Source organism: Legionella bononiensis, assembly GCF_016786215.1.
Lineage (GTDB): Bacteria > Pseudomonadota > Gammaproteobacteria > Legionellales > Legionellaceae > Legionella > Legionella bononiensis.
In genome coordinates this window covers 173,015-403,700 of sequence record NZ_JADOBG010000010.1, presented here as the reverse complement: position 1 = coordinate 403,700, position 230,686 = coordinate 173,015, and the positions used below count along the sequence as shown (strand labels likewise).

Below are 230,686 nucleotides of genomic sequence, written 5' to 3'. Positions count from 1 at the left end.
TTTGCTGCCGAATTGCTGAAGTTTTATAAACAATGCACAACCTGGAATAAAGACAAGGAATATAAATTGGCAGGAAAGGAAGACGGCATGGTGTATTTAAATGAAATGTTAAATAGCGCCAGACCGGCTTCCAGCTATAAAATAGGAGAGAGATTTACACGAGCTATGCACCATCATTATCTTGGCTGGATAGAAAAGCTATCTCCTCACAGTCAGCAATTATTTGCAGAAGCAGTTGCGCACGCACTGCTCGGTGGCTTAATCGTTCGACATAAGTTGAAAAAAACATCCTTCGTTGAAGAGGGAAGTAATGAGCTTTTTGAAGAATTACACCAATGCATTTCAGTCCATGGAAAAAGTATCCTTGCGTTATCCCCGCCGCTTTTGACGAAGGATGGAAGTACTATTACAGCAACTGAAATAGTGATGTCATTAAGTTCAACTGTAATGCTAAAGCCAAGATATCCTGCTCTTGACCATGGGATATTTAAATCTGCTCCGGTTGCTATACAGCAAGAATCCACCTCTCAGCAGCTTACAAATTGTCGTTAAACTTTAGATAGTTCCTCACCTTAAAGGGTGGGGGATTATATGCCTTGAATTTGAAAGCAATTCACAGATATAGCGTTCACTTTTGAGTGAATTCGTCATTGATCTGAGTACTATGTCCAGTGATTGGGGTATACATTCTATATTGTACTCATGGAGTTCCCCTTGAAATTACATAGGTTACGATGATATTTTCATTAGTAACGTGGCTTGTCGAGTGGTCAGAACTTTCTATTCAGATATGATCTTTATAATATGGTGAGCCCAAGTATCCAAAGCTTCTTTGCGCTGTAATAACATCTCATTTTTATTATAAGTAGCCATGATTCGTGGCATTTTATGCCCCAGGCACTTTTCTATAACTACGGGATCTGTATTAAGACACTCTCCTAATTGAGTAGCGAACGTTCTACGGAGATCATGAGCTGTCCATTCTGGAATACCTACCCGATTTTGAATTCGCTTGATTGCTCGGAGCAGGGCATCTTTAGAAAGCGGTACATCGTCAGTAATGCCTTGTATCACATAGGGTGAATCGCTGGTTTCTTTATGTTGAAATAATATTTTCTTGGTTAATTCACTCAAGTGTATTTTTACCGTAATTGCTCCTTTAGAGTGCTCCGGTGGTATGGTCCATAATGATTCTGCGAAATTAAACTGATGCCACTGTGCCATTCTAATTTCGCCAGTTCTTACTCCAGTTAGTAAAATAATCTTAATCGCTACTCTAGCTGAATCAGACATTTGGCATAGTTCGCTTTCTAAAAATTTCCATATAATTTTGATCTCTTCTGGGCTTAAAACACGTTCTCTGGGCTTTTCAATTCCGCCAATATCACGTGTCCTAATATTGCTGGCTGGATTCTGTTGCAGGTAGCCGCGACTCACCGCGTAATTAAGTACTTGCTTTATAGTACTGAGAATACGGTTAGCCTGGATAGGTGCTCCTCTTTTCACAACGATATCAAGAGCATTTGTAATATCTCTGGTTTGAATTTTTTCTAATTCCATATGGCCAAGCAAAGGGACGATATCTGAATCTATTTGATATTTTAATGGGCGTGGTTGTTTGCGATTTTTTACAGCGTAGTTTTCATACCATGAATAGATTAATTTTTTTTGAGTATCGTCTTTTTTTTCATTATTCAGTTGAATCTGAACTTTGGGATTTTGGCCAGATCTTTTTAATTCACTTAACTCAATAAAGCGTTTTTTGCATTTGCAAGGCTCATATTAGGGTAGTGCCCAAGGAAGATTAAAGGGTCAGGGCTTGAATTGTGAATTTATCAATATTCACAATTCAAGCCCTGACCCCGTAGGCACAAGCCCCTGACCCCGTAGGCATCTTCTACCTCCAGCTCATTAACATCCATCAATTCAGACTTCAATGCCTTTAATATAGGTTGAGTTGCAGTTCTAGTTTTCCGCTTTAGAGCCTTCTACTCTTTCCTTGCCTTTTTAGGCAAAGGGGATTTAAATCATTAATAGACAAACCAGGTGCAAATATGATAAAAAATGTCTCTCTTCTTCCATATAAAGACTATTATGCTTAAATTTTACGTATTTCTATCTTTGGGTCTGTGTGCCACCATGAGCGTTGCAGACCCTTGTTATCGTATTCACAGAAGTTGTTTGATTCTTAAAAACCAATACGAACAACCTGCCAATATAAGTTGCAATTGGTTAGAGGGCGTCAGTGCGCCAGGCGGTTCGGAAGGCAGTACTCAATTGGATTTAAGTTATGGTGACGGTATGGGTTCACCAGAACCTCGGCGGCTTTATTGTTCTATAAGAGCAGGAAATCTAATTCGTGACTTTAATTTCGATAATTATTATTGGGGTCCTTTAATAGAGTTCAAATTATTATCAGAAAAGCAACTGGATGTTACTATTAAAGACGTGTGGGGATCTCAACAAACGAATTATTCATTTAAATGGTAATAGGTAAGTAGCATCTAGAGGGGCAGGCCTTGAATTTTGAATTTACAAATCTATAGTCATAATTTTCTGACTATTTTACTTATACTAGAATAATGCAAACCAAAATAATCTCCGATTTCTTTTAAACTAAATTGACCGCTTTTGTACGCGATTTGAATCCCTTCATTTCTTGTACTGGCTTTTTGTCCATTTCCTTTAAAGAGTGCCTCTCCATTTCATATTGAGTTTTCGGGATATCTATTAGATTCATTTGAGGGTCAATTTTATTCAACATTTCATTAATAAATGCATCATTTCCCAAATAAATTTGTTTTTTTAAGTCACTCCATGGAGACATACTCATCATTCCATCAGTTACAAACTCTCGGTATTTCCGAATGGCCTGAGGAAACATCTTCACTAAATAAGCAAAGAATTTTATCTACATACAACCAATTTGGTTTCGGCTCTTTTAATACCGTTGCTAGATAACTACTCCATTTCCATTCATGTGGTGAAGTAACCATTTTTGCGCGTACAGGATTTAATACAATGTATCTTGATAGCTCAAGCAAATAACTATCTTTATCAACTAATATTGCTTTGAATCGTCCTTGAAAAACGTGCCCCACACGATGGTGTATTCGATTAAATTTTTGAGTATAGATACCGTTAAGTAATTGCATACCTTTACTTAATTTGTCAGCCGGAGTCTCTATTAACAGATGATAGTGATTATCCATGAGACAGTACGTATAACATACCCATGTACATCTTAAACATATTTCAGAAAGAGTATTTTAAAAATAAATTTCGATCCTCTTCTGAGTTGTAGATGCGCTCCTGACCATCACCCCTTGAGGTGATATGATACAAGGCTCCTGGAAATTCTATACGTAGTGATCTTGCCATGTTGGACTATTAACTATCTTTTCCTTAGCATGTTTTTAATCCATTTGATTCGGGTCGTCAATAGATTCATCAACCTTTAATTGATAATTCACAATTCAAGGCCTGACCCTCTAGGTGTGTAAAAGAAATTGGGCAATACTTTTGCTCATCATAAGCCATGAGATTGATAAGCCTCAACTTTTTCTTCGCGGCTTTTCATTTTATCGTCTTTCATATGTTGTATTTGTTGCTTATAATCACTGACTATATTTTGTTTAGCAGATAACCTTTTTTCTAGACCATCAACTAATGTGTAAGAATCAGATGGTTGGCCCCAAAAACTATTTTTTCCAAACTTGGAGACAAGATCCTCTTTTAATCGAGTTATTCGCTCTTGTGCTTTCCCAATATCTCCATTTTCAATATATTTAATCGCTTCGTTTAAGCCTTCCTGCATGAAAATGTTTTTTTGGGCTCTCACTCTAAAAGAACTAAACCATTGATTTTTAGCTTTATTCTCATAATCATCTTTTTTAGAAGATATTACTTCGGTTGTAGAAAGAAGTTCCTTCTTTATTTTTAAATTTAATAGTGCGGGATTCTTGGGTTCTATCGGCACACTTCCTCTGAAAATTGACTGCTTGTCTGTATAGATCACACCAATATGTCAACCAATAAGAACCTAAGTGTTATCTATCTCAAACCGAGCATTATCCCATTAACCTAGAATTTCAGTTACACTATATTCTTAAAATACTATGGGATTAGTAATGAACAAAAACACAGCGATGGAAACGCGAATGATGCAGATTGTTTTCCCTAATCAAGTAAATCATGTCGGGACGCTTTTTGGCGGACACGCTTTGGAGTGGATGGATATGGCAGCAAGTATCGCGGCAACCCGCTACACTCGATGTACTGTTGTCACCGTTGCAAGTGATAAGATCGAGTTTAAAGTTCCTGTCAAAGTCGGTGAACTCATCGATCTCGTTGCTGTCGTTGAGAGACATGGCAAAACAAGTCTAACTGTTGATGTAAAAATGTTTTCTGAAATCTTGATAACTGGCGAGCGTAAACTTTGCACAGAAGGAAAGTTCACAATGGTGGCTGTAGATGCGAACATGAACCCTATTCCCATTATTGGAGTTGAAAGGCCATAGAAGCTTATAATTATTTCTGAGATTTCGCCAAGCCTGCGTGGCTGTATAGTTGGTGAGAAATTACCCTATACCTTTTAAATTTCGATTTTTTTTAAGCAATAGGTGATGCTCTTGTAAGGGGCATGTTCACTGGCAATATTTCCATATTATCACCTGCATGCTGGGTGCTATTATAAAAGAGTGTGATATCTTTGTCGTATGACTTAACCAATAATCATGATGTCATTATTCCGTCGAATTGCTTGATGGCTTAATTCTCAACCCATGAATTATGTTTTTACATGATTGCTTTATAATGCGCTCTGGTCATATTAAAAATCATAAGCCAATTAACTACATAATCAAAATGACTCTGTTTGATTAATATACATTTGTAAGCTATATAATACAAATTGATAGCATATGTTGACTCATTATGAAGAATCGATTGAAATTTTTTCCGATCGCTGGCCAAAGTAGTGAGCCACAATTTGATCTGCAGTCATTTTTTGCTCATTTTCCTCATCAAGAGTTTTGGAGATTTTTTGTTGAAAGGACGCGTTATGATATACGTCCTTTTGTGTATAGAGAGTTGTATAATAAATTGGTTGGAACAACAGAAACCATTCCACTTTCAACAATAAAAGAATTTATTAAGAATCTGGGGTTACGTATTCATCAGTTAGATTCATTCAGAGATCATTATGTTGATGAAGTAATTAAATTATTTAAAGCTACTGACAAAAGGGATGAGCTGGTCTTTGATATCATTGAGGGTGATAACTATGATCCAGCATGGATTAGCTTTGAGCAATCCGAACCAGGTTATTTAAAACATGTAACAGAAGGTTTTTGTTTTGTTCTAGATAATCTCGATACAGAAGCTCCTCTTACTAATGAATTTATTAAAAAGCTACACGAAATTTGCACAAAAGGTGTTGAAAATATGATAGAGCAAATACCTGGCGAGTTTCGAAAGAGTGATGCGGTTTGGAGTTTGACAGCTAATTTTGATTCATTATCTGGATTAACTGAATCCATTTCTTACCTTAAGTCACTTGAGAAAGAATATCAAATAGCAGGGATAAGATTGGTCATAAGACCTCAAAATAAACCTGTAAAAATATACAGTTCTTTTGTTGATCAGGATCCAGAGGAAGTAGCTAAAGAATGTATGGACTATATTAGAAATGGTGCTTTAATAAACTATGAAACGAATGATGTAAAATTGAATGATGAATTTCTGCATCATGTTACTGAACGACTTATCACGGAACTCAATAATTCTCTGCATGAATCAGCAAGTGAAATGGACAAACTTAAATCCATATTTACTTTTATAAAGTATACAGTTTTACATCATCCCTTCACGGATGGAGTCGGTCGCACGTATTCTATGATTCTTCTTCAGTATCTTTTGATGAAAGAAAATCTGTCTCCGTTTCTAATTAAAAATTCCAATATAATCCCTGGTTTTTCAGTTGATGAAATGATATCGATTTATTTGAGTGGCAAAGAGGAAATGAAATTGATATTAAACGATCCTTCATACATTAACAGCTTAAGTTTCTCGGACCCTAATATATCAACAGAATACTCTCTTGAAAAAGCACCGGAAGAATTAAGACACGTTTTTCAAGAGTGTCAGGCAATGTGGAGTTCGAAAGTTAACGAATGTTTCGTACAAATGAACGTTGAATCTACTTTAGGTGCCGGGTAGGTCTTCATAAATACCGCCGACTTGCAGGTGCATTAACATTAATCGAGAATCCAATTGGTCTGTTAACAACTCATCTTGAATAGTTTACTTACTGCCCTTTATGCGCTGAAGGTAGGTGTTTATAAGATGCTTAAATCTTGTGGGGATCGGTCAAGACTTGTTTGCGAGATCTCGTAATCAAGTATCATCAATGTAAATAACAATAGAGGTCAGATCTTGCCTTTTGTCCAATGTCTACATCTCTTAAATATAGTGCTTCTTATCTAATTCTCTGACTGGTAATGTGATTGAGCCCACCAGACCGATCTTAGGGGTCTGACCCATAAATTGCATATTAAAACAATAAGATAAATGCTATAAAGGGGTTTTGTTATATCTTAGAATCGATTTTTAAGGTTTAAGATGGATTTTAAAAATTATGAAATAGAAATTGTAGCTCGATCGCTTTGCAGGACAGTGTAGGGCGCCGTTCAAAAATGAGTTGGGTGATGCGGTTAAAGCAAGCGTAGCCTGGGAGTAGGCTCGAAGGGCCGTATCCCAGGTTTACATTTCACATTCACTCACCCTCCAAATTCCCTTGAACACCATCATATCTCCAATTTTCCTGCAATACTCCATTCCGCAATAGGGGTCAGCTGACCCCTTGGTGTCCTGCTGGCTCCTATGGTTTTAGCGGATCCATTGTTTAAATCGGAGAAACCACTGCTTGTAGAATTTCTACTTATCAGAGAGTTACCAGTGTTTCGATTTTGATTGCAATAACCTTATTTTATTTGATAACAGAGTGTAGATCTGGGAGCAATACCGTTTCATGGAATATTTTGTCCAATCTAATCTCGTGTCTCAGGACAAGGAACTTTTTGAGGCTTTGGTGATGATGGCTAAAGAAGATGAATTTTCCTGCGTCACTGCTGGAACATTGCCGTGACGCAGAAACGTATTCTATTGCGCCTTCCATTGCGTGGCCAGAAAGCTTGCATTCTTCTCCTCTAGATTTTAACCGCGCTCGTTCTGAATACTTAAGCTTCTTTTTTCCTGATAGTGATAGAAATTTTAAAAGTTTTGTATAGGTTTCGTTTAATTGTTTATCAATAACCTTATTCTCTTCTGCTATGCAGTTGCGTTTGTCTGCTGTTGTAACTACTTTTGAGATGCACTCATTATAGTTTCCTGTTATTCCTTCAATAGTATAAAATGGTAAAAGGGTGGTGATAAGAATTAAAAAATGACTTTTACTAGCTCGTTAATTTTATCAATAGGTTGCCGGAATGTGTGGGACATTTTCATTTTGGTTTGACAACCATAAATGATACGAGTTGATAAAAAAAGAACATAAATTTATACTCGATGAATTATCGAGGGGTGTTTATTGAAAGAAGACATATCATCACGTATCACTAAAATCATCGGGCGCGTAGAAGCTGATATGTTAATTCAAATACTAAAATCCAGTAACATTCAGCAAGATATGCAAATTACAGGCAAATCCATCAAGTTTCCGATTACATCTTTACAGCAATTATCCTGTTTAAATACTCAAATGGAAGCGTTAAGAGCCTTTGCCAGAAAAACAAATAAGTCCAGAAGCAGATCTTATTCTGTAAAATTGGACAAGCAGGGAAACGCATCCATAAGTTTGAAAAAAACTGCTGACAATTTCTCTTTCTTTGATTGGGTAATGGATCTTTTTATTAACTTGATAATCCATTGATAAATTTAACGTAACCGGTTTGCCTTGCCGGAAATTAACAATTAACTCAATATCTTGAAGATGGAAATCGTTCACTTAAGGATAGTGATTGAAATTGAAGCAGCAAAAATCAAACTAATTAAGAAAACCAAAGTAGCTTAGGTGCAAGCCTTGCTACTTAATTCCTTAATAGCAAAAAGCAAGGCTTGACCCTCTTGGTTTGCTTTAGCTTTTGCCGTAAATTGTTGTGTCTAAGAGTTGTGAAAGTAAAATGAAAACCTGGGGTACGGCCCTTTGGGCTTGATCCTAGTCTACCCCCGACTTTTTAAACAAATAAGCTCGCTTATTGGATGATCTTCTGGTATTTCATGGCAATAATCCAATTAAGCGAATAGGTGCTTCAGTCGCTTGTTTGATTTTCAATGGTAGGGCCATGACGAAACTACCAGTGGATGGTAATTGTTCACTATTTGCAATGTTCTCCACGATGTATCGTCCTGAACCTAACACGATGCGATGCACCGGATAACCAACATCTGGCCTGTCAGGTGATAATGTATCTATGCCTAATCCCACAATGCTTCGAGATAACAGCAAGGAGGCTGCTTCTGCCGAGACAGAGGGAAAATCAAGGTTGTTACGATATTGAATCGGATTGTTCCAGAAGCGTGACCAGCCTGTTTTAATGATGACAAATGAATTAGCTTGAATGAGGCCGTGCGTTTTTTCAAAATCAGCGATGTCTTGGGGTGTCACACTATAGAGTCCATGTGCCTTTGGAGTTACATCAATTACCACACAAGGAGCAACCAATTGATCCAGTGGAATTTGGTCTATAGATAGTCCGTCGGGACAGCAATGTGAAGGGGCATCCATATGCGTTCCCATTCCCGCTGGCATGGTGAGATGCTGAACGCGAAATAAGGGTTCACTAGTACAATCAGCATAATCCAATACTATTGATGACGAAAAGCCACAGTTTACCTCCCAGGAGGGGCTGGTTTCATCTAAAGTATGGGTTAATTCAATGAGGCGATAGGGAAAATTCATTTTATTATTTCACTTTTTTGGTAAACCATAATATCAAATCATCATCTAAAGAAACCATTGTTCCGGGAGCTACTGGTTTATAGTCATAAGTGACTCCAAACCCATCTGGAATATAGCCGCGATTGATGTAGAGTCGTTGCGCTGATCCATATCCCCCATCTTGTCCACCATATAGGCCAACGCCAAGACCTACATGTGAGTGTTGGCTTGCTGCTTTTTTTTCAGCGACTTTTAGTAAAGTACTTCCTATTCCAAATTGGCGAAAAGAGGGTAATACATTTAAGTCCATAATTTCCGGGATTTGTTTCTGAGCAAAGGGCTCATAGAGTGATGTCCATTTTAGCGTAACATAGCCGGCAATTTGGTCTTGCACATAAGCCAACCATACGACTCGTTCAGCCTTTTGTTGTTCTTGGTAATATTGTTCAAATAATGATGCAGGTTTTTGCCAATTTACTTTTTGAAAAGCATCGACCAGAGAGGGAATATCTGCCAATGTTAGTGCTTTGATAACCATTGCGTGTTGGTTTATTGCTAAAGGTTCAAGCTGTTTCATCATATATGCCATAGTCCACTCATATCCAGCGGGTTTTAAATCAAAAAGAGCTTTAAAACCAACCGACATATAGAACCGATACGTTTTAAGATAATTATCTTCTGATTCAGATGGACTCAGTGTTTCAACGGTTATAGTTGTAGCTCCTTGAGTTACAGCAAAATGACAAGCCGCGTCTATTAATTGTTTCCCAACACCTTGACGGTGAAAATCAGGTCTTACAGCCATCCAATAAATATTGGCATTATAATGATAGGGAAAATCTATTGAAATCAGAGCAATATAAATATCATCCTTTTTTGCAGCGAAATTTATACGGTTTGTAACCCCTATTGAATAATGCTCGTTGGCTTCTGGTACTCCGAAGTACTCAGGTAATTCCGTTGTAATGGCTAGACACAAGGTTTTAGCACGTTCCCCAGTGATTTTTTCAATGTGAATCATCATATTTTCTCTGTCGCTGTATTTCGAGCATCTCACTCTCAATTCGTTTTGATTCAGTATTCATTCTTGCGCATTTCTGTTTATCCCCTTAGAACTAAATTTTCAGTAGGTGATTGGAATATAATGTTTTGAATAAATTGTATCATATAGTGCGATTGAAGCAGGTGCTTAATATTGGCAGTGATGATTTAGTTGGTTTTTAACATCTTATTAGGATCGTAGCCCTTATTAGGCGCCTAATACGGACTACTTTTGATCTGACGGCTATGGGGCATGGTGATTTCTGGCTTTGAGGCTAGGGAATTTCTGTATTAAATGATACTGTTTTTAAAAGCAAGCTAAGTGTTCGTTAAAAGCTTGCTTATTTATTAAGACCCCGAAAATGATTAGAGCCAATTTATGCATGACAGCGCAAATAATTGTTTTCGGTGTTTTTCCTTTAGTTTGAAGTTTACTCTCTATTTGTTTATGAAGATGGATTTCCTGTGAATGGAAATTGATAGGAGGTATTGAGCTATGGAAGTAAAATGAAAACCTGGGATACGGCCCTTTGGGCCTACTCCCAGGCTACGCTGATTTTGATTTTAATTGGCATATTTTGAGAATCAATCCTTTTTCTGTAGCCGACTTTAAATGAACACGTATGAACTTAAATGATATTTTTTTAGAGATAATGGGGTTTGCGGAGAGAGAGGAATATAAATATCGAATCGTTACTTTAAGTACTATTTTCCTGCATGTATACTGTATAACATGTAATATTTTATGGGTTCATGGAGATGTCTAAACAATTAAAACCGGTATGCAATTCTTGTCTGGTAATCCTGACTATGAACATCTAATCCAGGAAAGGCTTGCTGTTGCGTTGAAATCTGATGAATTTATAAGGAGAATGAGTACGTTTAAAAGCATTAATTTTAAGTTAAATCTCTGTATTGGCTTAATGGCTTTGAAACTTTTATTGGATTTCGGTGGCGTATTTTAGTTTTTTCATGTCATTTGCTGCGCCTAATTTTGTGCGGTAGTTCAGCAAGCGAAGTCTGGGAGTAGGCCCGAAGGGTCGTATCCCAGGTTTACATTTCACATTTAATTACTCTCTAAACTCCCTTGAACATCATCATATCTCCAATTTTCCTGCAATACTCCATTCCGAAATAGGGGGCAGCTGACCCCTTGGTGTCTTGCGGGCTCCCATGGTTTTAGCGGATCCATTGTTTAAATCGGAGAAACCACCGCTTGTCGAATCTCTACCTATCAGAGAGTTACCAGTGTTTGGATTTTGATTGCAATAACCTTATTCTCTTCTGCTATGCAGTTGCGTTTGTCTGCTGTTGTAAGTGCTTTTGAGATGCACTCATTATAGTTTCCTGTTATTCCTTCAACAGTATAAAATGGTAAAAGGGTGGTGATAAGAATTAAAAAATGACTTTTACTAGCTCGTTAAGTTTATTTATTTTTGCTTTAAGCATAACAGTGTCCCATTTTAACTTGACTGGATTGGGGTTGAAGTCGGACTTTCTAATGGGTGATCCCCTACGTTTAATAGCAGATCAATAGAGCCAGACTCTGACCCTATTAATCTTTATTCTTCGAAATGCGTTCGACAATACTCGTTTATTGTCTGTTTGCAAAAACAATACCATGAGGTCCTGCCGTTTGACCTCCAGAATCTCCAAACATTGTTGCACTTGTTACATCTAAAATTGAAGGTAGAAACAATAAAGCGGCAGAAATAAACAATAGAGCAATTGGGGTTCCAATTGGAATTTGAGTCGGGTTATCTTTGTGTTGTTTAAACTTCATAATAGCCCCAATAGAAAATCCCAAACCAGCCAAATAAGCACCAGAAGTAATCAATTTAGCCAGGTTCGTAAATGATTCAGTAATTGATCCTGCCACTTCACCTAAAGACATTGCAGTATATGCTGCCGCAGAATGGTTTACTAGCGTTAGAAATATAAGACAAGCAATACTGCTAAACCAACCTCTAAAATCAGATGTATTAATAATGTTACTTTTCACGCCTTATGCCCCCTAAAATTAACAAAAATTGGGGGGCATGATATTTAAGCTTTACGAATTAATCAATGGAGTCAGGCTCGATTGATTTTATAAAAAATCTTGTTTGGCCGCATTAATTTTTTATAGCTCAGAATGAATCAATTGAGCAACAATAGGGGGCAGATCTTGCCTTTTGCCCTTTTTCTTCATCTGTTAAATATATTGCTTCTTTTTTTGTTTCTCGACTGGTAATGTGATAGAGCACACCAGTAAACTCAAGGCAAAAAAGCAAGATCTGACCCCTAGGTGGACCCCCTGGAAAAAAGAAACTGATTTTCCCAATAAAAATTATTCTTCATTATCTGAAGAAAAAAAATTAATCATTTTAGTCACCCTTCAATCGTTAATCGAGCAAGGCTTTGATCTTTATTTTGAAAATAAGTCCAATAATACTTCAGATCCCTTGAAATGGTTCGATCCCACTTTGAAGTCACTGGACTATTCTTTAGAGGAAAATACCGGTTCTATTGTAAATGAAGATCCTTGGTTACTCCTAGATCAGGCTTCCCAATTTTTAAAATGTCCCAAGGATCAGTTGTTTCTTTTTTCAGTTGAGGATGATAAAGATTTTAATATTCGGGACGTCATGGATCATGTAAATATAGCCATGCTATTGTTGCACCAGTTGAACTGTCGGAATAAATGAATCAGCTGGTTATTCTGCTATTAATTTTATTAGATTGCTTAGAGTGTAAATGATAAGAGAGCGTTGTAAATTAGGGATTACAGAACTGGATCACCCAGCGGCAATAACATTAAATCCGGCAGAAACGATGGCATTTATTACCAATTATGGTAACAACACCGTCACTTAATGCAGGGGCATTATCGGCACTATAAATTCATGCGCCAATTCTGGAGCGACAGACTTGGAAGCACCTTACGCAAAAAGATTGAATGCAGCAGGAACAAAGGCATTTATTACCAATAGTAACGATACCATCTCTCAATGTACAGTAAATGGGAGGACTTTCAGTCCATGCAATATCCAGGTGATGCGAAAAAGTGGTCACCTTGCTAAGCTACCTTTTTAACCATAATATGGTACAATATATATACAAACCGTTTTTATGATGTTCTATTATGCCATTTAATATTGAATTGCTCAAACCAGAGTATATTGTTAAATTACAAGTATATAAAAAAACCATTAGCGTCTATTTTCGTGGAGAAGATAGTTATAAAGTTGAAAGAGCCAAAGCACATTGGGAAAAGGTAGAAAAAGGAGTTGTAGGCCTGATGCCTGAATATAACCCACACTGGCTTAGAGGCCGAGACTCCGTGCATATCAAAAGAAATCATACGAATGAACATGAAGTGCCCATACGACATTCTCATAGAGAATTTAATTGCGATGTCAGTCCAACCATATTCTCAGAGTATCTTTTAGGAATGTGGAATTATCAAAATACCTATCCTGATGTGGCTTATGAAGGATTTTTGGATTTTTTTGAAAATAAAACGGAAGTAGATAACATTTTAAACACTTTTGATAAATATTATCAGGAATATCACGGAAGTCCTGAAGAGAGTGCCTATAATGAAGAAACAAAACTCTCTGAGGCAGAGGAAAAAGAATATGCTATGTTATTTAAGCCCCGTTCATAAAACAGGGTGGTCATCGGTCGGTACTTGCTGTTTGGGACAAACACTCCATGAAATTGCGTTAAATGCACGCGAGGCTTTGGGGCCAAGACTACAAGGTGCGCAATCATTGTAGGTTGGGTCGCTACCCAACTCATCATTCTGCCAACAATAGGGGGCAGATCGTGCATTTTGCCCTTTTTCTTCATCTGTTTCATATATTGCTTCTTTTCTGTTTCTCGACTGGTAATGTGATACAGCCCACCAGAAAACTCAGGGCAAAAAAGCAAGATCTGCCCCCTAAGTGCTATGGTATCGTTTGAATTCCATTAATTTTTTTAAATGGTTATTTTATATCAAAAAATAACTCTCTATCTTTGTAGATAATGATACTAGCAAATGCAATCAACACTAATGTCTGAATACATTTTGTCACAGGCTCAACCATAAGTGCTTCTTGTGAAAGGTTAGCGATAAAGTGAAATAGTATGGCTACGGGAATGCTGTAGTTATTCTTCTTCCATAACCAGTTAATGATAAATGCAAATGGAATAACACCGATTATAAAATTGATAGCGAACAATGGATTTAAGTGCAAAATATTATAGTGATAACTGTGGTTAATAAAAAATAAGGGCAGATGCCATAATGCCCATAGTACCGAAAAAATAGCCGTACTATTAAAATAATTGAATTTGGCTGACAAACTATCCATCCCATATCCTCTCCATCCTAATTCTTCAAAACAAGCTGCCAAAAATAGAATGAGAAGAGTAGGAGTCCCTGCCATATGAAATGAAAAGGATTGTGCAAGGTTAAATTGGTCGATTGAATAAGAAAATAAAAGGGATATTAAGATGGAAATAATCAATGAAAGAGGTGGAATCATGAAGAGATAAATTAGAGTTCCTAGCTTAATCAACCGTAAATTCAATAATTTGTTGAGAAATTGTCTTTTAAGCGCTTTGCTTTGAGATAAAAAGATGAATAGTAGCGCCGTGATGCAGGGAGAAAGTAACCCTAGGAAAAAAAACAACTCTTTTCCATTTTGAGCTTGAATGTAATTAGAAGAAAACCAGAATATCCAGGTTAAAATAAAAACGAGGATAAAAAATTGCAAAGGTTTATATATATCACGAATATCTGGTTCCATTATCAATGCATTTCCCTATTAAATGACAATCTAAGTATCATTTTAAACATAAAAGCATGATATGGAATCATTGAAATAAAAAAATGGAACAAGTTCTATTTCCTCGACTGGTCATTCGATAGAGCTCACTAGCAAACTTAATGAGTAAAGGTCTTATCATGCTAATCCTGGGCTTACTTATTTTCATTTGAAATAAAATAAATATGTATGGAACTATTTATCATGAATTAATTTCAAAGTGCGGATTTTCAGGATAGAGGCAAAAAAGCAAGATCTGACCCTAGATGCTGCTGGAGCACCCAGAGCGTGACTCCTCATGAGCAAGAAAGCAAAAAGCAAGGCCTGTCCCCATAGGTGCTCGGACGCTAACGAAGGCTTCCCACAATAGAATACAGGCGGTTTCGACCTGAATTTTTCGCTTGATACAATGCCTTATCAGCTTCATTTAAGCATTCTTCAACTGTAGCATCCATAATATTCGAAATATAGACTCCTATTGAGATGGTGTAGTTTATTTTTTGTCCTGATGGCATTTCAAAAGGGCTCTTTTCAATGAGAGACCGAAGCTTTTCCGCAACCTCAAGAGCATTTTTCTCCAAAACATTAGGTAGGACAATGGCAAATTCCTCGCCACCAATGCGACCAACCAAATCAGTACTCCGTAAATCCTGCTGCAACAGCGTGCTAAAATGCTGTAAAACCAAGTCACCTACTTTATGTCCGTTAATGTCATTTACTTTCTTAAAATAATCAATATCTACCATTAAAATAGCTATGTTATATTTCATACGTCTAGCGCGTTCAAATTCTAACTCAGCTTGTTCAATGAAATATCTTCTATTATTTAAGCCTGTCAGAGAATCTTGATTAGCGTACTGTTCTAATTTGGCTATCAGGGATTTTTGCTGGGTTATATCCATAATTTGCGCGATGAAATATTTGACGTTTTGATTTGTATCATGCACTACGGAGCCGGTTAATAAAATCCAAATAATGTGGCCGTCTTTATGAAAGTATCTTTTTTCTAATTGATAATTACTGAGTGTTCCATCTAATAATTGTTTCACATACCCAAGATCGGTCTGTAGATCATCAGGATGTGTAATGTCTATGAATGTTTTTTTCAACAGCTCATCCGATGTATATCCTACAAGCTGACACAATGCCTTATTAACCTGTACAAAACGGCCATCAATGTCAACAATTGCCATCCCTATAGCAGCAGCTTCAAACACAGAATGAAAACGTTCTTCAGATTCCCGAAGTACATCTTCATGAATTTTCCGTTCAGTGATATCGGTAGATACACCGCACAAACCATATATCTTATGGTTATCGTCTACTTCATATAGCGGTGTTTTTACCTCCCAATACACACGAGAATGGCCATCACGCTCTATGGAGTGAATTTCTTCTTGCGTGGTTATCTGCTGGTAAAATACCCTGTTATCAATCTCATGCAACCGTTTCACGGTGGCCTCAGGAAAGAAATGATTATCATCCAAATTTGCTAGTTCTGATTCAGAGCATTTAAACAACCTAAGCGTTGGTTTATTAGCATAGATATAGTGGTGATTAAGGTCTTTCATATACACATATACAGGGATACAATCTAGAGCATCGGACAAACGTTTTGCTTTATATAAGGCCGCTCTCATCTTTTTTCGTGTAAATCTGAAATATTCCCCCACTAACGAAAAAATTGCCCCATTAACACAAAAGTAAATAAGCGTTACTATGGAAGTATGTTCGTCAATGTAAACAGGCTGAACAAAGGTAGAATAATAAACAAACAAAAAACTAAAAAATGTTGCAAATATTCCCACATAAAACCCACCCCATAAAGCAGGGAGCATCACTGCGAGATAAAAAGGTCCAAACCCTAAAAAAATAGAATAATGATTCCATGCCAGGATGCGGATTAATCCTAAAATAATAACTATAATGCTCGTTGAAACAAGCTTGATAATTATATTTACATCGGAAAATGGCTTCAAATTGCTCCCTAACGCAAAGGTGATGCCCATATTATAAATCTAACACAAAATTACAGGTATACTTTGCATTTATTGCAAGTATTACCGCAAGCGTAGCCTGGGAGTAGGCCCGAAGGGCTGTATCCCAGGTTTACATTTCACATTCACTCACCCTCTAATCTCCGTTGAACACCATCATATCCCCAATTTTCCTGCAATACTCCATTCTGAACATAACGATGGAAACTGGAATACGACTTGAAGGTACATATCCATGTTTAACAGGGTTAAAGTGGATGTAATCGATATGTGCTTGTAAGTCTGATTCATCTCGAATTCGATGCTCCCAAAACCGACGTTGCCAAAGAGGATACTCTCCTCGTTGATCTTTTGTTATTTCTACGCCTTGCTTAATTAAATTTTTTGTGAAATACGATTTGATCTGATGCCAGCGTAAAGAGTAATTAAAATCATTGTCTGGCAGTTTCCACACTGTATGCACATGATCAGGCAATACGACCATGGCCTCTGTACTAAAAGGAAATTTTTGTTTTGTTGTTTGAAATTTCTATACCCATGAAGGGGTATCGTATCTGACGAATTAACAATGAATAGGATAGGGGATGAGTTAAAGTACCTAGGTATGCGGCTGAGTCCACTAGGCTTCAACTACACCCGTTAGCAATTTTGCGGGCACCGGATCTAGTCAAGTGCCTGCTGCAACCATCTGTTGAATTGCGCCTTCTAATGCATTGCTGAATGCATCCGCAATGGAGCTTAATCTAATACGCCCAATACCGCATTGCGTCTCTTCCGCTACTATCCATACTAGAGATACTTCCTTTTTTTAACGCGTAGGTTCAACCTCTATAACCAATGATTGAGTCAGTTTATCAAATGATGATTCTGATGGGGACTTTAATACGGCGATTAATGCTTTATTAATTTCTTTGCTATTATGTTGATTAAATTTCCTAACTGAAGTGTTCGAGTCCGATGGGGTGGTTTTTGATAGAATCAAGCCGAACCCATTATAAAACATGTTTGGAGTAACAACCCAAAGGAGAGTTCCCCAAAATAGTGTAAAAGCCACCCCAAGAGTAGCTCGTTGAGTAAATTTGATACTCTTATAGCCTACAATCAGTACCCAAAATGAAATCAGAAGCAGACTAATTTGAGATGCCAAATTTAGGGACACTCGACAATATGCAGTAAAAATCAATAAAAGAACCGTTAAAGCAGGTATAGCTAAAAAAAGTAAATAATTTGAGATCGTTCCCAACCATGATACTTGAAATAGACGATCTCCGGGTATGCCGTTCCACAAAAGCAAACCGACAGGAACAGCAATAAACCAATGAAAATGTTGTGATGTACAAAAACCAAATATGAGTATAGTTGAAAGGGCAAGCATTAAGCCTGAGCGAGCGTGGGCATAGTTCATTTTAGTATTATAGTTTTGTAAACTTTGCCCCCAAATTTCACGCCAGAAGGGAAGGCTTCCCATTAATAAAAATTTGATTAAAGAGCCCATTCCAACCCCATTAATTCGGGTCAGATTTTCTCCAAAAATGAACTTTTGTACATACCAATCTCCATATAAATAAAGATTCCAGAGAATCCATCCATTACCTATTATTAACGAGAGAATTATCCACGGAGAAAAACGAATAAATAATCTGGTGAGTTGCTGATCATATGGACGGGGGATTACGACTAATGTAGGTAAAAAGATTAAACAATAAAAGACTGGTCCTTTCCACCATCCACCTATAATAAGTGCCAAGGTAAGTGCAATTGTTTGAGGTAATTTCTGTCCCGATTCCCACCAGCACAATGTTAACAAAGGAATAGAAAGCAATGAGGCAAGCATCGGAATATCCATCATCCCAAAATGACAAAACGATAGAACGCTTAAACATGATGTTGATAAAATGGCGGTTTTAACAGCTTGCGATCCAGCTGAACTTTGTGATAATGAGTTAAGTGATTTTGTTACAAAAACAAAAATTAACCAAGAGCAAAGTATCCAGGATAGTACCGAAACAACACGCATCCCTCCCAAAGCGCCTAACCCAGTTAATTTTCCAATACCATATCCCAGCCAAAGCAATAAGGGAGGTTTTGTATACCAAGGTTCTCTATTGTGTAACGGCATCAATAATGAGTGAGTGTTCAGAGACTCTTCAATTATTCTTAAATGATATTGTTCATCAGGGTGGACTCGTCCTTGTATGTGACCTATTGAGTCAGTATTGATCAGTATACCTAAAAATAACTGCAACATCATCCAAAGGACTATTTTCGTTGTTGGCGTTATTTTTTCTTTTAGCAATACAATGTTGTTATTTATATTCTCATATAGTATTGCATAGGAATCATTTTTAAAAATATTCATGGCTTTGTTTCCTAGCTCATACATTAATTACCCATCCGCTGTATTTTCAATATTATTATTAAGGTATGTGGCGTAGTCTACTAGGTTTCAAATGCACCCGTTAGCAATTTCGCGGGCACCGGATCGACCTCAAGCTCCTGTTGGATTAACCTGTAAAACAATTTACCTCTCGAGTTAGATGTACGTCGATTAAATCTAAAGGTAAACTCATCCATCTAATACGGTAAATTTTTGTGGTTAATTCCACCATGAAGCGTACCCATTAACCAGCGATTAAGCAATGCTGCAACAAGATGGACCTGTTCAATAGCATCCTCTTCCTCCATATTATGATTACTGATCTGTTCGTGTGTATACCCAAGCTTGGTTAAACCATTATAGCCAGACCAGCCATCGGTTCTGCTGCAACCATCTGTTGCATTGCGCCCTTTAATGCATTGCTGGATGCGTCCTCAATGGTGGTTAATCTAAGACGCCCAATACCCCATTGCGTCTCTTCCGCCGCTATCAATACTAGAGTTTTTCCTCCCGTGCCACGTCCTCTCTTCCCTGATTTTTCGCCACCAATCATAGTTTCATTGATTTCAACTGCTCACCCCGTGCTAACAAAACTCTCACCAATAGACGAATCAACCACAGAACAATATAAAATTTAAGCTTTCTAGGATAAACTATTGCTACCTAAAAAAACTGGAAATGCAGTTTTCATGCTTTTGGAGTGATGAAGGTGAGTGATAAAAAACGAGTTGCGGTGATCATGGGATCGCAAAGTGATTGGCAGATAATGTCACATACCGTGGAGACATTAGATGCTTTGGGCATTCATTATCATGCTGAAATTGTTTCTGCACACCGAACTCCCGATAAACTATTTCAATTTGCTGAACAAGCTGAGAAAAATGAATTTGAAGTCATTATCGCAGGAGCGGGTGGGGCTGCACACCTACCTGGTATGGTTTCTTCTAAAACCAGCTTACCCGTTTTAGGAGTTCCAGTGCCTTCAAATATGCTCAATGGGGTTGATTCTTTGTTGTCAATTGTCCAAATGCCAGCAGGAATTCCAGTGGGAACCCTCGCGATTGGTAAAGCAGGGGCAATCAATGCTGCTTTGTTTGCAGCAGCCATTCTTGCAAATAAATACCCTGACATCCGTCAGCGTTTGCAGGAATATCGTAACGATCAGACACAAAAGGTACTCAATAATTCAAATCCTCAAAAGGATGCTTAATGAAGCTTGCAATTCTAGGTGGTGGACAATTAGCAAGGATGATGTCTTTAAGTGCGCATACATTAGGTATTAAAACTATATGCCTAGATCCCAGTCCTGAAGCGTGTGCTAAAGAAGTGACAGAGGTCATTACTGCACCATTAATGGATGAATCTGCATTAGATAAGCTCCTGGAAAATGCGGATTTTGTAACCATTGAAACGGAGAATATTCCTCTATCCCTTGTAGAATACGTGTGTAAGCATAAAGCCTTTTATCCCTCAGTCAATGCATTGGCCGTTTCACAGGATAGATTATTAGAAAAGAGTTTTCTTAACTCCCTCAATATCCCAACAGCGAGATTTCGGGAGGTGAGTTCAAATGATGTTTTACATCAAGCATATTCGGAATTAGGCAAATCCATCTTGAAGACAAGAAGACTTGGCTACGATGGCAAGGGGCAATTTGTAATTAAGTCTGAAAAGGATATAGAAACGGGGTGGAAGGATTTGCAGGATAAAGCATTAATCCTCGAACAGTTTATTCCCTTTAAATTCGAAGTGTCCTTGATTGGAGTTAGAAGCAAAGACAGGCACCTTCGTTTTTATCCATTGGTTCGCAATTATCATCAAGAAGGGATTTTGCGTTGGTCTGAAGTAATTCTAGATAATCCCAGTTTGCAAAAGGAAGCTGAAGGCATTGTTACTACTATTTTAACTACCCTGGATTATGTGGGAACTCTTTGCGTCGAATTTTTTTACGATGGAACGCACTTATTAGTCAATGAAATGGCGCCACGAGTACATAATTCGGGTCATTGGACTATTGAAGGCGCTTATACTAGCCAATTTGAGAATCATTTGCGGGCCATTTTTGATTTGCCATTAGGTAGCACTGAGGCAATAGGGCATTCATTTATGTTGAATTGCATCAGTGAAATGCCATCAATAACACAGTGCCTCAGTATTCCTGGGGCTCATTTCCATCAATATGGCAAAACAGCGAAACCTAATCGCAAGTTGGGTCATGTGACTTTAGTGGATACTAACTTTCCGCGTTTCCAGGCAAGTAAACGTTTGTTAACTGATGTTTCCTAAGTCCACTAAAAACATATAAAATGTTATAGTGTTCGAGAGTTAATTCATTGTACGATTACAGGAGCGCGATTTAACCGACCTGGTGGTATAATTGTTAATTCGGCAGGAACTTTCTTTTATTGATCATCAGTTCAAACATATTGCGTGTTTATTTATACCTGTATGTATATTTAATCGTCTATAATAGGGATAAATTTATAGTTTGAATAGAAATGCTATGTTTAGTCATAAAAATACTTCAAGAAATGTAAATAAAATCGGTGATGATTTGCTTAAAATTGCCCAATTTATCCTGGATAAAGTTAAAAATTATGCTCCCTTTAGCTCGAATACCAATATAATTGAAGAGATTTCTGAAGAGCAACCAATTCATCGCCTCCTTTGGATCAACGCAATGCGTGCCAGAAATGATCAGGATGGTATACGCCAACTGATATTTAGCTGGGATATCGACATTTCTTCCAATGCGCCTGAGGAACAATATGAGTCAGGCAGGATCAAAATACACTGCGACCAAGTCAATATTGTAAATTTGTCTAATTATTTACAGAGTCAATGTGAGGCGGAAGATTATCACATAGAACTTAATGACCAGTCTCAGGTTGTGGAAATTGAATGTACCCTGACGGATTTAAATAATTACATTTATGATGAAATTGAATCTCTTGAATTTAAAGAAAAACGAAAAAATAAATCTGATTACACCAATAAAGAGCGAGTGGAGAGTATTACAAAAAGATTGGCACAATGGGGTATTGGAAATTGTTCCGACCTTTCTCAGGCAGCAATTGCCCTATTAATGCACTATCCTGCTCAAGGCTTTGCAGAGTTGAATCTTCCTGGTATTGAAACATCAGTACCCATTGAAACCTTTTCAATTGATCATGATGATCATGAATTTGTAGTGATTAACCGCAAAGCAGATTCGGATAAAAATAATCCAAAAATGTGGGGTGATGATGTTATCCTCCTTGATCCATGGCTTGGAGAGTGCTACATGCTCAAGGACGCCTTGTCGGGATCGAGAAACACACCGTCTGTAGAATATATTTTCGATGGTTCAACTTTTAAAATTGAAGATAGTGGATTTATCGCTGAAGGTGCATCAGAGCATTGGAAAGCAACACGCTCTGAATTCGAACTATTTGATCTAACACCTAGAGTTCTCCATCCTGAAGAAAAAATTCCATGGGCAGGATCAAACACTCTCCAACTGAATTTTGGATGTTAATCGATTAGTATCCACGGTGTATTAAGAGTAATTTCTTGTCAGGATTTTTAGACTGATACTTTTGAAAACGGGAACCAGGTATTTTAAAATGCCGATACCCTATTAAAGACTTTCAGGCGCATCCGGGCATTCTGTGGTGAACAGTGCTCAAAATAAAACGGATAAAGGTACTATTGGGATACAAAACTACTTCTAACCTAATCCATTATTGGCGTAAAGCTCAATCAGGAAGAAACGCAGGAAACACTATAAGAATTATTTGAACATTAATTACATCAGGTTGAGTTTATGAATTATGAAATTGTACCCATTCGTGAGCAGCATATAAAAGAATTTTGGTCCGCTGTAGATAGTGTTGCCCGTGAGCATAAGTATCTAGCGTTCCTGGAAGGACCTCCTATTGAAACTACACGGGAATTTGTCCTGGATCATATTAATAATGATTGGCCTCAACTCGTTGCTCTTCATGAGGATAAAGTTATAGGGTGGTGCGATATAAGCCCACTGGATCGCCCTGTATTTGCCCATATTGGTTCATTAGGAATTGGCGTGATTGATGGGTATAGAAGTATGGGAGTAGGGCGAGCATTGATAAGAGCTGCCTTAAAAGAAGCGCAGCAAAAAGGATTAACTCGTATAGAACTTACAGTAAGAGAACAAAATAAAAGAGCCATCAATCTTTATAAAGAAGTTGGTTTCGTTATTGAAGGCATTCATAAAAATGCTGTATGTATCAATGGGCACTATGAAAACCATATCTTTATGGCTTTGTTATGGTGTTAGGCATAGTCCAATTGAACTCCATGCAAATAAAAACAGTTTAATTCAGTTCCTTTGTAAACCCATAGGGTCGTTGCTAAATTTAGACAGTAGTCTGATAATTTAATTGCCAATCTAATAGCTGTTTGTAATATTTGAATTTTTTAGACTGATTATAGGGAGTAGGCAACAAATTAGTATTTACTAGTAAACTACGATTATTGTTCCATTTAAAAAAAATAGGATTCTCTAAATCAAGAGGGAATACTCCTTTCGATGTTATCCACAGTTTTTCATTATATCCAAAAGCACAAGCATCCAGGTCAATTCTAGAAAGCATGTTTCGACCACAAAGGCTATTATATTTTTGGTTAGATAAACTAAATGCATATAATGTAGGAAAAATATCTTTATGAGATCCTACTCGAGAAGGATCATAATGCCAATTTACATGATTTAATAGTTGATGAGGAACATACAAATAAAAAGGAACCGCATACATTAATACAAGCTGCTTTGGATAAGACATACTGACATTTCTGGCTTTATGATCACCTGTTATTGCTACTATAGTATTGTTTGTTTGAGGCGAGGTTTTGATGAAATCAAGAAATTCGCCAAGAAGATCGGTTGTATATCTATAGGTTTGCAATTGCATAAAATCATTTTTTGTTTTAAAGCCATATTTTTTAAAATGTTCTTTATGATTAATAGGCATTTGAGAATAGTGATGAGGTAATTTGAAAGGGGGATGATTTGTTAAAGTTAGTACACTTATAAATACCGGCTTTTTTGCGTTTAATAATATTGACTTGGCCAACTTAAATGCATACTCGTCAAGGACTCCATAAGAATTTTCATCTTGTGATGATTCAGGATATTTTTTCTTTAAATAAGCCAAATCATATATTTTGTCTACTCCCTGAACCTTTAAATACTGATCTAAATTTTCCCAGTTCATACTTTTCGAGCAGATAAAAATGGTCTTATATCCTGCTTCTTTATAGGTCCAAAAAGGCGTCCCTTTAAGGGGTATATTCTTTTTAATTGAGGTGCTCAAGTGGGGGTAGGGAGAATGAAAAAAAATGGCTTCTAAACTATCTGTTGTCCCATTTTTCTCTGATAAAAATCGATTAAAAATAAAATCTTTTTGCCAGTGATTATCTAACTTACCTAAGAAATTATTTTGTGTCTGTGCACCTATCTCTAAAATATTTGAACCCAGGCTTTCTGTAAGAATAAAAACAACATTTGGGGGATGACGTGATATCCATGAGTTTACTGGAGTACTATGTTGTACGATATGTCCAAAGTAATTTAATAATGTTCTACTTTCCTCTTGTGTAACAGGAACAAAAGAATATTTATTTTGATAATCTCGATAGGACCACCATAGCGCACTTATTGGATTAGGAACCAAATCATTCACAATAGGATTTGTCGAAATGTTTATATGTTGTTTTCTTAAAGGAAAAGAATCAAAACTTCCTCGACTAAATAAGAGTAAAATTATAAAGTAACAGACTATTAATACAATAAATTTGGTTCTGTACCTAATGGGACTTAAAGGTATTAATAGTAATTTTTTGATAATGCTCATTGTCAGAAGTGATAACACAAGAGCACATGTTATACCCTTCAAAATAGGATAATTTTGCCAAGCAGCTTCAAGTATGGCTGTTTTATTTTCTGAAAGGAAATTATAAACAAATACATCAAAGTTATGATTAAATGTTTTGAGATAATTATAACTGGCAAAGGAAAGTAGGGTCATTATAAAAACAACTAATACTGAGCTCGCCAAGAAAATTTTTTTTAATAGATGCCAACTCCATTCAAACCAACAAAAAATAGATGCAATCATTAGAAATAAAAGAATAAAAATCCCGGCAATTTTTAAATCAAATCTTAGGCCCGTAATAAATAAATTAACTATGTCATTTTCTTCCAGGGGAATATTTGGGGTTATAATAAATTCATGAAACATCCCTATTCTTGTTAGCATTTGCAATGCAACAATAAACGCAAGCAAGACCAATGAAACAAAACTGAACTGTTTAAGCCTACTCGAGTACATTGGTTCCCTTTAAAAAACAGATGGAATAAAACTCATCATTCAGATATATCTGATGGTTTAATTGGCTTTATCTATTTGAATTGTGGTGGATTATACAGTAAATTTTCAATGGGATCATACTTAGTGAGACCCCATTGGCTAGTTTGCATGTTATTTTATCTTGAAGCTATTTTAGAAGAGCTCCAGGGACTGGTTGAAGATATACTCCGCTGGTATATTCTTGCCAGTTATCGGCATTTTTGATGTTACAATGTTTAGAAACCATATGCCATCCTGGTTCTGGATTAATACATTCTGCTTGTAATGGACCTGCTGCAAAAACCATGGCAGCAGTAAAGAGTAATCCAGCTGCTGTTGATTTGATCTTCATAAGGATCTCCTTGGTGATTTCTTAAATTGCATGTGCAAAAAATAACCAATCTAAGTATAGTCGGTTCCAAGTGATATGCAAACATCAAAAGAAATAAAAGGCTGTGTCTTCAAAAATAGTATCCAAACTAGCAGCTCAGTAGTAAATAAGCGTAACAATAAAACTTACCAAGGGAATAGCCGAACCAAGCATGAGAATGATGATTAATGAGGTCAATAGGGGGGGGGCAATCAGTTCATTCTGTCCCGGCAATGCTTTTTCTTTGATAATCAGATACGCAAGCGATAATAATCCATAAAAATGAAAAGAATAAATGGTGGTTCGAGTTAAAAAATTAGGCATGTAGCCAAATTTTACATAATCAAAGGGAAAGTTGAGCAAAAATAAACAGAGCAACCAAAATCCTAAAGTACGTGTTGGGGCGTTCAGTTTTTGCACTTCTTTGGACCAACACAGTAGCAAAGGCAGGATTAATAAAGAGAAATAATATATCCAGCCGAAGGGACTGAGTAATAGCATGAACACTAGAGTGAGACAGAATCGATAATGGTCCACCGGGTGATTAGTACTATCATTGGTAATTTTGCGTAAGAAGTGATAATAAAAACCGAAGGCGATAGTAAATACTATCAAATAAATTAAGCTGATCTTAAGTCGCAGCTCATGAGGGACATTAAAATTAAAAGTAAAAAGTCGGAATAAAAACCCATAAATACTTGCATTCCAGCTGTCTGCATACCAGGTAACATTACTCATTAAATTATAATAATGTTGGTAAATTTGCGGACCACAAAGATACAGTGGAATAGCCCAGCAACATAAACAAATAAAGAGCATCGTGAAAAATAATTTAAAACGACGCTCAGCAAGCACATAAAAAAACAATAATCCTGGAAAAAACTTAATTGAAATTATAAGTGCCCATAATATTCCTGCCAAATAATCACGTTCTCGCAGGTAATAATAGTAGCCCAACATGATAAACAAAAATAAAATCGATCCGATTTGCCCAATCACGAGATTCATGATGGTTGAGAACAGCATCATATAAAGAAGCACCAGGATCAAGCCATACTGATGCAAGCTGTCTTTTGAAAATGCGAGAGAGAACGTAATGCCGGCTCCAATTAATCCGGAAATGAAGGAAATAAGAAACCAACATAGCAGGGCAGTGTGATAGTTTAGAAGACCTAAGGGGTACGTTAATACCAGAAAGACAGGCGGACATAAATTACCAGATAACTTCCTGGGTATGGGTAAATAATCAGCTACTAGTGTCGCATAAGGATTATCATCATGCATCAATGCCTGTATGGATGAATAAAATGTGGTGAAATCCAGCTTGAATTTATCATTAAATACCAGATAAAAAAGCAATGTATAAGTAATCAATACCCAAATGGCACTAATTGGTTGCCAAATCCGTTTGTTCATCTATTTGTTTTTTTCTACTCACTCAATTAATAGTGTAGATTAGAGTATATACGCTGTTCTAACAACTCAATTGTTACCTGAAACACTAAGCGTCTCCGCCATTAAGTTAATGTGTATCTACGTAGCCCGTATTAGCGAAGCGTAATACGGGAAATAATGGTGTTTTTTGGCCGCTTCGATCCCGTATTACGCTTCGCTGATACGGGCTACCAGGGGGTTATTGAGGGACACTTATTAGGTTCCTCTTGGTTTTTGATTTTCCGGTTTTATTTAATCAAAATATGAAATTTATTGATACTCTGTACCATCAGCACTAGAATGCGTCCTTATAATGGTTTAGGTATTTAAGTTTTGAAACGTGTTTTGATAGATATTTCTAGTTTGGTAAATGAACTAAGACATAAAAGGCCTCCTCATGGTGTTCCAAGGGTTACTCTAGCCTATTTAAACCATTATAAAGACTCCATGCAGGTTTTGATTCGTGGTGGAAAATGGGTTTTTATTCTCTCGCAAGATAAATCTAAAGAAATAGTGAACTTGCTTCTTGCCTGGGATCCTCGCTTATTTAAACTGATTATGAAGCTGATTCTTAAAGGGATTTTATTTTCTCGCCATACTTCACCTGATGCAGAATATTATTTATTGAAAGTAGATCAAGGGGGATTTAAAAATCCTCGTTATATTCAAGCTTTGAATAATAAAAAAATAAACATTATTGCTGTAGTTCACGATCTCATCCCTATTGTAAATCCTGAATATTGTACAGCGCACCACACCTTGAAATTTTCCACTGGATTATCAACTATTCTGGAGCACGCCAAAGGCATAATCACGGTTTCAGAGACTACCCGAGAAAGCTTAATGCGTTATGTCGCAAAGATTGGAGTATTGTGTCCTCCAACCCTGACATCCACTTTAGCTCCCGGTATACCTGCTGCAAATCACAAAGCCCTACCTCGGATTAAAGGTACTTACTTTATTACGGTGAGTACCATAGGAGCGAGAAAAAATCATTTGTTGCTCTTGCAGATTTGGCGCAAGATGGTTAATCGGTACGGAGATAAGGTACCTACATTGGTTATAATCGGGAAACGCAGCGCTACAGATGAATATGCACTGGCTATGCTGGATCGCTGCGAGGAGTTACGAGATAAAGTAATCGAGTTTTCTTGTACTGATGACGAGATGATCAACTATTTACAACATGCCCGAGCATTACTTTTTCCTTCTTTTATAGAGGGTTATGGGCTACCTCTCATTGAAGCTTTGAGTCTTAAGGTACCTGTTATCGCCAGCGATTTAGCAGTTTTTCGGGAAATAGCTGGTGACATCCCTGAATATCTGGATCCTCTGGATGGTTTGGGATGGATGAAATGTATAGAACAGTATACTCAAGAAAACAGCGCTCCTAGAAATGCACAATTACAACGAATGGAAGGCTTCCGTATCCCGACTTGGCAAGACCATTTTTCCCGCGTAGAGGCTTTTGTAAATACATTATAAACAAAGCTTTGTGCCTCAACAGGACTTCCGAAAAAAGCCCAATCAATTCGTTATAAATTCCTGTTGTCTTGAACTTGGGGTTTTTCGAAAGTCCTGATAAGAACTGTGTTTTTAGTTAAAATCCAATTTTTTAATCTCTGTAAAGACTTTTATGGTTTTGTGCATTATATTGATAATACAAACATTTATTTTAACAATGTAAGAAGGATACTCATTTTGAAGGATGATGATATTAAAAAGGATTATGAAATTGGTGTTGACTCAATTAAGTCACGTTATCTGCCTAAAGCACTGGATTTGCTGAAACAAATTGAAGATTTTTCTCCAGACTTAGCCGATGTTATTGTTCGTCAGGGAATGCATGAGATTTGGCAAAATAAAACATCATCGCTTAGTATGCGCGAGAAAGAATTGATGGTTTTAGCCTCTATCATTACTGACAATACAGTTCAATTTGAGGTCGCTTTGCATACAGAAAATTGTTTACTGCAAGGGGTCAGTAAAGCAGAAATTATAGAGATGTTGGTGCTTTTGACGCTTTACGTGGGTCAGCCGAAAATACTCAATTGTCTCGACGCGGTGAAACAAGCTTTTACTAATTATGATAAGCATCTAAAAAATTAATACTGTATTTAGTGTTTACATCATATAGGGCCAAAAATTGGAAACTGCTTTTAACCTAATGATGCGTACTTAATCTTTTGTAGCCCGTATTAGGTGCAGCCGTAATACGGGAAATAATGGCGTATGTTGCCACATCAAGCCCGTATTACGCTTCGCTAATACGGGCTACAATTTCTATCTTCTCGATAAACAAATCAACTTGAGCAAAATGCTTGAGCCAGGTTGACGCGGTGTCATTTGCTCAACGTTTTAATTGATTTTACTTCAAGGAAGCCATCCAATATTCAGACTTTCATTGAAATACTAAGTAATTTGAGAATGTTTTTTCTGGTGTGGAGTTGGTATCGGATTGTTTTTTATAAAATGTCTTAATATCTGCTGATCCAAAGGTAAACGATTTTGACCATTCCAGTTGAATTGTATTGTCTACATGAACTCTATTCTGTGCGGAACACTCCAAAATACGTTTATAAACTCGTTGCCAGGAATTCTTTTGTTCATCGTCTGATTTTGAGAAACCACACAAGTCACAATATAATTTGGCAATCTGTTCCAAGTCATTCCTGGTGACTGTTACTTGTTCTGGTTTAACATTAACAATCACAATGTCTAGTGGAGCATCAACAGATTCACCATTTTTTCGAATTACCACAACCAGCTCAGGCTTGTCAGATAATCTGATACATTCACTGGTAAAACCAACCTGTGTAACAGGTAGTTTGGTCAGTATTGAATTAATCTGTTTTATAAACGCAAAATTGTTGTGTAATCCCAACCATCCATTTTGGGGTGTTCTCAATTTTGGAATAAAATCATCAGATTCGCTGTTAGTTTTAATCCCGTATTCAGAAAGCAATTTTTGAAATCGTTCCAATATATGAGGTATGCCAGCATTAATTTGATTTTTCACATTATCTAAATGAGAACAGATAAAACGCTTTTGTAACTCTGGAAATTTGTTTAAATCATGGTAGAGCTTTAATAACGTTTTATCTTCACAGTGTTCTTCAATAAAACTCTCATTGGCCATAATTTCCAGAACTTTATTGGCACTATCAGGATCTGTTGTAAAAACACGATGTTCACGTTGAGGATAATAAGATTTATCTACAGCGCCTTTTCTTTGAAACACTGTTTTAGCATATATATCACTGGTTTCATCACCAGATAATATAAACCATCCGCCACTTCCCGTGAGTGCGCATAGAGCCATCTTTTCATTCAATAGACGTTCAAATTCCTCTTGAGTACTTTTGTTGGTATCTAATTCCTGTATTAGGTCATTGGCATAAGAATAAAGTATTGTTGTTTTTAGGGAACCTTTCAGGGGAAAGTTATGCTCTAACTGGCCGTCTGTTACTTCAATGTTCTGAAGAAAGGCATCAATAAATTCATGATGCAAAGGATCCTGGAGGAATCGTTGTTTGGCCATTTGCAATAAAACGGTCATTGCTAATGAACGGTAATCATGATTACCAGAAAAATTAATACAACCACCTTTTACATGTTCTCGTAATGAACCGTCCTTTCTGTTAAAAACGACCTGTGCTTTTAACTGTTCTTCTTTTAATAGCTCTTTTGGTAAGCTACCGTCTGGATTACACTGTGCACTATACATTTCTGTAGTAATATGGGTGGGACCTACGGTGGGAAGTTTTAAGTATTCGGCTTCCGCCTCTAATGGTCTTTTAGCAAATAAAGCTTCATCAATAATGACAGGGGTTGGTTTTCCATGTTCAAGGGCGAGGGCGTTAATGTATTCGTACAGTGCACCTCGTACTTCTGAATGTACGTAGCCAACGGCGTCCACTCGTACTCCATCAAAACCATAATCCAGCATGTATTTACGGATATAAGGGTGCCAAAATTCGCGGATAATTTCTTTTCTTATCGTTTCATCATCATAATTAAAACCTCTTACATCTTTAAAGTCTTCATGAATCCCTTTGAACCAATGAGGTTTATCCTGACATAGGCGAGCATCGATAGCCATATGATTCAATACCAAATCGAACATTGGAACGATATCAAGAGTTCTTGCTGTTTGAGTAAATAATTGCAATGCTTTTTTATTTAATTGTTGAACTTTCTCTGCAGAATCTGCTGAAGTCCTCACGTTAAACAAAGGGTTAATTGTGTCAGGATCACTCATAGCATAAATACTTCGAGTGACCTCATTGTATCTTGTTACGCCATTATTTTTATCTGATTTAAAAAAATCGTTTATATCGCCGCAAGCTTGCAATGGATTCAACCAAACTGCATTAAAACCTAATTCTTTTAGAGTATAAAGATATTTGGTCATTTCATTGATAGTACCAAACTGAGTGGGATACATGTCATAACAACAAATTATTCCGTTCCCATCGACCAAAAAATGATAACTCATAAAAATAAAGCCTTTAATAGGTTTCGATTGTGCAACACGCAATGAAATTGATTTTTATCAAATTTTATTGCCACTCATACTGTGAAGTATTTTATCACTTTTTCTTTCAAATAACCCTTTAAAATGCTCGTATGTCTAGCATTGGAGTTCGGGAAGTGTCTATCACATCGCTTATTATTTGTTCTTCTTGTACCAATATCTCTTTAGCTTTATCCATTGCGCTGTGGTGTATAGTATTGATAATAAAAACGTTTATTTTACTGTTGGACAGAACCTTCTCTACTGCCCTATCCCAGGACGTGAATTGAGATTTATTTCCTTCGACTATCCCTTTTCCAAAGTAGGCATTATTTATAGCGGATATGGAGTTGGAGTGGTCCGATAGTTTTTTAGCAATGAGCAATGCTTCTAATGCTGGATTATAAAGATACGAACAGTTTTCATTTGAAGCAGCTAAATTATAATAGGTTTTATAAAGCAATAGATATCCTGGAGTCCAATGGTATTGACTTGCCTCTTTTGCATAGGATAAAGCGACTAATGCAGAGACTTCTGGATGTGTTTTGTATTGCTCAAAAGCCCAGGTAGAGAGGGAGTTATAAGCATAAAAACAATGAAACTCGGCACTTTTTTTAAGAAACTCCAATTCATCATCTTGAAAGCGAGCATTAGCTGCAGCGCGACATTCCATTGCTTGCCAGAAAAAATAAATGCCTTTAATCAACTGACACGGGGTGATTGGCTGATAAAGCTGTAAAGAAAAATCCCCTTTTTTAAACTCATCCATCCGCGAAATCCATATAGAGCTTTGACTTAAATTACTACAAAAATTTTGAATGGTCTGGCTTAACTCGGTGTATTTAATCAGCGTGGTCAAATCAAGTTTTTCCAATAAGGATCGCGCCTCAACGTGTTCTTCTGCTTGTATTTTGTTCTCAATGTCTCTTAAAACATCCAACTCTGCCTCTGTTGATCTCAACCAGTTGGTAAAAGACCCCATATATCCTCCAGAAAATCTAAATTTTGATACAACTCAGCACTGAAACCACTTACTCAATACATACAATTTGAGCAATCTAAAATAGGTCAATATTGATTCATGAAGGGCTATTTTAACACAAAAAAATGAGTTATTGTCATCTAGACATGAAAAATAATGATCTCATCAACTCCAAACATCCACATGTAATTTATTTTATTTAAACAGAATGATTAAAAAGGAGTTATTTTCACCTAAATTTTAACAAAATCGAGGTGGTGGTCTATATTTATACATGTAATGAACATTTATGGCTGATTATACTATGGCAAATGACAAACTGGATTTATCTCAAAGGGAAGTTAAAGCAGAAAATCCTGTTCTCAATGGGAATGGTATTCTGCGTTGTTACAATATGTTTCCCACTCAATTTGGTACTATCAGTTCAATGACCGAATATATGTCCAAATTACATAAAATGGGCTTTAATGCAGTTTGGCTAAACCCAATCCAGGCGACAGGAGATGTAAAAGATTTAAGAAAGCGTGATAAAACAAATGGAGTAAGAGCGTTCAATCTGGTATCACGAAGTCTGTATGCGATGACCGATACTGACCTGATCAGTCCGTTTGTTAGTGATGCGAGTTCTGAGCTCCCTCTTAAAGACAAACAGGAAATAGATAAAAAATCATTGCAACAACTTACCGATGCTGCCCGCAAAAATGGTTTAGTGCCCATGTTTGATTTAGTATTGAATCATGTTGCAAGTGATTCAAGACATAGATTGGAACATCCCGAATGGTTTCAAAAAGAAGTACATAAAGACTTTAAAGATGCCATAGCATTTGATTATAGTGATCCTAAAATAAGAGACGAAATTATAGAGAAATTTTGGCGCCCCTATATTGAAAAGTACATGGTTGAATATGGTTTTGAAGGGGTACGGGTTGATGCCGTTGCTTATGTTCATCCTATGGTTCGCCAGAAAATATATGAAATAATTTATGAAACTGCCAAAAATAATAATAAACCACGACCAATAATTCTTGATGAATTGCTTTTTGACGACCCTGACAAGACTCTGGAACAAGTCGTTAAAGAAGTACAACTTGATAGTGATCTAGGGCCAACACATATTACCAGGGGTACTTATTATGCCCAAAGGGATAGATATGGTGGACTACCCGCATGGTGTAAAGATGAAGAGGGACTCAAAGCGCAAGTAATCTTCCAAAAAAAGAACGGCGAATTGCGTGTTGGAGCAAAGGGAGGTTGCATTTCTTTTTCTGGAAACCATGATCATGACTCCTTAGCCATGAAGATTTTGGAAGAAATGGCACACAAACGTTTATCAGAATCTCCAGAGCTCCATCATGCCTATGAATTGGATTTTGTGCATAAAAGTAAAAAAGAACGAGATGAAGCGATTCAATCAATCTATTTATACTCATTCATTAAAGACATTCAAAATGAAGTCCTTAGTGGAAACACGAATACAATTAAGGAAGTAGAGTATAAAATGCGTGAAAAAATGGCGATGAGTGCGTTAACCTCCAGTGGTGGATGGTATGCCTTATCAGGTGATGAAAGTGGAGATTTACTTGCAAAGCCTGTATTCAGACGTGCTCATGCGCAAGACCAGACTTATTATGCTCAACGAATTCATAATATTTTTGATAGCGAGCACAAGGACCATAAAGTGGCTATGGAAGTTCTAACCAAAATGGCCATAGAAAATCTTCAACAAGAACCACTGGGAACACGATATAATGAACTTCATTTGCATCCCCATGCTCAACAACGATTGTTAGTCTCTTATATTGAAAATTTAAAAAATCAAATTAATTGTGGCGATAGTGTAGTGTGTTCTCTATTTCAAGAGAAGCTTCAACAAAAGGATATTAGTATTGATTTTGAAGAGGCAAGCTATACCCCCACACCAAGAACACCTGACAATGGATGGAATGGCAAACATGATATGAGTCAGTTCATGGGAAGAATGAATCACGTATTAGATACTCTACCTTCTTCTCATTCAGGTTTTTGGAGTGAAATCATTAAAATTCCTGATAAACCTGATTTATTCATCGTAGTGCGCAAAAACGGAATGGGATTGAGTTCTAAAACAGATCTGGCCATTGTTAATTTAAATCCTGATGTTCCTGTGGATTTAACTCATGATGACATTCATCAAATAGCCTGTAATTTTCAAAAACGAGTTATTCCAGAAAACAATGAATACGGTCATCCCAATTGGCATCAAGGCAATCCTGATTTTAATATGGCGTATCATACTGTTATGGCGTGTATTGATGCTCACAGAATACATGTAGATGACACCATTATTCCTAAAATACCTGTCTCGAAACTTACTTTTGATTATCAAGTATCAAACAGAAATCGTATGTTTGCCACCACGCAACCACCATCTAAAGTAGATATGGAAAAAGTGATGGAAGGTACTGAAGAAGATATTCTTGACTTTACTACACCCTCAAATGAAGGAGAGGATAAGAAAATGCAAGAGGGTTTAACACCAGAGGTAAAAGTACAAATATAGTACTGTACCAAGTATTCTATATTAAAGGATGTTATTTATCGAGTGATGGTGACTTGGTTAACATTCTGTTTTTTCTAGTAATGCACCAGCTTATAAAGCAGCCAAATGCCTGTAATGCCTAAGGTCAGACCATGTTTTTTTGCCGTATGATTGTACGATCTGATAATTTAAGACGTTTGTCATTCTACACCGCATCTCATTGGAATTGATTATAATTTTAGCTCGGTTTTTTTTATGTAGGCTCTAGAGGAATAAGAAGCCACATAATAACATAAACCAAAAACGCTGCTCCACCTGCAAGTAGAAATAAAACAAAAGCAAATCTAATCCAAAATGGATCAACTTTTAAGTAATCAGCCAGCCCGCCACAGACCCCTGCGATTTTACGATCTTTGCGGGAACGCCATAAACGTCGATAGGGTTGGTTTTTCTTTTTCATCGGTACTCCTTGTAACTAAAACATCTCCTGTCAATTCAGGAATGTTCAGGAAATGCACATTTTATAATTGGTCGGTTTGATTCACCCGGCACTCTCTGTTACACCGAATACCATAACAGGCAACAATACGGCTAGAGATTGCCCCAACAAAAAATAACACCAATAGAAGCCAACCAGTCGATGCTAATTGGTTAGAGTTCTCTTCCCCAATTGGCTGATTGACAATGATATTACCTTTTTTCAGGTGGCCAGGATTCTTAACCATTTAGCGCAACCCCTTGCCCATTTATCATTTTAGGATGATATACAGCGTATTTAGTGGTATTGATACTCCAAGTAACCAGGCTATAACGTACTTCATAGTAAACTCCCTGTTAGTAACTTAAGGATTAAATACAGATTTAGTACCTTTGCAAGAACATTGAATCCCTGGGTGTGGTCAAAATATATTCAACCCGATCTATATAACTATAGACCTTTAATGTATTGTTAACCATTTAGTCTTTAAATGCCTGAAGTACAATCAAGTATGCAAAGGGGGTAATGCCGGATAATTCTCTTTAAATACAGCCAGTCTGTTGTTCTATGAACTGCCGTGGGTTGGGGGTGGAAGGGAGAGTGTTTTATATTAAAGCCTCAAAATGTACTACAATTGAATAAAGTAAGTGCCCAGTTAATTACAAGGATAAATATTTTCTTATTTTTAAATAAGGCGTTCGCTTAAATGGATAAAATAACGGGTACACTACTTGCTGACTTATTACTAGAAAAAGAACAATTTATTGAAAAGATAACAGCGTATCAAACCCTTTTAAAATCTTTAAACCCCTCTCTTAGTAATTATGCTGATCAATCTCACAGTGTTTTTTATGAACTGTCTATCGATTTAAAAACAATGCTCAATGTGAATCAAGCTATAGAAAATTTATGGAGACTCCCTGGAAGCGAGGTTAAAAATAACATAGCCACCTGGTTTAACACCATTCACCCGGAAGATAGAGCGCTTGTTAAAAAAGCGCTTCGTAATTTTGTTAAATCTGGTGAAGAGGAAATCGCCCTTGAGTATCGTTTGCTTTATGATGATTTATCGTTATGCCACATCACTGATAAGGTCATTTTAATAAAGGATAATTTAGGACATGCTAAATCAATTATGGGCATTGCTACTGATACAACAGATTACATCCTCTCCAAAAAAAATCTTTTTATTTACGAGCAGATCCTGGAAGCTCATACTCAAGAAAAAAATAATAATCTGTTTTTTGATTCCATGTTAAAAATCATCTCGACTTCTTTTGATTGGGATTACAGTGAATTATGGTGTGTTGATGAAAAGAAATCTTATATCTATTGTACCAATACATGGGCTAAAAATAACAATCAAAATAGTAAAATCTATAAAGAAAGCCATAATATGAAGGTCAAGACTAAATCTGATTTTAATGGTTATTTATCGACGCAAGATAACATTGTATTTATTACTGATATTTCGCCAGAATCAAAATATGATCTTTTAAGAAAAGCATCGAATTGCAATTATAAATCAGTTCTTGCAATTAATATAAGAAATATGGAGGGCTTACTCGGTCAAATTTTATTTTTTTCAGAGAAGAATAAGGCGTCTAGTTCATTAACAAATGAGAGCTATAATAAAATATCTTATTTACTTTCAACAGTCATGGCAGAAATAAATTCAGACAAGATGCTATCTTATTATTCACGCCACGATAATTCCACAGGGCTTTTGAATCAATATGGATTTGAGCTTGCTGTGAAAGATTCTATAGATAAAGAAAAAAATTACTTTTATGCAATTGTTGTAATTTATATGCATGGAATAGAAGAGTTTTCAGCCTCTTATAGCGGCACAATGGGGAAAAAACTATTTAAAAAAATAATTTTCTATTTACAGGATCGACTTTTATTAACGATAAATTGCATGGCAAAACTTTCTGAATCTAAAATTGTCCTGCTGACAAAGAAACTCATTAATAAGTTACAAATAGACTCGATTATTAAAGTAATTCAAGACAGTTTTATCAACGCATTTGAAGTTCAGGGTATTAGAGCACTGCTAACGCCCAGGTTGGGGATCAGCATATTTCCAGATGATTCTATAGATGCTTTGGCCTTAATCCATAATGCAAACATCGCAAGCAATTATGCAAATTATAAAGAAAGTAGTTCATGCGCATTTTATTCAACGTCATTAGCGAACTCAATCAAGCGAAGTATTGAAATTGAAAATGCCTTGCGATTTGCAATTGCTGAAAATCTGTTACACGTATTATATCAACCTAAAATCAGTCTTATCTCTGGCCAAATTACTGGCGTAGAAGCCCTTGTTCGTTGGCATGATCCTGTACTTGGTGATATCGCTCCTTCAGAGTTTGTTAACATCGCTGAGCGATCAAATCTGATTATTTCTCTTAATGAATGGGTTTTTTTTGAAGTAATTAATCATTTCCCTATGGTTGAATTAAACCTTCCGGTATCAATCAACATATCCGCTAATAACCTTAGTCCTTCATATGATTTTGTTGCGTTTGTTAAAAAAATATTGAAGCAGCTTAATATTCCGGGATACTTTATTGATCTCGAGTTGACTGAATATCAATTGGCACAAGACAATGCCTACAGCATGAAAGTTTTAAATAAACTAAGAAAGGAAAAGATTACACTATCTATTGATGATTTTGGCACAGGATTTAATTCTTTTGAATATTTAAAAGTATTTAAACCTGAAGCAGTTAAAATTGATAAAAGCTTTGTTGATGGCATACCTCATAGCCTTGAAAATATGGGTATCATTCGCGCAGTTATTGCATTATCAAAAAGCCTTGATATTAAAACAATTGCTGAGGGCGTCGAAACAAAGGAACAACTGGATTGTCTGATTGAAGAGGGATGTGATGAAATGCAAGGTTTTTATTATTCCAGGCCTGTGTCAATTATGGATTTGAAGAAATTAATAAAATATGGTGCGGGCTTGAATAAGTAACTAGAGAGTACATGGGGAATAACCGCATGAGATTAATTCAATTGATATAGTGCAGCAAGGTTTCGAATAAATTAATTATAAATGATGTAGCATCTATAGGGCTTAACTTCACCATAAAACATAAAGTAGTTACACCTCATAATTTTTTTTCATTATAAAGTGGTAATGCTTTTTTAAAAGGCAACTTCTTGATTATTAGTTGATTAAACAGTACTTTGAATTAATCGTTAATAAATCGGTTTGGATCAGTACCTTAGCTGAATGGAGAACTTATGTTTCGCGAGCTAATTAATCATATTCCCTTTGGAATATTAATTATCCTGGTAATGGCTCTGTTCGTAGTTATTTCTTATGTATCCGCTTATTTTTCCGATTATTTTTTTTTCCACGAGAACGATAATACTCATCGACAATTATCAAATTCCTTAATGAGTATCTTAACGGGGGGATTTTTTGTTTTACTTGCTTTTATCATTATAAATACGTGGAACTATCTGCAAGATGCGAGCAATGCGGTATCTAAGGAAGCTGATTATCTCGCCATTATAATGCGGGATATTGGCGTTTTTCCTCCTGAAACACAGGCAAAAATCAAGGCTGCTGTAGGTCAGTATACTGTGGCGGTAAGGATTGATGAATGGGCAGCCATGAGACATGGAGAAGAAAATCCTGAAGCCTGGGCTAGTTTGAATAATTTATATTTAGCAGTACAAAATTATAATCCTGTTACCAGCAAAGAATTCTTATTTTACAGGCTGGTTATGAATAATATTAATAACGTTTTATTGTCTCGGCGAGAACGTCTAAATAAAATTGACAGCATAATTCCTAAATCTTTAAGTTACTCCATATTCTGGGGTTCAATTTTCTTAGCGTTCATGCTGGGGGTAATAAGAGGTAAAGACAGTATAATTAAATTAAGTCCTATGTTGCTTTTTTCCGCTCTTTTGGGTTTTAACCTTGCTTTGGCGCTTAGTTTTGATTACCCCTATTCAGGGGATATCGCAGTGAGCAATAAAATTTTTTATAATGGGGTGCTTAATGAATTTTCAGATAATTAGCATTTTTATTTCCGTAAGTTTCTGACGATATACTCTTCTATTGAACTCTTCTGGAAACACTCTGTTAATAATGTTGCCCAGTCAACTTTTTCAGTATATGCTGATGGCTCAATCAGCGCTAATTTGTGACACAGTGACTTTTATAAGCGCGGTAAGTGCTTGTTTTTCATAGAGTTCTGGGTTAACTGATTGTATGCATCAGAACCTAAGTAATACTAAGGATTAATCTATTAAGGAGTTCAAAGATTATGGGTACTTTATTTAATTGGCTTCCTAACACATTAGGGTTAATGAGTGAACCGAATGAATTTAGGAAAAATTGCTATAAGACTTATGGAGGTGATGCTCCGCGTTGGGGTGGTTACATGGATGGATGTGAAGTTGGATCAGGCTTTTATGAGTTAGCATTTTGTTTTTTAGGAGCTGTTGGTTCCATGGCAGGGTTAGTAGGAGGATATATGGCTCTATACTATGCAAAAAATGGAGACTACAATATGTCTTCAGAGGACAATCCAGGATATGATACTGAAACGTCAGCTTATACTCTTAAATAAATTAACCACTAATTGATACGTGACATCAAAAGTGAACCTTAAGTGGTGAGCGTCAAATTTGGTTGTGGGGTTACTTTATTAAAAATGCTCAGGTTAGCTAAATGTTATAAAATGCATTAACTGGCCTGAAAAGTACTAATTGCTTCTCCTTGATATGAAATTCACGAACAAATTTCTCGCTTACTCAAACTTTATATAAAATACTTTTGTAGATAAAACAATGCATATTCCGGTAATTCCATTATCAAGTACCAAGCGCTTGCCTTTGCGTGACTGGAACGAACAAAATTTCTTGACCACGTCATTTTAAAATGCTGGGAAACACACTATTTCAGTGCCTAGTCAGTGAGCATTTATCGATGTTCAAAATTTTTGTGGCTACTCATATAATTCTCCTGAGCCGAATTGCTCTTTGGGGGCATCTTTATATTTGGGCAGATTATCGTTGAAATTGATAATACGATTAGCATACCAAATGTGCCTGACCGGTTTAAATGAGTCAGGGATGTTTGTATGAAAATCAAAATTATTTACATTAATTCCAATGCCTCCTTGTTTTGCTGGATCAAGAGAGATTCCGTAAATAAGACTTTTGCAATTGGAGCATAACAATAATTTTGCAGTTTCTCTTATGAGTTCATCAAGACTATCCTGACCAGAAAGAATGCTGAATTTGTCTGTTAAATAAGCTGCTGTAAAGGAGTAACCTGGTTTATCGCTGGCATTTTGAGACATTGCTGCAATTTCACGACACTTATTACAATGGCAGTGTTGAGTAAAGATAGGGTCACCGGTACATAAAAATTTAACTGTTCCGCAACTGCATTGACCATGATAATTTGTCATTATTGTATATCACCTTCAAAATGTTTCTCTAATTGTTCTCTATGAGTTTTTGCAATTTCGATTCTGACTTCCCGCGACTTGATCCTGAGAGCTCCTTACTTTTATCAAGTTGTCATCCTCGCGAAAGCGGGGATCCATCCTAAAAGTTAGCACAATCCTAGATTGTTGCATGGATCCCCGCTTTCGCGAGGATGACGTATAAAAAGTGAGAGGCGCCGTGGATTAGTTTGCGAGACGTAGATAATTAATTGAGTAGCTGTCAACACACACTGTCGAAAGTATAGTCGATTTAATGGTTGAGTAATAATAAATCCACTCTCAATTGTGTAATAATTTAAGAGAACGATGGTTATGGTAAGACATAGCAACCATTCCTAGATTATTTAGGAATGAAAACAGTGATCTTATATCCTCGTTAAACGCGATAAAATAACTCGTCCATCCATCAAGTGCCGCTGCAAACCTCTCTGGTTTTAAGTAAAGACGCACGCTGATTGAATGTATTTAAAGAATCATACTGAACTGCTATGATTAATTTATCTTGCCACACAGAACCATGAGCAGCATATAAAATGAATACACTCCATCAACAAGGTGCTAAATAAATGAAAACTTACGAAATGTACATTGATGGGAAATTTACTCCGGCCAAAAGTGGAGCAACGCGAAACATCTTTGATCCCGGCAATGGAGATTTGATTGCAACAGTGCCAGAAGCAAGCAAAGAAGATGCTGTTTTTGCTATAAAAGCAGCCCGTAAGGCTTTTGATGAGGGTAATTGGAGAAAAACACCCGCACTTGAGCGAAGCAAGCTGTTATTTAAAGTTGCTGAATTGATTCGTGTTAATGCTAAAAAATTAGCGGAACTGGAAACACGAAACTGTGGGAAGCCCTTGCCGGAGGCCGAGTATGATGTGGCCGATGCGGCGAACTGTTTTGAGTTTTATGCAGGATTAGCGACTAAAATTCATGGTGATACAATGTCCGTTCCAGCGAATTCCTTCAGTTATGTAGTACGCGAACCTATTGGAGTATGCGGTCAAATTATTCCATGGAATTTCCCTTTGCTTATGGCTTCCTGGAAACTTGCCCCAGCTCTTGCTGCAGGAAATACTCTAATATTAAAGCCTTCGGAACTAACACCGCTAACCGCACTGGAATTAATAAAACTGATTGATCAATGTGGATTTCCCGCCGGTGTGGTGAACCTTATTACCGGTGTGGGTTCTGAGGTAGGTGAAGAATTGGCACTTAATTCAATGGTGGATAAGATTGCTTTTACTGGCGGTACTGTTACTGGCAGAAAGATCATGCAAGCTGCTACAGGAAACTTAAAGAGAATATCGTTAGAGCTTGGTGGAAAAAATCCCAATATTGTTTTTGCAGACTCTGATCTTGAAATGGCGATTGATGGCGCTCTTTTTGGCGCTTTTGCAAATCAAGGTGAAGTCTGTTCCGCAGGATCTCGCTTGATAGTTGAACGTTCAATTCACAAAAAAATGGTTGAAGGAATGTTGCAAAAAATTTCCAATATTAAGCTTGGTCATGGTTTAGACGCAGGGGTAAAAATGGGTCCTCTGATTTCCGCCATCCATCGTGATAAAGTTGAAAACTTCATCAGGATTGGGATAGATGAGGGGGCCAAATTGATCTGTGGTGGTAAACGTCCAGCAGGTAGTGAGTTTTCAAAAGGGAATTTTCTTGAACCGACAATTTTTGATGACGTAAAGCCAACGATGCGTATCGCTCGCGAGGAGATATTTGGTCCCGTGCTTTCGGTTATTCCTTTTGATACAGAGGATGAAGCCATCCAAATTGCAAATGATACTGAGTATGGATTAGCTGCGGCTGTATGGACTAAGAATATAACTCGTGCGCATCGTGTCACGTCTCAACTCCGAGTAGGGATTCTGTGGGTAAATACCTATCATCCAACGTTTAATGAAATGCCATGGGGTGGCTACAAACAAAGTGGCTCTGGTCGTGAATTAGGATTATATGGGATAGAGGGCTATCTCGAGATCAAGCAAGTCAATATTAACCTCGATGAGTCACCAATTGGATGGTACTAATGATAAAAATTAACATTAAAACCCCTATACCAGGACCAAAATCACAGAAGTTAATGGAACAACGTCATAAACATGTGGCAAAGGGGCCATTTCATGTGACTCCTGTCTTTGTTGAAAGAGCAAAGGGATCTTTTGTAGAGGATGTCGATGGCAATGTCTTTCTGGATTTTTCGTCGGGATTTGGCGTTGTAAATACAGGGCATTGTCCTGATAATGTGGTTAATGCAATCAAGAAGCAGGCGGATCAATTTATTCATACTAGTTTCAATATACTTCCTTATGAGGGGTATATTAAAGTCTGTGAACAATTAAATCATCATACTCCTGGGAATTTTGAAAAAAAATCACTTCTTTTGAATTCAGGTGCTGAAGCAGTAGAAAATGCGATTAAAATTGCTCGCGCCTACAGTGGTAAACAATCGGTAATTTGCTTTGATCATGCCTATCATGGTCGTACTTATATGGCCATGACACTCACCTCGAAAAATAAACCTTATAAGCATGGATTCGGGCCATTTCTTTCTGAAGTCCATCGTGCTCCATTGCCCTATGAGTATCGTTGGAATGGACCACATTGCATTGAAGAGAGTTTTAATGACTTTACCGATCTGGTTACTTATCGTGTGGGGATTGAGAATATTGCAGCAGTGATATTAGAACCCATCCTGGGTGAGGGTGGATTTATACCGTTCCCAGTCCCATTTTTGCAAAAACTTCGAGAGTTTTGTACAACACATAAAATTATTTTAATTGCTGATGAAATTCAGACGGGCTTTGGGCGTACTGGAACGCTCTTTGCGATGAAAACCCTGGGAATAGATCCTGATCTCACAATAACAGCTAAAGGGCTTGGGGGAGGAACAGTGATTGCTGCAGTAACGGGTCGATCTGAAATGATGGATGCCGCGATGATTGGCGGGCTAGGTGGAACCTTTGCAGGAAATCCTCTTAGTTGTGCCGCAGCTCTTGAAGTATTTAAAATTTTTGAAGAAGGAAGTATTCTGAACAATGTTGCCGATCTTGCAAAGATACTTCAGTCCCGACTTGCTGGATTTAAAAACAAATATAAAGTGGTCGGTGATGTTCGTGGTTTAGGTGTGATGCAGGCCATTGAATTAGTGAAGGATAAAAACACCAAGGAACCTAATAAAGAAGCTGCTGAACAATTATCTAAATACTGTTTGGAACACGGATTAGTGATTTTAACCTGTGGAACCTATGGAAACGTCATACGACTTCACATGCCGTTAACAACGGATGTAACCCATTTGGAACTAGGACTTTCGATCATTGATGAAGGGCTTAAACAATTCGTCATGTAGATATTGGGTTAGGGATGGCGCTGAGGAATCATGACAAATAATTACTCACCTGATTAACTACAGACCTGTGTGAGTAATAAATACGTCATTCCCGCGAAGGCGGGAATCCATGTATCAAATTAGCACCTGATTTTGTTTGTTAAATGGATCCTCGCCTTCGCGAGGATGACGTCATTTAGCTCAGTGTGAATTAATAACGATCTATAGGGTGATTAAATAAATGCCAGGATTCCTCAGGGGATGGCGTCATCAGGACTAAGGAGCACGAGTTATTCACAGGATTTTTCATTAATACATGATGATAACTGTTATGAGGGTACGTCTCTGCTCCTGACCCTATTAATATGAATTAACTACTATTAGGCTTAGTTCAAGGTGGCATAAACAGTAACCAGTCCAGTAATATAATTTCCGGAGTTTTTCCCTTGTACGGGCATCCAGAGCGACGTCAGTATGCCTATTTTCGAGCTCAAGTTGTACTCAATTCCTGGCAAATAAGAAAAGCTGTATTGATTATCAGAACCATTTAGAGCCGGTATGCCAGCATGAGTAATTCCCGGGAGTCCGGAGAAAGTTGATTTGTTACTGTATAGATAATTTAACTCCAGAACTGCTACCCAGTTCTGAGTTAATTGATACTCTATAGCTGTGTCAGCTTGAAAAACATATCCTGTTTTGACTTGACCGTTTGTTCCAAAACCACCGCCATATGCATTAAAACCATTTACATGAACATTAGAAGGGAAGCGATAAGAAAATACTGAGCGATTGGCAAGATAATGCTGATTTTTAAACAGATAATATTTTTGGATAACAAGACCTGCCTGCTGGCCGTAAGCACCAGTGCCGTGTGCATCCAGTCCGTGAAGCTCTGGAGATAGATTAGTATATTTTCCTGTGGGAATGTATTGAGCCAGTGTCACTTTTACAAAGGGTTTCCAGGTATGAAGTTCACCTTTTAATAATTGTATTCCCATTAAGATACGTGAATCTTCAATTCCATCTGAGGATCTATTGAGCTGACTTTTTTGATCCAGTGAAATCAGTCCTTGCAGATCCAGAAAATCATTTAGTCCGTAAAATAGAAAATAGTCAGTATTGGTCTGATGAATATCCGGGGTGTTTATTTTTTTTTATTATTGGTAAAGGCTCCATAAATATCCGTATAAAAAACATAGGGTTGAATTGCGATGACCCCTTTTGGAACAGTTTTTCCGGAAATGGCAATAGCAGGTCCAGTAAACCAGGGTTCCAAGGCATATACTTTGAAGCAATAAAATAATAGCATCGCCAAGAAACAACCAGGTTTTAATTTCCGCATGTATTTTCTTATTTTGATACTCAATTTACCAATATAAAAAATAACATGTTTTAAATCAAGAATTATAGGATTCTTATAAACGCAGTATATATGAACTACGAAATTTTGTGGGGAATTAAGTAAATGTAAATCATTTTGTCTATGATCATATAAGGATACTAAATTAAGAGACAATCATGAGTGATGATAGATACGTTATGAAATCGGGTTTAGTTGAACAATCAAGTAATGATTGGGTAAATAAATTGTATGAGCGTTCACGGAACGATACCAAAATGGTTCCCAATCTGTTTAAGGTTATGGCAAATGCTCCTGAAGTATTGCAAACTTATCTCGATGCGTACACGATGTTTTCTCAATCCTCCGGGTTTTCCGCCAAAGAACAGCAAATTATATTTCTGATTATCAGTTATGAAAATGGCTGTGATTATTGTCTTGCTGCGCACTCTACGGTAGCAGATTTTACCGCTAAACTTGATCCTGCAATTACTGATGCAATACGCAATGATCGTGAAATTCCAGATGAACAATATAGGATTCTTGCCGATTTTACCCGGGAAATGTTATGGACCAGAGGACGGCCATCTGTAGAAAGAGTCAGAGAGTTTCTCTCGGCTGGTTACACAGAAAAGCAAATTCTGGACATTGTTTTGGCGATTTCGGCAAAAACTTTATCCAATTATACAAACCATTTGTTTAACACTCCTGTGGATCCTGTATTCAAGGCGCGCGAATTTAAGCTGGTTCAATTTGCGACACGTGTATTTCAATTGTTTAGTCCCAAAAAATAATACCCTCGAGGTGTTATGATAATAAATGAGTGTAAAAGTTTGGTAAAATTAACAAGATATCCAATTATCATTTTTATTCATCTATATACTTGAATTTCCAAAATACGTAAGCAAACTAGTGATCAATCAAAGTACAGTAAGAGTTTTATGAAAGAAACCATGTTGTTTAGAGCGCGTATTGCACCTGTCAACATGACAAGCTATAGAGCATAAGAGGTTAAGATGAATAATATAAAACTAAAAAATAAAGGTGCATATATACTAGGATTGATAGGATTACTTCCAATAAGTAACATGGCTTTAGCGCAATCACCCTGTCAAAGTGGTATGTCAATTAGCTTTGACTTAACTCAGACGCACAATGCAAGCATAAAAAAGGAAAATACTTACATAGTAGTTTTAGGTTTAAACCCTGCTACAAATAAGCATACGTATGTTAAGTTTGATGGCGGAAATAAACTAGGAACCTTATTTGATATCGACAATAAAACAATAAACGGGAAGGATTTTGGGATCCCTTTATCACAATTAACCCAAGATGATTCTGGTTTAGCAAACGCATGCATTCCACATATTACCTCTGCTCGAATATATCTTTCTTTTGGTAATCCATTGGATATGCCTACTGATGATAAAACTTTGACGCCGAAACAACCTGATGTGAATAATCCACTGACTACAACGAATGGCACTCTATTTGATAAAGTTGAATTTAACTACAGTACAAGTGGTGAAACAGTGATCAATCCAACCGGGGTGGATTTTTTCGCAATTCCTTATACCATTAAACAAGGCGGCCATGAGTATGGACATATAGGTGGTATAGAGGGTGTGATATCCAATATGAAAACCATAGTATGCGGTGCTTTGGATTTATCGCCTGATTCATCTGCATGTGCAACCCAGTGGCAGCAGTCTGAGTGGTCTGGTTTAGTTAAGTACGATGAGGAACATAACTTGATGAGAGTGGATGCTCCGGGTAGAGCTGGAAACAGTTTTACAGGTTATTTCAATAATTATTTGAATGACTTAAGTCAATACTACTCCTCAAATATGAACCGCTCTATAAAAATTGACTTAAGCGAATTGAAGCAAGGAATTTGGTCTGGTTCTTTCATTCCTGGTACTAAAACCATAGTTTTTAAACAAGATGCTGGAACTAACTTAAAAACTTATTCTTATGACTTAAGTTTATCCCAAACGAGTAATTCAATATTAATGGGCGCTCAAGCACCTTTTAATAATACAGACGCTATTGACTCAACTATTGCCAGAGATCTAACTTCTGCAGTGGTTTCAGGAATGTTAATGCGTAAAGAAAGCGCCTTTATGGGCAAAGATTTTTTTGATGAGCGTGGCAACCCTGTTTTTAAAAATAAACAACAAATGCAAAACCTAATAGAATTCTATTTTAATAATGTGGATAATTCAGTTGATTACTCACAAAATCAATGTGGTGCAGCTGGAAATGCCCCCTGTGTGAATGTTTATTCTGAGGCGATGCATGCCCTAAGTAGTGATCGCTATATTCAGCATCCGCAGCAGAGTTTTCTTAACTCCTATGCTTTTGCTTATGATGACTTTCTCGGCATGGATGGTACCAATACCCAAACTGATGCGCTGCCAGCTACCGTTGTTATTGGTGATATGAACAATCGTAAGATTCCTCATATTGAATAACTTCCTTTAAATGCTATGAGATAATACTTGAGCATTATGGTCACTGCCATTAAGTTAAGGGGGGGGCTATTTTTGTAGCCTGTATTAGCGAAGCGTAATACAGGGAAATAATGGAGTTTGTAGCCACTTAGATCCTGTATTATGCTTCGCTAATACAGGCTACTCAGACTTAACTTAATGGCAGTGAACATTATGGTCTGCCAGATGTGTACTAATTATTGTTCTAAATGAGAACTTGAATTAGGTAGGGATAGTATTTCTGGCAACCTGTATCGAGCATATCAGGCTTACTGTTAGAAGTAAGGTTTCACACAATAAGCCCAAAATCCCTACAATGAGCTTAAAGTGGGTGAATTCACTGTACTGAAATACAAAAAATGGATCAATAATAACCAGGCGGTTTATAACTCTCAGCAACTTTGGGATCTACATCTTTTAGCAAATCAGGAAACTGTGCTTTTAATTTTCTAATTACATCACCAAAAGAGTTAGGGCCTTTTTCCTGTTCGACGCCAAACCGTGTTAATTCTTGAAGTAGTTCATAAGTAGGATGAATAATCATTTCATCTCTATACCGAGGTTTCTTAAGATAAGCTTTTCTTGCTATCTCTCCTATTTCTATAAGGGTAGAGGCATTCATTAGACTATCAAAATGCTTGGGATTTTTTTTGACACCTAATAAACCCACTACACGATTGGCAAGTAATATCGAAATTATTTCTCGAATTTTAAGTACCTCAGGGGTAATAATTACATTGTGTTTTATATCAATTTTAGTAGTTGCTTTTGCCTGAAAATCATCATAAAAAGACAGTTCCCCATTATTTTTATACGTAATATATAATCGTTCACCTGGGTGTTTGATATAAAACGTTTTATCAAACTTCACATTATAATTACATTCAACTTTATCGATAAAGTGATCAATATCTCCCACACCATATTCTATTAACGCGCTATTCGGAGCAACCAAATACAAAGTGAACTCCGAAGGAATAATTGAATAAGACAAATTACGAGCTGCCGGGTTATTAGATGTCGCATTCATATGAAGCATATATTGGTTCTGAGGATCGTACTTACTGACAGCAATTACGACATGACATCCAGTCATTGCGCCAGATAGAGCCATGTCGCGAACTTCCTGACGCCCCATACGTTCATCAATAACTTCCGTCTTAAAACGATTACTTTCTTTTCCTCCAGTCAGTTGAATCTCAACAAGCTCTTCTTTTTTGCGCATATTCGCAGCCATAGATGTGTGCCCTGTACGTTAATTGCTTGATGCATCATAGCAAAAAATTGGCGATTATAGTGAATTCTAAACTGTACGTTTCGTGTAGTGCGGAATTGTTCAAACAGGATTAAAAAACATTATTGGTGATAATGAATTAAGGAGTGCAGCTCATTGTTTAAAGAAGGGTATCATCCCATGTTAACCTCGAGAGCCATATAGGTGTAGAGGGTTCTCGGGAATACAGTTCAGAAGAAGCCGGGAATGCTATTTTCTTCTTCCTATTAAATCGCACAATCAATCAGAATATATAGAGTTGAAGTTCAGTTTGTGCCAAGTTTATTGAAATTAACAACAACAGTTCATTTAGCCATTGCACTTTCTATTCGTTTCGCTTTAGGATAGTGATGTCACAATCCCGAAGGAATTAGGGAGGCAGTGTATACTGAAGGAAATCGATGTTTGAACTCATTTCTCTTTGGTATCATTGGAATTTAAGGGTTAAAAGATTGATTAACTGATAAACAAGGAGCGTTTGTGAGTTTAACCAAAGCCAAGGTTATCGACTATTTGTTAAAAGTGAATTCTTTAAATGTAATCGATAATCATCAAGTCAAGGATGATAAAGGTAATAAGACGGGTCAAACAACGTTAGCTATTGAAATTGGACAAGAATGGATTAACCAGATCCTCGAACAGGATTGTATGTCGGGACACATAAGAATCACAGAGAATGAACGGAACGCATTAATTGCTTTGCGAGAAGCGATAGACGGCTTACCAACTTCATGGAGTATTCAAGCGCTGATGTCAATAATGGATTTGAACAGAATACAAAATAATTTGTTTGAATCAATTACCTCATACATAGCAAGTATTTCTCAAGTTGAAGAACATACAACCTTGTTAAAAGCAGTTGTCCTGGTACTTAAAATTATAGAATATGATTTAAGTAAAAAAGAAGGTCCAATAACTATAGGCTACGGATTTTTCAAGATGGTTGTTTTATCTGACGAACAGCGAAAGGCAAATCACATCAGGATTAATGAACTTAGGACGAATATTATTCAAAAATTTGACTCATATTATGAGCCAGAGCAGACCTGTTCAACGAGCCTGGAACATTTTGATGAGTTAAATCATCAGTTTCAAAAGCTGAGCTTTGGTTTATAGGACAAAAGGTACCTTATATCCTTTCATTTGGGCTAATTACCAGTCCCTAGCCGTCAAATCAAAAGTAGCCTGGATGAAGCACAGCGAAATCCAGGAGGCCTATGCGCAGCATAGTACCTTTTTAATCGGTGCCCGCTTCGCGGGACTTCCCGGATTACGCGCTACGCACTTCATCCAGGCTACATTAAATACAGAAATTCCCTAGCGAGACGGCTAGAAGTCACCATGCTCCATAGCCGTCAAATCAAAAGTAGAATGTGTTCCCTGAGCGAAAACCCTCATCCCCAGCCCTTCTCCCTTTAAAAAAGGGAGAAGGGAGCAAAGCTAAGCCTGTATTCATTATCTGTGTTCAAATTAAACGCTATTTATATCGGACGGTTTTGTGCTTTACCTGGAGTGTATTGCCAATTGGTCTCAATGAGAACGTGCTGCGGTTGTAAGACCGCAGCATCCATCAATCGCAACTCACAACTGTCAAACTGAGGGATAGACCCTACTTTGGAGAATTTAAGATGACCTCCATCCCACCCAAATAGGGTTTTAGGACATTGGGTATATGAATAGCTCCTTCTTTATCCTGATAATTCTCCATAATAGCAACCAGAGTTCTACCTACAGCTAACCCTGAACCATTTAAAGTATGAACCAATTCGATTTCGTTGGATTCTGGATTACGGTAACGCGCTTTCATCCGACGCGCTTGAAAGGCTTCCATATTTGAACATGAAGAAATTTCTCTATAAGTATTCTGACTGGGTAACCATACTTCAAGATCATAGGTTTTTGCAGAACCAGCTCCCATATCACCGGTGCACAGCGCAAGAACTCGATAAGGTAGCTCCAATCGCTGCAATATCACTTCGGCATGATGGGTTAACTGCTCCAGGGCATCATAAGAATCTTCTGGCTTCGTTATCCAAACTAATTCTACTTTTTCGAATTGATGTTGACGAATCATCCCTTTGGTATCTTTTCCATAAGATCCTGCCTCACTTCTAAAACAAGGTGAATGGCATGCATAACGCACAGGTAACGATTCGACAGATAAAATAGAATCCCTTACAGTATTAGTTACCGGTATTTCAGCTGTAGAAGTCAAATAATAACCATTATCACCAGTAAGTTTAAACAAATCCTCTTCAAATTTTGGTAATTGCCCAGTACCGAGTAGACTGTCAGAATTCACAATATAAGGTACATAGATCTCTTGATAGCCATGCTGTTGGGTATGCGTATCAAGCATAAACTGAATTAATGCACGGTGCAGTCTTGCTATTTGATTTTTCATCACCACAAAACGGCTTCCAGTAATTTTAGCTGCCAGAGCAAAATCCATTTGTCCCAGTGCATCACCTAATTCATCATGAGATTTCACTGGAAAATCATATTCAGGGACCGTGCCCCAACGTCGTACTTCCTTGTTATCCTGCTCATCCTTGCCTACCGGCACTGATTCATGCGGAATATTAGGCAGAGATAAAGCAATTGCCTCGATTTGCTGTAATACTGATTCCAGTTCTGTTTTTTGTTGCTCTAATCGAACTCCCAGTTGATTGACCTCTTCTCGCATGGGTTCTATATCTTCACCGCGAGATTTTGCTGCGCCAATAGCTTTGGAACGCATATTTCGCTCATTTTGCAGCGACTGTGTACTAACTTGTAATGCTTTACGTTTTTCTTCCAATTCAGAAAATGCATTCACATCAAATTTAAAGCCACGCTTTAAAAGTTGAGCGGCAACATGCTGGGGGTTTTCACGAAGTAATTGATTATCTAACATAAGTAAACACTCTAAGTATTAAGTTGGATCAAGGTATCCTGCAAGCAAACATCGAGCAACAAAAGTACCCACAAGTACCATTGTCAGGGCTCCGATATTATTAACTACAATATTAATCAGCAATTTTAACCATTGCCCCTGTTCAAACATAAACAATGACTCAGCAGCAAAACTTGAGAACGTAGTAAATGCACCTAAAAAACCAGTAAAGAAAAACAAACGCCAATACTCTTCAGCACTGAAACGCCCCACTAATAAAGTAAGAAAGAAACCTGCTAAAAAGGAACCTAAAGTATTGACAATCAAAGTGCCATAAGGAAATCGTAATCCCCATAGATTCTGCGCAAAAATTACTGTGGCATAACGTGAAATTGCTCCCAAAGACCCTCCAAAAGCTACAGCGAGGTAGGGAGCAATCATCATCTATCTCACAATACCGCGGGTAGATTGATTCAGAGCATCAATCATTGGAATTACCTCAGGACATTCACTCTGCATTAACTCCAGTTCTGCTACAGCTTGTTGAACCGTCAAACCTTTTCGGAAAATAATTTTATAAGCCCGTCTTAAACTGTCAATTGCTGAGGAAGAAAAACCCCGTCTGCGCAATCCAACAGTATTTATTCCACATGCAGAAGTAGTATGTCCCGCAATCATGACATAAGGTAATACATCTTTAGTTACGTACGTTGCACGCGCAATAAATGCATAAGCACCTACATGACAAAACTGATGCACCGCAGCATAAGGACCAATTATTGCGAAATCATTGACAATGACATGTCCTGATAAGGCCGCATAGTTCACCATAATAATCTGGTCACCAACCATACAATCATGACCTATATGGGAATAAGCCATTAAAAAATTGTTATTTCCAACACGGGTAACACCACCGCCTTTGACGGTGCCACGGCTAATCATGCAGTACTCACGTATTACATTATTATCACCAATTTCCAAACGTGTCGGTTCACCTTTATAAGTGATATCCTGAGGTTCATCACCTACTGAAGCAAATTGAAATATTTTATTATTTTTACCAATCGTTGTTGGTCCCTCTATCACTACATGAGGACCAATCCAGGTATTTTCACCAATCTCAACATCTGCACCTATAACTGTACCAGGGCCAATAGATACCCCTTTTCCCAGCTTTGCAGATGGATGAATCATCGCTCTTTCATCTATCACTTTAGAATTTCCTTTGCTGCGCTTAATAAGTCTGCGGAACAAGCCAATTTATCACCTACATAAGCTTCACCATGCATACGCCAAAAATCTCTCTTTTGTCCTATTAACTTTACTTCCAACCTTAATTGATCACCTGGCGTAACAATCTGTTTAAAGCGCGCATTATCAATTCCTGCAAAATAATGCAAAAATTCATGCCCTTCTTTAGGTTGCCGGGAAAGATTGGATAAAATTGCACAGGCTTGAGCTAATGCTTCAAGCATTAATACACCTGGCATAATTGGATTGCCTGGAAAATGACCAGTAAAAAAGTTCTCATTAATGGTAACATTTTTGATGGCTGTCAAATAATCCATTTTTTTATAATCCAGGACTCTGTCAACCAAAATAAATGGATAACGGTGCGGTAACAAATTTATTATCTGGTTTATATCAATATACTCACTCATACACTGTTTCTCATTTAATCATTTCATCATTGAATTCTATAAAAGAATATTCATTATCTTGTTTTACACTGCTCTAATCAATCTTAAAATTCAAAAATATCCAACTAATCACTTTAATCAATCGGAATTTTGAATGAATCAGTACCCCTGCTTTATCTATATCAATGAATCATCATTCTTTAATTGTTTCTCTAACAGACCCAATTTAATCATATAATCATCCAGACGTTTGAATCGCGCTGCATTTCGACGCCAGCGATCATGTTCATGTACTAAAGTTCCTGATGAATAAATACCCGACTTGGCTATTGATTTACTCACTGTCGACATACCCGTGATAACAGTGTCATCGGTTAATCGAACGTAAGCGGCAATACAACTTGCCCCACCGATAATACAATCAGAACCAATATGTGCATAAGCACCTATAGCAGCACATCCGGCTATTGCTGTATTACTCCCAATAAACACATCATGAGCTATCTGCACCAGATTATCTACGCAAACACCTTCGCCCAGATAGGTATCGCTCAGAGAACCCCTATCAATTACCGTATTGGCACCGAGTTGTACTTCATCGGAAAGAATGACCGCACCAACATCTGGACCTTGCTGCCATACCCCATGCTGTTTCATATAATTAAAGGGAGATGAACCAATAATGCAACCTGAATTAACACGGACATTATTTCCCAGACGACACCCTGAATGAATCATTACGCCACAACCAATCCGGCTGTCTTTTCCGATTGATACAGCAGATTCAATAACTGTATTAGCTCCAAGAATGACACCATCGGCTATTTGAACATGTTCACCAATTACACTATAAGCGCCAATCGAAACTTGGTTGCCCAATTGTGCGGAGTGATGAATCCGAGCTGTCTCATGTATTCCCAAATTAGGAGATTCGCCAGGGGAAAACAGTTTAACTGCTTCATTCATTGAGGCAAGAGGATTAGAAACCACTATAGAATTCACCGGACACAAATGCACATGCTCTGATTTCAGAATAACAGCACCTGCGGCAGTTTGAGTTAGTGTATTGTGCAACAAAGGGTTATCAAAATAAGCGACATCTTTAGACGTAGCACGTACCAGAGAGGATAAACCAAAGATGGCGTGATTGGCATTTCCATGCCAGACGCCATCTAAAAAATCAGCTAATTGCGCAAGGGTCAGCAACTCGTCCGCCGAACTAGTTAATTGCTTTAATAACTTTGTCGGTTACATCTAATGAATCAGAGCTGAATGGAGTTGCATCTTTTTGAACAATGATGTCGTACTTTTCGTCTTTAGCAATTTTAGAGATTGCAGCACGAACTTTAGTGTACAGTCCTTCCATAGCTTCATTATGAGCAGTACTTAATTCTTGTTGATATTGTTGTCCATCTCGCTCAAATTGTTGTTGTGCAGCAACAATTTTCTTTTCCAAATCTTTCTTTTGTGTAGCACTCATAATAGCGCCATCACGCTTGAATTTTTCCATGTCGCTTTTCAGGCTTGCTTCTACAGACATTAACTTGTCACGACGTGGTTTAAATTCTTTTTCCAGTTTTGCCTGGATGTCTTTCATTTGACTGGATGTCTGCATGATTTTTTGTAAATCAACAACACCTATCTTTGCCCAATCAGCAAATACACTTGTGCCAAATAAACTAAAAACCAATGCGACTAATACCGCACCAAAACGTTTCATAATTATCTCCTAATTTAAAGATAGTGATGCTAGCACAATTCGAAAAAGGTTGCGATATGTACAGCAATAGTTTTCATTAATCCTTCTCATTATTACTTCCCTAATAACTTTCCCTAAAATCCTGAAGAAAGAGCAAATTGGAAATACTGTGTTTGATCCAGTGGTTGTGGATTCAACGCTTTCGCGACACTGAATGCCAACGGACCAAATGGAGAACGCCATTCTAATGATATACCGGCTGAATAACGCATTGGGCCAGCAGGAGTTCCACGTAAAGCATCAGGAGTTCCATAAGAAAACACATTACCCGCGTCAGTAAAAATTGTTGTTCTGATGTTATCACGGCTTAGTGGGTAAGGTAGTATGAGGCCAGCACTGGCATTAAGCAGGAGGTTCGCTCCCATAGCATTACCCATATTATCCTGTGGGCCTAAAGAGTAACTGTCATAACCACGAACCTGACCAGGTTGTGCAGTACCCCCTGCATAGTAGTTTTCAAAAAATGGCAACCCATTGTAACTGAAGGTATTTCCATAACCTACATTACCTAAAGCTGAAAAAATCCAGCCACGGAATAATGGATAATACACGTGCGCCTGATAAGAACTCTTATAATAGGTTAACGATTGTGAAGTTGCTGGCAGTGCAACGAAGGCAATTGCCTGCTGATTCAAACCTCTATTGGGATAAGGCATTTGATCATAGCTGTTTCTGCTCCATCCAGAAGTTAAGCGAATTTCCTGGAAATGAGTTCCATATAAATTAACGAAATTCTGAATTGGAATTACCGCGCCAACAGATTTGATATCGACATCCTGATAACCATACCCTAGCTGGAAGCTGCTTGCTTCACCCAAAGGAAAATTATAATTAATATCTCCGCCAAATCGATTTGAGCTGTAAGTACTGACGTTTAGATTTTTAGGGTCGATCCTTGAATAATACAAACTGCCGCCTCGTCCAACACCCGTATCGGTATAGAATGGATTGTAATAATTAAAAGAATAATCCTGTCCCCATTGACTGGCATTAAAAGACGCCCCCATGGAGCGCCCTGTTCCCATAAAGTTATGCTGATTTACTGAAGTATTAAATTGATATCCATTAGTACCGTAACCTATCGATGCACTTGCCTCGGCAGATGGCGCTTCTTCAACCTGCACGTCCAAATCAACCTGATTATTGGTTCCCTGAACAGGATTGGTTTTAACATCAATATTTTTTAAATAACCAAGTAAACGTAATTGTCTCTCTGATTCTTTAATATTATGTAAGGATAAGAGCCCACCTTCATTCTGACGGATTATATTTCTTAAGACATAATCTGCCGTTTTAGTATTTCCGTGAAAATTAATTCTACGGACATAAACATGACGACCGGGTTCCACCACAAAGGTAATAAAGACAGATTTGTCATTCTCATCAATCCTTGGCTCAGCACTTATTGCAGGGAAACCATAGCCCACATCACCTAAAGCCAAACCGATTGCAGAGATAGATTCAGTCACTTTTTTCCGGGAAAATACATCACCCTTTTTCACTTGCACCAGAGGATCAATTTTTTCTTTTGGCAGTATGGTTTTCCCAACTACTGAATATCCTGAAAAATGGTATTGTGGTCCTTCTTCAATATGAACATTAATATAAACATCTTTCCTGTCTGGAGATAATAAGACCTGAGATGAAACAATATTAAATTTCAAATAGCCTCGGTCCAAATAAAAAGAACGCAACGCTTCCAGAGATGCGTCCATTGATGCTTTGGAATACTGATCTTTTTTAGTAAAATAAGTAAATATATTACTGGTTGTCAATGCAAATTCAGGTAACAATTCATTAGTAGTAAAATCGTGATTACCTATTATTTTTATTTCTTTAATTCGAGAAACACGACCTTCTGAAACTGAAATGGTAATAGCTACCCTGTTTTCAGTTAATGAAGAAACTTTGGCTTCAATACGTGAATTGTATTTACCTCGGGCGGTATAGGCTTGTTTCAGCTCTTTCTCCAGTCGCTCTAAAGATGACTTTTGAAATACGCGACCCTTGACCAACCCCATTTCTTTGAGAAAGGCTTTCATTTTATCACTGGGAATGTCTTTATTTCCAACAACAGTGATGCTGCCAATAGTTGCTCTTTCCACCACATTGACGATCAGAATGTTTCCTTGACGTTCAAGTGAAACAGACTGAAAAAATCCAGTATCATATAAAGTACGAATAATCTGACCTGTTGAACTGGAATTTATTTCTTCACCAACTTGTACGGGAATGTAATTTAATACGGTTCCAGTAGATACCCTTTGTAATCCGGTAACTTTGATACCCCGAACTATAAAGCCATCAGAAGCCATAGTTTGTGCGGACCACGCCAAAAGAGTAGAACAACAAACACCCAAAATTATTTTATTACTGACTTTTCTCATTATTTTTTTACGTCCAGTACTACGCGATCTTCTGAAATTAAAATACAGTTCAGTCACGCCAAAAATTGAAACCCTTTTATAGGAAGTAGAAACCACTGTCAAGTTTCTTAACTCTAATATCCTATTTTAATCACTCTTCTCCAGGAATTTATCATCACCCGAACCGCAGAAGGGTGGATATCCAGAATGCATTAAATGAATAGAGACTCCTACCCCGTTAATCTTGATATATCATTAGTAAGCGCTACAAACATTAAGGCAACCAATAAGACCAGACCTAAATAGACTCCTATGGTTTTGACTCCATCAGACAGAGGCTTACGTCTAATGACTTCCAAGGCATAATACAACAAATGTCCACCATCCAGCATAGGTATTGGTAATAAATTTAAAGCACCTAAACTGATACTCACCAAGGCAAGAAAAAATAAATAGGATGCCAAACCACTTCTACCTGAACTTCCTGCGCCTTGAGCAATTCCAACTGGTCCACTAATACTGTTTAATCCCAAACGACCAGTAACAAGTCTACCCATCAAAGTAAAGGTAGTACCAGTGAGCTGGATGGTCTGATTAAAGGCAGTACCCAAAGCAGATATGGGTCCCTCCCTCTCCAGGCGTAACCAATGTGCTGGCCAGTCAACTTTTTGTGAACGAACACCAATGACTCCTTCAATCTTGTCCTTGTTTTTTTGACTTCCAGTAATTATGGTTATGTTCTGCTTTATTCCTTTTCTTTTTATTTGGAGAATTAATTGGGTATCAGGCCGCTCTCGTACATAGTCCACCAAATACATCCAATCATCAAATGCGTTACCATCGACACTTAAAATATCATCACCAACTTCCAGTCCTGCTTTTGCTGCAGGAGAATCAGGCACCACCTCACCAATCACAGGTGGGATAGTTGGAATAAATGGCTCTATTCCAAGACTGTCCAACGGATCAGGGACTTTATCATCCAGTTTCCAGTCAGTTAAAGGCAAACTGAGTTGACTTTGATGTCCATCTACTAAAGACTTGACCGTTATTTTAACTGTTTCATGAGAACCAATCAGCGGCATCATAGCGTATTGAAAATCTCGCCAGCTGTTTATCTTGGTGTCATTAAGTGCGATTATTTCCTGTTTAGGGCCAAGACCCGCTTTAGCGGCCAGACTACCTGGCTTGACGGAGTCAATCATAGGCGCCAGCGAATGCATTCCTATAACCAAAACCAACCATAAAGCAACAAACGCAAAAATAAAATTAAACATGGGGCCAGCCAGAACGATGGCAGTTCGCGCCCAGATTGGTTTGTTATTGAAAGCAAAAGGCTTATCCTGATCCGCTACTTCCCCCTCAGTTTCATCAAGCATTTTGACGTAGCCCCCAAGAGGAAACAGGGACCAGGCATATTCTGTACCTTTTTTATCATGCCATCTCGCAAGTACTGTTCCAAAACCGAATGAAAAACGTAATACTTTGACCCCGCACCACCGTGCTACCTGAAAATGACCATATTCATGTACTGTAACCAGTAATAATAAAGCCAGTATAAAATACACCAGAGTTAAAAGCATGTTGCCATCCAATGTTTAATCCAACCGGTAAACTAAATTCCAAGAGGGATAAATGTTAATCCAAAATAAAATAGAGGTAAGGCTGCTATTAAACTGTCCAGGCGATCCAGAATACCACCATGGCCAGGAATAATAGTCCCTGTATCTTTTAAATGACAACGCCGCTTTAAAATACTGATGAATAAATCACCAAAAATGGAAATGGTTACCGTTAATAAGGCCAAACCAAACCAGATTGTAATGGAATAAGGGATAAAATAATAAAATCCAACTCCTGCAACACCCATCGAAAGAAGGTATCCTCCAAACACACCTTCCCAGGACTTACCAGGACTAACCTGGGGAATTAACTTGTGTTTTCCCCATTGCTTTCCAGCAAGATAGGCACCAACATCAGAAGCCCAAATTAAAAACAGTAAATAAACAACCAGAGTTTTACCCTGGGGTAACTCATACACATGAATCAGGCTTTGAATAAATAAAGGCAACAGTATCAAGAGAACGCAACCAACAACAACAGGATATCCCCAATAACGCTGGGAATCAGGAAATCCAAGAATGGCAATACAATTGAGTACCCAAAGTAGCAAACCAATTGTTAACCAATAAGAAAACAAATAACCACATAACCATAAAGACAATAACATTAACAATAAAAAGCCAATCTGGAGCGCCAACATATTAATTGGAATAAGTTGCAGACTTTCTTTCCATGCGACAACAAAAACCAGCAGAATCACTCCGGCTAAAAACCAGGATGGCGCATAAAATAGCGTCATCAAGACCAAGGGAACTAAAATTAAAGAGGTGATTAAACGTTGCATGAACATATAGTTGCCCTTATTAAAAAGTCTAAATCTGACCAAAGCGTCTTTTGCGCTTACTAAAGGAATCCAAAGCTAATTCAAGCTCTTCAATATTAAAATCTGGCCAATGCACTTCAGTAAAATAAAGTTCGGTGTATGCTAACTGCCACAGAAAGAAATTACTAATCCTCAATTCCCCACTGGTACGAATAAAAAGGTCGGGTTCCGGTAAACCATCTGTATCCAGAAATTGTGCAAAATTAGACTCATTTATTTCATCCAGGGCAACTTGACCACTCATAACGGCCCGAGACATTTTTTTAGCCGCGGTTACTATATCCCATTTTCCACCGTAATTAACAACTACATTCAAAATTAATTGTTGATTATCTCGTGTTAATAACTCAGCTTCCCGCATTTCCTTTTGCAAAACAGGAGATAAAGGTTCTCTGTCTCCGGTAAACCGGATTCGTATTCCATGTTGATTTAATTCAGCCAGTTCCTTTCTTAAAGCCTCTACGAATAACTCCATAAGAAAATTCACTTCAGCAATGGGTCGCGACCAATTTTCAGAACTGAAAGCAAACAAACTAAGACAGCCAATTTTTTTTTCGAGACAGGATCTGATCATTTTCTTAACTGTCTCAACGCCAGCCTTATGCCCTTCTATTCGAGCTAAACCTCGGTTTTCAGCCCAGCGACCGTTGCCATCCATCACTATGGCAATGTGCTGAGGTAATTTATAATCCAAAACTACTCTTCCTACCATTCAAAATGGCACATAGTCTAACCTCTTTGAAGTAAAAGTTTAAGTGTTACCAAGAAATCAATTGACCTTATTGGTTAAAATCTTCATTATTATGTTCTGCAAATCCACGAAACGAGCAATCACTTCTCGTCATTAATGATAATCTTGGAGAACGGACTAATGACTTTTAGTGTTCTACGAAGAATTTGGCCTGTATTGCTCATTCTATTGTTATTATTTCTTCTCTACACGTTTAGAGTAAATCAATACCTAACTTTTTCATCATTACAATTACATCATCAAGAATTAATTTCATGGACCAATGAGAACTACCTGTCAGCAGTCGCAGTATTCATGATTATTTATATTCTCTGCGTCGCGGCTTCTTTTCCAGGAGCATTAATTCTCACATTGACCGGTGGTCTTTTATTTGGGTTATTTTGGGGCGCTTTGTTTGTAGTAATCAGTGCAACAATAGGTTCCATACTTATATTTTTAATTGTAAAATACGCATTTAGTGACTGGGTTGCACAAAAAACCTCTGGATGGGTAAATAAAATGCGACATGGATTTCAGCACAATGCATTTTCATATTTACTTGTTTTACGCCTGATGCCCATTTTTCCATTCTGGGTGGTCAACATCGTCCCCGCGTTACTTGGGGTTAAAGCCAGAACGTTTCTTCTTGCTACATTTCTCGGAATAATTCCCGGTACCGTGATTTATGCCTCTGTCGGTAACAGTCTGAATCATCTTTTTGAACAGGGACAAACACCCAATTTAAAAATTATTTTTTCCCCGGAAATTTTCGTCCCTCTTTTGGCTTTAGCTCTGCTCTCCTTAATGCCAATTTTCTACAAAAAAATTAAAGGTTCCTATGAACAAAGTAATTAACTGTGACCTGGCTATTATAGGTGCTGGAGCCGGAGGCCTGAGTTTGGCCGCTGGAACAGCACAATTAGGACTAAAGGTCGTTTTAGTAGAACAAGGAGCAATGGGAGGGGACTGTCTAAATTATGGTTGTATACCCTCAAAATCCCTTCTTGCAGCCGCTGAAGCACATTGGAATACCAACCATAATGAAGTGCTTGGAATCACTGGTTCTCAGGAGCCTGTCGATTTTACCCGGGTTATGGAACATGTCAGAGAGGTGATTGAAACGATTGCTGTACATGATTCAATAGAACGCTTTGAAGGGCTGGGGGTTCAGGTCATACAAGCCAGCGGCACGTTTATCGATGCCAAGACTCTAAAAGCAGGCTCACAGGAAATTAAAGCCAAACGTTATGTTATTGCTACTGGCTCATCAGCGACTATTCCACCCATACCCGGATTGGATAAGTGCCATTTCTATACTAATGAAACCATTTTTAATCTGACTCAATTGCCTCCACATTTATTAATCATAGGTGGCGGGCCAATTGGTTGTGAATTAGCACAAGCTTTTGCAATGCTCGGCTCAAAAGTAACAGTACTGGAACATTTTAACATATTAACTCATGACGATTCTGAGGCCGTTGAAGTAATTCGACAATCCCTGATCCAATTCGGCATTACTCTGTATGAACAGGTCGATATTGCAGAAATTGAATCCAATGAAGAGGGACAGACGATCATCCGTTGCAAAAAGAATAATGATGAGATGGTCATCTCTGGGACTCATTTACTTGTTGCCGCCGGCAGAAAACCCAATATCGAGCAATTGAATTGCGCATTAGCAAATATTCAAGTCAATTCTAAAGGTATTGTGGTCGATAATCGGCTTCGAACCAGTAACAAAAAAATATTTGCCATTGGAGATGTTACCGGATCGTTGCTGTTTACCCATATTGCTAACTATCATGCAGGAGTAGTACTTCAAAATATCGCATTTAAACTCCCGGTCAAAGTAACGGATAACGCGGTTCCATGGGTCACCTATACTTCTCCTGAATTAGCCCATGCTGGTAAAAGTGAATCAATATGCTCCTCCTTGGGCATAAAATATGAGCTGCTGAAAGTAGACTATTCAAGCAATGATAGAGCACAGACAAATAAGCAGACTAAGGGATTTATTAAAGTACTAGTAACCCCCAAAGGGATAATTCTAGGTGTAACTATAGTAGGTCATCAGGCTGGCGAATTATTACTGCCATGGGTCATCGCTATTAGAGAAGGCAAAACGTTAAGAACATTTACTGATACCATTATTGCCTATCCAACTTTAAGTGAACTAAGCAAACGTGTAGCAAGTCAATTTTATACGCCAAAATTGTTTTCTAAAAATGTTAAAAAACTGGTTAAATTTTTATCCTACTTTTAATGAGGGAGCAATGAAAAAATTTCCATATGCATCACGTACCTTGAAGTCTCTTTTAATAATCTGGAGCTTCATCTCAATCAGTTCATCCATTTACGCTGATTCTTCTGGAAGTTTTGCGCTATCAGAGCATTGGGCTATGGGACAACAGGTTAAACTGCGCTTTAATTTAACCCAGAATCCTGAAGCAGCAACTCCGCTGCATTTAAAAAACGGCTTAATCCTTTCTTTCGGCGATATCCTTAGTCTTGGTGATCTTTATGGAAGTATTGGCAAACCCATAAGTCATGGAATCACCAGAAAACAAAAACAGGCGTTATTTAGGGACGTGTATCAATCTTTTGCCAATAATTTTGCAGCAGTTAATGAAGTAAAAGAATTGAATTCAGTTATAAAAATGGAGATTCGTGAAATTGAATCAGGTATTAAACAAGGTGAAACAGCTGAAGCAATATACAAACGTATTGGCAATGAAATAGGCCGCCAAATCAATTGTATTACCGGAGGAGGCTGTACGAGCACCGGGTGGTGGTTGTATCCCGGTCGTTATTTACTGCTGGCAATGGAAAATTATGATCATTTTTCTCCCAATAACCTGATCGTCTATAAAATCGGACACCAGGTTGCATTACAACAGGCGCTAAAAGCAGGAAGAACGGGCAAGAGAACTGATTTGGAGCGTGCCTATGCCATGGACGCCTATGCCTGTCATTACCTGTCTGATCACTATGCTGCCGGACACATCCGTACACCAAGAGAAGAATTAAAAGATAAAGTCACACCAGCTGTCCTTGGATCCTTATTGGCCAATTACATGCATAATGAAGAAAATAAATTCGGTATCCATGTAACGAATAAATTGGGGGATCAATGGGTGGTCTATGGTGATTACTCCTATTTTAACCCCTTTAATCAAACCAATCAGCAAATGCTGCTAAGAGCTTTACAACAATCAGCCGATGAATTATTTGATGCCTATCAAACAGGAGTTCTTCCTGATAAATTTAGAGTTCTGGAACTAGTTCCTCATGCTCAACAAATAAATGATGAAAATAATGTGGATATAGTACCGATGTTTTATTGGGATGAACGAAGCAAACAACTATTCAGAAGAACTGATTTATCAAATCCTTATGACAAGCATTGGACTAGCAGTTGGTGGGGTTGGAGCACTTTATTGATATTAAAAAGTAACTATGGTGTTACCTCAACAATACAACTTAGTTTAATAAAATATTTATCTCAATATGCTCCTGAGGATCTCGAGCAAAATTCAGTTGTATGACCTGGAACCAGGATATCTATCTCCCAGCAAGAGCTATTTATGCTGGGAGCAAGGGATAAAAGCATCATTTATTGATTTTTTGAATAAACAATAATCACATAGCCCAACAAAAGAACTATACTCTATTAAAGTCGACTGTAAATTATGGAATAAGTCATATTTAAGGAGAGGGTTATGAGTTCATCCAGGTTGAATTACCCCATTTCTCGTGCGGTTATCTTCGCGATTGGGTTATTTGCTTCAATGATTTGTTTTGGAGATCATTTCGGTGGTGGATTTCATACGAATATAGGCAATGGGGGATGGAATCATCCAGATTATAACTATCATAATGATGATATAAACGTGGGTAATTATCATCCAGGAAATGGCTGGGTTGCTCCTGTATATGTTGCCCCAACTTATGTCGCCCCAACGTATATAATTAACAATTCGAATGATGACGATGACTCTGATTGTCAAACCGTACAACAATGCGATTCAGATGGTAATTGCGTTCAATCACAGAGCTGTGATTAGTCAAAGCGCTCATGAGCCTTTAAATTAACCTGTAATAACACTGTTATTACGGGAACCACGATCTGCTCATGTCTTTAAATTCACGACAGTATCATTTTATATACAATTGAGTAATTCATGGGTTTGCCAGTATCTTCTCATCAACTGGTCAATAAACTATGATCAATTCTTTCAACTATATACCTCTTTAATTACCAAAGGTATAATCTTTTTATTGTCATTTAACTGCTTGCTTCAGGATTTAACTCATGTCCAAAAATGCTCCCCTGGTACTCATGATTCTCGATGGATGGGGCTACAACTCAAGTGATAAGCATAATGCCATTGCTTCAGCTCATACACCTCAATGGGATAAATGGTGGCAAAATTGCCCACATATACTTCTGCAGGCCTCTGGTGAACCAGTGGGGCTTCCTGATAAGCAAATGGGTAACTCTGAAGTTGGGCATATGCATATAGGTGCCGGCAGAGTTATCCAACAAGATTTCACCAGAATTAATAAAGCCATACAAAATGGTGAATTTGCTGATAATCCGGTTTTTAATCAGGCGATTAATATGTTAAACCAAACGGGTAAGTCGCTACATATCATGGGATTATTTTCTCCGGGTGGAGTCCATAGCCATGAGCGCCATTTATTTGCATTACTGAAACTATGCCACGCTAAAAAATTCAGTTCAGTGTATTTGCATCTATTCCTTGATGGCAGAGACACACCACCGCAAAGCGCTCTGGACAGTTTGCATCGATTAAATAAGGAACTTGAAACACATCCCGGAATCACTATCAGTTCAATCACTGGTCGTTATTATGCAATGGATAGAGACAAGCGTTGGGAACGTGTAGAACCGGTATATAATTTACTCACTCTGGGGCAAAGCACTCATCATTTTGATGATGCAGAATCGGCTATTCAGCATTTTTATCACAATGAACTTTCAGATGAATTTATTCCTCCAACGCTAATTGGAACACCGAAAGCAATAGAAGACGGTGATGCTGTTCTATTCTTTAATTTTCGCGCGGACAGAGCACGACAATTAACTTCTGCTTTTATTGATCAGTCATTTTCCGGGTTTAATAGAACAACTTGCCCCAAACTATCCTACTTTATCAGTATGACTCAATACGATAAAAATCTGTCGACAATTCCTGCTTTTCCACCTATTCCCTTAAATAATACTTTGGGAGAAATTATCGCCCTCCAAGGGTTAAAACAATTACGAATTGCGGAAACTGAAAAATACGCTCATGTCACATTTTTCTTCAATGGTGGCAGTGAACATGTATTTGCCAATGAAGAGCGAATTTTAATTCCCTCTCCCAAAGTTGCGACTTATGATTTACAGCCAGAAATGAGTGCCCCCGAACTCACCAATATCCTGGTAGATGCCATAAATCAACAAAAATATGATGTGATTATCTGTAATTATGCCAATGCGGATATGGTGGGGCATAGTGGAGATTTTAATGCTACAGTTCGTGCCATAGAATGCCTTGATCAGTGCATGAAACGTGTTTGGGACGCACTGAATATACAGGGTGGAACGTTATTAATTACTTCTGATCATGGTAATGCTGAAGAAATGTTCGATGACACAACCCACCAAGCCCATACAGCTCATACCAGTGAACCCGTACCCTTTCTTTGCGTTGGAGGAGATTGGCATTTTACTCAAACCGAAGGCAGCTTAATTGATATCGCACCAACACTTCTTTCAATAATAGGTATTACACCACCGAAAGAGATGACCGGCCATATCTTACTGGAAAAAAGCCATGCCCACGCGTAGTAACCAGTATTCTCTAAAATTTACATTCCTGAGCGGCATTGCTTTGGGAATGTTAATTAATTTTGGTCTTGCGGCAAAACCAGGCCCCTCCCCTGTCGCTCAGACGCAAACCAAATTAAAACAACTGGACGCACAGATTAATAACCTGAGACAAACACTGGCCACAGCTCATGACAAACGCGGGATTTTAGATAAGGAACTTTCCGGTACTGAAAAGCAAATTGGAGAAGGAATACATAAACTTCGCTCAATTCAATACGATATTAAATCCAAAGAACAAAAAATTGCCGAATTACATGCCAAAGCCGAACAATTGAATCAACAATTAGCCACACAACAGCAATTACTGGCAAGCCATGTACGAGCCCGATATCAGATGGGAGAATATCAACCTCTGAAATGGATACTCAACCAGGATGACCCTTACAAAATAAGTCGAATTCTGACTTATTATCAATATATTATAAAATCCCGGCAAGAATTGATCGATAAAATAGACGAAACTCGTATCAATCTAAGCGAGAATAAAGATAAATTACATAACGAATTAGCCGAAAATCAAAAATTGCAAAATGAATTGTCGCAACATCAACAGCAGCTGGAACAAAACAAACGGTACCATACCACCTTAATACAATCTCTCAATAATGAGATTCAGAACAAACAACATGACTTACAGGAATTTCAGAAAGATAAGGCCAATTTATCACGTCTACTTAAGTCATTATCTCAACAAAGTGTTGTTCAAAGCAGCAAACCCTTCGTTCAAATGCGCAGAAAATTGCCGCTACCGGTACAAAATGTACAAAGATCCTTACGCAGAATGAATCAAGGGGTGACATTTTTTGCCGATGAAGGAGCGGTAGTTACTGCCGTTTATCCCGGAAAAGTAGTGTTCAGTGACTGGTTAAAGGGTTATGGTTTACTACTGATTATTGATCATGGCCAAGGCTTTATGACGCTTTATGCCCATAATCAATCGCTGTTCAAACACAAAGGACAAACAGTCCGTCAAAACGAGCAAATTGCCAGTGTAGGACATAGCGGTGGAATTAAGCAAAACGGTCTATACTTTGAGATAAGACTAAGAGGAAAAGCGGTGCCCCCGCTCGACTGGCTGTCTTAGGTTTCGCGCCTGGCATTTAAATTGCATTTCAATATTTAATAAAAACAAAAGAAGGCGGCTGATTTTATGGCCTTGCATCCTAGGAGATCGCTATGGTTATCAAGAAAATTCTTCCCAGTACAGTAGCATTATTATTTGCACTTGCACTGATGCTCCCATTAACTGCATTTACAGCCGATGAGACAGATACAAATAATACTAATACGAAACGAATCCCATTGGAAGACGTTCAACGATTTTCTAATGCGATTGGAGAAATTAAAAAATACTACGTCAAACCAATTGACGATAAAGAACTCTTTGATAATGCCATTCGAGGCATGCTCTCCGGATTGGATCCCCACTCAAGTTATCTTAATGAAGAAGAGTTTAAAGAGCTTCAAACCTCAACCAGTGGTGAATTTGGTGGATTAGGTATCGAAGTGACAATGGAAGATGGAGTAGTAAAAGTGATCACGCCTCTGGTAGATACTCCCGCCTTTAAAGCAGGAATAAAATCCGGAGACTACATTATTAAATTAGGCAAAGAATCTGTTCAGGGCCTGACTTTAAAAGATGCTGTTAATCTGATGAGAGGCAAAGCAGGCACTACAATTGAATTAACCGTATTACGTAAAGGAGTCAGTAAACCACTCACTTTTGACCTGATTCGAGAAGTGATTCAGATTAAAAGCGTAAAAAGTAAAATGTTAAGTGATGGATATGGTTACATTCGATTAACTCAATTCCAGGCTTTAACCGGTAAAGACATGCTGCAGGCAATTGAGCAGTTAAAACAACAATCAAATGGGAAATTAAAAGGCTTGGTACTGGATCTTAGAAATAACCCGGGGGGATTACTGGATTCAGCCATCCAGGTCTCTGATGCGTTCCTGGGTAATGACAAATCCGGCAAGCAAGAACTGATAGTTTATACTGAAGGACGCTTACCAGGATCTAAATTTACCGCCTTGGCTAATCCTGGTGATGTATTGGATAATGCTCCGATTGTAGTTCTAATAAATAATGGTTCCGCTTCAGCTTCAGAAATTGTCGCTGGTGCTCTGAAAGACAATAAGAGAGCCATAATTCTTGGAACAAAGAGTTTTGGTAAAGGGTCTGTACAAACTGTATTACCTCTGGATGGTAAGACTGGGATTAAGTTAACTACAGCTTTGTACTACACTCCATCAGGTACCTCCATTCAAGCTAAAGGTATTATTCCAGATATCGTCGTAGAAGAAATGGATGTTCCTAAAAACTCCGTAAAAAAATCTGATGCTACTGGATTTAGTGAAGCGGATCTGAGTGGACACTTGATAAATAAAAATAATCCTGAAGATACCAATGCTAAAAATGAAGCTAAAGCTGAAGATTTGATTCACGAAGATTACCAGCTTTATGCAGCATTAACGGTACTGGAAGGTATGGCATTAGCTAACCGATAATACAAACCTGAACAATCTCTCTGGTGGGCATCGTTGCGAAAGCGACATGCCCATCAGTCTTTTTATAGAAAACAATCAATTAAACAGTTAATACGTGGCCATCTTTTATGGTTTTAATCTCAGACTTGGTAAACAGAACACCATTTTTATCTAAATTAAATGGCCCCATTACTCCGGTTCCTTTAGCCAGTATATGAATTTGGTTGGCAACTTCCTTACTGGAAAAGGCGTGTTTGGTTTTCAGCACCATGGTTACGCTCTGATTCAGAATATGAAATACATCAAAAGCATATCCGGCTTCGGTTACAGGATAATTTAAGTATTGCGCCTTAAATTGTTGAATAAATTCAGGTTTCATTTCATGAGTATCAATATACCATTGTCCATCAAATACTTTCATCACCTGAGGAGTGACCCTTCCAATAATACTGGTTATGGGCTTATTAACATGAGCATTGCTCATTTCTGACTGAATAAGTTCGATGTCCTCTGGGGAAGCCATAATAAAATACATATCAGGCTTTTTATCTTCCATTTTATGGATTAACCGGGAAACATCCTTTACTCCAGGTTCTATCTGTTCATAAGCAGCAATTTTGATTGCAGAATGAATCTGTAACTGTTTCATCACACTTTGAGTCAAAACCATTGAAGATGGTTGTTTCGAAGTAATAATCCCGATTTGGCCTACTTTTTTACGTTGGAGTTCTTCAACTAAGACTGCCGCTTGTTCGTATGCGGGACTCCAAGCGAGAAAATTATTCTTGCCATCGGCAATTGCAGGATCATTAGCCAGGCTGAAATGAAGAATATTATTTTTCCTTGCAAGAGGAGCAACTAATAAACCATTCTCAGAACCTTCTGTCATTAAGACATTAATGTGATGTGCCGTAATAAATTTTTGGAGCGTTTGAGCTACATCACTCTGATTCGGAAGTTCATCCAGGGTATAAAACGTATAATTAATTCGAGAGGATTTTAATTGATCACGTCCCATTTCCATAGCAGCCAGGATATTTCTGCCTATAAAAGCAGATTGATTAGCAAAAGGGGCATAGATGCCTACATTAATGTCAACTCTGGTTGTATCTTTCAGATGAGGAGTTCGGACAGCGGCTTGTATGAATCCACCTCCAATGATAGATAATATTAAAGTGCAGTAGATAAACCCGGTTTTCAACATTATATTAGGCATATTCATCGTCAATGGTTATGAATCGTAAAAATTATTCTGCTATGAATACGTAATAAATACAATGATTATTCATAATTAGCCTAAGAACTCTATAACCATGATTCCAATAGAAATACTAATGAAGCCCTATGGAATTCAGCCGATTTATGCGATAATTCAGGATTAGATGATAACCAATAGTCCATTATGAACCTTAATAAAGCACTTTCACTATTCTTCAGTTTTTTATTCCTATCTCCTCTTCATGCACAAGTTAATGATTATTTTACTAAGATAAAAACAGATCCAAATGCACTCTATGCATTTTTTAAAAATATGCCCAAAGGAGGCGAGTTACACTATCATCTTGCTGGAGGCCCTTATCCAGAAACCATGTTATCAATCGCGTCAAATGGCAAATACTGTATTGATTTATCCAGTTTTTCAGTAAATAAAACACCTCTTCATTGTGATGGCATCCACATAAAAGACCTGGTTAATAAACCAGAACTCTATGCCTCTATTATCCGGGATTGGTCATTAAAAGACTTCATTCCTGGAAAAGAAACAGCACATGATCATTTTTTCAATGGGTTCATGAAGTATATGCCCATCATCTTTGATTACAGGCCGCAATTAATTGCTGATGTCATTCGAAGGGCCGCGCAACAACAAGAACAGTATCTGGAAGTAATGGATATTACTGACAATGCCAATTCTTTGCGTTTTGGAGAATTGATCAAAAACACGGAACATTACGACCAAAAGAAAAAAATCCTGTTAGAAAATAAGGAATTTAAAAATAATATAGATCACACTATTTTTGAAAGTGATCGAATGCTCAATGATGCTTATAGTGAGCTGGGTTGTCGAACCAAACCGGATACAGAGGTATGTAACGTAAAAATCAAAATCCTGTACTACGTACTTCGTGAACAACCAATAGATAATGTTTTTGCCCAGGCATTAAATGCCTTTGAAGCAGTCAGCCATTCAAAAGGTAATTTGGCAGGCGTTAATTTGGTCCAACCAGAAGATGGCATTATTTCTTTGCGTGACTATCACAAACAAATGCAAATCTTTAACTATCTGCATACCCAATACCCCAACGTCAACATTACCTTGCACGCCGGAGAACTGGCTCCAGAGGCAGTTCCTCCTGAAGATTTAAGGTTCCATATTCATGATGCTCTGATTACCGGACATGCGCAAAGAATTGGTCACGGTGTTGATATCGGGTATGAAAGTAATGCAGAAGAAACAGTACAATACATGGCAGAACATCATTTACCTGTTGAAATCAATCTTATCAGCAATCAGAAATTACTTAATGTTTCAGGCCGTAATCATCCTCTTAATTATTATCTGAACCACCACGTTCCAGTAGTATTATCAACTGACGATGAAGGAGTTTTGAGAACGGACTTAACTCGACAATATGTAGAGGCGGTTCTTGGCCATGGTCTAGACTATCAAACTCTTAAACAAATTAATCGCAATACACTGACCTACGCGTTTCTTCCAGGAAAGAGCATTTGGATTAATGCGGATACATCTGAACCTGTAGCCGAATGTCAGGATCTCAACAGTCAAAGCTGCCACAATTTTATTGATCACAGTGAAAAAGCAAAATTACAATGGAAGCTGGAACAAAAATTAATGGCATTTGAGAAGAATTATTAATATTCCTGCACGGTATACTCAGCAAACCCGTATTGAAGACTGAATTGATACGGGTTTAAAGTTCTGCAATTATCTAACCAGTTCCAATAACGATTCAAGTAGTAAGTTTCTGAATTAACAGGATATGTTAGCAATTCATCAAAACATTCACATCATATCGAATCATTGATACTCTTAGTGTAAGTATAAAGCTACTTCAGGATCCCAATAAACATGCTAATTAGTTCTATAGATCAGTTTTTACAATCCAGTGCTTTTGCCGTCATTGGGGCATCCTCAGATCGCGCCAAGTATGGTAATAAAGTATTACGCTGTTATCTTCAACATGGGAAAAAGGTATATCCGGTAAATCCGCATGAACAACAAATTGAAGGATTGACGGTAGTACCTAATTTGAGTGATCTGCCTGATGATGTGATGAGTATTTCCATAATAACACCACCAAAAATTACAGAAGTGAGTGTTAATGAAGCCATTAAAAAAGGAATAAAAAATATTTGGATGCAACCCGGAGCTGAGAGTGAACTGGCTATTCGTACCTGTGAAATGAATGACATTAATGTTATTGCTAAAGGCCCCTGTATTTTGGTGGTATTGGGATATAAAGAATAACTTGGACAACTCGTTGAATAGTAATTAAAAATTTAGCCTGAAATCAATAAAATCATCCAGGCTAGAAATAACTACTAAACAGAAAAAGGGTCGCGTAAAATGATGGTTGAATCTCTTTCGGGTCCTGTAGATAACATATCGATTGGAACCCCTAATAGCTCTTCTATTCTCTTTAAATAGGCTATGGCATTAGGAGGAAGATCACTCATCACAGTAACATCAGCTGTCGTTTCCTGCCATCCGGGCATTTCCTCATACACCGGAACTAGCCCTTCAAAATCATCAGCAGCTTGTGGTGGGCGGGATAACACATTGCCGTTACTGTCTTTATAATTTACAGCAATTCGAAGCACTTCCAAACCATCGAGAACATCCAATTTCGTAATACACAATCCGGTAATACTGTTTAATTCTATTGAACGTCTTAATAACACCGCATCAAACCAGCCGCATCGTCTTGGTCTTCCGGTCACTGCTCCAAATTCCTGACCACGCTCAGCAATCCTCTTCCCTACTTCATCAACAAGCTCTGTTGGAAAAGGCCCTCCACCCACACGAGTTGTGTAAGCCTTGGTAATACCTAATACGTAATCGAGATATCTGGGGCCAAATCCGGCGCCATTAATGACCGACCCAACACAGGTATTTGAAGAAGTAACAAAAGGATAAGTCCCATGATCGATATCGAGATATACTCCCTGGGCTCCTTCAAATAAAATATTATCACCCTGTTCTCTATGTTCATGCAGACAGGCTGACACATCACAGACCATAGAACGCAGTTCCTCAGCCCAGTGCATGGCGTCATCCAGTATCGGCTGTAGCTCAACTGGGGGTTGTTTATAATATTCCGTCAAAACAAAATTATGATAGTCCAGCAAGCTCGTTAACTTTTGAGTAAATCGCTCAGGATGAAATAAATCACTTACTTTAATGGCGCGCCGGGCTATTTTATCTTCATAAGCAGGACCTATACCCCGCCCTGTAGTACCGATTGCTGAATTTCCCATGTGTATTTCACGGGCTTTATCCAAAGCAACATGGCAAGGAAGAATCAATGGACAGGCCATACTGATTCGCAAGCGTTCGCGTACATTAATGCCTTTCTGTTCAAGTTCATTAATTTCCGATAGTAAAGCCTGCGGAGAGAGCACTACTCCATTGGCAATATAACAGGTTACATGAGGTCTGAGCATGCCTGAAGGTATTAAACGGAGTACGGTTTTCACTCCATTAATTTTCAAAGTATGGCCAGCATTGTGACCGCCTTGATAACGGACAACCACTTGTGCATCCTGTGTCAACAAATCGACAATTTTACCTTTGCCTTCATCGCCCCACTGTGTACCTAAAACAACAACATTCTTACCCATGATCCACTCTTTGTCTGCAAAAGCTGATTGATCTTGAACCCGATTTCAGCAAAATCGGACATTATAATTAATTTTTGGTAGCTACACCATCATTTTTTGGCATAGCGTGCTTAAAGTAATCAAAAAACGAACTACTTTGATCCAAAACTAAAATATCTTTTTTATTATTAAAACTGCCTTCATAGGCAAGTAAACTTCGATATAGAGCAAAAAACTCTTTATTTTGACCGTAAGCCTTGGCATATATAGTTGCAGCTTCTGCTTGTCCAATTGCTCGGGTCCGTTGGGCATTACTTTTGGTTTTTGCAAGTAAGACCATTACATTGGCATCAGCTTTAGCTTGAATTTCCTCGGCGGCAGCCTGTCCATCGGCTCTATGTCTATTGGCAATTTTCTGCATGTCAGCACGCATACGTTGATAAATTGCGTTACTGGTGTTGGCAGGAAGCTCTATGCCTTTAATACGGACATCTACTACATTGATACCCAATTCACCCGCTTGTTTCTCAGCCGCCTTACGCAGTAATTCCATTACGTCGTCACGACCACCAGAAACTGCATCAGAAATAGTACGTTTACCAAATTGTGCGCGTAATAAGGTATTCAATTGTTGTTCTAACAACGTTTCAGCCTTAAATTCATTACCCCCTGTGGATTTAAAATATTGTGCTAAATCAGCGATCTGCCATTTAACATAATAATCAACCATCACATCCTTTTTTTCTTTAGTCACTATTCGAGTAGATTTGATATCCATAGTCTGTATACGTGTATCAAAAATCCGAACGCTTTCTATAAACGGAGTTTTAAAATGAAGACCCGGATTCAGGACTTTAACTTTATCTGTCTGATTATCCTTGACCAGCCGACCTAATCGCAGAATAATCCCCTGCTGACCCTGAGTCACAGTAAACACGCTAGTTAACAATAAAACTAAAATTAAAAAGATTAAGATACCAACGGTTGTCTTGGCAGCATTCATGATTAATCCCTCCCTTGACTGTAAGTAGGTCTGGTGAGATCTCGTCCAGCAAGTATTAGACTGTCTTCATCACTACCACTGTTCGCAGAACTGACTTTGTTCTTCATAGTATTGGTTTGGGCATTATTTTGATTACCGATGATTTTATCTAAAGGCAAATAGAGTAAATTACCCGCTTTATTATCGACAATGATTTTCGTGCTTTTGTTCAATACCTTTTGCATGGTCTCAAGATACATGCGCTCTGACATGATTTGAGGTGATGCAACATATTGAGGAAGTAAAGCTAAAAATTCCGCCACCTCACCCTGCGCACGTAGAACAACTTGTTTTGAATAGGCCTGGGCTTCCTGTTCAATACGACTGGCATTACCCTCTGCTATAGGAATCACCTTTGCAGCATAAGCATAGGCCTGTTCTTTAAATCGTTTTTCATCTTCCTGAGCTTTAATAGCATCATCAAAAGCATCCTGAACACTTTCTGGCGCGCGAGCCGGTTGAGGGGATACGTTAACAATTGAAATACCTGGCTTATAAATATCCAGGGTTTTCACCAGAGTATCCTGCACGCTATTACCCCAAATTTCACGACCTTCTGTGATAATCTGATCAAGAGTAGTCGTACCAACCACCTGTCTTAAAGCACTGGATGTGGCTTGTTGCAAACTTTCTTCAGGATTTGCAACATTAAACAAATACTGCTGTAAATCGCTAATGCGGTATTGTACAGCCAAAGATACTGCTACCAGATTTTCATCGCGGGTCAACATCTGAGCTGAGTATGAATAATCGAGAACTCGGTCAACATTCATTACAATTTTGGATGAAATAATTCTTGGAATCCAATGAGGTCCAGGACCTACGGTCTCAACATATTTACCAAATCGCAAAATGACCGCTTGTTCTGCTGGATCAACAATAAATATTCCAGAAAGAACCCATAGAATAAAAGCAATCAAAACGACTATCATCGCCAATAAACCACCGCTTGACCCACCTGATGATTGATTTTCTGATTGACCATTACCCCCAAAAAAGGTTTTCTTCAATTTTTCGTGAATACGTTTTAAAGCCTCATCAAGATCAGGAGGCTGATTTTTACCCTTCCATGGATCCTTGCCCTTTTCTGGCTCATTCCACCCCATGTACTACTCCTAGCATTTTCAAAGAAAGCTAGAATTCTATGGGGTATATCAAGTTTAAGCAAGTAGATACTGTTTCAAGACTCATTATTTAAGTTCCGCGGTAGGTTGCGCCATGCGAGGAGCCTGGCATGGCGACACCAATCAACTTATTTTAAGCGAAGTCTGTTCCTGCGATAAACTATCTATATCCTCAAGCGCTTCAAATTTTGGAAACATTTCATTATAGATGATTCCAGTCCTGCTTTTAGGATAGGTTTTGGAATAACGTTCAACGGTTCCCCAATCACTGCGCCCTTCAGCTATCATCCATCGCATAGTACTCCAGCAATTGGGTACAAGTTGATTGTCATAAGCTAGTTTATATCGTCTTACGAATTCGGCATATAATTTAAGTGGATCCTGTTCTGACGACAAATTAGCATTTGCAGCAGTTTGCAAGGGCTCATGGGATCCCTGTGAGACCAAAGTGTTACTGTATTTTCTAATGACCAGGTCTTCAACCAAAAAGGCTGCTGAACAAGGGCTACCCAAAAGATGACGAATCGAACTCCCCCAGGAATGATCAGCGTACACAATATAATGCAAGGCACTTTCTGTAAGGTGACATCGATTTACGAAAGGATCGACAAGGTCAGGTTTGTTCTCCAGATAACTGTGAACAGCTTTCAATAAGGTAACACGATTATTACGGAGTAGAGTACGCATGGATTCATTACGTGGAGGTTCAGCACCATGACATAATAAAACGGCCACGCCCCTTATAGCATCTGCCTTCCCTTCATTGTTAGCGATACGTACGCATAACTCTTCAATAGCAGTATGGCCTGTTTTTTTGTCTCCAAAATAATGATTATTTTCGGCATTAAGATTAAGTTTCTCGACTGGAAATTCCATCAGTGCTTCCAATGCATTGATTTTACCCAAACGTGAAGCCAAGAGGACTGGAGTATCTTTCATCACCCCCATGGGGTTTGCAAGATGTGCACCTTCCTGAGCTAATAATCGAACGCCATCAGCATAATCCAGAACTACGGCCTGGTGAAGTGGTTGAAATTTCACATGAGCATTTGACCTGTTTGTTACTGAATGAATATTAGGCTCCTTGATCAGAATATTCATAAGCAACTCAGGATTTTTAGTATCTATTGCCAATGAAAGCAAAGTACGTCCTTCAGAATCCCGTTTATTGATATCAAACACATATGATTTTAACTGAGAAGCAAATTCTTTGGCTTTTTCTCTCAGAATATTGAGTGCACTGATTACATTTAAAGCAATATAGTCAACTAGTGAACAATTGATTTTATCGGCTTGTAATAAATGAAGCGCTAATTGAATTTTTCCTGATGCAATTGCCTGATGTAAAGGCTCACCAACATTCACATTGCTGGACAACTCCAAAACCACATCCATTTTATCCATCAGATTTGTTGAAGGCTCAGCCAGTTTAGTGTCTTTTACGGTTTCCTGATGCTGTTCAATCAAATAATTTAAAACAGTCATTTGTGAACCATTGGGTAACCAAAAGAGTCGGTCTAAATATTCCTTATCATGTTGTAATTTACGATTGATAAAGGCTCTGAACTCATCCAGTTTCAAGCCGGCTGCTTTATTCATTTCGTCTATAAAATCCATATTGTACATCCCTCTCTAGATTGCTTCTTATGATTCACACTGCGGATACCAATATTACACAATGGACAATTGAAGTTCAAACAGGACTTACGATAAAATATCAATCATTTTGTTAAAAGTAATGTTCACCTCAAACCTGACGTAGTTATTAAGTCCTATCACCAATATCAACTCGTTTTAATTTTGTCTACAACATCCTGAGTCAAGTTCTCTGCGATTAGTGTCATCAACTTCACCGCATTATCATAATCTCTTTTATCAAACACACCAGCGTGTTGATGAGCGTAACGTATAGGAATACCTATATTTACAGCAGGGACACCAGTACCCGAAGCCTGTATTTTTGCACCATCTTCACCGTATCCAGGCTCTACTTCAAGCTGTAAGGGAATATTATTCTTATTGGCAAGTTCAATAACCCATTCAAGCAATTCCTGATTAGGTATCATTGAATGATCGTAGACAAATACACTGGGGCCTTTTCCTAAAAATATACGGCTTTTACGTTCTGCAAGAAGAGCAGGATAATCATCAGCTATACCTACCTCAATGTTAATGGCTACATCAGGATGCGTTGCTTTATATACAGTACTGGCACCACGTAGCCCGATTTCTTCCTGCACCGTTGCCGCAACATACAATTGATTGGGCTGTTGTTTCTGTTTCATTAATTCCAGCGCATCGCTGATTGAAGCAAGACCGATACGATCATCCAGCGCTTTAGCTAAAAATCGATTGTTGCTTAATTGACTGAACTCACTAACTGGAGTTACTTCAAGCCCAGGACGCATTCCAAATTCTTTTTGCGCCTGCTCCTGGTTCTCTGCTCCTATATCCAAAAACAAAAAATTCATATCAGGTGAACCAAGCATTTTTTTATCACCTAACAGATGAGGTGAGTCCATACCTGAATAAGCTAAAACAGGACCTTTCGCAGTGGTTACTGTCCAGCGTTGAGCGTAAATAACGGAGTTGGCGATACCACCTAATGGCACTACTTTTAAAAATCCCTCTGGAGTAATGGATTCAATCATAAAGCCGGTTTCATCCAGATGAGCCATAAATAATAATTTAGGCCCTTGCTGGTTGTTTTTACGTCCTATTAAATTACCCATGCCATCAACCTTTAAATCAGTTAATAAAGGTTGCCAGTTCTTTTGCATCACCTGTCGTATCGGTTTTTCAAAACCTGAAGCCCCAGCCATTTCAGTAAGGCTGGCCAAGAGTGGCATTTCAGACGCGGCATTTAATGTCAACGATGCCGACAATGTGCTGATTAATACAATTTTTCCAAGCATTTTTACATCCCTATAGTTTATTAAAGATCAAATCCCATACTCCATGGCCTAAACGCTCACCTCGTAATTCAAATTTCGTAAGTGGTCGAGACTCAGGTTTTGGTGAATATCCCCCTTTGACTTGCTGATTTATTAATGTGGGCTCCGCGGATAAGACTTCTAACATGTGTTCGGCATACTCCATCCAGTCTGTGGCACAGTGTATGAACCCGCCTTTCTTGATTTTTTTGGCCAGTAGCTGAATAAACTCCGGCTGAATCAACCGTCGTTTATGATGGCGCTTTTTATGCCAGGGATCTGGAAAGAAAATTTGTACTCCTGCTAAAGAATCATCTTTTAACTGAGTCTGAAATACTTCTACAGCATCATGAGCCATAATCCGGACATTTGACAATTGATGATCATGCAAATCAGCGACCAGACTGCCTACACCTGCTTTATGAACTTCGATACCCAGATAATTTATCTGAGGATTATTTTTTGCCATGGTTAATAAAGAAGTACCCATGCCAAAACCAATCTCGACAACTGTATCCGCATTTCGATGGAATTCTTGTGTTAAATCCAAAAAATCGTTGCCAATAGGTAATTCATAATCTTTAAGCCATAAATCCAATCCTTGTTGCTGGCGATTACTCACGCGTCCTGCACGCAGGACATAACTTTTAATCTTACGATGCATCTCTAAAACTCAATTTAAAAGCCCCGAATTATACTGATTTTGTTTAAAACTTCTACCAAGCTTCCTCATTCAACGTTTTTTTGATAAATTAGACCAAGCGATTGCTCCGTTCACTATAAAAGTTCGCTATAATCTTTTGAGTTAAAATAAAAAGAATCGTTTTTAAGAACCAAGCAAACCCTACTTATTACCTTGAAGATCGGGTTTAATTAGCATAGTGAAGTAAAAATTATTGCAATATTGGAGTTTTTTTGTTATAAAACCGCTCTTGTATTTCACATCCGGCTATTTTGTTTAACGAAAGCCCCGAATTTTACAAAGACGATCACAATATAGAACCTATTTGGAGTAACAGAATGTCTAGAGTATGTCAGGTAACTGGCAAGCGACCCATGACTGGTAACAAAGTGTCGCACGCTAACAATAAAACTAAAAGACGCTTTCTGCCCAACATTCAGAACCACAAGTTCTGGGTTGAAGAAGAAAATCGATTTGTCTCATTAAGACTGAGTACTAAAGGTATGCGTATTATTGACAAATTAGGTATTAAAGCAGTTCTGGATGAAATCAGAGCTAAAGGCGAGAAAGTATAATTCAAGGGGATAAGCCATGGCAGCTGTTACTGTAAAAGTTAAAATGGAATCCACAGCAGGAACTGGATACTATAAAACAACAACGAAGAACCCACGTAACCATCCTGAAAAGATGGAGCTTATGATGTACGATCCCAAAGTACGTAAGCACGTGCTCTTTAAAGAGAAAAAAGTAAAATAATTGCTTTAGCCCCATATTTTTTGGGGCATGCTTCCTTCGTCATTTATTAAAATAAATCCAACCTGTATCATTTAGTAATTAACCTGTTCATTTAGTTAATAAAATTAAACCATTAATCTTCTTATCTTCAAATTAAGCCCGGCAAATACTGGATAATCCTTACGGATCGTTTAAACTGATAGTTAATAGCAGTGAAAACAAAGAGGATTTGCATGAAACCGTCATTGCAACTTAGTATTGGTCAACATCTCACACTAACACCACAGCTACAGCAAGCAATAAGACTGTTACAACTATCAACAATAGACTTACAACAGGAGATTCAACTGGTTGTTGAATCAAATCCTATGTTGGAAGCAACCCCTGTTGAAGAAAAGGAAGAACCCCGCCAGAATGCTTCGGAACAACAAAATAGCGATGAATTTGCTGATTTTCAATGGTCCCAACTTTATAACAATTTAAATAAACGTAATAATTTTGATGACAACGATTATAATTTTGATAACTTGCATTGCACTACAACCAATTTACAGGATCATTTGCGTTGGCAACTCGATCTCTCTCCTATGAGTGATATCGACAGAGTCATAGCAACAACGATTATTGATGCGATTAATGACGATGGATTCCTCACTATGTCCATTAATGACATATATGCCAGCTTGAATAGTGAAGATTGTCCTCTTGATTTAGATGAAATTGAAGCCGTGAGACACAGAATTCAACTGTTTGATCCCGTTGGTTGTGCTACAACCGGTTTGTCAGAAACACTATTAGTTCAACTGGAACAATTGCCTTTAGATACAGGCTACTTAACTATAGCGAAAAAAATTCTGGTAGATGACATCGATTTGCTTGGACAGCATAATTACCGGCAATTGATGAAGAAATATCATATAAATGAAAAAATTGTCGATGAGATTCTGCAAATTATTCACCGATTAAATCCCAAACCCGGCAATTTAATTCATCAGGACATCACTGAATATATTATCCCTGACCTAATTGTTAAAAAAGTAGATAATGAGTGGAAAGTCATTCTCAACCAAACGGTTTTGCCGCATTTAAGTATTAACAATCAATATGCCGCATTAATTCAAAGAGCGGATAACAGTGTTGATAACCAATATTTAAAAAATAATTTACAAGAAGCCCGCTGGTTTTTAAAAAGCATACAAAGCCGTCAGGAAACATTACTGAAAGTCGCTACGTGTATCGTGGAGTACCAAAAGGGTTTTCTTGAATTTGGTGACGAAGCCATGAAACCATTAATTTTAAATGATGTGGCCGCTGCTCTGGATATGCATGAATCAACAATATCTCGAGTGACGACTCAAAAATTTATGCACACCCCTCGAGGTGTGTTCGAGCTCAAATATTTTTTCTCCAGTCATGTAAACACTGATGCTGGAGGAGAATGTTCCTCAACTGCGATACGCGCCATTATTAAAAAATTAATTTTAGCGGAGAATAGGAAAAAACCCTTAAGTGATAGTAAAATTGCTGAGTTAATTGCTGAGCAAGGTATTCAGGTCGCAAGACGGACTGTTGCAAAATATCGCGAAGCCATGGGGATAGCCCCATCCAATGAACGAAAAGTTATTCGTAGTTAATTAATTATTCAACTGAAGGAGAGCCTTATGCAAATCAACATCACTGGACATCGATTGGATGTTACTCCTGCACTCAGAGCATTCACCGAAGAAAAATTCGAACGGCTTGAGCGTCATTTTGATCACATCACTGCTATCAATGTGGTATTTGATGTCGAGAAGCTAAGACAAATTGCTGAAGCGACTATTTTAGTAACCAAAGGCGAAGTACATGCAAGTTCCGAATCTGAAGACATGTATGCTGCTATTGATACTCTTGTTGATAAACTGAATCGACAACTTGTAAAACACAAAGAAAAAATACTGGGTCTTAGAGATCACAGAGAGTAAATGTTCAATTCCAACCAGGATATCATCGCTGTTTCGTGCGGTGATGATGTCCTAATGGTACTTCAATTACACCAATATCATTCTTTTAGTCCGCAGAAGGGTGATTTTAGCCAGTCTAATCTATACCTGACGCCTGAGTCATGATACATTGTAGGCGCTATGATAAAGACTAAAATTACTATAATTAACAGATTAGGTTTACATGCCAGAGCTTCGGCGAAATTTGTCTCAACTGCGGCAAGATTCCAAAGCCATATCGATGTAACCAAAGATTCGCAGACCGTTAATGGAAAAAGCATTATGGGTGTGATGATGCTCGCCGCCAATAAAGGGAGTGAGTTGACGCTTGAAATAGATGGACCTGATGAGTCCGCCATGAATGATGCTCTAGTCCAGTTAATCAATAACTATTTTGGTGAGGGCGAATAACTGGACTACTGAAGACCAGTTATTTACTACCAGAGCGTCTTTGCTTCCTCATTTTTTGTACGTATATCAAAGTCAAAACAGGCCCTGATAAAGCATAAATACTAAATCCGGCAAACAATACAATAGACGGATTCAATGCTATAGCTACAAAGAGTATGATCAAAACCAACACATATAAAAAGGGAACTTTCCCCTTAAAATCCACCTCTTTAAAACTATAATAACGTAAGTTACTCACCATGAGCACTGAAGCAAATAGAGAGAAAACTGCAGTTAAAACCGATATAAATAAATTCTGCCATTCATTTTGATAACAAATCCAGGCAAAAGAAGCCATCACTGCAGCAGCAGGAGGACAGGGAAGCCCCTGAAAATAACGCTTATCAGCTGTTTCTAGCTGGGTATTAAAACGAGCCAGACGTAATGCAACGGCAGCAGTGTAAACAAAGGCAACAAGCCATCCAAACTTGCCAAGTTGACTTAAAGTTAAATTATAAAGCATCAATGAAGGCGCTACGCCAAAAGTCACCATATCGGATAAACTGTCATACTGAGCACCGAACTCTGTTTGCGTGTTTGTTAAGCGAGCAATGCGTCCATCTAGTCCATCGGCTATCATACCAATAAACATTGCAATAACCGCAGCTTCATATTGTCCCTTCATTGAGGAGACTAAGGAGTAAAATGCTGCAAATAAGCTGGCAGTGGTTAATATATTTGGCAACAAATAAATCCCAGAATGACTTTCTTTTTTCATTCGCACTCAAACCTCATTAATATCAAAATCATGGACATGCTATCATAAAAGGAACAAAAACTACTATTGAAAACCTTTTTTAAACCTTTAATGAAAATAAAATGCGACAAAATCGATAAATATCCACACAGCTACACCACGATGATGTTATACTTAACATACTGTATTTATAATGCATAGATTTATGACCGATCGAAAAAAGAAAACAATCATTATTGAAGGAGTAACTCCCCAAGGCAAAACTTTTCGTCCTCGTGACTGGGCTGAACGTATGAGCGGATCTCTGGCGAGCTTTAAAAACAGTCGTATCTATTATTCACCACTTTTACAACCCAGTGTAAACAGCGAAGGGTACCACTGTGTATTGCTTGATCCCAAGTTAAAGGAATCAAGTCCTCAGGTATATCAATCCATCATGGATTTTGCCAAAGCAAATAATCTCAAGATCTGTGGAGAAGAAGAGTAATCATCAAAATGCTGTATTAAGCCTTTAGTGAAGATGGGATGTATCGTGTTGTATTATTCACAGGTGATTTACAAAGGTGACTTTGCTAAAATCCCTGACTGGCTTTCACTGCTAAAGTCCAGGTAAGGAATTTCCCCAAAATATAATTTATCATGGCAATCGTATTATCAAAATTCATCGCAAAAATTCCTGCAATAATAAAAACCAGTCCTTTAGGTCCCTCCTGAGTTCCTGGCTCGCTTGCATGAGCTACCAGTACACATCCTCTAACAAACCATAACACCCCTGCGGTACGAATGATCAAACCCATTGAACTATAGATGTTGGGAGTGGGAGGTGGGCTATAAGTTAATACATTACCCACTCCAAAAGCAGTATTAGCCATAGTTTGCATGACCGTAGGTATGTAGATTAAAGCAGCTCCAAAAGCCAGGTACATCATGGGGGTATACATTTTTTCCTGCGATGAAGATTGAGCTCTGTGGTCGCCAATTTTTTTTAATTTTCCAATCGCCTTCATGATGAATAAAATGCCCAATAGATAAGACCCCCCTGTGATTAATCGCTGCACGGGATAGAGAGATTGGCTTAAATTGCCTAATATGGTAACTAAATCTAATGTGCTCATATGTTAATTATATGTTCTTAGCTCTTGCAATGCATAATTTTTCCCCTATATTAAGCACTTTATATTAAAAGTTGATGCACGTCATGCAAGTAAATACATTTCCTATTACCCTGGAAGAATCATTTATGATTTCTCCTAAAGTAAAACATTTTATTTTTAAATGTGAATTAACCCCTCCCTTCACCTATTTACCGGGACAATTTATTACGATTCATTTTGAACGCGATGGTAAAACGTTAAAGCGTAGTTACAGTATTGCAAACGCCCCAGGCCTAGATAATCGTATCGAATTTGCGGCCGGATATTTTGAAGGTGGCCCTGGTACAGAGTTATTATTCAATTTGAACAAGGGAGAAACCATCAATATTAATGGTCCTTTTGGACGACTTATATTTAAAGACGAAATTCCTGGGCGGTATATTTTAGTAGCAACCAGTACCGGGACTACTCCATACAGAGCCATGCTTAAAGAGTTAAGTCAACGATTGGAGATGAACCCAAATCTGCAAGTCGTTATCCTTCAAGGGGTCCAACGACGAGATGAAATCCTCTATGCCGATGAATTTCGGGATTTTGCCAAAGCCTACCCTCAAGCTACTTTTAGACCTTATTTAAGTCGCGTAGAGCAACATGATTTACAAGAAAATGAATTTAAAGGTTATGTACAACATGCATTTCCCGAACTTAATTTAAATCCAGCCCATGATGTTGTTTATTTATGTGGAAATCCAGGTATGATCGATGATTCTTTTAATTATTTAAAAGATCATGGTTTTGCAATGCAGCAAATTATCCGTGAGAAATACATCTCACGTTAAACTGCTATGTCTTACTACCGTTGCCAATCAGACAAAATGGCAACATTCCGTAATTGAGGAGAATAATACATTATGAATTATGAAGAACTATCCAATACGATGGAGCAAATGCTACAGGATGGTAAAGGTATATTAGCCGCTGATGAGAGTAACAGCACCATCGGGAAACGATTTGCATCTATTAATACAGAGAATACAGAGCAAAACCGTAGAGATTATCGCTTATTATTGGCTAATACTCCTGATTTGGAGCAATACATCAATGGAGTGATCTTGTTCGAAGAAACCTTTCATCAAAAAGACGATGAAGGTACCCCGATAGCAGAGATATTTGCTCAAAAAGGAATTATTCCTGGTATTAAAGTGGATAAAGGACTGGTCGATTTACCGAACACTGAACATGAGAAAGTGACACAAGGACTGGATGGTTTAACTGAGCGATTACTCGAATTCAAAGCCTTGGGAGCCAAATTTGCCAAGTGGCGAAATGTTTATACCATTTCCGAATTTACACCCAGTTTAACCGCTATAAAATCGGGTGCTGAAAATCTGGCTCGTTATGCAGCTGCTTGTCAATCTGTAGGTATTGTTCCAATAGTTGAACCCGAAGTATTAATGGATGGAAATCACAGCATCGAACAATGTGCAGAAGTATGCGAGATGGTGTTACATGAACTATTCCATGCATTATTCATCCATCAGGTTGAACTGGAACTTATTATTTTAAAACCGAGTATGGTTACTTGTGGGAAAGAAATAAAGCCATTCAGTGAACCCGATGAAGTAGCTGATTTTACGATTAATGTATTCCGCAATAATGTGCCTGCCTCTGTACCAACCATTAATTTCTTATCCGGTGGTCAAACGCCACAGCAGGCAACAGCTAACTTAAATGCAATGAATACTATTGGTCATCAACCCTGGTTGTTAAGCTTCTCTTTCGGTAGAGCATTACAGGAAGATTGCCTGAAAGTTTGGGCAGGGAAAAACGAAAATACTGCCAGTGCACAGGAAGCATTACTTAAAAGAGCTCGCTTGAACAGTATGGCTTGCCTTGGTGAGTATCAGAGCAATATGGAGTAAATTCAAGTAAATCCTAATTCAGTGTTTTTTGGGCGAAGCGCCCATAGCCATCAGGCTAAGGAAACAGGATCCCCTCTCCACCGCGCGTAGCGTGGGGGAGAGGGTTAGGGTGAGGGGGCTAGAAATAAAGCAGCGCAGCGATCCGTTTATAATTTTTTATAAAAGTAATTTTGTTTTCACAATAACATGGAATCACTGACGTGATAAATTTTTTTCCCCCTCACCCTACCCTCTCCCCCACGCTACGCGCGGAGGAGAGGGGATAAAATTGTTCCTTAGCCCGACGGCTATGGGTGAAGCGCCCGACCTACTTTTTGAATCAAACAAAAGCGTTATTCCGATTTCTAAAGCAATTCAAAACGCGCATAAAGAGGCAGATGGTCGGACAACATCCGCCATGGTTTACCTTGCAGACAGGCAACCTCTTTTACTCTCATGCCTCTAAAATAGACACGATCAACACATAAAGCAGGTTTAATTGCCGGAAATGAACGCGCATGTTGTCCTTCAACTGTAACAAATGCCTCTTCTATGCCTAAATCTTCAGCCAGTGTTTTCGAAATAATCGTGCGCCAATCATTAAAGTCGCCAGCCATCAAAAGTGGTTCATCGTGCGGAACCATATCTTTAATACGTTGCATCAAGGCTTTACATTGCTCAGCACGCTCCGCTTTAAATAGCCCTAAATGGATACACAACAAATGTATTGTCGCATTTCCGATGTTCAATTGAGTATGCAGTATCCCTCGAGAGGCTCTATTGATGGTTGAAAGATTAATACTCTCAAAACGCTCAAATGGATATTTACTTAAAATAGCGTTTCCATGATGACCTGATTGATATACTGCATTTTTGGCATAAATATAGTGTGGCCATATATTTTCAGCGATGTATTCAAATTGTGGAGTATCAGGCCAGGAATTAATTCGTTTCTCGCGTTTTCTGTGTTTTCCCTGAACCTCTTGCAAAAAAACAAAGTCTGGATTTAAACCGGTAATCGCTTCCCGCATTTCTGGAAGCAAAAAACGGACAGCACCTACTCCAAAACCCTTATGAATATTGTAAGTTATCAGCGAAATGTTGGTTTCACCTTGTTGCATTTTAGTTATACCCTTTCCAGGTTTATAATCCAAGCATACCATCAACCTGACAATAAAAATAACAAGTTCATATAATTATAGCTCCCATAATGAAGTATTAGTAAAAAATACTATAAAGAAATCACTGGATTTACATCACTACCCATGAGGTAATATGCTATGAATAGGATAAAAAATTAAGATGACACATGAAAACACTTGAACTGAGTATCCCAGGATTAACTATAGCCTGTAAAGCATGGGGAAAACCTGAAAATCCACCTGTAATCGCTCTTCATGGTTGGTTGGATAACGCCAATAGCTTTGATAATCTGGCACATTACCTTTGTAATGATTATTATTTTATTGCAGTAGATCTCCCGGGTCATGGACATTCTTCACACCTTCCTTTAAGTAGCAATTATCATTTTATTGATGGAATTTTCACTATAGTCCAGATCATAGACGCCTTAAAACTCCAAAAAGTTCATTTGTTAGGTCACTCAATGGGGGCATGCCTCGGAAGTCTCGTAGCAGGCGTAGCTCCTGATCGTTTTTTATCTTTAAGCTTGATCGAAGGATTAGGTCCTTTCTCTTCCCCAGAAGACTCAGCATGCAAACAATTATCTAAATATCTGGAGTCTCTTACTCAAAAACCTACAAAAAAAGTAAAAGGATATCCTAAATTTGATAGTGCAGCGCTAGCTCGCGCCCTAAAAGGCTACGTGTCTTTAGATATAGCCAAGTCTCTATGTGAGCGTGGCGTAAAAGAAGATGATGGTGTTTATTATTGGCGGCATGACAGAAGATTATTGGATCCGTCTCCTTTGCGAATGACTGAAGAGCAAATTCTTTCCTGCCTCAAAAACATTAAGGTAAACACCTGCTTAATCTGGGCTAGTAAAGGATTTTCATTTGATTCGGAACAGATGCAGGAACGAATTAAGGTAATTAAACATTTAAAAATTGAGCATCTGGATGGCGGACATCATATTCATATGGAGAAGCCAGAAGCAGTTGGAACGCTTCTGGCTAATTTTTATAGAATGCAGTAATTAATTAACTTCAGTAAAACAAGATTGATAGTTAATTGTAACTTCACTCAATGACTTTTTAACATCATCTAAATTGTAGCCAAGATCTTTGGCTGCACTTAACATACCGCAACCACCTTCATCAAATGTTGAATAAGGGGTCCAATAATCCTGATTCGCTTTCACCATTACATCAAAGGCTTTACGAATATTCCACTCAGGTTGATTAGCGAGTATATAGAACAGATGATTAAACACACCACTGGAGTAATGTACATCTAAACCACCATAATAATCATCAGCAACATCAATAGACATACCATCACGACTTGGTTTGTCCATATAACGTAATGCATCATAACCACTGTCTTCTTTCATAATTTCAGGGCCAATCTGCCAGCTGCTCTTACCTACAGAATAATATTCTGCTGCTTGAGCCGCCATATCAGAAAATGCTTCATTCATACCACCTGATTGACCGAAATATTCCAGTCCAGAATGTTGTTCAGTGAAACCATGGCTGATTTCATGCGCGCCTACGCCTAGTGAAACTAATGGATACATCATGGTATCACCATCACCAAACGTCATTTGTTTTCCATCCCAGTATGCGTTTTCATAACCAAAACCATAATGAACCCGCATAACCAATTGCATTGGAGTTCCATCAGACTTGGTTAATGCTTCAAGGCCATACCAATCATGATACATATGCTTGATTACATATCCGGCATATAAAGCATCATTTGTTGGTGATGCAGCGCCATTATCTCTATCGTACCCATCTGCTGAATATCCAGTAAAATAGGTATTGGATTGGTTCGTTGGATCCGTTTTACAAGAAAACTGCATCGGTTTGTTATTGGAATAGTATTTATGACCCATATCAACTACTTTGACATTGGTATTTTCCATAAAACACAGTTCCATGGTGTTATCACGGCTCAACTCTAATAAAGGCAAATCTTTACCAAACTGATATTCGCCCATTTTACGATTGCCGCCAAAACCAATTCCGTTTGCAGAAGAGAGCCCAGTTTTCACATCATCCCATTGAACAAAAGGCTTATTCGTTTCTGCATCAAGAATTGCTGTTGGGCGCTCAGGAATTCTATCGTCATGGCTTACAAACACACTCACTTTATAAGCCCAGTGTGCGTTATGCTTGTCATCAATATAAACCATTGGTGTAACTTGCTCTTCACTGACTCGCTTATTAGCATATTTATTTTTAAATTGTTGTAATGCTACTGTAGCATTTTTAACAAAAGAAACCTTTGGTTGACCTAGTTCAGCTTGCAGGCCTTGATAAACTACTCCATTCATCTGAACATCAGCATTAGCATTAGCTAACAACTTGGCTGTATGCATACTGTGCATAATGGCATAACCACCAAAAACAGGGAAACCAGCATATTGTTGTTGCATGCGAACGTGAGTAACTTTATTGTTATCTGTGTGTTGTCTTATAAATTGTAAACTATCAGTAGCAACTGCAGCGCCTTTTAAAGCACCGGGTGTGGATAATTGAAATTTTTGCTTTAGTTCAGCAATAGAAGACTTCTGCAGAGGCATAGGCTCCGCTGCTTTTACTGGTGAAGCAATACCTAAAGCTAAAGCAACAGCCAGAGGTGACAGATAATAATTTGGGTGCATTGATTCTAACTCCTTAAACTTAATTCGCATGTGACAACTCTTCCTGGAGCGTCCATGTTGTTATATAACCCTATGATTTTTCAGTTAGATCGCCAAAGTATCAATTAACTACGATACCTTGGTAGCATGTACTACTTTCAAACTTCCAAATCAAGGATGATCCAAACTTGACTTATACTGAATGAATTATAGGGCTCATTCAACACCTACCTGTTTCAATTAACTTATTGAAATAATGACCAATATTTTAATTACAACAGATAGATAACCAAGTTAGTTTTTTTCAAAATGTAAAAACATTTTTCCAAGCTTTTCAAAGCTAGCATAGTTTTATCATTTTTGAAATTAATATTTATAGCGTGACAAAAATCTCCAAAATAAATACATGTATAACTATTTGTATACACTTCAGAGAAGATCGGTATAAATTTTACATGAAATATGCTGAATTAACAAAGATAGGCCACTTTCTTGATATCAAGTTACCCTATTTTATTTCATTCTTATAAGAACCTGATTCGGTGTCACTTTATCTCCTTTTTGACACAACACCTCCAAAATCACCCCATCCCGTGTGGCTTGAATTTCGGTTTCCATCTTCATTGCTTCAAGAACCAGTACTGGTTGTCCACGTTTCACCTGATCGCCTGCACGAACATGCACCGCTATAATAGTCCCGGGAATGGCTACTGTGATGTCGCCAGGGCCTAATCGAGTTTTAACAGATGGATTTGCTTTATCCTCAAACTCGGCACGTTGCACCACGACTTCTTCTGGAACTCCATCAACCCATAAGAAGCAAGATTGTTGCCCCTGTTCTGCCGTTCCAAAACCTGCTACTTTTACGTGGTAACTCTCACCATGGAAGGCGATATCAAACTCTGATAATGCTTTTTTGTCCGTAGATCCTGACTCTGGCAACAAGAGTTCCGGAACCAATTTATCATTTTTGCGTTGCTCCAAAAATTGACGTCCTATCTCCGGGAACATGGCATAGATCAGCACGTCTTCATCGGACAGCGCCAATTCATTAATTTCTTTTCGTAATTGAGCTAATTCATGAGGTAACAAATCAGCAGGCCTTACATCAATTACATCCGTATTCCCAATCGCTTTTTTGCATAAGGTGGAGCTGATTTTACCTGGAGCCATTCCGTATTTACCCTGACAATACAATTTCACTTCATTTGTTATCGTTTTATAGCGTTCCCCAGTAAGTACATTAATGACAGCCTGTGTTCCAACAACCTGTGAAGTGGGTGTAACCAAAGGCGGATAACCTAAATCCTTGCGTACTTTGGGAATTTCTAAATGAACAGCATCCATTTTATCCAACGCGTTTTGTTCTTTAAGCTGACTGTATAAATTGGATATCATGCCACCTGGAACTTGATAAAGTTGGACGCGCGGATCAATATCTCTCGCCTCACTTTCAAACTGGGCGTATTTTTTACGAACCTTTTTAAAATAATCATCAATTTCCAATAAAAGACTCAGATCAAGCCCAGTGTCGTAATCAGTGCCTGCAAATGCAGCGACCAATGCTTCTGTGGGTGGGTGAGATGCTCCACCGGAAAACGACGAAATTGCTGTATCAATATGTTGGCAACCTGCCAATACCGCTTCATAATGACATGTGGTCGCCAAACCAGAAGTTGTATGACTGTGCAGATGTATCGGCAAATGAGTTTCTTCGGATAATCCGCGAAAGAGTTCTACAGTAGCGAATGGAGTTAACAAACCTGCCATATCCTTTATGGCAATACTGTCGCATCCCATTTCTGCAAGTGACTTACCGAGATCTAAAAAATTATCGAGAGTATGAACGGGACTGGTTGTGTAACAAATGGTGCCCTGAGCATGTTTGTTATGTAACTTAACCTCATCGATGGCAACCCTTAGATTACGTGGATCATTTAAAGCATCAAAAATACGAAATACATCAACGCCGTTATTTGCCGCAGATTTAATAAATGCCTTAACCACATCATCCGCATAATGCCGATAACCCAGTAAATTCTGTCCTCTCAATAACATGGATAATTGTGTATTTGGCAATGCTTGACGTAACAATCGCAAACGAGCCCAAGGATCTTCCTTTAAAAAACGCAAACACGAATCAAAGGTTGCGCCGCCCCATACTTCCATGGCCCAATAGCCAACCTGATCCATTTTACTGCAAACAGGTAACATATCCTCGGTCCGCATACGAGTAGCGATCAAACATTGATGTGCATCACGCAAAGTAACGTCAGTTATATAAGTCTTAACCATGAAACAGTCTCTATATAAGTCTATGAAAAAACAATAACATAAACCAAACTACAGAGCACCTCGTAAATGGCTAATCAATACAAATCTTATCAATGGGATGATTCATTTTCATTCCTGGCTCTACTTTAAATATTGAAGCTAACATGCGGAGATCTTGCCGATATCCTCGAAGATATATAGACAAATTCTCAAAGATAGGGCAAAATCTGCCAAAATCAGACTACACTTAAGTCTAATGAAAAAAATTCTTGTTCTACATGGCCCCAATCTGAACCTTTTAGGTACTCGAGAACCATCAATTTATGGCCCTACTTCATTGAGTCAAATAAATGCTGACTTACTCAATGAAGCGAAGAGAGCAGGCATGCAGTTAACCTGCTACCAAAGCAATACTGAAGGTGCATTAATTGATGCGGTTCACCAGGCAAAAAGTGACACGATTGATTACATTATTATAAATCCTGCGGCATTTACACACACCAGCGTAGCCTTACGAGATGCGCTGAGTGCCGTTGCAATACCGTTTATAGAAGTTCACATCAGCAATATTTATACCCGTGAAACCTTTCGTCATCATTCCTATTTTTCTGATATAGCTGTAGGTATTATCAGTGGGCTTGGTGCGCAAGGTTATTTATTAGCATTAAAAGCAATTATTGAAGAATTAAAGTAGAGAGATAAAATAATGGATATTCGCAAAATCAGAAAACTTATCGAATTGCTGGAAGAAACTGGCATTTCTGAAATTGAAATTAAAGAAGGTGAAGAGTCGCTAAGACTCAGTCGTCATAGCAGTGTTACCATGGAGTCCCCTCAGGTTCGCTATGTTGCTCCACCTGCGCAGCAACAACACATACCTGGATCGGCTCCAACAGCTCCATCAACACATCATACTGAAAGCAAACCAGCCGCAGCTGTTTCATCAGGACATAAAATTCGTTCACCTATGGTGGGAACCATGTATACCTCTCCTTCACCAGAAACTCCTCCTTTTGTAACTCTGGGCCAATCCGTCAAAGTCGGTGATACCTTATGCATTGTTGAAGCCATGAAAATGTTCAATGAAATTGAAGCGGATCGCGCCGGTAAAATCGTAGAAATATTAGTGAACAACGGGGAACCAGTTGAATACGATCAGGCCTTGTTTATTATAGAATAGTGAGAAGTGTCTATGCTCAGTAAAATAGTTATTGCGAATAGAGGTGAAATTGCACTTCGTATATTACGTGCTTGTAAAGAGCTTGGCATTCAAACTGTTGCGGTACATTCAGATGTTGATAAAGATTTGTTGCATGTCCGCCTTGCTGATGAAACCGTTTGTATCGGGCCTGCTCCTGCACAAAAAAGTTATCTGAATATTCCTGCCATAATATCCGCAGCAGAAATTACCGATGCGGTAGCGATTCATCCAGGATATGGATTTTTATCAGAAAATGCTGATTTTGCCGATATAGTCGAACAAAGTGGTTTTCGATTTATTGGACCCAGAGGCGATACCATTCGCTTAATGGGCGATAAAGTATCCGCAATTGCTGCCATGAAAAAAGCTGGCGTACCCTGTGTTCCTGGTTCTGATGGTCCATTGAGCGATGACGATAATCGCAATCTGGAAATTGGTCGCAACATTGGCTATCCAGTAATTATTAAAGCTGCTGGCGGTGGTGGTGGTCGCGGAATGCGTGTTGTTCACAGCGAATCTAACTTATTAAGTGCTATAGCCCTTACCCGTAGTGAAGCTAAAGCCGCTTTTAACAATCCCATCGTCTACATGGAAAAATTCCTTGAAAATCCAAGACACGTAGAGTTTCAGGTGCTTGGAGACGGTAAAGGTCATGCCATTCATCTGGGTGAGCGTGATTGCTCCATGCAAAGACGGCATCAAAAGGTTATTGAAGAGGCTCCAGCTCCAGGCATTACAGCAGAATTACGAAAAAAAGTAGGTGATTCGGTTATCAAGGCCTGTAAAGATCTTCAATACCGTGGCGCAGGCACTTTTGAGTTTTTATATCAGGACGGTTGTTTCTATTTTATAGAAATGAATACACGTATTCAGGTGGAGCATCCAGTCACCGAAATGATTACCGGAATCGATTTAATCAAGGAACAAATCAAGATTGCTAGTGATATTCCTCTTACCCTGTCACAGGAAGACATCAAATTCCGCGGTCATGCTATTGAATGCAGAATTAACGCGGAAGACCCTAAAACCTTTATGCCATCACCTGGCACCATAAAATTACTTCATCAGCCTGGCGGTCCAGGAATACGTTTTGACTCACACATCTACAGCAGTTATACCGTACCTCCTAATTATGACTCCATGATAGGTAAACTCATCAGTTATGGTGAATCCCGATCAGAGGCTATAGGCAGAATGCGGAATGCTCTGGATGAAATAATCATTGATGGGATTAAAACCAATATTGAATTACATCAGCGTATTTTGCATGACAAATCTTTTATAGATGGTGGAACAAACATCCACTATTTGGAAAAAATGCTGAAGGATTAATATGGTCTGGTATCAATTAAAAATAGAACATTGCCCAAGTGAAGAAATCGAACAAATTAGTGAGGAACTGGAAGAATCAGGAGCGTTATCCATTATGCTCACTGATAAAAACGACAATCCGGTGCTAGAACCTGAACCAGGCACTACTCCATTATGGCCGGAAGTTATAATTCAAGCACTCTATGCCCAGGCAGAACATGCTCAGGAAGCTAAAAATACGCTAACCCTGAGTCGACCTCCTCTGGAGTGCAGTATTGAAGTGCTGGCTGATAAAGACTGGGAAAGAGCCTGGATGGATGATTTTAAGCCGCAACAATTTGGTACCCGCTTATGGATTTGCCCCACCTGGATGACTCCCCCCGAACCTGAAGCAGTCAATTTAATGCTGGATCCCGGGTTAGCCTTCGGAACAGGAACTCATCCAACCACCGCTTTATGTTTAACCTGGTTGGAGCAGGCTGATCTTAACAATAAAACACTAATCGATTATGGATGTGGCTCTGGAATCCTTTCATTAGCGGCGGTCAAGCTTGGAGCTCAACATGTGGTTGCTGTAGATATAGACAATCAAGCGTTGCAAGCCACCCAAAATAATGCATTGACGAATCAAATTACTGATCAGCAACTTTCTATAAGTTTTCCTGAAGCGTTGCAGGCTCCAGTAGATTTGATTATCGCGAATATACTATTAGCTCCACTAATTTCCCTGAACGATCGTTTTTATCAACTACTGAATCAAGGAGCCGAATTGGTAGTATCAGGAATTTTGACAGAACAAGCTGACTCACTTATAGAAGCATATAAAGATCTATTCACCCATGTCAGAACGAATCATCTGGATGGATGGTCTTTATTGGTTTTTACACGCAAGTAATTCAGGTTCAATAAGGGTAATTTATAATGACCAAGCAACAGGTTCTTACACCATTTCAGCCCAAAAGAGCATTGATCAGTGTTTCTGATAAAAAAGGAATCTTAGAACTTGCCAAAGTTTTACATCAGCACAACATCGAAATAATCGCTACAGGAAATACAGCAGCGGTGCTTCGAGAACAAGGACTACCGATTACGGAAGTCAGTGAATGTACCGGTTTTCCTGAAATAATGGATGGTCGGGTAAAAACCCTGCACCCCGCTATTCATGCTGGCTTGCTTGCCAGAGGTGAACAGGATAAAAAAGTTCTGGCACAACTCAATATTCAACCTATAGATTTGCTAATAGTCAACTTATACCCTTTTGAACAAATCATCAGTCGGCCGGACTGTGATTTTAATAAAGCGATTGAGCATATAGATATCGGTGGACCAACTATGGTTCGGGCTGCGGCTAAAAATCACGCTCATACCTATGTTATTGTTGCTCCTGATGATTACTCTGAACTGATACACTACCTGGAAGCAAAAAAGGCCCCCTCACATTGGGGATTCACTTTAGCTAAAAAAGCATTTGCTCATACAGCTGCATACGATGCTGCAATTACGAACTATTTAACTACTTTAGATGAACAATGTACCCCAAGCGGGTTTCCAGACGTCCTTACCTGTCAATTTAATAAAGTAAGTGATCTTCGTTATGGGGAAAATCCACACCAGCAAGCAATATTTTATGCAGATAGAAACGTTACATCAGGATCTTTAGGCGCGGCAACACTGGTTCAAGGTAAGCAATTGTCCTATAACAACATTCTGGATGCTGATGCAGCCCTTGATTGTGTTAAATCTTTTCCAATGGACAAGCCGATTTGCGTTATAGTCAAACATGCTAATCCTTGTGGAATTGCACTAAGTGATGCCCCTCTAAATGCCTACTTGAGAGCATTTCAAAGTGATCCTTTATCAGCCTATGGCGGTATTATCGCGTTCAATCGAATTCTGGATGCGGATACAGCCAAAGCCATTATTGAAAAACAGTTTGTAGAAGTGATCATCGCCCCTGAAGTAAGTAATGACGCAAAGAAAATACTTTCGACTAAGGAAAATATTCGCATTCTTACGACTGGTGTCTGGCGAGTTGACAATGAATTCAGACTGAATATGAAAAAAGTGGATGGTGGTCTGCTTGTTCAGGAACACGATTCTATTTCAATGGTTAATTGTGAGCTTAAAACAGTAACTGCCCATAAAACAACAGAACAACAAATGAACGATTTATTATTTGCGTGGCTGGCAGCAAAACACGTCAAATCAAATGCCATAGTTTATGCTAAAGACGAAGCGACTATTGGCATAGGTGGCGGACAAACAAGCCGGGTAATGAGTGCGCGAATAGGGATATGGCAGGCAGAGCAAATGGGTTTTACCATAAAGGGCAGTGTTATGGCTTCAGATGCATTTATACCCTTTGCAGATACTGTTGAGATTGCTGCCCAAGCAGGAGTTTCCGCGATCATCCAACCCGGAGGGTCCATCAGAGATGAGCAGATCATAGCGTGCGCCGAAGAACACGGTATCGCGATGGTATTTACCGGTACGCGCCACTTTAAACATTAGATCTCCCGCGTCACCCTGGTAAACAGTGTTCGATTGATTTATTAAGCCCTACTGCAGCAATATCTGAAAAGTGGGCTTGACTAACTTGAACAAATAGCAGTATATAACGTATCATCTAATTTTTAACTGAAGCTTTTGCGATTGCAGCAATGAATTTCTTGTAAACGGTCTTCGAGGGTGGTTTGGAGATCTTAATGTCTGCAAAAAGAGCGGTACGTACTGTACCCAAAGCTTTTTCTGACATTGTTATGTGACTTCGTCCTTTAACAGGCAGTTTCACAGGAAGTCAAATGCATGGTCAAAACTCTTTTGGAGCAAACTCATGACAGCTGAGCATTATCCGGCCTCACTTGTCAGTCGTCTTGCAATTTCGGGACCCGCACATGTTCCGCAGGGATACTATCGCTCCAAACTTTTTATCGCCCCTTTTTCCAGCAATTCGTTGGTTGCAGCAGCAGGACCTCTATTGTCCTTACTCGAACGACTTTGTTTAAGTCCCAGTTTACCGCCAATTGAAAATATAAGAGACAACATAGAGCATGAATTACGTGCTTTTCACAGCAAACTGGACGCCTCCAAATACCCACTGGATCTCATTAGCATCGCGCAATATCTATTATCAGCTACAATTGATGAAATTCTGGGGAAGAGTTATTTGAGAATTTATAACCAGGCAGCTGAATTTAAATCATTTACTCCCTTAACAAGCGATGGGGCTCAACCGCAACAACGTTTTTTTGAAATACTGAATTACATCAAAGAAAGACCAAACCAATTTCTTGATTTAATAGAGCTGGTGTATTTTTGTCTGATTGCCGGATTTGAAGGTGAATATCATTTAAGAGCTGATGGCCGTCAAGTGTTGGATAATACGATTGAAGATTTGTATCAAATCATTCAACAATACCGATTCAATAAACCTCATCGTTTGTTTAATGAGAATCCCCTACCAAAAACCATTAAGAAAAACTATAAAGCTTCAGTGATAACCGCTATTGTCGCGGTAAGTTTTATAGCGCTTGCCTTCTTAACCAGCCACATAGTGTTAGAAAACAAAGCGAAAACCCTATTATTTGGACACACCCAACTTGCAATGCTGGATGACTAATGGATAATTCTTTACGCGCATTATGTGATGCTATAAAAAAATTACTTGCTCAATTAAAACCTCAAAGCAATCAACTTTCCTTCATTGTTATTACAGGGAACAACGAGCAGGGAAAATCGGCGCTCTTAAAACAAAGTGCTATGGAAGTAATGCCTGTATTCAGCGAACAGAATGCAAAAATATACTTTAATCAACAAGGAATTATAGTTGAACTGGGTGAAAGTTGGCTTACAAACAGCAAAACACTTTTACAAAATACCCTAAAACAATTAAATCGATGCAATCGTCACCTCAAAATTACAGGATTAATTTTATGCGTTGACGTCAATGATTTATTAATTGCTGAACCAACCGCTTGTACCGAAAAAAGAAAAGCACATTTACATTTATTAGAACGACTGGGCACTAATCTGGGCTATCAAGTTGAGCTGGCGTTAATATTCACTAAAATGGATACCCTGGCGGGATTCACTGAATTTTATCAAATGGATCATGCTACTGAACTGTCAAAACCATTAGGCTTCTCTCTGGATTGTATTAACCAGACACGTAAAAAAATTGAAATGTACTCACAACAATTCAATCAATTAATCGAACAACTCAGTCATCAGGTCATCGCCAAGATGCACCCTGTACGATCAACGATAAAACGAAGTTTAATTCGTGAGTTTCCACTTCAATTATCCAGCTTGGGTGCGCCAATTCAAGCCTTGATTCAAGGAGTATCGCCTAAACTGTTCCATCTGCACTCTCTTTATTTCACGAGCGCGGAGCAAGGCGGAGTCAGTATCGATCGATTAAATAAAAAAATTCAGCATGAATATGCCTTGATTGTTCAGGATACCTTTCCACAAGCGACCAATTTCAGAGCCTATTTTGTTGAGGGAGCATTGAAATCCATCCAGGAGCAATGCAGTCAGGTTCCACAAATTAGAACAGTTTCTCAAAAGCCAATCATTGCTATCGCTTCAAGTATCGCTGTTTTCAGTTTACTATTACTCAGTTACAACCATTACAAAACAGCTCATTTGCTGGATGAAACCAGTAAAGAATTATTGGCTTATGATACATTAAAAAGTCAAGGGCATAATGGAGCTCAGGCTTTATACCACCTGTCAAAAGCTGCAGACAGTATGGAGCATATCTCAGCGAACTCCGTATCGCTCCCTACTGTTCATCAGTTAAAATTGAATTTGCATAATAACGCAAAGCACAAGCTTGAAGGTGAATTCCTCCCTTCATTAACTAATGAACTGGAACAAGTCATCACCAATCCGAGCAATACTCCAATAACACGCTATAAAGCATTAAAAATCTACTTGATGCTTGGTCAATCAGAGCATTTTTCAGAGATTGAAGTATATGACTGGTTTAAACAGCAATGGCAAAAATCTCCGGATTCAAATAAAAATCAATTAATATTGTTGAAGAATACGTTAAGTAAACCACTGCGCAATGTACCAATTAAACCCCAGGTTATCAGTGACGCGCGAAATTACCTGAATGCGCTTCCTACTAGCTATTTATATTACTCCATTGCGAAAGAGTCATTTCCTGTAGCAAAACAAAAAATCGCCGTTGAAGGGTTTAATTTATCGACAAATGAGTTACCGGTATATTTTACCAAAACCGGTTTTACGACAGTGATTAAGGATATTCCCAATATTAGTAGTAAGCTTCAAGCGGAAAATTGGGTTCTAGCACGACAGGATTTGGCTCAACTCAATAATTTATTAATTCAGGCCTATTGTTTTGATTATGTAACCTGGTGGCAAATGTTTATAAAAAAATCGCAACCTTTGCATTATCAGGATTATCAGCAAGGACGCCAAATTGTAAAATCGCTGCAACAATCAGATGCTATTGCCAAGCTTATTGCCCTGGTTCAACAAGAAACAAAACCTGATTTGTCAGATGACGGCACGTCTAACTTCAATCAATTTGTAGCCCACAAATTTACTGACTTGAATTTAACAAGCAGTACCAGCATTAAAGAGCTGGGTTTACGAATCAATGAACTGGAACATTTTATTTCAACATTATCAGTTGTAAACGATGGCGGTAAAACAGCATTTTCATTAACGAAATCCAGATTTATTAATGAAAACTCCACGGATCCTGTAAGCGCTCTCTTTATGCAATCCCGTCAATTACCTGAGCCACTCAGTTCCTGGGCAAAACAATTGGCTGGAGACACTTGGGTTATTCTCATCAAAGACACCAGACAATACATCAATCAGCAATGGCAACAGACCGTTTATAGAGAATTTCAAAACACTATAGCCCAACGTTATCCCTTTGATTCCCGGCAAAGACAGGAAATTCAAATAAATGATTTTAATCATTTCTTTTCAACACATGGGGTATTAAATACATTCTCTGAGCAATATATTAAGCCCTTTCTTGATGTATCCAGTGCTGAATGGAAAACGAAATCAGTGAATGATTTTGTAATGCCTATTTCTAATGATGCTATAGATGAAATCATCCGTGCCAATATTATTACTAATATGTTTTTCCCTGCTCATAGTGATGAAAGTAAAATTGAATTCAGTTTACAGAAAATCAGTCTTGATCCTGTAGTTGCCAGTTTGAACCTTGAAATTGGCACCACTAAATTAACCGATACTCAAAACAGCGAATCGTTTATTCAATTTACCTGGCCGCAAAATAATGCCAAATTAGCATTAGATTCTATTGAAGGGAATCACTATGAGCTTGCAGAGCAAGGTACTTGGGCGATATTTAAATTATTAGAAAAAGTTAATGTCCTGGTCGATGAGCAGGACAGTTCAAGTTTACAAATTCTTTTTGAAGTGAACAGTAATTCAGGTCGCTATTTGCTAAAAACAAATAATCAGGTGAATCCCTTCACTCCAGGAATTTTAAACGGTTTTTCATTGAATGAAGCCATTGTATAAATCATTCATTGGACTTATCTGTTAATAGCAATAAATATTAAGAAATTCATTTTTAGTTACTTAATTGAATATTCAAGGGAGCACAAGGATGCGTTTTCCGATAGTAGCGTCGTTATGTATTATGGTCATTAACCTGGTTGGATGTGAACAGGTTGCATTGATGTCAACGCCTCCCAAACAAGCCAAAGCGTCTAAGGATAAACTGGCCATACAGGCAAAACACCATTTCTGGAATTCATTACACCATGGGCGTTATCAGGATATTCCCAGAGTTAGCTATTTATTAACTGCAGCTTATCTTGAAAATCCTGATGATTCTCAACTAGCAGCTTATTTAGGCTTCACTCATATATGGAAAATTACCGAACGTTCTCGAGTCCACGATCAATCGCCTTTAATTACCAATGAAATTATTTTATCTAAAAAATATTTCCTTGATGCCTTGGAACTTGATCCCCACAACCCTATTTATCAAGGATTTTATGGGGATACCCAACTTATTGAAGGTCAAATTTATCAAGATAAACAAGAAGAAGTAAGAGGATATTTTACCCTGAAAAAAGCAATTCACGAGTGGCCTCAATTTAATTATTTTACTGCAGGCTATCCTATGAGCAGTCTTCCGGCAGATTCTGATCATTTTAAAGAAGGATTAACTTGGCAATGGAAGACACTCGATTTATGTACTGGAACCAAAATCAACAGAAAAAACCCCGATTATCAACCTTTTATGAATAAAGAAATTCGTACCGGTCAACAAAGAGCCTGTTGGAATTCAACTATTGCCCCGCATAATTTTGAAGGCTTTTTCATGAATATGGGGGATATGCTCATTAAATCGGGGGATGTAGAAACCGGTACAATAATATACAAAAACGCGAAACTCTCTAAAACCTACAGTCTGTGGCCATATAAGGAGATGTTAGAGCAACGCATTTTAAATGCCCGGGAAAATGCCGTTAATTTTAATAAAATATCATCCCCTCCAGGCAAAGATATTCTATTTAATTCGGGTTATGGCTGCGTTATATGCCATCAAAAATAAGGGACATAAGGTTTCTACAGCATAAAAACAGGCGGTACTGAATACAACGGATAATCAGAATAAGAACACATACTATGAATCAGAAAGAACGATACAGCATTATTGCAGGTTTGTATGGGAATACCCTGGAGTGGTATGATTTCATCCTCTACGCCAGTTTCGCCCCGCTTTTTGCAGAACTTTTCTTTCCTTCTGAAATTCATTTTATTTCTCTGCTCGCTACATTCAGTCTTTTTGCTATTGGATTTATCATGCGCCCTTTTGGCGGTGTACTCATAGGGCATTATGCCGATTATTTTGGAAGACGAAAAGCTCTCATTCTCTCTATGTCGATCATGACGCTGTCAACCACCCTGATTGCTTTTGTGCCCGATTATAACTCCCTGGGACTGGCAGCTCCCATAATATTTTCTATTTTAAGGCTTATTCAAGGTCTGGCTGTAGGAGGCGAACTTCCTGGGTCTACTACCTATCTGATCGAACATATGTTCGAACACAAACGTGGTTTTGCAGGAAGTCTGGTTTTAAGCAGCGCTTTTTTAGGTATATTTTTAGGCGCATTGATAGCATCGATAGCCAGTTCCTTTTATTCAGGTAACTCTCTATTGCAATCAGGTTGGAGATATACGTATTTACTGGGTGGAATTCTAGGAATAATTGGTATTTTTTTACGGTTGAAAAGCAGCGAATCGCCTACTTTTCAACAAAAAGCCCATGCACAGGATATCCCAATAAAAATTATTTTCACTCAACATAAAAAGCAGCTGTTCAAAGCGGTTATGATTACCAGTATCCTGGCCATGTCGAATTATCTGCTGATAGCCTATGTCACCACCTACTTAGTCAAATATCAGGGGTTTCTATTACATGATGCCTTATTAATAAATCTATTGGCACTTTTGTCATTAACGATATTTATTCCAATTAGCGGCTATATATCTGATGTTATCGGAAGAAAACCGGTTTATTTATGCGGTTTAATCACACTATTACTGTATATCTTTCCATTTTTCTTATTATTACTCAGTAAAAACTGGTGGCATGTACTGTATTGTGAACTCTTATTAGCGTTGATTCTGGCACCTATAAACGCAACCGTTCCAACCATGTTGGCTGAGATGTTTCCAACCAGTATTCGAGCCAGTGGAATCTCAACTGGTTATAATATAGGTCAAGCCCTCTTTGGAGGTACAATGCCTCTGATTGCTTTCTCATTGATTGAACTATCGGATAACCAATTAGCGCCTGCCTGGTATCTGTTTTCTTGGGCAATACTCGTCCTGGGCACAACTTTTTATGTTCGTGAAACCTATAAAATGAATCTGAATTAGAAGGGTGTGTTGTCAAGATACCCTGCTAGTTCAACGAATAAAAAAAGAGTACTAGAACAACGTTTCACTGATTCTGTCCTGCGACGCACAGATAGCGTTCAGATTTAAGTGATTTTAAGATGAGATGACACAGAACAGAATCAATGAAACGTTGTACTAGGTTCTAAAAAACCATTCCGGTTAAGTCGCTGGGTAAATTCATTGATTAATCCCATAATTATCGATTTCTTAACTTGCCAACCTTGCAGAATTGTTGCATTCATTTGAACACAATGTTCACTGAACCATGGACTTAGCTGAAATAGAATTATGGGCATTTTAGCCATTGTACACTGAGCAAATTCTTCTTGGACTTTTTTCGAGCACAAGTCCCCTTGGGTGTAGCATTGCATTAAATCATCCAGCAACATCCGCCAGTTAGAGGGTGGCTCAACACCCAAAAATGATTTATTCATAATTTGCGGGATAGCAGAATTCTTAATCCAATCCAAATGCTGACCATTAATTTCATGAGTACAGAACTCTTGATTTATGGAATGACGTAACTCTGCCGTTAACGACATAAGTTTCTTAAAATCAGGGCACTCGACAGCATAAATAACTCCTGAGTATAACGAAGCTACAGCCGATAAAATGATAGAGTACAGTACGTTCATTTCACTATAACCGGCAATTCATGAGAGTCATTGCTTAACTGATTTTAACGGGTAGCGATTTAATATTAGGATCTTTTGCATAAGCTTCCAATATATCAGTTACCAATTGATTAATAGCTCCTTCCCGCTCATCATCTTCAATTAAACCGACTTGTTCTTTCATTGTCGCCAAGCGGGCTTCCAATTCCTTGGCGATAGAACCATTGGGAAACAGGGCAGCAAGCAATCTTCTCGCCTCAGCAGGTCCTAAATGACGGTATAAATGATTTCTAACTGTCGCATCTTCTGCAGTCGTACTAAATGCCCATAACTCTACAGGCCCAAGCGTTAAAGTCAGTAATTGGACATTTACCCCTGATTTGGTAGCAAATTGTGCCAGGAATGTAGCGCCGCCTTGGCGAGGTCCATGTACTCTATTGCGTAAGGCTACTTTTGCAGTTTCAGATAGTCCAAAGATTTCAGTGGTTTTCTCAATTGCCTGTGAAGGACCCGCATCCATAATATAAATAGCCGTTGCGAAATCAATCATTACTGGATCAAAGTCATCCACAGATTGCGATAGTAAAGCAATCTGGACTTTCCATTTACGCCCTTCCCGCATGTCGATAATGACCTGCTCACGGACTGCAGCAGATTTTGAGGTGCGATGGAACTCATCATAAACAATACGTTTATGATCCTCTCTTATCTCAAGAACTCGTTCTTTATGATACTCTTTATATTGTTCCGGTACATTATTCAAACTTTCTTCAGTTAGATAATAATGCCGCGCCAATACGTACCGCGCCAGCATATACATCACCGCAGTCTGTCTGTCTGCTGCGTCACCACCACTCTTTGCGACTTCATCAAGATCCAGGGATACGACACGGGCATCTCCGATATCAAAGCTGCTTACACGTGATAAAATTGGGTATTCACGTACTGCAGATGAGATCATTCTTGAAAAGGCGTTAATTAAAGATTCACCTGTAGGCGCAGTTACTTTTTCATACAAATCCTCAATCGAAGAAGATCGACAGATCGATGCAGCATCTGCTAACAAAGGCATTGCATATCGTTGTGCTAACATGGCTTCATGCACAAATCCTGCTGAATACAGCGAATCGGTTACTTCCCACCAGGTTGATTTGGAATCACGTATGAATCCGATTTCTTCTAATATACTGTCAATAAATTCTTCAACACCCGGAGCATAAGGTGTTGGATTAAATTCATCAGCCATACTTTTATAGAGTTCATCTACTACCATACCAGCCAAATCAGGCATACCATCATAAGGTTTTATCGCGCCTAATGGCGTCGTGAGCAAGGTAATAAAATTCACCAAAAAGGACCGTTCCAATGCCGTTGGATAACGACATCCCAATTGAGTATCAAAAGGGTTTATAGAATATTCAGGGGTCATTCGCAAACGATGATAAGCGACCAGATGACGTTTGGAAGCAGGTAGCGCCTCCTTTAATAATGAAATCAATCCACTACTTGATGGTCCTATATCAATAATGGCAATTCGCGGTAAGCGAGTTAATCCGCCAGATAAACAAAGAGCCAAATTGAGGGCATTGGATAATACTGATTTTCCTGAACCAGGACGAGCATAGACCAAGTCAATCCATGTTGTCTGTTCTGTTGAACCTGGTTGGAAAGGCCAAGGTTTCCCATCAGGTGATCTAAAAAGCAAAGCCCCAGTCTTCCATGGTGATGCTGGGCGAGTAATAGGCAACATAGAGATAACGCTTGATAATGGAGCAACAGTTGGCACTGCTGCGCTATTCATTGATGTTGCTAGCATAGTTGAAACAAAGCCAGCAAAGGGATCGCCGCAAATTTCAGAAACGTCCGTTGAACCCCAGCCTTGTATTGCTTTGACTAACTCCGAACTTCTTCGTCTAAGCAAAGGCTCGTTGCCTTCATATGCCCAGGTAGTTGCAACAACTCTCAAACGAACAATAGCTTCATCGGTATTGAGCTGTAGATATTTTAACAAGTTTACCGAGTCACTGATTAGTCGATTTTGTGCTGAGCTAAAACTCAATATGGCTGATAAAAGACCTTTAAGTTTAATCGTGCTTAAACCTTCACTTTCAATTAAGAAAGTAATTTTCCAGGGAACATGAGACGGAAGTATCCGTGAAAATAATGTAATAAAGGGTCTTACTTCTTTTGGAAATAAATCAATATAGGTAGAGGCATAGATTTTGTCACCTACACGAACTGTCCTTAAATCAATGGTTTCTGCATCTCTGGGAATAACCTGTTTGGCTAATGAGGGCCATAACAAATCAGAAGGATCACCCTCAAAACTGTTCACTTCACGCACAGGTAACCGATCCCCCGGTAAAGTAGCACGCCAGTTATCTGCAGTATAATCAGGATCGGCAGTCATACGAATGGCATGTACTGCTTCATGCACATCCAAAAGTTTGGCAAAAACACGTAATGCATCAAGATCATTCATGATGGATCGTACATAAGCATCATGTGTATCGCGTAATTCCGGTACTGCTGCGAATATAGTTTGAGAATTTTTAAAAGGAGGTATTTTGTTGTCTTTAATAAATTTCCCTTTGGCTTTAGCGGAGATTTTCAATTGATCATTGGAAAGATTAAATGGCCGAGTTATTAACACAAAATACACTCGTTCTTCAGCGCAATATTGAGCTAGATAATCGACACGTTCATCAAACAAATCACCTAAATTAAGATCAAGTCGTTTTGCAGTAGCTTTTGCCGGATCATAGATGTCTTCGATAACCTTTTTAATATTTTGTTTGTCATGACTGAAATATACTTGCAGAGCATGGCCAGGTCTGCCCATAGCAGCCTGGAACGCATTATTTAACCCACCAACCAAACGTTCGAATTCTTCTGCGCCTGCCAGTGCGGTAACGCCTTCAATTTTAATTATTGAAAGTAATGAACCGTCATGGTTTACCAGGACAGTAGGACTGTCTGCAGTTTCCAAATCAACATACGACTCTGTCGTCTGTTTAAGAGAAGTGCTTAACCAGGCAAAGAAGGTATCTATACCCTCAAAAAACGATTCTGACCATTTTGCCATCCCTTATCCCCAATTTTTATTTATTTCACGACTTACGTTGTACTTTTGCAACCAACGTCAGTTGTCTGATTCATTATTATTTATTCAGCAATTTCTTCTAATGCGCTGGCAGCCCATTTTTCAATTTGTTTTCTAAATTTAGCTCGTGAAGGTAATAAGCACACGTTTTTCAAAAGCTGACTGCTAATCTCTTTATTAGTAACACCAGAATCTATCATTAACTGACCAAATATTGCGGGATCACTTGTTCCCTCTCCAAATTTTTCTTCTACAATCTGAGATCGAAATTTAAAACTTCTATAGATATTTTGAGCGCTTGACTTGTATCCAGTATCATTAGTAATAGCGCAAAATAAAACATGACATAAACTATTTAATTCAGATTGACTCAATTCAGGAAGATAGATCAGTGTTCCGCCTCCATAGCCACCCACCCCTACTGATTCAATAAAAAAACATTGTGCACAAAAACAGCATGCAGTTACTAGATTCGATAATCTGTTGTTGGTGTAATCATTATCAAGATTTACAATTTCTTGAAACAAACGCGCTTGAAATCCGCAAAACTGGCAGGTATAGCGATCTCTGGTAAATATTTTTTGCTCATACGATTTAAATCGCTCATCAATTTTTCTGGCTGAATACAAACGCCAGGAACCTGGTGTAGCAATTAATTTTAATTCGCAGCGTTCTTGATTACCCGCCATATTCTCGGCTCACATTAAGCTGAATTTAAGAACTTTAGTGTCTTTACCATACATAATATATGAACAATATAAAAATACTAAATTTTAGACACCTATACGTAAATATAAGTCAAAAATCACTTAAAACCCATTTCAACTAATAAATAAATTGGGTAAAGAATAATACTCTACCCAATTTATTTCTAAATATACTACAGGCTTGTTCCTTACTTAAATACTGTACCAGTAGGACCTGCAGTAGTTCCAGCACTACCAAACATAGTTTGTCCTGTCACTCCTAAAATAGAAGGAAGGAATAATAATGCTGCTGCGATAAATACCAGAGCAATAGGAGTTCCAATTGGGATTTGAGTAGGATTATCTTTATGCTGCTTAAACTTCATAATAGCACCAATAGAAAAACCCAAACCTGCCAAATAGGATCCAGCTGTTATAAGTTTTGCTAAACTGGTAAACGAACCAGCAATTGTTGAAGCCATATTACCTATAGTGATTGAGCCTGCTGCTGCCTCCTGACTGACCAACGCGATTAGTCCCATGCACGCTGCACTCATCAACCAGTATTTATATCCTGTTCTATTCACCATTTTACTTTTCACTATTCTCTCCTAATTTTAAATTAGTCTAACCTGAACCGTATAAAGTATTATTAATCATATTAATAGTACCTACAATATTGATTGCTAAAATCCCACCAAATACATGCATTAAGCCTTTTCCAGTACCTCCTGGGGGTTGCCCTTGAGATGCAGAACGAGCAACTAATACCCATCCTCTGACAAATGCAATCAAACCAATAACTTGTATTAGCATAGCTAATGGCCTTCCTACAACGCTACCATTACCAAAAAGTGTATCAAGCGCCTGATTACTACTATTTACAGGAGCATATTGAAGTACATTTTGATAACCGAAGGTTGATTGCATAAAAACTTTAAATGCTGTTGGAAAATAAATTAATATTGCTCCAACCATCAAATACATTATGGGTTCTTTTACGCTAGCGCTATTCGACATCATAGTTCTAGCCTCACCATAAACCTTCAAACTATAGATTGCCTTAAATATAAAAGCACTACCAATAAGATAAGCACCGCCTGTAATTAATCGCTCTACAGGCGCTAATGAATTTGCAAGATTCGTTAAAATATCAGCCTGACTTGCAATCCAGCATGAAACTGTGCCGCCAGTACAAGTTGCCATAAATGCCTCAACTATCGTCTTGACTAAACTTAATTACTTGCCCGGAACTGGTTAATACTCGACCTTGTATTGAGTCAATTAATTTAACCATTCCATACCCTGCAATTTTCGTCCCTTCTCTTACTGTAATTGTAGAACCATTTGAGCCAATTAGCCATGCACGACCTGGAATTACTGCTTGAATATTATAAATAATACGCTGCGGCACATATCGCGCAACGGGTTTAACTTTTTTAGGCTGTGAACGTGCAATTAACACACCAATAACCTCAGATTGTTTGGCTAGCTGATTGGATAAAGTACCCATCACTTGGTTCAGATTTGCAATTTGTGTATTTAAATTGTTTATATTATTGTTAATTGAACCTATCTGATCGCTAAGTGCGCTCACTTCTGCTCTAAGGCTTTGTTGAGAAGCTTCAATGGCTGAAACTTTATTTGCTAACTCCTTCTCGGCTTGTGAATCAATTTGTTGAACTTGTTGAATTTGTTGAACAGGCACCGGTGTAATTGTTGTTGGTACCGGTTGAGTTGCTGTGACCTGAGTTACAGGAGGAACAACAGCTTTATTTGCAACGGGTTCTGACGCATCGGAGAAGAACAAGTACCCGATGAATTTGTACAGCACCATAACAAGAATAACTAAACCCACCGCAATCAAAGCATTGCGTTTAATATTCTTTTTATCAGAAAACTGTCCCTGTCCTGAAGACAAGTTATTACTTTTCCTCACATCTGAGTCACCCATTGGTTCATCGTCAAGTGAATCCAGCTCCGCAAATCTATATTCATCATTATCTTGATCATGTTCTGCCATTATTCTCTGCCATCAAGTTAAATAGTTGTTACATCCTGAGTAAATAAAATTCCCAAACCAGTTCCTGAAAATACTTCAACTGTGGTTGGGGTATTAAATAATTGCTGCGCCTGTTGTCCCCAACTTTTACCTACTGTTGCCAAACCGATAACGGCATTCTCAAGAGAGGAGCGGCCAATACCATTGGATACAGTAATATTATTTCCACCACCAGTTCCACCAATGCTTACAGTAGTATTCGCTGACTGAAATGCATTACCAAAACCTTCAATGAAAGAAGATGCGAATAAAGAACCATAGCGCATTAAATAATGATGGTCTGTTCTACTGGACAATGCAGTCCTGGCCGTATTGGGATCAATTGCGAAAGCAGATATAGACGTAGCTTTTGCTGCTCCGGGCACTGACATGGTATTAAATGTAATCACCATTTTATCTGCATTGGATGGTAGATTAAAACTACCTATCAATTTAGCCCCTTTCAATTTACCGGTCACTATAGTTGCTAAAATTGGGCCAGGTTCATCACTGTTTACTGATGTATCCATCACAGCAAATACAATATCACCCGTTTTAATAATAGCCTTTTGAGCAGGTGCATTGTTCTGTGCCTGTCCCTGGGATCCAGCATTTGCTGGTAAGCCGGCCTGTGCGATTTCACTCGCTGCTGCTACTTTTTCCTCGGTACCTGCCGTGTATACCTGTGTACTGACGGTTTTCCAAACTTGGATTGATTGATTTGCTGCAGAGAGCATATCCGAAGTTCTTTGTTGAATTTTTTGTTGGTATTTTTGTTCCGCCATCTGTTGATTTTGTTTATTTAAAATTGCCTGCAGCTGCTCACTACTGGATCCAGCCTGCGAAGTAGATGTTTGCTGTCCTGGGAACCCGGGAACACCTACCATTGAAGAAGGATTTTGTTGTAAATTGGGATCTTGCAAACCCGCCATGCTTGACTCTGCTGCAGAGAATCCGGCAGCTTGTAATTGACCCGCAGTAAACCCTGCCTCTTTTAATTCAGCTGCGGTATAACCTGCATTTCGAAGTTCTGCCGCACTATATCCAGCACTTTTCAAATCTGAAGCAGAGAACCCTGCATCTTTTAAATCTTTGGCACTGAATCCTGCATTTTTTAAATCAGAAGCTGAAAAACCTGCGTCCTTAAGTTCTTTGGCGCTAAATCCTGCACTCTTCAATTCTGCAGCGGAAAACCCTGCATCCTTTAAGTCTTTTGCACTGAAGCCCGCTGCCTTAAGCTGAGCAGCAGAAAAACCTGCAGCTTTTAATTCTGCCGCACTAAACCCGGCATCCTTAAGTTCTTTTGCGCTAAAACCTGCTGCTTTCAATTCTTGTGCTGAAAAACCTGCATCACGTAATTCCTTGGCGCTAAAACCAGCATCTTTCAGATCCTTCGCGCTAAAACCTGCTGCTTTTAATTCAGCAGCTGTAAACCCTGCATCTTTCAACTCTTTTGCCGTATATCCAGCAGCTTTCAATGCTGCAGCAGAACAGCCCATTGTTTGCTTAATAGTCAGAGCACTTACCCCTGCAGCTCTGGCTTTTTTTAATGATTCAACACTGCAATCCGCTGCTCTGCCACTGGCGATTATATCTGCAGGACTTAATCCAGCATCTTGTAATTGTTTCTGTGTAAAGCCTGCTGCGAGTAATTCAGCGGGCGTAAATCCGGCATCCATTAATGATTTAACATCAAATCCGGCATTTTTTAATGCTTGAGCGCTACAGCCATTTAATTCTTTGATACGTTTAGCAGAAACTCCAGCATTAAATAGTTTCTTCAACTTATCAGGGTCACAACCTGCAGCCTTAACATCTGCATCGGACAAGGCACCAGCGGCGCTAATCTCTTGCGGAGTATAACCTGCATCTGCCAACTCTGCATCGCTAAAACCAGCAGCCTTTAATGCCTGCGCACTGCACCCAGCATATTGCTTGATTAAAGCAGCACTGACTCCGGCTGCTCTTTGTTTCTTTAATACATCAACATCGCATCCTGCGTTCTTCACATCGTTGGGTGTTATTCCAGGAGGTAGTTCCGCTCCGGCTGCTCTAATTTGCGCAGCAGTGAAACCAGCCTTGGCCAGATCTTCTGGTGTAAATCCCGCATTTAATAAATCGCGAGCGGTAAACCCTGCTGCTCTTAATTCCTCAGCAGAAAAACCTGCTTTCTTTAAATCTGCCGCACTGAAACCTGCATCTTTCAACTCTTGAGCAGTATATCCAGCCGCTTTTAACTGTTCTGCGGAACATCCAGTGATTTTTCTGATTGCAGAAGCAGATACACCCGCTTTACGTAATTTTGTTAAGGCAGCAACCCCACATCCAGCTTTTCTTACGTCATCTGCAGTTATCCCATCAGGTAAGCCACTGGCCTTAGCGATTTCGGCATCAGAAAATCCAGCACCCTTTAATTCACCATCAGAAAATCCACCATCTTTCATTTCCTGCGCGGAAAATCCCGCATTTCTTAACTCACACGCATCAAAACCGCAATTTCTTAATCGTCCTGCAGTGTAACCGGCTTCTTTGAGTTGTCTGGCGTTATATCCTGCGGCCTTTAACTCTTTACACTCACAAACCTGTTCCAAATCTTTTAGAACAAAACCACTGTCTTTTAGCTGCACGCAACTGCATGCTTGTTTCAAATCATTGAGTAGAGCACCCTGATTTACAACTTTTGTAATGACTGATTTACTGCAACTGCCATTTTGCAAATCCTGTATCCACAAACTTCTTTGTGCGCCCTCATCATCTTCTCGAGCTAAAGCAGAAAATCCTACTCCACTCTGTCCACCTTGTGAACCAATTACCCCTACCCCTTCACCCAGAGCTTGGGTGCGAATAATTGTTGGTATAGCGCTACCGCCAGTTGTTTCAGCCTGCTTTGCCTGAGTAATATTCTGTTCTTCCTGCAATTTGGCATATTGCGCTGTTGGATCAAGTACACCAGGAATGGATTGAATTCCAGGTGTGACACTGACTGAGGCTTTTGATAAAGGGCCTTGAATAGAACTTCGAAGCTTCATGTATCCAATAACGACTGCGACAACCAACAGGATTAACGTAAAAATGATAATCACTCGAGTTCGAGTATTGGAAAACAGTGACTTGATATTTTCTTTTCTGCTTGCCATTTGTTTATAACCCTTCCACCTTAAGTTGCATGACTTTACCATGCCAGGACACTAATAACACCGGAGATTTTTGCATTTCATAAGCATGCGTTCCATCTGCACTGGTCATACTTGCTAACCAGCCCGGAGACAATATAGTGAGATTGGTTCTAACATACATTTTATTATTGGATAACCATGCACGTGCATCACCACCACTAACTACTAAACGAGAACTTCCAGCAGGAGGTACACCATCCAGGACATGAAGTAATATATCGCTGGCTGAAGGAGGTATCCCCTCTTCCATAGGCATGGTTTTTGCGTTAGGACCATATCCTTGGACCCGCAAATCAACTCGATAATCAACTGCTTTCTGTCCAGGAATTAAAGTTAACATTACGGGTGTATTCAAACCTCTTAATCGCACAGCCAGATTACCGTAGTTATATAACTTCATTGCCTGAATCATTAGCGTATTACTGGTCTTATCCCATTGGATATTAAATGCAGAAGGATCACCCAAATCATAAGCGGAAATCGGCCATGGAGCACCTGTAGAATCCAGAAAAACCAGGGAAGAAACAAACCCTTGAGATAATCTGATCACCGGCGGAGTAGACCCTGGTGACAAATTAACAAATTGTGATGTTGCCGTAGGCTTTGGTGGAGTCCCCGGAGTAGATGCCTGGGCATATTCTGTTGTTTGATACATCTGCTTTAATCGTACAATTTGTTCTGGATTTAAAGGATACAAGTTACGAGTCATATCTTTAAATGCTTTATTATCAATAATTTCAGTTTCTGATTGAGTAATTGCCTGATTATCACCACTTGCAGAATTCTGAGACTGCTTTGTTTGTGGCGCTGGAGTTTGAGCAGTACTTGGCGGTGATTGATTTGTAACATTGGCTGCAGGCGGAGCAGTATTTCCACTGGAATCATTAGAAGCTTGACTATCCTGACCAGGATTCTGTGATAATTTTTGCTGCAGCAAACGTAGTTGTTGCAAGGCCTGCTGTGCGTCATCGCCCTGGTTCGCTGCGAAACTTCCCAGGGACATAGAGCAAAGAACTCCAACAATGATTTGTACTTTAAATTTTGTCTTTACTTTGTTCATCATTAACTCACCCCACCACTGGCAGGTCCGACTACAAATTGTGATATACCAATACCACGAGGGGAATTTAAAGTAGATACTCGAGTAATCAACATGGTTACAACGTTATTTTGTTGAGTAAATTCGCTGGCACTCTGATAAGTAACGAGTATAGGCATCTGTACCCGCCACGAAAAGCTGCCATTTAATACCCCTTTTTGCAAAATAATGGGTGCGCGAGTTGCTACAGCCGAAACAATCAATTTCTTAGCCTTTACTGCATCCAGATTATTTGAAGACTGAAGGGCATTAAGAAACTGATCCCAGCCATCAGCAGTAAAGAAACCTGACGATGCTTGCAACTCATCTCTATAGTTAACGAAGTTATAAGTAAAAGCAGCGATTGCGGCCTGGTTCGCCCATTGCAGTACGGCTGAATCTGATTGGTTCGGTTCATTTAAAGGAAAAAGGGGCGTAATACGTCCATTAATTGTTGTTGCAAAATATCGTGGAGCCGGAGGATGCGTTATTATATAAACTAGCAACGAGCCCAAAACGAAATTAACCACAATAGCAATCAGAAGCGCTAATATTACTTTACGCTGGCTATCTTTATAAAACTGATTTCTTAATGCTACAACTGTTAAGGCATCTTCAGCCATAATATCCTCTATTTATTGCGGTATAATCCTTGGTACATCATCTGTTGGCGGATCAGGCTCTAATAAAGGTACAGATGATTCATTTGGTGTCGGCATCGACTTAAGCTTAATCGGAGGAGTTACTCCGCTGGTTGCATAATAATCTCGCTCTGGTTGATGCAGGTACACATAAAATATTATTACACCAATAATGGTACTCATTAAAAGAGATAAAATTAAAACGACTAACCCGCTTCGGTAAATATTAACATTAAAGTTTTTATTTCTTTTTATTAATAACCAATTTTCCCGGCTCATAACTTCCTCAATTTACCACAGCACGTCTAAAAGTAATTTCAACTCGGGCATTTGGAGATGTATCGCCACCTTGATTAAAACTTACTATAGGTTTATCACTACCTAATCCTTGTGTAAAGATAAAACGGCTGTCAATTCCTTGAGACCATAAATATTCACCCACTACTCGGGATCTGGCTAAAGTTAATGCCCGTTCTCTTTGAACGGATACATATTTACTACTGTAACTGGTTACAGTAATTGCTACTTTTCGAAACTGTTTAAGAAACGTGGATATTTCATTCAGTAAACCATAGGAAGACCATTTTATATGTGGAGTTTGATCGTCAAACAATGCGCTTGCCGGGATACTGATTAAATAATCCTGACCTATAGTCACTACTTTTATACCGCTTTTGTTAAATTTGGTAAAATATTTTATGATCGTTGAGTCACAGGCGCCTTCAACTTTGCAAGGCAGCTTTGGATCATCTTCATCTGGAATATAATTGGAACGATGACAAGCACTTACCAAAAGCAAGACAATCAACCCAATGACGCGGATCATTACAATGATGTAGTTAGTAAGCACTGATCTCACCCGTTATCCCCATTTTTGAAAATAGACTTCATGTGTTATCTATGTCTAACTATCTTAACCAACCAACCGATAATAAAAACATACAAATCATTACGTTACAATGAATTTAATAAAATTGCTATTTTTTTAAAGAAATTATTTATGCTGTTCAATGGAGTAGTGTTGTTTTAATTAATTATGGAGAAAATAAAGGCATAATGGATTGCGATAATACTTTTTTAGATTGACTGCTAAGAAAGTCTATAAGCATCAAAGAGTACATAGGTATAAACATCTCAATAACTGCAGAAATTTCGTCATCTCATTCGAATTGACGAAATTTCTGAGGTAATTAAGAAGCACCCCGAATGCAAACTAATTAATTAGTTCGTCAGGATAACTCTTCCTCACTTTTTTTAATGGCTTTCTCACGTTCGAGAGCAATTCGGGAAGATAAACTTTTTACGACATCAGTAAGTTCCTGAGGATCAATTACATCGCGTTCTTCAGGAGGATAACTTGTTGCCAATTGGAAGTCCTTAATCAATTCATTCGCAACTGTACCGGCATATTTATCTTTAGCTCCAGCAAGGCGCTCGATCATCATCATCTGATTTCTTGTTTCATTAATAGGCAGTAAAGACTCGGAAAATGCCGCTTTATCGCTGGCTAAAATTGGAGGAGCATTACTGTTGATCCGAAGAGTACTAAATATAGTCAAGGCACCTTCAACTTCTTCTTCTATAATATCCTCAACCGGTTCGGGCTCATTATGACCGTGGAAAGCGATTAATGCCGCAACTCCTCGTTCAATAGGCTCCTCAATATTCGATTCTCTTAAGGCTTTGGTAATTAAAGTGATCTCTTCATTTTCAACGTCTTTATTGATGCTTAAATCACCACTGTCCAATATCTGTTGGAATGACGACAACTGTTTTTGTAACTTCATCAGATAATCATCAGGTGGTGGTTCAACTTTCAAGAATTGATTAATTTTCAGCTGCTTAACTGGCTTTGGATTCGCATAGAACATCCGTGCCCGAACAATTTTGGATTTAAAGAATATATGTGCTTCACCCTCGGTCTGTTCTTTTAAGTCCAATAAATCCACGCGAGATCGTTTTTCAAAAGATGAACTTTTAGTATCCATATAACTATTAGCGATACTGGTATCTTTAGTCTGAAATGAATCCACTTTTGTCACATAGGCTTCACCTGCTGTTTTAGTGAAGAAATCCCAGGTTTCGGTCGGATCTTCCAGTTTCATACAAATTTTAATGTTGGTGTTAGCGCCAATTGATGCTGCTTCTTCTTTAGAAGCCTTTTGGAATGCCGGTAAATCCTGTCCCGCAAATATAGCTGAGAATCCTAAAGAACGCGCCTGAGCTGGTACCACGGCGAAGCCTTGAACCGCATAATATCCATACTCATCAAGTATACACATATAAGGTGTAGGCGCATTGGTTGGTTTTCTTAAAATAACGTCGCGATAATCCCCTTCTACTTCTTCACCAAGTCCTGCGGCCATCATAGCTTTTAGTGAAGACACAATAATCTTGCCGAGGTTTGATAACTCATCTGGAGATTTTTCCAAGGCAGGTAATAGCACCACTAAAATTCGTCGATTCAAAACAACGTCTTTAAAATCCACTTCAGCCAAATTGGTTCGAATAATATGGCCATAAGTATCCGCTAGTGATGAGAAGCTTCGTACTAACTGCATTGTAATAAAACCATGTTGCTCCAGTACCTGTGATACCTGTTTTCCTTTTTTTTCTTTATTGTAACCCGGTAGAGTATTCAAATAATTTCGTAAGGGATCGGTTACCAGCTTAGGAACCTGCTCGATATTAACGCTCTCCTGATCATCACGAGGAAAAACCTTATCAATAACTATGGATTCCAGCCGTTGAAGGTCAAAATAATTTCGTATGGAGTTTGCATCCAGGAGAATAGCGCCATCATCACGCATATAAACCAGTAAACGCATTAAAGCTTCTACGAACGCGATAGCACGGCCTTTCCACATATCACCATCAGAGGATTGTCCTGATCCTCCCATTAAACTCACTACCAACTGGGTTAACATACTTGAAGAACCCTGACAAAAAGGGTTTAACGTATTGGATAGCCTTTTTTCCTGTGGACCAACAATATCTCGTGCGCCAGTCATAAAGTTAATTAACAGCAGGTCATCTTCTCGCCCCATACTTCGAACCATAGAGAAGACCTTTGCATAAAGAGAGTTGTCCCCTTTACCATCCACATAGATGAATCCACTACCCTGTACCAGTGCATTATAAGCAAGAGAGACCAGACATTCTGTTTTACCACTACCTGTAGAGCCAAAGATTAGAGCATGTGTTCTCATATCATCGTTTGCAAACCACAGCTCTTCACCAGTTTTTCTATCGTTACCGAAAAATGCAATTCCTCTTGCTATATTGGGTTTATTAATTCCCGGCTTCAAATCATTATAATCTTTCACGCGAGCAATTTGTGGCAGACGGAATGGTAGTTTTTGTTTTCGGGTATAACTGTAGAGGAAACATAGAGTCCCTATTATCATCAATAAGGTTGCTACTTCAGAAAAATAATAGGCCGCCGCGGACAGGGCAAACAGTAAAATCGCAATATTCGTGGGATCCGCAAAAAAATCCGCTAATCTTTGGGTTAAAGTTCTAGTATCCCTTAAGAGAAGGGTTGGATCTAACTCATGTCTACTATCAATACCGCGCATCATGGCTCTAACTCTCCCATTTGACGAGGTGTTAATTTAATCTCTTTAATTGCTACTTCCAAAGCTCTAATCGCTTCATCAATCATAGGGACTAATGAACGACGACCCATCTCTTTTTCAGCACGCCAATGAGCAAATGGACCACCGACCTCAGCGTAAGGTGTTTGCCTGCCTACACAATTAAGCATATACCATAATCGTCTATCCACGGGTTTTAACCAAAGAAACTCAGAACTTGGAACCACTCCATCATCTCGTGCTCCTTCAAGCAAGGAAGCCATTACGGTCAGCATGTAGGCATGCTTTGATATAATTTCCTGAACATTTTCAGCATTTTGATACTTTTTAATCACTGGTTTTGCGACTGAAAAATCAGGTTTTCCGGAGACAAAAGTCGCATCCAATACTTTTAGTATGTTATTTGCCGCATCCCTATCCCTGTTCATCCGTGCGATAAAAACCGCAGCCAAAGCATAAGCCTGAGGGGTTAAACGCTCAAAACCATCCCAATAAGGTCCCAGTTGCAAGGTAAAAACTCGTTTTGCATCACCACGCCTGACGCCTGCGGTCATTTCCTGACCAGGTATAGGGTTATCCAATATGGCATCATCCTTTCTCAATAACTTATATTTTCGGGCAAACTCCATAGGAGTCATAGCCATAGCCCAAGGCCCTGTATTGACATCCTGACTGACTAAATCTTCTTTAATGATTGGCATAATTGCTGGCCAATTGAATTGCTCCTGAGCTCTCAAACTTTTCATGTCATGAGCTCTACGGAACTTTAAGGTTATATTCGATTTATAAAGAACTATGGCTAAAACGATCAAAACAAGAACAACTGGATAACGCATAAAATCACCCACGTTACCCGTCATCTGTACCAATTGCGCCCAATCTACAGTCGATGGGTCAAGAGTTTGCATCAGGTATATCTGATTGGTTAAGGCTTGATTATTGATGAACAAATTAACCAATTTAGCCTGCCAGACATTTATTTGAAACACAACACTGACTATGTATTCATGTCCGAATTTCCAAATAAGAAATCCAGTAATAAACAACAGTATGATAATCCATACTGGTGCCATACCATTGTCTGAGCCTGATTGCTGTTGCTGCTGAGCCATTGTTACAAACTTTTAATTAGGTTGTTTAATTCAAGTATATACTGCTCTGAGATAAATTTGCGATATTTTCGCTAGAGATAACGCAAATTATGAAAATTATCAATAATCTATTCGTTTTAAAATCGTCTCTGTTTGCTGTTTCGTCTGCTTGAAAATAACTGCTTTCTTATATTTTCAATTTTTAAACATCAAGAGGATGAATCAGGTTAAGAAATTTTAATCAATCGGTTTCGTTCATATTTATATACACCACTGATATGTACAAAACGACTGATGTTATCCAAATTTAAAGTTTTATCTTTCAGGGTCAATAACATTTTACCCAGTCTATCAACAGGGGCCTTATCAGAAGAGAGCGGTAAAATATCAGACTGATTAATATAAATCGCGACATAAGCTTCATTTTGTTTATTTTCTTTCGTTTTTAACAAGGCTTTAACATCTGCTTCATCGGCATATATAGGTCGAGAGATCATTTGCTTGGGGAGATTTGCAATAATTTTCTCCCATGATTGAATTGTAGTACCATCAGCAGAATACAAAGAAATGAATATTTCCTGTTGACCGCTTCTTAATGCTATACGGTTTGCCAGATGGGATTCTGCTTTAAGTTGAGCGCGGCTGCTGGCTCCCAATTGATTTATAAATCCATCACGAATTTCAATTAAATTTTTACCGACAACTTTTAAAAAATTGGATTTATCCCATGGCCCTTTTTCTATGGCATCATTTAAAGCTTTTAAAACTGCTTCATTTTGTTCATCTGAGAGTCGATCTTTCATAACATCAATACTTTGGTTTGAGGGTAAAGCACCCTAAATTAATCCGCATATAAATGAAGTATAACAGCATTTACAAAAATCGATGAGAGGAATTCAACGAATATAAGTTTATAACCCAGGAGATGTGTAAGATGTACTTACATTTTCATCTTGCTCATATTGTGCAGCTTCGGATTGATTGACTATCTTGTTGTCCAATCCATTTTGCACGCCTATTGCACAGTCAGCCAATAACTTTACAGCAAATTGATAATCAGGATCATCAGGTCTTAAACTAAGCGCCCTTTCCGTTTTATCATGTAATCCTTTAACAGGGGCTAACACTTTTTGATGGACAAATTCTGAGGGTACTCCTGCCTTTTCAGCCGATGTACTGATATGAAAACCGTATCTGTTGTCTCCGTACTTTAGATTTCCATCGCTTGCATTTGACATTCGGTAACTCCTACATATATAGCTTTATAAGGTTAGTCTAGCAAACTAAATTATCGAAAATATTTGCTTCCTGAATAACTTTCGAATTCTTTACAAAAATTTAGAGTATGCGTTTAATCATACATTAATTCATCTAAAGGAGTGTAATCTCGACTTGGTCCTCCTTGTATTAACTCATTCACTACATCAGTCATACATAACAACCGTAACACATTTGGAGTGACTTCATCAAATACTACACGTATCCCTAATAACGCGCCTTCAGTCTCATCAAAAGTTGCCCCTAATCCATACCCAAGACAAAGAGAACACAATTGATCAGCTCGCTTGGCTATAGCAGGCAATAAACCAGTATCTGAAAATACCTCATCGTAACTTACAAATCGATCATTCAAATAAAACTTGGCATTCAACGCTGCGGCAATTATCCCCATACATTTACTGATATCTCGTTCCATTTATCTCCACCATGGTTGCGAAGATTTAATGGGTCCCGCCAGGATACTTCTAATCCATCGCAAGAAAACAGGTATGGTAAAGCCATAATGTTCAACGATACCAAAGAATACGGCTGAGACTAATACCAAAATCCCGGTCCAAACCCTGATATGCATTAAAAACAAAAAAATTGGAAACGCTGCTCGAGCATCCACAATAAAAAAGCGAGCACTTCGTGCTGAATCACGCCAGTGACTTGTTGCAGAAAAACCCCCAGCCATACTCTAACCTCAAGAACAATTCTCTTAAGAAAAGTATATACCTAAAAAAAAGCTTTCGCACCAGACTAAATTGAATATTTAAGTCTTTAACGTATTAATTAAAACTGGAATTTATTCCATTGGAGAAAATTCTTTTGAGAGATTCGCTCTTAGACTGTTAGTAAGAACATCTTCCATTTTATTTGATGGTTTTAATTGAGGAGTAGAAGTGAATTGATTTGTATTCGCATCAATAGGCTCTGAACTGTCCTCAGCAAATACCGTAGAAGTACCTGAGGATTTTTTTTGCCCATGCATTTTTGCCAACATTTTAGAAGTACTATTAATATCCATAAGAACTCCTCACGAAACATCTATTGGATTAAGATAGCACAAACAAATTAAGGAATTATTAAGAATTAACTATTTTTTTAAAAATTCAGGAGCTGCTGATCAAAAAATCACATCAACCCCCACCTACAGCGGCATATCTATTGATAATAAATAATCAGTCCATTCCTATTTAAGCTACTTTCTTACCTGCTTCATCGATAAGATCTTTTAATACCAACACCATAGAATCTGCTGTCTCTTTATCGTATGGGACAGAATTGATCGATGTTTGCCAAATGCCTTGAGGCCATAGACTATCCGTTACCTTTCGTGCAATGACATGCACGTGCAACTGAGATACTACATTGCCAAGAGCACCGATATTCAATTTATCTGGATTAAAATAGGTAGTCATTAGAAGAGACAATTGATTCATTTCTTCCATGAGTATCTGACGTTCCTGTTTCTTTAACTGATAAATTTCTTGAATGTTTTCAACTCTGGGAACCAATATAAACCAGGGAAATTGAGCTTCATTCTTTAAAAAAACTCGGGATAATGGCCAATCGCCAAGAAGAAAACCTGTGGATTGAATTCGCTCATCGATACAAAACAAAAGACTCTCACACTGAATATTAATTACCTATTCTAACAAAACAGATTTCATAATTTAAATAAGTCATCGATAAATTTTAATAAACCTATTGAGTAATGATCCCATTTTAAGTTATGTTGAAATATCCTATTGAAAAATAGGCCGTTAACAATTGTCATTTAAGGACGAATGCAATTGATCAGCTGACACCCAAACGTCAGTCGACGATTGATAAGCTTTAGCAAAAGGAGGATTCATGGCTAGAGGCGAAGTCAAATGGTTTAATAATGCCAAAGGTTGGGGTTTTATTATTCCGGAAGGTGGTGGTGAGGATATTTTTGTTCATTTCTCATCGATTCATGGCACTGGTTACAAAACACTGGTTCCAGGTCAGGCAGTCACCTACGATGTGGAAAATGGCGAAAGAGGCCTCCATGCTTCAAACGTTATTGCACTAAGTGAGACGACTGAAGAAGAAATGGCTTGATTTGAGTAATCTTTTAAACTTTAGCGCAGCAGCATCTTTAATAATTGTGCTGCTGCGTCCATCATATTGATGTATTATGACCCTTATTTAATACATGGGTCCGAATATGCCGATGAAACAGGGTTTATTACTTATTAATCTGGGCACACCAACCAGTTCTGACGTTTCAGCAGTCAGAGCCTATTTAAGTGAATTTCTAACAGATAAGCGAGTTATTGATATACCTGTATTTTTGCGTTATTTACTTGTATATCTTTTTATTCTACCGTTCAGAGCAAAAAAGTCAGCCCATGCCTACCAATTAATCTGGTCGGAACAGGGATCGCCTTTATTGGTTCACAGTCAAAAACTAATCAATCAATTACAATTAAAATTGGGTTCTGATTTCAAAGTCGTCCTGGGAATGCGTTATGCCGCTCCCTCCATTTTAAATGCTCTAGAGCAGTTAAACGAATGTGATTCCATTACCATTCTGCCTTTATATCCACAATACTCCTCTGCAGCTACAGGCTCATCAATTGAAGAAGTGATGCGTATTCTGGCAAACAAGGAAGTCATCCCATCATTAACTGTCATTAGAGAATTTTACCAACATCCCTCGTACATTAATGCTCAAGCCCAAGTCATACGTAATCATATGAGTGATAACGACTTTCTTCTCTTCAGCTATCATGGAATACCTGAACGACAAATTCAAAAGAGTGGGTGTAAGACTGTATGTCAGGAGAGTTGCCCCATTGTGTCAATGAATAATCAAGGATGCTATAAAGCACAGTGCTATCAGACCAGTCGACTATTAGCAAACGCATTAAACTTAAATGAAGACCAATACAAAACGTCCTTCCAATCCAGACTGGGTAAAACCCCCTGGATAAAACCCTACACCGATGAACTATTATCTGAATTAGCGGCACAAGGAGTTAAGAATCTTGCAATAGTTTGTCCATCCTTTGTTACTGATTGCCTTGAAACATTGGAGGAAATTGGAATCAGAACCAGAGAACAATGGCTCCAATTGGGTGGCAATAAATTTACCTTGATACCGTGCATGAATGATGATCCGGATTGGATTAATGCGATTCTTGATCTCTTAAAAAATACATGATCAACTATTGGATTCATAAATCAATTGATAAACAACAAAATAACCATGCTAAATGATAAATAATTATTGATAAACGATAATTTATTATTATAATATTGATGAATTCAACTCGATTGAGGGTATTTATCATGCAGAAAATAATACGAACCAGTCACATTTTATCTTTTCTTTTTCGCACACTCTGTTGGGCTCTACCATTTGGTACAGCCTATCTGATCCTGTTTCATTTGGAAGCAATGTTAGATTGGGGGGCATGGCACTCTATCTTTTCAGGAACCCTTATTGAAAACCCCTCTCAGTTCTCATTAACTCATCGTTTCATTATTCTCACTATAGAATTAGTTCCAATATCCATTACCGTTCTTATCTGCCATCTACTCGCCAAACTCTTTCGTTTGTATGAACAAGGGGCTTTATTTGAAGAAGAAAATATTAAATTAATTAAATATATTAGTATCTACATGATCCTTGGAGAATTAATTCAATTAATTTATCAACCACTGATTACCGCAGCATTGACCTTTAATAATCCTGCTGGTAAACGCATGATGAGCATTACTCTGGGATCAACCAATGCGAGTACGCTGATTACTGCGTTCATTCTTCTGCTTGCTTCCTGGATTGTTAAAGAAGCCCATCAATTAAAAACAGACGCCCAATTAACAATTTAAGGATAACAACATGACTATAATTGTTAATTTGGATGTCATAATGGCTAAAAGAAAATGCCGACTCAAAGATCTGGCAGAAGCAATTGGAATTACCGAAGCCAATTTATCCATATTAAAAAATGGTAAAGCCAAGGCAATTCGTTTTGCTACTCTTGAAGCAATCTGTAACTATTTACAATGCCAGCCCGGCGATCTCATCGAATATCAAAGAGACCCAAAACACGAATTAATAGACTGTGTTTGATAAAAGGTCTCACAGCAACAAGGCAACACAGACAACACAATAAAATGAATGGACTATTATATGATCAATTGAGCCTAATAATGTCATAATAGCCATTAGAGAGAACATACGCCTCTAAAGGCTCACACCCAACAATCTAAACCTCAAATTAGTCTTATGAATTCATATCCATAGGGTATACATGGTTCAGGAAGCTCCTATATGGCTCCAGTGCACTATAGAATTATAAAGGCGATGCACTTAAAAGAATCATACTGGAAGAGTTCAATAAAAAGATAGAACACTGCGGTACAATCAGTGATAGGTGGGGATTTACACGATGTGGAGAAGATTCCTATTTATCCCAGAATTATTAATAAGTTACTTTCAATCCTATGGTCGGACGATTTCATTTCCTGTACTATGTCGACCTTGTTTTTATAACGTGTTCTTCAGGAGATTATATTGAAACGGATCTTTTTTTTAATGACTTTTGTTGCTTCTCAAGCCATAGGCTCTGTATTCAGTCATGAAGATGTGCAGCATTTAAAAAAGCATTTTTTTGCTAATTTTCACCCCAATGGAGCTATTGTAGCCTCCCCTTCACAACATGAACCTAATTATTATTATGACTGGGTACGAGATTCCGCCATAGCGATGGGGCTTATTGAAACCTGGTATGAATCCACTGATGCAGCAAAATATAAAAATCGAATGTTAGATTATGTTTCTTGGACACAAACCATTCAACACCAACACAATCCTCTTCCTGGACACGATATTTTGGGTGAACCCAAATTTTATATTGATGGTTATCCCTTTGATGGTCCTTGGGGTAGACCACAAAATGATGGTCCAGCGCTACGTGCATCTGTTCTCATCCGTTTTGCTCAAAAGTTGCTGGATAAAAACGAAGTGAATTACGTACAAACCCATTTATATAACAAAAGCCTGGATCCCCAAACTATGGGCGTGATCAAAATGGATTTGGAATACACGGCTCACCATTGGCAGGATGCTAATTTTGACCTTTGGGAAGAAGTTCTCGGAGATCACTTTTTTACAGCTATGGCACAAAAGAAAGCCATGATGGACGGAGCGGAACTGGCTCATAGACTGAATGATGAAGAGGCTGCGGTTTATTATGAAATTCAAGCCAACTTGATTGATAATCGCTTGAAACAACATCTTGATCATAAAAATAAATTGATTCAGGCAACCCTCTTACCTCATTCGGGCCCACAGAAAACTTTGGAACTCGATACCTCAATTATTTTGGGAATCCTCATTAATCCGCAAAGTACTGGTGTGTTTTCACCCCATCATCATTTTGTTAAAAATACCGTGAAGGCATTACATCAACAATTTAATTTAATGTTTCCAATTAATAAAAACAGTTCTGGAGCAATATTGTTTGGACGATACCCAGGAGATACCTACGATGGGTACCATACAGACAGCATGGGAAATCCCTGGTTTATACTCACTGCGACAATGGCGGAGTATTATTATACATTGGCAGACAGCTTAGCCTTCACGCCCACTAATAAGCCATTAATAATCAAATATGTAAAAACAGGGGATGAATATTTAAAGCTCATTAAAAAATATGCCCCTGAAATGAAATTAAGTGAACAGATAAATTTGGATACAGGTGAACAACAAGGTGCCAATTCACTTACCTGGAGTTATGTTTCAGTGCTTCGTGCTCTCAATTTAAGAGAACGAATGGACCAGAAAATTAAAGCATAGATTAACTCGTTTACCTTAACATCATGATCTTATAGATTTTAAAATTAACGCATCATCCCCAACAGGATGATGCTTCTATTTATCATAAATATTGCCAATCAAAAACAAATTGAAATCTAAAAATCCTCAACAGCACGTTCTCTCTTCAATATATATCAAATACGCAAAGAGCACCCAAGTTGTTTACAGAATGAACTATAATTTTAAAATCGGTTTATAATTTTGAAATGAATTGATTTTAAAACAACTCATAAAAATATGGAGAATGATAGATGAGCGTTTTACGACCCATTCAAACCGGTCAATCCTTCGCGAAAGATCCATTAATAGCAGCGAAGGAATTCCATGCTGCTGTCTATCAACCAAACATGGAACTGATTGTATTTTTTTGTTCGAGTCATTATGACCTTGATGCACTAGCAAATGCATTAAATTCCCTTTTTCCAAATGAGCAGATTATAGGCTGTACGACTGCCGGTGAAATTGGCCCCGGTGGTTATTCAGAATATACCCTTTCAGGAGTGAGCTTCTCGAGCAATGGCTTTAAAGTAGCGACAGGATATATAAATGATTTACAGAATCTGAATAATGAAAAAAGCCAGGAGTTTGTTAATACACTCCTTCAACAACTTGAAGTTAAGGCACCTGATACAACGCCTAGGAATAGTTTTGCATTTTTGATGATTGATGGTATGTCACTTCAAGAAGAGCCAACAGCACGAATGTTCCAAAATGCACTAGGAGAAGTAACTCTATTTGGGGGATCTGCAGGTGATGATCTTAATTTTAAACAAACCTGGGTATTTTCCGATCATGCCTTTCATGCGGACAGCGCAGTTCTTACACTAATTAACACAACGTATCCTTTTAAAATATTCAAAGCACAACATTTTGTGGGATGTAAAGAAAAATTGGTAGTCACTCAAGCAGATCCTTTACAGCGCATTGTTTATGAAATTAATGGCTACCCAGCTGCTGAAGAATATGCGCGTCATGTTGGTACTCAAGTTACTGAACTTGACCCCATGCAGTTTTCTGCTACACCTGTCGTGATACGCATTAACGGGGTAGACTATGTTCGTTCTATTCAAAAAGTTAATCCCGATGGAAGCTTGACTTTTTATTGCGCAATCGATAACGGACTCGTGTTTATGGCTGCTCATGGAGTTGATCTTGTCAACAACGTGAAGCAAACCTTCAAAGAAATTCAATCAGATATTGGCAAGCCACAACTAATTTTGGCTTGTGACTGTGTATTGCGCAATTTAGAAATGCAAAGCAAAGGCTTGAAGAAAGAAATTGAGCAATTGTTTAAAAACAACAATGTCGTTGGTTTTAGCACTTATGGCGAACAATTCAGAGGAGTTCACATCAATCAGACACTCACAGGGCTAGCTATTGGTGAATCCCGGAACAATAAAAATGACTAACAAACCAATGAAAAACCAAAATGAACAAGAACTCCGCAATGAAATTGAACGGCTCAATAAAATTATTAATGCATTGATTAATAAAGCAGAACAAGATATGAATGCGCCCAGAACAGAGTTTGGGGTATTCAAGGATACGATTATATTGGAGGACAAGATACGAACACGCACCAAAGAACTAGAGATGGCACTTCAAACAAATGCCAAGATAACCCGTGCTCTGCAAGAAGCAAAAAAACAGGTTGAATTAAGTGAGCACTATTTACATGATATTACATCAGCACTTGGAGAAGGAATAATAGTCATCAATAAAGACGCATTGATTGAATTTGTTAATGAGGCTGCCTGTAGACTATTGGGTTATACTGAGACTGAACTGTTAGGTAAAAATTCCCATTATTTATTTCATCATTCCTATCATAATAAAACTCCTTTTCCCATAGAACTCTGTAATAACATAAGGGTAATACAAACAGAACAACCTTATTCAAGTGATGATGAATATTATTGGCGTAAAGATGGAACCTGTTTTCCCGCTTCAATTATAACAACTCCTATCCTGTTAAAAGGAAACACCAAAGGAGCTGTTGTCGCATTTCATGATATCACTCAATCTATAAAAGAACGCAATCGATTACGTGAAATGCAGTCAGCAATTGAACAAAGCCCGGCATCAGTACTAATTTTTGATAAAAACAGAACGATTATTTACGTTAATCCTCAGGTCACAAAATCAACGGGGTATACCAAAGAGGAACTGTATGGTAAAAAAACAAATATTTTTCATGGTGATCTAACTCCTGGAAACGCCTATACAAAATTGTGGCAAACCATCCAATCAGGAACATCTTGGAATGGGGAACTTCTTTATTGTCGAAAAGATGGCAGCCATTTCTGGCAATCCTGGAATATTGCCCCCGTATTTGATGAACACGGAGTGATTCAACATTTTGTTAGTGTAGGAGAAGATATTACCGAGAAAAAGAAATTGCAAACTATGCTTCAAGATATGTCTTATATGGATGGATTAACCGGTATTGCAAATCGTCGTAGATTCGATGACTTTCTAAAGGATGAATGGAATCGTGCATGTCGGAATAAAAAACCTTTAGCAATTATAATGACCGATATCGATTTCTTTAAGCGGTATAATGATAGCCTTGGTCACCTTGCAGGCGACGATGCTCTAAAGCGTGTTGCTCAGGCATTTAAAAGCACAATACGTCGTACCACCGACTTGATTGCTCGATATGGTGGCGAAGAATTTGCCTGTATTTTACCAGATACTGACCTGGAAGGTGCAAAGTTAATGGCCGTGGCGCTTCAAAATGCAGTTTGTGCACTAAAACTATCGCATCCCGATTCAAACGTTTCTGAATTTGTAACAATCAGTATAGGCGTTGTATCCTGCATCCCGTTACACGGTGAGCCCATCAATTTATTAGATCTTGCTGATAAAGCGCTGTATCGCGCTAAAACTTTAGGACGTAATCGTGTTGAACTTATTGATTCAATGGAACTTAAGTAAAACCTATTGAAAATAACCTCATGATCACAAACAGATCAAATCAATAAAACGCTCAAATCACTAATAAATGCTGAGCTGTAAACAATGCCCCTGGTCTATACATTTATTTACAACTCAACTTTATATTATGAACTGATGATTACTCTTCATAGTAACTACTCACCCAGTAATCAACGAGGAGAGTATCCTCTTTGGCAACGTCGGTTTTGGGAGCATCGAATTCGAGATGAATCAGACTTACAAGCACATATCGATTACATCCACTTTAACCCTGTTAAACATGGATATGTACCCTCAGCTAAAGAATGGCCGTATTCCAGTTTCCATCGTTATGTTCGGAATGGAGTATTGCAAGAAAATTGGGGATATGATGGGGTCCAAGGAGAGTTTGGAGAGTGAATGAAGGTGAACTGTAAACCTAGAATACGGCCCTCTGGACCTACTCCCAGGCTACGCCTGCTGCCGCATACTACCCTGGAAAAAATTACGCTTATCCCTATTCCAGGTAATCATTTTCTGCGGTTTAGTGTACCTGAGTATAGATCCTTGTTGCTACCTGGTTATGCGGAACAAACAACTTGGTGACGTAGGGGCTCTTCTCGCAGGGGCAATTGAGATGATTTGCAGCCGAGAATGGTAATTGTCGACAGGCCCTGGTGTATACAAAAAAATAACACAGTGTTTATGGTATGCTGAAACTGTTCCTATCATGCAGACTTCATGTTATAAAGCGGCAAACTGTAACATTGGTGCGTAATTTATCGGTTCGCATACCATAATCCAGTTTTTTTTGATTTCATGGAGTTAATTAAAAAAGATTCCAATCTTGCCTGCGAAATTCCCGTTACAAAATCAAAAAAATCAGATAAGGAGATTCTTCATGCCCTACAACTACAATAGAAATGTCGGAAAACCGGTACTTGTCACCCATAGAAAAAACGCGACTATAGATAGAGATAGCTACCGCCGAGGTATTGGGGAGGAAGCCCAACGCAGAAGAGGAAGGCATTTTTGCGATTCATTTCAAAAAGTATTTTTGCCTAAGTCGTGTTATAGAGGAAACGTGTTGTTTTACGTTACTTGCGGCTTATTGCTCACGGGACTTATCGTTTGCACTGTAAACGAGATCCAGTATAACGCGCCATCTTCATCAAACTCTCCAGATGCGGCTGATAGCGATCTGCTGCCTTATGAGCACGGTGAGAGCAGCAAGATTACGCCAATTCGTTCTGGTTCAATAACAAATAATTCTACGGCTCCCCCTCGTTTTTTTCACTCTCATCGGCCTCGCACACCATCAGATGATTCAACCCTCTTATTCACAAGAAAAGCATTGTTAGTTAAAGCTAGCGATGGCTCTGAGCATTTACTCTATGCTGATGACTCATCCGGACATTCAAGTGATATAGATGATTCATCGATTCCAAGTATTCGATCGGTTCCAGATGATCCAAAGTCCTATAGACATTTTTATATCCGTTATCTTGGTATTAACCTTGGCATCAAAGCATCATCGTACGATATGTGGGAAATATGGTGGCATACGCATCTCACTACCAAAGAAAGACATTTCAGTCCCCATTTACAAAGGAGCGCCTTGATACGTAGACACGGATATGAGGGTTATGTCAGCCATGTTGTGGCATCCGCTTTAGAATTTAGTAGGGCATGGGATCCGGCGTGGTTATCTCTTGACAAGCAGCGCCAAAATTCAAAAATGGTGCTTCAATGTGCTGAAATTTCCTTGTACTGGATGACGCAAGTTCAGGAATTCAGTATCTTCATATTGACTGCCAAAGACATCTTGAAGATGAAAGAAATCTATGAATCTCTTGTTAACGCCAGGCTTCCAAAGACTAGTGAACATTTTCATGTCAATAGCGAGATGCACTCCTCTTTGATGCGTGTGTTCATTGACGCATGTGATGGTACATTAAGCACCATTAACAAAGAACCAACCCGGTTTGATCACCAAAAAGAAAATAAGGCAATTCTTGATGAGTTTGTAACACAACTGGCCTCAACAATCCTAGAGTTCAAGAAGATGACGCTTGACTATGAGAGCCGTGCCAAGGAAGAAGAACACCATTCAGCTCGCGTCACGCCATAGCCTGTTTACAACACCCAATGTAGTGGGCAGATGACTACCTCGAGCCGGCGTAGCCTGGGAGTAGGCCCAAAGGGCTGTATCCCAGGTTTTCATTTTACTACCATAACTCAACAATCACCTATAAAATGCTATTCATAGGAAATCCAACTATATAAACAATTAAACAAATTAGAGGGGCAGAGCGAGCTTTCATTATCTTAAAACAAAAGACAAGATCTGAACCTCATTTTCATTATGTTCAGACGGGAATAATCCAGGAACATTGGGGATAGGATGGAGTCCATGGAAGGTTTGGAGCGTGAATGTGGAATGAAAACCTGGGATACGGCCCTTTGGGCCTACTCCCAGGCTACGCCTGCTTTAAATAAGTCATAGCGCAATTAAATTTAACAATAAATTCCCGAATCCAGACAAAATCTAATATCGCTATCTTTTATTTTTTTGATCAGGTTTCTAAGATTATAAGCCTCATTTCTTTCGACTGCATTGGCTAGTAAAGAATCTATGGTTCTTGTTTTCAAACACAAGGTTTCAGCAATTTTCTTTCTTGAATACCCATGATTTAATAAATAGATAGCTTCATATTCTCTATTGGTTAAATATTCATTCTTTTTTGCTAAATTAAAATAGTATCTGTTGGCTTTTGTAAGTGCTTGAGGTGGTGAGGTTGGTTCGGTTACGTCGATTGTGACCCCCGGAATTTTAATTGCTTCTTTTTCTGCTTTTTGTATTAATTGTTCAGCCTTGTCATAATAGAAAAAAATAAAATGCTCTAATGCTGGAATTAATTTAATATAATCACTTTTTTGCAAATTTGATTTTTCATTTGTACCAAAAACAAAAGCTTCATACATTCCTTTCTTAATATTCACTAACTGAAAAAGATTCCTAATATCATAATTATTTCTGGAAACAGTCAATTTATCATTTGCAACCTGACGCATTACTGGATCTTTAATGGTTTCAACTATGTCCTCAGCAAACAGATGCCTTTTTTGCTTTAGTTTGCCAAAATCAAAATCCAAAGCGCCTGCAATTTCATTTTCGAGAATAGAGCGAGCTCGCTCATCGTTTGTAGAGAGCCATGCAATTGTACCATTTTCATAAATTCGAACATGTTCAAAATAAGAAAGCCCGGAATCTAAAAGTGGCTTCGCAATTTCACAAATGTGTTCTCCACAAGAAACTGAAATATGATTTTTAGGAATTGCTATAGTCATTTCAAACATAGTGCGATAATATTATTCATAGTAGCAATATATTATATTTATTATCATTTCACTAGTATAAAAAATGACATTCACCATCGCTATAATTGGGTTAGGGCAAATGGGCGCTTCTTATGCGAAATATGCCTCCTGCTTAGCAGATAAAGTTATATGCTATGACAACGATATTCATCAAAGCGCTACCTTTAAAAATCGAGTATTGAATGACAATAATCCTTTTGATATCAGTAACAATGTAGCAATAGACATCGATAAAATTGAACTTGTTGATACTCTGAATGCAGTCTGGGAACACAATCCTATCCTGACAATTGTAACCACTCATAAAGACTCGCATTGTTACTATTCCAGTTTGGCAATGCGTAATAACAGTCATGTTTTAACGGAAAAACCATTGTGCATCAACTTCGAAGAAGCAGAGCATCTAAAGCAAATTTCTTTTATAACCAGAAAAAAATTGTTTATCGGTTTTTCGTTGCATGGGACACCGGCCTTTTTAAAGCTTAAAGAACTGGTGAATAGTACTAATCGTAACACAATTAAAAAATACCGGGTTTATAGAATTGGAGCGGTTCCAGAGGATTACATGGACCGAGTGTCTGCACGATTCGATTTATTGTCACATGATACGGACTTTTGTTTACAGCTATTTAGCATGCCCAAGCATACTTTGGTAGATGAAATTAGTGCACGAAAATGCACCAAATTATGGAGCTATCCTGAATTTGAACTAGAGATGGAAGGCTTTATGCCTGTAACCCACCCGAATGGGTTTGAATATGGGTTTGAATTAATTTATGCCAATCAAACAAAAGTAATTTTTTCAAGCAATGATAAAGATCATTTAATCATAAAAGATTCTAATGACGAAGTTGTCGAGCTTATTTCTGTCACATCATCCTCTCCATGCCAAAAGATTTTGGAGAAAGCTCTATATTCTATAAATAATGATGATTATGACCAATATCTTCTCAATGAGTTATCCATCATTAATGGCATTAATTGTATGAAGATGTTAATAAATGATCACAGGTCTGGACTTGATGATTAACATTATTTCAACACTATTATTTTTACTCTCTACGGTATTTATTTTGCGAGCGAAAAAAGCCAGGAATCAATCAGAGTATGTAACTGCAGGCAAAAACACCAATTTATTTTATTTAATTTCTACTCTTGTTATGACAGAAATTAACCCTATGGCGCTCATAGTAATGGCTTCGTTGGGATATCAAGCTGGATATAGAGCGTTTTGGATGGCAGCTATAGCATTTCTCAGTCCATTTTTTGCAACAGTTACAACATGTAAAAAATGGAAGGATGTTGATGTTTCCTGTGTGTCCACATTATTTGATAGGCATTTAGGGTACGCTGTCGGGAACGTTGTTCGGATTATTTTGATACTGTCCTTACTCATTTTAACTGCAACTTATCTAAAAGGAACGATGATTTATTTTGGTAGTATTTATCCGGAATTATCATCCATTGTGTTTGTTATTCTGATTTTGACATTTTGTGTTGTTTCAGTGATTAAAAAAGGATTGATAGGAATTATTCGCATGGATGTCGTAGGATTTATACTCATGACTCTATTGATCGTGGCTTGTTTAATCTCCTGCGCATTTAGTTTATTTTCTACTCAAGAATTCGGTTCAATCGAGAGCACTCTAAAGCAACAATCAACCACATTACCTACCAATTATTTGATTGCTTTATTCTTTTTACAATCCATTATGTACAGTATTGCACCTTGGTGGGGACAAAAAATTTTCTCAGCAAAGGATACCAATACAGCATATAAAGCTTCTGTTTACTCTTCTATATTAATATTCACTTTTTATTCTGCCATAGTTGCTTTTGGTATTTTTTTAAAACAACATGGAGTAGCTTTAACTGACCCAGAAACAGCTTTTCCCCAAACCATACTTACTTTTATACCATCTAACTATACTGTGTTTTATGATATTTTATTTTTTTACATTGCAACCACTACCATCTGCGGAGTTTGGAGTTCAATTTTAGGTATGGTTAGTCTTGGTTTTTTCCAAAAAACAGATCAATCCTCTCCAACCATCAACTATTTCATTTGGGTAATGATAGGATTAATCAGTTGTACTATAGCTTTAAATAATATTGAGAGTGTCTTACACGCCGCAGTATTGGCAGTGATGCAGATAGCAAGTATTTATTTTTCTGTTATTGCGATATTTTACTTTAAAAGGATTTCAAGATTAGGTTCCTTAGTAAGTATTTTTTTCAGTATATTTTTGGGATATTTCTTTTTATATTATCTAGGTGAAGAGGGAAATTATATTTGGTATTGGACTATCATTGCTCTTCCTGCGATGTTTATTTCAGGGTATTTTTTCTCCAATGTCCACAATGTATTTAAAACAAATTGACATTATTCTGCATGTCAATAGTAATTTTCTACCACTGAAATTCTTGTAAATTGCAATTACTATTACCACACATTAATTTTATTTGTAATTGAATTGCTTCCTACCTTGATTTTGCAATTTATTGTGAAAAAAGCAATCAGGACTAAATCAAGTTTCTTATTGGAATTTATATACAGATAAAATCAAGTTCAACCTAATGGATTTTTAAAATAAGGGCCGCCCCATGTTATTAGGGGGCATCAGGTTTATTGATTGGCAAAGGGCGCGAGTCTTGCTTTTTGCTTCTCCTCATAAAGTACATGCAAGCTAAAATTGATCTCAAAAAAAACATAATTAATGTTCCACGTTTCAAAATCAAGAATAACTTCAAATTTTGGTATCTATGAACGACAAGATTCTGTCATGTGATGTATTTAAACACCTCTGTTCTTGTCTCACATTCCATGTCATTGTGTTCAGATATTCAATCATAACAGGGAGTAATGATGTCTTTTATTAAATCAGTATTTTGCTTTTTTCTTTGTCTTTTATTCTGTATACCAGTTCATGCAGAGAATACAGCAACAAAACCAACAGCACGTATTACACTAGCTTCACCAGATTTGTTATATATTATCGAAAAAGCGAATAAAGCAGTGATACATATAGATCAACAAATGAAAAGCCTGCTCAATTTAGCCGCTGTTGTTTTAGCCATGGGTACTTACGACCCTCACATTAACGCTCGCTTTCAAGCAAAAAAATTTAGTCTGGTCAACTATTTAAAGCCATTAAAGCTGCATGTATTGGGATATAAAGATGTCACGATTGATCTCTATGATAATAGTGATCAAGCTCATTTACATTTTTATTTACCCAATCTTACAGATACTGCAGAGATGCTGCTCTCAAGCGATATTTCAAATCCGGAAAGGGCATTTGAGACACTGGGCTATTTAACTGATCTCTTAAAAGAAATCAAAGAAAGATTGCCTTCAAATATCACTAGTGAATCGTTACACAGGTTTTTGGTAGATGGGGCGAGAAATGCGGATACAAACGATGCTCAAATTCAACTGTTGCGCCTGGAAGACAGAGATGCCTTGCTTCAATCATTAGTGGAGCTAGAAAAGGAACTGTCTCGTCAATTGACAAAATTAATCGAGATTACAAAACTTGCAACGCAACCCGATCGCTCAAAAGAAGAAAGGGAACAATTAGATCAGGCTTATTCAGACAATGCTGAAATTTTTTGGCAAATGCGGACCACTGGTTTTGCGTTAAAAACAGAAATTCCAATATTTCACGATACCCAACTGACAATGAAGGATAAAACCTACTTTTTTCCTCAAATTGATTTATCTACACTAAAGTTGGAATCAGACGATTTATTAAGTATTGAGACTACGATTATGGCCTTCGAACACTCGGTAACAGCTTATTACTGGGCGCTTTCCTGGATGATTAACAATAAGGCACGCTTAGATGAAATTCAAACATCCCGAGACGATTTGCTCGCGGCATTGAGTTCATTCAAAGGCACGGCTGAGCAGAAAAAGAACTTATTAAAAAAAATAAGCATGATAAATTAATAAGAAAAACTGGACAACACCCAATAGATCCAGATTTAAACTCAATTCGCTGCTGGGATAAAATTGTTACTATTCACGTTGCAGTCTCTTTAACCTTTTTCCGTCTCCGCTTCATATCGCATGAAGCGGGCGATAACACAAATGGGGGGCAGGTCTTAAAATGTGGCTTTTACTATAGTTTCATAAATTCAAAATTCAAGGCCTGACCCTCAATGTGCAAGGCGTGCAAGAAAAGCAATAGCTTGAATAAATGAGGCAAACAGCCATGTAACAAACGTTCCTAATTTCTCCTATATTTGAAGAATAAGATTAAAATGTTTGGTCTATCCCAGATCTGAGTCTATATGTCCCAACTATCTGAATTTTCTTGTAATTTATACTAGACATAGTACATAATTTGATTCGCTTTATCGTATATTTTCTTCATTAGTCATTCTTAAGGACTAGAAATGCTAAACAAAATCCAAATCTTCGTTTTGTTAATCGCAATGGTATTTTTTTCTGTCGTATCGGCAGAAAATTTCAGGGTTTCCGCAACAAAAGATACCGTGACTCTAGGTCTTTATACACTGGACAAGCAACCTGTAGTTAAAGTCCATTCTGGAGATTCTGTTTCTATTGAAACTTGGAACAGTTGTTTGCATGAAATGGTTTATAATAAAACAACTCCAGCTGAAGTCGCGCAGTTCTATACCAAATACGACATTCAAAAAAGACGTGGGATGCATAGCTTAACAGGGCCTGTTTACATTGAAGAAGCCGAGCCAGGAGATGTGCTTGAGATTCGGATTTTAGATATCAAATTAAATGATTTTGGTTATAATTTTTTAAGTCCTACAGCAGGGATTTTATCTGAATTTACCCAGCCAAGGATCATGTATTTTAAATATAATAAAGAAAAGAATGCTACTGAATTTACCAAAGGAATATGCTTACGCCTCAAGCCATTCCCTGGAGTAGTTGCGGTAGCACCACCTCAAGATTGGCCTGATGGCTGGCCGGTAAATTTAGAAACACATATGGGGCAACCCGTTGCAGGGCAATTTAATTCAGTTCCCCCGGGTCCTTTTGGAGGTAATTTAGATGAGCCTAGCTTACAGGTAGGATCCATTCTTTATTTACCCGTTTTTCAAAAAGGGGCTTTAGTGTGGACCGGTGACTCGCATGCAATGCAAAGTAATGGCGAAATTGACGTTACAGCGTTGGAGACCTCCTATGAGGGCATCACCATGCAATTTATTGTCAGAAAAGATCTAAAAGCCGAGGGAGTATTTGATAAAACAAAGCGCAATGGCAACAGTTTATTCACTTGGCCAATTGTCGAAAACTCTGAAGAATGGATTGTGATGGGATTGAATCAGGATCTTTTTGAAGCCATGCAACTTGCATCAAGAAATGCAATTGAACTATTAGTGCGTACTCAAGGTTTCTCAGCTCAAGAAAGTTATCAATTTTTGAGTATGGTAGGTAATTTCGACATCCCTGAAGCAGTCAATGTTATTAAAAACGTAGCTGTACATATTCCAAAAGCATCCTTCAAGAATCTGGGCAAGATGAACACTCTTTCTTCCGCAGGCACGTTCCCTCTCACAAAGCCAAAGAGAGATGAAAATGCAAACTGCCCACCACAAGAAGGCAAAATTATTCAATAACCATTAGGTGAAAAAATGAAAAAACTCTTCATTCTGTTGTGCTTCAGCTTTATGACATCGTTTGTTTTCGCCAACAGTATTGTGATTGACAATAAAACGGATTACCCGACGAACGATAAATTTGGCAAAATTGCGGTAGAGTGGGCCGCTTCAGCGAAGGCGATACAAAAAGCGAATAAGAACATCCTTAATGGTAAATCAATTAACCCAAACTCTCTGACGATGCTCACTCAAAATGGAAGAGTTGAGCTCAGTTCCCCGAATAATGCCAAATACTTTAGACTAGTCGTGTGGTCAAATGATAAACAAGAACCAGCCTTATTGACGAATTGGGTATACATTAGTCCTAATAAAACTTATGTTGTGAATCAAAAACAGCTTGTACCCAAAGTACTCTTATCTGGAACAGGCTGCTAATCAGATTGATTAGGAAAAAGTATGCTGTAGCCAATTGTAACCTGGGTTGCAGCTAGAGTCATGGAGCGAAAAGAATAATGATAATTCGCATCGTATTTTTTATTCTGTTGTTTCCAATTCATGGCATTTATGCAGAAACAATCAAGCCCAGCCCTAAAAAATCAGCACCCACAGAATCCTCAAAAATCACAAGTATCAGCTCCAATCCAGCAGCAGTTAATGTTTCAACCGGAACCGGTATAATTCAGCGCTTTATAGAAAAGAAACTTGGAATTGAACATGATCATGGAATTATGCTCCAGGGTGCATGGATCGGAGATACTAACAATTTATTTTCTGGTGGCATAACGGATGCCAAACGAGTCACATCAAACAGTGCGTTATTAGTCGATTTAAACATTGATATGAAACAGTTTAATGGCTGGCCAGGCGGTTTATTTAGCGCCCAATTTTTACAACAAAATGCGCAGAATACCAATGCACAAGCGGGTCTCATTCAAGGATATAACTCTTTACCTGATGTTGCTCCTTTTAATCGTTCCGAGCTTTATGCGTTGTGGTACCGACAAGCACTTTTTGATGATAAGCTCTTTGTTCGCATAGGAAAAACAATTACTACTCTTGATTTTAATAACGTAATCAAACCGGTTTCTCTAAGCGCCGGTGAACCAAATATCCCTGCGGTAACCAGTTTGATTTATACCCCTGTTTTTATCAATCCTGCTGTTGATGGAGTTATGCCCGGTTATACAAATTCAGCTTATGGGCTCACTTTGAATTTTACCCCAACCAATAAATGGTATCTTACTTATGGCATTTATGATGGGAATTTAGCCAGTGGCAAACAAACTGGCTTGTCCGGCCCAACATTTAACGGTCGTTACTTCCAGGTGGCGGAAACAGGAGGGGCGTGGCTTGTAGGAAAAAAACAGGTTCCTGGCACTGCTGGAATCGGACTATGGCATCAAAAAGGTCTTATTCGTCAGCAACATCTCAGCGAAATGGAGGCCACAGGAGCTTATTTGTTCGGTTCACAACGTTTATGGTATCGTCATCCAGGCTTTGATATTAGTGGCATTTCAGCTTTTTACCAATTAAGTATCAATAATTCCAGTGTCTTACCTATGAACAAATCTATTGGCGCAGGCTTAACGGCATTTGGTTTAATCGCCAATCGAGAAGCCGATTCTCTAGGTATTGGTTCCTCGCTAGCATGGCTGAATCGTCACAGTACCGATCGACCCACTGAATTGATGTTTCAAATGTACTACCAGGCCCAAATAATCCCAAATATTTTTTTAGAGCCAGCTCTTTCTTATATTCCTACCCCAGGACAAAGCTCAAGCTTACCCCCTGCATTTGCAGGCACAATAAGAGCAATTATATTAGCTTGAAGGCTGTTTGATTCGCTTCAATTTAATATCTTTCATTTAGTCGTTGTTATCGTTCGATTTAACCTTGCTGTACTGATAGCTGCATTCTGGTTAGAGTTAACTAATTTTTAAACTCATGATAACAAGCTATAAAAAATTTTAATGCAAACGATTCGTGTAACAGCTGGTTTAGCCTGAGATTTAGCCCTTTGGGCCTACTCCCAGGCTACGCCTGCTGTAGATGACAAAAGATTTGCTCCACGAGAGTATCTTATTTTCGATGACAAAATCCGTGATATACTATTAGACAGTGATCCTGATTAGAGTGCATCAAGCACGCGTAAATTGATTATAGAATATGGGCAACTCATGGTAACAGATGCCACAGAACAACTTGAACAAGGCATCATTTCCGAGCGTGTATACACATCGGTGCTTGTGAGTCAGAAAACTCAAAGATAGTCATCACCAACAAAGGGACTTGTTATGAATCAATTGGAACAATTAAAACAATATTCAAAAATTGTTGCTGATACCGGCGATGTACGCTTAATCAAACAGTATAAGACAATCGATGCAACAACCAATCCCAAATTAATTCTAGATGCTACTGAAAATCCACATTATCAAGATATCATAGCCCGTATTCGTGACGAAGCCAAAAAAAATGATGGCTCACCATTTCCAGAACCTATTCGATTTATTGCACGTTTTATTACAGAAATTGGATATGAAATTCTACAAGTTATACCTGGTCGCGTTTCTTCAGAATTAGATCCAAGATTATCGTTCAATACTGAAGGAACAATAGAACGAGCCCGTTACTTAATTCAATTATATGAAAAAAAAGGAATACCAAAAGAACGTATTTTAATTAAGGTGGCCGCTACTTATGAAGGGATTGAAGCGTGCCGAATACTCGAAACAGAAGGGATTCATTGTAATATGACTTTAGTATTTTCTTCCCTTCAAGCGTTAGCATGCGCGAAAGCCAATGCAACCCTCATTTCTCCATTTGTAGGCAGAACCAACGAATATTATGAAAATCATAACATCCAACCCCCTTCTCACAACTTATCCCCTGGTGTCCAATTGATACATGATATTGTGCATCAATTTAACCAGCAAGGCATTAAAACTGAAGTGATGGCCGCAAGTTTTAGAGATAAACATCAAGTTTTAGCCATTGCGGGATCACCCCTTATTACTGTTCCGCCAGCTATTCTTGATGAATTAATTCAATCAGAAGACCCTGTTGAAATGATGATTAAACCAGAATCGAATCGTTCTGAACCTTTGTCTGTTCCAAAATCTCGAAATGAGTTTATGAATGCCTTAAAAAACGATAAAGCCGCCTATCACCTGTTACAAGATGGTGTATTTAAATTCACCAAGGCGTTCTTGAAACTTCGTCAAACGATTTTTAATCAAAGTATGCCTCGTCTGATGCTGAATGTCTTAGTGGAAAAAATTCGGCAAAGTCGATATTTTTAAGATTTAATGGGTACAATTCATGCTAATTTTTTTAGCACTTATTTTTTATAAAAATGTAACTCCCCATTTGTTTAACTGACTTATTATGGATTATTTGAGGAATTAAACTAGGTATTTAGCAGGCCTATTCCCAGGCTACGCCTACTAATGAATCAAAGGCACTTGGAGTAGCGATGGGTGAGCCTTTTTGCAAAATGAAAGGACTTTGTAACCAACTTAAATTTGATGCATTCTCTTTAAACTACACCTTGTATGGCGAGATCAGTCCTCCGGTCATGATAACCATTGATTTGCACCTCATTACAAAAAAGCATTGGTATGTCAGGAGGATTTTATTCTCAAAGAACTCGGTCAATTGTATATAGTTTATCAAGTATTTGATGAAGTTTTAGCAAAGACCGAACAAATTATGAGTGTATTTGATACAATCAATCAAAAATACGGCCGACATACAATTTGCCTTGCGGTAGAGGGTTATTCGAAACCCTGGTCGATGCGAGCGGAGCTGAAATCTCCGGCTTATACAACACGATGGTCTGATATTGCTCGGGTTAGCCTTTAATAATTTTTAAAAGAGAGTTTATGCAGTATTCATTTCAATGGGCACTGGTTGATATAGAAACCACAGGACTTCATGTAACCACGGATGGAATTACAGAAATAGCCGTGATGGTTATTACAGAGCATGGTATTAGGCGCACTTGGCATCGATTGATCAAGCCTAAACGCTCCATCCCCGATGCCATTAAAGCATTAACCGGTATTTCCAATGAGATGGTTCAAGATGCCCCATATTTTGAAGACATTGCTCTTGAATTATTAGACGTCTTACACGAGTGTGTTTTTGTAGCGCATAATGCACGCTTTGATTTTGGGTTTATCAAAAACGCCTTCAAGCGCTGTGGGATAACTTATCAAGCTCCAGTATTATGTACTATTAAATTATTAAAACAGCTTTATCCTAACCAACGCCATTATAATTTAGAGTTTATTACACAATCGCTAAACGTTTCATTAGAACACCATCATCGTGCTCAAGGGGATGTTGCGGCCTTGCATGAAGTGATTCAAAAAATGGTGGAGCTGCACACCTGGTCAAAGATCCTGTTCGCCGCTAAAGCACTCTATCACAAATCGAGCATCCCCTCGAAATTAACGACAGACGTGTCGCAGCTACCAGATACTCCTGGTGTTTATATATTCTATGGCGATAAAAATCCATTGCCTTTATACATTGGTAAAAGTATTACCTTGCGCCAACGAGTACTGTCTCATTTTTCAGGAGACTATACGCACGCTAAAGAGTTTACTTTAAGTCAACAAGTAGTGCGCATTGAAGTCATCCCAACAGCAGGGGAGTTGAGTGCCTTATTGCTTGAGTCCAAAATGATTAAAGAGCATATGCCCGTTTATAATCGTAGGTTGCGACGTAAAACGACCATTGCAGGATTTAAGTTAAGTGAGCACCAAGGATATTTAACTCTTTCTATCGTGCGCGAACAAGTTGAAGAGGAACATGAATTAAAGCAGCATGGAATTTATGGTGCTTTTCGAAGTGTGGCTGCTGCAAAACGCACCTTGCTTCAATTGATCAAAAATCATGATTTGTGTCAAAAATTATGCGGGGTAGAGCAGGGTAATGGCTCGTGTTTTTCTTATCAGTTGAAACGATGCCATGGAGCATGTATTAAAGAAGAACCCCATGAGGTGTACAACAAGCGATTATTAGAAGCGCTAGAGGAATATCAGGAAGTGGTATGGCCTTTTAAGGGGGCGATTGCAGTAAAAGAGCACTGCCCTGTGAATAAAATAACTCAATTTACGGTAGTGCATCAGTGGCGGCATGTCTGCTCGATGAACAGTGAGCATTTGTTAACGCAATGGCGTTCACTTCTTGATGCAGCATCTGAATCCAGTCATACCTATGATGATTATAAAATAGTACTTTCTTATTTAAAGCATCAGCGTGACAACGTCCAAATCATTGAGCTGGAGTAATGCAAGTAAAGGACAAAAAGTTAATGAGAGGAGAACTTTTGACTACAAAGCCAACTGATTTTATTTCTTATCACCACAAAACAAATATGGAGTATGGAATCACTATTTAGACTACGCTTCAACTCAGAACATCCTTTGAAAGGAGCTAAAATGAATTTGCACACGTATCCTGACTATTCTCTGATAGAAGTACTCCGCCAGTTAGGGACTGTTGATATTTCAATTTCTCCTCCATCAAGACATGACTGCATTAATCAATTGTCCTTATTAAGTAGTCTCAAACTGAGATTCATTTTTATTTTAAAATAATGAGAGTCAAGACTGTTTTTTCAAATTTTTTATTGTTACCATGTGGTTGCTATCTCTATACATTTTTCCTGTATGTCTTGTGGATAATTTTTATAACTTCACATTGCCTATCTTTCGAACTCATTATTTCTAATGTGATATAACCCTTATAGAGCAAGGCATAACGCCATTTTGTTCATTATTAAATATAAAAATAGTTATCCACATTTTCTGTGGGTATCTCTGTGAATACATCGGGGATACGCAAGAAATTCCAGTAGTTACAGTTATGCAATAACTTTTCGGAATGCACTCAGAAAAGATGGGTAATTCTGGGATTTTAAAGTGCACTAACAAGAAGAGGTGACTCATCGTTGCCTAGTGGATTGATGAGTCATAAAAGTTTTGAGTAGTCCTCCACATCCTTGTGGAAGGCATCATCCGTGATACCAAGACAAAAGTCCATTTAAGACATCCATTGTCATTACTCATTTTGACTATAGCAAAGAAATAGAACTAATACATAAAGAGAATCCTTCGATGTCATGCAAGAGATTTCTTATAGTGGGTAGAGATATTTTGGGGTATGGGTTTGGGTTCACATCAGTGATGAAGCCGGCGTAGCCTGGGAGTAGGCCCAAAGGGCCGTATCCCAGGTTTTCATTTAACTTCCATAGCTCGATCAACCCCTATAAAATTCCATTCACAGGAAAGCCAACTTCATAAACAAATATGGTTCACTTTCACAGAGATTTTACTCCTGGCGGTACCTATTTTTTTTTGTTTTAAGAAATCGGAACTCACAATTATTAATCAGTTATATTGACCTGTTGGGTGAGTCATATGGATATGTATCCTCAGTTAAAGAATGGCCGTATTCCAGTTTTCAACGATATGTTCAGAAGGGAGTATTGTAAGAAAATTGGGGATATGATGGAGTCCAAGGAGCGTTTGGAGAGTGAATGAAGGTGAAATGAAAACCTGGGATACGGCCCTTTGGGCCTACTCCCAGGCTACGCCTGCTGAATCCATGAACCCTGAGGACATGCAGCAGAACGTAACCATTAGGCGAATTGTCAAAGGACTTTAAGGTTTTAATTGCGTTTCAGAACTCCAAAAAGCATCTTCTTCGGATTGGTTTGCTGAAAAAAGATAGACCTCGACAATTTGGCCATTATTAATTTTCATTAAGTCAACTCCGTCCATAGACAGTTTGCTGCCATTGGATTTATGGGCGGAGAAATGAAGGGTAGCGGCTACTAAGAAGTTATTAGCCATGATGTTTTTTACTTCATCGATTTTGAACGTATTTTCACTGATTTTCATAAATTGACCAAATAGTGAAAATACTTCCTGCTTACCGTAATAAGTTTTTGACAAAGAACCATTTCCAGGTTGATGCCAAATGATATTTTCAGAAAGCAGGCTATCGAGCAAGGCCATGTCACCTGTGGCTAGAGCTTCAAAATATTTTTGTACTATTTGAATTTCGCTTTCGGACTGCGTTGCCTTCGGAATATAGTAAGCATGGGCAGTCACAATCTGAAAGATCATTGCAAAACAAAGAGTTATATTTCTTGACCAGTTACTTGTTTTTTTTCGTATCATTCTATTTTCTCCTCACGGTTTGTTGTTTAACCTATGCAGTTTATGAGCAAGGAGAATGAAATGATTCTAAAATCTCGCCATTAATTTTCAGTTTTTAGCCATATTGAGATATTCAGAAGGCAATTGCCCAGTATGAGTACGAAAGGTTGCAATGAATTGACCTAAGGAATTATAGCCTACCATAAAGGCTACCTGAGTAACGGAGTTTCCAGATAGGCGTAGGAGTTCCTTTGCCTTTGATATTCGATAATGAATCAGCCACTGCTTTGGTTGTAGTCCCGTTTCAATCGCTGCCAATCGATTAAGACTACGACTACTCAATCCGGAATGACGTGCCACATCGTTTATATTAATATTATCTGCTAAGTGCTCCCGCATGTAATTTAAGGCTATTTTTAAACGTGGATCGCTCGCTTTTGCTTCTAAATGCTCCACTGATTGCATGTAATTGGAGGACGTCCGCATCAATATCTCATGCAAAGTTTCACAAAATACCTGAATTAACGATTGCGCATTGTTTGTTTTTGGGTGGAGTAATAAATAAAAGAGTAGCTCCTTTATCAAATGATCTACGGGAAGAATTAAGGGTACTGAAGAAGAAAAGCTCACTTGGTATTTGTTAGGGTCAATCAAAGCAATTAGCCGCTCGCCACTTTTAGTAGTGGAAGAAAAAGAATGTGTCAGATTTGGTGGCAGGTATAACATTTTACTCACACCCAATTGCAGAGTTTTTCCCTCCAAAATAATGCTGATTTCTCCTTGCAAAGGGATAAATAAAAGTGCTTCTTGTAAAGTGATTTGCTGAACCTGCTTCCCAGGAAGATTTTGATGAATCAGATATAGACCATCAAAACTTACCGAGATGTCTTTACCCTTTTTCATGAAAGTCCTCGGTAGACCGATATTGTATTGCTTACAGTCTGGAATTATAGTGGTATGCACCAATTATTTTCAAATTTAATATTCCTATGGAATGGGTTAACATCGAGACAATTGATGCGCTTAAAGTCTGCCTGTGAGCAACGCATTAAAACTTGCACTCGTAAAAATCAAAATCCTTTAATGGAAACAGCTCTATTTTATGTACTTTTAGACACAGGACTTCGTGAATCTGAAGTGGTTAACTTAAATGTGGATCAGTATCGACAAAAAGGCTGTGCGAAGTGCTACGTCATAAATCAAAGCGTATTAGTCAAAAAATTCCTTTACCACAAGAAAGTAGGGGATATTTAGTTTAGTATTTAGAACAAAGGGCTGCTCTAAATGATGAACCATTATTTATTTCACGCTATGGGACACGTTTACAAACCTTGGATGTTTATCGCATTTGCCAAAGAGTTTTAAAACAAGCTTTAGCATTTTTGCCGGAACATGAACAATTTGAATTTACTCCTCATCAACTATGCCACACTTTTTTAAAGAAAGTAACTGATAAGCATGGCGTGCATTTTGCTCAAGAGCTAAGTGGTAACGTATCTATTAAAGAAATATTTCGTTATGCAAAGCCTAGCCAGGATGAAATGCAAATAACAATAGAGGAATTATTTAAATAATATTTTCAAGAATTGAGATGCTTATCTAAATGATTACAATAGGGATAGGAGGGGGCTTCATATGGAAAATTTTCCAGTTCGATATGAGAAAGACAAGTTAATTTGAGATATTCCTGATGCTGTAAAAATAATTAAACTCAAAGGAGGTAAATTTAAAAAACTTGCTGATTTAGCATTACATAAAGCGGATCTTAAATTTGCAGATGAATATAAACGGAGTCACCAATAGCGTTATCAGGGAAGCGATTCTCTATGATTGATTGTTAAAAATCAATAAGATAAAGCAAGATATGTATAAAAAATGAGGGGTGGCTCAAGAGATTGATTTGTGCGAAAGGCGTCTGATGCTTTTGCCTGATTAGTAGTTGCCGCTGAAAGTAAATGGATAATAGCGCAGGCTGGCAAAAACCATATTATCATGGGTTTGATAACCCATGTATTGGGGGTTAAGTAAATTCTCCTGTCCTCCATTACCTGAAAAGATTTTTCGCACAGTATAGGAATATTGAAGGCCAGCACGTACATCACCGTAATCCCCTTGATACACCTTATTCCATAAACCGGTTGTCACTTGCCATAAGGTCTGATTGTTTCCCCCACAAATACCGTATTCAATGTTGCATCCAGTATTGTTTGCGTTAGGAACACCATACCCAAAGTAATTGTCATTAACTCTGAAATAAGTGCGATCTTCTTGTTCTTTACCACCATAGACATAGACGTCAAATTTTGAAGTGGCATGCCATGTTGCACCTGCCATGAATATAACTTCAGGTATCGCGATTAATGAACCATTGGAATTTAAAGTCGCATCAGGAAGAAAACCGGAGGAATAACTTCCTACGCCGCGGCCTGCCAGGAAATTTCCATGAAGATCAAGGTATTTCGGAATTAATTCGATCAATCCGCCACCACCAAAACCGTACGCACTTGTATTATGATTTTCATTAAAGTCAGGCACGCTTCGAACGCGATTATACAAATTACGGTGCAAACCGAAACCTTCAATGTGAACTCTATGGTTATTAATAGTGTCTTCATAAGCCAGCTTTCCAATTACATCAGGAATGTTGTTCAAAGAAAAAAACACAATATTGGGAAGAGTTTGAATTCCGGGGCTAGAACAAATCTGGCTTATAACCCCATTGCCCAAATTGGTTCCGCAGGGTGTGCCGCCGAAGGTCGTTTGAGCGTTTTCTATTGAGATCGCTGCGGTGAACAGATCGCCCAGATTCTTTACCAGACGCAATTGGGGTTGGCGTTTCCAAACATAACCAATGACAAATTGGGCATCAATGGTTAGTGGAAGAAACTCATTGCGAGGCGTTATTCCTTTTAGATTAGTTGTTGCAAGTGAAAAGGTTTGACCAGCCAGGACATGAACTCCCCAATTATTCCAGTCGGTATTAAAATAAGCATGCCTTAATCTCAGATCGAAGGAATTACTTTCAGTGGAATTTGCTGAACCGTTGCCAAAAAAATCGACCTCTATATATCCGGCTACTAAAGTTTCGGGATTGATTACTCCCTCAAACAGACTGGACAAACGTGATGAACGTGCAGAGAATCTGGTTTCACTCATATAATGCAAGGGGTTATTGCCAAGTGGAATTCCGCCGAAGAAGGATCCCACATCAGATTGTTGATAAAGTGAGCGAGTAAAACCTTCGCCAGCCAAAAATCCGCCAGGTGAGATCGTCAGTCCTTTTAGATAAATTTTTTTATCTTTTGTAGTGAATGGTTTCTTAAGAGAAACTGAGGATACTGGATGTGCTTCGGGTTTCTGTACTACGGGCTGTTTGACATGCAGTTTGCCCGATGTGATAGAAGGAGTGGGCTTAATGGTGTGAGTAGCGCTATTTCTTTTTGATCTATGGGATGAATTGGTCGATATTTTTTGTTGTGCAATAAGCAATTTTTCCAGTAAACGAATCCTATCTTCCAGTGCTTGAATCCGTTTTTCTTGCTCATTAGAAGAAGATGTTGACGTTGCATGTGCTGGAGCAGAGACGTTTATGGTCAGTAGAGTTGCAAGAATGGAAGATGATGCAAGGGTGCAAACAGGGCGGAGTTTTTCTTCAGAGAGCAGTAACTTCATAAAACATGTCCTTAAATTACATTCAACACTATTCTGGTGTTGACAGTGCATGGGTTCAATTCGCCACTCTTAATGCTCAAATTGTACGTATTGACCGCCAAATCAGCGTAATGCATTGGAACCCGAGGTCAAGTCATGCATCCAATTGGTTAGCATGCAATGGTTCATAGTTCCTGGCTGATTGTGGAATATAAAATCGAAAATGGCAAAAAAATTTGTTATTACAACCGACTCGAAAAATACTTTAAAAGCATCACCTGATCGGATAAAGCGTCACTTTAACCTTGTAGAAAGAAATAAAGCTTGGGTGTCTGATACACTATTTATTCCCACACAGAGAGGCTGGCTTTATTTAGCGGTAGTTTTAGATTTATTATATTGACGCTTGCTTCTAGCCGCCCAAGACTTCAAAAACAAGGAAAAACAAGTTGGGACGAAGCACTTAACTGCGAGATAATATATCGTGAAAACAACCTGAAGCAAAAAATTCTTTATATAACAGTGATCGTTTTATACATATTATTAGTATTATGACTTTAGATTCCTCAAGCCTTAATTCAGAAGATTCGAATAATCGTAGCTCAAAGTCCATTTCAGATTCCGATTTGAAGCACAAAAATTAAATAGAATACATGGACAAGTGAGATTAATCGTAGGTAGTTTGTCTGATGTTGAGATGTAATTTGAAGCCCTTTTTTTGTTCTAAAACCCCAAGGTAAAAAAGTTCACATATATAATAGAATTCTCTATAGTAAATAATTTGACCTTTAAAACTGTTCTGGAGCTTTTATGACTAATTATAGATTGCAATGGGTTTCCCAGCTCCAAGCCATATCGAAGGTAAACATAGGGTTTGCAGCCTTCGCGACACTATTGAAACACCTAGAACAGTCAAATAGAACCCTTTGATTTATTGAAGGAATAGCTATCAAATAGCATGACCTCCATCTATTTCAAATACTTTCCCCGTAATCCAGTCTGCTTTTTTTGATGTAAGAAATGAAACAAAATTTGCGATGTCATCTGGTTTCCCTGGTCTGTTTAAGGGAATGTTGTTGATATAGTACTCCCATAATTCAGGATTACTAACAGAGGTGTTTTCATTCATTCCGGATTCAATAACTCCCGGTGCGACAACGTTTACGCGGATACCATATTGTGCCAAATTAAGGGCCGCATGTTTTGTCCATTTATTCAAGGCGGCCTTCGATGCCCCATAACCGATACCTTTGGGCATGGTAATAGTACCGCTGATCGAGGAAATGTTTATAATCGAACCCGCTATCTTGTTTTGAATCATATTTTGTGAACAAAGCTGCGTTAAATAAAGAGGCGACAAAGTATTAACTTGAAATACTTGCTGCATTTTTTCAGGACTTAGTTCAAACAAATTTTCGCGACAGAGCATCCCTGCATTGTTAATTAAAATATCTACATGTCCTAGATAATCAATTGCTTGCTTTGCAAAATATGCGACCTGTTCCATTTGGGTAAAATCAGCATAAAAAGCTTCAGCAACACGGCCAGCATCTTTTATAGCTTTAATCGTTTCTTCAGCCCCCTTTGCGTCGCTGCGATAGCTAATGACTAGGTCAGCTCCTTGTTTAGCAAAGTTTTCAGCGATTTTTCGACCAATACTGCGGTTAGCTCCTGTAACAATTACTTTTTTATCTTTAAAATCCATTATTACCTCTTACTAAACTGTTATTAGATTTTACTTCTAATTCCCAAGGTTCGCCAATATTAATTACTACCGGGGTAAACAGCAGCATCCATATAGATTTTATTAATTATATTTTTTAGAAAGAGAGATTTAGAAATAGATGGGGTTTACTTAAAATACCCTTGGTAAATTGCTAGCTCCGTTAATTTCAAGCATTCAGTAATCGATGGGTTTGTGAACGCATAAAATTGATGCTCAAAAATTTGTATTTCGCCGTGAAAACCAGTTCGAAAACTCTATACATTAATCAAAGTTCATTTTAATCTATTCTTTTAGTCTTTCAGAACTACAAGGAATAATAATGAGAGTAGGGTATGCACGTGTTTCTACGCATGAACAAAATTTAGACCTGCAACTAGATGAATTGAAAAGGGCAGGTTGCGAGGAAATCTTCACGGATAAAATTAGTGGTTCAGTTTCAGAACGACCTGGATTAGATAAAGTTGAAAAATACTTAAGAAAAGGGGATGTCTTAGTTGTTTGGCGCTTGGATAGGTTAGGGCGATCACTCACGCATCTTATTTCGTATGTGAGTGGGCTTGAAGAAAAAGGAATTGGCTTTCACAGTATTACCGAGTCTATTAATACTGAAACTTCATCAGGAAAATTTATGTTTCATGTCTTTGGAGCGCTCTCTGAGTTCGAACGTAATTTAATTAAGGAACGTACTCGTGCAGGTCTTGAAGCAGCAAGGGCTAGAGGCCGTCAAGGTGGCAGGCCGAAAAAACTTACCGATGAACAAAAGGAGTTGGTGAAAACACTTTATTCCAATAAAAAACATTCAATTCAATTAATTTGTAAGATGGTTGGGGTAGGAAAGACTACACTTTATAAATACATAAACGAATAATTCTCAATATAAAAAGGAGTTTTTAATGAAAGAGTTATATAAAGATATGGAAATATATTGCTTTGCAGTTAAATTTCCAGATGGATTTCAGCCTAGCTATAAAATTACTTTAAATGTTGGGATTAATATGGAGATAAATAGAGAATGTCCTGAACGTTTTACAAAAGAAAATGAAGCTTTAGAATTTGCAATGAAAAGAGCTAAATGCAAGATTGACGCAGGATTATCAGAAGATGTTTGGTAGTAGAGAATTAATTCTGTTTGCACCTTAATAGTCATGTAATGGTTCTATTTAAATCTATTCTATATCTAGTAAGTGAAAGTTCTAAATAACGGTAATTTTATTCATGGGGTTCAATATGCTTAAAATAAATAAGGAGTTGTTAGAAATAGAGGATAAAGTACTTATAGCGATAGAAGCAGGAAATACAGAACAAGCATTTCTCCTTCAAAAAGAATTAATAAATAAAAATCGTGTATGGCGAGAAGAGTTATTAAAGAACACTGGCCGTGAATTTATTGAAAAGACTGTAGAGGATATGCTTGCGAGGGCAGCTCGAGGGTGCTAGCACTGCCTTATATAATGTTTACCACTCGTACTTTTTATGATTGGTAAACAAAAAACCGGTTTATTACCTTATCCACACAACAAAGGCCATAAATGCCCTTTCTTTAAGTAGATTCAAAGGAAATTTATGAGACTTTATATCATGGCGTTTAAAAAACATATGAGTCTAAAATTTAGAAAAACAGAGCTGATTTTAGAAATTGAGAATAAATATGACAGATGCTAAACAACTGATAGAAGAGATAGGAAAAGCATTTAAAGATAATTCGCTCACTTTGTTGACAACAGCGGCAAATTTTAAAGAGTGGCTAAATGGTGTTTTTTTTGAAAGTAATACGGAATTAAAGTCTTATTTAAATGATAAAATAAAGTGTAAATGCACGGAAATCTTTTGGAGTATTGCAAATATACAAATTTCGATCGGAGATTTCATTTTAATAGACGAGGGAAGCGAGTTGAGTGACATGCTAATTCTTCATAGACTTTACATAGTGTATGAACAGTTTTATAGGGCATGGGAAAGATACACCAGTTTACTTGCATATTTATTTCTAAAAATGGAAGAAAAAAGAAATTTTTATTTTAACAATTTAGTTGATGAACTCAAGCTTCTAAAGGAAATTGAGCACAACAAAGAATTAGCTAAGTATAGTCATAAATGGAACTCCTTGGCAAAAGAAAGAAACACTTTTTCACACAAAGCTTCTTCGTTATCTGAGAAGTGGAGTCATATTGATTTCGAATTAAGTCCTATTGTTGATCAGAAAGGCAATAAAATTGTATACACTAAAGTTAATAGAATTAATAAAGATAGTTACCTGAAAAAAATAAAAAACCACCTTGAAGACATTGAAGATATTAATAAACAAGTTAGAGATTTTATTAATTCTAACAAAAAAAATATATTTAAATTTCAAACATCATTTCCTTGGAAATGCCTTTCTTTAAAACAACCAAAAGGTGGCGAAAAATATCTTGTTTATAAATTGGAACAATATCATTTATTAGATAAAAATGAATTTCAATCAGATTCTGTTATAAAAATACCAACTGAATATATTTTTTGGAAAGATATTGAACCACCACCAAATGGAGCCGACTGATCTTCGGCAAACATAATTTCATTATTATTGAGTTTAACATTCAGATATTTATATATCTGTAATGTCCTAAAACCCCATAGATACAGAGCAATGGCGGATATATGCGGCATTTCCACTCTGCCTTTATACAAGCTTTCTATTTCATCAAGAATTTTTATAAGCAGCCGACAACAAGGTTACTATAAATGAAAATATCATACTTATGAACTTATCGATTATTAATAAAAAAAGTTTAGTGTATCTTTCGGTTAGGATAATTCTACTACTATCTCTTATATTATTGACTTCTCCCCGTTCTTATTCACAAGAGGTTAAGCATGGAAATGATGTCGATAAATGGCGAGCACTTCAAATTTTTGCAGAACAAGGAAAGCCTGATGCACAGTATTTACTAGGTTATGGGTATGAAATTGGGGTGGGTTTTACTCAAAATTATCGAGAAGCATTCAAGTGGTATTCTAAAGCTGCTGAGCAAGGCAACGCTGAAGCACAGAATGGACTAGGTAGACTGTTTTACAAAGGAAATGGTGTTAATCAAGATTACCAGCAAGCATTCAAGTGGTATTCTAAGGCCTCTGAGCAGGGGCTTAATCAAGCGCAAGGGGCTTTAGGTATTATATATTACGAAGGACATGGTGTTCCTCAAGATTATGTTCTTTCTCATATGTGGTTTAACATCGCAGGTGTAAATGGTAATGAGAATGCAATGAAGGGTCGTGATATGGTTGCTAAGAAAATGACTAAATCACAATTAGAAAAAGCTCAGTTAATGGCGCAGGAATGGATTAAAAAACATAGCCAATGAAACCAGATCAGTTTGGGAGTACCCATTTATGGAAGATATCGAACTAAACACAGGGATTAAATTTTTAAAAGATCATATTAAAATCAATTATTCTGACCTTAAAATCAGTGAGGGTCTAATAAAAAATGGAAACGTTGTTATTCTTTTTACAAACCGTCACGAACCCCTTATGCTGAATATAGATAAATTTGGTGACGCAATCAGACAGTTGTCTTGGACTAACCATGACCTTAAAAAACATTTAAAAAAAGATAGAAAAGAGATTAGCGAAGATAGGGGCTCACTTATTCAGGAAATAGAAAATCAGCTGGGAGCCGATTAAATTTTGAATATTATCCGTTATTCAATAAGCCGAAGAATAAACGAAATGGCAATCATCAGGAGAATCCTAAATTTAAATAGAATTATAGCCTCCAGACCCGATGTAAAGATTAACGATAGGTATTCCAAGTATAATAATCAGTCAAAGTTAAGAAACTCAGCCCCAAAATAATTTATAAACATTGATTTCTTTACCTGTTTATTAACGTTTTCCCCGCCAAGTTGAACTTCTATTTGCACATCTCTAGCGCTGTTCGTAAAACCCCCGTTTATTTATATTAAATGATAAGATAATGATAAATTTGCTAGATTTTTTAATGTATGTTCAAAAATAGTCTAGCTATCGGTTATTCTATGTAGATTTTTCTCGATTAAATTGATTTTTATACTTATAAATCCCATACTATGTTATGTATTAGGTGAAAATTTCACATTAGGTTATATATTATGTTAATTAGATTTTCATTAGAGAATTGGATGTCTTTCGGTAATAACGTTACCTTTACTATGGTTGCCGGTAAAGAACGCCAACATAATGAGCGAGTTCCAAAGATTGAAAAATATAATATAAAAGTACTTCCTATTGCCGCTATTTATGGCGGAAATGCATCTGGTAAAACGAATTTTTTTAGGGCGATTAGTTTTGTTAAGTCATTAGTTGTTAATGGGACACAACCTGATGGTTTAATACCCGTTGAAACTTTTCTTTTAAATGTTAAAGGTAAAGAGCTACCCGCGCGTTTTAATTTTGAATTGCTTATAGGTGATTTAATTTATGAATACAGTTTTGCTGTTACAAGTAAATTAGTCTTAGAGGAAAAATTAGTTCTGATTAAAGGCAACTCTGAAACCATTCTATATAATAGACTAGATGACAAGCCAAATTTTGATGAATCGTTAGAAGATGATCAGTTTTTAAAATTTGCATTCCAAGGTACTAGAGAAAATCAGCTTTTCTTAACTAACTCTGTATCACAAAAGGTTGATAACTTTAAACCAATTTATAATTGGTTCAAAGATACCCTTGAACTAGTTGCCCCAGATACACGATTCGGCCTGTTTGAGCAATTTTTAGATGAAAGTCATCCCCTCTATATGACAATGAATGAACTTTTACCAAAACTAGATACTGGAATTTCGCATCTTGGAGGAGAGGATATTCATTTTGATAACATTTCTTTGCCGGAAGTATTAAAATTAAAGCTCCAAGAAAAAATCAAAGAGGGTATGACTGTTCGTGTAAATGCCCCCAATAAAGAGCAATTAGTTGTCACTAGAAAAAATGGAGAACTTCTGGTTAAAAAGTTAGTGACCTATCATTCTAAAGCTGATGGTACAGAAGTTAAATTTGATATTCGCCAAGAATCAGATGGATCTCAACGAGTAATTGATTTATTACCTGCTTTTCTTGAGTTATCTTCTCCTTTATCTAAAAAGGTTTTTATTATTGATGAGGTAGATAGAAGTTTACATACCTTACTTACCAAAAAATTACTAGAGCTTTACTTGGGAAATTGTTCTGCTACCACTAGACATCAATTATTATTTACGACACATGATGTATTATTGATGGATCAAAAATTATTAAGACGTGATGAAATGTGGATAGCTGAAAGAGATTCTTCCGGTTCATCTGATTTAATCTCATTTAGTGAATATAAAGATATTCGTTTTGACAAAGATATTCGAAAAAGCTATCTCCAGGGTCGATTTGGTGGGGTGCCACGTATCCGTGAGGAAATATTAATTTGTAAAAATGAATATCAAGGAGGACATGATTAATGTCCCAAAAACGAAGAATTTTTACGAGATATGGAGGAATTCGCCCATATAGAAAATTATATATTATAGTGGCAGAGGGTTCTAAAACAGAATTACAATATTTTTCTTCATTTCAAGATAAGAATTCAATAATTAAATTAATTTTTCAAAAGCCTAAACATAGTTCCCCACAATATGTATTGAAACAAATGGAAAAATGTCTTAAAGAAGAAGATTGTAAAATAACAGATGAAGCTTGGTTAGTAGTAGATAAAGATAGTTGGACAGATCAGCAATTATCAGAGTTATTTAATTGGTCAAAAAAATCAGTGAATTTTGGTTTTGCACTAAGTAACCCAAATTTTGAATATTGGTTGATTTTACATTTTGAAGATGGAAATAATATAAAATCTGCAAGTGATTGCATGGTTCGATTAAATAATTATTTACCAGATTATGATAAAGGTGTTGATATTAATCGAATAAAAAATATTGGAAGTATAGATGATGCCATTCGTCGTGGAAAAAATCGTGATAATCCACCATGTACAGATTGGCCCAAAACCCTCGGTAGCACAACAGTATATAAACTAGTTGAAAGTATTCAAAGAGCTAAATCTACTTAAATTCCTTAATTAAATTCTTTTACTGGAGGAAGTAGGACTGATGATAATATACTTGTTGGATTCTACTAGGTCTGATCCCTGTGATTCTCAGTTCTAGTGGGTAAGTCCGCGGCGAATTCAACTCGTTAACGCAACTTTTGTATATAAAACAATCAGTTAAGATAAGATAAAATCCTTTGCTGATTTTGTACAGGAGTTGAAGCTATGGGATATAAACGCTTAGATTATCTAAAACGGTGTAAGATTCAAGCCTTGTGGAAAGCTGGTTTCTCGCAACAAAAGATAGCTGATGAAGTAGGAGTGCATAAGTCTACTATTTCTCGAGAATTAAATCGAAATATTACATTTGTTCGAACCCGGTTAGGTTATTGGGATTATAAAGCTGATTATGCACAGTCTTTCGCTGAGCAACGCAAAAAGGCAAAGCCTAAGTTCATTAAATTTACCGAGCCAATAAAAGTGTTTGTTATCGAAAAAATACAAGATGAATGGAGTCCCGAGCAAATAAGTGGGTATGCTAAACGTTGTTCTATATTCAGCTTAAGCCACGAATGGATTTACCAGTTTATTTTGAAGAATAAAAAGCAGGGTGGTGCTTTATATAAACACTTAAGGCATCAGCATAAAAAATATAGAAAACGATATGGAGGTCCCAAACGTCAAGGTGCGATTAGAAATCGACGATTTATTAATGAACGACCTTCTATTGTAGATAAAAAGCAACGTATAGGAGATTGGGAAATAGATACTATTATCGGTAAAAATCATAAGCAAGCTATCGTTTCTATTGTAGAGCGAAAAAGTAAATTTACACTCTTAAAAAAAGTTAACAAAAAAACTGCAGCAAATGTTACACAAGCAACTATAGATGTTCTAAAAGGCCATCGCAAACCAGTCCTAACAATTACCGCCGATAATGGCAGTGAATTCGCCTATCACCAACAAATATCTAAACAATTAGAAGCAGAGTTTTATTTTGCTCACCCATATTCGTCGTGGGAGCGTGGTTTGAATGAAAATACCAATGGTCTAGTTCGTCAGTATGTGGCAAAGAGTTCAAGCTTGGTTTCAGTGACTGATAATACGCTACTTGTTATAATGAATAAATTAAACTCAAGGCCTAGAAAATCTCTAAATTACTTTACACCTAATGAGATTATCAAAGGAAATTTGGAAATGAATTGATGAATCAACATAAGCTGAATAGCTACCTTAATTTATGCACACAGTTTTATGATTTAATAAGACCTGAACCACCAGAAGATGCTTATGCATTTTATCGTGAATATGTGGATAATGCTGGTGGTGTTGTTATGGAGCCTATGTGTGGTTCAGGTCGGTTTTTACTTCCGCTTCTTAAAGAAAATTTCGAAGTTATAGGATTTGATGCCAGTGCTCATATGCTTGACGCCCTACATGCCAAGGCAAAATTACAACATCTTAAGCCAGAAGTATGGCAGGGATTTGTTGAGGATTTAAATAGAACACAAAAATATAACCTAATTTTTATTCCCAGCGGCTCATTTGGACACATTATTAATTTTGACTCAGTAAAAAAATCATTGAAGGTTTTTTATGATCATTTAAATAATGATGGGACTTTATTATTTGAAGTAGAAACATCCAAAATAGTGCCTGATCAACTTGGAGTTTGGAGGGGTATCGTATGTCACAAGCCGGATGGTAATTTTATTCTGGTTAATCGCCTTACAAAATACGAAGACAATGTTTGTTACTCTATAGATAGATATGAGCTGGTAGATAAAGGACAGATCATACAAACTGAAATTGAGATATTTAATGTTCGAGTTTATGATGATCCTTTAGTTTTGACTGATATGCTTAAAGAAGTAGGTTTCAGAGAAGTTAAAATGATTAAAGCTTTTGATAGACTTAGCAAACCTGATGAAAGTGATTCTAGTCTTGTGTATGAATGTAGGAAATAATGGTAAGAAATGTGTTGCATTAGCGAGTTGAATTCACCCGCCTTATTTTTCCACTAAGTCTAGTAATCGTGATATCCAGATCTTAACGATTTTCCGTTCGGGTGCTTTGGAAGAACCCTCAAAAATGGTCGTTGTGGGTTAGGCGTCCAGAAACAATATTGACGTTGTATGACATGGTATTATTGGAAATTTCGTAACTTCCTGCAAAGAACCCCTGGAGCGAATCACTTTCTAGGGTTTTTCTGCATATTCAGCCCAAACTGGCAATGATGTATTAAATATATTAATTATCAGTGCATTACAATATATTTTCGCCAATCTAAGTCGCAATTCATTTTATTCTCTATACAAAACCAAGGGCAAAGAAGACGATATTTGAGGCATATCGGTTTAATATTAAACTCAAATTGGATGCCATTACCCGTTTGGGCTGAAAATACGGAAAACCCAAAGGTGTGTTCTGTTAAAGCCTGATTGACTATAAGCGATTTCAAGGCCGTTGGTGTTAATAGGCAATGTTCTGTTTCACTTAACAAGCGGTATAGCGCATCATCAAGAGGCCTCTCCAAGGGTATTTCCTGATTATAGATAACACAGTTCGAATGAACTGATGTGGATAAAAACCATAACCCTGCAAAAAACTTACGTACAGTTCCTCCTGTAAGCTGGCTAAATTTTCAGGTAATGTAAATTACATGGTTCTGACAATGGAGTCCAGGTCACAGGCTACAAATCTCACAATTGTTAGCCAATTCTATCAAATAAATTCATATCGGGCTCATTCCTATTCCCAGGCTCCACCGTCGATGATCCAGAAACAGAAGGCTGCGAACGGAAAAAGCTGCTTTGCCCCGCAAGAAGAGAACTGGATACAGAGCTTCCAGAGCTTTGCCGTGGCATCGCAGAGCCTGTGTCAGATACCTGGGAAGAAGATAGAATAACAATCTCATTCGGCGAATGGGCATGTTCTGTTTCAAGAGCTTGAAAAAGCTTCTCTGTTGGATTATTAGCGACCAATTCTGCAATTCGCCTGTTTGGTATTTTAATATCGGGCGCTTTTTTGAAAAACTCTGCAATAATTTCCAGTCTACGGGCACCACAATGATGAGAAGCCATGGAGATAATGTCTGCTGTTTTAAACCCGAGGCTTACCAGCTCATCATGTTTTGCACGTACGCGTTCCAAATTGACTGCACCGTTACGATGAGAGAGCACGCCGATAATGTCCCTGTTTGAGTAGCCCTGACTTCTAAGCGTTGTGTAATGTTTCATCAATGCCATAAGATTTTGCGCGCCATCTGGACAAGCAGAGACCAGGGCCAGATCCTTATGGTCTAAACCATTCTTCTTGACAAGATTTATCAGGGTATCATGCATTGCAATCAACGCGTCAACAGCTCCATGCTTACCAGCGCCCAGAAATATTGAGTTAATACTCCCTTCTTCATAGCCCAGCGATATCAAAACAGCGCGATATAATTTATAGGCATCTTGATGAAAACCACACTTCCTGTATGTTTGATCTGTCCAGGTTGCCTCTCTTTCGACGGGCTTATCAACAGGCCTGCGGGGTGGTCTGGATGAGCTAGAACCAGCAGACTCAACAACAAAATCAGACATACTGACAGACACGCTAACAGGGCTCGAAACAGCACATGCTGCCCGGGTGTCATCTTTGGCATTAACCAGCCTCTCTAAAGGTTGAACGGAGCGCAGAATGGTTTGAGCCTCCTTACTTTCCATCTGTTCCTGTTTCCTTATGAGATTCTGCAAAATATTTTTAATGGGTGTTGTGGTAACAATTTCTTTTATTATCCCGGTTGCTATCATGACACTGGGCACTCTACTGAAAAACTCTTTAACAATTCTCAATTTGCGCGCGCCGTCCTGAACACATGCTATTTGGATAATATCTCGATTATTCAACCCACCTTCCTCAAGAATCTGATAGCTGTCTATTAGGGCTGGTATGATTTCTAGTCCATCATCACGAGATGCCATTCCCACAATTTCTGCAATTTTAAAGCGGTAATCAATAAGCGTATTATGGTTTTTGCGTACCATGTCCAAATGTTCCGCGCCATTAGTACGCGATACCATCTCCATGATACTCTGAGGCGGATAGCCAAGTACTTTGAGTTCCGCATAATAATGTACCAATCCATCAAGATTTTGGTTGCCGTCTTCGCAGGTGCAGACTTTGATTAGATCTTTATGACTTAATCCGTCCCTCTTGATAAGTCCCATAATAAGTTCATGCTTGTTAACCAAATTATTAACGGTTGTTAGCCAGCCGAGGCCAGGAACCAATTTCCTGATTTCTGCCGTGCTGTAACCCAGCGCACTCAAATTGGCACATGCCTTAAGGTAGGTTTTTTCGCTTATGTTATACTTTGCCAGGTTCTGAATCAGAGCCATTCTTTTTTTCTCTGACATGCTAAACATATTGAAAGTACGGGACGCAACCCATACCTCTTCTGAAGCAACACTTTCTTCACATCGTTGGCTCAACGTGTCGGGTTGTGCCGTGCACCTATCCACATCATCCAGCGATCGCACATATCTGCTCAAAATTGGCCCATTTAATGTGGGGGGACTTGCACCCAGGAGCGTCGTGACCGGGGGTAAAATGAAAACTTCGGGAGACCTGTCAGAGATAACAACCCTATCAATCGGGGCATGAGTCAGTTTCTGCTGACCGTCCAAAATAACCGGCGCGTCTGGTTGTAAGACAACATTTGAAAAGACATTATTAACTCCCAATGATGGGAGGCTTGGGGGAAAAGAAGAGTATTGATGAGCAGTGTCCGCAGAATATGTGGAGGTACATGCATCGTTTCGAACATATGAAATAGTGTTTTTTCCTGAAGCTGTGCGCTGATTTTTAGGTGCGCTGGAACTGCTTGCAAAAGAACTGGAATCCGACGCTTCCTCGCTTCCACGAGCCCGCTTCCCACGCTGAGTAAATACACATTCAGTCCAAATAAACTGCTTTTCTGGTTTGGTTGAAATTGGTCTGGACACATTTTGTCCTGGTTCCCGCTTTTGTCTGGGCCTTGGAGCAACAAATACGTCTGGCAATTGGGTGCTATTATTGACCTCATACTCTGGAGACGTTGGAGTTCTGTCAGGCAAAGGCAATAACAGGCTTTGTTCCAAATCCAGAAAAAAAAGAGGATCAGGCGCCTCGGTATCATCTTCCAGATTGTCTGGCAGCGAATCCATGGCTGTTGTATTTGATAAACAGACAGGCGCGGTTTGCTCTGGATCATCCGATAATGCGGTATTGTCTGCCCCAACCAGTGGTTCACCTGCATCAGGCCAATCCAGGGGGGGTATTAGCGTGTCAAATAAATCCTGGGTATTTTCGGGTGGAAAATCAGAAAAAAAATCATCATATGGCATAATTCGTCCAAATATTTTTTGTACAAATCTGTAATGTCGGAGTATTTTACATGTTAAATATTAAGAAAATATGAACCATTTTTATTCATGCAAAGGGAACCATATGCCACACTTTATGTAATGGAGGAACGGGAGGGAACGTAAGACGGTCTTTTGGACACTTCTTACGCGGTGGGATTAGTTTACACGGGGTTGATTATCATCAACATCATCATCACCGCGATGTTGATTTCTAGCCTGCAAATGAAGTTCACTAATAGGGGTTCTTCCACAGGACCCTTACAGTGACGTAAAAAACAACCAGGTCATTCTATAAGTTATATGGTAGGTCTAATTATAGTATTCATAGTATTCAATAATAGAAACTAAAATATTTAGGATTTTCATAAAAAATATACCCAAACTGTGCCCAATAACGTATTAATTTAAATAAAATCCAATATTTTCAATAAATTAAATAATTATTTCGCGGGTTCGATTCCCGCTGCCTACATCATATAACCTATTGATTTTAAATATTTTTAGTGGGTTGTGTCGCGACCCAACATTCTTGCTCATTGCTCCTGACTTAATTTGATCATAAATCCATTTCTGCTTCTTCTATTATCTTGTGTACATTTCGGAGAAATTGCTGCTGGATGGTTTCCTGCGTATGTATTGCAATCCATACATTTGAGCCATAAGAATCATTAGAGCAAACGGGGAGCGCTGTCTAAGGGCAATTGGATTTATACATGAAATCAGAAGAGCTTTTTGGGGCACTGGATTCTGCTAACATACTGCTTGACGCAGGTGTTTCGAACATTGTCATAGAGCTGAGCAATTTGTTCTCACTTCTTTTCAAATCCTGTTCTTGCGGATGCTGCCATGCTCTTATATGGTGTAACTCATTCAATAGTTGATCCATCAAATCTTTCTCCTCACGCACTCGGTGCATCAGTTCGAGCATTTCAAATTTACAAGGTATAATTTCCTTAAAAATGGACCATAATTTTTGATATTTATTTCTTCGAGAAGCACGATACGATTCACTTTCAGCAAATCTGTTCTCAATCATACTGTATAACTCTTCTGCGTCATTTAAAGCATTTTTGATACCACAACCTAATAAAAAATTAGCGGGCATTAGCGCATCACCAACCAGGCAGTAAGTTCCACCTGATGGTAGTCGTATTGAATAGTTACTTTCAATTTCAATATTCATACTGAATGCTGACGGTGATTCAATGATATGGGTTTTAAAATTTCTATCGTCAAATAGCAATTGCATGACCAGGTCGAACCAGCCTTTTAGCTCTTCTTCATTATAACGTTCAAGAATGCGTTCAGGAATTTCACCTGTGACGTAAACCGTATTATATTCTCTTGAATATTTCAAAAATATTAGTGGCGCACGATCATATTTCCAGCCCAAACTTGTTAACATATCAAGATGTTCCAATGAGATGAAGCGAGATTTTTCGAGCGGACTCAATACAGTTGAATCGTGCATTGTCTTCGGTGCATTTTCGATTGATAGATACATGACACCAAATGCATTGTGTTCAGGATTCTCTAGTTGATAATACTGGATTGCAAACTTAGGATTTTGTCTGTTCCATAATTGAGTAAATGATTTTGATGTTTTACCTGATGCATCAATCAGAAGTTTAAAGCCATGTGTTTCTAATGCTCCCTTAATATTGAGAGTTAACTCTTGTTTTTCTGCATCGACCTTGAGAATGTCAACGTCCCCCATATGAAAACTAAGTTGTTGTTTTTCAAGATCAAATGTTACGGTATAAGCTTCTTCTTGTTCATGAAAAGTATAATTACCCCGAGTGTAAATACATTTTAACTTGTTGTATTGATAGAGTTGTAGTTCTCCAATAGGAATTACAGTATGCTCTTTTTCAATTAATTCAAAAAATGATAAATCCAGTAGATCTTCCGCATTCATCTCAAGACTAGCTGCATCATTAGGCCGAATTAATTGGCAGCTAAAGTTATCCTCGAAGGCCAGAGAGTAGCCTTTGGTACCCAATCGAGTTAGAGCAAAAAATTCACTAATGGTCTCTTCAGTCAAAAAGACCCCTTGTCTGCGACAAAAAATCTCTTCTTCTGTTCTTTTGTCAATTAAGGCAACAGAGTATCCTCTGCTCAGCAACGACAGTGCACTAGCCAAACCGGCTGGTCCCATACCAATAATGTATGCTTTTTTACTCATGTATTTCACAATTAGATGAAATGTGCTGCTATTTTATCATTCAGTTATTAAGAAATTATTATCGATCTGAAATTCGTCGGGATTTGACCTAAAAGCCATCTAATTAAACAATATTAAATTTCTGTCAAGCCTGAGCAACATCAAGAAGGTCAGGCACTGTCTTTTGCTTCCTAGAAATACATTTTGCCTCCCCCTAAGTGTAGGATTGGGTATGTTAATAATGTACGTTATTTTGAGTATTGTTCAAGAATCACGCATCGAATGGTTAAGAACTATTGATTTAAATTTAATAGGAAATACTGGCCCAGTGGTCATTCATGCAGATTGCTTCTTTTTTCAACCATTGATTTATCCAGTAACTGTGGAATTAAATACCTTCACAAGCCATATTGCCAATTCAATCTTAAATATTGGACATGATTTATTGCTTAATGATACTTTAATTGCCCAGGGATCTAGTAAAATTGTTTGGATTGATTTCACAAAACAAAAATCAATCTCGTTGCCAGCATCAATTAGAAAATTGAAAGTAGATTTATTTAAGGACGTATCATGCCGCATTATTTTCTTATCGCTAGTGGGATTAATATTTTCATTTTATTTTTTCTTGATATAGTACTTAACAAGCGGTTACACCGAATTTATTTGCGTCATTTTGTATTTTCAATTCTTGCTATTGTTCTGTTAACTACTTTTTTTATGATGGTTCCTCAATACAACCAAATGCTTGCTTGGGAACGAAATGGTGGATTACTTAACAGCATATTAAGCATTATTGGTGGGCTTTTATTGTTTGATGCATTTGTTTATGTGATGCATCGCTATGTAGAACATGGTATTTTGTGGCGTTGGCATAAATATCATCACACCTTAAAAAATAACAATGACTTGACTTATTATTCTGCCTCTATGGTAGGTCTGGAGGAAAGTGCTTACTACCTCTTTATACAACTTGGCGCGAGTGTTCTTTTTGGCATGGGGCTTATTGAAACCTTAGTTTTTGTAACTTGGGTCATGCAACAGGGTGCATATGTTCATCAGAAAGGCCTACCAAAATTACCTTGGCCCTTATTATCAGCCTGCCACCATAGAACTCACCATTTCAAACCCTCAAGATATTATGGAGGACTTTTTTTATTCTGGGATAGACTAAATAGTAATCATGATATAGACGATCGCGCCTTAAATGGAACGGGTCTGTGAGCCTCAAACATCAAGAGGGCCAGGCCTTGCTGTATGCTAAATGTATTTCTGGGTAGTCGCGATAGGGGTCTGACTGGAAATTATGGTAATTTTTATTAATAAACAATGGATTATCTAAAAATGAACCATGATTTTTGTTCTTACACGTTATTTTGGGGTCCAAAAAGAGCTTCTTAGAGTAATAATTAGGCCTTTTGTCTAGTACCTTATTGTTTATAAATACACTATTTGGGTCAGACCCTTTATGGTTGGGTTATGAAAAGATTGAGTATAAAGTAAATTGAGGAGAGTGATAGCAAGGAGCTTTAGTCGGGCAATTTATTGCCCGACCTAAGCTTGCTTGAAATTGAGCATGGTTGTCCGTATTTGCAAAATAAGAACTCTATCAGGGGTGGTACATTTTGCGATAGAACCATTATTTTGTGCTAATACATTAATAACTCGCGAACCTTATTAATATAACGAGCAAGTTTAGCGTTTTTCACAATAAATTCTTTTAGCGGCGTATTAATGTCAAAATAATAAATATTTGCTAAGAAGCCATAACAGCAAGCATCCAGACTATGGACTGTTTTGCCAAAGATAAAATCATTGTCCGCTAATAAGGCATGAATCACGCTTAAGTCATCAATCCCGGATTGATAAATTTCTTCCTTTGAGTAGCGACCGATACCCTGGTAATTATATTTCTCAATGTTATAGCTTCTTGCATTATCAAGTATGCTTTCTGGCATATCCTGCAATTGTTTTACAAACTCGTTCTTAAATAAGGGCCAAAATTGTTCATCTTGCCAACGCGAATAAGAAATTACCCAATATAAATGACTATCCAGCATTCTAGTAATTAAAAAATGGGTGTGTTTTTGTTCCTTAGTTAATGCTTTATCTATTGAAATTTTATATTTTTCAATCAAATAACTAATTATCATATTACTGTCAGTAACGGTTTCTTGACCATCAATTAAATACGGTAATTGGCCACGTGGGGCATTTTTGGTGTCTAAAATATGCTCATGTTGATAGGGGATTTTTGCTAATCGTAAAAAAGTATCCACTTTTAAACCGAAGGGATTATTATCTGGTAAACCGAATAGTTGCGGGTACGAGTATAAAGTGATCATGTAAATTCCTTATGTTTAACTCCATAAACTCTCAAGAAACCAATGGGTGTTTTATATCTATAAATAGATACTCGGGTTCAATTTTTTCTTCCATTTTAACTCGATTTATTAAGTTTGATTGTAATCGGAAGCGTAGTTTTTATTTCTTAAGTGCAGCCAATTATAAAATGTGTATTCAGAGTATACCCTAGCCTGATGTCATAGGTCCTTCAATTTATTGTCTGAATAGGATTGAACATTGTTATTATTGACGCGTCAATCGACAGGTCTTAGAGTTTAATTTGATCGGATCGATTGGTCCGCAAACCGATGAAATTATTAACCTATTTCTTTACTCGTACTAAGTGTGATTTATGTTGAATTTCAGCATAAGAGAATACGGTAAACAGTCTCCCCGTTTGTTATACCTTTAAATTCGACTGTATTGATAGAAGAGTATCAAATTCAACTTCTTGTTAAAAAATTGTTGCAATCAAAATTGCACGAGTTGTTATCAGATGATGCATAAGAAATAAGATTGTCTCGCCAGTGGTGAGACAATCTCATCTGGATTAAAAAAAATTCTCTTTTCAACTTTTTTAGAAATTAAAATAGGGCGGGGTTAGTTTTACCTAGACAGATCCATTAGGTCTGATTAATTCTCAACTCTGTCTTTAATTAGAAACTCTCTTGAGTATTGCAATTCAAGAGAGTTACTACATTATACGGATTACGAGAGTAGCTTGACTAATGCTTGTGCGGCAGCAGTTGAAGATGCGGGATTTTGCCCCGTAATTAGATGGCCATCAACGATAACAAAACTTTGCCAATTAGGTTTTTTTTCGAATAGCCCCCCTAATCGTTTCAACTCATCTTCTACGAGAAATGGAACTACTTCTGTGAGCTGTACTTCTTCCTCTTCACTGTTGGTGAAGCCGGTCACACGTTTTCCTTTGACTAGAGGAGCCCCTTTATAATTGACATGACGCAGCACTCCTGGGGCATGACATACTAAAGCAACAGGTTTTTCAGAATTATAAAACGATTCAATTAAGCTGATTGACTCAGCACTTTCAGCAAGATCCCACAAAGGACCATGGCCCCCCGGATAGAATAGCGCATCAAAATCTTCTGCTTTCACATTCGCAAGTTTGAATGTTTGGGATAGCTCTTTTTGGGCCCGTTTGTCTTGCTTGAATCGCTGTATAGCCGGAGTCTGATTTTCAGGTAAATCACTCTTTGGATCAATAGGAGGCTGCCCACCTTTAGGTGAGGCTAACGTGAGTTCAACACCGGCATCTTTGAATATAAAATAAGGAGCAGCAAATTCCTCTAACCAGAATCCTGTTTTACGGCCCGTTTTGCCGAGCATATCATGTGAGGTCAGTACCATTAATATGTTCATTCTCGTCTCCTTGATAGAATGCTGAAGATGCCAAGTTCTTTCAGTATAATACACAGTTAAATTACATTTATTAAATTAATGGAAGGAAATTAATAAATGGATCATGATATATAAGAGAGAATTTTAAAAAATAGTTAAAAGATACTGCTCCTCCAACATTAGGGTTAATGGCAGTTTTGACGAGGGGAGTATGATTCCACTATAGAAGCTGTAGTGATTTAACCTTCGAAAAAATAATACTCTATTGAAAAATTAAAATTTTTTAATGACTAAAGAGAAATTGAGAAGGTGATTGATGATATATTTTCTTAAAAAAGTCGGATTACTTTAACTCCCAGACTTAAGCATGCTGCCCCCTTACTCAAATGCATTTATTTTTTGCAAAATGCAACTTAAAATCAATAAGTTAGTATGTATGGCACTGGTCTTGGTTAAATGGATCCGTAAATCGATAAGGAACACAGCTGAAGGGAACATTATTGCGATAAGAGTCAAGATTCATTTCAATTAAAAATTGGCGGCACTGCTTGCGGATATTGATTTTTGCAATAATTGACAAGTGGTCATAATTCATCATTTCGCTGGTTTTTAAGTTGATCATTTCAAGAACAATAATTTCAGGATAGGGTTGCTCATGCCATTCAATGTGTTCATGATTGAGTTGAAATATTATTTTAAAAAAGAGTTCAGATTTAATATGTATTATGTTGTTTGAAGTCGAAATTTTTTTTAATATCGAAGTTGATTTGCAACAACTAAGGCATCCTGACTCGTACGTTCGCTTTCAGAATGAAGGAGACTGGTTCCAAGATCTCGCTTGATCCGGTTTGGCCCCGACATTATTACTTTGTATTATTCTTTAGATCGATAGGTACTTGGGTATCATCATTAGTCTGTTTGTGAATATAGAATGATGATTTGTTATTAGAAACTGATATATTCTTTGTTGTATTCATCACATATGATTTTAGTAAGGTCACGATTTCTTGGTTCTGCTTGCTTCTCTTAGCAAGATTTTCCGCAATACTAAGGGGTGTAGTATCCTCATCTAATATTTGTTTAGGATTGGCGCCACTTTTTAATAATAACTCAATAACGATTGTATTTGATTCTTCAATTGCTCTTGAAAGGGGGGTGTAATTGTTCCCGTCATCCCTGATTTCATTAATCATATGACGGGAAAACCTTGCCTTGTCGACCATGTCACCCATCTCATCTTTTGTAAGAACAGTAGTTAATAAATCATAAAACTTTATAAATTTAAAAGGATCAATATCAGAAAAGTTCATAGCTTTAACATCATTATAAAATAGTTGGGCTTTTATTTCTTCAATATCAGGATATGAAGAAATGTGCGCATCAGATTTACCATACACGGATAATGTTAAATGCAATTCCAGATTATCAAGCGCTTCACCTTTGAAATTTAAAGAGGAAAAAACTTCACGCGCAGCATCCAAACAATTATTATCAGTCGATAGATCAAACGTTTTCGAAGGAACAGTTTTGTTGTCAATAATATTTATCTCTGCATTGGAATCAAAATAGATAAATTTCTGATTGTTTATACAAGCAGCTACAGCATGTGCGGCTCCGATGATGCTAATGCCTTTTCTATTGAGCTGTGGTTGATCTGAAATTTGTTTTAAAAATAAAGCTAATGATGGCACATCAAAATAACTAGCATAGCTTTGCTCACTTTTATACTTCTTGTTATTCCATATCTTATCCCATTGCTTCTGTTTCGTGAAAAAATTATCAGCTGAAAGAAAAAGCTTCTGTGCCTTGTGGCTAGGAGACTGCATGTTCCAATTTTGGTATTCTCGCTCAAATTGAGTATGCTCCCATGCTATTTCATCTCCCATCTGATAACTTCTTGCTAAGCCAATCGCAAACTCAAACTTCCTCTTTAGTGGTGGCGATAAGCTTTCTTTTGATTTGTCCCATTCAATAATTTCTGAGAATATTTCAACGTATTTATCTTCATTGCCATCCAGATAGCATTGGAGCCAAATAGCGGCAAAGCCATTACAATTCCCTTGGGCTAGTGCTGCTTGAATTGCCAAGACATCATCTTTCTGGAAATGTTCAGGATCATCGTCGTGCTGTATTTTCAGGTAATCACGAAACTGATCAAGTATATGGCTTTGTCTCCAAGAAGGACCTAGGTTCATGATGGCTATGCTTTTAAATTCAGCTTTTTCATCGGGTAGGTCAGCAATACAAGCGTAGGGCGTTTTGCCCATTTTATTCTTAATATCATACGAATCATTAAATCCGGTTTCATATGAAAGCGATGCTTCCATCAAATCCAAATTCCCACTCATGATCAGATGGTGAAAAATAGTGTTACCATCATCATCCTGCATGATTGAAAAATCACTATATCGTTCTGTGCGCGCTTGATTAAGTAAAGTCGCTAGTTGCGCTATATGTTCTTCTTTGATTGCCGCTATCACTTGATCAAATAAATCACGCGAGGTTTCATTGGATTCAGTTACCATGATGATCGTTTAAAATTTGTCGTGTTTATTTAATTATAGTTCTTAGTAGGGGGATACGATGGGATGTGGGACAGTTTTGCGTGGTGAAGCTATATGTCGTTGAAATTAATCGACAGTGCTCATCAGTATCGTTTAAATTCCATTATTTTTTGATGGTTATTGTATATCAAAAAACAACTCTCTATCTGTGTAGAGAGAACCTTTGCAGAAAATCCTCTTAGTTGTGCCGCAGCTCTTGAAGTATTTAAAATTTTTGAAGAAGGAAGTATTCTGAACAATGTTGCCGATCTTGCAAAGATACTTCATTCCCGACTTGCTGGATTTAAAAACAAATATAAAGTGGTCGGTGATGTTCGTGGTTTAGGTGTGATGCAGGCCATTGAATTAGTGAAGGATAAAAACACCAAGGAACCTAATAAAGAAGCTGCTGAACAATTATCTAAATACTGTTTGGAACACGGATTAGTGATTTTAACCTGTGGAACCTATGGAAACGTAATTCGACTTCACATGCCGTTAACAACGAATATATCCAATTTGAATCTAGGACTTTCTATTATTGAGGAAGGGCTTAAACAATTAGCCATTTAGATATTGAGTTATGGATTGCATCATCAGGAATTAGGAGCAAGGGTCATTCACAGGATTTTTTCATAAGTAAATGAACAGGCTATAGTGCAGGCTGGTTATCTGTTATTGATTCTATTTTCATAAATTTAGATTATGAACCTATTTTGTGAATGATTATTAAGACTCTGAGGGGACGTCTCAGCGTCTGACCCATTGAGTACTTTATTAATAAATCGAATAGTGGTTATTAATTTTCAGTCGTTGTCATTTTTAATCATTAAGAATAATATTTAAAAAAAATGATTAATATCGGTATTTATTTATGAGTAGTTCATCTCAGCACATTTTAGGTTTATTTGCTCAAGATCCATCAGCGGATCAAATTATTAAGTCCTATTGTAAAGAACATTATCCTGCACTGATGCTTGATGCAGATATGATGGAACAATTACTTTGGTTGCAGACTAACTCTGTAATAACCAGCCAGTCTGATAGCCTGGCTAAGCCCGATCGCGTTAATATAGAAGTGAAACGTATTTTATCTCGTTTAAATTGTCTGCATTTGCTGAGAAGGGAACTGGATATTGCTAAGGATCAAGGGCAATGTTGGCAACAATTTGTGAGTCTCCAATTAGATGATATCAAATTAACTCAAGAGAGTTTTAATCGATTATCCGATTTTATAAGCTCATTGTCTTTGTCTGACTATCAATGTCTGGTTGCAAGTTGTTTTATTACTAAATCTGATAAAGCGGAAGCAAGTGTGCCCACTTCCTTGAAAGCGGATTTACCTGTTGATAGTGAGCAATTTATTAGTTATCTGGTTGCTGAATGTCCCGAAGTGCTCCCAATCTGTAGACAAATGGATCAACCTACACGTGAATTACTCTCTTTTGTCTTCTATAAAAATTGCCATGCTCGACATATGCTCGATATGGAGGGTGGGCACAATATGCTCTTCGCACTTAAGGAAGGAATTGAAAGCAAGTCAATCAACCAGGCTAAATTGAATCTTTGGTTTGCACGCTGGATTATTAATATCGCGGGTATTGACGGACATATTAAATCCGCTGGTTCAAGTTTTTTGACAGAGCCAATTGCTGGTTGTATTTTTGCATTGAAAAACGAATTGGATCAATTATTAACGAATATTGATCATCCTGTGCTTGAAAATTATCTGGCTAATCGCGCCAGCAAATTAGGAGTGTCTAATAATTATCTAGCGGCACTTGGGGCATTAATGCGTAAAAATACGCCTGAAGTAGGGGGGCAAATTCAGGGTTGGTTTAATTCACTAACCAATGAGGAACAACAAGAAAAATTAAACTTTTTCGAACAGCAATTAAAATCAATCAAAATTACGCCAACCTATAAACCCACAGTTCTATTAAATTTGCTTGATATGGGCTATTCAGTAACCAGAACTGTTGAGATCTTTTCCCGAATTGAAATGGCGGCTCTGCAAGCATGGACTAAAGCGATTGATTCAGATGTTCTTTTGGGTACCACCCCGTTATCGTTCCGGTTAATTGCATATCGAGAGAACTTGCCAAGAATTATTGATCTGATTGAAGAAGATGCACTTCATTTTGATATCAAAGATGATGGTTGTTTGGTTGTAGCTCCCGTACCAACTCTAACCCTTCAACCAGGGTGAGTACATAATAATCTGTAGTTGGGTATCAACGTGTCGAAAAATGTTATTTCCTACTTACCAGTCCTCAGCCAACCCTCAATATATTTGATGGTTTCATCAATAGTATTGACTGCTTGCTGGAAGAGTAAATCAAATAATTCACGTTGTCCTGATTTCCAATATCTCTCAACATATTGGCATGCGTATTTCAACCGAGTTGTACCTACATATACTGCCCCACCTTTGATTTTATGGGCTGTCTTTTCAATCAAAGGATAATCTTTAAGTTCAAATGCTTTTTTCATTTGTATTAAATCAGCGGGAAGATCATAGGTCATTAAGATCAACATCTCTTTAAGAATATCGATAGTTCCACAATTTTTTAAAGCTTCCTCACTGTCAAAAAGGACAAATTGATCTATTTGAAATAATTCTTCTTTAGTCGCAGGGAGATCGATACCTATTGAGTTTGGCGTTGTATCTAAACGAGCAGTCTTGGGTAATGAGGAGTCAGTTATATAAGTTTTAATTAACGAGTGAATCAGTTCTATATTTGCCGGCTTTGAAAATACATCGTTCATTCCTGAGGCAATACATTCATCATACGCTGCATCACGGGCATGACCTGTTAATCCAATAATGGGTTGAGAACTCTGGTTGTGCGTTTGCTCCCAAGTGCGAGTTAATGCACAAAATTCAGTACCTGAAATTCCTGGCAATCCAATGTCCGTAATAATCAGGTCGAAATGATGTAACTTAATTAGGTTTAAAGCTTCTTCTCCATTTGTTGCTGTTTTAAATTGACATCCTGCCTTAGTTATTAGTGATTCTAATACAACAAGTGCTGTTGGATTGTCTTCTATTAATAAACAAAGAGGGGATAGAGTGTTGGCGTTCTCGATTTTATCAATTGATAAAGAGGAAGCAGGTTTTTTATTATGTTTTGATGGTTGTACTGTCTCGTTTTGAGATATGTGACATGGCAAATCAAATTGAACTGTACTGCCAACTCCTTCTTGACTGATTACAGTAATGTGTCCACCTAACTGCTCAACGTAGGTTTTGGCAATGTGTAGTCCTAATCCATATCCTTTGTATATTCCTTTATAAGAAGGGGAGGAGCGATAAAAACGTTCAAATACCTTGGTTTGTAGTTCTTTGGGGATGCCAATTCCAGTGTCAGATACACTAAACTGCAATTGTACTCTATCTTTTTTTCGTTCCACGCACTTAATAGTTAGGGTTATATGGCCAGATTTAGTAAATTTAACGGCATTACTTAATAAATTTAAAAGGATACGTTGAATTTTTTTACGATCACTAATAATTATTTGCGGAACTGCTTCATCCATTTCCACAAAAAGTCCTAAACGCTTTGTAGTGGTAGTAGGGCGTTCCAATTTGATTAAATCATCAACGCATTGATGAATATTAAATGGTGCTAAGTGTGGCTCTCCGTCGTTGATGGTACCCGCTTTAATATCATCCAATATGTCATTCAGCATGGAAAGAAGCTCTTCTCCACTATCATGAATGATATGAGCTTCAAATTTTTGTTCTTCATTTTCTAATGAGTTTTCTAAAAGTTCTGCCATTCCAATCACACCAGAAAGTGGTGTACGGATGTCATGCCCCATATTGGCGATGAATTCTGTTTTAGCGCGATCAGCTGCTTCAGCAGCTTCTTTTGCTAATTTCAGATCGTGCTCCATTTTTTTTCGTTCGGTTATGTCAGTGGAAATGCCCAGCATTCCCATGATATTGCCATGACCATCGTATAATGGAACTTTCTTTGAGATATAAATTAGTTTTGTTCCATCAGGTTGATATAAAGGTTCTTCCAAGCTTAATGACATACCGTGTTCTATAACTGATTTATCAGATTTTTTATAAAAAGCAGCAGATTTTTTGTCATATAAATCGGCATAAGTTTTACCCACAATATCATGACGTGAAGGCAAATTAAGCAGTTTTGCCATGCTGTTGCTGCACCCTAGATAAATATAATCTTTATTCATCCAATAGACGCTGACTGGAATTTCAGCGATGATGGTGTCTAAAAAATCAAAAGTAACTTTGTTGATGTTGTCTGCAGGTACTAATTTATTCTCATGAGGCTGTTTACTCGTAGACCTTTCTGATTTTTTATTGAGTGTTTTGACTAGTACTGCATAACATAGACAGGAATAATTCTTAATTTGTAAGGTTATTTGGTTTAATTGGGTAGAACTACATTTTTGTAACTCATGAATTGAACAAATCTGAGTTAATGAAGATCCTAAGATGTTTGTTTTCTTAATATTTAATTTGTGTTCTGCACTTTGATTAATGTCTAGGACACGATATTCTTCGGATAACACAAGAAGTGGTTCTTGTATGATGTGAAGAAGCATTGATAGCGCATGTCCATCTAAAATTGTCATTGCATTAGCAATCCATTGTTACACTATTATTTGGGGATAGAAACAATCCAACGCTTAATATTCTATAGCACAGTATCTAATGTGTTTAAACTTTCATTTAATTTATTCGCTAAAATGAACAGATTTGGCTCAGAAAACATACTTTCATGAGTACCAGGCACTAAATGACAGATAATTTCCTCTGAGGTATAGTTATCCCACCAATTCAAAGGGGCTTCAAAGTTAAATAATTCGGTGAGTGTTTCAGATTTAAATAAAATAAATTTTGATCTTATAGGCGGTACTTTATAGTGCATCAACATTTTTTCTCTATGCCACTGCAATTCTAATAATGTATCTGAATTTTTTATATCGAATTTCATATGGTGTTCCAAAATCCGTTTATTCTGTTCTCGCATAAATTCTTTGAAGTGCTCTTCATTGCGTTGCAGAGCAGGGTATTCAGCCCAACCATCCAGTGAAATTATCGCTTTAATTGGTTCATTCATCTCTTGAAATTGCCTTGCGATTTCAATAGCAACGGTGCTTCCGAACGATGCACCGCCTATCAAGTATGGTCCATGATGTTGTATTTTTTGAATGGCTTTAATGTAGGTGGATGCCATTTCTTCCAAATTCTTAAAAAAGAACTCATGATGTTCGAGGCCTGGATCTTGAAGTCCATATAATGGCACGTCTTTATTGATGTATTTTGCTAGCGCTTTGTACCAAAAAATGCTGCCTCCAATTGGATGAATAAAGAATAATGGTGTTTGGGTACCCGATTTTTTTAGTGGAATGATAATCCGATCAGATAAGATGAAAGGATCCGATTGCTTGGAGTGCAGTAATAGTTCTATCTCCATTGCAAGAGAATGAATCGTGGGTAAATCAAATAACAGGCGCAAGCTTAATTTAATTGAAAAGTGTTCTTTAATGCGTGAAATAATATTCATCGCGGTTAATGAGTGACCGCCCAATTCAAAAAAATCGTCATGAATGCTTAAACGCTCTCTGTTTAAAACGGAGCACCAAATATCATGGAGCGTTTGTTCTATCTCATTTTGAGGCTCACAATGTTCTTGATTTAAATACAGTTGTTTTAAGGGAGTAAGTGGACTTTTTCTATCGAGTTTACCACTTGGTGTAGTGAGTAGCTTATCGACTACATAAAAACGGGTTGGAATCATGAACTCTGGAAGTTCATTTTTTAACAAGCTTCGAATTTCTGATGCGGTGATAGGTTCGTCGTCCAGGAGTATTAAGTAGGCTGATAAGGACATTTCACCAAGTGGGGTAGCCTCAGGTTTAACCAGGCATTGATAGATAGAGGGAATTTTATCCAGACAGGATTCAATTTCACTTATTTCTACTCTAAACCCACGAATTTTAACTTGGCTGTCTTGTCGTTCATGATATTCAATAGTTCCATTATTTTGCCACTTCACTAAATCCCCTGTTTTATAAAGCCTATCGGTTGCTCGAGTTGCAAAAGGATTAGGTAAAAACTTTTGTTGTGTTAGTTCTTCATTATGGAGATAACCCTTGGATAATCCATCGCCTGAGAGATACAGCTCACCAATTATGCCTGTAGGAACAAGTTGCATATGATCGTCTAAAATATAGGCTTTTGTATTAGCAATTGGTGAACCGATACGACTTACAGGTACCATTGCATCTTGAGGTGTACAAGTTAACGTGAGCGAGTCAATAGTAGCTTCCGTGGGACCATATAAATTATGTAAGGCACATTGAGAGGGTTGATGTTCAAAAAAAGCATGGATTGTTTCAGGTAATAAAACTTCGCCACCGCAAAAGACATGTCTTAATGAAGTGCATGAAGAAAAGCCAGGGGTTAAGGTCATTTCGCGCAGCATGGACGGTACCAATTGAAGAATGCTGACTTGATTCGTACTGACCAGGTTGATTAACTCTTTAGGACTGGCATGAGCATCATCCGGGGCGATGATCAGGGTTGCACCCATCCAAAGGGGTATAAAAAATTCCCATACAGATGCATCAAATGAAAAAGGTGTTTTTTGCAAAAATACGTCTTGTTCGTGAAAATCATAGGCACTTCGCATCCATTCCATATGATTACACGCTGACCTATGCGAAATTGGAACGCCTTTAGGCGCACCTGTAGTGCCTGAGGTGTAAATCACATAAGCTAAATCTGATGACTGAGTCAAAGGGCGTGGATTATAAGAAGGAAACTGCTCAGATTCTATTGCCTCTGTAACATCAATGATGAAGCCTTCATATCCATGAATAGGTCTTGAAACAGAATTCTTATGAGTCAAGAGAACAGCAGATTGGCTGTTGTCGAGCATGTATTTAATCCGTTTATCAGGATAATGAGGATCTAGAGGTAAATAGGCTGCTCCTGATTTCAATATACCAAGGATACTGATTAGCATGTACATACCACGATGGATGTAAATGGACACTATGTCATTTGGTTTTATTCCCTGGTTAATTAAGCAATGAGCTAATTGATTGGCTTTTTGATTCAGCTCTTCATAGGTTATCGTTTCATTTAGAAATTTGGCAGCTATCGAATGAGGAGATGTATCTGCTTGAGTCTCAATTATCTCATGCAGTAATCGATTAACATCATATCTTTGTTGAGTATTATTCCAAACTTCTAATTGAGTTTGTTCTTCACTATTCGTTAGAAGGGAGAGTTCATGCAGTTTTTTTTGAGGATGGGTCAGTGCGTCTTCTAATAAGGTATTGAGATGTTGTTCCATATGAGTAAAGTAGGTATACGATTCCTCATAAGATGACCAATTGGTATTATTATGAAGGAATAGGAGTGAACCATCTTCTGCTATGTAGAAATTTAATTTTTTATGATTTAACTGATCAGGGCGATTTGATGGATCAAAAAAAGAAATACTGATGTCTATTTCCTGGGTTAATCCGCTCAATTGAGGATAACGTATAAATATGTCTTTAGAGTAAGTTTCAAATGGACGAAGACGTTCCTGCTCCTGTTCAATAAGTAACACCACATCACGAATATTGAGCTCGCTATCAAAATGAGTGGTGAATGGAACATGCTGTTCCAGCACATTGTCTAAAATGCCAACTTTTGCTCTCAGGGATGTTGGGCTGTAGTCCACAGTAAAATTTTTATAGTTATTCAGTCGATAGATGTATGAAAGAAGCAGACTGAAAAGGATATTTTTTAAGGGTACTTGTTGATTTTTAAACAAAAGTTGAGCCTTATTCAGTAAATTAGAGCCTATTTGTATTGGAGTGAATATTGGGTTAATGACTAAATGAGGTTCATTTTTTGTTGATAGGTTTGATAAAAAAGAGACTCCACCATGAATGCATTTTAAATGTTCTTTAATCCAAAATTGTTCCAAACTTGGTTCAATCAGGGCAGGGTGCAACGCCAAACATTGGATATAGTGTTCATCTAAGTCAATAAGTCTTTGACCTACAGACAGTCCCGCCTCATCAATGAGCTGTCCTATCGGAACCTCTTCTCCTGAAAGATTCATTAATTCATAAAGAATGATGTCCGTAGTTTGAGTGGCAATCTGTAAGTCAGTAGTGGAGCAGTGCACCAGTGTTCCTGGTTCTTTGTTGGATGAGATTCCCAGTTTTCGGTACGATTTGATGACTAAAACCTGTTCGTTAACGATTATTTTAGGAGTTACTAATTCATTTTGATATTCACCGAAAGTCAGCGCGCGACACAAACGATCAATGTATTCTGAATCGGTGTTCCATGAAATAAATCCATAATAAACTGGTTTATTTTTTAATCCGAAGTACGTGCGATGAGATAAATCTTGTTTCATTCGGTTGACAGTGTTTAAAGCCAATTCATCTACTAATTCTTGAAAGGCTTGTACTGCCTGTTCGTAGCATTTTAGATTTAAACTAAGAGCTGTTTCATCCTCATCTATTGCAAACCGTGGTTGTTTTAAAATATCCCCTGCATCGATGTGTTCATGCATGATGTGCCAGCTAATCGCATGTTCTTTTTCATCATTAATAATTGCCCAGGATGTGGCGTATAAGCCAGCGTACCTAGGTAATGGACTGTTATGGTAATTAATGGCATAAATGCGTGGTATGTTGAGAATGGAGGGTGGAAGAATTGTGTTATTTGCAATGCTAAATAAATAATCACAAGTTTGGTTCTTATAATGTTGTTCAAACTCTTCAATATTTTTTATGCAGGGTATGGCGTTCGCTTTACACCATTTTTTTATTCGATTTGATTGCGAGATTAATCCAAGTAACTGGTGCTTTTTGGCAAGGATAATGGATGCACATTGTAAGGTAATATTATCATCTCCGATGAGATAACAACTGAATGACTTATCTTGCACGATTATTTGCCCTTTCTATTGTTCTTATTCCTGGATTTCCACGAACACTATTGATTGTTTTTAATTCAAGATGGTGAGAATAGTATAGCATAATGAGTTATAGTGAATCACCTGGTGCTTTTATTGTCTCTAATGGATTTTTTGTGTTCATTTCTATGTTCAGAATGGAGTAGTGCAGGAACATTGGGGATATAATGGAGTTCAAGGATGGTTTGGAGAGTGAATGTGGAATGAAAACCTGGGATACGGCCCTTTGGGCCTTCTCCCAGGCTTCGCCTGCTGGGTTAAATGGTATTTATATGATCATCAGTAAAGAACGTGGGGGATGATTTTTAGACGGCTCCGAGTTTTGTTCATTGATCAATCAGGTTGATTTTGTAATATCTCTAAATTGGAAATGATTCAGGGCTTCGCATGATTCGCTACTTAGCCGTAAAATTAGAAATTCAAGGCTTGGCCTTGCACGTTCTTAGTAGATAGAGTGAATCTTTTTCATCCAATGAAACAACTATTTTAAAATAAATTTGCGGCAAAAATACACTATATTTTCCTACGTAACGCTTTCTTTTTTATATAAATTTCCGTTAATATGGCAAGCAAATTTACTCTTTGTTAATTAAGTCAGTCTAATTCTGCTCAAACCATCAGGATCAATACCATGTATTTTTTTTATAGAAAATCAAATACCTCTATCACTAACTCCGAGGTTACTATTAGGGTTTGTACGAATGATAGTGATTATCAACAATCAATCATCAGGAACGTTTTTTCCAAATTGGCCTATATGGGTATGGCTTTAGCCAATACGTTTCAAGTAGCCACCTGGTTTAAAGGGTATAAAGATCCTAATGCCTTCCATCATTTTTTAACAGCGTTGTATGCCAAAGTTCCAAATGATGCTTTGGAGATTTTAAATCTATCTGTCCTGGTTCCCCAATTTCCATTTGAAGAAATCAGCCAAGCGGTAATTAATGCAATCGTTTACGACATTCCACTCAGCGAGTCACTTGCTAAATGCGAAATTAAATTGGTGCAGCAAGTGTTGGCTTTTGGCGCTCCATCAGTTGTTAACGCACTGCGCAAAATACCTCGGGCTGAAACTACATCAGAGAAGTATTATAGTGATAATCCAGATGTCCCCAAAATTTCGGGTGGAGATGCCTTTTCTTCGGTTTTAGAAGCAGTTGGAATGGGCATTTTAAGTGCTGACGATAAAACCCATGCTCTTTTTAATAAACAAATGATTGAAACCCTAACTATTCAATCGTTTGATAGCACTGAAAAATATAAAGACAATCCCTATAAAACACATTTTATCAATGTGGTAAGAGAGCAAACGAGTGAGTTGCTCAATCAATTCCGTAAGCATGCTAAAAAACAAAAGCCGTTTACTCCTGATTTTCTTTCGTTTTCCTTGAGAATTTTTTTAAATGGGTTTTATCCACCAGAAAATGAAAGACAAGAACAGGAAAACTGGTCAGAGGATTTTATACAGGGTCTGTCCAATGCCATAGCAGAAGTCTCTGATGACGCGTTTAAATCCATTATGAGTCCATATTCAAATAAAGAGGATTTGAGGACTCGCGCTCGTGACCAACTTAATCCATTTATCAATAAAATTATGGAGCGAAAACAAAACTTTTATCTCGGTGATGAGTATGTTAAAAAAGTAAGCGAGGATGAGTTAAGGCAAATCATTATCTCATTATTGTTTGCTGGGGGAGACAATATTAAAAAATACCTGGATCACTGTTTCGTTGAGTTTGGACGCGATGATATCAAGCAAAAATACCTACGAAGTGAACAAATTCGCGATGAAAAATGGCCTGAAAGTCTTGACCTGCTGCTTAAAGAAGTTGGTCGTCTTTACACGACCATCTATGCTCAGCCAGGAAAAGCCCTGCAGGATTTTGTGATAGAGTATCAGGGGGTTACAATTTTTGTTCCTGCTGGCACGGAGCTGCATTATACAACCTGGCAGGCCAATACATCGCGAGAATGGGGGGAGTATGCGAACGAATTTAACCCAGAGGAAAACAGCAAATACTATAAGCAACTGAATCCGTTGGCAACTTTTGGTTCAGATAATCGAGTTTGTCGCGGTAAAACCCTGACTATTGCGCTTTTAACTCATGTTGTATCGCAAACATTGGCCGAGTTTGAAATTGAATCCTTCGTTGATAACAAAAAAAATTATCACCCACAATTAAAAGGGTTTAATAACGGTGTTGGTGGTCAGCCTGAATATCTTTTTAGATTCAGGGACAAAAAACCAGCTGTCGTGCCGATTGCTGAAGCTGGATTTTTTGCTTTAGATGGTAACCAGGAGGAAAATTCCACAGTGATGACACGACCAAACCGCATAAATTCGGGAAGATGATTGCTTTGTAAGGGATGATAAAAATTCATGGTGCATGATTACTTTTAACTGTATTGATACGTGCATTCTTTTGGTAAGCTGGCGTAGCCTGCGAGTAGGCCCAAAGGGCCGTATCCCAGGTTTTCATTTTACTTCCATAGCGCAACAAACCCCTATAAAATGCCATTCAAAGGAAATCCAACTTCATCAACAAATAGGGTCTACTTTCGCAGAGATTTTACGCCTGGCGGTACTTATTTTTTTAATCTTACTTTTTAGAAATCGGAACTCACAATTAATAGCCAATCATATTGACCTGTTGGAGGAGATCTTACTTTTCATTATCTTAAAACAAAAGACAAGATCTGAACCTCATTTTCATTATGTTCAGACGGGAATAATCCAAGAACATTGGGGATATGATGGTGTGCACGGAGCGTTTGGAGAGTGAATGAAATTGGACTGAAAACCTGGGATACGGCCCTTTGGGCCTACTCCCAGGCTACGCCTGCTGTCGATATGCCGCCAAATTAATCTTGTGGCATATCTGACTTGTGCTTATATACGGCATTTTCAGGAATATCTGTAGCTGAATAGACACTTATTATTTTGAATGGTTTCTTTGCATCGAGATTAATAAAATTATGAGGAATCCCTTGGGGGATGAAGATCATATCACCTGCTGTGACGGTTGAGTTTTTGCCATTGAGAATCGATTTAGCATGACCTTCAACAACAAATATGACCTGATCAAATTGATGAGTTTCTACCCCAATCTCATTGTTTGGGTTGGTCTTAGGGGTGATATTCATCAATACTACCTGTGCATCTTTACCTGTCACAAGGGCTAACTTCCAGTTTTCATTTTTTTTAGCCATTTCAAAAATTTGGGGAGAAATAGCCGCATTGATTTTATTATCAGCTACGCTTTCTTTTGAACTAGCAAATGATGATGTTGCGATTAAAGTTGACATTAATAACGTAGATATCAAAGTTGTTTTTATTCCTTGTCCGTTCATAAAAGCTCTCCATAATTTAAAATTAGCTAGTTAATCCGCATCAATTTGTGATCTTCATTTTTTCTTCTACACGTGGTTCAGTATCGCTTAAAAACTGTAATTGCTTATCCGTCAAACAGCGTAATAAATGCAAAAGTCAATTTAGTCTAGCACATAGACTAAATTGGACCGGATGAAATGAAACATTTTATAATTTAGTCCATAATACCGACACGCCATACAATACAGTCAGAAATCCTAATGAAATGATTTTCTAATTGGTAAAAAGTAGGGTGATTTACTGTTTTGTGATGCATGGATCTAATGATTTAAATCTTAGTTAGAATTAAGGATTGTAAAATCAATTTTCAGAAAACCTTCCTTTTGTAACCTATGCCAGTTGTCTAATTAAACTGCAGTAAGAGATTCGGGTTATGTTTGTCATGTAATGCTATAATACAAGCATAATGAGCAAATAAAGCACGGTAATCATGAAGCTGCCGCTAAAAGAACCTTTATCCGCCAGGTACCTCAATGTAAGCCCCGAGAACATAGTTCACGTGTTTATGCCCATAGTCAGCGGCACGAATATTGGATTAGACAACACCTGCAAAGCGGTTTATGCACTACAAGAATTTTTTAATAAAGGCAGTAATTCAAACAAAAAAATCAGCCTCAAAGTGGAATTATTAGCCTACAAAGAAGCCCTGGAAAACGACATCAGCTTACTTGATGCACAGTCAGAGCTCACTCAACAAAAACAAGAAAGACTAATCCAAATTAATGCGTATTTGAATGCTCTGGCTTTTCTGGAAAAACACCCAGAGCTGAACTGCCTCAATTCAGGCTTTCCCAACTACCCAAAGCCCTTGGGACAATTCATGCAAGACCGGGCACGCTCTAATCTCTACAGTATGGTATTACGTCCCACTGATGAAGATGGCTTTTTGCGTTCGGAAGTGGCTAATCCCCTATTTAGCGTGGCCCATAAAAGCGTATCAAGAGACATACAAGAAGCCCAATCCAAATTACAACAGGCACTCATCGAGGCTTACACCCCATTGAATTTTCAAGTAAGGGATTTGAAATCACAGGTGATACAACGGGTATTGAACCAATTACAGCCCCCTCATGTGCCGGTTGATTTTGAGCGCTTAAGGGAACTCTTGCACGATACAGTGGAAGACTTGGTGAACGTCTCCGTTGATTTTACAAAAGACGAGCAAGGCAACCCTATACAAAAACAAGAAATGGATAATAATTTGGAATTTGACGCGCAAACAAGCCCAGTTGAGTATATGGAAGCCTTATTCGGATACTGCGCTGGTCAGTTATTCGAGACCGCCACGGAATCTCCGTTTAGCTATTTAGCGCAAGCTGAACAATGGTCTATAGCCACCCAATTTTTATTAGGAATTACCAATGTCTATTGCTTCACTCATGACCTAATCGACTCCGACACAAATTTTGGGCAAATACTGGATAAAAGCTCGAATTTAAGCACAAGCCTTGCACAGACACTGGTTAACGCACAAAAGACTAATACTCCCATTGAAGAAACGTGTTTGATGTGGATAAATCAGCATTTTAAACGATTCAAATTAAAAGCCCCACTCACTGCAGAGGACATTCAAACCATTAAGCAAGACTTTACGAGCCGATATCTGCAAATCAAAGATTCTCCCCATTTTGATGAATTTTTTGTATTGAACACTGAAAAGAAAGGGCATTTTTTTACCCACCAAGGGTCAATATGCATGAGTTTCCCAGAATTCGCCAGCTCTCCTTTATTGGATGTACCTCCCGAATTAACCCAGCCTTTAGAGCCGGCTCGCGCTCAAGCATCTGACTTAGACGTCAACATCCCCCATAATTGTCTGGTTCAGGAAGACATCACCATCGATACAGCGGTCATGGATAATGCTGAATTACAAACCTTATACGAACGCATCAACACCTATCAAGACCCAAAACTTAAAAAAGACCTATTGACTCAACTCAAACAAGAACGACCCGATTTCAAACCCAAAATCGATGCCAAACAATTCTTACAGCAAGTTGCCTACGGCCAACAAAATGAGGCTGAAAGCCTGCTCCAAAAAGATAGCGCTACTACTCAGGAGCTTCTTACCACAAGGAAAGTCCCCTTTACCGACTATTCAGGAAGAACCTTCAACTGCACCGCCTATGAATATGCCTATTGGGCCAAAGACACCCATATGTGTCGGATGCTGGAACGGTATATGGATGATGAGACCAAATTCATTATCCTGAAACGGGTGGAGAAGATAGAAGAACTCATAGGAGACCTATTCAAACACCCCAGAGGGCTAGCCTATACCCAAAAGGGGAAAGAATACCGCAGTGCACATTTTGATTTAACGCCTTTAAAAAAAGCATTAAAAAATTATATTGAGGCGTACGACCAAAGTCCCAAGAACACTGCGGAGAACTGGGAAGAACTAGACACACTCTGGATCAAGGTTGGTTTGCCGCAAAGAGAAGTGCCTGCTCATATTGCCCAGGAATATTGTCATCCCAAGCGTTCATTTGAAAAGGTAGTCAAAGACCCTACCTTATTGGATGCGGATCGTCCAGCTAATCTACGGCGGCGGCTTAAGTTTTTTAACTTTGAAACTGGTTCCAATGATGCTTGGTTTACTCCTACTGCCGCAGGCGAGGAGTCCGGATTGGGTTTTTCATTTGCAATAGTACGGGCTGGGTTTGCCGAATCTGCCGGCGATGGCATGGAAGCCGCCGGGCCGCACTCGGGTCAGGCCGCCATTGATTTGGCGGCTATAGAAGCCATTGATGAAGCGAGAACTAAAGACCTTATGCAGTCTCGTGAACATCTTGCTGCGCCATCAAACCTACAAGCACCCGGGCATCACGGTATTTAGCCTAAAGCAGCTCAATAGTAATACCAGCTAATCGGGCATCATAACAACTATGAATGAACTGGGATAATAAGGATTGATGGCTCCAGCTATCGTAGCCTGGGAGTAGGCCCCAAGGGCCGTATCCCAGGTTTGCATTTTACTTCCATACCTCAACAAACCCTTATAAAATTCCATTCACAGGAAATCCAACTCCATAATCAAATAGGGTTAATTTTTGCAGCGATTTTACGCCTGGTGGTATTTGTTGTTCAGACTGGAGTATTGCAGGAGCATTGGGGTGATGATGGAGTCCAAGGAGCATTTGGAGCGTGAATGCAGATGGACTGGAAACCTGGGATACGTCCCTTTGGGCCTTCTCCCAGGCTACATCTGTTGAACATATCTAAAAGTGATGTGAGTAACAAACGTAACAATCAGTGGAGTTACAAAAAGAATTTGAGGAAAACACTCTTTATCGCAGTGATTTGCCAAATAAGTTACACTCGCGTTTTTCAGGTCTTTTTTAAAAATGGAGTTTTCTATGAATAAAATATTTGACATCAAAGTGCCCAGCCGAATAAACGCGCCTGAAACAACCATCCATATCCAAATAGTCTATGAACATGAGGAGGCTCTTAAAACGAAACCCTATGTATTCATGATTCCAGGTGGCCCAGGAGCCAATCATTCCAATTACAAGGATTATGAGTGCATTCAAGAAGAAGCCAATGTTATTTTCTATGATCCACGAGGGTGTGGTCTGAGTGCCAAGGGGGAACCATCTACCTATACGCTCGATAATAATATTGATGACATTCATTATATTATTGGTGAGTTAAAACTTGAACAGGTCATTATGCTGGGCAAATCTTGTGGCGCGATAACAGCTCTTGGATTTACTGTACGTTATCCAGAACAAGTGAGCTCTTTAATTCTGGCAGCTGGCGCACCAAGCTATGCATTTCTGGAAACGGCAAAGGCAAATGTTTTAGCTAAAGGAACGGAAGAACAAATAAAAGTATGTGAAACACTTTGGAGTGGCTCTTTTATAAATCAGGAGGAAACAGATCATTACTTTGAAGTAATGAAACCTTTTTATTCCTGGAAAATACGACACAATGAGCCAGTAAGTCGTCCCGCACCAATTTATCCTTATTCTTTTGATGCACTGAATGAAGGTTTTCGGTCTAATATTTGGAAGTTTAATTATTTAGATAAACTATCTGATATCACCTGTACCACTCTTGTTTTAGTAGGGGAAGAAGATTGGATTACATCACCTGTTTATTCAATACAAATGGCTAATGCTATTCCAAATAGCAGCCTCAAAATTTTTGAAAAATCAGATCATTCAATGGAGTCAGATGTTCCAGAGAGATTTTTTGGAGCAATTCGAGAATTTATCAAGGTCAATGAATTAGTGCATGATTTTAGCCTTCAGCATGAGCCTTTGGAGTCAAGTGAAGAAGAGGAAGAGGAGAGCAGCTTTAGATTCACATTTTAGCGTCATTGACCTGTAAGAATCCCATTTTCTAGACTTCTTCCCGACGTTCAGCTTTGGGATTAACCTGTTTTTGGTATAAGAAACACATCTGAACCGATCGGGCTGAAGAAGCATTTATGCTGTATCTAAACTTCTGCGTAAAGACCCTCAGCCCAACGTTGATGAGCAAATTTAAACCAGTCAATTGACATTGACACAATTAACTACACTTTATGTATTAGGTCTGATAAGCAAAGTAATCAGCCAGCGCAGCCTGGGAGTAAGCCAAAGAGCCGTATCCCAGGATACGCTTGCTGAAATTTAACTCATATATTCAAAAAAGAAAAAAGGTACGGTGAGCTTGTTGTATTCAGTTTCATAGATTTGCTTGGCTTGTATTCTCATCATTTGCATCAGCTGCTTGTTGGTCATTCTCAACGCTTTGAGTTGATGTGCCGTATGCGGGTAAATCATCGAGATTGGAACAAGTTGTCGTATTAGACATAGGTTGAAGGTTAAAGGCTGGCTTATATTGCCCAATCACCTCTTTTACACTTTTATCTAATGGAACTTCCCGTTCTTGACTTTGATCTTTAGCGAGGGATGCGGTAGGGATATCCCCACTCAAATCTATGGGATAATCCATTTTTTTTGCAACAGTCGCTAAAGATTGGATTGGTATCGTTAAGTGTACAAGTTCTTTTCCCTCATATGAAACCACTTCAGAGCCAATTTCAAAATCCTTACCATATTCCTTTTTTAATTTTTGGATGTAGTCATCTACCACATCATTAGTCCCAATGATGCTGGCTTGTTTGCCATCTTTATTCTCATACCAAATACCAGGGTGAGATTTACCTTTCAATTCCTGATGATTTTCAACTTCTGTAATTCTACAAAGCTGTGTAGAAATAAGCTGCCTCACTTTGTCACTTGAGTAAGAACCTTTTTTTTCTAGAGCAGTATCTTCAGTATTTGCACGTTTATCTAATGGAACTTCCCGCTCTTGGTTTTGCTCTTTAGCAAGGGATTCGGTAGGGATATCCCCACTCAAATCTATGGGATAATCCATTTTTTTTGCAACAGTCGCTAAAGATTGGATTGGTATCGTTAACTGTACAAGTTCTTTTCCCTCATATGAAACCACTTCAGAGCCAATTTCAAAATCCTTGCCATATTCCTTTTTTAATTTTTTGATGTAGTCATCTACCACATCATTAGTCCCAATGATGCTGGCTTGTTTGCTATCTTTATTTTCATACCAAATACCAGGGTGAGATTTACCTTTCAATTCCTGATGGTTTTCAATTTCTGTAACTCTACAAAGCTGTGTAGAAATAAGCTGCCTCACTTTGTCACTTGAGTAAGAACCTTTCTTTTCTGGGGCAGTATCCTCAGTCGTTACAGCAGCAACTTCTTGTTGAGATTGAATTGGTGGTATACTAAATCCCCTGATAGGTATATCAGATGCCACAAGCTTCTCACCTGGACCATAGACGGTATTATCAGCTTTATATAATTTTCCATCACCATTTGAGTAGGCCATTACTCGTCCTTGGCCATCCGTGAGAGTAAATCCTCTCCCTTGACTCGCCTGATCTTGTATAAAAGTCGCTAAATCTTCAGGTGAAGGGAATAATAAGCGGGTACTCCCCTTTTCTTGTTTAGGTTCTGGATAGTTGTTTGGCTCACCACAATATTTTTTTTTATAATCTACAAGTATAAGATCAATGTTATTACCTTGAATACCTACTCTTCGTTGATATGGAGTATAATTTGGCGAATATTGTGTCTTTGCTGCAGCAATATCCTCAGGCTTTGTAGCATCCACATTAGTACTATCGCCTTTAGAAATACTCATATCATACATCCAAAAATAAGCTTATATCTTAGTATAGTTAAAAAAAAACTTAGGACAGGAACTAAAGATCATGTTGTGAAGTAGGTGACTTTGCGGCAAAAAAGTATTGATTCATTATTTTCACGATAATTTATTGATTTTATTCGGAATGCTAACCAACCTTGCTGCCCTTACGTAGAGCAGGGTTGCTAAATGATGCCAGCAAAAGAATTACCCAGTGTTATTGAACAATCACATTGCTTCCAGCCATAATTTCGCAATTTATTGTGACAATGCAATCAGGATAAAATCAAGTTTCTTACTGGGAAGTTGGGGATATGATGGTGTTCAAGGAGCGTTTGTAGAGTGAATGGATGAGAAATGTAAACCTGAGATACAGCCCTTCGGATTACCCCCAAGCTACGCCTTATAATGAATCCATGTTAAACGAACCTTTTTGAGAATTTTATGTCTTACATTAGAGAGCCTTATGAAATAAGTCTCATAATGTTGTATAAACACATCTCATTTTCAATACATCAACAAAATTGCAGCTATAATCTAATAAGTACCCTTTCTTGAGGATTTGAATCATGGCACATCAAACGCGCGAGGGTTTAATTAATCAGGCTAAGAGTAATTCCAAATCAATCGCTTTAATCTATTCACCAATTGAACTTCATGAATATATTGTTGAAATTATCGATAAAGAATCAGATGTCTTTATTCATAAAGGAAAAGAAATATGGCGTTTCAACTCAATTGACGAGGCGATGACTCGAGCAGCAGAATATGGAGCAGAGGAATTTTTTCTGTGTGCTGATAATACGTACGATGAATGTGGGTCTGAAAGTGGCTCACAATCTTTTGATTATATTCCACTTTTTTCAAAATCTAAGCGCACCAAAAATCATTAATTACAGAGAGCAACCAAGTAAGTATTTTTTCAATATATTTTGGGGGTATTTCCTTTAATATTATCTAGGCGAAGAAGGACATTCTATTTGGAATTGCACAATCTAATGGATTTAGAAACAGAGCGTCAGCTCCATATTATTGGGGGTCATCAGAGTCTCTTGAGGATTATTCTCAATATAGTCCTATTAGACAAGTGCCAACCAGGATGGAATAAGTACAGACTCACAGAACTGTTTGTAGTCAATTAGAAGCCAGGTTATGTCATTGCTTACCCAACATAAAGGATTTTAACCAAAATATGATTTATTTTTTTAGGTATTTAACGATTTCCTTGATGGTTTGGTCTATGACTTTTAGTACTTGCTGGTAAAGGGGTTCCAATTGTTCGCGTTGCCCCGATTTATAATAGCGTTCAAGATATTGACATGCCATTTTGAGTTGTACAGTTCCCACATAAACTGCGCCACCTTTAATTTTATGAGCTAAATGTTGCGTTTTATCCCAATCCAAATTGTCATGAGCTTCTTTCATTAGTTGTAAATCATTAGGGAGTGAATCCTCTACCATAAAGACGAGCATTTGTTCTAAAGTAGCTTTATTACCTGTAGTTTTAATTCCTTCCTCTTCGCTAAAAATAGGAAAAGATGATAAGTCAAACAGAGCTTCATGGTGTTCTGGTAACTCAGAAACGTTTATGAATGCATTCTTGTCTGCAGCTTCCTGACTTTTCCCTGGTATAAATGCATCGATAATGTCAGCGCAATTTACTGCCGTTAAGGGTTTCGTTAAAACGGCATTCATTCCTGCATCAATACAGCGTTTTTTATTTTCATCACCAGCATGTGCAGTCAATGCAATAATTGGAGTATGCGTCTTTTTAGATAATTCATGAACCCGAATGAGGTGCGTTACCTCATACCCATCCATATCAGGCAGTCCAATGTCCATAAAAATTAAATCGTAGTGATGACTTTTCCAATACTCTAATGCTGTTTTTCCTGTTTCAGCTATGTCTATAGAACAGTTTAATTTGGATAGAATGGAATTGGCTACAATTTGAGCAATTAGGTTGTCTTCAACAACAAGAACTTGATGATGTTGTTGTGTATTATCCGGGCAAACAGGCTTAATTTCCTGAGCATAGGTTTTTTCATAAGGAGAATTCATGAGTTCTTCCAATTCCTCATTTATGCCTAAATCATCATCCAAAAGCGGTTCTTGTAGAGGAATAACACAGGTGAATCGAGAGCCTTTCCTTGACTCACTTTCTACGTAAATTTCACCGCCCAATTCATCGATAAATTGCTTGACTACGGCAAGCCCTAAACCCGCTCCTTTATAAATACCTTGATAGGATGGAGTAAGCCGTTTGAATTGTACGTAGATTTCTTGTTGTTTGTCTTTTGGAATCCCAATACCCGAATCTTCAATGATGAGTTTTATTACCAGCTCTCTTTGATGGCGTTTAGCAAGAACGGCGGAAAGGGTAACATGACCAGAATCAGTAAAATTCAGGGCATTTGCTACCAACTCTAATGCAACGCGATGGATCCGTACTTTATCTCCTATGACGTAATGAGGAATGTGGTCGTCAAATTTAAGACTAAGCGCTAATTTTTTCTGGGCTGCCTTGGCACGATTTAACTCAATTACATGATTTAAAGCATGTTCCAAATTAAATTTTTTCTTCAATTTGGGGATTTCCCCTGAGCTTACCCGTATTGCTTCGAGTACCTCATCAAGAAGATCAAGAAGTGCATGACTGGAGGCTACTAAATTTTCTGAGTACTCTTTAATCAGAGGATTATCTGATTCCATCTTAAGCAAATCAGCAAAACCTACTATCCCAGTTAAAGGGGTACGAATGTCATGACGCATGTTTTCGAGAAATTCAGTTTTGGCTTGGCTTGCTGCTTCAGCGTCTTTTTTTGCTTCAATGAGTGATTTTTGCAATTGTTCTATTTCAGTAATGTTAATTGAAATACCCAAGATCCCCACAATTTCTTTATTTTTGTTTTTTAAAGGAACTTTTTGAGATAAAAAAGTAGTTTGAATTCCATTGATTAAACCTGTTTCTTTTATTGTAACTGGTTCTCCAGTCCGCATGACTTCCTTATTGGTTTGATTCACTGTTTCAGCAATATCTTTCCATGGCATATCATGGTTTGTTTTTCCAATGATATCTAATCGGTTACTTAGACCAATATTTTTTGCATGCTCCTGATTACACCCAAGGTATCGATTATTTTGGTCTAACCAATAAATATGCCCGGGAATATAATTCATCATGTCATGATAAAACGATAATTCCTCTTCAAGTTCACGAAGACGTTTTTGTAATGGATCCTGGTTTGATACAAATGGCTTTTTGGGCATGTTAATTATTAGCCGTTCTTATGGACAATTAATTAAATAAATTATAGTTCAGTTTTATCCAGTAATAATTCTTGGGATACACTCGATGACAGGCCTTGCAGTGGATAAAAGGCAATAACATCACAAAAAACATGATTTAAAAACAAAAGATTAGGATTTTCCGAAGAACATCCGTACTTTTTAGCATAGTACAGGTGTTGATTATATTCTTCCCATTCTTGTGAAATATGGGATTTTAATTCCTGAGTGTTTTCAAGCGCCTCTTTGTAAATACATGGGGTGGTTCTTAAATTACCTGAAAATTGGGGATGAGCTGCAAAATTTGCTAAAAGTACTTGTATCATTGAATGTTGGTTTAAACGATTTAGATAAGCTTCAGGTTGTTCAGCATGTTCTTGATAGTTAATAATTCCTTGGCAAATAATAGCGGCTTGAGTGCCGTCATCAATATGTTGTGTAAAATGAAATTCTTTTTTATCCCACGATGGGGTGAAACTTAAAACCAGCTCATCGTAATAGCAGTGTTGGACAAAACGAGAAATTTTAATGATGAGTGGAATATTATTCTGTAATGCATTTAAAAAAATTACTTTGGCTGTGGAATATTGTGGGAGATAACTGCGTTTATGATCGTCATAGCGAGTTACTAATAATTGCATTAACGCTTCATTATCGCACAAAACACTTTGTTTTTGAATAAACAGGCAAGACATTGAAGACAGTTCTCTTTGAGCACTGGAAACCAGGGATTTAATCTTATTATGTACTAATCCCAGTCCATTTAATGCTTCCAGGCACGTTTTTTCATGTAGCATAAAAGTTGAAGATGGGAGTTGTTTTTTGGTTAGTGTTAGCAAATGCGATAAAAAAATAAATTTAATATCAAAAATCAGATTATTATTATCAGACTCAATATAGAGGTGATGCTCTTGAAGATAATCCTCAATAGTTTGCCCAGTACGTTCATTAATTGGAGGTAGTGAGTTAATTTTATTGATAATTTCGTTTAAGGATTGCATAACAGAATGCCAAACAGAGCTCATATTCTTGTTCTTATATTTTTGAGTTATATGCCATAAGGTAAATGCTCTTAAGTGACATGCATTTTCACTGACTAATGGATCGAGTTCGCTCAGTTCATTATTTATAAATAGAGTAATGGCTTCCTGGCATAGTTTAAAAAGATTTGCCAAAGTTTCTTTGGGAAAGTTAATGAGTTTATGAAGAAAATCTTGAGGGAATATATATGTGAGGTTGTGTGGCATAATGTATTATCCATAATTACATGGACAGCTATTGTATAAAAAATTGACGCAAAAGGCAAATTGTCGTCAGATCATGCAATGGTTTTGTGGGTTTTATTCCTATAAGTTATTACAGTTTCCTGAGCTAGATTGGGTCGTTTTCGACCCAAACTACATCCCTTACCGCCTATGTAGTGTCGAGGTCAGTTATACAGACGGATTTATATTATCAGAGCTGTTCTCAGTGGATAATTTATTGATTTGATGTTTTTTCTTGCTTAAAGTAGCGATTGAAGTGCTCGTACTCACAGGATGGACATTCATGCACAAAAAAATAAAACCTCTAATAGGATGTTTGTTATTGGCTGTATCAGGAACCCCCTTATTTTCATCTTCCTCTCCAAATATCCCTGAATTGTTTTTTGAGTACGGTATGCTGTTTGATGTTGGCGTATGCAGCAATACCGAGAGCAAGCCAATATCCGCTGCAATGGTTGACGAGTTGGATGCTTTACTGCCCAGGATTCAAGTGACCTGGAAACAGGAAGGTGAAAGCTTGTTAACTGCCACCACTCAATTATTTAATATTCCTTTTTCCCGCAAGGAGTTGTCTGTTAACTTTATTTTGTGTGATACCCTTTTTACAGGAATGAGCTATCCGCTGCTGATTAAAATTCGTAATTTTTTAAAGTCCTCTAATGAAAATCCATTGCCTGGCAGTTATTTAACAATGGTGATTTATCATGAATTATTGCACCGTTATATCCACAAGGATATTCCAGGTCTTTCAGAAGCGACAGGTTTATTGAAAAAATACGAAGCTGAAAGTACTACAGTGAAAGCGCACTTCCACTTGTTGGCTATACAAAAATATGTGTACCATGCTTTGAATCGCGATAATGAATTTGAAGATAACATTAAAATTATGTTGAATAACACGTGGAGTCCTGCATATCAACGTGCCTGGGATATTGTCAACGAAGAGGGGCATATGGCGTTTATTAATGAAATACTGGATTTGATCAATCAACAAACCTAGATGATTTTTTTCTAAGTGCGAGTCAAAAAATAGTTAATGATAGAGAGACCCATATCTTTTATAATCTGTTTGCCAAGATATGGTTCAATAACAAAGGATGTTAAAAATGAAAAAATTAATCGCATTCTCTATGTTTTTTATGGTAAATGCACAAGCCGCGCAACTTACTGGTTATGAGCAAATTGTGGAGGCGGTACATAATGGTTTCGGTATTCGCTATGTCGTTGACTGGGATCTTTGTAACACTTCTTTGCCTGAAATTCCCCCTGAATTTTCTTCCAGCTATACCCCTGATAATGTGATTATCAGTAAAAAAGGCATGCTGGCCTCTCGTGGAATGACTTATACTCATGAAATTCGCCAGGCACCTTGGCTGGGCCCCGTGAATCAGGCTTACGTATATACGTTGGATAACAATAATGTGTTGAGGGTAATCAATCGCTTCCTTGACCCTGTCACCAACATTGAAAAAATGAAAGCCGTTGAAGCAACTTGCGTCTTGGGCGAAGGGGTTAAGGTGTTTTCCATAGCCTAATGATTTTGATAGTTACTATTTTGAACGATAAATACCATCGTTCTGAATGATTTAAAAGAGTATATCGCTACCGCATAACATGGAGTCTTGCATTACCTACAAGTAATGAACTGTTTTTGCTAATAAAACTGACGTAGCCTGGGAGTAGGCCCAAAGGGCTGTATCCCAGGTTTTCATGTTACTTCCATAGCACAACAATCCCCTATGAAATTCCATTGACAAGAAATCCAACTCCATAATCAAATAATGTTTATTTTTGCAGCGATTGTACGTCGGGTGGTACTTGTTGTTCAGAATGGAGTATTGCAGGAACATTGGGGAGATGATGGAGTGCATGGAGCGAGTGAATGTGGAATGAATACCTGGGATACAGCCCTTTGGGCTTACTCCCAGGCTACGTCTGCTGAATGATTTAAAAGAGTATATCGCTACCGCATAACATGGAGTCTTGCATTACCTACAAGTAAGAAACTGTTTTTGCTAATAAAACTGCCGTAGCCTGGGAGTAGGCCCAAAGGGCCGAATCCCAGGTTTTCAATTTACTTCCATAGCACAACAATCCCCTATGAAATTACATTTATAGGAAATCCATCTACATAATCAAATAGGGTTTATTTTTGCAACGATATTACGCCTGGAGGTACTTAATGTTCAGAATGGAGTATTGCAGGAACATTGGGGCGATTATGGAGTTCAAAGAATATTTGGAGAGTGAATGTGGAATGAATACCTGGGATACAGCCCTCTGGGCTTACTCCCAGGCTACGTCTGCTTGATCTGCCCTAATCATTATTTAGATGTAAGAAACTGTTTTTGTATTAATAGTTCCTTAATTGCTCTAACTGTTTTTGCTAATACAGCTGGGGCCAGACACTTTATCAGTCGCTTATCATATTTTTCTTTGATATTTTGAAATATTTTGATATTCTTCGCCAGTTTTAAAAACTAACCTCTGATGGAACTGGGTATAATTATGGAAATTAACATAGGGAATTCGTGCTTTTTCTCATTATTGGCTACTTCCTTAAACCTAGCACAGTCGGCTACAGCGTCTTTAATCTCTCGTTATAAAAACTGGATCAATCTAATTCTAAAAGTCTTTTATAGACACGATCTTTCTTTATATGAAATTCGTTTTTCTAAAGATGGAACATGCCCTGCTTTTTACTTGAACTTTAAACATTCGCTTGTTGATGGTGTCCAGTACTTAGTGTTGATCGGTATGATGAGCATCTAGGAACTGTGGCTGTCAAATTGGCTGATGCATGTTAAAACTCAATATGTAAAGCGAGGTGTCCTGCTGATCCTGGTTTTTAAAACACTTCTAATTCAACATTAGAAAAAAATTAAGATAAAAAATGGAATCGTCGGCTCAAGGTCCGACTTAGTAAATCAAGTACCTACTCAAGGAATACATTATGTTAAAGCGACACACTTTTTTCAGTCTTTTAATTATGTTCAATTTGATGCATATAACTAATTGCTTGGCTGTATCTGTTAATGAAAACTCTCCTGATAATAAGCCCCAAACATATAAAACCAGTTTCAATTGTGATAAAGCCAGAACAAATATAGAACATGCAATTTGCCACTCTAAAAAACTCGCAGATGCTGATCGAGTACTTTCAAAACTTTATTATCAATTAGAGGATAAACAGCCCTCTGCTTTTGTGAATCGACAAAAAATGTGGTTAAAAGAGCGAGACTATTGCATTTCCTCGCTGAATCTGGAGCACTGTCTCCTGAACAAATATCAAGACAGGATTTTGCTACTCAAGAATTTGAAATTATCTGTTTCATCAAAAGACATTCAAGTTGATGAGCCTAAAGAAGTGAACCATCCGGTATTACCTGTTTTACAAAAACATAATATCTTATTAGAAAGGGTGGTTTATTCACAAGAAGGTAAATGTCCTACTTTTCATGTGAAATTTAAAATCTACCCGCTTAGCACGCAGCTCGATGAATATTCTAAAAAAGCCTACGCTGAAATATTGGAAGCCAACTCATCATTTCCTTATGCGCTAGTTGATGAAGAGAGTAATTTTAAAGTCAACGTTGGATTTAGTGATAAAGCTAAAACTCAAATTACAATTCGTTCCGCTGAAATTTCGTCTCCTACCACCTGCCTGGATGGTAGTGTCAGTCCTGATGCTGAGCATTATACGGTAATTGCTCAAATGAAAAAGCAAATTTTAAATTCGCCATTCAAAGCAAGGTTACACCAGAAAGATGGAGGAGAGCTTATTGCCTATTTATATGCAATAGACGAAAAAAACATTCCATACGATTATTATGGCTGCACCAATGGCATCAAATTAAGAGCTAAAGCAAAAACAGGTCATTATTACATCTATTTATATGATGAAGTTACAGACTATTTTTACCCAACTCGTATTCCTGTTTTCAAAGGTGACAAGCCAACTATTATGGGTATTGAAGGATCATCTTTCGGTACCGTACTTGCGAATAATGATATGAAGTCAGATACATTGGTAGTAAGTCAACGCGATAATTGTCAAAAAAGTTTTTATGAAGCTTATAGTCTGTGGGAAGATCAACCTTCAATGCAAAAATTAATTTCTTTTCACAATGACTCAGTTTTGGGGTTTGAACTGCGGGCTAATAAAACATAAGATATTTTTCCTTCTTTTAAATAGTCCTTAACACGAATACATGAGGTGAATCCATGTTGGGTCGTATTCGACCCAACGTACCTCGTTATTTTTTAGTTTTCAGCCAACCCTCACTATATTTGATCGTTTCATCAATAGTATTAACTGCTTCTTTAGCTAAAGTTAATTCCTCAGATACAGCTTGGCTGATAACTGGTTCATAAAGCGCTTGAACCGTATACGGTTGCTTTAAAACATCTTTCACGGCATCATTCAATTGAATTTATCTCAGTTTGTATTTACTAATTTACAAGGACTTTTATGAGATTTCTCAAGTTACAAAATGTCTTATTAACCCTGGGTATTTGTTTTATTCATTCTCTTTACGGCGGAACTATGGGAGATACTCATCATCCATTAACTGCTGGGAAATGGAATATGGCTTTAGATGGTGGTGCTAGTTATACGCGATTTTCTGATCCCTCTAAAGTCCTTCGACTTGGTGGTATCAATCTCGAAGGTCAACCCAATATCTCTGGAGTTTTAGGTGTAGGCAATGATTATTATTTTGATAAGTTATTTGATACCCATTATTTTTATGGTGCTAGCATCAATTATGCTTATACTAATAATTTGGAATGGGGGGTGGAATTTGAAGGAACCTATGCAGGAAGCCAACGATATCAACGTAATACCGCTGTTGGATTTTTGGACCAAACATACAGCAAATATCAATCCTTTTCTGGGTATTTACTAAGCACCTTTTACTTTGATTCTAACTTTACCTTGGCTAATAAAACTATTTACCCATTTGTAGGGGCTAAAGTTGGTGGCAGCTATCGGCCAGAAATAATTGCCTCGAATGATCGCTTAAATGGTGTGCCAGTTACCTTTGGTAGTGAAACCACCACTATATTTTACAAAACCAGTTCCAGTATTTCCGGTGGATTGTATATGGGCTTATTAATGGATATTCAGGACAGTCTTTCTGCTTTTGTAAAAGTGGGTATCATGGCCAGTGATGGTTTATTAGGAAACAACCTAATTGAAAAGATGGTGGTCATTCGTCCTATTCAAAGAGCAAGTATTAGTAACTCTGGTGGAATCATATCTCTTCCAGTAATGATTGGGATAAAAAAATTCTTTGAGTAAGCTCCCTATTATCTTCCCTTGCTGTTTTAAAGTGCCTGGGTGACGATTTCTAGGCGCATTGTTAAATGGGATTGTTCATTGACACTCAAGCACTGTGCCTCGAAGTCATGGAGGAAGGGAATGGCCTCCTCTCCAGACGCATGGATGGTATTGCGAGACTGGAGAATTGATCCACCAGGCTCGCCGATTGGCTATGTATCATGCTTGTGTGTCACGAAGAATGATGCTTCGCTATAATTTCTAATACGATTACACAGTGAAGCCAATGCTTGCAAATGGTCCATAAAAGGAAATAGACTTTTCTTGTGCTGAGCTGGTCAAATCTCGGCGGATGTATGCGTTTTCATAATAGGTGCCAAAAAATCCGGCTTGTAATACAAACTGCTTGTCTATATTCACGGTAAAAGCTTTTTCTAAAGCAAATTTTATATCATAGAAAGGAAGCGATGTATGTCGATTATTTGCTCCGTCTACAGCAGTTAAAAATGGAAAACCAGAGGTATTAACTGCTGAAGCTCGTATATCTGTTGTACCGACTAATAATCCGGTTTCACCCATAGCTTTGAGTGTAATACCTTTAACAACAGGGTAAGTAATCTTTACGCCAAGGGTTGGACCAAGGGCCTTAGTATCCGATTCAATTAAATGTGTGAGGCTAGATCCATTATTCATTCCATAGAACGATTTGATATCCGATGAGAGTTCCACGTAACGTAAGCCTGCCAGTAACTTTAATGATAACTGCTGCCATTGAATTAAATAACCCGTGTTTAATTCATAGGCATCATAATTATAATTAAGGTTTGCATATGTCTCATCATAAATATTTGATTTTAATATAGGCTGCGCTACTTCGACAGTGGTAACTCTACCAACTGCATGATGAGGCCCATCGTTATAATTTTGATTAAAATTTACATAAGAGAAAGCAATATCATTTGTATTATTAGTGAATAGATACGAGGTATCTATACTAAAACCTGACGAATAGTCTGATTGAACTGATAGTGGAGTAACACTAGCATGTGTTCCTTGTAGGTCTGTGATGGAAGCATAATCACTGGTAGCCCCTGATGGGCGCCAATACAACCAACTGACATCTAATGAAAACCTCTGCTTTGATTGAATTTGTTCTATTCCGTCTGCGCGTGCTGCACTCAAACAAAATAACATTACAATTAATAAGTTGATAATCCTCATGGTGAACAATCCATTTTTTTATTGATAAAACATTACTTTCTACTCAATTTATAACGAGTAATAAGAAGAAAACAGGATTTATGAAAAAAACAAAAGTCGGGCAAACTCAATTTTTGATGAGAGAGTTTAGATTAACTAAATGACTGAATCAAAAATCGAGTGTAACAAATAGATTGGCGTTTTTCATAAGTCTTGGAGATATCATTTTACACTGGCAACATTGCAAATCAACTTTAATTTATCCAGATTTCGCATTGAGGAAATCTTATTACCTCGGCAACTAAAATTTAAGGCTAACTGGATGCGCATCAATCGACATGACGTGATTTAGTGTAGGCCCGGACATATTAATTCTCATGTATTAGTTTTGATAGTAACTCTTGGATTTTGGACTCTAACGATTCAATTGTACCTAATAAGTTGGTTATTTTATTTTCTGCCTACATCAATGCAACCGAACACCCCATTCCATTGCTTTAAACGGGTGAGTCACCAGTGTGCTAATGCGTCTTTTACGGACTAGAGAGTATCCCTATCTTTGCTTATGGGGTGTAGCCTCATTGTAATTTATTAGGCTATAGGCTAGCTGAAAGTTCAGATTAATATTAAAAATAATACCACTTACTTCGTTACATCCGGAGAAACCTTGAAACAGGCAAATAGTCTTTTAGACAGCTCCTGTAGTGTGGTTTTTTGGGATGAATCGTATCAGAACATTGAGAACACTTTTGAGTTTCTTAAGCATCATCAACTCTTAAAATTCAATGAGTGATGGGTGATTTATCAGAGCCCATTTTTTATCCCAACATCTCAAATAGTCGACACAAAGAGCAAAATATTTTAGACTTGCGCCTGGAATTTATTCCGAAATAATTCGATCACGTTTTTAAAGTATTGTTGAACAGTCCGATGAATGCAGCAATTACTTATATGCCTTGCATCCCGGTTAGTTTGCTACTTAATTCATCCCCGCATTATTCAGGAGCAGCATGAGTATACGAATTGTTTTGAGACTTTAAACAGTATAAAAATTTATTCTGGCTTATAAAGGAGTAACAATGAAATTCTTCTTTTCAAAAGACAAGAAGATTCAAACACTACCAGGCACTGAGATTCCCAAAATAAGTGATATCAGTACCAAATTTCTTATTGAAACTATTGCTTCTTTATTAACGAAGAGTGTTAGTACAAATCATGCTGAATCGTATACACAAGATGACTATACGGGTAAAAATAAGCCCCCAATTACTATTGAGGACTATCTATTCCGGTTTTTGAAGTATCTTACTGATGAGCCGAGTATCTATATTCTTTTAGTGATCTATTTAAATAAATATTTAGAGAAGGTTCCTGATTCTTCATTGAACGAAATGAATGTACACCGCTTAACTGCCTGTTCTTTACTTTTGGCTTATAAGCAACTTATGGACTTATTTTATAATAATAAGTTTATCTCAAAAATTGTGGGAATCTCATTACCAGAACTGAATCGATTAGAAATAAACTTTCTGAAGATTTTAGATTTTGAGACACACGTTCCTATAAAAGTTTTTGAAAAATGCCATCAAAGTCTATTAGAACAGGCTCATTATGTTAAGCTGGAACAATTAAATAGTGTGTCACCGACTGCATAAACTGACAATGGTGCTATTGGTATAACCTCGATTTATAACCCAAGCAGCATCGAACTTAATGGCGTGTCCATGATTAGCAAAGAAAAAATAGATAAATTGACGGAGAAAATGAAAGCCCTGCATATTGATGAACAGGATCTTATCGAAAAATTTATACTGGGTAGCGGCAGTGGTGGGCAAAAACTTCAGAAAACAGCGTCAACCGTTTATTTAAAACATCTACCAACTGGCTTGGAAATAAAGTGTCAGGAATCCAGAAGTAGGGAGGATAACCGATATTTTGCACGAATGAGGCTTTGTGAACAATTTCAAGCAGCCTTCACTAATGAAAAAACAAAAAAACAAGAACGCATTGAACAGATTAAACGTCAAAAAAAGCGACGCGCGAGAAAATCCCGTAAAAATTGCTCTCTTTCTCGCGCTATCGATAGCGAATGAACACCATGAGACAATTTAAAATCCACCTGGATTCCAATGAATATCATCAGTAACCATAAGCATATATTTGAATGGTCCGGTATATACGTTTTGTGATTTTATGGGTTGAAGCTCGTAAGTCAATTGTTCTTTAGATAGGGTGGGGTTTGTCGCTATGGCTATCAAGTCTTGGCGTTTACCTTGTTCATCAACTAAAACAAGGGCCACATTCGGTGGATTCGTTTTAAAATTATTTTTTATTTCTTCGTTCGTCCAGAATGAATTAAATTCTGCAAGTTTAATTATGCCTGATTTTCTAACGGGCCTATCTGAAAAATAATTAACATATTTGGGTGCATGTTGTATTGTTAAAAGGTAATGATTATTATTCATTTTTTTAAGGTTTCCTTCAGTAGCTGTTTGAAAAAACAAAAAGCTTTCATTAGCAGAAAAGGCAACACCACAAAAAATCATCAGGGTAAGTAATAGAAATTTTTTCATAGCGAGTTCCTCTTGATAGGATTATTGAACCTCTTTTCATATATAAACATCCAGGTTTATTTAATTTTAGATTAAAATGGTTTTTTAGGTGCTATTTTGGGTTTTTATTTAATCCGATTAGTTCTGATTCTAATTTATATCTAATGGCATCATTTTAAAAACTAAAAACAGATGTTGTTCCAGGAACTATGGAACATTTACTGAAAATATTGCGTAAATTAAATCCACAAGGAAACAATGCCACTAGTTCTTTAAACTATACTATGAATTTACTGAGATTAAATTCAGATGCCAGAATCCATCAAGCTAGCTGTAACCGGCGCAAGCGCAGGGATAGTTGAAGTAGTTATTGATGCTACTTCACCAGAGCTTACAGCAACATTTATTTATACGCCAAATCTTGAGACTCCAATCCCTAAGGAAATGTTATTCGGCTATCGTGATGCATATGGAACAGATCATATGCTTTCTATGACCAAAGAGATGAATGGTTCATGGATTGCAAGCAGGTCTATGGCTCCTAATGAGAGTAGCGATTTTTTTATGCATCCAGATGTGAAGCCAGGAGAGTTGTCTCAAAAACCGAATATTATCAACAAAATTGCCTTATCAAATGGAAAAATAGTTAATTCTGTTTATAAAAATCCTAAGTTGTCTCAGGAAAACAAAGGCAGCATTGAAACACGTGTGCTTAATGCAGAGGGTATTTTAAGCGGGAAGGTGGATGAGCATTATCAATTAGGATCAGGGGAGCAATTCGTTGAAGTCTATTTTCCAGCGGGATATACGTCATCAGCATCAAAAAAGTACCCTGTTCAAGTGATGCTGGATGGAGACATGCATTTACGTCAGGATGCTTTTGGAAATAGCATGGGCACACACAATATTCTGGATAATTTAATCGCTGAAGGTACCATGGAGCCTGTCATCGCAGTATTTGTATCACCTGTACAACCCACTATGGAGAATGGGAAATGGGTGTCTATGCCAAGGCTTAAAGAATACAGTTGTGATCTACAAACCGATGCGATTCTTGCTCGTATACCTGGCGCTTTACGACAAGCCGGTATACCTGTTACTACTGATCCCCGGAAAACAGGGGTATGTGGACAAAGTATGGGCGGTCTTCAGGCATTGTATACCGCTAAAATGCATCCCGATATTTATGGTCAAGTGATTGCTCAATCACCTGCGGTTTGGTGGGGACCATCCACTTCAAGATTAAATGGTGAAGTGAGTCAGGGTGCTGTGAGTTATGAAGACGATAGAACCTGGCGAGCGCCTCTGGCAAATAAAGAAGAGCAAAATTATTTATTACACATGCTAAAAACTGGCTATGACGAGCTTTCCAAACGGGAAGTACCCAAAGGTGAAGTTAATGTCAAACTACAGGCTGGAATTCAAGAAACTGGTGATCGTGGATTAGGTGATGAACCTTTGGCACAAGCAACCATGTTATTAGCCAAAGAGTTAGGTATTGGATGCAGACTTCATAATGGAGGGCATGTCGCAGAACCCTGGTCAACCGGTCTTGCAGAATTTTTGCCACAAATACATCCTGGGCCAGCATTTTTGAAAGATGTTCAGCTTGACGTGACTGAAGTTGATGAACTGAATGGGGTAACGCGAGAATCAACACAACAATTAATGACCTCAGCCAAAATTCCCGGAGCGACTATTGCTTCATACGGACATGAGGCAATTTCGACTATGTCTATCGGAACGACTCAAGGCAGTAAAGAAACTACTGCAAGTCCTGTTGACGCAGAGACAGTGTTTGGCGCTGCCTCTCTCAGTAAACCGGTATTCGCCTATTTGGTCTTAAAACTGATGGCAACGAATAAAGCGGATGAAGCCATACCGGGTTTTGGAACATTCACGAAATTCAACAGTGGATTTAATTTACACACTCCTTTGTATGCCGTGTTTCGAGATGAACATGGAACAACAGTACCTGATGATGAAAATCCTTTTCTTAAAAAATTTAAACCTGAGTATCATGAATGGGCAAAAAAGTTAAATGCTGAGATGGTTCTGTCTCATAGAACTGGCTTGCATATTGTGGCTCAAGAACCTTATGCATTTCAGTTCGAACCGGGTACACATTATGCCTATTCTGGACCTGGTATCGATTGTCTGCAAGTGGCCATTAAGGCGGTTACAGATTCTGATTTGGAATCATTAGCCTGGGCCAATGTATTTGGACCTCATGCTTTAAATATGCCTCACACTACTTATGGACCTGAGCTTGTAGCCGCGAATAGTTTAAAGACAACAGCGTCAGATTATGCCCGGTTTATAACGTCCTGGATCAATGATGATAAGTTGAATGATGCGTTCAAACTGGTGAAGCCCGTGTTTTCGATGAAAAAGGACTATTTCCCTCAGTCAGAGGATAAGCTCGTTGACGAGGTACGGGTTGATGACGAGGATAGGAAACATGTGAGTTGGGGATTGGGCATCGGACTTGTAAAAAATGATCAAAAAGAAGTGATTGGAGCTTATCATACTGGGGATATGAATGAATGGAGGGCAGGGTTTGGTGCACAAATAGATCCTGAAACGGGACGTTGCATTTCAACTACAGTGTATTGCGCCAACTCTCGTAATGGACATATTCTTGCTGAACAGGTATTACCCAAAACCTTGGCACCTGCGCTAAATTATTTTTTTCCAACCTATGGCTTCGCACGTAATGTGGAGGAGTTGGATGGAACGGATTTCCATGGAATGAATCCCAAAATTCTAATGCCAGAATTAAAAGACAAAGCGTACCAGACAAAAGCAGTCACGCAGCACTTTAAAGAGCAACTTCAAAAAGCACGATCAGATGAAGCTCCGGATACAACATCTGATTTGTCTGCTTCTTCTGAGGCTGAGGATCAACAGAGGCATACCCCGCTTTTAACAACGCCTAAACCACCATGGGAGCAATAACAGTAAAAATCTGGTGATGAAATATAATTAGGAGCATAACATTGACATTCCTGATTAATTTATTTTAATATTGCTTGTTAATTAGAAAAATCATTCAAAAGCAGGTTAATTGAGTCATGAAAACTACATCTTAAGTACGCCCAATCTCTAGGGCAAAGCGAACAAAGTCATTTTTGACTTTTTGTTTTTTTTATTGTCCTGACAGACATACTTAAGAGTACATCATGAACTATAAGCCGATTCAATTTAAAGACATAAGCCGTATTCATCCCTCAAAAACCAGTTTTGAAGCACCTAGTTTGCCAAATCATTTAGGTTCTTTTGTCTGGCATTTTCTAAAGCCTTATCGATCTAGAGTAATTGTGTTTATCCTGCTTGCTGTATTAGCTGGATTTTGGGGGCCATTTAACAGTTTATTGGTTAAATCGTTCATTAATACCTTGGCATCAAAGACAAGTCTGGATCTTTCTTCTTTGTATTGGATAGCCGGATTATTGGTATTGAACTTTATAATTTTTGACAATGTAACCTGGCGAACGCTCGGGTATTTGAATTATAAGTACGAAGCGATCATCAAAAACCAAATAATTAGCCAAACTTTTGATTATGTATTGGGATCTTCCCATCAATTTTTTCAGGATAATTTATCGGGGCGCATCTCCGATCAGATTACTACTCTTGCCGATAATCTCGAAATTATTCTTCATCGAGTTTCTGTGGATTTTATCCGCGGAGCTTCCTTGCTGATTGTTTCCTTTATTATGGCTTATCATGTCAATGTTCTGTTTTTTTATATTTTATTACTCTGGTTCTTTGCATTTGCTTCATTCAGTATCTGGATGTCAGTACGCCTGGTTCATTTGTCCGATGATCATGCAAGCAGTGAATCCCTGCTTTCTGGTCAGCTGGTTGATGCTTTAGGAAATCAATCGAATATCCGTATTTTTTCTCAACAGAGGTACGAGGTCGATCGAATGAATCGCTATTTTCGATTGGTACAACATGCGTTTCAAAGAAAAGAGTTATTTATTGTTTTATTGTGCTGCGCGCAGGGCGGCATGATTGCCGTGATGATGGGGTGTGCTGCCTTTACCCTAATCCATTTGTATGGCAAAGGTCTTATCAGTATTGGTGATTTTGCTTTGATCCTCGGTCTTTCAATGGAATTGGGTCATATGATGTGGTACACCATGTTCCAAGTAGATCAATTTAACCAGGCCCTTGGTAAATGCAAGCAGAGTTTGAATGCTCTGGTTATACCGCATGGCATCAAGGATAGAAACACGGCTTCTCAATTGGTGGTCACCCATGGCCATATTGAATTTTCCAAAGTTAAATTTCATTATCATGGCGCCTATTCTCTTTTTCAAAATAAGTCAGTGATTATTGCTCCGGGTCAAAAAGTTGGTTTGGTGGGGTATTCGGGTAGTGGTAAATCAACCTTTGTGAACCTGATTTTAAGGCTTTATGATGTGCTGGATGGTCAAATCCTTATTGATGGTCAGGATATTCAGTCGGTCACTCAGGATAGCCTGAGATCAGCTGTTGCTATGATTCCGCAAGATCCGACCCTTTTTCATCGCAGCTTAATGGATAATATTCGCTATGGCAGGGCTGATGCTACGGATGAAGAAGTTGTTGCTGCCGCACAAAAAGCACATGCTCATGAATTTATTAGTCAATTGCCAGAAGGTTATGAGGCTCTGGTGGGTGAGCGAGGGGTGAAGCTTTCAGGGGGACAGCGTCAGCGTATTGCCATAGCCCGAGCTATATTAAAAAATGCTCCAATTTTAATGCTTGATGAGGCTACTTCTCAACTTGATTCCATCACCGAAGCGAATATTCAGGATAGTTTATGGGATCTGATGCAAGGAAAAACAACCTTGGTTATTGCGCATCGTTTATCCACTCTTTTGCATATGGATCGGATATTAGTATTTGATAATGGACATATTGTAGAAGATGGTTCTCATAGCGAATTGCTTAAGAACGGTGGTTTATATAAAACCTTATGGGATGCTCAGGTCGGCGGCTTTTTGCCAGACAAACAAAAGGAAGAGTCATCGGAGTTATTGGCTGCTGAGAGGCGTGATGAATAAATTACATACCTGAGGTAGGGCGGCTTATGCTTGTATAAATCAAGATTTGGTACGTCAATCGTTCGATCACACGATCGTTTATTGCGTCGATCTGGGGCTCGTACGTGTTGTTTGATTCATATCAATCTGATTCGATTAAAATTTAACTCCTATAATCAGTTATAGCGCATTTTAATTGGTGAACAAACCAGCATATCTTTAAAGAGCACGTATTAGGATGAATTCAATAAGGAGAACCGAGATGAGCATGAAAACTTATAAGGGCGGTTGTTTTTGTGGCGCCATAAAGATAGAAGTAAGCGGGGAGCCTGTAGGCATGGGCTACTGTCACTGTGCTGATTGTCGTAGTTGGGCAGCAGCTCCTGTTAATGCATTTAGTTTATGGAAACCTGAATCGGTTCGAATAACAGAAGGAGAGGACAATGTCGGAGTTTATCACAAGACTGAGCGGAGTTATCGGAAGTTTTGTACGATTTGCGGCGGACATTTAATGACCGATCATCCTTTGTTGAAACTTATTGATGTTTATGCCGCCGTTATCCCTGATTTTCAACACAAGGCAGCAGTGCATGTTCACTATCAGGAAACTGTGCTACCGATTCATGATGGAGTAATAAAGATGAAGAATGTACCAGCGGAGATGGGTGGCACAGGCGAGATCCTTCCTGAGTAGGATTCAACACTCTTTATAGTCATTCGACCACATCGGTTTGGAGTTGAATGCAACAAGTTGGTGAATCTGTTGGGCTTTGTTAAGCCCAACGCCAACATACTAAGGCAGGACTAGTCAATCTAGCCAAACAGGCATTTAAAAACGTCTGGACCATCGCATCTAAAATAAGTCTCACCAAATTGACGCCAATTCGGTTTATTTTCGATATTGGATCGCGCAATGATGTTTACTGTCTGTAACAGGCCACTGGATTTACTGCCATCAAAAACCGGATTTCCATAAACACAGTGAACACGATTCGCATCATCTGGATTTATTCTTTTAGAATCCCACATAGCATAATTTAATCGTACATTATCCGAATTAAATTCTGGTTTTCCGCCCCAGGTTTCTGCCCAGCGCCAGCCGGGAGGGGTTAAGGTAATGTACTGGTTACCTTGCTTTCTAAAAAGTGTATTGGGTGGTGGACAATGATCCGCATAAACAACCATTGAGCTTAAAAGTGTACACATCAAGATACATCGTCTATTCATTATGACATCCTTAAAAGATTAAATCCTGCATCGCATAATATAACCGGTTTATAATATCTTAAATATAATTATTACTTTATCTGTTAGGTCGTATATAGTTTGAATGATTAATTTTGACCTAGTTAGGCCAATTAATTTGAGTGAACACGTCAATCAATGACAGACTCAGATATAGAGTTAGCTCGCAATATTATAGTTAAGCCAAAAATGAAAACTGCTTCCTAATACAACGAAAACATGGAAGATTTCATGGTATCCAAAGACGCTAGGAAAGGGATCCGGCCATTTAAACGCATAGATCATCGCGCCTAAAGTATAACTAAGTCCTCCTAATATTAATAATTGGATATTTGTTGGGTCCAGCGAAGATTTAATTTCGGGAAAATAAAGAACTCCAATCCAACCCATAGCTACATAAAGAGACGCTCTAACCCATTTCGGCACGTGAGTCCATCGGGTCGTCATGATCATTCCAATTATCGCAACTATCCAAAGGGTGGATATAAGATGTAATCCAAAGGGGCTCTTTAACTTAAGTAGACACATGGGTGTCGCTGATCCAGCGATTAATACAAATATAGCCGCATGATCAATGCGTCTAAGTACTAAATATTTTTCCCGACTCCACATGCGGGTATGATAAAGCGCACTCACACCATACTGTCCAATAAGGGTTACACTATAGATGACACTGGCAAAAATGGCGTAAGCCCCATTGCTTGAGATGATGAGTAGAGTGCATGCACAGAGAGTGATAAAAAATGCTACAAGATGTAAATATCCACGTGCAATAGGTTTCATAGTTGATAGTCTATAGTGTATTCAATGTTTTAATTAAGGGTTGCGGAGTTTTTAAAAACTGTGTCATTAACTTTAATTTGTCCGAGTTTTAACTTTGGAATGGCTGACTTCGTCATTTAAATCCGGCTTTCATAGCGTCAACCAGGTGTTCTTTTTGACTCAACCCCAGCTTATTTTCAACAAGAGTATATCTTTAAAATCGAATCACAGCCAGTCGAGAGAAGGCTTTTATGGGTAATATTGGCGCTATCTGTATGCAATTTGTGCATAAGTAATGCAGTTATTGATGTTTATTTATCATAAATCATTAATGCGAAACATTTAGAATAAAAATCATACAAGGGCGTTCAATTGTTCTTCAGCCCTTTGAAATGATTTTATAATGTATTCGAGGTGTATTATGAGTAAATCAATGACTGAGGCGATGAAACATGAAATTTGTGAAGTAATGCGTACAAAGTGTGATACTTCAGAGTTTGGTGTTCGTGATGCCATTACGTTTTTTGGTTGTATCCCAGGTGTTAATACTGATGTGAAGGATATTAAAAACAAGTTTCATGAACAGCCCCCACATGTATTGGCCGTGCTTGATCGTTGTAATAAGGCGAATGATGCAATACAAAATGATGCACTACAAAATGTAAGAGAGTATAGAAAGCAAGGTCCTAGAAAAGGTCAGGGCATCGAACACCCCTTATCTCATAAAGAAGTATTGGTTAAAGAGTCGATGGAGAAAACTGCCGAAGTAGTTCAGTCAGATAGAGCAGGAGTCTGTCATACCTTGGCACAATTTGCGTTTGTTAATTTAATGAAAGAATGCAAATTGGATGGCAGAGCATATGACGAAGTGGATCCTTCATTACTTCCTTCGATACGAATAGTAGCGCATAACCCTTCATCGGATATGACCGGTAAAAAACTACGAGCCGCCGGTACTCATAACTTTGTTATTGTTGGATTTGATGATGATAAAGAACTTTCTTATGCAAACCTGGAAGAAAGTAAAGATAAGATTCTTATTGTTGATCCATGGTTTTTTGCTCTAGGAAATAAAGGAGAGGAATGGGGTTATGGTATTTATACATGGGATGAATATCCGAAAGGATTTTTACATAATTTATCGTGTACTTATGATAATCAAAAACCTTTTACCCAAGACGATTTATCAGATGCCAGGGAATTAGCTGAAAAACAAAAAGCAGACACTTTTAAGATGCAAAAGAATGATTTGCACTTGATGAAGCAGATTCAAACACTTAAGAATAGTCTTAATACGATGAAAGTTAAATTGAGCGACTTGGAAATTGAACTTTCAACTCTTGATCAATCCTATGAGGATGAATGGGATTTAGGTGAGGAGCAATTTAGTGATCAAGAAATTAACGATAAAAAAGCATCAATCGGTCAGGAAATGGCGAGCCTTAAAGAGCGAATTAAAGAGACACAAACAACATTAGATCGCTTGCCCCAACAGGATGTAAGTGAATTTAGGACTCAACGCCAAATGAGCTGAATTTTCTGCAATGCTTAATTTCTTTGAGTTGGACGATGAGTATTGGTTCAACTCAAATTGAAAAGTTGAATATCTGATGAAGTTGATCCTGCATTACGACTTTATGTAATACAGGCTCTCTTGATGATTAGAGATTTTAAAAATTTAGCATATTCATATGATTTTAATGTTAGTTCATAAAAAGAGTACGTAATTGTTGGGTCAGGATTCCACCTACCTTTTTTTCCTTAACAAAGTACCAATGAGCACATCTCGAATATTACAGATCAATTAGTTCAAATATTTGGCAGGTAATGATATCTGAACTATATTTAAAGTGTTTACTGCATCTAATTCTTGAATACAGAGATGTAGTTCCGCTCAAAGTGCTTAATGAGACATGTTCTGTGTGTTCTGTATCGGAACTTTGGTAAACTAACCAATCGGACTTCCCCAATTCGCTTGAACATTCAATTCTTCTATTAATAGGATCAATGGTTTCATTATGGATATCGTTAATTTGAGATTTAAATTCGCCCCACCTGGTAGAACAAAATCTAGTGAGAAGACATCTTGTCCTTCGATTTTCATCATTGTGCATTTAGCATTCATCACCAATACAGGATCAGCCCCCAGAGGATAATTGACGCCTGGCTCATAGACGGTTGTAAAGTTTGCTTTCTGTTTATCAGATTGATTTATCTCTGTTATAAAATTGGCAACTGTAGGTGTGAGTTTTGTATATTCATTTTGAATAAATTGACTGGCTGATTTTAGAATAAAATGAGTGATTCTGCGCGTGAACCAGAAGATGTATTCATTATGATCTACCGTGTTAAAGCGAAAAATAATGCGATCTTCATTTAATAAATAGCGACAATTGAATTGTTTGAGACTCACAGCATCAACTCCTGTTGGTAGTCGTAAAAAATCCCAATACAGATTAAACAGAGACTACCAAAGAGGCGAATGTTCGAATGAATAAAACGAATAATAAGAATATGACATCGCTGAAATGGCCGTCTGAGCTCATTCTTTAAAATAATCCTTATCCATTAATTATAGCAAGTAAAAGTGCACATAGAAGAAAACAGCGCTTGATCGAGTTACCTCATGTTAAATGATACCCCAAATAATGCCATTACAGAGGACTCTCCCGGACGCAAATCATTTAAAATGATACAAATTGATTATTGCTAAAAGGATCGATATTAGACCGGCTCCAGTTTGCTATGAAAACGAGTGTTTTCGGCGATTGTAACCCGTATTAGACGAAGTCGTAATACGGGAGCAATTTCATCAACCCACCAGCTATGGATTATAATCTGAAGACGCTCAAGCCTCATTCATGTGCTTTTATTCACTATAGTGTGTATATTAAAGGCATATAATTTGCTATTCAGAGACAGCGCATGGCTTTGACCTTTATCGAGATACATAACCAGTTGACAACTCTTCTTCAATCATTGGAAAAGAAGGTGGCTTTTAAAGGTGTTGTATTTAATTTAGAAGGAAAAAACAAACAAATAATACTCTGCAGGAACATGCTCACTGAATTAGAAAACCATAAAAACAGTACTCAATTTGCTTTAGCTGAGTTTCTGTCCGATACATTGAATCGTCACAATCCTTCAAAAAATACCAACAAAATTCTGAATCAATTCTATAAAAGAATAGGCGAGCTACATCGCCAATTAATCACCTGTGATGATGAGTCCGATATTGTAAAAAGGAAAGGAATTGAACCATTTGATCCGCAAAAAGATACGATTCGATTATCCGACGATATTTCGGTTCACTCTAAACTCCTATTCAAAAAGGTCTACTCCACACCGCATATATTGGATGTAAGTGAAGTAACTGAAATTAACCGGGAGCTTCATGGTCTTCAGCATGTTAATCGTGTTGCCTATTACATCCCTGTATTAGTCAATCTATATCGAAGATATGGAGATGTAGATGCAGAATCATTAACAAGCGAAGACCTAAAACTCATTCAGATTGCAGCACTATTTCATGATGCAGGCAGAGAACGAGGTGAGGGTATAGATTATTGGGATCAGGATAGTGCCCTGCTAGCATATTATTATTATAGTAAAATCTTAAAAGTATCTGATGCTAAAGCAAAATTATTAGCTGAGGCTATTGCCAACAAAGATATGAAAGAGGGTAAATATTTTCAGCTGGTGAGTAATGAACACGGCGAGTTAAGCTGGAAATTAATTGGGCAAAGAAAAAAAAATATATATCAAAAAGTTCTGCATGATGCGGATTCAATAGACGTTCTTCGGGCACGATCAACCAACAGTTACAATGCTCAATATCTGGATTTTTACCAGGATATTGCCAAAGACAATTCACAGGCGAAAGCTGAAATGACGGAACTGATTTATGAGGCCAGGAGCTTAATTGAAAATCAGGGGGACGGGTTTCTTCGTCAAAAAAGTAATGTAAAAAAATATTATGAACATGTTAAAGGTTATCAAAGAACGGTTACTCAAATAGCTGCTGCTACTCCAAAACAGCAAAGCTATCACTTGTTAAAGACCTTATATACTCCTGACATTGACGTTTTACCTTTAAAACAATTACAGCATATGAAATTGATAAAGAAACCTGCTGTTTATGATCCTGAGCGCGTCCTGGATGAAGTCAATATGCATGCGGCAATGGAACAAGGGATAGTATTTGCACGTGGAATAGCTGACCCCTCCGCGACGGTGAATAAGAAAAATAAAAATATAGAAACTCAGGCTGAATTAGAAATAAGAAAAACATTACGCCGAAAGGGGAAACCCACCAGAACAAAAAAAGCGGATCGCTTAACGAAACATGGAAATCCTAATCGGTCTGTTGCTTTAGTTGGTTTTGGTGCTGTACCGTTTGCAGCGGCAGGATTTTTAATTGTAGATAATGATCCAAAACATCAACACATTAAATCGATCGCTAAAACCAATATTGTTTCAGGCTTTGGTAAAAAAAAGACTATAGCTGGCGTTGACGATGCACGAGATGATGAAAAACTAAAAGAAACTGCATTGCTGGATTTGATCGCTTCCTTACAAATAGGTGGGGGTAATAGTAAATCAGCCCACTCAGAAATTATTTATCATATTGATCAGTTTGATGCAATTTATTTCACTCAAGATGCTGTATTTGCCAATAAACAATTGAGAGGAACTACAGAGGGCATTGCTGAAGCATTTCATCACCATGCTCCATTATTACAAGCAATCTATTTACAAAAGGAATATGAACAACAAACCGGTATTAAACTTACTTTGTTTGAGTATTCAGGAATACATCGATTTACTAAAGAACAAGCCGATTTAAGTAATTCAGATAGTGCAGCCTTATTTAAGATTATGTGCAGGGATTATATCCATGCTCAAGTGGCATCGTCTTCTCCTGATTTTCTTACGATGACTGTTGAGCAGATAAAAATTTTCAGCATGTATGGTGATCTCCATGCTGTGGTTGGTCGGGAAAAAAAATTCCTACAACCTGCAGATACTTATCTACCTGATGACCTACGAGAATCCATTAATGCAGAAATTGAAACGGAACTTCAAAAGGCAAAGGATATAGTTCTTGAACAATTAAGAAATAAATCCTTACCTTTGTTTTCTCCTATGGCTTTGAATGCATTAAAATCAATGAAAAGAATACCGAAAGATCTACGCGGTATGATCGTCAATGCTATCGAATCGCATGTGACTCAAGAGGCTACCTATAAAAAGCAATTAACCAACCTGTTTGATCAAGTCCTGGCAAAGAAAATATCAAACCAATCTGACGATCTGTTTAATAGGTTAAATTATCTTAAAAGTTATTCTGAGATCATTAGAAACAGTAAAAAGCTTGATGGCTTTGAGCAAATGACGGTTGATCTATTAAACAGTTATGTAAAGAATAATATTGATAAAATCATGACGCTTGGGTTTGGCAGCAAAATAACATTGTGTTTTCGCGTTAAAAGAATTGTCGATTTGCTTTCACTTCATAATAAAATAAATCCTGATTTACTAGCTGACCTGGTAATACGATTTAGTACTAATCTTCCAGCATTCCATAATTTAAAATCGTATGTATCGCTGGATCATCCCAAAGTCTTGGCACATATTCAGCACTTAATTGCTAAACTTCCATACACTAATGGAACTTTTGATGTTGTTCACTATGTGACTGAAGCGAAAAAAAATGGTCTTGCTGAGCAGCAAATAGTTCAAGGAGTTACTGTCTTTATAGATAAAATGATACAGGCAAAGAAAACGATTACTGGGCCTGAGTTTTGCCAAGTGATAGATGGTGTTTCGTTGCAGGGAAAAAATGTCATCAAGAAGATATCCGATTTGCTCTATTGTACTCGCATTAATTCTCTAAGGGATCTGATTGACATTGTAAACTCACTTAAACGTAGCCAATGTTCTATCAAAAAACATCAATTGAGCGATATATTGACTCAATTAAGTCAGAAATTATTAGATGGTTGGCATAATAATTCTGACTTTTATATAGTTCCTGCTTATGATACTCATGAAGCTTTTATTGCAGCAGTTGAAGAACTTCCTTCTCTCAAGTTATCCGATACCTACAAAAGAAATATGCTGACTTTTATCAAGATGTCGCCTGACAATGAACGTGGTTTGTATTTTATTGAACGCATACGTATATTAAATTCGAAGTTGGGGTTTGATATTGATTTACAAGTAAATACCTATGCCTCGGCAGCTGTATCTGATAAAGAAAATATCTCCAATAATGCTAATCTGATTACCCGGCATTCTTTTTTTGTGACCAATAACACGATGACCCAGCGTACAAAACAATCCAATGAAACGAAAGAAGAAAAAAATGGTTCTGCTCCAAATAAGGGAGGAATTTAATTTTAAAAATTATAGATTAAGAGTTAGGGTGCGTTGTGGATGAATGCAGTGCCCCGGAAAGGCACGAACCCTCGATAGTTTGCTTCGATGCCAGACGATTTATTTATAAATATCAATAAAATCAATGCATTGAGATGCTTCAACTCCCAGGGAAACTTCCTATAACTACCTAAAATCGCGTAGCGCTGTCACAGTTATGACACGTTTGGGTCACAATACTATGATTTATCTATCTCTAAAAATAACATTTTGATAGTATAGTTACTTTAACTATATGATTATTCAACCAATCTAAATGCCGATGCCATACTTTTTTGTTCTGATTGGCTTATACCAAGTTGTGATGCTATTTTTCGCCAGTTCTTAATGATCATTAGCATTTCAGTTAATAATACATCAGCTATATTTTTGTAAACCCGGAAATAGGGTGCAACTGATTTAACTAATTCTAGAGATTGGGTATTATCAGATTCAGAAATATTTAGTTTAAGACCATCAGAATGTGCAACTGGAATCATATCGTATGCAGGAGATAAGACCCAGCCATCTGGTTGGTGAAAAAACCCCTGATTTCTCAAATGATCGTCTACATTTGAAATGCAAACATAAAACACAATTCACCGCCATACAAATCCCTGCTTTTTTAAGGCGGAATTAACCAATATGGGACTAAAAGAGGTTAAGAAGGTGCTGGATTTAATTGATACAGACTTTAATAACCTTGAGCAATTAGTTTATAGCTTAAAAGAAATTACGGTAACTAATCCACAAGGTCTCCTAGCTAAAACCATTGTATCCGTGGAGCAAAGCCTGGATGGCGTTAAGGAGAAGCATTTTTTGTCGCATCGTTTTAATGCTTAATTAGGTTTGTGTCTCAGGATTTTAAGTTGCGGTTGCTCAATATATATTCGTTATCTATATTTAAAGCTCGTACAAAATGTACATCGTGGCTGACTAAGACTATAGAGCCTTGGTATTGTTTGAGGGCTGTAAGTAATAAAGCTTTTGATGCGAGATCTAAGTGATTATCTGGTTCATCAAGCAGCAGTAAAGGGGGAGAGCTGAGGCCGCTAAATAATACAGCTAGTGCCAGCTTTAATGTTTCTCCTCCACTTAAAGTAGAAACTGGTTGTAGAGCGGATTCTCTCCTAAGGCGTAATTGGGCGAGGATGGTTCGATATTCTGCTTCGCTTAATCCTGGTGATAGCCTTGAGAAATTACTTAGTACACTCTCTTCTTGATTTAAAAAGCTAAAGTGTTGATCCAAGAGCGCGGTTTCTTTAGGTTTGATCACAGAACCTTGTAGTGGTTGTACTGTCCCTTGAATAATTTTCAACAGCGTTGATTTTCCTGAGCCATTCTCTCCAGATAGCCATAAGTGTTCACCACCGGCAAGTTGGAGATTGATTGGATTTTGATGTCCATAAGGCAAGATAATGTTATCTAAAATTAGATGTTGTTTGCTTTGTGCTGCCACTGGAGACACTCTAAAGGACTGAGGTTTGACTTCAATGAGTTCTTCTTTAGCTGATGTATAGGCTTTTGTTGCTTCACTGACCCGCTTTTCATTTAAACCAGCAAGACGTGCTCCAGTTGATTCACTGGTTGCCTTCTTTTTGTCCAGAATCAGTTTGGACTGATTCGTTTGGTGGCGATCTTTTTGGGCCTTATTTTGTTTTGCTTGTAAGGTTTCCTGGTTTTTTTGTTTTGCTTTTAAGCTCTCTGCCAAGGCCTGTTGTGTTTGTGCTACTTTCCGTTCTAATTCAAGTTCCTGCTGTTTTTTGGAAGCCAGGTATTCCTCCCAGCCTCCTTGATAGCGGTGTATCCCTTTGGAGTTTAACTCTAAAATGACTTGACTTTGTTCTAAAAGACTTAAATCGTGACTGATAATGAGGCAATTGGGATGTGCTTTTATCCAATGCATTAACCAAATTCTGCTGGTTTTATCGAGATGATTGGATGGTTCATCAAGTATATAAAAGTCGCAGCGCTGTCTTTCTAAAATGAGTAAATTAAGACGAGTGCGCATTCCTCCGCTCAAACTGGTATAGGGTTGATTCAAAATTGTGGTGGGTAGTTCATAGGCCTCGAATTGTTTTTCTAAAATGGCTTTAATGTCCCAATTGTTTTCCAGCAATTCAAAATCTTGTTCTAAGATACCGCCTTCTTCACAGCGTTGTAATGCCTTTAAGAGCTCATTAACCTCGAGTTTCTCAGCAACTGTTCCTGTAAAGGGATTCAATTCTTGACTTAAGTAACCCACAATTCCAAAATGACTTACCTGAGGAGATTGTTGGGCTAGGCTTTTTGCTAAGCTTGATTTGCCACAACCATTATCACCAACCATGAAGTGTGTTGTATCTGATAAACACAAATCCAAATCAGAGTATAAAGGTTTGAGCTTTTGTGGTGGGTGGAAGCTAAGTCCTTTAGCTTCGATCAAGATTTTAGGCATTTATGCTGCTTTTAAAGTTTGAGTACGAGATGCATTAAAGAACATCAGCAAGGCGGTGAGACTCATTAACAATAAGACGCTAAAGAAGGCAACATTACTTAGCGCATTGAGATAGCCACCTAAGAGTGCAGTTAATGCTGCAGAAATGGCGCAAATTGACGCGACGGATCCAAGAATTAGCCCTTTTTCACTATCACTAGAGATAGACAACACAAAGCCTAGCATGGCTGAGTAACCAACGGCATATAATAAAGCCATACATACAGCTACTACGCTAAAGAGATCATAACTTAAGTCAGGGACTAAAAAGCTAAAATTTAATACTGCGAAGAGAGTAAAACAACCGCTAATGAGTTTAACTGGGGCAATTTTTAATTTAGGGACTAAGAAACAAAATCCAAAGCACATGGCGGCTCCTATCGCGGCCATTAAAGCCGTACTGTTGCCCAATTGTAGTTTAGGTAGGTATTGATAAAACAAAGTCCAGGCGCATTGAAATAAGAAAAAACTAAGCAGGGCACTTCTCAAGGCATAGAGTTTAAATAAGTTGACGACAGAAGTTAATGAGCTAAAAAGTTTTAACTTCTGTAGATTTGATTGTGGGCTTTTAGTTTCTTTAATGAGCCTTAATAACCCAATGCACCCTATGCAGGATAGTGCAATTACCAGAAAGGGTAGCGTGTGGCTTGGGGTATTGCCCAGATAGGCACTCCCGGCAATCACTGGCCCGAACATATAACCGGATGTCACAGCAAACATGACTCGTCCAATGCTGGTCATTTGGTTTGACTTACTGTCAATATCGGTGAGTATCGCTTGCGCCACTGGAATACTGCCCGCAGTCAGTCCATCAATAATACGCCCTAAAATAAAAAGTGAAGGAGCATGGCTAATCACTGCGATGGCACATAGTAAATAGCCTGCTAATGCCCCTAATAAGGAGAGATTAAGGACTAGTTTTCGACCGTATTTATCCGAGAGTTGTCCTAAAATGCTGGCGCCAAAAATCATGGCAATAGAAAAAGCGGCCAGGTTGGCGCTGTAGTAAAATTGGTTGATCCAATTGGGTGCATCAGCGCTGAGTAAGGAGTAAGCCCCTGGAGAAAAGAGGTCGCCACTTAGGGGGATAATCAAGGACATACCTACGCCGTCAATAAACATGATAAGCAATAAGGTGAGGGTTTGGCTGGCGTGATGCCAAGATTTTATTTGGTTCATAGTATTGTATTCCTATCGAATGTATCGGCCATCTAAAAATTTCATTGCAAGCTCAAGGTAGTCTGGCCGTTCTGAATGTTTGATTAATTCAAAAAAAAGCATTTCTTTGGTAATTAATTCGCACTTTGTCTTTTTTAATCGCTCTAGTGCCCATTGACTGTCTTGTCGATTACGAGCGGAAACGCTGTCGGCGAGGACGAATACTTCGTATCCAAGTGCCAGTAAATCTACTACAGATTGATAAATGCAGACATGTAACTCAGCACCGGCTATGACTACTTGCTTTCGACTAAGTTGTTTTAAGTAGTTGATAATTGTGGGTTCTTCGGCAATGGAGAAATGGTGTTTGGTTAATATTTTGGCCTTAGGTACTTCTTGTAGAATTGGTGGCGCGATTTTACCCAATTTTTCATGTTCGATTAGTGCTACAGGCAAGTCGTGAGTTGCAAATAGATCCGATAGCCAAATGCAGTTGTGGGTTAAATTGGCGCTGTCCTCCAGGAGCGGGATGAGCTCTAATTGCATATTAAATAGTATTAAACTGGCTTCATCAAATGTTACTTTCATATATATCCCCAAGATCTTTCTAAGTGCTTGTTTGAGTGTTCTAAAACAAAAGTTCGCCAATAAAATGATGAGCGAATTTTTGGTGTAACTTTAATTTCTTTACCAAAGAAAAAGTCTTTTGGTTTATTGTTGTTTTTAAGCGCTCTGTTGTAGTGTAAATCCCCATGAATTGCTTGATAGTATTAAATTGGGATTTTGCTAGCCAATTGTCTTCAAAAGGATACTCTGCTCCTAAACGATGAGCAATAACCAGACCTGAAACCATTGCTCCTTCATGTCCAGTTAATGAATAATCAGTGCCGCAGTACCAGAGGTTATTTTGGCCTTGAATGGTCCGTACTTGCATTTTATTCCATAAATCCTTTGGCCTCAGTTTAGGCAGGCGCCAGTTTTTAGTTGCTATTATCTTATCACGGGCTAGTTGTTCTGTTCTATCAAAGCTAACAAACAATGGAGTGTTTAAATCCTGATAAGGTTTTAGGTTATTGATCACTCGAGTAAGGTAGCCAGGAAAATTATGAGTTGGATTTTGAGCCAGTTCAAATTGAAAGTATTCGTAAGCATTACTAGGTAAGTTCAGTGCTTCTTTATGAGTATGTATGCATGATTGCACGTCAACGTATTCAAAGGCACTGAGGACTTTTTGCTGCGATTCGCTGGGTTTATCAAGTAATCGTAGAGCGATTTCGGCTTGACAAGCAAAGAGTACTTGATCGACTTCTACTGTCTCCTCGTTTCTTAGCGTTACCAGGACTTTATCCTGTTGGGGTGAAACCTTGGTGACCGCACAGTTGAGTCTGATGTGCTTATTTAATTGTTGCTGGAGCTTTAATAGATACTGGTGAATTCCCCCAGATAACTTACGCCAATGGCAAGAAGAAAAAAACGACAACAGATTCATGTTAAATGAGATAGCAATGTAGAGTAGTGAGTATTCAAGTGAAGGAGCACGACATCCAGAAAAGGTCGTTAGGATGGGTAATAAGACTTGCTTCGCAAATTCATCGGAATAGTTACCTTGAGCTACAAAATCACCTATGGATAGTTTTTTTAATTGGTCTTTATCTTGGAATACTAAGTTTTGCAATTCGCTTTGAAAGCGATCCATTTCTGTGAAAAAACGACTATTTAGGGTGCCTCCCAGGCGCACATTACTCCAATAGTTACGCTCTCTATCTTCTGCTTTAAAGGCACAAAAAGAGAGGGGGGCGATGTAAGTTGGTAATTCCAGTTGATTAATCAGCGCAAAAAAATTAGGTGACAGACGTTCGTGTACATACTCTACGCCCATATCGACAGAGATTTTTTGGTTTTGGTGCACTACCTCGTGAGTGTACGCATGGCCGCCAACTTCTGCTGATGATTCGAATAAAGTGACATCATGAGTTTTATGAAGTGCCCATAAAGCGCTCATCCCAGCGACTCCACCGCCTATAATAATCGTTTTTTTCATGCGAGTTCCTTTTTATAGGTCATAATCTGCTGATTAAGTTGACTTAATACATGACCTGGACCAATTTCTTGAAAATGGGCCTGTGGGTATCGGTTGATTAGGCTAACAATGCTTTGTCTCCAGCGCACAGGTTGAACTAATTGATAGGTCAGTTCTTCAAGCAAATGAGAGGTGCGAACAATGCCGCCGTGGGTGCTTGAAATAACAGGGATTTTAGGCTCAGCAAAATCATATTGACTTAAAAATCTAAAAAACGAATACGCTACATCGTTCATATAACGAGAATGAAATGCGCCGCTAACAGCCAGTGGAATGACACGAAAATGAGCCTTTTGTAATAATGGGGTTAATTCTGCTAGACGGTCTTTTTTGCCACTTAAGACTCTTTGGGTATAGGTGTTGTCATTAGCAACATCCACATCATTAAAGCCTTCTGTAATTAACAAATCAGCGAGGCTATCGCAGTGCTCGCCAATAACAGCCAACATAGAGCCGTTTTGAGCTTGCGCCATGAGTCTTGCTCGTTCTTTAACTATCTCTAAACCTTGGGCAAAGGTGTAGATCTCAGCGGCGAATAGAGCGGCATATAAGCCAAGACTATGGCCGATAACTGCATCAGGTTTTTTCTTTGATTCTAAAAATGCCAGGACAGATACCAGATAGATTAATGGCTGCGTGTACTGTGTTTTATTGAGTTTTTGCTCTTTATCCTCAAGGCATAGCGAAACCGCATCATAGCCTAGCATCTCAGAGGCTAGGGCGGTTTCTTTAGGATAGATAGGAAATAGTTCTTTACCCATCCCTTGTGCCTGCGATCCTTGTCCTGGAAACATATAAATAATCATAAAAAACCTAATTCAATTCAAACACTTTAACTGCGTGGGATGTTTTAACCTGTTCTTGCGGGGCATCAAACAACTTATCTGTAGTCGATGTTATAGAGACAACCCCTTTGAGAGTAATCAATAAATCGCCTTTGCTGTCGGTAAGCTCAATGTCGTAGCTGCTAGTAGATGCACTCGATTGTTCCTTGGGGGTGCAGATACAATAAATGGGCTGGCATAAAGCAGGAAGTTTAATTATGTTCACTTGCTCAATCAAAAAAGGAATTTTTGCTCTGCCTTCAGCATGGCTATTGAATTCAGTCAAAATCGCCGTTTGTAGGGCGCCGTCAATTAATGCGGGAGATAGAGCATACCCCCAATCTTGTTCTACCGATAATATGGAATGTACTTGTTTGTCTTTGAGAGATGCTTGTTGAATCACTCTAAAATCAGGCCCATAGTTATAGTTTTTAGTTTTAAAATAATGATAAATTTCGTGCTTGGAAAACGTAGCTTTTGTGGGCGTTTGCGAATGCTGTGGACTTGATTGTCTTTCGATTGGAGGCATCCCTAACTCCCCTTGGCTGTATATGGTGGATTGATCTCTATCTACCAATTGATAACTGTTGCCTTGCTGAGCAATATGCAGCTCTTCGGGATTTCTTATGATTTTTTTCCATAAGAGGTTATTCATTGTTTGGAAGGGCTTGTGCTCGTAGAGCATAGAGATACTTAGCGCCGCCGGAGCGATGGCTTGACCTAAAATCAGGTGCTGGTGTATCAGTTCACCAGGATGCGATAGCCTGGTTTCCTTTGCATCTACCCAATGTTTAAAATTATCAAAGGGGTATGCTGGTAAAACACTTGCATAACTTTGGGTGAATAAAGGTTTAAAATCAACATCCATCCCTTGGTTAAACGCATCGATGAGCGCATGTGCGGATTGGTTCCATGCAGATTTAAGCTGAGGTAAGGGCTGTTCACAGAGGTTGATTAACTCCTCTCTAGTCGCAACAACAAAGCCTAATCGTAATTTCTGTGGGCTTCTGATACAGCAATAGCCATAGCTTAATGCCATCAAATCAGCCTGTTCGTGAACTAAAGCGTTTCTTAAGTTAATTAATTCTTTTTGTAGAGCCCCTTCCGAATGGGCAGATAAAGCAAAGAGGTATTGAGGTGCTTGCTCTGATTGCCTTTTAATCGGTTCATGCGACTCTATAATCACATGAGCATTGGCCCCGCCGGCACCGAAGGAACTGATTGCAGCGCGAACAGGGGATTGGGTGTAAGTACGTGGTGACTTATTAATAAAAAACGGTGTGTTCTGTAAATTTAAATGCGGGTTCTCAATCGTACTATGTAAGCTTGGCGCTAACTGTTTATGTTGCATTTGTAATAGTACTTTCACTACAGAAGCAAGGCCAGCTGCTGATTCCAAATGACCAATTGTACCTTTAATTGAGCCTATGGGAATGCTCTGAAGAGGTAGATTGTGATAGGCCTCTGTTAGTGAGCGTAGTTCAATGGGATCTCCTAATTCAGTGCCTGTGCCGTGGGCTTCTATTACATTAATGTCTTTTGGTTCGAGTTGGGCTCGCTTTAGAGCTTTTTTAATCAACTCACTTTGGGCTTTGGGGTTGGGCGCAGAATAGCCATTAGCCTTTCCTCCCGCGTTCAGCGCGCTGCCTCGAATTACGCCATAGACTCTTAAATTGTTCGCCATAGCTTTTTGATAGGGCATAAGAACGATGCTAATGATTCCTTCGCCATCAACAAAACCGTCGGCATTGTTACCAAAAGGTTTGCATTGGTTGCTTTTGGAGAGCATATGCAATTGGCATAAGGCCTCAATTTGTCGAGGATGGCTAATCAGATTTACCCCACCGACAACCGCCACTTCACAATCGCCATGAAGGAGGGCAGTGACTGCAGTATGAAGTGCAGTGAGCGAAGAGGAGCAGGCACTATCAACAGCAAAGCTTGGGCCATGCCAGTTAAATTGATAGGAGGTGCGATTTGCAATCGACCAAAAGAGTGAGCTTGGATGGTTTTGGCTTTCTTGATTTAAGCTTAATAAAGAATAACCGTGATTCATGACTCCCACATAACAACCAACTTCTTGACCACTAAGGTTTTTGATAGATAGGCCTGCATCTTCAATTGCGTGATAGGTGGTTTGTAGAAAAAGACGTTCTTGCGGATCCATGCGCTCGGCATCAATAGGTGCTATGTTAAAAAATTCATGATCAAAGCTCTGCGGATCATTAATTAGGGCAGCAGTTTGGGTGTAGGAGTTGGGGTCATTATTAATCCAGCGATCGGATGGGATGGGTTTGAAGGCATCTTCTCCGCTTAACAGTAAATCCCACAACTCCGCGCAATTATCTGCTCCAGGAAACTTACCGGCTATACCTACAATAGCGATACCCTCTTTTCGTTCTGGCATGGTTGCATTGGATGCTATAACTTTGGGTGTAGACTCTTCATTTAAGGAGTTATGCTCCTCTATGTATTGAGCTAATAAGTGAATAGTTGGGTATTCAAATAAAATGGTAGCGGGTAAGTACCCTAGCTTTTGTTGTAATGCAGTAACTATTTCTAACGAAATTAACGAATCAATGCCCAATTCACTAAAGGGAATATGTGCTTCCAGTTCATGTTCTGGAGTATGTAATACTCGAGAAATTGTACTTCGGATTAAGTCTGTAATCTTAGGACTTTGTACACTCATTTTAGGTGATTCAATAGTTTTCTGGGCAAATTGATTGGCAAAATGTTCTGTGAAATAAGCACTTAGTTTATTGAGGGTAGGGTACTCAAATAATAAAGTAGCTGGGACATAGCCCACCTTATCGGTCATTGGCTTGATCAATTCCAAGGAGATAAGAGAGTCTATGCCGTACTCGCTAAAAGGGATATCCCCTTGCAACTCTTCTTCCGGAGTGTGCATAACCTGAGCAATTAATTGTCTAAGCCAGCTGTAGGCCTGATTTGTTGTTTGCTGGGATGTTTTTTGTTTCACTGGTTGTGTGGAAGTCGCTTCTTGCGGCTTGCTTCTGTGAGCCTCAATGATGTGCTGGCCAAAATCCCCGTGATCATAACAGACTGCAAAACCTGCTTGAGTAAGAACTTTATTCCAAGTGCTTAAATCCAATAGTGGGCTGTAGGGAATTCTATATTCGTCTTGACTTAGCCACCAGCCATCAGTTAAGCCAAAGGTCAGGGTTGCGAAATCTTGGCGGCTAGTGATTTCATTGAGTAACAGCATGCCGTCTTCGTTTAATAGCTGGAATAAATTACGTGCTGTTTGTGGAATAGCACTGGTTGCATGGATTACATTGGTAGCAAGAATAATATCAAATGGCGCAAGATCGGCCTTTGGTGCCTCAATGTTTAAAATGGCGTACTCGATAAAGTCGTAGCTAGCAAATTCTTTTCGCGCCTTATTTAAAAAGGCATGCGATAGATCAGAATATACGTAGTGTACGGATTTTCCTTTGAGTCTTGGCAGTACTTTCTCAGACGTGCTGCCTGTTCCTGCGCCGACTTCTAGAATACGTACTGATTTGCCTCTTTGATTTGCCTCAACAACGTAGCGCTCAACCGCCAAAGCCATACATTCGTTGTAATAATCAGCTACAGGGTTATTGCGATAAACTGGCTCTACTAAATCAAAGCTTCCTTGCGGAAACATAATCGAAAGAGGACAGGTCTGACCACTTACGACAGCGGGTAAATGACTTAGGCAGGTGTCAATTAAATTAACATGCCCTTGAAGCTCAGGAAATTTATTCAATAATTCCTGTCTATTTGGTGAGTTTGAAGGGCGAATATTAGACAGGGCTTCCCATAGTTTCTCGTATTTAGGACTAATTGCCTGTGGTTTTGCTATTTGGGTGAATTGATATTTAGAGTATTTGTCTAATGCTTCCATCATCGCATTGTTATATTGGATGTTAGGCGCTGTTTTATTAAATGGCGGAAGCAGACGAGAGCTTCTTGTAGTGGGGTCTAAATCAATTCCCATATTATTTAACGCTTTGTTTGAGCCTTTAACCATAACTACTTGCGATAACTGCTGTTGTAAGCAATGCTCAATGACTGCCAGTCCTTCCTCTGCAGAGATTGAGCTGATTTCCTGGCTTTGCATTCTTTGCCGGTAAAAATCAGTGGCAACAATCCCCTGTTCTCCCCAAAATCCCCAGTTAATGATGTGGGTTTTAATAGTAAAAGCATCTTCTATCAGTTCTGCCAATGCGTCTTTGGCCAGGCACGCTGCCGTATAATTGGCTTGACCGGCGTTGGCGATGAAGGATTGAATTGATGAAAAAAACATCACAAAGTCAAAGTGGCGTTGAGCCATGGCTTTGATTAAATGAACAGTTCCTTGAACCTTAGGTGCCAGTACTGATACTAATTGCTCTTTAGACATAGTCATGAGCGATGAATCATCAAGAACTAAGGCTGAATGGATAATGCCATCGATTTGGGGGTGACGTTGTAACAGCTCTTTGACACTTTGTTCGTCGCTTAGGTCTGCTTGTTCTAAGATCATCTTAGGGTGGGTGAGTTGAGTAAGCCTATCGGAGGAGGGGACTTTTCTACCGACTAATATAACTTGAGCTTGATAGTTGTCGCATAAATAACGGGCTAATAATGATCCTAAACCACCTGTACCTCCTAGAATCAGATAGTTCCCCTGGTATTTAAAACCTTGAGGAATGGGGTGGGTATTAAATTCTATAGGTCGTAATTTTTTGAAAGAATACTCTTCTTCATTAAGAAATATTGGGGATAGATATTGTGGTCGGATTGGCAGTTTGGCTAAGTTTTGTATATTTTTAAGCGACAGTTGTTCTAATTGCACGCTATTAATATTGGCATTGGGCATTTCTTTAGCAAAAGTTTGCGTCATCCCTAAATACACTGCATCTAATGGGTTTGTAACCGCATTGTTCTTTGGACCTCTAAGGGCATTTAAAGTAACTACCGATAATTTAAATTGGGCAAGTTGTTTAAGTGATTGCAGCCATTTTAAAAAAAGTATTTGATCCTGGTTCGTTTGGATGTTGGACCAAGTTGAATGGCTAATAAAAACCAGATGGGGATTAGTGGTGGTCTGGCATAGTGAATCAATACGGAGGAACGACTCTTCATCCTGTAGCTCAATAATGCGTGTATTTAATCCTAAATGCTGCAGTTTATTGTGTAACTGTGGTTGATTTGAAGGAATAATAATGCATTGAGGGTTGAACTCATTAGTTGCTTCATTCTCTAAGCGGACAGTAGCCCAAAAGGGACTAAATAGTTTGTTCTCAGAACAAACAAATGAATCCTTATTTAGCATTATTACTTCCTGGTGAGTTTTAAAATTAAGCGAAAAATGATTATAATGCTCTGAAATGAAAAATAAAAGACAGTGATTTCAAATTATGAGCATTTACCAGTGGTTAACACAACCCTATCAGCTTGTACCTACGGAATACATCACTTTGCAGGACAAGACATCAAGTCCTGATTACGTACATATTCTGATTAAATCAAACGTTAACTTATTGAATAATAACCATAATAAAGAATCTATTGTTTATGAAGTCAACATCACCAGTCAACGGATGATTGCGCAATTAGAGACAGTTATAGAGCAATTTTTTGCAGAGGGTGGTACTCGGATTGCCATTACTCTAGATGATGAACGAAGTACTTGGGAGCAACAGGCGACGTTTATCTATCAGCTATTAAAAGTAATTAATACCCATTCGTGTGAGTTATTGCTTATCGATTTCAGGCCCAACTTATTCTCTGGGCTTTTTTTTGGCGCAGTGACTGCCTTTGCCTGTGAATCACAACGAATTAAACTAGCTCGAGTTAGAGCGCAAGATGAGAGAGTGTTTCACCTGATCCCTTCTTTGTTTGAGCACTGTCTTTTTGTCTTGCCTTCACAACAGTATCGTGTGCATAACCGCAGCTTAGAGCACTTGGAATGGAAGCCGGTGACCCCTAATGCAATCCAAACAACGCCCTTTACAGGAAATATCCTGATTACTGGAGGCAGTGGCGCTGTTGGCCAATTATTAGCACACCATCTGCATCAGAACCATGAATGTCAGGTATTTATAGTTGGCCGTAAACCATTAAACGCGGAACTGGCAGCCGCTTTGAAACAGATCAAAGCGAAGTCCTATTTCCAGGCTGATTGCAGTCAATTTGAAGAAATGCAGGCGATTTATCACTACATTAATGAGCATCATGGCCTTATAAATCATGTG

The 230,686-nt window shown here is 38.0% G+C and carries 195 protein-coding genes and 5 pseudogenes (2 of these 200 cut by a window edge); 103 read left to right on the top strand and 97 right to left on the bottom strand.

What is annotated here, in order from left to right; translation table 11 throughout:
* Positions 1-552: the 3' end of a hypothetical protein gene (locus tag IZU94_RS07060; RefSeq protein WP_203109318.1), read on the top strand. 1,899 nt of this gene lie to the left of the window's left edge; only the last 552 of its 2,451 coding nucleotides appear in the window; its start codon lies off the left edge, out of view; its stop codon occupies positions 550-552.
* A 228-nt stretch (positions 553-780) separates the two neighbouring features.
* On the opposite strand, the pseudogene IZU94_RS07055 reads toward IZU94_RS07060, so the two are convergent.
* A pseudogene (locus IZU94_RS07055) lies at positions 781-1,799 on the bottom strand (tyrosine-type recombinase/integrase); the annotation flags it as partial.
* A gap of 295 nt (positions 1,800-2,094) precedes the next feature.
* Between IZU94_RS07055 and IZU94_RS07050 the strand changes: the two are divergent.
* Positions 2,095-2,490 (top strand): hypothetical protein, encoded by a 396-nt coding sequence (locus IZU94_RS07050; RefSeq protein WP_203109316.1) that lies wholly within the window; start codon positions 2,095-2,097, stop codon positions 2,488-2,490.
* A 121-nt stretch (positions 2,491-2,611) separates the two neighbouring features.
* Here the strand turns inward: IZU94_RS07050 and IZU94_RS18200 are convergent, their stop codons facing one another.
* The 3 genes from IZU94_RS18200 to IZU94_RS07040 all read right to left on the bottom strand — a co-directional run bounded on the left by IZU94_RS18200 (position 2,612) and on the right by IZU94_RS07040 (position 3,979).
* The gene (locus IZU94_RS18200) at positions 2,612-2,827 is read right to left on the bottom strand and encodes a hypothetical protein (protein WP_238400353.1); all 216 of its coding nucleotides are present in this window, start codon (positions 2,825-2,827) and stop codon (positions 2,612-2,614) included.
* A 13-nt stretch (positions 2,828-2,840) separates the two neighbouring features.
* A complete protein-coding gene (locus IZU94_RS18195) occupies positions 2,841-3,212 on the bottom strand; it encodes a transposase (RefSeq protein WP_238400354.1) in 372 nt (123 codons plus the stop codon).
* A 317-nt stretch (positions 3,213-3,529) separates the two neighbouring features.
* Positions 3,530-3,979, bottom strand: a complete 450-nt coding sequence (locus tag IZU94_RS07040) for a hypothetical protein (RefSeq protein ID WP_203109314.1) — start codon at positions 3,977-3,979, stop codon at positions 3,530-3,532.
* Positions 3,980-4,130: 151 nt separating this feature from the next.
* On the opposite strand from IZU94_RS07040, the gene IZU94_RS07035 reads away from it, so the two are divergent.
* Complete coding sequence (locus IZU94_RS07035; protein WP_203109312.1) at positions 4,131-4,520, top strand: acyl-CoA thioesterase; 390 nt, start codon at positions 4,131-4,133, stop codon at positions 4,518-4,520.
* A gap of 415 nt (positions 4,521-4,935) precedes the next feature.
* Positions 4,936-6,219 (top strand): Fic family protein, encoded by a 1,284-nt coding sequence (locus tag IZU94_RS07030; RefSeq protein ID WP_203109310.1) that lies wholly within the window; start codon positions 4,936-4,938, stop codon positions 6,217-6,219.
* A gap of 952 nt (positions 6,220-7,171) precedes the next feature.
* Here the strand turns inward: IZU94_RS07030 and IZU94_RS18425 are convergent.
* Positions 7,172-7,372 (bottom strand): annotated as a pseudogene (locus IZU94_RS18425) (lysozyme inhibitor LprI family protein); the annotation flags it as partial.
* 216 nt (positions 7,373-7,588) lie between these two features.
* Between IZU94_RS18425 and IZU94_RS07020 the strand changes: the two are divergent.
* Positions 7,589-7,930: a hypothetical protein gene (locus tag IZU94_RS07020; RefSeq protein WP_203109308.1), complete on the top strand. Its 342-nt coding sequence runs from the start codon at positions 7,589-7,591 to the stop codon at positions 7,928-7,930.
* 345 nt (positions 7,931-8,275) lie between these two features.
* Here IZU94_RS07020 and IZU94_RS07015 read toward each other — a convergent pair whose 3' ends face one another.
* The 3 genes from IZU94_RS07015 to IZU94_RS07005 all read right to left on the bottom strand — a co-directional run bounded on the left by IZU94_RS07015 (position 8,276) and on the right by IZU94_RS07005 (position 11,981).
* Positions 8,276-8,959 (bottom strand): cyclase family protein, encoded by a 684-nt coding sequence (locus IZU94_RS07015; protein ID WP_203109306.1) that lies wholly within the window; start codon positions 8,957-8,959, stop codon positions 8,276-8,278.
* A 4-nt stretch (positions 8,960-8,963) separates the two neighbouring features.
* Positions 8,964-9,962 carry a GNAT family N-acetyltransferase gene (locus IZU94_RS07010; protein WP_238400355.1) on the bottom strand — a complete coding sequence of 333 codons (999 nt, stop codon included), beginning with the start codon at positions 9,960-9,962 and terminating at the stop codon, positions 8,964-8,966.
* A gap of 1,611 nt (positions 9,963-11,573) precedes the next feature.
* Positions 11,574-11,981, bottom strand: a complete 408-nt coding sequence (locus tag IZU94_RS07005; protein WP_203109304.1) for a type IV secretion protein IcmD — start codon at positions 11,979-11,981, stop codon at positions 11,574-11,576.
* A 232-nt stretch (positions 11,982-12,213) separates the two neighbouring features.
* Between IZU94_RS07005 and IZU94_RS07000 the strand changes: the two genes are divergently transcribed.
* A complete protein-coding gene (locus tag IZU94_RS07000; RefSeq protein WP_203109302.1) occupies positions 12,214-12,666 on the top strand; it encodes a hypothetical protein in 453 nt (150 codons plus the stop codon).
* A gap of 437 nt (positions 12,667-13,103) precedes the next feature.
* The gene (locus tag IZU94_RS06995; RefSeq protein ID WP_203109300.1) at positions 13,104-13,628 is read left to right on the top strand and encodes a hypothetical protein; all 525 of its coding nucleotides are present in this window, start codon (positions 13,104-13,106) and stop codon (positions 13,626-13,628) included.
* 322 nt (positions 13,629-13,950) lie between these two features.
* Here the strand turns inward: IZU94_RS06995 and IZU94_RS06990 are convergent, their stop codons facing one another.
* From IZU94_RS06990 to IZU94_RS06970, 5 genes and pseudogenes are all read right to left on the bottom strand, one after another.
* Complete coding sequence (locus IZU94_RS06990) at positions 13,951-14,757, bottom strand: CPBP family intramembrane glutamic endopeptidase (protein ID WP_203109298.1); 807 nt, start codon at positions 14,755-14,757, stop codon at positions 13,951-13,953.
* 365 nt (positions 14,758-15,122) lie between these two features.
* Entirely contained in the window at positions 15,123-16,754 is a 1,632-nt protein-coding gene (locus IZU94_RS06985; protein WP_238400356.1) for a sensor domain-containing diguanylate cyclase, read from the bottom strand.
* A 154-nt stretch (positions 16,755-16,908) separates the two neighbouring features.
* Positions 16,909-17,286 (bottom strand): annotated as a pseudogene (locus tag IZU94_RS06980) (REP-associated tyrosine transposase); the annotation flags it as partial.
* 294 nt (positions 17,287-17,580) lie between these two features.
* On the bottom strand, positions 17,581-19,131 hold the full coding sequence (locus tag IZU94_RS06975; protein WP_203109290.1) for an ArnT family glycosyltransferase: 1,551 nt from the start codon (positions 19,129-19,131) through the stop codon (positions 17,581-17,583).
* 367 nt (positions 19,132-19,498) lie between these two features.
* On the bottom strand, positions 19,499-19,714 hold the full coding sequence (locus IZU94_RS06970) for a transposase (protein ID WP_369410897.1): 216 nt from the start codon (positions 19,712-19,714) through the stop codon (positions 19,499-19,501).
* A 138-nt stretch (positions 19,715-19,852) separates the two neighbouring features.
* On the opposite strand from IZU94_RS06970, the gene purE reads away from it, so the two are divergent.
* From purE to IZU94_RS06950, 4 genes are all read left to right on the top strand, one after another.
* On the top strand, positions 19,853-20,359 hold the full coding sequence (gene purE, locus IZU94_RS06965; RefSeq protein WP_203109286.1) for a 5-(carboxyamino)imidazole ribonucleotide mutase: 507 nt from the start codon (positions 19,853-19,855) through the stop codon (positions 20,357-20,359).
* On the top strand, positions 20,359-21,435 hold the full coding sequence (locus IZU94_RS06960) for a 5-(carboxyamino)imidazole ribonucleotide synthase (RefSeq protein ID WP_203109284.1): 1,077 nt from the start codon (positions 20,359-20,361) through the stop codon (positions 21,433-21,435). Before purE ends, IZU94_RS06960 begins: the two co-directional genes overlap by 1 nt.
* A gap of 217 nt (positions 21,436-21,652) precedes the next feature.
* The gene (locus IZU94_RS06955) at positions 21,653-22,666 is read left to right on the top strand and encodes a hypothetical protein (RefSeq protein WP_203109281.1); all 1,014 of its coding nucleotides are present in this window, start codon (positions 21,653-21,655) and stop codon (positions 22,664-22,666) included.
* Positions 22,667-22,954: 288 nt separating this feature from the next.
* Positions 22,955-23,449 carry a GNAT family N-acetyltransferase gene (locus tag IZU94_RS06950; protein ID WP_203109279.1) on the top strand — a complete coding sequence of 165 codons (495 nt, stop codon included), beginning with the start codon at positions 22,955-22,957 and terminating at the stop codon, positions 23,447-23,449.
* A gap of 79 nt (positions 23,450-23,528) precedes the next feature.
* Here IZU94_RS06950 and IZU94_RS06945 read toward each other — a convergent pair whose 3' ends face one another.
* The 3 genes from IZU94_RS06945 to IZU94_RS06935 all read right to left on the bottom strand — a co-directional run bounded on the left by IZU94_RS06945 (position 23,529) and on the right by IZU94_RS06935 (position 27,306).
* Positions 23,529-25,412 carry an LTA synthase family protein gene (locus tag IZU94_RS06945; protein WP_203109277.1) on the bottom strand — a complete coding sequence of 628 codons (1,884 nt, stop codon included), beginning with the start codon at positions 25,410-25,412 and terminating at the stop codon, positions 23,529-23,531.
* Positions 25,413-25,668: 256 nt separating this feature from the next.
* Positions 25,669-25,872 carry a hypothetical protein gene (locus IZU94_RS06940; protein ID WP_203109276.1) on the bottom strand — a complete coding sequence of 68 codons (204 nt, stop codon included), beginning with the start codon at positions 25,870-25,872 and terminating at the stop codon, positions 25,669-25,671.
* Positions 25,873-26,007: 135 nt separating this feature from the next.
* Entirely contained in the window at positions 26,008-27,306 is a 1,299-nt protein-coding gene (locus tag IZU94_RS06935) for a glycosyltransferase family 87 protein (protein WP_203109274.1), read from the bottom strand.
* Positions 27,307-27,669: 363 nt separating this feature from the next.
* Here IZU94_RS06935 and IZU94_RS06930 point away from each other — a divergent pair, with 363 nt between their 5' ends.
* Both IZU94_RS06930 and IZU94_RS18420 read left to right on the top strand, forming a co-directional pair.
* Entirely contained in the window at positions 27,670-28,809 is a 1,140-nt protein-coding gene (locus IZU94_RS06930; protein ID WP_238400688.1) for a glycosyltransferase family 4 protein, read from the top strand.
* 105 nt (positions 28,810-28,914) lie between these two features.
* Positions 28,915-29,433, top strand: a complete 519-nt coding sequence (locus IZU94_RS18420; protein ID WP_203109270.1) for a carboxymuconolactone decarboxylase family protein — start codon at positions 28,915-28,917, stop codon at positions 29,431-29,433.
* A gap of 292 nt (positions 29,434-29,725) precedes the next feature.
* Here IZU94_RS18420 and IZU94_RS06920 read toward each other — a convergent pair whose 3' ends face one another.
* Together IZU94_RS06920 and IZU94_RS06915 are read right to left on the bottom strand one after the other, a co-directional pair.
* Positions 29,726-31,822: an alpha-amylase family protein gene (locus IZU94_RS06920; RefSeq protein WP_203109268.1), complete on the bottom strand. Its 2,097-nt coding sequence runs from the start codon at positions 31,820-31,822 to the stop codon at positions 29,726-29,728.
* Positions 31,823-31,940: 118 nt separating this feature from the next.
* A complete protein-coding gene (locus IZU94_RS06915; RefSeq protein WP_203109266.1) occupies positions 31,941-32,822 on the bottom strand; it encodes a DUF5630 domain-containing protein in 882 nt (293 codons plus the stop codon).
* A 289-nt stretch (positions 32,823-33,111) separates the two neighbouring features.
* Here IZU94_RS06915 and IZU94_RS06910 point away from each other — a divergent pair, with 289 nt between their 5' ends.
* Complete coding sequence (locus IZU94_RS06910) at positions 33,112-35,361, top strand: alpha-amylase family protein (RefSeq protein WP_238400360.1); 2,250 nt, start codon at positions 33,112-33,114, stop codon at positions 35,359-35,361.
* Between the two features lie 232 nt (positions 35,362-35,593).
* On the opposite strand, the gene IZU94_RS06905 is transcribed toward IZU94_RS06910, so the two are convergent.
* Positions 35,594-35,800, bottom strand: coding sequence for a PspC domain-containing protein (locus IZU94_RS06905; protein WP_203109264.1), 207 nt, complete (start codon positions 35,798-35,800; stop codon positions 35,594-35,596).
* A 61-nt stretch (positions 35,801-35,861) separates the two neighbouring features.
* The gene (locus IZU94_RS06900; protein WP_203109262.1) at positions 35,862-36,065 is read right to left on the bottom strand and encodes a hypothetical protein; all 204 of its coding nucleotides are present in this window, start codon (positions 36,063-36,065) and stop codon (positions 35,862-35,864) included.
* Positions 36,066-36,524: 459 nt separating this feature from the next.
* On the opposite strand from IZU94_RS06900, the gene IZU94_RS06895 reads away from it, so the two are divergent.
* From IZU94_RS06895 to IZU94_RS06885, 3 genes are all read left to right on the top strand, one after another.
* Positions 36,525-38,801, top strand: a complete 2,277-nt coding sequence (locus IZU94_RS06895) for an EAL domain-containing protein (protein WP_203109261.1) — start codon at positions 36,525-36,527, stop codon at positions 38,799-38,801.
* 272 nt (positions 38,802-39,073) lie between these two features.
* Positions 39,074-39,862 carry a bestrophin-like domain gene (locus tag IZU94_RS06890; RefSeq protein ID WP_203109260.1) on the top strand — a complete coding sequence of 263 codons (789 nt, stop codon included), beginning with the start codon at positions 39,074-39,076 and terminating at the stop codon, positions 39,860-39,862.
* Positions 39,863-40,110: 248 nt separating this feature from the next.
* Positions 40,111-40,416 (top strand): hypothetical protein, encoded by a 306-nt coding sequence (locus IZU94_RS06885; RefSeq protein WP_203109259.1) that lies wholly within the window; start codon positions 40,111-40,113, stop codon positions 40,414-40,416.
* A gap of 378 nt (positions 40,417-40,794) precedes the next feature.
* Here the strand turns inward: IZU94_RS06885 and IZU94_RS06880 are convergent, their stop codons facing one another.
* Positions 40,795-41,262 (bottom strand): GFA family protein, encoded by a 468-nt coding sequence (locus IZU94_RS06880; RefSeq protein WP_203109258.1) that lies wholly within the window; start codon positions 41,260-41,262, stop codon positions 40,795-40,797.
* Between the two features lie 605 nt (positions 41,263-41,867).
* On the opposite strand from IZU94_RS06880, the gene IZU94_RS06875 reads away from it, so the two are divergent.
* Both IZU94_RS06875 and gabT read left to right on the top strand, forming a co-directional pair.
* Entirely contained in the window at positions 41,868-43,334 is a 1,467-nt protein-coding gene (locus IZU94_RS06875; RefSeq protein WP_203109257.1) for an aldehyde dehydrogenase family protein, read from the top strand.
* On the top strand, positions 43,334-44,656 hold the full coding sequence (gene gabT, locus IZU94_RS06870; RefSeq protein ID WP_203109255.1) for a 4-aminobutyrate--2-oxoglutarate transaminase: 1,323 nt from the start codon (positions 43,334-43,336) through the stop codon (positions 44,654-44,656). Before IZU94_RS06875 ends, gabT begins: the two co-directional genes overlap by 1 nt.
* Positions 44,657-45,021: 365 nt before the next feature.
* Here gabT and IZU94_RS06865 read toward each other — a convergent pair whose 3' ends face one another.
* Positions 45,022-45,633, bottom strand: a complete 612-nt coding sequence (locus IZU94_RS06865) for a hypothetical protein (protein ID WP_203109253.1) — start codon at positions 45,631-45,633, stop codon at positions 45,022-45,024.
* A 146-nt stretch (positions 45,634-45,779) separates the two neighbouring features.
* Positions 45,780-45,977: a hypothetical protein gene (locus tag IZU94_RS06860; protein ID WP_203109251.1), complete on the bottom strand. Its 198-nt coding sequence runs from the start codon at positions 45,975-45,977 to the stop codon at positions 45,780-45,782.
* Between the two features lie 176 nt (positions 45,978-46,153).
* Here IZU94_RS06860 and IZU94_RS06855 point away from each other — a divergent pair, with 176 nt between their 5' ends.
* Together IZU94_RS06855 and IZU94_RS06850 are read left to right on the top strand one after the other, a co-directional pair.
* Positions 46,154-46,768, top strand: a complete 615-nt coding sequence (locus IZU94_RS06855) for a carboxymuconolactone decarboxylase family protein (protein ID WP_203109249.1) — start codon at positions 46,154-46,156, stop codon at positions 46,766-46,768.
* 222 nt (positions 46,769-46,990) lie between these two features.
* Positions 46,991-48,448, top strand: coding sequence for a beta-1,3-glucanase family protein (locus tag IZU94_RS06850; RefSeq protein WP_238400361.1), 1,458 nt, complete (start codon positions 46,991-46,993; stop codon positions 48,446-48,448).
* Positions 48,449-48,830: 382 nt separating this feature from the next.
* Here IZU94_RS06850 and IZU94_RS06845 read toward each other — a convergent pair whose 3' ends face one another.
* A complete protein-coding gene (locus IZU94_RS06845; protein WP_203109247.1) occupies positions 48,831-49,691 on the bottom strand; it encodes a hypothetical protein in 861 nt (286 codons plus the stop codon).
* 528 nt (positions 49,692-50,219) lie between these two features.
* On the opposite strand from IZU94_RS06845, the gene IZU94_RS06840 reads away from it, so the two are divergent.
* Entirely contained in the window at positions 50,220-50,855 is a 636-nt protein-coding gene (locus IZU94_RS06840) for a hypothetical protein (RefSeq protein ID WP_203109245.1), read from the top strand.
* A gap of 73 nt (positions 50,856-50,928) precedes the next feature.
* Positions 50,929-51,060, top strand: a complete 132-nt coding sequence (locus tag IZU94_RS18305; RefSeq protein ID WP_255542212.1) for a hypothetical protein — start codon at positions 50,929-50,931, stop codon at positions 51,058-51,060.
* Between the two features lie 288 nt (positions 51,061-51,348).
* On the opposite strand, the gene serS is transcribed toward IZU94_RS18305, so the two are convergent.
* The 10 genes from serS to uppS all read right to left on the bottom strand — a co-directional run bounded on the left by serS (position 51,349) and on the right by uppS (position 61,522).
* Positions 51,349-52,635 carry a serine--tRNA ligase gene (serS, locus tag IZU94_RS06835; protein WP_203109243.1) on the bottom strand — a complete coding sequence of 429 codons (1,287 nt, stop codon included), beginning with the start codon at positions 52,633-52,635 and terminating at the stop codon, positions 51,349-51,351.
* An 18-nt stretch (positions 52,636-52,653) separates the two neighbouring features.
* Positions 52,654-53,058, bottom strand: a complete 405-nt coding sequence (crcB, locus tag IZU94_RS06830; RefSeq protein ID WP_203109241.1) for a fluoride efflux transporter CrcB — start codon at positions 53,056-53,058, stop codon at positions 52,654-52,656.
* A complete protein-coding gene (gene lpxA, locus IZU94_RS06825; RefSeq protein WP_203109239.1) occupies positions 53,059-53,829 on the bottom strand; it encodes an acyl-ACP--UDP-N-acetylglucosamine O-acyltransferase in 771 nt (256 codons plus the stop codon).
* Complete coding sequence (gene fabZ, locus IZU94_RS06820) at positions 53,826-54,278, bottom strand: 3-hydroxyacyl-ACP dehydratase FabZ (protein WP_058472441.1); 453 nt, start codon at positions 54,276-54,278, stop codon at positions 53,826-53,828. The genes lpxA and fabZ overlap by 4 nt, the downstream gene beginning before the upstream one ends.
* Positions 54,279-54,434: 156 nt before the next feature.
* A complete protein-coding gene (lpxD, locus tag IZU94_RS06815; RefSeq protein WP_203109237.1) occupies positions 54,435-55,463 on the bottom strand; it encodes a UDP-3-O-(3-hydroxymyristoyl)glucosamine N-acyltransferase in 1,029 nt (342 codons plus the stop codon).
* 13 nt (positions 55,464-55,476) lie between these two features.
* Positions 55,477-55,977, bottom strand: coding sequence for an OmpH/Skp family outer membrane protein (locus tag IZU94_RS06810; protein ID WP_203109236.1), 501 nt, complete (start codon positions 55,975-55,977; stop codon positions 55,477-55,479).
* A 113-nt stretch (positions 55,978-56,090) separates the two neighbouring features.
* On the bottom strand, positions 56,091-58,403 hold the full coding sequence (bamA, locus tag IZU94_RS06805; RefSeq protein WP_203109233.1) for an outer membrane protein assembly factor BamA: 2,313 nt from the start codon (positions 58,401-58,403) through the stop codon (positions 56,091-56,093).
* Between the two features lie 209 nt (positions 58,404-58,612).
* A complete protein-coding gene (gene rseP, locus IZU94_RS06800) occupies positions 58,613-59,965 on the bottom strand; it encodes an RIP metalloprotease RseP (protein WP_203109231.1) in 1,353 nt (450 codons plus the stop codon).
* Positions 59,966-59,997: 32 nt separating this feature from the next.
* Positions 59,998-60,795 (bottom strand): phosphatidate cytidylyltransferase, encoded by a 798-nt coding sequence (locus IZU94_RS06795; protein ID WP_203109229.1) that lies wholly within the window; start codon positions 60,793-60,795, stop codon positions 59,998-60,000.
* A gap of 22 nt (positions 60,796-60,817) precedes the next feature.
* Complete coding sequence (gene uppS, locus IZU94_RS06790; protein ID WP_203109227.1) at positions 60,818-61,522, bottom strand: polyprenyl diphosphate synthase; 705 nt, start codon at positions 61,520-61,522, stop codon at positions 60,818-60,820.
* A 177-nt stretch (positions 61,523-61,699) separates the two neighbouring features.
* Between uppS and IZU94_RS18185 the strand changes: the two genes are divergently transcribed.
* From IZU94_RS18185 to IZU94_RS06760, 7 genes are all read left to right on the top strand, one after another.
* Complete coding sequence (locus IZU94_RS18185; RefSeq protein ID WP_238400363.1) at positions 61,700-62,413, top strand: TVP38/TMEM64 family protein; 714 nt, start codon at positions 61,700-61,702, stop codon at positions 62,411-62,413.
* The gene (locus IZU94_RS06785; RefSeq protein ID WP_238400364.1) at positions 62,397-63,821 is read left to right on the top strand and encodes a dihydrolipoyl dehydrogenase family protein; all 1,425 of its coding nucleotides are present in this window, start codon (positions 62,397-62,399) and stop codon (positions 63,819-63,821) included. Before IZU94_RS18185 ends, IZU94_RS06785 begins: the two co-directional genes overlap by 17 nt.
* A gap of 10 nt (positions 63,822-63,831) precedes the next feature.
* A complete protein-coding gene (locus IZU94_RS06780) occupies positions 63,832-65,103 on the top strand; it encodes a phospholipase (RefSeq protein ID WP_203109225.1) in 1,272 nt (423 codons plus the stop codon).
* Between the two features lie 174 nt (positions 65,104-65,277).
* On the top strand, positions 65,278-65,622 hold the full coding sequence (locus tag IZU94_RS06775) for a hypothetical protein (protein WP_203109223.1): 345 nt from the start codon (positions 65,278-65,280) through the stop codon (positions 65,620-65,622).
* 248 nt (positions 65,623-65,870) lie between these two features.
* Positions 65,871-67,415 (top strand): 2,3-bisphosphoglycerate-independent phosphoglycerate mutase, encoded by a 1,545-nt coding sequence (gene gpmI / locus IZU94_RS06770; protein WP_203109221.1) that lies wholly within the window; start codon positions 65,871-65,873, stop codon positions 67,413-67,415.
* Entirely contained in the window at positions 67,402-68,541 is a 1,140-nt protein-coding gene (locus tag IZU94_RS06765; protein ID WP_203109219.1) for a murein hydrolase activator EnvC family protein, read from the top strand. Before gpmI ends, IZU94_RS06765 begins: the two co-directional genes overlap by 14 nt.
* Positions 68,542-68,633: 92 nt before the next feature.
* The gene (locus tag IZU94_RS06760; RefSeq protein WP_203109217.1) at positions 68,634-69,968 is read left to right on the top strand and encodes a S41 family peptidase; all 1,335 of its coding nucleotides are present in this window, start codon (positions 68,634-68,636) and stop codon (positions 69,966-69,968) included.
* 79 nt (positions 69,969-70,047) lie between these two features.
* Here the strand turns inward: IZU94_RS06760 and IZU94_RS06755 are convergent, their stop codons facing one another.
* The gene (locus IZU94_RS06755; protein ID WP_238400365.1) at positions 70,048-71,163 is read right to left on the bottom strand and encodes an ABC transporter substrate-binding protein; all 1,116 of its coding nucleotides are present in this window, start codon (positions 71,161-71,163) and stop codon (positions 70,048-70,050) included.
* Between the two features lie 186 nt (positions 71,164-71,349).
* Between IZU94_RS06755 and IZU94_RS06750 the strand changes: the two genes are divergently transcribed.
* A complete protein-coding gene (locus IZU94_RS06750) occupies positions 71,350-72,825 on the top strand; it encodes an adenosine deaminase family protein (protein ID WP_203109215.1) in 1,476 nt (491 codons plus the stop codon).
* 213 nt (positions 72,826-73,038) lie between these two features.
* Positions 73,039-73,437 (top strand): CoA-binding protein, encoded by a 399-nt coding sequence (locus IZU94_RS06745; RefSeq protein WP_203109213.1) that lies wholly within the window; start codon positions 73,039-73,041, stop codon positions 73,435-73,437.
* A gap of 74 nt (positions 73,438-73,511) precedes the next feature.
* Here the strand turns inward: IZU94_RS06745 and IZU94_RS06740 are convergent, their stop codons facing one another.
* The 6 genes from IZU94_RS06740 to trmB form a co-directional block, all read right to left on the bottom strand.
* Positions 73,512-74,810, bottom strand: coding sequence for an adenylosuccinate synthase (locus IZU94_RS06740; RefSeq protein WP_203109211.1), 1,299 nt, complete (start codon positions 74,808-74,810; stop codon positions 73,512-73,514).
* 67 nt (positions 74,811-74,877) lie between these two features.
* Positions 74,878-75,792, bottom strand: coding sequence for a protease modulator HflC (gene hflC / locus IZU94_RS06735; RefSeq protein ID WP_203109209.1), 915 nt, complete (start codon positions 75,790-75,792; stop codon positions 74,878-74,880).
* Between the two features lie 2 nt (positions 75,793-75,794).
* Positions 75,795-76,937 carry an FtsH protease activity modulator HflK gene (gene hflK, locus IZU94_RS06730; protein WP_203109207.1) on the bottom strand — a complete coding sequence of 381 codons (1,143 nt, stop codon included), beginning with the start codon at positions 76,935-76,937 and terminating at the stop codon, positions 75,795-75,797.
* A gap of 141 nt (positions 76,938-77,078) precedes the next feature.
* Positions 77,079-78,572 carry a Dot/Icm T4SS effector AnkC/LegA12 gene (gene ankC, locus IZU94_RS06725; protein ID WP_203109205.1) on the bottom strand — a complete coding sequence of 498 codons (1,494 nt, stop codon included), beginning with the start codon at positions 78,570-78,572 and terminating at the stop codon, positions 77,079-77,081.
* 167 nt (positions 78,573-78,739) lie between these two features.
* Positions 78,740-79,870 carry a M42 family metallopeptidase gene (locus tag IZU94_RS06720; RefSeq protein WP_203109203.1) on the bottom strand — a complete coding sequence of 377 codons (1,131 nt, stop codon included), beginning with the start codon at positions 79,868-79,870 and terminating at the stop codon, positions 78,740-78,742.
* 10 nt (positions 79,871-79,880) lie between these two features.
* Complete coding sequence (trmB, locus tag IZU94_RS06715; protein ID WP_203109201.1) at positions 79,881-80,552, bottom strand: tRNA (guanosine(46)-N7)-methyltransferase TrmB; 672 nt, start codon at positions 80,550-80,552, stop codon at positions 79,881-79,883.
* 356 nt (positions 80,553-80,908) lie between these two features.
* On the opposite strand from trmB, the gene rpmB reads away from it, so the two are divergent.
* The 5 genes from rpmB (at position 80,909) to IZU94_RS06690 (ending at position 83,698) form a co-directional block, all read left to right on the top strand.
* Positions 80,909-81,145: a 50S ribosomal protein L28 gene (gene rpmB, locus IZU94_RS06710; protein WP_203109199.1), complete on the top strand. Its 237-nt coding sequence runs from the start codon at positions 80,909-80,911 to the stop codon at positions 81,143-81,145.
* A 16-nt stretch (positions 81,146-81,161) separates the two neighbouring features.
* Positions 81,162-81,326: a 50S ribosomal protein L33 gene (gene rpmG / locus IZU94_RS06705; RefSeq protein ID WP_006872450.1), complete on the top strand. Its 165-nt coding sequence runs from the start codon at positions 81,162-81,164 to the stop codon at positions 81,324-81,326.
* Positions 81,327-81,538: 212 nt separating this feature from the next.
* Complete coding sequence (locus IZU94_RS06700; RefSeq protein WP_203109197.1) at positions 81,539-82,939, top strand: RNA polymerase factor sigma-54; 1,401 nt, start codon at positions 81,539-81,541, stop codon at positions 82,937-82,939.
* A 27-nt stretch (positions 82,940-82,966) separates the two neighbouring features.
* A complete protein-coding gene (hpf, locus tag IZU94_RS06695) occupies positions 82,967-83,269 on the top strand; it encodes a ribosome hibernation-promoting factor, HPF/YfiA family (RefSeq protein WP_203109195.1) in 303 nt (100 codons plus the stop codon).
* 159 nt (positions 83,270-83,428) lie between these two features.
* Positions 83,429-83,698: an HPr family phosphocarrier protein gene (locus tag IZU94_RS06690; protein ID WP_058472419.1), complete on the top strand. Its 270-nt coding sequence runs from the start codon at positions 83,429-83,431 to the stop codon at positions 83,696-83,698.
* 19 nt (positions 83,699-83,717) lie between these two features.
* Here IZU94_RS06690 and pssA read toward each other — a convergent pair whose 3' ends face one another.
* Positions 83,718-84,455 (bottom strand): CDP-diacylglycerol--serine O-phosphatidyltransferase, encoded by a 738-nt coding sequence (gene pssA / locus IZU94_RS06685; protein WP_203109193.1) that lies wholly within the window; start codon positions 84,453-84,455, stop codon positions 83,718-83,720.
* Between the two features lie 172 nt (positions 84,456-84,627).
* Here pssA and IZU94_RS06680 point away from each other — a divergent pair, with 172 nt between their 5' ends.
* A complete protein-coding gene (locus IZU94_RS06680; protein ID WP_238400687.1) occupies positions 84,628-84,921 on the top strand; it encodes a DUF3579 domain-containing protein in 294 nt (97 codons plus the stop codon).
* Between the two features lie 85 nt (positions 84,922-85,006).
* Here the strand turns inward: IZU94_RS06680 and IZU94_RS06675 are convergent, their stop codons facing one another.
* Entirely contained in the window at positions 85,007-85,549 is a 543-nt protein-coding gene (locus IZU94_RS06675; RefSeq protein ID WP_203109191.1) for a type IV secretion protein IcmC, read from the bottom strand.
* Positions 85,550-85,632: 83 nt separating this feature from the next.
* On the opposite strand from IZU94_RS06675, the gene IZU94_RS06670 reads away from it, so the two are divergent.
* A complete protein-coding gene (locus tag IZU94_RS06670; protein ID WP_203109189.1) occupies positions 85,633-86,367 on the top strand; it encodes a ferredoxin--NADP reductase in 735 nt (244 codons plus the stop codon).
* Between the two features lie 72 nt (positions 86,368-86,439).
* Positions 86,440-87,450, top strand: a complete 1,011-nt coding sequence (locus IZU94_RS06665; RefSeq protein ID WP_203109187.1) for a class I fructose-bisphosphate aldolase — start codon at positions 86,440-86,442, stop codon at positions 87,448-87,450.
* A gap of 344 nt (positions 87,451-87,794) precedes the next feature.
* Here the strand turns inward: IZU94_RS06665 and IZU94_RS06660 are convergent, their stop codons facing one another.
* Complete coding sequence (locus IZU94_RS06660) at positions 87,795-88,550, bottom strand: endonuclease/exonuclease/phosphatase family protein (protein ID WP_203109184.1); 756 nt, start codon at positions 88,548-88,550, stop codon at positions 87,795-87,797.
* 188 nt (positions 88,551-88,738) lie between these two features.
* On the opposite strand from IZU94_RS06660, the gene IZU94_RS06655 reads away from it, so the two are divergent.
* A complete protein-coding gene (locus IZU94_RS06655) occupies positions 88,739-89,584 on the top strand; it encodes an alpha/beta fold hydrolase (RefSeq protein ID WP_203109182.1) in 846 nt (281 codons plus the stop codon).
* On the opposite strand, the gene proA is transcribed toward IZU94_RS06655, so the two are convergent.
* Together proA and oadA are read right to left on the bottom strand one after the other, a co-directional pair.
* Positions 89,585-91,219, bottom strand: coding sequence for a zinc metalloprotease ProA (proA, locus tag IZU94_RS06650; RefSeq protein ID WP_203109180.1), 1,635 nt, complete (start codon positions 91,217-91,219; stop codon positions 89,585-89,587).
* Between the two features lie 492 nt (positions 91,220-91,711).
* Positions 91,712-93,493: a sodium-extruding oxaloacetate decarboxylase subunit alpha gene (gene oadA / locus IZU94_RS06645; RefSeq protein ID WP_203109178.1), complete on the bottom strand. Its 1,782-nt coding sequence runs from the start codon at positions 93,491-93,493 to the stop codon at positions 91,712-91,714.
* A 235-nt stretch (positions 93,494-93,728) separates the two neighbouring features.
* On the opposite strand from oadA, the gene aroQ reads away from it, so the two are divergent.
* From aroQ to IZU94_RS06600, 9 genes are all read left to right on the top strand, one after another.
* Positions 93,729-94,166 (top strand): type II 3-dehydroquinate dehydratase, encoded by a 438-nt coding sequence (aroQ, locus tag IZU94_RS06640; protein WP_203109175.1) that lies wholly within the window; start codon positions 93,729-93,731, stop codon positions 94,164-94,166.
* A 12-nt stretch (positions 94,167-94,178) separates the two neighbouring features.
* On the top strand, positions 94,179-94,652 hold the full coding sequence (gene accB, locus IZU94_RS06635; protein ID WP_203109173.1) for an acetyl-CoA carboxylase biotin carboxyl carrier protein: 474 nt from the start codon (positions 94,179-94,181) through the stop codon (positions 94,650-94,652).
* A gap of 12 nt (positions 94,653-94,664) precedes the next feature.
* The gene (accC, locus tag IZU94_RS06630) at positions 94,665-96,005 is read left to right on the top strand and encodes an acetyl-CoA carboxylase biotin carboxylase subunit (protein ID WP_203109171.1); all 1,341 of its coding nucleotides are present in this window, start codon (positions 94,665-94,667) and stop codon (positions 96,003-96,005) included.
* Between the two features lies 1 nt (position 96,006).
* Positions 96,007-96,879, top strand: a complete 873-nt coding sequence (gene prmA / locus IZU94_RS06625; protein WP_203109169.1) for a 50S ribosomal protein L11 methyltransferase — start codon at positions 96,007-96,009, stop codon at positions 96,877-96,879.
* A 26-nt stretch (positions 96,880-96,905) separates the two neighbouring features.
* Positions 96,906-98,495, top strand: a complete 1,590-nt coding sequence (gene purH / locus IZU94_RS06620; RefSeq protein WP_203109167.1) for a bifunctional phosphoribosylaminoimidazolecarboxamide formyltransferase/IMP cyclohydrolase — start codon at positions 96,906-96,908, stop codon at positions 98,493-98,495.
* A 322-nt stretch (positions 98,496-98,817) separates the two neighbouring features.
* Entirely contained in the window at positions 98,818-99,603 is a 786-nt protein-coding gene (icmH, locus tag IZU94_RS06615; RefSeq protein WP_203109165.1) for a type IVB secretion system protein IcmH/DotU, read from the top strand.
* Positions 99,603-102,524, top strand: coding sequence for a type IVB secretion system protein IcmF (icmF, locus tag IZU94_RS06610; protein WP_203109163.1), 2,922 nt, complete (start codon positions 99,603-99,605; stop codon positions 102,522-102,524). The genes icmH and icmF overlap by 1 nt, the downstream gene beginning before the upstream one ends.
* Before the next feature lie 88 nt (positions 102,525-102,612).
* Entirely contained in the window at positions 102,613-103,569 is a 957-nt protein-coding gene (locus IZU94_RS06605) for a hypothetical protein (protein WP_238400366.1), read from the top strand.
* A 74-nt stretch (positions 103,570-103,643) separates the two neighbouring features.
* Positions 103,644-104,900 carry an MFS transporter gene (locus tag IZU94_RS06600; protein WP_203109161.1) on the top strand — a complete coding sequence of 419 codons (1,257 nt, stop codon included), beginning with the start codon at positions 103,644-103,646 and terminating at the stop codon, positions 104,898-104,900.
* A 140-nt stretch (positions 104,901-105,040) separates the two neighbouring features.
* Here IZU94_RS06600 and IZU94_RS06595 read toward each other — a convergent pair whose 3' ends face one another.
* The 19 genes from IZU94_RS06595 to IZU94_RS06505 all read right to left on the bottom strand — a co-directional run bounded on the left by IZU94_RS06595 (position 105,041) and on the right by IZU94_RS06505 (position 123,832).
* Entirely contained in the window at positions 105,041-105,556 is a 516-nt protein-coding gene (locus IZU94_RS06595) for a hypothetical protein (RefSeq protein WP_203109159.1), read from the bottom strand.
* 34 nt (positions 105,557-105,590) lie between these two features.
* The gene (locus tag IZU94_RS06590; RefSeq protein WP_203109157.1) at positions 105,591-108,620 is read right to left on the bottom strand and encodes a putative type IV secretion/conjugal transfer ATPase; all 3,030 of its coding nucleotides are present in this window, start codon (positions 108,618-108,620) and stop codon (positions 105,591-105,593) included.
* 80 nt (positions 108,621-108,700) lie between these two features.
* Positions 108,701-109,327 carry a type IVB secretion system protein IcmJDotN gene (gene icmJ / locus IZU94_RS06585; protein ID WP_203109155.1) on the bottom strand — a complete coding sequence of 209 codons (627 nt, stop codon included), beginning with the start codon at positions 109,325-109,327 and terminating at the stop codon, positions 108,701-108,703.
* Positions 109,328-109,533: 206 nt separating this feature from the next.
* Positions 109,534-109,914, bottom strand: a complete 381-nt coding sequence (locus tag IZU94_RS06580; protein WP_058472449.1) for a hypothetical protein — start codon at positions 109,912-109,914, stop codon at positions 109,534-109,536.
* Positions 109,915-109,951: 37 nt separating this feature from the next.
* A complete protein-coding gene (locus IZU94_RS06575; protein ID WP_203109153.1) occupies positions 109,952-110,530 on the bottom strand; it encodes a type IV secretion protein IcmC in 579 nt (192 codons plus the stop codon).
* Positions 110,531-110,537: 7 nt separating this feature from the next.
* Complete coding sequence (gene icmG / locus IZU94_RS06570) at positions 110,538-111,350, bottom strand: type IVB secretion system protein IcmG/DotF (protein ID WP_203109557.1); 813 nt, start codon at positions 111,348-111,350, stop codon at positions 110,538-110,540.
* A 14-nt stretch (positions 111,351-111,364) separates the two neighbouring features.
* The gene (gene dotG / locus IZU94_RS06565) at positions 111,365-114,502 is read right to left on the bottom strand and encodes a type IVB secretion system protein DotG/IcmE (protein ID WP_203109151.1); all 3,138 of its coding nucleotides are present in this window, start codon (positions 114,500-114,502) and stop codon (positions 111,365-111,367) included.
* Between the two features lie 4 nt (positions 114,503-114,506).
* Entirely contained in the window at positions 114,507-115,601 is a 1,095-nt protein-coding gene (locus tag IZU94_RS06560; protein WP_203109555.1) for a DotH/IcmK family type IV secretion protein, read from the bottom strand.
* 2 nt (positions 115,602-115,603) lie between these two features.
* Positions 115,604-116,242 carry a type IVB secretion system apparatus protein IcmL/DotI gene (locus tag IZU94_RS06555; RefSeq protein WP_203109149.1) on the bottom strand — a complete coding sequence of 213 codons (639 nt, stop codon included), beginning with the start codon at positions 116,240-116,242 and terminating at the stop codon, positions 115,604-115,606.
* 12 nt (positions 116,243-116,254) lie between these two features.
* Positions 116,255-116,539, bottom strand: coding sequence for a type IVB secretion system protein IcmM/DotJ (icmM, locus tag IZU94_RS06550; RefSeq protein ID WP_203109147.1), 285 nt, complete (start codon positions 116,537-116,539; stop codon positions 116,255-116,257).
* A gap of 7 nt (positions 116,540-116,546) precedes the next feature.
* Positions 116,547-117,119: a type IVB secretion system protein IcmN/DotK gene (gene icmN, locus IZU94_RS06545; RefSeq protein WP_203109145.1), complete on the bottom strand. Its 573-nt coding sequence runs from the start codon at positions 117,117-117,119 to the stop codon at positions 116,547-116,549.
* Between the two features lie 370 nt (positions 117,120-117,489).
* The gene (locus tag IZU94_RS06540) at positions 117,490-119,841 is read right to left on the bottom strand and encodes a TraM recognition domain-containing protein (RefSeq protein WP_203109143.1); all 2,352 of its coding nucleotides are present in this window, start codon (positions 119,839-119,841) and stop codon (positions 117,490-117,492) included.
* Entirely contained in the window at positions 119,838-120,968 is a 1,131-nt protein-coding gene (gene icmP / locus IZU94_RS06535; RefSeq protein ID WP_203109141.1) for a type IVB secretion system coupling complex protein DotM/IcmP, read from the bottom strand. The genes IZU94_RS06540 and icmP overlap by 4 nt, the downstream gene beginning before the upstream one ends.
* A gap of 206 nt (positions 120,969-121,174) precedes the next feature.
* Complete coding sequence (icmQ, locus tag IZU94_RS06530) at positions 121,175-121,750, bottom strand: Dot/Icm secretion system protein IcmQ (protein ID WP_203109139.1); 576 nt, start codon at positions 121,748-121,750, stop codon at positions 121,175-121,177.
* Between the two features lie 108 nt (positions 121,751-121,858).
* Complete coding sequence (locus IZU94_RS06525; protein ID WP_203109137.1) at positions 121,859-122,185, bottom strand: hypothetical protein; 327 nt, start codon at positions 122,183-122,185, stop codon at positions 121,859-121,861.
* A gap of 113 nt (positions 122,186-122,298) precedes the next feature.
* Positions 122,299-122,643 carry a type IV secretion IcmS family protein gene (locus IZU94_RS06520; protein ID WP_058472389.1) on the bottom strand — a complete coding sequence of 115 codons (345 nt, stop codon included), beginning with the start codon at positions 122,641-122,643 and terminating at the stop codon, positions 122,299-122,301.
* Positions 122,644-122,904 (bottom strand): IcmT/TraK family protein, encoded by a 261-nt coding sequence (gene icmT, locus IZU94_RS06515; protein ID WP_058472388.1) that lies wholly within the window; start codon positions 122,902-122,904, stop codon positions 122,644-122,646.
* Between the two features lie 111 nt (positions 122,905-123,015).
* Entirely contained in the window at positions 123,016-123,237 is a 222-nt protein-coding gene (locus IZU94_RS06510; protein WP_203109135.1) for a hypothetical protein, read from the bottom strand.
* 169 nt (positions 123,238-123,406) lie between these two features.
* Complete coding sequence (locus IZU94_RS06505; RefSeq protein ID WP_203109133.1) at positions 123,407-123,832, bottom strand: HIT domain-containing protein; 426 nt, start codon at positions 123,830-123,832, stop codon at positions 123,407-123,409.
* Between the two features lie 235 nt (positions 123,833-124,067).
* Here IZU94_RS06505 and IZU94_RS06500 point away from each other — a divergent pair, with 235 nt between their 5' ends.
* The 9 genes from IZU94_RS06500 (at position 124,068) to IZU94_RS06460 (ending at position 133,117) form a co-directional block, all read left to right on the top strand.
* On the top strand, positions 124,068-124,298 hold the full coding sequence (locus IZU94_RS06500) for a cold-shock protein (protein ID WP_203109131.1): 231 nt from the start codon (positions 124,068-124,070) through the stop codon (positions 124,296-124,298).
* 112 nt (positions 124,299-124,410) lie between these two features.
* Complete coding sequence (gene hemH / locus IZU94_RS06495) at positions 124,411-125,403, top strand: ferrochelatase (protein ID WP_203109553.1); 993 nt, start codon at positions 124,411-124,413, stop codon at positions 125,401-125,403.
* 128 nt (positions 125,404-125,531) lie between these two features.
* Complete coding sequence (locus tag IZU94_RS06490) at positions 125,532-126,074, top strand: DUF2975 domain-containing protein (protein WP_203109129.1); 543 nt, start codon at positions 125,532-125,534, stop codon at positions 126,072-126,074.
* Between the two features lie 10 nt (positions 126,075-126,084).
* Complete coding sequence (locus tag IZU94_RS06485) at positions 126,085-126,318, top strand: helix-turn-helix domain-containing protein (protein WP_203109127.1); 234 nt, start codon at positions 126,085-126,087, stop codon at positions 126,316-126,318.
* 465 nt (positions 126,319-126,783) lie between these two features.
* A complete protein-coding gene (locus IZU94_RS06480; RefSeq protein ID WP_203109551.1) occupies positions 126,784-128,049 on the top strand; it encodes a glycoside hydrolase family 15 protein in 1,266 nt (421 codons plus the stop codon).
* Between the two features lie 272 nt (positions 128,050-128,321).
* Positions 128,322-129,479, top strand: coding sequence for a nitric oxide-sensing protein NosP (gene nosP / locus IZU94_RS06475; protein ID WP_203109125.1), 1,158 nt, complete (start codon positions 128,322-128,324; stop codon positions 129,477-129,479).
* The gene (locus IZU94_RS06470) at positions 129,472-131,007 is read left to right on the top strand and encodes a sensor domain-containing diguanylate cyclase (protein ID WP_203109123.1); all 1,536 of its coding nucleotides are present in this window, start codon (positions 129,472-129,474) and stop codon (positions 131,005-131,007) included. The genes nosP and IZU94_RS06470 overlap by 8 nt, the downstream gene beginning before the upstream one ends.
* Positions 131,008-131,142: 135 nt before the next feature.
* The gene (locus IZU94_RS06465) at positions 131,143-131,406 is read left to right on the top strand and encodes an REP-associated tyrosine transposase (RefSeq protein ID WP_203109121.1); all 264 of its coding nucleotides are present in this window, start codon (positions 131,143-131,145) and stop codon (positions 131,404-131,406) included.
* A gap of 481 nt (positions 131,407-131,887) precedes the next feature.
* Positions 131,888-133,117 carry a hypothetical protein gene (locus IZU94_RS06460; protein ID WP_203109119.1) on the top strand — a complete coding sequence of 410 codons (1,230 nt, stop codon included), beginning with the start codon at positions 131,888-131,890 and terminating at the stop codon, positions 133,115-133,117.
* A gap of 386 nt (positions 133,118-133,503) precedes the next feature.
* Here the strand turns inward: IZU94_RS06460 and IZU94_RS06455 are convergent, their stop codons facing one another.
* Entirely contained in the window at positions 133,504-134,346 is an 843-nt protein-coding gene (locus tag IZU94_RS06455) for a helix-turn-helix transcriptional regulator (RefSeq protein ID WP_203109117.1), read from the bottom strand.
* 64 nt (positions 134,347-134,410) lie between these two features.
* On the opposite strand from IZU94_RS06455, the gene IZU94_RS06450 reads away from it, so the two are divergent.
* The 10 genes and pseudogenes from IZU94_RS06450 to IZU94_RS06405 all read left to right on the top strand — a co-directional run bounded on the left by IZU94_RS06450 (position 134,411) and on the right by IZU94_RS06405 (position 145,562).
* The gene (locus tag IZU94_RS06450; protein ID WP_203109115.1) at positions 134,411-135,397 is read left to right on the top strand and encodes a Gfo/Idh/MocA family oxidoreductase; all 987 of its coding nucleotides are present in this window, start codon (positions 134,411-134,413) and stop codon (positions 135,395-135,397) included.
* Positions 135,369-136,748, top strand: a complete 1,380-nt coding sequence (locus IZU94_RS06445) for an SLC5/6 family protein (RefSeq protein ID WP_203109113.1) — start codon at positions 135,369-135,371, stop codon at positions 136,746-136,748. Before IZU94_RS06450 ends, IZU94_RS06445 begins: the two co-directional genes overlap by 29 nt.
* A gap of 482 nt (positions 136,749-137,230) precedes the next feature.
* Positions 137,231-138,319, top strand: a complete 1,089-nt coding sequence (locus IZU94_RS06440) for a hypothetical protein (protein WP_203109111.1) — start codon at positions 137,231-137,233, stop codon at positions 138,317-138,319.
* Positions 138,320-138,768: 449 nt separating this feature from the next.
* Positions 138,769-139,971: an acetamidase/formamidase family protein gene (locus IZU94_RS06435; RefSeq protein WP_203109109.1), complete on the top strand. Its 1,203-nt coding sequence runs from the start codon at positions 138,769-138,771 to the stop codon at positions 139,969-139,971.
* 15 nt (positions 139,972-139,986) lie between these two features.
* Positions 139,987-140,388 (top strand): hypothetical protein, encoded by a 402-nt coding sequence (locus IZU94_RS06430; RefSeq protein ID WP_203109107.1) that lies wholly within the window; start codon positions 139,987-139,989, stop codon positions 140,386-140,388.
* A 77-nt stretch (positions 140,389-140,465) separates the two neighbouring features.
* Positions 140,466-141,782, top strand: coding sequence for a carbohydrate porin (locus tag IZU94_RS06425; RefSeq protein WP_203109105.1), 1,317 nt, complete (start codon positions 140,466-140,468; stop codon positions 141,780-141,782).
* Positions 141,783-142,247: 465 nt separating this feature from the next.
* Positions 142,248-143,255, top strand: coding sequence for a transaldolase family protein (locus tag IZU94_RS06420; protein ID WP_203109103.1), 1,008 nt, complete (start codon positions 142,248-142,250; stop codon positions 143,253-143,255).
* 298 nt (positions 143,256-143,553) lie between these two features.
* Positions 143,554-143,817, top strand: a pseudogene (locus tag IZU94_RS06415) (DUF4113 domain-containing protein); the annotation flags it as partial.
* Between the two features lie 20 nt (positions 143,818-143,837).
* Positions 143,838-145,253, top strand: a complete 1,416-nt coding sequence (locus IZU94_RS06410) for a 3'-5' exonuclease family protein (RefSeq protein ID WP_203109099.1) — start codon at positions 143,838-143,840, stop codon at positions 145,251-145,253.
* Between the two features lie 150 nt (positions 145,254-145,403).
* Positions 145,404-145,562 (top strand): hypothetical protein, encoded by a 159-nt coding sequence (locus IZU94_RS06405; protein WP_203109097.1) that lies wholly within the window; start codon positions 145,404-145,406, stop codon positions 145,560-145,562.
* A gap of 1,065 nt (positions 145,563-146,627) precedes the next feature.
* Here IZU94_RS06405 and IZU94_RS06400 read toward each other — a convergent pair.
* A complete protein-coding gene (locus tag IZU94_RS06400) occupies positions 146,628-147,149 on the bottom strand; it encodes a nuclear transport factor 2 family protein (RefSeq protein ID WP_203109095.1) in 522 nt (173 codons plus the stop codon).
* Positions 147,150-147,236: 87 nt separating this feature from the next.
* Positions 147,237-148,031 (bottom strand): AraC family transcriptional regulator, encoded by a 795-nt coding sequence (locus IZU94_RS06395; RefSeq protein ID WP_203109093.1) that lies wholly within the window; start codon positions 148,029-148,031, stop codon positions 147,237-147,239.
* A 114-nt stretch (positions 148,032-148,145) separates the two neighbouring features.
* On the opposite strand from IZU94_RS06395, the gene IZU94_RS18180 reads away from it, so the two are divergent.
* Positions 148,146-148,382 (top strand): hypothetical protein, encoded by a 237-nt coding sequence (locus tag IZU94_RS18180; protein WP_238400517.1) that lies wholly within the window; start codon positions 148,146-148,148, stop codon positions 148,380-148,382.
* 77 nt (positions 148,383-148,459) lie between these two features.
* Positions 148,460-148,702, top strand: a complete 243-nt coding sequence (locus tag IZU94_RS18175) for a hypothetical protein (RefSeq protein ID WP_238400518.1) — start codon at positions 148,460-148,462, stop codon at positions 148,700-148,702.
* A 358-nt stretch (positions 148,703-149,060) separates the two neighbouring features.
* Here IZU94_RS18175 and IZU94_RS06385 read toward each other — a convergent pair whose 3' ends face one another.
* Positions 149,061-150,800, bottom strand: a complete 1,740-nt coding sequence (locus IZU94_RS06385) for a hypothetical protein (RefSeq protein ID WP_203109090.1) — start codon at positions 150,798-150,800, stop codon at positions 149,061-149,063.
* A gap of 202 nt (positions 150,801-151,002) precedes the next feature.
* Between IZU94_RS06385 and IZU94_RS06380 the strand changes: the two genes are divergently transcribed.
* The gene (locus IZU94_RS06380; protein WP_203109088.1) at positions 151,003-151,182 is read left to right on the top strand and encodes a hypothetical protein; all 180 of its coding nucleotides are present in this window, start codon (positions 151,003-151,005) and stop codon (positions 151,180-151,182) included.
* A 546-nt stretch (positions 151,183-151,728) separates the two neighbouring features.
* Here the strand turns inward: IZU94_RS06380 and IZU94_RS06375 are convergent.
* The gene (locus tag IZU94_RS06375) at positions 151,729-152,484 is read right to left on the bottom strand and encodes an SDR family NAD(P)-dependent oxidoreductase (protein WP_203109086.1); all 756 of its coding nucleotides are present in this window, start codon (positions 152,482-152,484) and stop codon (positions 151,729-151,731) included.
* A gap of 340 nt (positions 152,485-152,824) precedes the next feature.
* Here IZU94_RS06375 and IZU94_RS06370 point away from each other — a divergent pair, with 340 nt between their 5' ends.
* From IZU94_RS06370 to IZU94_RS06325, 10 genes are all read left to right on the top strand, one after another.
* Positions 152,825-153,373 (top strand): recombinase family protein, encoded by a 549-nt coding sequence (locus tag IZU94_RS06370; protein WP_203109084.1) that lies wholly within the window; start codon positions 152,825-152,827, stop codon positions 153,371-153,373.
* A 25-nt stretch (positions 153,374-153,398) separates the two neighbouring features.
* On the top strand, positions 153,399-153,617 hold the full coding sequence (locus IZU94_RS06365; RefSeq protein WP_203109082.1) for a hypothetical protein: 219 nt from the start codon (positions 153,399-153,401) through the stop codon (positions 153,615-153,617).
* Between the two features lie 115 nt (positions 153,618-153,732).
* Positions 153,733-153,942, top strand: a complete 210-nt coding sequence (locus tag IZU94_RS06360; protein ID WP_203109080.1) for a hypothetical protein — start codon at positions 153,733-153,735, stop codon at positions 153,940-153,942.
* A 211-nt stretch (positions 153,943-154,153) separates the two neighbouring features.
* Positions 154,154-155,044, top strand: coding sequence for a hypothetical protein (locus IZU94_RS06355; protein WP_203109079.1), 891 nt, complete (start codon positions 154,154-154,156; stop codon positions 155,042-155,044).
* A gap of 202 nt (positions 155,045-155,246) precedes the next feature.
* Positions 155,247-155,849, top strand: a complete 603-nt coding sequence (locus IZU94_RS06350) for a tetratricopeptide repeat protein (RefSeq protein WP_203109078.1) — start codon at positions 155,247-155,249, stop codon at positions 155,847-155,849.
* 28 nt (positions 155,850-155,877) lie between these two features.
* Positions 155,878-156,171 (top strand): hypothetical protein, encoded by a 294-nt coding sequence (locus IZU94_RS06345; protein ID WP_203109076.1) that lies wholly within the window; start codon positions 155,878-155,880, stop codon positions 156,169-156,171.
* A 446-nt stretch (positions 156,172-156,617) separates the two neighbouring features.
* On the top strand, positions 156,618-157,952 hold the full coding sequence (locus IZU94_RS06340) for an AAA family ATPase (protein ID WP_203109074.1): 1,335 nt from the start codon (positions 156,618-156,620) through the stop codon (positions 157,950-157,952).
* Complete coding sequence (locus IZU94_RS06335) at positions 157,952-158,557, top strand: RloB family protein (protein ID WP_203109072.1); 606 nt, start codon at positions 157,952-157,954, stop codon at positions 158,555-158,557. The genes IZU94_RS06340 and IZU94_RS06335 overlap by 1 nt, the downstream gene beginning before the upstream one ends.
* A gap of 204 nt (positions 158,558-158,761) precedes the next feature.
* On the top strand, positions 158,762-159,742 hold the full coding sequence (locus IZU94_RS06330; RefSeq protein ID WP_203109070.1) for an IS30 family transposase: 981 nt from the start codon (positions 158,762-158,764) through the stop codon (positions 159,740-159,742).
* Positions 159,742-160,503, top strand: coding sequence for a class I SAM-dependent methyltransferase (locus IZU94_RS06325; protein WP_203109068.1), 762 nt, complete (start codon positions 159,742-159,744; stop codon positions 160,501-160,503). The genes IZU94_RS06330 and IZU94_RS06325 overlap by 1 nt, the downstream gene beginning before the upstream one ends.
* Positions 160,504-160,793: 290 nt before the next feature.
* Here the strand turns inward: IZU94_RS06325 and IZU94_RS06320 are convergent, their stop codons facing one another.
* The 3 genes from IZU94_RS06320 to IZU94_RS06310 all read right to left on the bottom strand — a co-directional run bounded on the left by IZU94_RS06320 (position 160,794) and on the right by IZU94_RS06310 (position 166,114).
* The gene (locus tag IZU94_RS06320) at positions 160,794-161,072 is read right to left on the bottom strand and encodes a hypothetical protein (protein WP_203109066.1); all 279 of its coding nucleotides are present in this window, start codon (positions 161,070-161,072) and stop codon (positions 160,794-160,796) included.
* Between the two features lie 175 nt (positions 161,073-161,247).
* The gene (locus IZU94_RS06315; protein ID WP_203109064.1) at positions 161,248-163,908 is read right to left on the bottom strand and encodes a hypothetical protein; all 2,661 of its coding nucleotides are present in this window, start codon (positions 163,906-163,908) and stop codon (positions 161,248-161,250) included.
* A 712-nt stretch (positions 163,909-164,620) separates the two neighbouring features.
* Complete coding sequence (locus IZU94_RS06310; RefSeq protein ID WP_304600807.1) at positions 164,621-166,114, bottom strand: hypothetical protein; 1,494 nt, start codon at positions 166,112-166,114, stop codon at positions 164,621-164,623.
* Positions 166,115-166,666: 552 nt separating this feature from the next.
* Between IZU94_RS06310 and IZU94_RS06300 the strand changes: the two genes are divergently transcribed.
* Complete coding sequence (locus tag IZU94_RS06300) at positions 166,667-167,317, top strand: sterol desaturase family protein (protein ID WP_203109060.1); 651 nt, start codon at positions 166,667-166,669, stop codon at positions 167,315-167,317.
* 425 nt (positions 167,318-167,742) lie between these two features.
* Here the strand turns inward: IZU94_RS06300 and IZU94_RS06295 are convergent, their stop codons facing one another.
* From IZU94_RS06295 to IZU94_RS06285, 3 genes are all read right to left on the bottom strand, one after another.
* A complete protein-coding gene (locus IZU94_RS06295; protein WP_203109058.1) occupies positions 167,743-168,438 on the bottom strand; it encodes a glutathione S-transferase C-terminal domain-containing protein in 696 nt (231 codons plus the stop codon).
* Positions 168,439-169,147: 709 nt separating this feature from the next.
* The gene (locus IZU94_RS06290; protein WP_203109056.1) at positions 169,148-169,822 is read right to left on the bottom strand and encodes a type 1 glutamine amidotransferase domain-containing protein; all 675 of its coding nucleotides are present in this window, start codon (positions 169,820-169,822) and stop codon (positions 169,148-169,150) included.
* Between the two features lie 842 nt (positions 169,823-170,664).
* Positions 170,665-172,326 (bottom strand): hypothetical protein, encoded by a 1,662-nt coding sequence (locus IZU94_RS06285; protein ID WP_203109053.1) that lies wholly within the window; start codon positions 172,324-172,326, stop codon positions 170,665-170,667.
* 198 nt (positions 172,327-172,524) lie between these two features.
* Between IZU94_RS06285 and IZU94_RS06280 the strand changes: the two are divergent.
* Both IZU94_RS06280 and IZU94_RS06275 read left to right on the top strand, forming a co-directional pair.
* A pseudogene (locus IZU94_RS06280) lies at positions 172,525-172,917 on the top strand (aminotransferase class III-fold pyridoxal phosphate-dependent enzyme); the annotation flags it as partial.
* Between the two features lie 301 nt (positions 172,918-173,218).
* On the top strand, positions 173,219-174,553 hold the full coding sequence (locus tag IZU94_RS06275; protein WP_203109052.1) for a hypothetical protein: 1,335 nt from the start codon (positions 173,219-173,221) through the stop codon (positions 174,551-174,553).
* Between the two features lie 50 nt (positions 174,554-174,603).
* Here IZU94_RS06275 and IZU94_RS06270 read toward each other — a convergent pair whose 3' ends face one another.
* Both IZU94_RS06270 and IZU94_RS06265 read right to left on the bottom strand, forming a co-directional pair.
* Positions 174,604-176,955 carry an ATP-binding protein gene (locus IZU94_RS06270; RefSeq protein ID WP_203109050.1) on the bottom strand — a complete coding sequence of 784 codons (2,352 nt, stop codon included), beginning with the start codon at positions 176,953-176,955 and terminating at the stop codon, positions 174,604-174,606.
* Between the two features lie 62 nt (positions 176,956-177,017).
* Positions 177,018-181,289 (bottom strand): amino acid adenylation domain-containing protein, encoded by a 4,272-nt coding sequence (locus IZU94_RS06265; RefSeq protein WP_203109048.1) that lies wholly within the window; start codon positions 181,287-181,289, stop codon positions 177,018-177,020.
* 658 nt (positions 181,290-181,947) lie between these two features.
* Between IZU94_RS06265 and IZU94_RS06260 the strand changes: the two genes are divergently transcribed.
* Positions 181,948-183,669: a cytochrome P450 gene (locus tag IZU94_RS06260; protein ID WP_203109046.1), complete on the top strand. Its 1,722-nt coding sequence runs from the start codon at positions 181,948-181,950 to the stop codon at positions 183,667-183,669.
* Between the two features lie 25 nt (positions 183,670-183,694).
* On the opposite strand, the gene IZU94_RS18165 is transcribed toward IZU94_RS06260, so the two are convergent.
* Both IZU94_RS18165 and IZU94_RS06255 read right to left on the bottom strand, forming a co-directional pair.
* Complete coding sequence (locus IZU94_RS18165; protein ID WP_238400686.1) at positions 183,695-183,835, bottom strand: hypothetical protein; 141 nt, start codon at positions 183,833-183,835, stop codon at positions 183,695-183,697.
* 343 nt (positions 183,836-184,178) lie between these two features.
* The gene (locus tag IZU94_RS06255) at positions 184,179-184,667 is read right to left on the bottom strand and encodes a cupin domain-containing protein (protein WP_203109044.1); all 489 of its coding nucleotides are present in this window, start codon (positions 184,665-184,667) and stop codon (positions 184,179-184,181) included.
* Between the two features lie 470 nt (positions 184,668-185,137).
* On the opposite strand from IZU94_RS06255, the gene IZU94_RS06250 reads away from it, so the two are divergent.
* The gene (locus IZU94_RS06250; RefSeq protein WP_203109042.1) at positions 185,138-187,546 is read left to right on the top strand and encodes a Dot/Icm T4SS effector CpeA-related protein; all 2,409 of its coding nucleotides are present in this window, start codon (positions 185,138-185,140) and stop codon (positions 187,544-187,546) included.
* A gap of 27 nt (positions 187,547-187,573) precedes the next feature.
* Here IZU94_RS06250 and IZU94_RS06245 read toward each other — a convergent pair whose 3' ends face one another.
* Complete coding sequence (locus IZU94_RS06245; protein WP_203109040.1) at positions 187,574-187,720, bottom strand: hypothetical protein; 147 nt, start codon at positions 187,718-187,720, stop codon at positions 187,574-187,576.
* A 346-nt stretch (positions 187,721-188,066) separates the two neighbouring features.
* Here IZU94_RS06245 and IZU94_RS06240 point away from each other — a divergent pair, with 346 nt between their 5' ends.
* Entirely contained in the window at positions 188,067-189,029 is a 963-nt protein-coding gene (locus tag IZU94_RS06240) for an alpha/beta fold hydrolase (RefSeq protein ID WP_203109038.1), read from the top strand.
* Between the two features lie 355 nt (positions 189,030-189,384).
* Here IZU94_RS06240 and IZU94_RS06235 read toward each other — a convergent pair whose 3' ends face one another.
* Entirely contained in the window at positions 189,385-190,869 is a 1,485-nt protein-coding gene (locus IZU94_RS06235; RefSeq protein ID WP_203109036.1) for a hypothetical protein, read from the bottom strand.
* A 572-nt stretch (positions 190,870-191,441) separates the two neighbouring features.
* Between IZU94_RS06235 and IZU94_RS06230 the strand changes: the two genes are divergently transcribed.
* Entirely contained in the window at positions 191,442-191,765 is a 324-nt protein-coding gene (locus tag IZU94_RS06230) for a DUF6482 family protein (RefSeq protein ID WP_203109034.1), read from the top strand.
* Positions 191,766-192,069: 304 nt separating this feature from the next.
* On the opposite strand, the gene IZU94_RS06225 is transcribed toward IZU94_RS06230, so the two are convergent.
* Positions 192,070-194,142 carry a response regulator gene (locus tag IZU94_RS06225; protein ID WP_203109032.1) on the bottom strand — a complete coding sequence of 691 codons (2,073 nt, stop codon included), beginning with the start codon at positions 194,140-194,142 and terminating at the stop codon, positions 192,070-192,072.
* Positions 194,143-194,183: 41 nt separating this feature from the next.
* Entirely contained in the window at positions 194,184-195,407 is a 1,224-nt protein-coding gene (locus tag IZU94_RS06220; protein WP_203109030.1) for a hypothetical protein, read from the bottom strand.
* A gap of 301 nt (positions 195,408-195,708) precedes the next feature.
* Between IZU94_RS06220 and IZU94_RS06215 the strand changes: the two genes are divergently transcribed.
* From IZU94_RS06215 to IZU94_RS06200, 4 genes are all read left to right on the top strand, one after another.
* Positions 195,709-196,425 (top strand): hypothetical protein, encoded by a 717-nt coding sequence (locus IZU94_RS06215; RefSeq protein ID WP_203109028.1) that lies wholly within the window; start codon positions 195,709-195,711, stop codon positions 196,423-196,425.
* A 106-nt stretch (positions 196,426-196,531) separates the two neighbouring features.
* Positions 196,532-196,960, top strand: coding sequence for a hypothetical protein (locus IZU94_RS06210; protein ID WP_203109026.1), 429 nt, complete (start codon positions 196,532-196,534; stop codon positions 196,958-196,960).
* A gap of 246 nt (positions 196,961-197,206) precedes the next feature.
* On the top strand, positions 197,207-197,371 hold the full coding sequence (locus IZU94_RS06205; RefSeq protein WP_203109024.1) for a hypothetical protein: 165 nt from the start codon (positions 197,207-197,209) through the stop codon (positions 197,369-197,371).
* 1,007 nt (positions 197,372-198,378) lie between these two features.
* Positions 198,379-199,596: a lysozyme inhibitor LprI family protein gene (locus tag IZU94_RS06200; protein ID WP_203109022.1), complete on the top strand. Its 1,218-nt coding sequence runs from the start codon at positions 198,379-198,381 to the stop codon at positions 199,594-199,596.
* Between the two features lie 85 nt (positions 199,597-199,681).
* Here the strand turns inward: IZU94_RS06200 and IZU94_RS06195 are convergent, their stop codons facing one another.
* Positions 199,682-199,840 (bottom strand): hypothetical protein, encoded by a 159-nt coding sequence (locus IZU94_RS06195; RefSeq protein ID WP_203109020.1) that lies wholly within the window; start codon positions 199,838-199,840, stop codon positions 199,682-199,684.
* Between the two features lie 56 nt (positions 199,841-199,896).
* Here IZU94_RS06195 and IZU94_RS06190 point away from each other — a divergent pair, with 56 nt between their 5' ends.
* Positions 199,897-200,727: a hypothetical protein gene (locus IZU94_RS06190; protein WP_203109018.1), complete on the top strand. Its 831-nt coding sequence runs from the start codon at positions 199,897-199,899 to the stop codon at positions 200,725-200,727.
* A gap of 249 nt (positions 200,728-200,976) precedes the next feature.
* Here the strand turns inward: IZU94_RS06190 and IZU94_RS06185 are convergent, their stop codons facing one another.
* Entirely contained in the window at positions 200,977-201,927 is a 951-nt protein-coding gene (locus IZU94_RS06185; RefSeq protein ID WP_203109016.1) for an Lpg1974 family pore-forming outer membrane protein, read from the bottom strand.
* A gap of 1,058 nt (positions 201,928-202,985) precedes the next feature.
* On the opposite strand from IZU94_RS06185, the gene IZU94_RS06180 reads away from it, so the two are divergent.
* Both IZU94_RS06180 and IZU94_RS06175 read left to right on the top strand, forming a co-directional pair.
* The gene (locus tag IZU94_RS06180; RefSeq protein ID WP_203109014.1) at positions 202,986-203,561 is read left to right on the top strand and encodes a cyclin family putative virulence effector; all 576 of its coding nucleotides are present in this window, start codon (positions 202,986-202,988) and stop codon (positions 203,559-203,561) included.
* A gap of 69 nt (positions 203,562-203,630) precedes the next feature.
* Complete coding sequence (locus IZU94_RS06175; RefSeq protein ID WP_203109012.1) at positions 203,631-203,999, top strand: peptide chain release factor family protein; 369 nt, start codon at positions 203,631-203,633, stop codon at positions 203,997-203,999.
* A 15-nt stretch (positions 204,000-204,014) separates the two neighbouring features.
* On the opposite strand, the gene IZU94_RS06170 is transcribed toward IZU94_RS06175, so the two are convergent.
* Entirely contained in the window at positions 204,015-204,479 is a 465-nt protein-coding gene (locus IZU94_RS06170; protein ID WP_203109010.1) for a hypothetical protein, read from the bottom strand.
* A gap of 288 nt (positions 204,480-204,767) precedes the next feature.
* On the opposite strand from IZU94_RS06170, the gene IZU94_RS06165 reads away from it, so the two are divergent.
* From IZU94_RS06165 to IZU94_RS06155, 3 genes are all read left to right on the top strand, one after another.
* Positions 204,768-207,416 carry an alpha/beta hydrolase-fold protein gene (locus IZU94_RS06165; RefSeq protein ID WP_203109009.1) on the top strand — a complete coding sequence of 883 codons (2,649 nt, stop codon included), beginning with the start codon at positions 204,768-204,770 and terminating at the stop codon, positions 207,414-207,416.
* A 224-nt stretch (positions 207,417-207,640) separates the two neighbouring features.
* Positions 207,641-209,515, top strand: coding sequence for an ABC transporter ATP-binding protein (locus IZU94_RS06160; RefSeq protein WP_203109007.1), 1,875 nt, complete (start codon positions 207,641-207,643; stop codon positions 209,513-209,515).
* Between the two features lie 241 nt (positions 209,516-209,756).
* Entirely contained in the window at positions 209,757-210,188 is a 432-nt protein-coding gene (locus tag IZU94_RS06155) for a GFA family protein (protein WP_203109005.1), read from the top strand.
* A gap of 119 nt (positions 210,189-210,307) precedes the next feature.
* Here the strand turns inward: IZU94_RS06155 and IZU94_RS06150 are convergent, their stop codons facing one another.
* Positions 210,308-210,721 carry a hypothetical protein gene (locus tag IZU94_RS06150; RefSeq protein WP_203109003.1) on the bottom strand — a complete coding sequence of 138 codons (414 nt, stop codon included), beginning with the start codon at positions 210,719-210,721 and terminating at the stop codon, positions 210,308-210,310.
* A gap of 177 nt (positions 210,722-210,898) precedes the next feature.
* Complete coding sequence (trhA, locus tag IZU94_RS06145; protein WP_203109001.1) at positions 210,899-211,522, bottom strand: PAQR family membrane homeostasis protein TrhA; 624 nt, start codon at positions 211,520-211,522, stop codon at positions 210,899-210,901.
* Between the two features lie 400 nt (positions 211,523-211,922).
* On the opposite strand from trhA, the gene IZU94_RS06140 reads away from it, so the two are divergent.
* Positions 211,923-213,035, top strand: a complete 1,113-nt coding sequence (locus tag IZU94_RS06140) for a hypothetical protein (RefSeq protein ID WP_203108999.1) — start codon at positions 211,923-211,925, stop codon at positions 213,033-213,035.
* Between the two features lie 414 nt (positions 213,036-213,449).
* Here IZU94_RS06140 and IZU94_RS06135 read toward each other — a convergent pair whose 3' ends face one another.
* Entirely contained in the window at positions 213,450-213,914 is a 465-nt protein-coding gene (locus IZU94_RS06135) for a hypothetical protein (protein WP_203108997.1), read from the bottom strand.
* A gap of 512 nt (positions 213,915-214,426) precedes the next feature.
* Between IZU94_RS06135 and IZU94_RS06130 the strand changes: the two genes are divergently transcribed.
* Entirely contained in the window at positions 214,427-217,900 is a 3,474-nt protein-coding gene (locus IZU94_RS06130) for a SidE phosphodiesterase domain-containing protein (RefSeq protein ID WP_203108995.1), read from the top strand.
* Positions 217,901-218,178: 278 nt separating this feature from the next.
* On the opposite strand, the gene IZU94_RS06125 is transcribed toward IZU94_RS06130, so the two are convergent.
* On the bottom strand, positions 218,179-218,514 hold the full coding sequence (locus tag IZU94_RS06125) for a HipA domain-containing protein (protein ID WP_203108993.1): 336 nt from the start codon (positions 218,512-218,514) through the stop codon (positions 218,179-218,181).
* 49 nt (positions 218,515-218,563) lie between these two features.
* Between IZU94_RS06125 and IZU94_RS06120 the strand changes: the two genes are divergently transcribed.
* Positions 218,564-218,761 (top strand): hypothetical protein, encoded by a 198-nt coding sequence (locus IZU94_RS06120; RefSeq protein WP_203108991.1) that lies wholly within the window; start codon positions 218,564-218,566, stop codon positions 218,759-218,761.
* 13 nt (positions 218,762-218,774) lie between these two features.
* On the opposite strand, the gene IZU94_RS06115 is transcribed toward IZU94_RS06120, so the two are convergent.
* Genes IZU94_RS06115 through IZU94_RS06090 form a run of 6 tightly spaced genes read right to left on the bottom strand, consistent with a single transcriptional unit; the run spans position 218,775 to position 229,764 of the window.
* On the bottom strand, positions 218,775-220,355 hold the full coding sequence (locus IZU94_RS06115) for an ATP-binding cassette domain-containing protein (RefSeq protein WP_203108989.1): 1,581 nt from the start codon (positions 220,353-220,355) through the stop codon (positions 218,775-218,777).
* Positions 220,356-221,573, bottom strand: coding sequence for an MFS transporter (locus tag IZU94_RS06110; protein ID WP_203108987.1), 1,218 nt, complete (start codon positions 221,571-221,573; stop codon positions 220,356-220,358).
* A gap of 12 nt (positions 221,574-221,585) precedes the next feature.
* Positions 221,586-222,140 carry an isochorismatase family protein gene (locus tag IZU94_RS06105; protein ID WP_203108985.1) on the bottom strand — a complete coding sequence of 185 codons (555 nt, stop codon included), beginning with the start codon at positions 222,138-222,140 and terminating at the stop codon, positions 221,586-221,588.
* A 40-nt stretch (positions 222,141-222,180) separates the two neighbouring features.
* A complete protein-coding gene (locus IZU94_RS06100; protein WP_203108983.1) occupies positions 222,181-223,593 on the bottom strand; it encodes an FAD-dependent oxidoreductase in 1,413 nt (470 codons plus the stop codon).
* A complete protein-coding gene (locus IZU94_RS06095; protein ID WP_203108981.1) occupies positions 223,590-224,438 on the bottom strand; it encodes an ACP S-malonyltransferase in 849 nt (282 codons plus the stop codon). Before IZU94_RS06095 ends, IZU94_RS06100 begins: the two co-directional genes overlap by 4 nt.
* Positions 224,439-224,445: 7 nt before the next feature.
* Positions 224,446-229,764, bottom strand: coding sequence for an SDR family NAD(P)-dependent oxidoreductase (locus tag IZU94_RS06090; RefSeq protein ID WP_203108979.1), 5,319 nt, complete (start codon positions 229,762-229,764; stop codon positions 224,446-224,448).
* Between the two features lie 85 nt (positions 229,765-229,849).
* On the opposite strand from IZU94_RS06090, the gene IZU94_RS06085 reads away from it, so the two are divergent.
* On the top strand, positions 229,850-230,686 hold the start of the coding sequence (locus IZU94_RS06085; RefSeq protein ID WP_203108977.1) for an SDR family NAD(P)-dependent oxidoreductase. It continues 5,430 nt past the right edge of the window; 837 of the gene's 6,267 nt are visible here — the first part of the coding sequence; its start codon is at positions 229,850-229,852; its stop codon lies off the right edge, out of view.

Excerpts from the sequence above, each read along its gene's own strand:
- IZU94_RS07050 (WP_203109316.1), top strand. The coding sequence starts at position 2,095 with ATGCTTAAATTTTACGTATTTCTATCTTTGGGTCTGTGTGCCACCATG.
- IZU94_RS18200 (WP_238400353.1), bottom strand. The coding sequence starts at position 2,827 with ATGTCTCCATGGAGTGACTTAAAAAAACAAATTTATTTGGGAAATGAT.
- IZU94_RS18195 (WP_238400354.1), bottom strand. The coding sequence starts at position 3,212 with ATGGATAATCACTATCATCTGTTAATAGAGACTCCGGCTGACAAATTA.
- IZU94_RS07035 (WP_203109312.1), top strand. The coding sequence starts at position 4,131 with ATGAACAAAAACACAGCGATGGAAACGCGAATGATGCAGATTGTTTTC.
- IZU94_RS07030 (WP_203109310.1), top strand. The coding sequence starts at position 4,936 with ATGAAGAATCGATTGAAATTTTTTCCGATCGCTGGCCAAAGTAGTGAG.
- IZU94_RS07015 (WP_203109306.1), bottom strand. The coding sequence starts at position 8,959 with ATGAATTTTCCCTATCGCCTCATTGAATTAACCCATACTTTAGATGAA.
- IZU94_RS07010 (WP_238400355.1), bottom strand. The coding sequence starts at position 9,962 with ATGATGATTCACATTGAAAAAATCACTGGGGAACGTGCTAAAACCTTG.
- IZU94_RS06995 (WP_203109300.1), top strand. The coding sequence starts at position 13,104 with ATGCCATTTAATATTGAATTGCTCAAACCAGAGTATATTGTTAAATTA.
- IZU94_RS06990 (WP_203109298.1), bottom strand. The coding sequence starts at position 14,757 with ATGGAACCAGATATTCGTGATATATATAAACCTTTGCAATTTTTTATC.
- IZU94_RS06975 (WP_203109290.1), bottom strand. The coding sequence starts at position 19,131 with ATGAATATTTTTAAAAATGATTCCTATGCAATACTATATGAGAATATA.
- purE (WP_203109286.1), top strand. The coding sequence starts at position 19,853 with ATGAAGGTGAGTGATAAAAAACGAGTTGCGGTGATCATGGGATCGCAA.
- IZU94_RS06960 (WP_203109284.1), top strand. The coding sequence starts at position 20,359 with ATGAAGCTTGCAATTCTAGGTGGTGGACAATTAGCAAGGATGATGTCT.
- IZU94_RS06955 (WP_203109281.1), top strand. The coding sequence starts at position 21,653 with ATGTTTAGTCATAAAAATACTTCAAGAAATGTAAATAAAATCGGTGAT.
- IZU94_RS06950 (WP_203109279.1), top strand. The coding sequence starts at position 22,955 with ATGAATTATGAAATTGTACCCATTCGTGAGCAGCATATAAAAGAATTT.
- IZU94_RS06945 (WP_203109277.1), bottom strand. The coding sequence starts at position 25,412 with ATGTTTCATGAATTTATTATAACCCCAAATATTCCCCTGGAAGAAAAT.
- IZU94_RS06940 (WP_203109276.1), bottom strand. The coding sequence starts at position 25,872 with ATGAAGATCAAATCAACAGCAGCTGGATTACTCTTTACTGCTGCCATG.
- IZU94_RS06935 (WP_203109274.1), bottom strand. The coding sequence starts at position 27,306 with ATGAACAAACGGATTTGGCAACCAATTAGTGCCATTTGGGTATTGATT.
- IZU94_RS06920 (WP_203109268.1), bottom strand. The coding sequence starts at position 31,822 with ATGAGTTATCATTTTTTGGTCGATGGGAACGGAATAATTTGTTGTTAT.
- IZU94_RS06915 (WP_203109266.1), bottom strand. The coding sequence starts at position 32,822 with ATGGGGTCTTTTACCAACTGGTTGAGATCAACAGAGGCAGAGTTGGAT.
- IZU94_RS06910 (WP_238400360.1), top strand. The coding sequence starts at position 33,112 with ATGGCTGATTATACTATGGCAAATGACAAACTGGATTTATCTCAAAGG.
- IZU94_RS06905 (WP_203109264.1), bottom strand. The coding sequence starts at position 35,800 with ATGAAAAAGAAAAACCAACCCTATCGACGTTTATGGCGTTCCCGCAAA.
- IZU94_RS06900 (WP_203109262.1), bottom strand. The coding sequence starts at position 36,065 with ATGGTTAAGAATCCTGGCCACCTGAAAAAAGGTAATATCATTGTCAAT.
- IZU94_RS06895 (WP_203109261.1), top strand. The coding sequence starts at position 36,525 with ATGGATAAAATAACGGGTACACTACTTGCTGACTTATTACTAGAAAAA.
- IZU94_RS06890 (WP_203109260.1), top strand. The coding sequence starts at position 39,074 with ATGTTTCGCGAGCTAATTAATCATATTCCCTTTGGAATATTAATTATC.
- IZU94_RS06885 (WP_203109259.1), top strand. The coding sequence starts at position 40,111 with ATGGGTACTTTATTTAATTGGCTTCCTAACACATTAGGGTTAATGAGT.
- IZU94_RS06880 (WP_203109258.1), bottom strand. The coding sequence starts at position 41,262 with ATGACAAATTATCATGGTCAATGCAGTTGCGGAACAGTTAAATTTTTA.
- IZU94_RS06875 (WP_203109257.1), top strand. The coding sequence starts at position 41,868 with ATGAAAACTTACGAAATGTACATTGATGGGAAATTTACTCCGGCCAAA.
- gabT (WP_203109255.1), top strand. The coding sequence starts at position 43,334 with ATGATAAAAATTAACATTAAAACCCCTATACCAGGACCAAAATCACAG.
- IZU94_RS06865 (WP_203109253.1), bottom strand. The coding sequence starts at position 45,633 with ATGGGAATACAATTATTAAAAGGTGAACTTCATACCTGGAAACCCTTT.
- IZU94_RS06860 (WP_203109251.1), bottom strand. The coding sequence starts at position 45,977 with ATGCGGAAATTAAAACCTGGTTGTTTCTTGGCGATGCTATTATTTTAT.
- IZU94_RS06855 (WP_203109249.1), top strand. The coding sequence starts at position 46,154 with ATGAGTGATGATAGATACGTTATGAAATCGGGTTTAGTTGAACAATCA.
- IZU94_RS06850 (WP_238400361.1), top strand. The coding sequence starts at position 46,991 with ATGAATAATATAAAACTAAAAAATAAAGGTGCATATATACTAGGATTG.
- IZU94_RS06845 (WP_203109247.1), bottom strand. The coding sequence starts at position 49,691 with ATGCGCAAAAAAGAAGAGCTTGTTGAGATTCAACTGACTGGAGGAAAA.
- IZU94_RS18305 (WP_255542212.1), top strand. The coding sequence starts at position 50,929 with ATGAAGCACAGCGAAATCCAGGAGGCCTATGCGCAGCATAGTACCTTT.
- serS (WP_203109243.1), bottom strand. The coding sequence starts at position 52,635 with ATGTTAGATAATCAATTACTTCGTGAAAACCCCCAGCATGTTGCCGCT.
- crcB (WP_203109241.1), bottom strand. The coding sequence starts at position 53,058 with ATGATGATTGCTCCCTACCTCGCTGTAGCTTTTGGAGGGTCTTTGGGA.
- fabZ (WP_058472441.1), bottom strand. The coding sequence starts at position 54,278 with ATGAGTGAGTATATTGATATAAACCAGATAATAAATTTGTTACCGCAC.
- IZU94_RS06810 (WP_203109236.1), bottom strand. The coding sequence starts at position 55,977 with ATGAAACGTTTTGGTGCGGTATTAGTCGCATTGGTTTTTAGTTTATTT.
- bamA (WP_203109233.1), bottom strand. The coding sequence starts at position 58,403 with ATGAGAAAAGTCAGTAATAAAATAATTTTGGGTGTTTGTTGTTCTACT.
- rseP (WP_203109231.1), bottom strand. The coding sequence starts at position 59,965 with ATGCTTTTAACTCTGGTGTATTTTATACTGGCTTTATTATTACTGGTT.
- IZU94_RS06795 (WP_203109229.1), bottom strand. The coding sequence starts at position 60,795 with ATGTTCATGCAACGTTTAATCACCTCTTTAATTTTAGTTCCCTTGGTC.
- IZU94_RS18185 (WP_238400363.1), top strand. The coding sequence starts at position 61,700 with ATGACTTTTAGTGTTCTACGAAGAATTTGGCCTGTATTGCTCATTCTA.
- IZU94_RS06785 (WP_238400364.1), top strand. The coding sequence starts at position 62,397 with ATGAACAAAGTAATTAACTGTGACCTGGCTATTATAGGTGCTGGAGCC.
- IZU94_RS06780 (WP_203109225.1), top strand. The coding sequence starts at position 63,832 with ATGAAAAAATTTCCATATGCATCACGTACCTTGAAGTCTCTTTTAATA.
- IZU94_RS06775 (WP_203109223.1), top strand. The coding sequence starts at position 65,278 with ATGAGTTCATCCAGGTTGAATTACCCCATTTCTCGTGCGGTTATCTTC.
- gpmI (WP_203109221.1), top strand. The coding sequence starts at position 65,871 with ATGTCCAAAAATGCTCCCCTGGTACTCATGATTCTCGATGGATGGGGC.
- IZU94_RS06765 (WP_203109219.1), top strand. The coding sequence starts at position 67,402 with ATGCCCACGCGTAGTAACCAGTATTCTCTAAAATTTACATTCCTGAGC.
- IZU94_RS06760 (WP_203109217.1), top strand. The coding sequence starts at position 68,634 with ATGGTTATCAAGAAAATTCTTCCCAGTACAGTAGCATTATTATTTGCA.
- IZU94_RS06755 (WP_238400365.1), bottom strand. The coding sequence starts at position 71,163 with ATGCCTAATATAATGTTGAAAACCGGGTTTATCTACTGCACTTTAATA.
- IZU94_RS06750 (WP_203109215.1), top strand. The coding sequence starts at position 71,350 with ATGAACCTTAATAAAGCACTTTCACTATTCTTCAGTTTTTTATTCCTA.
- IZU94_RS06745 (WP_203109213.1), top strand. The coding sequence starts at position 73,039 with ATGCTAATTAGTTCTATAGATCAGTTTTTACAATCCAGTGCTTTTGCC.
- IZU94_RS06740 (WP_203109211.1), bottom strand. The coding sequence starts at position 74,810 with ATGGGTAAGAATGTTGTTGTTTTAGGTACACAGTGGGGCGATGAAGGC.
- hflC (WP_203109209.1), bottom strand. The coding sequence starts at position 75,792 with ATGAATGCTGCCAAGACAACCGTTGGTATCTTAATCTTTTTAATTTTA.
- hflK (WP_203109207.1), bottom strand. The coding sequence starts at position 76,937 with ATGGGGTGGAATGAGCCAGAAAAGGGCAAGGATCCATGGAAGGGTAAA.
- ankC (WP_203109205.1), bottom strand. The coding sequence starts at position 78,572 with ATGGATTTTATAGACGAAATGAATAAAGCAGCCGGCTTGAAACTGGAT.
- IZU94_RS06720 (WP_203109203.1), bottom strand. The coding sequence starts at position 79,870 with ATGCTTGGAAAAATTGTATTAATCAGCACATTGTCGGCATCGTTGACA.
- trmB (WP_203109201.1), bottom strand. The coding sequence starts at position 80,552 with ATGCATCGTAAGATTAAAAGTTATGTCCTGCGTGCAGGACGCGTGAGT.
- rpmB (WP_203109199.1), top strand. The coding sequence starts at position 80,909 with ATGTCTAGAGTATGTCAGGTAACTGGCAAGCGACCCATGACTGGTAAC.
- rpmG (WP_006872450.1), top strand. The coding sequence starts at position 81,162 with ATGGCAGCTGTTACTGTAAAAGTTAAAATGGAATCCACAGCAGGAACT.
- IZU94_RS06700 (WP_203109197.1), top strand. The coding sequence starts at position 81,539 with ATGAAACCGTCATTGCAACTTAGTATTGGTCAACATCTCACACTAACA.
- hpf (WP_203109195.1), top strand. The coding sequence starts at position 82,967 with ATGCAAATCAACATCACTGGACATCGATTGGATGTTACTCCTGCACTC.
- IZU94_RS06690 (WP_058472419.1), top strand. The coding sequence starts at position 83,429 with ATGATAAAGACTAAAATTACTATAATTAACAGATTAGGTTTACATGCC.
- pssA (WP_203109193.1), bottom strand. The coding sequence starts at position 84,455 with ATGAAAAAAGAAAGTCATTCTGGGATTTATTTGTTGCCAAATATATTA.
- IZU94_RS06680 (WP_238400687.1), top strand. The coding sequence starts at position 84,628 with ATGCATAGATTTATGACCGATCGAAAAAAGAAAACAATCATTATTGAA.
- IZU94_RS06675 (WP_203109191.1), bottom strand. The coding sequence starts at position 85,549 with ATGAGCACATTAGATTTAGTTACCATATTAGGCAATTTAAGCCAATCT.
- IZU94_RS06670 (WP_203109189.1), top strand. The coding sequence starts at position 85,633 with ATGCAAGTAAATACATTTCCTATTACCCTGGAAGAATCATTTATGATT.
- IZU94_RS06665 (WP_203109187.1), top strand. The coding sequence starts at position 86,440 with ATGAATTATGAAGAACTATCCAATACGATGGAGCAAATGCTACAGGAT.
- IZU94_RS06660 (WP_203109184.1), bottom strand. The coding sequence starts at position 88,550 with ATGCAACAAGGTGAAACCAACATTTCGCTGATAACTTACAATATTCAT.
- IZU94_RS06655 (WP_203109182.1), top strand. The coding sequence starts at position 88,739 with ATGAAAACACTTGAACTGAGTATCCCAGGATTAACTATAGCCTGTAAA.
- proA (WP_203109180.1), bottom strand. The coding sequence starts at position 91,219 with ATGCACCCAAATTATTATCTGTCACCTCTGGCTGTTGCTTTAGCTTTA.
- oadA (WP_203109178.1), bottom strand. The coding sequence starts at position 93,493 with ATGGTTAAGACTTATATAACTGACGTTACTTTGCGTGATGCACATCAA.
- aroQ (WP_203109175.1), top strand. The coding sequence starts at position 93,729 with ATGAAAAAAATTCTTGTTCTACATGGCCCCAATCTGAACCTTTTAGGT.
- accB (WP_203109173.1), top strand. The coding sequence starts at position 94,179 with ATGGATATTCGCAAAATCAGAAAACTTATCGAATTGCTGGAAGAAACT.
- accC (WP_203109171.1), top strand. The coding sequence starts at position 94,665 with ATGCTCAGTAAAATAGTTATTGCGAATAGAGGTGAAATTGCACTTCGT.
- prmA (WP_203109169.1), top strand. The coding sequence starts at position 96,007 with ATGGTCTGGTATCAATTAAAAATAGAACATTGCCCAAGTGAAGAAATC.
- purH (WP_203109167.1), top strand. The coding sequence starts at position 96,906 with ATGACCAAGCAACAGGTTCTTACACCATTTCAGCCCAAAAGAGCATTG.
- icmH (WP_203109165.1), top strand. The coding sequence starts at position 98,818 with ATGACAGCTGAGCATTATCCGGCCTCACTTGTCAGTCGTCTTGCAATT.
- icmF (WP_203109163.1), top strand. The coding sequence starts at position 99,603 with ATGGATAATTCTTTACGCGCATTATGTGATGCTATAAAAAAATTACTT.
- IZU94_RS06605 (WP_238400366.1), top strand. The coding sequence starts at position 102,613 with ATGCGTTTTCCGATAGTAGCGTCGTTATGTATTATGGTCATTAACCTG.
- IZU94_RS06600 (WP_203109161.1), top strand. The coding sequence starts at position 103,644 with ATGAATCAGAAAGAACGATACAGCATTATTGCAGGTTTGTATGGGAAT.
- IZU94_RS06595 (WP_203109159.1), bottom strand. The coding sequence starts at position 105,556 with ATGAACGTACTGTACTCTATCATTTTATCGGCTGTAGCTTCGTTATAC.
- IZU94_RS06590 (WP_203109157.1), bottom strand. The coding sequence starts at position 108,620 with ATGGCAAAATGGTCAGAATCGTTTTTTGAGGGTATAGATACCTTCTTT.
- icmJ (WP_203109155.1), bottom strand. The coding sequence starts at position 109,327 with ATGGCGGGTAATCAAGAACGCTGCGAATTAAAATTAATTGCTACACCA.
- IZU94_RS06580 (WP_058472449.1), bottom strand. The coding sequence starts at position 109,914 with ATGGTGAATAGAACAGGATATAAATACTGGTTGATGAGTGCAGCGTGC.
- IZU94_RS06575 (WP_203109153.1), bottom strand. The coding sequence starts at position 110,530 with ATGGCAACTTGTACTGGCGGCACAGTTTCATGCTGGATTGCAAGTCAG.
- dotG (WP_203109151.1), bottom strand. The coding sequence starts at position 114,502 with ATGGCAAGCAGAAAAGAAAATATCAAGTCACTGTTTTCCAATACTCGA.
- IZU94_RS06560 (WP_203109555.1), bottom strand. The coding sequence starts at position 115,601 with ATGAACAAAGTAAAGACAAAATTTAAAGTACAAATCATTGTTGGAGTT.
- IZU94_RS06555 (WP_203109149.1), bottom strand. The coding sequence starts at position 116,242 with ATGGCTGAAGATGCCTTAACAGTTGTAGCATTAAGAAATCAGTTTTAT.
- icmM (WP_203109147.1), bottom strand. The coding sequence starts at position 116,539 with ATGAGCCGGGAAAATTGGTTATTAATAAAAAGAAATAAAAACTTTAAT.
- IZU94_RS06540 (WP_203109143.1), bottom strand. The coding sequence starts at position 119,841 with ATGATGCGCGGTATTGATAGTAGACATGAGTTAGATCCAACCCTTCTC.
- icmP (WP_203109141.1), bottom strand. The coding sequence starts at position 120,968 with ATGGCTCAGCAGCAACAGCAATCAGGCTCAGACAATGGTATGGCACCA.
- icmQ (WP_203109139.1), bottom strand. The coding sequence starts at position 121,750 with ATGAAAGATCGACTCTCAGATGAACAAAATGAAGCAGTTTTAAAAGCT.
- IZU94_RS06525 (WP_203109137.1), bottom strand. The coding sequence starts at position 122,185 with ATGTCAAATGCAAGCGATGGAAATCTAAAGTACGGAGACAACAGATAC.
- IZU94_RS06520 (WP_058472389.1), bottom strand. The coding sequence starts at position 122,643 with ATGGAACGAGATATCAGTAAATGTATGGGGATAATTGCCGCAGCGTTG.
- icmT (WP_058472388.1), bottom strand. The coding sequence starts at position 122,904 with ATGGCTGGGGGTTTTTCTGCAACAAGTCACTGGCGTGATTCAGCACGA.
- IZU94_RS06510 (WP_203109135.1), bottom strand. The coding sequence starts at position 123,237 with ATGGATATTAATAGTACTTCTAAAATGTTGGCAAAAATGCATGGGCAA.
- IZU94_RS06500 (WP_203109131.1), top strand. The coding sequence starts at position 124,068 with ATGGCTAGAGGCGAAGTCAAATGGTTTAATAATGCCAAAGGTTGGGGT.
- hemH (WP_203109553.1), top strand. The coding sequence starts at position 124,411 with ATGAAACAGGGTTTATTACTTATTAATCTGGGCACACCAACCAGTTCT.
- IZU94_RS06490 (WP_203109129.1), top strand. The coding sequence starts at position 125,532 with ATGCAGAAAATAATACGAACCAGTCACATTTTATCTTTTCTTTTTCGC.
- IZU94_RS06485 (WP_203109127.1), top strand. The coding sequence starts at position 126,085 with ATGACTATAATTGTTAATTTGGATGTCATAATGGCTAAAAGAAAATGC.
- IZU94_RS06480 (WP_203109551.1), top strand. The coding sequence starts at position 126,784 with ATGACTTTTGTTGCTTCTCAAGCCATAGGCTCTGTATTCAGTCATGAA.
- nosP (WP_203109125.1), top strand. The coding sequence starts at position 128,322 with ATGAGCGTTTTACGACCCATTCAAACCGGTCAATCCTTCGCGAAAGAT.
- IZU94_RS06470 (WP_203109123.1), top strand. The coding sequence starts at position 129,472 with ATGACTAACAAACCAATGAAAAACCAAAATGAACAAGAACTCCGCAAT.
- IZU94_RS06465 (WP_203109121.1), top strand. The coding sequence starts at position 131,143 with ATGATTACTCTTCATAGTAACTACTCACCCAGTAATCAACGAGGAGAG.
- IZU94_RS06460 (WP_203109119.1), top strand. The coding sequence starts at position 131,888 with ATGCCCTACAACTACAATAGAAATGTCGGAAAACCGGTACTTGTCACC.
- IZU94_RS06455 (WP_203109117.1), bottom strand. The coding sequence starts at position 134,346 with ATGTTTGAAATGACTATAGCAATTCCTAAAAATCATATTTCAGTTTCT.
- IZU94_RS06450 (WP_203109115.1), top strand. The coding sequence starts at position 134,411 with ATGACATTCACCATCGCTATAATTGGGTTAGGGCAAATGGGCGCTTCT.
- IZU94_RS06445 (WP_203109113.1), top strand. The coding sequence starts at position 135,369 with ATGATCACAGGTCTGGACTTGATGATTAACATTATTTCAACACTATTA.
- IZU94_RS06440 (WP_203109111.1), top strand. The coding sequence starts at position 137,231 with ATGATGTCTTTTATTAAATCAGTATTTTGCTTTTTTCTTTGTCTTTTA.
- IZU94_RS06435 (WP_203109109.1), top strand. The coding sequence starts at position 138,769 with ATGCTAAACAAAATCCAAATCTTCGTTTTGTTAATCGCAATGGTATTT.
- IZU94_RS06430 (WP_203109107.1), top strand. The coding sequence starts at position 139,987 with ATGAAAAAACTCTTCATTCTGTTGTGCTTCAGCTTTATGACATCGTTT.
- IZU94_RS06425 (WP_203109105.1), top strand. The coding sequence starts at position 140,466 with ATGATAATTCGCATCGTATTTTTTATTCTGTTGTTTCCAATTCATGGC.
- IZU94_RS06420 (WP_203109103.1), top strand. The coding sequence starts at position 142,248 with ATGAATCAATTGGAACAATTAAAACAATATTCAAAAATTGTTGCTGAT.
- IZU94_RS06410 (WP_203109099.1), top strand. The coding sequence starts at position 143,838 with ATGCAGTATTCATTTCAATGGGCACTGGTTGATATAGAAACCACAGGA.
- IZU94_RS06405 (WP_203109097.1), top strand. The coding sequence starts at position 145,404 with ATGAATTTGCACACGTATCCTGACTATTCTCTGATAGAAGTACTCCGC.
- IZU94_RS06400 (WP_203109095.1), bottom strand. The coding sequence starts at position 147,149 with ATGATACGAAAAAAAACAAGTAACTGGTCAAGAAATATAACTCTTTGT.
- IZU94_RS06395 (WP_203109093.1), bottom strand. The coding sequence starts at position 148,031 with ATGAAAAAGGGTAAAGACATCTCGGTAAGTTTTGATGGTCTATATCTG.
- IZU94_RS18180 (WP_238400517.1), top strand. The coding sequence starts at position 148,146 with ATGCGCTTAAAGTCTGCCTGTGAGCAACGCATTAAAACTTGCACTCGT.
- IZU94_RS06385 (WP_203109090.1), bottom strand. The coding sequence starts at position 150,800 with ATGAAGTTACTGCTCTCTGAAGAAAAACTCCGCCCTGTTTGCACCCTT.
- IZU94_RS06380 (WP_203109088.1), top strand. The coding sequence starts at position 151,003 with ATGGCAAAAAAATTTGTTATTACAACCGACTCGAAAAATACTTTAAAA.
- IZU94_RS06375 (WP_203109086.1), bottom strand. The coding sequence starts at position 152,484 with ATGGATTTTAAAGATAAAAAAGTAATTGTTACAGGAGCTAACCGCAGT.
- IZU94_RS06370 (WP_203109084.1), top strand. The coding sequence starts at position 152,825 with ATGAGAGTAGGGTATGCACGTGTTTCTACGCATGAACAAAATTTAGAC.
- IZU94_RS06365 (WP_203109082.1), top strand. The coding sequence starts at position 153,399 with ATGAAAGAGTTATATAAAGATATGGAAATATATTGCTTTGCAGTTAAA.
- IZU94_RS06360 (WP_203109080.1), top strand. The coding sequence starts at position 153,733 with ATGCTTAAAATAAATAAGGAGTTGTTAGAAATAGAGGATAAAGTACTT.
- IZU94_RS06355 (WP_203109079.1), top strand. The coding sequence starts at position 154,154 with ATGACAGATGCTAAACAACTGATAGAAGAGATAGGAAAAGCATTTAAA.
- IZU94_RS06350 (WP_203109078.1), top strand. The coding sequence starts at position 155,247 with ATGAACTTATCGATTATTAATAAAAAAAGTTTAGTGTATCTTTCGGTT.
- IZU94_RS06345 (WP_203109076.1), top strand. The coding sequence starts at position 155,878 with ATGGAAGATATCGAACTAAACACAGGGATTAAATTTTTAAAAGATCAT.
- IZU94_RS06340 (WP_203109074.1), top strand. The coding sequence starts at position 156,618 with ATGTTAATTAGATTTTCATTAGAGAATTGGATGTCTTTCGGTAATAAC.
- IZU94_RS06335 (WP_203109072.1), top strand. The coding sequence starts at position 157,952 with ATGTCCCAAAAACGAAGAATTTTTACGAGATATGGAGGAATTCGCCCA.
- IZU94_RS06330 (WP_203109070.1), top strand. The coding sequence starts at position 158,762 with ATGGGATATAAACGCTTAGATTATCTAAAACGGTGTAAGATTCAAGCC.
- IZU94_RS06325 (WP_203109068.1), top strand. The coding sequence starts at position 159,742 with ATGAATCAACATAAGCTGAATAGCTACCTTAATTTATGCACACAGTTT.
- IZU94_RS06315 (WP_203109064.1), bottom strand. The coding sequence starts at position 163,908 with ATGCCATATGATGATTTTTTTTCTGATTTTCCACCCGAAAATACCCAG.
- IZU94_RS06310 (WP_304600807.1), bottom strand. The coding sequence starts at position 166,114 with ATGAGTAAAAAAGCATACATTATTGGTATGGGACCAGCCGGTTTGGCT.
- IZU94_RS06300 (WP_203109060.1), top strand. The coding sequence starts at position 166,667 with ATGCCGCATTATTTTCTTATCGCTAGTGGGATTAATATTTTCATTTTA.
- IZU94_RS06295 (WP_203109058.1), bottom strand. The coding sequence starts at position 168,438 with ATGATCACTTTATACTCGTACCCGCAACTATTCGGTTTACCAGATAAT.
- IZU94_RS06290 (WP_203109056.1), bottom strand. The coding sequence starts at position 169,822 with ATGAACATATTAATGGTACTGACCTCACATGATATGCTCGGCAAAACG.
- IZU94_RS06285 (WP_203109053.1), bottom strand. The coding sequence starts at position 172,326 with ATGGTAACTGAATCCAATGAAACCTCGCGTGATTTATTTGATCAAGTG.
- IZU94_RS06275 (WP_203109052.1), top strand. The coding sequence starts at position 173,219 with ATGAGTAGTTCATCTCAGCACATTTTAGGTTTATTTGCTCAAGATCCA.
- IZU94_RS06270 (WP_203109050.1), bottom strand. The coding sequence starts at position 176,955 with ATGACAATTTTAGATGGACATGCGCTATCAATGCTTCTTCACATCATA.
- IZU94_RS06260 (WP_203109046.1), top strand. The coding sequence starts at position 181,948 with ATGTATTTTTTTTATAGAAAATCAAATACCTCTATCACTAACTCCGAG.
- IZU94_RS18165 (WP_238400686.1), bottom strand. The coding sequence starts at position 183,835 with ATGGCATTTTATAGGGGTTTGTTGCGCTATGGAAGTAAAATGAAAACC.
- IZU94_RS06255 (WP_203109044.1), bottom strand. The coding sequence starts at position 184,667 with ATGAACGGACAAGGAATAAAAACAACTTTGATATCTACGTTATTAATG.
- IZU94_RS06250 (WP_203109042.1), top strand. The coding sequence starts at position 185,138 with ATGAAGCTGCCGCTAAAAGAACCTTTATCCGCCAGGTACCTCAATGTA.
- IZU94_RS06245 (WP_203109040.1), bottom strand. The coding sequence starts at position 187,720 with ATGGAATTTTATAAGGGTTTGTTGAGGTATGGAAGTAAAATGCAAACC.
- IZU94_RS06240 (WP_203109038.1), top strand. The coding sequence starts at position 188,067 with ATGAATAAAATATTTGACATCAAAGTGCCCAGCCGAATAAACGCGCCT.
- IZU94_RS06235 (WP_203109036.1), bottom strand. The coding sequence starts at position 190,869 with ATGAGTATTTCTAAAGGCGATAGTACTAATGTGGATGCTACAAAGCCT.
- IZU94_RS06230 (WP_203109034.1), top strand. The coding sequence starts at position 191,442 with ATGGCACATCAAACGCGCGAGGGTTTAATTAATCAGGCTAAGAGTAAT.
- IZU94_RS06225 (WP_203109032.1), bottom strand. The coding sequence starts at position 194,142 with ATGCCCAAAAAGCCATTTGTATCAAACCAGGATCCATTACAAAAACGT.
- IZU94_RS06220 (WP_203109030.1), bottom strand. The coding sequence starts at position 195,407 with ATGCCACACAACCTCACATATATATTCCCTCAAGATTTTCTTCATAAA.
- IZU94_RS06215 (WP_203109028.1), top strand. The coding sequence starts at position 195,709 with ATGCACAAAAAAATAAAACCTCTAATAGGATGTTTGTTATTGGCTGTA.
- IZU94_RS06210 (WP_203109026.1), top strand. The coding sequence starts at position 196,532 with ATGAAAAAATTAATCGCATTCTCTATGTTTTTTATGGTAAATGCACAA.
- IZU94_RS06205 (WP_203109024.1), top strand. The coding sequence starts at position 197,207 with ATGTTTATTTTTGCAGCGATTGTACGTCGGGTGGTACTTGTTGTTCAG.
- IZU94_RS06200 (WP_203109022.1), top strand. The coding sequence starts at position 198,379 with ATGTTAAAGCGACACACTTTTTTCAGTCTTTTAATTATGTTCAATTTG.
- IZU94_RS06190 (WP_203109018.1), top strand. The coding sequence starts at position 199,897 with ATGAGATTTCTCAAGTTACAAAATGTCTTATTAACCCTGGGTATTTGT.
- IZU94_RS06185 (WP_203109016.1), bottom strand. The coding sequence starts at position 201,927 with ATGAGGATTATCAACTTATTAATTGTAATGTTATTTTGTTTGAGTGCA.
- IZU94_RS06180 (WP_203109014.1), top strand. The coding sequence starts at position 202,986 with ATGAAATTCTTCTTTTCAAAAGACAAGAAGATTCAAACACTACCAGGC.
- IZU94_RS06175 (WP_203109012.1), top strand. The coding sequence starts at position 203,631 with ATGATTAGCAAAGAAAAAATAGATAAATTGACGGAGAAAATGAAAGCC.
- IZU94_RS06170 (WP_203109010.1), bottom strand. The coding sequence starts at position 204,479 with ATGAAAAAATTTCTATTACTTACCCTGATGATTTTTTGTGGTGTTGCC.
- IZU94_RS06165 (WP_203109009.1), top strand. The coding sequence starts at position 204,768 with ATGCCAGAATCCATCAAGCTAGCTGTAACCGGCGCAAGCGCAGGGATA.
- IZU94_RS06160 (WP_203109007.1), top strand. The coding sequence starts at position 207,641 with ATGAACTATAAGCCGATTCAATTTAAAGACATAAGCCGTATTCATCCC.
- IZU94_RS06155 (WP_203109005.1), top strand. The coding sequence starts at position 209,757 with ATGAGCATGAAAACTTATAAGGGCGGTTGTTTTTGTGGCGCCATAAAG.
- IZU94_RS06150 (WP_203109003.1), bottom strand. The coding sequence starts at position 210,721 with ATGAATAGACGATGTATCTTGATGTGTACACTTTTAAGCTCAATGGTT.
- trhA (WP_203109001.1), bottom strand. The coding sequence starts at position 211,522 with ATGAAACCTATTGCACGTGGATATTTACATCTTGTAGCATTTTTTATC.
- IZU94_RS06140 (WP_203108999.1), top strand. The coding sequence starts at position 211,923 with ATGAGTAAATCAATGACTGAGGCGATGAAACATGAAATTTGTGAAGTA.
- IZU94_RS06130 (WP_203108995.1), top strand. The coding sequence starts at position 214,427 with ATGGCTTTGACCTTTATCGAGATACATAACCAGTTGACAACTCTTCTT.
- IZU94_RS06120 (WP_203108991.1), top strand. The coding sequence starts at position 218,564 with ATGGGACTAAAAGAGGTTAAGAAGGTGCTGGATTTAATTGATACAGAC.
- IZU94_RS06115 (WP_203108989.1), bottom strand. The coding sequence starts at position 220,355 with ATGCCTAAAATCTTGATCGAAGCTAAAGGACTTAGCTTCCACCCACCA.
- IZU94_RS06110 (WP_203108987.1), bottom strand. The coding sequence starts at position 221,573 with ATGAACCAAATAAAATCTTGGCATCACGCCAGCCAAACCCTCACCTTA.
- IZU94_RS06105 (WP_203108985.1), bottom strand. The coding sequence starts at position 222,140 with ATGAAAGTAACATTTGATGAAGCCAGTTTAATACTATTTAATATGCAA.
- IZU94_RS06100 (WP_203108983.1), bottom strand. The coding sequence starts at position 223,593 with ATGAAAAAAACGATTATTATAGGCGGTGGAGTCGCTGGGATGAGCGCT.
- IZU94_RS06095 (WP_203108981.1), bottom strand. The coding sequence starts at position 224,438 with ATGATTATTTATATGTTTCCAGGACAAGGATCGCAGGCACAAGGGATG.
- IZU94_RS06090 (WP_203108979.1), bottom strand. The coding sequence starts at position 229,764 with ATGCTAAATAAGGATTCATTTGTTTGTTCTGAGAACAAACTATTTAGT.